The organism is Rhizobium sp. Leaf321, assembly GCF_001423215.1.
Taxonomy (GTDB): domain Bacteria; phylum Pseudomonadota; class Alphaproteobacteria; order Rhizobiales; family Rhizobiaceae; genus Neorhizobium; species Neorhizobium soli.
Window position 1 is genome coordinate 311773 of record NZ_LMOF01000007.1, and the last position, 162270, is coordinate 474042.

Below are 162270 nucleotides of genomic sequence, written 5' to 3' on the forward strand. Positions count from 1 at the left end.
GCCTTGTCGAAGGCCCGCATCTCTTCAGGCGCAATGGCTGGTACTATCTGACGACTGCCGAGGGCGGCACAGGCTATAATCACGCTGTGACGATGGCCCGGTCGAAAACGATCGGCGGCCCTTACGAGCTACATCCCGATAACCATCTCATCACGTCCAAGGATGCACCGGAGGCGGAGCTGCAGCGGTCCGGCCATGGGCAGTATGTGGAGACGCCGGAAGGAGAGGTCTATCACACCCACCTCTGCAGCAGACCGATCGAACCGCATCGCCGCTCACCGCTCGGCCGCGAGACGGCATTGCAGAAATGCGTCTGGAAGGACGACTGGCTCTATATCGAACATCGCGGCGTAGTTCCCGCCGTCGACGTCCCTGTGTTGAACAGCGCCGAGGCGGCACAGGACGTTGGCCGTGTCGCGCACGGGTTTGACACGGAAGTACTGCCGAGCGAGTTCCAGTGGCTGCGCACACCGGAGCCGGAGCGGATCTTCAGCCTGACGGAGCGCCCCGGACATCTGCGCCTGATCGGCCGGGAAAGCATTGGTTCCTGGTTCGAGCAGGCGCTGGTCGCCCGCAGGCAGGAGCACCATCGCTTCCGCGCCGAGACGGTCGTCGATTTCCTGCCCGATACCTATCAGCAGGTGGCGGGCCTTACCCATTACTACAATCGCCACAAGCTGCATGCCGTTGCCGTCACGCTGCACGAGAAGCTCGGCCGCGTTGTCACAGTGCTGTCATGCCCCGGCGACTTCCCGCATGCGAAGCTCGTCTGGCCAGCCGGAAGCGGCGTGCCGGTGCCAGACGGACCGGTGCATCTGGCGATCGAAGTCGATGACAATGACCTTCAGTTCTTCTGGCGCGCAGGTGGAGCGAACGACTGGGAGCCGATCGGACCGAAGCTGGACGCCTCTGTCATCTCAGACGAAGGTGGACGCGGCGAGCATGGCTCATTCACCGGCGCATTCGTGGGCGTGTTCGCCTTCGATACCTCAGGTCGTGCGAAAGCCGCTGATTTCGACGACTTCGTATACGAGCCAATCGTATGAGAAGCTCCCGTAGCGCTTAACTTCCTGCGATAAGATATGACGCCAAGGCACTAGGATCATTACGTAAGTTTAATCTTGCATTCATATCGCGTTCATCGGTTGGGCTCTAATTCTCTCGTGTGTTCAATACGAGGAAACAACCATGAAGAAGTTCATCATTGCCATGCTCGCCGCTACCGTTCTGGTCGCGCCGATCGCCTCCACAGCGCAGGCGCAGGATTGGCGCAAGGGTCCGGAGCATCACCGCCCGGCCGGCAAGCATGTCGTCATCGAAAAGAAGAAAGTCGTCGTCACCAAGAAGCGCTGGGTGCGGGGTCATCGCATGTCGGCCGCTGAGCGCCGCCATATGGCGGAAGTCCGCGATTATCGCCGCTACCGCCTGTCGGCCCCGCCGCGCGGTCAGCGTTGGGTGAAGGTGGATAACGACTTCCTGCTCGTCGGCATCACCAGTGGCGTGATCGCAAGCATCATTTCCGGCCGATAAATTGAGTTGGGGGACGTCGAGTGTTCGACGTCCCCCACCTGTTTCTCTCAACACGCGGCACTGCAGGTCGCAGCACCGCGAATGTCTTGAAGATCAGGAAGCCTGCGAGAGGCAGGTCTTCAACGACGTTGCGAGGCCGCGCATCAACTCGAAGTAGAGATCAGGCCCCTCGGTCAGTGCGCCGGCTTCCGGATCAAGAACGCCGGAACGCGCCTTGCTTCCTTCCGTCACGACTTTCACCAGCTTCGGCTCGAACTGAGGCTCCGCAAACACGCAGGTGGCGCCAAGCTCCTCCACCTTCTGGTGGATTTCCTTCACGCGCTCTGCGCCGGGAATGGATTCGGGGCTCACCGTGATCGAGCCCGCAACCTTCACGCCGTAGCGGTTCTCGAAATACTGATAGGCATCGTGGAAGACGATAAACGGCTTGTCCTTGACCGGCTCGAGCGTGGTCTTCAGTTCCGTATCGAGTGCATCGAGCCTCTTCATCAGGTCTGCGCCATTCGCCTGATATGTCGTCGCGTTTTCCGGGTCGGCCTGCACCAGCGCCTTTTCGATCTCCTGCGCCATCGCCTTGGCATTCATCGGGTCGAGCCACAGATGCACATCGTTGCCGTCATGATCATGGTCGCCATTATCCTCCGCGCCGGCTGCGTGATCCTCGCTGCCGTGGCTATGACCGTGATCATGGCCTTCCTCTTCGGCTTCCGGCTCGAACACACCGCCCTCGCGGAACTTCAGTTTGGTCAGGCCCGGCGCGTCTTCCAGGCTTACCACGGCAGCCTTGGCGCCGAGCGCCTCAAGCGGCTTTTCCAAAAACGCTTCCATGCCATGGCCGACCCAGAAGATCAGGTCGGCTTTCTGCAGGGCCGACGCGTTGGAAGGGCGCATGTTGTAGGTATGCGGGGAGGCCGCGCCCTCGACGATCAGCTTCGGCTCGCCCACGCCTTTCATGACCGAGCCGACCAGCGAATGGATCGGTTTGATCGAGACAACGACGTTGGGCGCATCGGCAAATGCGTTCGATGCGGTCATCAGGGCCGAGCATGAGAGGAGGAGGGTTGCGGCAAATTTCATCGGATAGCTCCTTGTGAGTTGACGTAATGTTATTACATCAATTGCGTTATGCTATAACGTGTGCCATGAGGGTCTGCAAGAGGCCTGACAACAGGATTTTTAGACGACCATGCTGATGAGAAACCGGGCCGACCGACCGCTTGGAGATCATGCAACAGGCGCAGCGAAACTCGTATCGCTGTCGAATGCCGGTATTTTCCGGGACAATCGCTGGCTGGTGCGCGGCGTCGATCTGTCGATTGCCCGCGGCGAAGTGGTGACGCTGATCGGACCCAACGGGGCCGGCAAGTCGACGACCGCCAAGATGGCGATTGGTGTCCTGAAGGCAGACGAGGGTGCCGTTACCCGTAGCCGCGACCTGCGCATCGGCTATGTGCCGCAAAAGCTTTCGATCGACTGGACGATGCCGCTTTCGGTTCGTCGCCTGATGCGGCTGACGAGCTCGATTTCCGATCAGGATACGATCGCAGCGCTCGAAGCGACCGGCATCGCGCATCTTGCAGACGCCGAAGTCCGGCACCTGTCGGGCGGTGAATTCCAGCGCGCGCTGCTGGCCCGCGCCTTGGCACGCAAGCCGGACCTGCTGGTGCTGGACGAGCCGGTGCAGGGCGTCGATTTTGCCGGCGAGGCAGCGCTCTACGATCTGATCCGCAAGATCCGCACCACGACCGGTTGCGGCATCCTGATGATTTCGCATGATCTGCACATGGTGATGGCGGGAACCGACACGGTGATCTGCCTCAACGGTCATATCTGCTGCCGCGGCACGCCGGAAGTGGTCAGCCAGAGTTCTGACTATGCCAAGCTGTTCGGCGCCAATGGCCGTGCGCTCGCAGTCTATAGCCATAATCACGACCATACCCACCTGCCGGACGGCCGGGTCCAGCACCGCGACGGCTCGATCACCGATCATTGCTATCCCGAGGACGGCCATCACCACGAGCATCACGCCGGGCACGACCACGAGCATGGTGACCACGAGCACCATCACGATGGTGCTCACGACCATCACCACGATGGCGACCACGGCCACCACCATCACGGCGAGGGCAAGCCTCATGCTTGACGACTTCTTCACTCGCGCAATGATCGCCGGCGTCGGCGTGGCGCTGACAGCCGGACCGCTCGGCTGTTTCGTCGTCTGGCGCCGCATGGCCTATTTCGGCGACACGATGGCCCATTCGGCGCTGCTCGGCGTTGCCTTGTCGCTGTTTTTCGAGGTCAATCTTCTTCTGTCGGTGTTCGGCGTCGCCGTCCTCGTCTCCGGCCTGCTGCTCCTCCTTCAGCGTCGCCAGTCGCTCTCAGCGGATGCTCTGCTGGGGATCCTCTCGCATTCGGCTCTGGCGATCGGCCTTGTCCTCGTTGCCTTCATGACCTGGGTTCGGATCGATCTGATCGCCTTCCTGTTCGGCGATATCTTGGCGGTCACGCCATCCGATATTGCACTGATCTGGGGTGGCGGGATCGTCGTCGTCGCAGCGCTCGCATTCCTCTGGCGCCCGCTGATCGCATCGACAGTGAGCGAAGACGTGGCGGAAGCTGAGGGCATGCGGCCGGCGCAGGCAAAACTGTTCTTCATGCTTCTGATGGCATTGGTCATCGCGATTGCCATGAAGATTGTCGGCATCATGCTGATCACCTCGCTGCTGATCATTCCTGCAGCGACCGCCAGACGCTTTTCGGCGAGCCCCGAATGGATGGCGGTCTTCGCCTCGCTGATCGGCGCTGCGGCAGTTGTCGGCGGTCTTTTCGGCTCTTTGACCTATGATACGCCGTCCGGCCCTTCCATCGTGGTGGCCGCACTCCTACTTTTCGTCATGAGTTTGCTTCCCGCCTTCGGCCGCAAAACGAATGAGCGGGCAACCAATAAAGGAGTGCGCGGATGAACGCCCCGATCGTCAATCCGGCCCTGACCAAGAACCAGTCGCTGGTGTTTGATGCACTGGACCGTGCTGATGGGCCGCTCAGCGCCTACACGATCCTCGACAAACTGCGCGACCACGGCTTTCGTGCGCCGCTTCAGGTTTACCGCGCGCTCGACAAGCTGACTGAATTCGGCATGGTTCACCGGCTGGAAAGCCTCAATGCATTCGTGGCCTGCGCGCACCGAGAAAGCGCGTGCTGCGGCAAGGGTCATGGCCACGGTACGGTTGCCTTCGCGATCTGCGAAAGCTGCAGCCAGGTGCTGGAATTTCACGATCACGAGGTCGATCACCACCTCAGCGACTGGGCGGCCAGCAAGGGCTTCAAGCCATCAAAGACGACGATCGAGATCCGCGGCATCTGCGAGAAATGTGCCGCGTAGTCCGTTTGGTCAGAGCGCTCTAAGATCTCGGGAAAACCGTTTCCAGTTTTCCACATAGCGCGCCGCAGATTGCCGCAGCCGTTCGACAGCGTCGTCATCGAGCGTGCGGATCGCCTTGGCAGGCGAGCCGACGATCAGTGAATTGTCGGGGAAGTCCTTCCCCTCTGTCACGAGCGCATTGGCGCCCACCAAGCAGTTCCGGCCGATCCTCGCGCCATTCAAAATGGTCGCACCCATGCCAACAAGCGAATTGTCGCCAATGATGCAGCCATGCACGATCGCATGGTGGCCGATCGTGCAGTCCGAACCGATTACGACTGGGTAGGCGGGATCGGTATGCACCATCACGCCCTCCTGAATGTTCGACCGCGCACCAACCGTGATCGGCTCGTTGTCGCCGCGAAGCGTCACACCGAACCAGATGCCGACATCCTCGCCCAGTTCCACCTTGCCGATCACGTTCGCATCCGGCGCGATCCAGAAGCGGTCGGGTGCGGGCAGTTTAGGCTGGAATTCACCAAGCGCGTAGATCGGCATCTGTTGACCTCCGGTTCGTGCTTCAAACCACCGTGAGAGAGAGTTTGCCGACACCCTCGGCGCTGCAGGTGATCGTGTCGCCCTTGACGATCGGGCCGACGCCCGCCGGCGTCCCGGTCATGATCACGTCACCCGGTGCCAGCACGAAGAGCTTCGACAGTTCGGCGATGATTTCCGGCAGCTTCCAGATCATCTGGTTGAGGTTGCCGGACTGCTTGCGTTCGCCGTTGACCTCAAGCCAGATCGCACCTTCCTGCGGATGCCCGATCCTGGCGGCCGGGACGAGTGCGGAGACGGGCGCCGAATGTTCGAACGCCTTTGCCGATTCCCACGGCCGGCTCATCTTCTTTGCCTTGTCCTGCACATCGCGCCGCGTGAAGTCGATGCCGATCCCGTAGCCATAGACCTTGGACAGGGCCTCCTCGACCGGAATGTCGGCGCCGCCACCGGAAAGCGCCATCACCAGCTCGACTTCGAAATGCACATCGGAAGAGACCGGCGGGTAGGGAAAGGTGTCGCCATGATAGAGATTGTCGGAATTTTTCTGGAAGAAGAAGGGCGGCTCACGGGAGGGATCATGGCCCATTTCGATGGCGTGGTCGGCATAGTTGCGGCCGACGCAATAGACCCGGCGCACCGGGAACTGTTCGGTCTCGCCCTCGACATCAAGAAGCACGGGCTTGGGGGCAGGGATCACGGTAGCGCGCATCGAAAAAATTCCTCCGGTCATCAATATGCGTCCTTTGTCCACCAATTCGGCCGACAATCCTAGCCCGATTTCTGCACAGCCGTACGGCTGGCGTGAATTTTCGCTTTGCTATAAGGGAAAGCGCATTCGGCAAATATGCCGGGCATGCAACCGAACAAGGGCCGGCGTGTTGAGCTGGCGTCTCTCTAAAGACAGCACGAAAACGAAGGTTCTTCACCGATGACGAAACAGCCCAAACTCGAACATTCAGAATTCGCCGGTGAGTTCGAAGACGATGGCGTCACCGTGCTCGTCGATATCTATCGCCCGGCCGATACCAATGGCGACTGGACGCTCGAGGTCATCAGCCAGACGGAAGTCGTGACCAGCTGGGAAGAGACGTTCGCGACCGACAAGGACGCCTGGGAAGAATTCCTTGCCACCGCCGAGCGCGACGGCATCAAGAGCTTCCTTGAAGAAGACGACGGCCAGTCGGTCCACTGAACGGGCTGTCATGCCGGCAACCTGCCGGTTGAGGTCATTGACCGCAGTGGGAGCAGGGAACGTCGTTTCAGAGCGGATGAATGACGAGAGCGCGAGCACTTTCGTCAGCCACCTTCGACAGTCGCTTTCGTCAGCACCTGTTGCACGGCGCGCGCCAGATGATCACGCTCATAGGGCTTCTGGATGACGACCTCACTTTCCTTTCTGCGCGCGATTGCCAATTCGTTGCCGTAGCCGGTCGCGAAGATAAACGGCGTTCCGGCTTGTCCGAGCTTGGTCGCAAGATCGAAACTTGTGCCGCGACCGACATTGATGTCCAGCATAGCGAACTGGAAACTCTGCTTGGCAAGCAACTGTTCGGCTTCGGCAATAGTGGAGGCGAGGTGAACCTGAACCGCGCCCAGCTCGTACAGCATGTCCTCGGCCTCCAGTGCGATGAGCATGTTGTCCTCGACCAGCAGAACCTGCGCATCGTGCAGTAGTTGCTTTGGGGGGAGGCTGGTTGCTTTCAGGGTATCGGGCTCAATCATCGTCTGCGTCGGTGCCGGGTCTTCAGGCGCAATGATCACATAATTCAGCGGGATGAAGAAATCCGCTTCCAACCCGGCCAGCAGGAAGCGGACCTCTGCCGTTCCCTTCAGATCGAACGGAATCGTTTTCTCGACGATGACAGACCCAAACCCTCGCCGTGTCGGCGCAACCACGGCCGGGCCGCCGATTTCCTTCCATTTGATGTAAACGCCTTCACCGTCGACCGAGTCGACGGTCACCTCTATGCGGCCGTTTGCCGAAAGCGCGCCATGCTTGCAGCTGTTGGTGACGAGTTCATGAACCACCAGCGCAATGGTCGACATCGCCTGTGGCTGCAGCAGAACGTTCGGCCCCTTCAAGGTAAATCGACCGCGTACGCCGTCATGTGCTGCGATCTCATCCTGAAAGATGCCGGCGAGCGGCGCGGGGCCCCAGCTTTGGCGCGTGACGCGGTCATGGGCTCGTGCGAGCGCCTGCACCCGCCCGCCAAGCGATTCGACATAGCTCGCGACATCAACGGCTGTATGGCTTGTCTTCGTCATGAGACTACGGATCAGGGCAAGGATGTTGCGGACGCGGTGATTGAGTTCGGCAATCAGCACTTCCTGACGTTCGGAAGCACGTCGTCTCTCGTCGCTGGCGCCGTCCGAATAGCGCAGGATGACTTCGATCAGTGCCTGTCTGATCGCTTCGCCGATGCGCTGATCGCGATCGGAAAAAGGGTTGGATTTGCCGCGGACGAGTTCGGCGAATGCTGCGAAGCTTTTGCGGGGCGATATGCGTTCGCTCTCGGTGCCTGCTTCCGCTGGCTTTGCAGGATTGCCACCCCACCTGATCTCGCTCAGCCGCTCGCGGCGGAACAGCAAGATATAGTCGCGCGGAACACGCGAGATGGGGATCGACAGCATGCCGGCGGCGCGGTCCGCTGTTTCGCTGCACGGCGCATGGACCGAAGCCAAGTTGTCGGTCGTGAACACCCGGCTCGGCGAGGCGGCGTTCAGATGATGGGCCAGAGAGATGACATTATGTTCCGACGGCGTGGCCCCGTGAAGATGAGCTTTGCCGCGACGGTAAATTGCGACACCATCGCAATCCAACATGTCGCGCGTCATGTCCTGCAGCCACTGTGCATCTTCCATCAACGATTCGTCACCAGCAATCATCGTAATGACGCGATCAGCCAAGGCACGTGCGCGATGCTCGTGCTCCTCGCTGCCGCGCCGCAGACGGCTCTCCAGCATCATCGAATACATCGCGCCGAACAGTTCCGATGCGGTCCGCATGATGAAGCTCGGCAGGCGCGGTCCATTGGCATGGCATGCGATAAGCCCCCACAGCTTTTCCTCGACGACGATCGAAATGGATAGGGAGGCACCGACCTCCATGTTGCGCAGATATTCGATATGGACCGGAGACACGGCGCGGCTGATCGACATCGACAGGTCAAGCGGTGGCGTGACCGCGTCCGCGGGAGGCAGTAACGCCACGGTTGGTGCCGCGACGTCGGCTATGATGCGGAAAGGGTTGCGCAAGTACAATTCGCGCGCTTGGCGTGGGATGTCCGACGCGGGATAATGAAGCCCGAGGAAGCTATCCACCCCGGCGCGTGTTGATTCCGCGATGACTTCGCCATGGCCGTCTGTGTCGAACCGATAGATCATCACTCGATCAAAGCCGGTGATCGCCAGGACCTGTCGGACCGCATCTCTGTGGAATTTCTCGATTGAAGGAACTTTGGTCAGACGCGCAGCCATTGCGCGAACCATCGAAGCCGCCTCCACCCGTTCGGTCTTTTGTGTCCGTTCGCCTTCGACAATCAAAAGATCGCCCTGAAAATGGATCGACAGATCGACGTTGGGCAATCCCTGCACCAGCTTCACGTCGAAGATTCTCTCTCCTGTCGTTGACGCCAAAATCGCCATCCGGTTCCGGATGTCGTGGAGCGCCGTCTCACTGATCCACGTGTCGAAGCGCGTGCCCAGGAGTTTCTCCGGTTTGACGTTGAAGAATGTTTCGCAGTTCTCGGATACGCGAACGATCGTCCAGTCGTTCGACATCGCAACGAGGAACGCGAAATTCTGGATCTCTTCGAGTCGCGTGATCGGCTCCCTATCGCAGACGATCAGACTGGCATCTGTGTACTCATAGCCCATTGGTGGCCCCCGCCATTTTGCCTAACGTTGCAGACGATATTTCAGCGGCGAGGTCCCCATCACCTCATGAAACGCCCTTCGAAACTGTGGTGTGCCCTTGTACCCGACTGCCCCGGCAATCGCGTCGATGGGCAGGTCAACCTGAGCAAGGAGCTTGACAGCTCGCGAGATGCGCCGCCGTTGAACAAACGAGTGTGGATTTTCCCCGGTCGTCGCCTTGAAGGCACGGGAAAAATGAAAACGGCTGAGCCCGGCAACAGCGGCCAGCTCGGCCAGGCCGACTGTTGCCTGCAGATGCCCCTCCACGAAATCCGTGACCGCGGCGATCTGCCGGTCCGACAGACGCCCCTGCCTGTCGGCCATGACCCCGAAAACCTCAAGCGATGCCAGAAGGCAGACGCTCTCCGCGTGGAGCTCGTCCACATGAGGCGCCCTCAGAACCGCTTCAAGCTTCTTAAGTGTGGCGCGTAACTGTGGATCGCGCGAGTAAGCGAACGGCGCAGGATCCCGCTCGGAATATCTACCAGCCAGATCGTCACGGATCGCCTTTGGATCGAAATACATAGCGACAAATCGGTTGGTTCGTGGCTGAGGCTGGCACCAACCCTCGATGCCGCAGCCTTTGGGCACGAAGGTGATCGTGTCGCGCAAGTCCTTTTTATGGAGCGTCGGAAGACCGTCCACGCGCAGCTCACCATCAGTGAGAGTGATGTCGTGCAGTGCGAGATAGTGGTTCTCGCCACGGCTTCTGAAGTCATACGGTTCAGCACCGCTCAGCTCGACATACTCGGCCGAAAATCCGTTCAAGTCGAACGCCGCCCGTGCGACATGCGCCATGGCCGGCTCTGCAAAATCTATCTCAAGACCGCGAGAAGAACTCATATGCCTGACTAGCACGCATTTTGCTCGGATTAAACAAAATTTGCTACTGAAGGGTAGGGTTTGCACCTTGGTTGGCGACCGCTCACCTTCGATGGCATCTCGTCCGTCCAAAGTCGAATTCCCTGTAGAAGAGGCTTTCACCTCGAGACACAGCCCATCTACGCTCCAGCCGGTTCCAATCCGCACCAACCTGGCGACAACGCATTTTTGCCGTTTGTCTTTCGCCAGGCTCAAAATCTTGTTATCCGTGCCGCCACGCACCGGAATAGTCGCTCGGAACCAATGCCAACGCATCCTCATAAAAAAGTCTTCGCTGTCGCCCCGATGATCGACTGGACCGATCGTCACTGCCGTTTCCTGCACCGGCAGCTGTCGTCGCGCGCGCTTCTTTATACGGAGATGGTCGTCGCCGATGCGATCATCCATGGGCCGCGGGAGCGGCTCTTGTCCTATTCGCCGGCAGAACATCCTGTTGCCTTGCAGCTCGGCGGCTCGAATGCGGAAAAGCTGTCCGAGGCGATCCGGATCGCCGGTGATTACGGTTACGACGAGATCAACCTCAATGTCGGATGCCCCTCGGACCGGGTGCAGTCGGGGACATTCGGTGCCTGCCTGATGCGCGACCCTGCGCATGTTGCAGATCTCGTCACAGCCATGAAAAAGGTTTCACAGGCGCCTGTGACCGTCAAATGCCGCATCGGCGTTGATGATCAGGTGCCGGCCGACGTCCTGCCGGACTTTCTCGCGCGAATGATTGGTGCCGGTGCCGACGCGATCTGGATCCATGCCCGCAAGGCCTGGCTGCAGGGACTGTCGCCAAAACAAAATCGCGAGGTTCCTCCACTGGATTACGATCTGGTCCATCGGATGAAGCGTGAGAACCCGGATGTGTTTCTCGGGATCAACGGCGGTATTGCCGATCTTAAGCAAGCTGCTGAACACCTGGAGGTGATGGATGGCGTCATGCTCGGCCGCGCTGCCTATCACAACACCGGCTTGCTGGCGGGCGTCGATGCGCTTCTGGATGGAAGACTTGAGTATCCAGACCCTGACTGGATGGCGCTGCGCGACGCGATGATTGCCTATGCGGATCAGGTTATCGCCTCCGGTGGCAGATTGCATCACGTGACGCGTCACATGGTTGGTCTGTTTCAGGGTTATCCCGGTGCGCGTCGGTTCCGCCAGATCCTGTCGTCGGAGGCGACGAAGCCTGGCGCTGGGACCGAAATCCTGACCGCTGCGTTCGCGGCGGTGGATTTGAGCTCCGGGCTTGAAAAGGCGGCCGGATAAGCCTTTTGGGATCGATATCCCGTACCCAAGGCGCGTTCTTGGACACGTGCATGCCGGCACTGTATATTATTATTTCCTTAAATATTAACACCTAATGTTTTGCTGACAAGTCGATGAAATTGTTCGTCGTGCGTTCTTGTGGTGGCATCCATGTTTCGAGTTCTCGAATGCGTCGTGGTTCAGCATGATCGAAGCACTGTTCTTCTCGCGGCCGGCATCTGCGTCGTCGGCATGCTCGCATTTTTTCTGATCCATAGACGGGCGATCGAGTGCAACGAACGTCGGCGGCGGATCTGGCTCCTTGTCGCCAGCGCCACGGGCGGGCTTTCCATCTGGTCGACGCATTTCGTGGCAATGCTCGCCTACCAGGGCACGATCGCGATCGAATTCGAGCGCGTCCTCACCCTTGTCTCGGCTCTGACTGCCGTCGCCGGCTTCTGGTTGGCGCTGCAGATCGCCGATCGATCGAAGACCGTTTCTTCGCTCGCAGCCGGCATGGTCGCCACCGTCACGGTCGCCGCCATGCACTTGATCGGCACCGAAGCGATCCGTGCCGCAGCCACGACCCGCTACGAAATGACGCCCATCCTGATCGGCTCTGTTGTCTCTTTCTCTCTCTTCACCGCGGCGTTCGCCTCCACGACGCTTCGAAGAAGCACCCTGCGCCTGATCTGTGCAGTCGCTGCCAGTGTTGCTGCCATTTGCATCCTGCATTTTACTGCAATGTCGGCGACCGAGCTGATCCCCGATCCGACGCTTCCAGAGGCCTCGCTCGACGGTGGCGGGCGGATCTGGCTCATTGGCGCGGTTTCGATCGTCATGAGTGTGATCGTGCTGACGACTGTTGCCGCGAGCTTCATCGACCGGTACCTGACGGATTTGCGTGGCTTCGCCAACGCGACGCTTGAAGGCCTCGCGGTGGTTCGCGATGGCCGCGTCATCGAGACCAATGCTCGCTTTGCCGACTTGCTGTTGCTGCGCGACCGCGACATCCTCGGCCGAGATCCCGACGATCTGCTGGCTGCAGCCGACGGTCTTCCGCTGACGGCTCAAAGGAATTCCGCAGTCGCTGCCACGCCGAAAGTGACGGACCGTGAGGTCTTTCTCGAGGTGGCCGTCCATACGATCGAGTATCGCGGTCGCTCCTGCCAGGTTCTGGCTGTCCGCGATCTGACCGAGAAGCGCATTGCGGAGCGCCGCATCGAACACATGGCCCGCCACGACGCGTTGACGGACCTTCCCAACCGTACGCTCTTCAACGATCGGCTCGACGGTGCCTTGAGGACGGCTGCACTTTCCGGCGATGTGCTGGCGGTGCTTGCCCTTGATCTCGACCGCTTCAAGGCCGTCAACGATGTGTTCGGCCATGCAGAAGGCGATCGTGTCCTGATCCGGGTCGCCGATATCCTGCGGCGCTGTGTCGGTCCGGCCGATACGCCGTCCCGCATCGGCGGCGACGAGTTCATCATTCTCCAGACAGGCGTCGAACAGCCGGCGGGCGCAAACCTGCTCGCCGAGCGTATCCTCGAAACCTTCCGCACCGAAATGAATGTTGCACTCGATCCCACCGCCGTCGGCGTCAGCATCGGCTGCGCGGTTTATCCGGACGACGGAGAAACGCCTGATGACTTGCGCAATGCGGCCGACATGGCCCTCTACAATGCGAAGTTCTCGGGACGTGGTACGGCAGCATTTTATTCCGCGGCAATGGACGCAGAGCTGCGCGAGCGGCGCGAGATCGAGAGCGAGTTGCGCTACGCCGTACTGCGCTCGCAACTCAGCATGGTATTCCAGCCACTCTTTGATGCCACAAGCGGCCTCTGCTCGGGCTATGAGGCCCTGATGCGGTGGAAGCATCCGCAATGGGGCAATGTCTCACCGAGCGTCTTCATTCCGGTTGCCGAGGAAACCGGCATCATCGTGCCGATCGGTGAATGGGCGATGCGCGAAGCCTGCAGGGTCGCCAGTACCTGGGATGACGGCCTGGCGGTAGCGGTCAACGTTTCGGCCATCCAGTTTCGCTTCCCGAACCTTGTCGACATGATTGCGTCGGCACTGGATGAGAGCGGCCTGGAGCCCCACCGGCTTGAACTCGAGATCACAGAGACCTCGCTGCTCAAGGATCGCGACACGACGCTCGCGACCTTGCTCCGGTTGAAGGCGCTGGGAGTCCATGTGGTGATGGATGACTTCGGCACCGGCTATTCGTCGCTCAGCAACCTGCACAGCTTCCCCTTTGACAAGATCAAGATCGACCGCAGTTTTATCAGCGAGATGGAGGAAAGCGACAGCGCCCGTGCCATCGTCAAAGCCATCATCGGTCTCGGCAAGAGCCTGGACTTGCCCGTCGTCGCGGAAGGCATCGAGACCTTCGGGCAGCACCGGATGGTGGTCGAAGACGGCTGCGAACAGCTGCAGGGTTTTCTCCTCGGCAAGCCGAAGAGCGAGGACGAAGTGGAGATCCTCTCAGGAATTCGCAATCTTCCGACTTATCGCCGTCGAGGTTGAGGTGGGCGATCATACGGGCTGTTTCGTCAGCAACCCGCTGGCAAGATGACGGAACGCTTCGACGGCTTTTTCCAACACGGCCGGCGGATCGTCGGCCGCAGCGATCCACAGTGCGGCGTTGAGTGCCGCACCGTTGATGAGACGTGCGGCGGCCTCCGCATCCATACTCTTGACCGTCCCTTCGGCGATGAGAGCGCTGACCGTATCCGCCGTGGTGCGCAGACAGGCGTTCTGATTGGGCCAACGCGATGGGTCGCCGAGGACAGCAGGACCATCCAGCAACATGATGCGCTGAATTTCCGGCTCCAGCGACATCTCGATATAGGCGACCGCCTCGGCAAGAAAGCCGTCCCAAAGTGTCCCGCTAGCGTGGTCTGCTGCAGCACGCATCCGCCGCAGCATCTCGGAATCGATCTGATCGATCACCGCTTGTAAAAGACCCTTCTTGTCACCGAAATTATGGTAGAGCGCACCCCGCGTCAGGCCGGCGGACGCCGTGAAGTCGTCCATGGACGAGCTGGCATAGCCTTTCTCGGCGAAGGACTTGCGCGCCGCGCTGATCAGCTTGACCCGCGTTTCTTCCATCATCGTTGTACGCTTGCTCGGCGCCATCGCTCACCCCTAAAGATTCTTACAGCAGTTGACATACGCAGCGTATCTGAGATACGTAGTTGCATACGGAGCGTATATCAAGATTGACGTGGTCAGGGAAGGCTCCTGCAACACCGTGGACGCAACAACCGATTGGAGACGAGCTATGATCGAACGAGAAGCAATTTTCCCCGCAGGCCGACAGGCCCTTTACGACATCAACAAATACTCAGCCGCGATAAGGTCGGGGGATCTTCTCTTCGTGTCCGGACAGGTTGGCAGCCGTGATAACGGAACGCCGGAACCGAATTTTGAGAAACAGGTTCGACTCGCGTTCGACAATCTGCGAGCGGTTCTCGCAGCGGCAAGCTGCGGGTTCGACGACATCATCGACGTCACCACGTTTCACACCGACCCTGAAAATCAGTTCGGGACGATTCAGGCAGTTCGCTTGGGCATAATGGGGGAAAAGCCGTACCCGAATTGGACAGCGGTCGGGGTAAACTGGCTCGCGGGGTTCGATTTCGAGATCAAAGTGATCGCTCGTATCCCGTAATCCCGAGCGAGCCGCGATTGCAGCACGGTCAGGGCCCAATATCAGGCTACGGCGAGTTGCCGTAGCAATCGCTTCAATTCGACCGATTCCGGCAGAGGCTCGGGCGGTTCCGACTTGAGGTTGTTGCGATCATTGAGTTCAAACTGGTACCAGTTGAAAAGACCCGATGCGACAGTCTGAGCCTCCTCGCTCGACACGTCCACATGTCTTTCTTCGCACCAGGCTTCCAGGAATCTCTGAAGAAGTTCGAGATCATCCGAACCTAGCACGATCGCCGATGAGGCGTTGTCCTGACACATTCTACCCTCGCATCCTTGACAGGCACTCTCCTGATATCGGCATAGCCGGATGATCAGAAAAGACTGCGGGGCGTCTTTGAAAAGGCGACACCTGAGCGCTGCATCCCGGAGTATGCATGCGTCCCGCAGTGCAAGTTAACGCAGAACCAACGAATTGGTTCAATTCGGGAAAAGCAGTCGGGAGTAAAACGAAAGATTAGGAAGTCTTGACCGCGCGCTTGGTCTTCGTTGCCGCTTTTTTTACAGGGGCGGGGGCATCAGCGGTCTGCTGGAGCCGCAGAGCACGTAGTTTTTCTGTCTTCTTTTCACGAGCAATAACTTCGGCGTCCAGGATGTCACGCACCACGGAGTTGGTCTGCTCCGATTTGGCTTGTGCCGACATTTTCGCGGGCTTGAAGAACTGGTCCTTGGTCGCTGTCATGCTTTCCTCCTGGAAACGGCCGATGTCTGCCGTGGACCGCGAGAATGGCATAGACTGCCATCCTGCGATTGGTTGCGTGGCTCTGGCTTGTGCTCAAAACCACGCTCATGTCGGAGCCTAGCGGGCGCGAGCTACGATGACTTTTTTCTTCGGAGCCGGAAGCAGGCCTTCGCGCTGCATCTGCTTGCGAGCAAGCTTGCGCGCGCGACGGATCGCATCTGCTTTTTCACGTGCACGCTTCTCGGAAGGCTTTTCGTAAGCGCTACGAGCCTTCATTTCGCGGAAGATACCTTCGCGCTGCATCTTCTTCTTCAGGACGCGGAGAGCCTGATCAACGTTGTTATCTCTGACGAGTACCTGCAAAATATCTCCTTACGCGGCGAACCGCTATCTCTTGAAATTTGTCGGACGCGGGTTGATCGGGAAGCGATCTCACATCCGCTCTCTTTTCACCCATTCGAAGTTAAACCGTCTAGCACAGTAAAACCTCAGAATGGACGAAAAAACAAAAGGCCGGGAGATGAACCCCGACCTTCCACCATCATCGCCGCCTTCGTGCCAGTACATCCGTGGTCACGCGGGGCAATGACAAAACCTTAAGCAGCGCGCAGGTTGTCTGCGGAGCTCTTGCCAGAACGCTTGTCCTGGACGATTTCGTAGCTGATCTTCTGACCTTCGTTCAGGCCATTCATGCCAGCGCGCTCAACAGCGGAGATGTGAACGAACACATCCTGGCTGCCGTTGTCAGGCTGAATGAAACCAAAACCCTTGGTGCTGTTAAACCACTTTACAGTGCCGGTATCCATAACGATTTCCTTTCAATCGTAGTAAGTTGCCAACCCTGAAATACGGGGTCGGGGGTAGATCGACGTTGAGAGGAAATCAGAAAGAGCTCCAAGTTTTCCGGGAGCTGCGGACGAGTCGCTAGCAAAGTTCGATGAAACTCAAAATAGAGAATAATTGCACTTAAACAAGGGCTGCGCGAAAATATATCCCGGAGAGGCCCAAAGCCCGGGCCTCTCCGTTATTCGTGTTACTCCGCGGCCTCCGCGTAGTCCTCAAGCGGCGGGCAGGTGCAGAGCAGATTGCGGTCGCCATAGACATTGTCGACGCGGTTGACCGGCGACCAGTATTTGTCGACACGGAAAGCGCCCGGCGGGTAGCAGGCCTGTTCGCGGCTATAAGGACGATCCCATTCGCCGACCAGGTCTTCCACCGTGTGCGGGGCGTTCTTCAGCGGGTTGTTGACCCTGTCCATGCGACCGTCTTCGATCGCACGAGCCTCTTCGCGGACTGCCAGCATCGCATCGCAGAACCGGTCGATCTCAGCCTTCGTTTCCGATTCCGTCGGTTCGATCATCAGCGTACCGGCAACCGGCCAGCTCATCGTCGGGGCGTGAAAGCCGCAGTCGATCAGGCGTTTTGCAACATCGTCGACAGAGACGCCGGCCGAGGCGTTGAGCGGGCGGGTGTCGATGATGCACTCATGCGCGACGCGTCCGCTTGCGGACTTGTAGAGCACATCGTAGGCGCCCTTGAGCCGGGCTGCGATATAGTTGGCGTTGAGGATCGCAACCTTCGTCGCCTGCGTGAGCCCTTCGCCGCCCATCATCAGGCAGTAGGACCAGGAGATCGGCAGGATCGAGGGAGAGCCGAACGGCGCCGCCGAAACCGCACCTTCGCTGCCGAGTTCTCCGGCCCATTGCGGGTGACCGGGCAGGTGGCTTGCCAGGTGCGCCTTGACGCCGATCGGCCCCATGCCGGGTCCACCGCCGCCATGCGGAATGCAGAACGTCTTGTGGAGGTTGAGATGCGAAACGTCGGAGCCAATGTCACCCGGGCGTGACAACCCGACCATGGCGTTCATATTGGCACCGTCGAGATAGACCTGGCCGCCATTGGCATGGGTGATCTCGCAGATCTCCTTCACCGTCTCCTCGAACACGCCGTGTGTCGAAGGATAGGTGATCATGCAGCAGGACAGATTTGCCGCATGCTGCTGCGCCTTGGTGCGGAAGTCTTCCAGATCGATATCGCCGTTCTCGAGCACTTTGACCACCACGACCTTCATGCCGACCATCTGCGCCGAGGCAGGGTTGGTGCCGTGGGCCGAAGTGGGGATGAGGCAGACGTCGCGATGCGTATCGCCATTGGCGATATGGTAGTTGCGGATCGTCAGCAGGCCCGCATACTCGCCCTGCGCACCGGAATTCGGCTGCATCGAGAAAGCATCGTAACCGGTGATCTGGCAGAGCTTTGCCGAGAGATCGTCGATCATCTCCTTGTAGCCGAGCGCCTGGTCGACGGGCACGAACGGATGGATGTCGGAAAACTCCGGCCAGGTGATCGGAAGCATTTCAGCCGTCGCGTTCAGCTTCATCGTGCAGGAGCCGAGCGGGATCATGGCACGATCGAGCGCCAGGTCGCGGTCCGACAGGCGGCGGATGTAGCGGGTCATCTCGCTTTCGGCGCGGTTCATGTGGAAGATCGGATGGGTCATGTAATCCGATTTTCTGAGAAGTGCGTTGGGCAGGCGGTATTCGACCGGGAAGTCCGACACCTTGAAATCCCCGCCGAACGCGCGCCAGACGGCCTCGAGCGTGACCGGGCGGGTGCGCTCGTCGAGAGACATGCCGATCTTTGTTTCACCCACCTTGCGCAGGTTGACGCCCTCGGCGACGGCCGCCCGCATGATCACACCCTGCATGTGGCCGACCTCGACAGTGAACGTGTCGAAGAACGTATCAGGCTCGATCGTGTAGCCGAGCTTTTCCAGGCCCTTGGCCATCAGCACGGCTTTCTTGTGGACGGCCTGGGCAATCGCCTTCAGGCCTTCCGGGCCGTGGAAGACGCCGTACATCGAGGCCATCACAGCGAGCAGGACCTGCGCGGTGCAGATGTTCGATGTCGCCTTCTCGCGGCGGATATGCTGTTCGCGGGTCTGCAGCGACAGGCGGTAGGCACGGTTGCCGCGGGCATCGACGGAGACGCCGACGAGGCGGCCGGGCATGGCGCGCTTGTGCGCATCCTTGACCGACATGTAGGCCGCGTGCGGGCCGCCGTAACCGACAGGCACGCCAAACCGCTGCGACGAGCCGATCGCGATATCCGCACCCATCTCACCTGGAGATTTCAGCAACGTCAGCGCCAGAAGATCGGCCGCCATAGCAGCGACCGCACCGGTCTGGTGCAGGCGGGAAATCAGGCCGGAGAAATCACGGACTTCACCATTGGTGCCGGGATACTGGAAGATCGCTCCGAACACGTCGACCGGGTCGAGATCGGTCATCGGATCACCGACGATCACGCTCCAGCCGAGCGGCGCTGCACGTGTCTCGATCAACGCGATCGTCTGCGGATGACAGGCGTGATCGACGAAGAAGGCGGTTGCCTTCGATTTCGCCTGGCGCTGGCATAGCGCCATGGCTTCGGCAGCCGCCGTCGCTTCATCGAGCAGCGAGGCATTGGCGACGTCGAGGCCGGTCAGGTCGCAGATCATCGTCTGGAAGTTCAGGAGCGCTTCGAGGCGGCCTTGGGAGATTTCCGGCTGGTAGGGCGTGTATGCCGTGTACCAGGCAGGGTTTTCCAGAATGTTGCGCTGGATGACCGGTGGCGTCACGGTGCCGTAATAGCCCTGTCCGATCAGCGAGGTCAGCACCTTGTTCTTGTTGGCCGTCTCGCGCAGCTTGTCGAGCGCTTCGCGTTCGGTCAGCGCCGCACCCCAGGTCAGCGGGTTCTGCTGACGGATGGAGGCCGGAACGGTGGCATCGATCAGCGCGTCGAGCGACTTGTAGCCGATCACGGCTAGCATATCGCTCATCTCCGTCGGGGAGGGACCGATATGGCGACGGTTGGCAAAGTCGTAAGGATCGTAGTCGGTGAAGTGGAAGTCGGTCGAGTCACTCATCCGATCAGTTCCTTATAGGCAGCTTCGTCCATCAGCGCGTCGGCGTCGGCTACATTCTTGAGCTTCAGTTTAAAGAACCAGCCGGCAGCCTGCGGATCGGAATTGACCAGCGACGGGTCGTCGACGATCGCCTGATTGACTTCGGTGACCTCGCCGTCGAGTGGCGAATAGACGTCGGAGGCTGCCTTGACGCTTTCGACGGTTGCGGCATTGCCGTCCTTCACCAGTTCGGCACCGACTTCCGGCAATTCGACAAACACGAGATCACCGAGCTGTTCGGCAGCATGGGTGGTGATGCCGACGGTGGCGACGCCGTCTTCGAGTTTCAGCCATTCGTGTTCGGCGGTGAATTTCAGCATGGGATTGTCCTCTTAAGGAAAGCAAGAATGGGTTTGCGGGAGAGGCCAGGAACGGATCCCGGCCGCCGGCTCGTGTTTATCGCTTGTAGGTCGGCGTGATGAACGGCAGCGCGGCCACCGTCATCGGCAGGTATTTTCCGCGGACCTCGGCAAAGACCTGCGTACCTGCTGCTGCATGGCTGACGGGAACGTAACCCATGGCAACCGGACCTTCGACCGTCGGGCCGAATGTGCCCGACGTGACTTCGCCGAGTTCCTTGAGTCCGTCCGCATCGGCAAACAGTTTCGCATGCGAACGCACCGGCGCCTTGCCTTCCGGCTTCAGACCGACACGGCGGCGGCTGGTTCCATCAGCCAGTTCGGAGAGGATGCGATCCGCACCCGGGAAACCGCCTTCGCGATCGCCGCCGGCCTTGCGGGCCTTCTGCAATGCCCATTCGAGCGATGCCTCGATCGGCGACGTCGTGGTGTCGATGTCGTTTCCATAAAGACACAGACCGGCTTCGAGCCGCAGGCTATCACGAGCGCCGAGGCCGATGGCTTCGCAGTCGGGATGTTCGAGCAGTGCCTTGGCAACTGAGACGGCATGGTCTTGCGGGATCGAGATCTCGAAACCGTCCTCGCCGGAATAACCGGAGCGCGAGATGATGCAGGGAACGTCGTGCAGCGGCACTTCGCGCACATCCATGAACTTCATTGAGGAGACGCCAGCCCAAAGCTCGGCCAGAACAGCTTCGGCGCGTGGCCCCTGGAGGGCGATCAGCGCGCGGTCGTCGAGCAGGGTGACCTCGCAGTCCGGAAGGTGCGCCTTCATGTGCGCAAGGTCGGCATCCTTGCAGGCGGCGTTGACGACGACGAGAAGATGATCGCCGCGATTGGTGATCATCAGGTCGTCGAGAATGCAGCCATTGTCGTCGGTGAAGAACCCGTAGCGCTGACGGCCTTCCTTCAGCGACAGGATGTCGACCGGAACGAGCGTTTCCAGCGCAAGTGCTGCATCTGCATAGTCGCCGGACTTCGCTCTGACGATGACCTGACCCATGTGGGAGACATCGAACAGGCCTGCGGCGGCGCGCGTATGGAGGTGCTCCTTCATCACGCCGAGCGGATATTGCACCGGCATGTCGTAGCCCGCGAACGGCACCATCTTCGCGCCAAGCGAGAGATGCAGCGCGTTGAGCGGTGTGGTCTTGAGAACTGAGTGATCGTCCAAAAAGGCGCCTCCAGGTTTGGGCGGCCGCTGAATAAAATCAGCTCACACGCCGGCTCTGATCAGGGCGCGGTTACGCGCCTGTTTCGAGCCCCCTCTGTCCTTTTCGCCTGAGATTGTTATCCCTTCGGCGAGCCCCCGATGACGGTTGCTACTCTCCAGAGTTCCGGTTGGTCGCCCGTGGTCCTTTTGCCTGAGAGTTTCCGGGGCGGTTGCTCCTTCGGCACCGCATCGAAGCGGCTTCTCCCAACGGGTATGAGGTTCATTATCGAGGAGGCGACAGGTTTGACAAGGGGAGAATGTCGTCGTGACCAAGATTTTTGTCGCACACCATAAAGTTAGGCATCGCGACTGAGTGCCGAGCTTCAAGCTTTCCGGACGTTCAGGAATCTGCTCTACCCGTCGTCTTGAAAGACGATGGGAGGCGTTGTCATGAAATTTCTTGCGACTCTGGCGCTGTTTGCAGCGACACTTGGTGCGGCGGCAGATCAATCCTATGCCCAGGCGGGAGATGCCGGTTCCGGGAATGGTGGCATGCACATGCACGGATCGTCCGATCCGGCGGCCACATCGGGCGCCACAGTTCAACTCGGTTTGCTCGAGATTTCCGGCGGTTATGTGCGTGCCATGCTTCCCGGCCAGCCGGTCGGCGGTGGCTATCTCGTGATCCGCAACACGGGCAGCGAAAACGATCGACTCGTCTCCGCCTCATCGCCTCTGTCGCCTGCCGTGGAGATCCACGAAATGTCGATGCAGGGCCAGATCATGAAGATGCGCCGGCTCGAAGGCGGTATTGCGGTCCCAGCCGGCCAGACCGTCGAGTTGAAGCCCAGTGGACTGCATCTGATGTTCACCAAAGTCGCGACTCCTTTCAAGCAGGGCGACAGCGTGCCCCTGAAGCTGACCTTCGAGAAGTCCGGCAGTTTCGATCTCACGCTCCCGGTCCAGGGTTTCCGTCCCGGCAACCAGCATAACTGATCACGCGGGATGTGATCTCAGGCGTAATATCTCGTTTAGCTCCGCGATCTATTCTACCGATGGGTTGGCTTTGTGGGGACGAAGATCGTGGATATTTCCAGTGCACCGGAGCCGGACGCCGGCATTTACCGACGCCTCAGCACGCTTGCAGAAATCGACACGGTTGCCGACGCCTGGCGGGCCCTTGAAAGCCGGTGCGAAGACCGGCTGACCTATTTTCAGAGTTTCGATTGGTGCCGCGGCTGGGTCGCAGCCTTTGCCGGCGATGGCTCCGCGTTCGAATTCCGGATCGAGACTGTGTGGCGCAACGGCAGTCTCGTCGCAGTCTGGCCTCTGATGGTTCAGACCGTCAGCGGCATAAGGGTATTGGAAAACCTCGGCGCCCCTCACTCGCAATACTGCAATCTCCTGTGCGACGACGCCCATCTTGCCGGATTGCTGATGGGCAAGTTGCTGACCCGTATCGAGATGATGCCCGATTGCGATGTCGCGATCTTTCACCCCGTTCCGCATCAATCCTCGCTGGGTCTTCTGCTTCGCTCACAGCCGAAGATCCGCGGCTACGGCGGAAGCAGCGCCGTGCTCGATCTCACGCAGTTTGCGGGCTCGGACGCATACCGCTCGCACGGCGGCAAATTGAAGAAGCGCAATCGCAACCGTCGGCGCAACCACCTGGCGCGGCTCGGCGAACTCACCTTCGAGATGATCTGGCCCTCCGATCAAAGGTTTGCCGAATACGTTCGCGAATGTGCGGCGATGAAGCGGGTCTGGCTGCGCGAGACCGGGAGAAGCAGCAGCGGTTTTTCCTTCGATGGCCTGGACGATTTCCTGGCGAGCCTGACGGGTGATGCCGCGTTGCTAGAGGGTGCGTGCCTTTCGATCCTGCGGGCTGGCGATGCAACGGTGGCGATCGAGCTCGGCTTCGTGCGGGCAGGGCACTACTATGCCTATCTCGGAAGCTTCGACTGGAGCCTGCGGCATCTCTCCGCCGGCAAGGTGCAGATGGAAATGACAGTCTGCTGGCTGATCGACAACAGGATCAAGACCTACGATCTTCTCGGCGGCGATGGCGCCTACAAACAATCCTGGGCAAACCAGAAACTGGTGCTGAACGGCTATAGCCTGCCCTTCTCGTGGAAAGGGCGCCTCTACGCGCAGGCTTGGCTTCCGGTCATCCGTCCATTCGCCAAGCGGATGTATTTCACGATACCCGAAAGCTGGCGCCGCTTCCTCAGCGGCATTCAGGGTGTCGGACTTCTTGTACTCGGGGTCTGAAGGTCACTCTTCCGTGTCACGATAGGCGGCTTCGGCCATCTGCAGCGATGCCTGCTGCTGCGGAGGCTGCTGGCCGGCATCGAGGAAATCGAGAGACAGGCTGGTCGCAAGCGTCATCGCCCCGGTGACCGTCGGATCGGTCGCACTCTGATCACGCGCAGAAGCGCGTTCGGCGACACGTTTGGCCTCACCAATTCTCGCTTTGACGGACAGTTGCGGCGGCGTTCGTAACGTCTCTATGGCGAGCGCTGCCATGCTTGCCGAAATTGTCGTCAACTGAACCATAGCAACCGCCTTCAACCCATTCGGCACATATGTAATATGCGCCGAGTTTGCCGCGATTTAACCGAAATCCCGGCATTTTAACGGTAGGCACGATTTAGGACTTTTCTGGATATCTCGATGATCAATATCATACTTGTCGCACTCGGCGGCGCATTCGGTTCCGTCGCCCGCTACCTCGTGGGCGTCTGGACGCTGCGCCGGTTCGGGCCGAACTTTCCCTGGGGAACGCTGACCGTCAACATCGTCGGCTGTTTCGCAATCGGTTTGCTAAGCGAGGTGATTGCTCGGCGCCTCAACGCCTCGCCTGAGATGCGTCTCCTGCTGGTGACTGGATTTCTCGGCGGCTTCACGACGTTTTCGGCCTTTTCGCTGGATGTCATCTCGCTGTTCGAGCGCGGCGCGACCGTGGCGGGGGCAAGTTATGTGATCGCAAGCGTTGGTGTGTCGCTGTGTGCGGTCTTTGCTGGGCTGGCGCTTGGGCGGGCAATGCTCTAAAGGGCAGGACTGATCACAGATAAGATGAAAGAGCTTTGATGGCAGGCATCGAGCATATCCGCGTCGAGGCGGACGAGGCAGGCATGCGCCTCGACCGTTGGTTCAAGATCCATTTCCCGGGTCTCGGCTTCGGCCCTCTACAGAAACTACTGCGCTCCGGACAGGTGCGCATCGACGGTGGCCGTGTAAAAAGCGACACCCGTGTTGAGCCCGGCCAGATGGTCCGCATTCCCCCGATGGATACCGACGCGAAGAACAGCGGGCCGATCGCGGGCAAGGATCTGAAACACGCCGGCGACTACGAGCTTTTGCAGCGGATGATGCTGCATGAAGACGACAAGGTCTTCGTGCTCAACAAGCCTGCGGGTCTGGCTGTACAGGGCGGATCCGGCGTGACCCGCCATATCGACCAGATGATGGATGCCTTCACCAACAAGAGAGGCGAAAAACCGCGTCTCGTCCACCGGATCGACCGCGACACGTCAGGTGTCCTCGTGGTTGCCCGCACACGCGGTGCGGCCCAGAAACTGACCGCGGCATTCCGCGAGCGCGATACCAAGAAGACCTACTGGGCGCTGGTCAAGGGCGTTCCGCGCAAGCGCGAGGACAAGATCTCCAACTGGCTCGTCAAGGAACAGACGCCCGACGGCGACCGCATGCGGATCGCCAGACACGGTGAGGAGGGCGCTGATCACGCGGTCTCCTATTACCGCGTTCTGGAAACCGCAGCGCAGACGATGGCGTGGCTGGAGATGGAGCCCTATACGGGCCGTACGCACCAGTTGCGCGTCCATGCGCTGCATCTCGGTCACCAGATCATCGGCGATCCGAAATATTTCGACGACGACCACAACTGGCCGTTCCCGGGCGGCATCCAGAAAAAGCTGCATCTGCACGCGCGCCACATCGACATCCCGCATCCGGATGGCGGTCGTCTGCGGGTCACGGCTCCGCTGCCGCCGCACATGGTGCAGTCCTGGAACCTTCTGGGCTTCGACATGGAGAACGGTCGGCGGGAGGACCAGGAATGAAGCTTGTCCTGTTCGACTGCGACGGCACGCTGGTCGACAGCGCCGAACTGATCCACGAGACGATGCTGCGCACCTTCCGTCACTTCGGCAAGGCGGAACCCACATTGGCGCAGACGAAGTCGATCATCGGCCTGACGCTCGACATCGCGATTGCCCGCATCGACGGCAAGCCGCATGCTGATGAAGAAGCCGTCGAGATGATGGCCTACTACAAGTCGCTCTTTTCCGTGGTGCGCCAGGATCTCGATTTCCGCGAGCCTTTGTTCGATGGCATAAAGGACCTGATCGAGACGATCGGACCGCGAGACGACCTGTTGATCGGCGCTGTCACCGGCAAATCCCGTCGCGGCCTCGACATGATCATGAACACGCACGGCTATGCAGACCATTTCGTCGTCAGCCGCACGGCAGATGATTGCCCGTCCAAACCACATCCGGCGATGGTCACCGAATGCTGCGACGCGACGGGCGTGTCGCCCGAAGACACTCTTGTCATTGGCGATGCGATCTACGACATGCAGATGGCAAAGGCGGCCGGTGCAACGGCAATCGGTGTTTCCTGGGGATACGCCTCGGTTGGCGAGCTTCAGAAGGCAGGAGCCGACCACATCGTCCATCATCCAAGCGAATTGCTGCCGTTGATCGGCTGAGGGTTTTCCATGCGCGACATACTATCCGACCCGAACGCCGGTTTGAGCCACGAAGACCCGACCCGGCGGGCACAGATCCAGATGCACAAGCCTCTGCCGAAGCGCTTTTACAAGGAAGTCTCGGTTGACGAGGGCGAGGGTGACTTCGCTATCCTTCTCGACGGGCGGCCGGTGAAGACACCCGCCAAGAACGCTTTGAGAATGCCGACTTCCAGAGTTGCCGAACTCGTGCGCGACGAATGGGCATCGCAGGTGGATGTGATCGATCCGCGCACGATGCCGGTGACACGGCTCGTCAACACCGCGATCGACGGCATTGCCTCTGACCCGCAGGCGGTGTTCGAGGACATCCTTCGCTTCTCGTCGAGCGACATGCTGTGCTACCGCGCAGAAACACCTGCAAACCTTGCGCTTCGCCAGGCCGAGCAGTGGGATCCGGTCCTGGACTGGGCAGCCAACGCGATCGGTGCGCGCTTCGAGGTGATCGAGGGTGTCATGCCCAAGGAGCAGCCTAAGGAAGCGATCGCCGCCCTTTCGGGGGTGTTGCGCAAGTATGCGTCCCCGATCGAGCTTGCGTCTCTCCACACGGTGACATCGCTGACGGGCTCCGCAATCCTAGCGATTGCTTTCGCCGAAGGTGAGCTTTCCGTCGATGACACATGGCGGCTCGCGCATCTGGAGGAAGACTGGGCAATCGAGCATTGGGGATCCGATGCCGAGGCCGAACATCGCCGCGCAAAGCGGTTCGAAGAGATGCAGGCCGCTGCTGCGGTTTTTGACGCAACCACAGGGCGGATTTAATCCTTCTCTAACCCTGTTGGCGGAAGATCGGTACAGTCTGCGTATCGAGTTTTCCCATGCGTTCCGGTGTCCTGCGCCTAGCCCTGATCTTGACCCTGACGCCATCGCTGATGGCGTTTCGCATGCCGTTGGAAGATGGTGTGCGCGACAAGCTCCTCTACGACGTCAGGGGAGCTTTCGTGACGGCACGGCCCGACGTGCCACAGGGCCTCGTCATTGCCACCGACATGCTGATCGATGAGGCTGTCCGCTCGACGATGCGGCCGAGCATGCTGCCGCGAACCATCATCTCCGTTCGCATCGACCGCGCAGCGCCCGTTCCCGTCGTATTCGGCCGGCGGCTGGAGGCGAGGGTCACGGTTCAGGCCGTCTCCGTCTCGACAGGTGAACCGGTCGCGACGGGCTCCTTCGAAACGTCGGTCTTCCTTTTCGGCAACAAGGATGCCGATGCAGCTCTTGCCAGAAAGATCGCCGACCGGGTGGCAAGCGAGTTCCGCCTGCGCAGCGGACATTCCGCAACCATCACATCTGCGCTGTTCGAGCCCTGATTCTTGACGAAATGCATTTGATTTCCGCAGGCAAACCGAGCTTAACTCGTTTGCTGCCGCGCAGCCGCGGCAATGCTACGAGAGGGATTTGACATGCAATTTTTCAATAGTCTGGGACAATACCGTCCGCAGGCGCTAGCCGTGCTGAGAATCATTGCAGCCCTGCTCTTCATCGAGCACGGCACTATGAAGTTGTTCGGTTTTCCGGCACCGATGGGCGACGGTGCTTTGCCGCCGCTTCTGCTGATTGCAGCGCTGCTTGAAGTGGTCGGCGGCGCCTTGCTGGTTGTCGGCTTCATGACCCGCCCGGTCGCGTTTCTCCTGTCCGGCCAGATGGCAGTCGCCTATTTCATGGCGCATGCCAGCAAGGGCTTCTGGCCGGCGCTGAACGGCGGCGAAGGCGCCATCCTGTTCTGCTTCATTTTCCTGTATCTCGTCTTCTCCGGCCCCGGTGCCTGGGCAGTCGACAAGAATTGAGATTTTACGCCCGCGGGCGATTGCGCGCGGGCGTCCTGATCCTCGGACGGGAGACTAGGCCAGACGCTCGGCGTGCCAGCGCAGATGGTCGTCCATGAATGTCGAGATGAAGAAGTAGGAATGGTCGTAGCGCTCATGCAGTCTGAGCGTCAGGGCAATATCCTTGCCCTCGATTGCCTGTTCGAACAGCCATGGCCGCAGGCCGCTGTCGAGGAAGTTGTCGGCCTTGCCCTGATCGAGCAGGAATTCCGGAAAATGCGCCCCGTCCTTCACCAGCGCGCAGGCATCGTATGGCCGCCACGTTGACCGATCGGCACCGAGATATTTTTGGAGTGCCGGCGCAGACCAGTCGGCGGTTGTCGGCTCGACGATGGGCGCAAAGGCCGAGCAGCTCTTGAACCGGTCGGGGTTTTTGAGTGCAATCGTCATGGCGCCGTGCCCCCCCATGGAGTGGCCGAAAATTCCCTGACGGCTCATGTCGACGCGGAATTGTTCGCCGATGAGGGCGGGCAGTTCCTGCGTGATGTAGGTGTACATCTGGTAGTTCTCGGCCCAGGGCTGCTGAGTCGCATCGAGATAAAATCCGGCACCCTTGCCCATCTGCCAGTTGGTCGCCTCATCCGCGACGTCGTCTCCGCGTGGGCTTGTGTCGGGGCAGACGATGACGAGACCGAGCTCTGCAGCCAGCCGGCGATACTCGCCCTTGTCCATCACGTTCTGATGGGTGCAGGTGAGACCCGACAGATACCAGAGAACCGGGCACGGCTGCGACACCGCCTGCGGCGGCACGAACACGGCAAACGTCATATCGCATTTGCAGGCATCCGACGGATGCGAATAGACGCCCTGCATCCCGCCAAATGCGGTGCTCTGTGAGATGATCTTCATCGGTCATGTTCCTCGATGTTGGACTTCAGCCGGCCAGCGAAACGACGGCATTGACCGCAGCGGCTACCAGCACCGTGTTGAAAAAGAAAGACACGACCGAGTGGAGGAGATTGATCCTGCGCATGTCGGTCGCCGTGATCGCGACATCGGACGTCTGGGCGGTCATGCCGATGATATAGCCGAAATAGAGAAACTCCCAGCCGCCCGGGCGATCGGTTCCCGGAAAGTCGAGACCGCCAACCGGGCCCTCGACCTTGTCGTCGCCGGGGCGCCAGTAGAGGTGGGCGTAGTGTAGGGCAAACATCATGTGCAGCGAAAACCAGCCGAGAATGACGGCGGCGAAGCCGACCATCACATCCAACGCACCTGACGTCTGCTTGTCATTCATCGCTTCAAACAGCGTCACCAACGAAATCGCCGCCGCAGCAAGCGTGACGGCCAAGATAAGCGGTGCCGGTTCATCGGTGTTCTGGCCGCTTTTCTCGAAGCGGTCGGCGTCCAGATGCGGGATTCGGAATGCCATCAATCCAAGATAGACGACGAAAAAGACGATCGCCGTCAGCGCTGCGGCAAGCTCCGGCAGCTGCCAGATCAGCACAGGCAACGCGACGACTGCGACGATCGCCGATGCGAAAAAGGGCCCATGCCGGCGGCGGCGCCAGTGCCACAGCGATGCCTTGCCCTGTTGTGTCGACATCCGCCCTCCCGTACCGCCTTGATAGCGCGGTCTAGCCGTTTGATTTGGCGCGCCGGCAGAGCCTGTCCAGCGTCTCCAGGAATTTGGATCGGTCGCGTGGCGAGAAGTCTGCGTTATAGCCCTTGCTTTCGCCCGTCTCGCGCAGATGCTGGCCAAGATCGCGCATGGCGCTCGCCATGCCGATATTGGTCTCGTCGAACACGCGCCCGGTCGGTCCCGTGACAAAGGCACCGGCGGCCACACAACGCACGGCAAGCGGCACGTCGGCCGTAATGACGATGTCGGCAGGGCCGGCGCGCTCGGCAATCCAGTCGTCGGCGGCGTCGAAACCGGCCGAGACGATGACGTTCTTCACCATCGGATCGCGGGACGGACGCAAGCCGGAATTGGCAACAAACGTCACCTCAAACGCGTGACGCTCAGCGACTTTAAGGATTTCCGCCTTCACGGGGCAGGCATCAGCATCGACATAGATCAAGGCTTTGCCCTCAGCATGTCCACATGCGGAATACCGTCCTCTAGATACTCCTCTGATATCGGCGAGAAGCCGAACGAGGCATAGAATTTCTGAAGATGCGCCTGCGCGGAAATCTCGATCGTTTCTCCGGGATAGGCCTGTTCGCAGACGGTGATCGCTTCGCGCATCAGCGCTTCGCCGAGCCGCTTGCCCCGATGATCCGGCGAGACGGCAACACGCCCGATACGCGGATTGTCTGAGGGCTCTGGCCGCCAGATGCGGGCGCAGGCGAGCAGATCGCTGCCATCGAGAAGACGCAGATGCAGACAGGCCGCATCGTTGCCGTCGAGTTCCGGATAGGGGCAGGTCTGCTCGACGACGAACACGTCCACGCGCATTTTCATCATGGCATAAAGGTCGAGTGCGGAGAACTCTTCGAGCCTCCGCACATCGGTCGTATAGGACGGCAGACTGGTCAATAGACCACCACGCCACGGATGCTTTCGCCCGAATGCATCAGCTCGAAACCCTTGTTGATGTCTTCGAGCGGCATTGTGTGGGTGATCATCGGATCGATCTGGATCTTGCCTTCCATATACCAGTCGACGATCTTCGGCACGTCTGTGCGTCCTCGGGCGCCGCCGAAGGCCGTGCCCATCCAGTTGCGGCCGGTGACCAGCTGGAACGGACGGGTCGAGATCTCCTGACCGGCGCCGGCAACGCCGATGATGACCGACTTGCCCCAGCCGCGATGCGACGATTCGAGCGCCTGGCGCATGACCTTGGTATTGCCGGTGCAATCGAACGTGTAGTCGGCGCCGCCGATCAGGTCGCCGTTGCGCTTGGTCATGTTGACGAGATAGGGCACGATGTCTTCGCCGACCTCTTTCGGGTTGACGAAATGTGTCATGCCGAACTTCTCGCCCCATTCCTTGCGGTCGGGATTGATGTCGACGCCGATGATCATGTCGGCACCGGCAAGCCTCAGGCCCTGAAGGACGTTAAGGCCGATGCCGCCTAGACCGAAGACGATCGCGGTCGAACCGATTTCAACCTTGGCCGTATTGATGACGGCGCCGATGCCCGTCGTGACGCCGCAGCCGATGTAGCAGATCTTGTCGAACGGCGCGTCGGGATTGACCTTGGCGACGGCAATCTCGGGCAGAACAGTGAAGTTCGAGAATGTCGAACAACCCATATAGTGGTGGATCTTGTCCTTGCCGATCGAAAACCGGCTGGTGCCGTCAGGCATTACGCCCTGGCCCTGCGTGGTGCGGATCGAGGTGCAAAGGTTCGTCTTGCGCGACGTGCAGGAATAGCACTCGCGGCATTCCGGCGTGTAGAGCGGAATGACGTGGTCGCCCTTCTTGACCGAGGTGACACCCGGTCCGACATCAACGACGATGCCGGCGCCCTCATGGCCGAGAATGGCAGGGAAGAGGCCTTCCGGATCGGCGCCCGACAGGGTGAAATCGTCGGTGTGGCAGATGCCGGTCGCCTTGATCTCGATCAGCACTTCGCCGGCGCGAGGGCCTTCCAGCTGTACGGTCATCACTTCGAGCGGTTTGCCAGCCTGAACGGCTACGGCGGCGCGGACATCCATGGTGTCACTCCATTCTATCTATAAGATTCTGCCGGGACTTTTGCACGGCAAGTGGTTCGGGCTCAAGCCGGAAGACGGTATGAATAGTCGCAATCGGGTGATCGGTCAGGGCTCGATGATCGGCGCCTGCGGAGATGCGCTGCGCGGCACCAGGCCTGTCAGCCGCACATCATCGACGACTTCGACCATCATCTTGAAGGGTTTGAAGCCGGAGCGCTGGTAAAATGGCAGAGCGTGAGACGAATCAAGGTGGCAGGTGTGAACCCACAAGCGCGAGATCGGGCGCGACCACGCCTTTTCGATAGCAGCATTCATCAGGAACCGGCCGGCCCCCTTGCCGATCGTACCGGCGGCAAGACCGAAATAGCCGATCTCACATTCGCCTTCCTTGCGAAAATCGAGTTCCAGAAGCCCAACCGCGCGATCGCCATCCATCAGGGCATGAACTTCGATCAGTGGGTCTTGAAGGATAGCGGAAAGCTCGCTGTCATCCATGATGAGGCGCGAGGTCCACATCCAGTGTTCGCCGACTGATCTGTAGAGCGCGCGATAATCCGCGATCGACGGCGACGGCCAGTGTTCGACGGTGAGCGATCCTGCAGGAGGATTGGAACCGGGTTCCGGTCGTTCCTGCATCTCCAGACAGGTCACCACGGTGGCGATCATTCCCGGCGGAACATTGGAATATCCGCTGAGAAGCATGGGATTGTCAGGGGACATCGGGTCTTGGCTCATGAGGTCTTTTCACGATGTTTGATGGTTGTTGTCAACGAAGGTCACGCAGGCACGAGCTGTTTCGACTGGGCGTGTTCGCGCCAGATGATGAACAGGCCCGAGGCCACGATGATGAGGATGCCGAACCATTTCGATACCGTCGGAAAGTCACCGAACAGCGCATAGCCAAGCACGGTCGCCGAGATGATCTCGAAATACTGGAAGGGCGCGAGCAGCGACAGGGGTGCCATCCTGAACGCCTTGACCACGAGCAGATGCATGTATCCCGAGATCGAACCCAGTACGACCAGCAGCAGCAACCCGAGCGCGGAGGCGGGCAGGGACGGCTCGAAGTCCGCCACGCCGAAACTGCTTCCAGCAGTCATCGCGAGGCCCATGAAGACGGTGCCGCCGAGGCCGGCAATGGTTTGCATCACCAGCGGCGAATCACTCTCACCGATGGCGCGGTTGAGAAACAGATAGAGCGTGAAGAGAAAGGCGCAGGCGACCGGCAGAAGCGCCGTCCAGCCGAATATCGAATAGCTCGGCTGGATCACGATCATCGCACCGCCGAATCCGACGACGATAGCAAGCCAGCGCCGCCAGCCGACCCTTTCTCCAAGAAAGATGGCAGACATCATCGTCAGCATGAACGGTTCGACGAAGTAGATCGCGAACACGTCGGCAAGCGGCATATATTTGACGGCGGCAAAAAACATCAGGCTTGCCGAAGCATGCAACGTGCCGCGCAACAGGTTCATCCACGGGCGATTCGCATGGATGAGCGACCGGGCGGAAAGCAGTGCCAGCGGCAGCAGGCTCAGGAACTGAAACAGGAACCGATAGAAGGTGACCTGTCCGGGCGACATGTGCTCGAAATTCGCCATGTATTTGGCGATGGCATCCATGACCGGCAGAATGGCCATGCACGAGGCCATGATCGCCATGCCCTTGAGCGGGTTTTCGGAAGTCTTTGGGGGCATTGGCCTGCGCTTTCAATTGAACCTGAGTTCAAACACAGGCTGACCTTGTCGGCAAGCCGCAGGTGCGGGCACATCAGCAACGCTTGGCGCTGCAAGCACCGGAAAGCATATCCGATGCTCAGATACAGAGGTCGCGGTATGTTAGGCCGCGAGTTCCGTGGTCTCACCGTGTTCGATCAGAAGGCGCGGGGAGGTCATGTCGCCGGTCTCTTCGTCCACCATTACCGAATAGGCAGCGACTCCGATGACGCGCACCGACATGGCCGTCGCGATCTTCTCGGCGGAGGCCGCGTTCGAGGCTTGGCGCATTTCACCGGGGACGACGTGGCCGCGGTTCTTCTTGAATTGGAGAACGATGAATTTTTCTGCGGTTGCCATGTTACGCTCCTGTGTTGTTCTGTTTATGTTCCAGAAGCAGCAAGAAGTCAATTCGTTTGTGAAGATGTGAATTGGGTGACATGACGAGGCTTGAAACGTCGCTTGACGCCAGAAACGAAAAAACCCGGCCGGAGCCGGGTTCTTTTGGTGCGGTCGAGAAGACTCGAACTTCCACGGGTTGCCCCACAGCGACCTCAACGCTGCGCGTCTACCAATTCCGCCACGACCGCATCCGTGGTAGAGCCGAATTGCTCCGGCGAGCGAGCATGTAGCAAAAGGATTTGGGGTGCACAAGTGCGTCGTGACAGATTTTTGAAGGATTTAAACGGGTTGGGGATAACCTTATATAAAGTCCCGGAAAACAAGGCTCTTGCCGCCCTTGTTCGCTTTTGACAGAAGACTGGCCATGCTGACACGCACCGATCTCAATCTCTCCATGCTGCCGCAATCCGACTGTCCGCCCGTAAGGTGGCGGGTTTCGGACGAACTCGTGCCTTACGAAGTGGCAATCGCCACGATGGAGGCGGAGGTTGCAGCCATTGCCGATGGTCGCGCCGACGAGCTCGTATGGCTGCTGGAGCATCCGCCGCTCTATACTGCAGGAACCAGCGCACAGACCGCCGATCTCATCGAGCCGGATCGGTTTCCCGTATTTGCGACGGGTCGCGGCGGAGAATACACCTATCATGGCCCGGGCCAGCGCGTAGCCTACGTCATGCTGGACCTGAAGCGCCGGCGTCAGGACGTTCGGGCCTATGTGGCGGGCCTCGAGGAGCTGGTCATCCAGACGCTCGACATGATGAACGTTCGCGGCGAGCGGCGCGAGGATCGTGTTGGCGTATGGGTAAAGCGGCCGGACAAGCCCGCCATGCTCGATGGGTCGGTCACCGAGGACAAAATCGCCGCACTGGGTATCCGCCTGCGCCGCTGGGTGAGCTTTCATGGTCTTTCGCTCAACGTCGAGCCCGACCTGTCGCATTTCTCCGGCATCGTGCCCTGCGGGATTACAGGATATGGCGTCACCAGCCTGGTCGATCTCGGCCTGCCGGTCATGATGACGGATGTCGATATCCGGCTTCGTGAGGCTTTCGAGCAGATCTTCGGCCCGACAGTGAACGAACGAGAACAGGTCACCTCACGGTGACCTGTGCAATCGTCTGATGGTTAGAAGCGACGGTCATAACGACCGGCGTGCAGGTCTCAGTCCTCGTCGGGCATACGCCCATCGACGCCGCCAGCGCGCAGGTTGTTGACGACGGATTTCACGCCGGCAATGCTCTTTACCTTGGCAGCGATGATGCGCACGGCGGCTGCCTCGTCGACCAGACCTTCGAGCGTGACCTCTCCGTCATCGACATGCACGTCGATGGCATCCATCATGGCGATATCGAGCGATTCGATCGCGTCCGTGATGCGCTCCTCAAGATCGTCTGATTCTTCGACCCCGATCGTTGCGGGCGTATCGCTGTCGACAAGCCGTTCCTGCTGCCCGTCGGCCTCGATGCCTTCGACCTGGTAGCCTTCGTTACGATCGCTTTCGAAGTTCGCAGCAGGCTCGCCATAGGCGGCGTTGCCGACCGGACGCGCACCGGCACCGGCTGCATCGTCATAAGGCCAGCCTTCGTCGATGTTGCGGTCGTCGTAATCGCGGAAATCTTCTTCGCGGGAAATATCGTCGGGCTTGCGGGTGGCGGGCATTGTGGTTCCTTCCGTAAGGTTCGTCAGTCGGTAGAGGGTTGCCTCGATAACCGTCAGGAACAGCCTTGGTTCCTCTACCGACCTTTTTCCCACTTGCGGACCAACCGGTCGCGTTTCAACCTCGATAGACGCTTCAGCCAGAAGACGCCGTCCAGCTGGTCGATCTCATGTTGCATGCAGACGGAGTAGAAGCCCGTGGCGTCCTCTTCTGCGTGCGTCCCGTCCAGGCGCTGATAGCGGAACCGGATCGTGGCGGGACGCTCGACCTCTTCGGTCGCACCTGGCATGGATACGCTTCCCTCGGTGTAGCGCATGGGCTGTTCACCGAACGAAAGGATTACCGGGTTGGCATAAAAGCGCGGACCGTCTTTCGCCGACAGTTCGAGCACGACAAGCCGGATGTGAACCCCGACATGCGCGGCGGTGATTCCGACGCCCGGTGCAGCCCGCATGGTGGCGAGCAGATCCTGCGCGAACGTCTCGAGTGCTGCGTCGAACACGGTAATCGGCTGACACGGCTTTGACAGGCCGGGATCCGGATATCGCAATATCGTCAGGGGTGCCATTCGTTATCCTTCCTCGTCTCTCAAGCGTTCCCATTGGCATGGCGAGAACCGTTTCGCCACAGATGTTTGACCATTGCGCACTGGACCATCCCGACCATTTGCTCTAGCTGGAATGAAGCGGCAAACGCGTTCGATCTAAGACGGTTATCTGGTTGTTGAAAATCAGTTTCTGCCGTTATCTTCAACCTGCGAGATGCGGATAGCGAGGGCGGCAATGAGCGATATCGGCGAAGAGACCCGCGGTCGCAGCAAGGCCAACGATCCGGCTCACGACATCTATACCGAAGAGGGCGCGGTTCGCCCCGATTTCCTCGCCCGTGTCGGGGCGGCGGTCGCCGATCGCGATGTTCTCTATCTCCGCCAGTACGTGGCGCGCCTGCACGAATCCGAACTTGGCGACCTTCTCGAATCGATTCTTCCGGATCAGCGCCACGCGATGGTGCGGCTGCTCGGCACCGACTTCGACCTGACGGCCCTGACGGAGGTGGACGAGGCGATCCGTATGGAGATCGTCGAGCAGATGTCGAACGCGCAGATCGCTGCGGGCATCGGCGGTCTCGATTCGGACGACGCGGTCTACATTCTCGAAGATCTGGACAAAGACGATCGCGAGGAGATTCTCGCGCAGCTTCCATTCACTGAGCGGGTTCGCCTCAGACGCGCGCTCGACTATCCGGAAAGCTCGGCCGGTCGCCGCATGCAGACGGAGTTCGTGGCTGTGCCGCCGTTCTGGACGGTGGGGCAGACGATTGACTACATGCGCGAGGACGAAGGCCTGCCGGAGAGCTTTACGCAGATCTTCGTCATCGACCCGACCTTCAAGCTGCTCGGCGTCATCTATCTCGACCGCATCCTGCGCACCAACAGGCAGGTGAAGATCGAGACGATCATGCGGGAGACGAACTATCCGATCCCCGCCGACATGGACCAGGAAGAGGCAGCACAGCTCTTCGAGCAATACGACCTTCTCTCGGCCGCCGTCGTCGATGAAAACGGCAGGCTGGTCGGCGTCCTGACGATCGACGACATCGTCGACGTGATGCAGGAAGAGGCCGAAGAAGACATCATGCGCCTCGGCGGCGTCGGCGATGAAGAACTGTCCGACACCGTGGTCGATATCTCGCGGTCTCGCGTGCCGTGGCTGCTCGTCAACCTCTTGACCGCATTTGTAGCGGCCTCCGTGATCTCGCTGTTCGAAGCCACGATCGAAGAAGTGGTCGCGCTGGCGATCCTGATGCCGATCGTCGCCGGCATGGGCGGCAATGCGGGGTCGCAGACGATGACGGTCACGGTGCGCGCCATCGCGACCCGCGATCTCGATATCCACAATGCCTGGCGCGTCGCGCGGCGTGAAATCTGCGTCGGCCTGATCAATGGGTGTCTGATCGGCACACTCGTCGGGCTGGTGGCGGGCTTCTGGTTTCAGGATCCGAACATCGGCGGACTAATTGCGACGGCGATGCTCATCAACATGGTCGCGGCCGCCAGCGCCGGTCTGATGGTGCCGATTCTCCTCAACCGGGCAGGGGCGGATCCCGCCGTTTCCTCCGCGGTATTTGTGACTGCGATCACCGACACGACCGGGTTCTTCTCTTTTCTGGGCCTCGCCACTTGGTGGTTTGCGATCGGGTAACGAAAGCAGCAAACATCCGAAAAATTGACTGTTACGTAAAAGTCAATTATTTGAGGCAGAAATGTCAGGATGTGGCCGTGAACAAATATTACAGCATCACCGAGTTGACCCGCGAGTTCGGCGTTTCCACGCGCACCTTGCGCTTCTATGAAGATGAGGGCCTGATCCATCCGGAGCGCCGCGGACGTACGCGTCTTTTCAGGGCTGCAGACCGCCGTCTGATCATGGAAATTCTCCGTGGACGTCGCATCGGCTTTTCCATCGCGGAGATCCGCGAGATCGTCCAGATCTACAAGGAGCCTCCAGGCGAAATGGGCCAGCTCAAGCTTCTGATGAAGAAGGTCGACGAGAAGCGCGATGACCTGCGCCAGAAGCGCAAGGACATCGAGGAAACGCTGCTCGAACTCGACAATGTCGAGGAGGCCTGCCTGACCCGTCTCGCCGAAATCGGCGTCGGCACCTGAACTCTCAGGGAGGCGGCGAAGCGATGGCGCATTCCTGTGCGATCATCTGGATACGGTCGTCTTGTGGTGTGATCACGCCTGACTGCATGGGCGTCATGAGGTTCTGGGCAATCAGCCGATCGGCCGTGCAGGTGCAGAACGCGCGGCAGATGTTGGCGTCGGCACTCTCTACGCAGCCCCTCTCGCAGCTCAAGATGTAACCTTTGCGGACATCCGGCGGCGGAGCGGGGTGGACCAGCGAGAAGAGATAGACGAGAGCGATCAGGATCGGCTGATGCACGAGATAGATCAGCAGGCTGTGCTGACCGGCCTTTGAGAGTAGGTTCTGTCTTGTCTGGACCTTCGCAATGCGCGGCAGCACGTTTCGTGTCATCAGGAACTTGGTTGCGGCGACGCCTGCAAGAAGAGCGGCAACCCAGGGAAACAACGGCACGTAATCGTTCGAACGGGGCGGAGCCTCGGCGAAGCCCATCCAGGCGAGCCAGCGCGTGTCGAACAGAGCCGAATCGAGAGTTCCCGGCATAGCGACGTAATCGACCAGCATCAGAACCGCGATCATCGCGGCGACCGCAGCCGTGAGCGCCGGAGGAAGCCGCAGGAACGCCAGGCCGATAAGGCTCGACAAGGCGATGTTATGCAGAATGCCGAAATAGATCCATTCGCCCGGGAAGGCGACGAATGTCGCGACGCTGATGGCAAGGGCTGCACCGGCAACGATGCCGAGCCGTTTCGCAAAGGACTGCCAGCGGATCTGCGGCGTATGTGCAAGGACCAGACTGACGCCGGCGAGAAAGAGAAACGAACTGGCGATGAGTCGCGCATAGATCTTGAAGAAACCCTGCGTCGCTGTCCCCGGATCGAGATAGCCGAAGAATTCGAGATCCCAGGTGAAATGATAGGTCGCCATGGCGATCAGTGCCACGCCGCGCAGCGTATCGATCAAGACAATGCGCGGCACGCGGGAGGCATTGGGTTGGCTCTCTGATGATGTCACGTTCGCATGTCCCGCTCTTGTTTGTCTTTGGTGTCGCTCACCGGGTCCATCAGCGCGAGACGGGCGTCGGAGAAATACTGGCGGCGTGTCAGAACGAAGACCACGATCGCGGTCATCGCCATGAACATGTAGGGCCCGGCGAACCAGCCCAGGTAGCCGATGGAAAGAAACAGCGCCCGAAGGCCGGCATTGAAGTGGCCGGCGGCGATCGTGTTCATCTGGATGACTTGGTCTGCGGCGATCTCAGCTTTGGCACGATCAGCATTCGTGTCGTGCATCATCGGCAAGGCGCCGAACAGGATGGTGCAGTAGTTGAACAGACGGTAGGCCCAGCCGAATTTGAAGAAGGAATAGCCGAACAGCACCGTCAGACCGGCAACCTTGAGCTCGAACGCGGTGCGCCCGCCGTAATAGACGAAGGGCAGGTTGCTGAACACGTCCTCCACCTTGTCGGTCGAGCCAAGCAGCGCAAAGCAGCCACCAATCGCGAAGATCGAGGTCGAGGCGAAAAAGGCCGTCCCGTTCTGCAGGCCGGCCAGGATTTGCGTGTCGATCATCTTGAGATCGCGCCGAAGAGAGTTGTAGATCCAGTTCCGACGCCGCTCCGCCATGGCCCGGTTAAGGCTCAAGCGGGGGAAAAAGCGACTGCCAGACCCCGCTGTGAGCCAGGAATAAAGGGCCCAGAGGGCGAGAAACAGTGCCAGCGCGATATAGTCCGCAGTCGTCATGGGTCTCGCCACAAATCGTGTATGCCTCGTTTCGTCTTGCTTTGTTTCGGCTGTCCGGGCAAGAGGCGTGTGCCTGGTATAGGATTTTGCAACACCTATCTGTGGAGCGTGTCGCTCGTGTCCAAGCGGATGTCGGGTGATCGCCTGAGCCGAACTCAGGTTTGGCGTAGCCTCTGCCCAAACGAACGGTCCCGTGAACAATCATGTTTCTTTCAGTTTTCGACGTTTTCAAAATCGGTATCGGTCCTTCCAGCTCGCACACGATGGGGCCGATGTCGGCAGCCAATCGTTTTCTGGAGCTCCTCCTTTCCAATGACTGGCCACGCCCGACGGGTGCTGCCGTCGCGGCGCTGAAGGTCAGCCTCCACGGCTCGCTTGCCTTTACCGGCATTGGGCACGGAACGGGCAGGGCAGTTATCCTCGGTCTTGTCGGCGAAGAGCCGCACAGCGTGGATCCCGATCGGATGGACGCGATCATTGCAGACGTCGAACGCACCGGTCGCGTCACCCCGCCGGGCCACCCCAGCTACGAGTTCAGGCCGGCAACGGACCTGATCTTCGACAAGAAGCAGCCGCTGCCCGGCCATGCCAACGGCATGAGCTTTTCGGCGCTGGATCGGGACGGACGGCTGCTCGTGAAGCGAATCTATTATTCGATCGGCGGCGGGTTTGTCGTGACCGACACCGAACTGGAGGCAATGCGGGCGTCCAAGAAGACGGCAAGCGATGCGCTCGTGCCCTATCCATTCTCGTCCGCCAAACAGATGCTCGAAATGTCGCATGGTTCTGGCCTGACAATTGCCCAGATGAAACGCGCCAACGAGCTGACCAAGATGACCGAGGTCGAACTCGACGAAGGCGTCGACCGGATCTGGGACGCGATGAGGAATTGCATCGATCGCGGTCTGAAGGTCGACGGCATCATGCCGGGTGGCCTCAAGGTGAAGCGCCGTGCGCGGGCGATCCACGACCGCCTGAACGAGGAATGGCGCAGCAATCGGCTCAACCCGCTTCTCGCCAATGACTGGCTGTCTGTTTACGCGATGGCGGTCAACGAAGAGAATGCCGGTGGCGGCCGTGTCGTGACGGCGCCGACCAACGGTGCTGCCGGGGTCATCCCGGCCACGGTTCGCTACTACCTGCATTTCCACGACGACGCGACGCAGGAAGACATCCGTACCTTTCTTCTGACCGCGGCAGCGATCGGCGGCATCATCAAACACAATGCCTCGATTTCCGGTGCCGAAGTCGGTTGCCAGGGTGAAGTCGGGTCGGCTGCGGCCATGGCCGCTGCGGGTCTCGCCGCCGTTATGGGCGGTTCGCCGGAGCAGATCGAAAATGCTGCGGAGATCGCGCTCGAGCATCACCTCGGCATGACCTGCGATCCCATTGCAGGCCTCGTCCAGGTGCCGTGTATCGAGCGCAATGCGCTTGGCGCCGTAAAGGCCGTGACGGCGGCATCTCTGGCGCTGAAGGGTGACGGAAGCCATTTCGTGCCGCTCGACGCCTGTATCGAAACCATGCGCCAGACTGGCATGGACATGAGCGAGAAGTACAAGGAGACCTCGACCGGCGGGCTTGCCGTGAACGTGGTCGAGTGCTGAGAGCTTCCTGTGGGGCGTTGTCCGTTTTGAAAGATCCGACTTGACCCGGCGCAGTCCTTGCGGCTTTGAACGGACATGGCTCTACATCTGATCAAGCTCTGCGTCGGCGCCGACTCCATCCAGGACCTGAGGGACTGGGTGGCCGAGCGGTCTCTGACCGCCATGTCCGCCGGCCTTGAACCCCACAGCATCCACACGACGCGAATGATGCCGAAGCGCGTGGAAGAGCTCGTCGATGGCGGGTCGCTCTACTGGGTGATCAAGGGGCAGGTCTCTGCGCGCCAGAAGCTTCTGGAGGTTCGCACAGTTAAGGGCGAGGATGGTATCGGCCGTTGCCAGCTGGTGCTCGGTCCCGAAGTCATCGAAACCGCGCCGATGCCGAAGCGGCCATTTCAGGGCTGGCGTTATCTCCTCGATAACGAGATCCCGAAGGACCTCGGCGGACTGGGAGATGATGTCACCCAGCTGCCGGAAGAGTTGCGGCGACACCTCGCCGAACTCGGTCTTCTCTAGCTATTCAGCCCAGTCTCAGTCAGCGAAGTCTCAAACGGACCGACGCGCGTCCGGCACGCAGCCCGACATGCAGATGGATCTGAGCCGGTGGCTGCGACTGGCGCCACGCACGGGCTCCATGGCTGAGCAGCAGGGTGACGAGATCCTTGGTCTTTTCCCGGGAACGCGAAGAGAGGTTCATTCCCGCCATTCCCATTCCCGCAAGCCGCATGGCCGCTTCGTGGAGCGGATTGAGCGCAATGCCGCGGGCCTTGGACTTCGTCGCGTTGGCGACGAAGCCGATACTGTTTTCATTCATTCCCATAGGAAACCCCGTTTACGCATTACTATCGAGATTTCACTGCGCCGGCGGATACAAAACACGGTGGCTGGCGCAGCTTTTTTCAGTGGTCGTCTGATGGGCCGATTACTGTATCGACGCCCAGCAGTTCACGCCTTTCTTCTTCAGGATATTGCAGGCATCGATCGCGGACTTCTGGTCGCCGAAGCCCCCAAAACGAGCGCGATAGACCTGGCCGCCATTGGTGCTGAAGGCGACTGTGAAGGGTTTGGCGGAACGCAATACCTTGCCGCCTTTATCCTGCGCATCCTGCAGGAGTTCGTTTGCCATCGAAGGATTGGGCGAGACGCCAATCTGGATGACCCAACCGGACACATCACCCTTGAGAGACACTTTAGGCGTATCGCGGGTGGATGCCGTGGTGACGGAATCGATTGCCGCCATTTCGGTCCGCTCGCCGGCGCCACTGCGCTTCGGAACATATTCCGGGGCAGGGGTCGGGACAGCGCCAGAACCGAGCATTGCGGAGTTCATCGCTGCCGAAGCCGTCCGCTTCTGCGAAGGTTCGCCGAGATAGGCAGTCGCAGCAGGTGCTGCCGTCTCGTCATAGCGAGCGCCGGGCATGGGGCCACTGTTAGGAAGGTCGAGAGCCGAAACCTGACGGGCATCGGATACTGCAGCAGCGACACGCGGCTGGCTTGCGACGGGAAGCGATGGTGTCGGAACCGGAGCGGACGGAGCCTGCGAGATCAGGTTGCTCTGACCGCCGCGGGAGGCTTTCGGTAGATATTCCGCAACGAGCTTGCGCATCGTCGCATCACGAGCGGCGCTGGAGCGGCCACCGAGCACGACTGCAACGATCGAGCGACCGTCGAGCTGTGCCGACGTTGCCAGATTGCTGCCGGCTGCGCGGGTATAACCGGTCTTGATACCGTCGACGCCGCGGACAGTCCCGACCAGGCGATTGTGGTTGCCGATCGTCTGCTTGCCGAAATTGAAAGTGCGGATGGAGAAGTAACCGTAATACTGCGGAAAATGCTGGCGAAGAGCGATGCCGAGGCGAGCCTGATCACGTGCCGTCGTCATCTGCGCCGTGTTGGGCAGGCCGTGTGCGTTCCGATACGTCGTACGCGTCATGCCGAGGGCACGTGCCTTGTTCGTCATCATCTGCGCAAAGCGGTCTTCGGATCCACCGACGAACTCGCCGAGAGCTGTCGCCATATCATTGGCCGACCGCGTAACGAGTGCACGGATCGCCTGATCGACATTGATGGCGCCGCCGGGGCGCACACCCAGTTTCGAAGGCGGCTCGGACGCAGCATGCGCAGAAACCGGAACCCTGGTGTCAAGCGTGATACGACCAGCCTCGAGCGCTTCGAAGGTCAGGTAAAGGGTCATCATCTTCGTGAGCGAAGCTGGATAGCGAAGACCATCTGGATCCTCGCCGTAAAGAACCTTTCCAGACTTGGCGTCGACGACGATCCCTGCATATTTCGGATCGGCATGCGCCGGACTGGCGAGGCTCGAAAAGACCAAGATCACCGTAAAAAGACAACCGAGAAATTTTCCCGGCACTGCCACGCGTCCCTTGGGGAGGATTGTGGAAAACATGCTCTTCGACACTGCCGCACTCATCGCTTGCATGGTGGTTGTATTACGTCCGGGCTCAGCGCCCCCGATGGGCCCGTTGTCAGGCAATCTAGGGGAACAGCGTTACCAAGAGGTTTATGATGAACGTTTGGTTGCTTCGCAGAGGACCATTTTACCGATTGACCTGCGTTACCGGGTGCCCGGTCACGAGGCGGGTTTGGACAAATGTCCGAACTCCGGCGTCAATCTTCTGCCAGTCGCGCAAAAGCGCGCTAGAGAATCGATAAAGCACGGTCAGATCCTGCCCGACTCGGATATCGCGCTGGCAGTCGCCGCTGGTAGGGCGCTCTCCCGCTGATGGAAATAGGCAACGCACGGCGTAGGGGGAGGCGGCACCGGGCTGTGCGCCCGTCAGAATCACTTCGTTCCCGTAACCGCTGTCCGCCCGGAGGCGATGCAGTGTCAGCCCATGCTCAGCCGGTTCTGCCGGGCCTTCGAAAAGTCCCTCGTAGATCGGCTGAAGCCGCCCCGACATGTCGCGCGACATGGTGCTCTGCGACATTTGTACGAAGATCAGAGATGCCGGCTGGGAGACGGTGTCGAATCGCGCCCGATTGGTGGCGCTGTAGCCCGTCATTTCCGGCCAGGTCAGATAAAGATCCGCCCGTTCAGTTGCACCGCTCCGTCTTTGCTCTTTGAAACGGAGCGTGTTGGCGGAAAGCTGGATCGTATCCTGACCGATCACCAAGTCGAATGTCTCTGTGCTCTCGGAATGGCCACCCAGCATCATCCGCTCGCCGAGCCATCGGCCGCCAACGCTGATGGCGCTGGTCACCATGCCAAGCGCAACCACGATGCCGGTGATCTTGTACAGGGTTCGCCTGGATAGAAGCGGGCTGTCCGTTTCACTAAGGCTGTCGGGTTGCATGCGGCCGGGCTCTCGTCACTGGAGTGGCCGGCGGACCGAACGAGGGGTGCGACCGCGCCGGCAGCGATACCGCCATTGTTGCGGATTTGTGGTTAATGGATCGTTAGTCATAGTCGCGCGACAGTGGTGAGGGCCATAAACGGAAACGCCGGCAGGGTACCTCCTCGGAGGCCCTGCCGGCGTTCTGAATGATCACATGGTCGATCGTTCGTCGGGTAATCTTGACTTACTGGCTGACACTGCCGACTGCGGTCGCCCGGCCGTCCTGGAGTTTGACCCAACGCGCCGGATCATCGGTCGCCTGGCGCTTCAGGTATGTGTATTCCGTATCGGTCCAGATCATGACCTTGTTGCGCATGTTGTCGAGGACGAAGTCGCCGCGATCGGTGCGGACGGTCAGGACTGCATGACCTTCGCCATTCGGCTGCAGCACGACCGTGATCAGCAGGTTGGAAGGCGAAATGCCCTGCTGCGTCAGCATCTTCCGCTTCAGGAGCACGAAGTCCTCGCAGTCGCCGACGGTCCGCGGGTATGCCCAGCGCTCTTCGACGCCGTAGATTTCCTGGTCGGTCATCGGTGTGATCGAGGTGTTGACCGTGTAGTTGACGTCGAGGATCGTGCGCCAGGTGTCTTCGGTGAGTGCCACGGGGCCGGCGTCCTTGTAGGATGCCACGCATTCGCTCGTGTAGGTCTTGCAGAATTCGTAATGACCGATCGGCGGGTTTGCCTTGCCGATAACGCGAATGGCGCCGGATGGCATTGCAAAGGACTGGACGGTCATGGAGCCGATCATTGCAGCGGCGGCGATTGCGAATGCGAGAGCTTTACGGCAGTTCATTTTTCTTGTCTCCCCGTTGTGGGGAAACAATGCCTCAGACCCTTTGATCGACCGCAAAATACCGCAGTAAAATCAGATGCTTATTCTAATCAACTTTGGCGAAAATACGCGTCGAATTAGACGTGCTTTTTCATAAAATACGCACTGCTTTTTCTGCGAATTTGCATAAAATGCGAGGTAAATTTGACCTATCCGCTCCTATCCCCCTAATACTGCATCGCTTTGATGAAACGTGACATCATCGAAAGGTGAGCGAAGTCTTCGATCTGCCTGTGCCTGTCGCTTTGCTTCGCCGCGTTCCGGGACGAAATCGCGACCAAAACAGCCCGTTTCGCCGCCTAAAACTGCGCGAAAAAAATCCCGAAAAGGCACAAAATAATTCTGGCCACGTGTTTTTTCGGGATTTTGGTGTGTCGGACCAGCAAGTCCAGCGCCGCTGACGATGGCGATGATCTTAAGAATTCACGCCGGAGCAGACACAGCACAACTCAGCTGCGGGCAGGCGGGTTAGAAAATGGATATGATGAGGCTTACAGGAACTCGGTCAGCGCTTCGCGGGACTGGACCGAGTGAAACTCGATCGCGACGCCTTCCATGAAGTGACGCACCACGCGTCCGCGCATGTTTCCGAGGCGAAGCGGGGTCCCGATTGACGGACGGGTCTCGATGTCGACAGCCGCACCGGAAAGCGAAAGGTCAAGCAGCCGGCACGGATAGCGGCGCCCGTCGTCGAGAGTAATCTCCGAACGGGTGTTGCGCGGGGTGAGACGATCGTGGCGACGGTCCTCCGGCAGCCCGAGTTCATGCTTGTTGGCGATCCAGGTCAACTGTGCGGCAAGTTTTTCGCGCTTGCGGTCGGTCGCGTTGATCATCATCAGGAAGCCGCCGCCGGCAACACTGAGAACTGTCCCTTCAAGGCGGCCGACGTGATCGAGATAGGCGATGACCCGCTCGTTGGTCCGTGGACGACCGGCACACTGGAAGCTGACGTCCCCGGGGGACATCTCGATCGCGGTGCAGGCATATTCCTCATGGTCGGCCAGCATCAAGCGGCCGCCGATGTTCACCGAGACGCGTTGGAATGAGCGCTGCGCTGCAGTTGCTTGCGAAACGGATGCCTGAGACGAGGTGCCGGAAAACATGGATGAGCGCTTTTTCAGCTAGAGTCCTGGCCTACATTAGCGACAGGGCGTTAATATATGGTTCCCGAAGCCGTCATTGTGGGAAGAAGCTCGCCGGCAGGAAGCGGCGCAGAAGTCCTGACTGGACCAACTGCGGCTGGTCATGCCCGCAGACGGACAACACGCCGGTTTCATCGCTTTCGACAAAGCCCCAATCTTGAAGATGCAGCCCACTTGCCGGTCTGGCCGCCACCGGGAAAGGGCAGTCGGCAGGCAGAAGTGCTCCGAGTACCCGGTCGCTTCCGGTTTCGGAAGAGCGAAGCGGCATCATCAGCATTTCGCATTCGATTGACGTGCCGGCTACGTTCAGGACTACGTCGGCAATCGCGGGTTTCTCATGGACGAGGATCTGCATGACGACCTCCTGGGCGCGATCGTTTTCTTCGAGATCCCAGATCGTGCGGAACGGCATCCCGCGAAACTCGCCACCGAACAACTCGCATAACCGCGTTCCCGCAAGCCGAAACGTCAATTGGTCGTCTGCCTCGTTTGCGACGATGAAGAGATGAGGCAGAAATCTGCGCAGGGCGACCGGATCGATCTCGTTGCGCATGGGAGGCAACCGCCCGTCGCACAGACCTGTCCAGTATTCGAAGATTTCCGTCGTAGCCGGATTTCGCATTCGCTTTCCCGTGATCCATTTCGAGACGCTTCATCCCGTGCTGAACCGCTTTCTAAGGCACAACACGAGGGTCAGCCTTAACGCAGCGAAAACCATGCCAGAGCGGTGAGCCTAGACGAAAGAATGTCGAACCCGGCGACTAAGTGCTTGTATCCGGTGCTATCTGCAGCTTTTCTTCAGGCGGGTCGTCCTGTAAGCCTGACGCTTCAACAGGGAAGGAATTGTGATGAGCGACAGGCAAGACCTGCCGGGTGCCGCGAACGATACGGACAGGGATGCGGACGCCATCGACGACCAGTCGTCGCAGCCAGTTTTCAATCTTCCCCGAAGTCTGGTGATCACGGTCCTGTTCCTGGCCGTCGTCTATCTCGTCGATGCTTACTTGCTCGACGAGGAGGCGCAGATCTCGGTGCTGATGTGGTTCGCCTTCACGCCCGTACGCTACGTCGTTCCGTTTGCGGAGCAGAATTTCGAATGGCTGTGGACGCCTGTCACCTATTCCTTCCTGCATGGCGGTATCGAGCATATCGGCTTTAACGCACTCTGGCTGGTTGCCTTTGGAGCGCCGGTCGTGCGTCGCATCGGAACTCTCCGCTACGTGCTGTTCTGGATTTTCTCGGCAGCGGCGGCAGCTTTCTTCCATGCCGGCCTGCATTGGGGCGACCAGACGCTACTCGTCGGCGCTTCAGGCGTCGTCTCAGGCTTGATGGGCGCCGCGTGCCGGTTCGCGTTCCCGGACGGCCGCGGATATGACCGCAGTTTCGGCCATCTCCATCCACGTCAGTCCATACTCGGCTCTTTCCGGAACCGGACAGTGGTGATTTTCACGGCAATGTGGTTCTTCGGAAACGTGCTTGTCGCCATCGGCCTGCCGCTGATCGGATCCGATGTCGGAGGAATCGCCTGGGATGCTCATATCGGTGGCTTTCTCTTCGGCTTTTTGTTTTTCGGCCTGTTCGACAGGATTGCTGCCGATGACCATCCCGTCGCGCCCGCTTGATCTCCAGTTGCTGTCGTCTTAAACTTCGCGCCGAGGGACTGTGCCGCAAATGTCTTTGAGGGGAGACGTTTCGGTTCGAATGGTTTTGGAGGAGCGAGCCATGTCGACGACCGTAAAGAGCATGCTGGATTCGAAGGGCCGTAACGTCGTGACCGTCAGCCCGGACGAGACGTTGCGCCAGATCGCGGGCATCTTAAACGACCGAAACATCGGTGCGGTGATCATTGCCGGGATGGAAGGGCGTATTGCCGGCATTTTCACTGAGAGAGACCTCGTCCACTGCATCGCCACCAAAGGCGTCGATGCGCTGGAGCAGCCGGTCAAGGCCGTCATGACAACTTCCGTGCAGCGCTGTCGGGAGGATCAGACGGCAGACGAGGTGATGGGTATGATGACGGCGGGACGGTTCCGCCATGTCCCGGTAGAAGCCGACGGCAAGCTCTCCGGCATCATTTCGATCGGCGACGTCGTGAAATCGCGGCTGCGTGAAGTGGAGATCGAAGCCGAACAGATGAAGGCCTATATCGCCGGGTAAGGCGGCTGGGAGAGCGGCATCTTCGCCCGCATCTCAGCGGGCGAAAACTTCCTGCATGCGCTGAAGCGCCACGATCTGCGACATGGTGGCCTCATAGCCCCGGTCGATCGCCTCGCCGGCGCGGTGGAATTCGGACAGACCGATATCGTTGAGGCGCGGATGAAGCGCCAGATCAGGCGGATCGCCGGCCAGTCTCGCCCGCGATATGCGCTCCTGGATGATGTTGAACGCCTGCACCATGGTGCCGGTGACACCGACGCGGGGGTCGTCCTGATGGCGCGAACGCTCGTGATCGTCCGGCGCATCGGCTGCAGTGTGTTTGACAACCGCGGACCGGCCGAAGACATCGTAGTTGAGGTTCACGGCCACGACCAGCGGCTGCTCGTAGGCGCGGCAGACGGAGGTCGGGACCGGATTGACCAGCGCGCCATCGACCAGCGTGCGGCCGCTGCATTTCACAGGTTCGAAAATCCCCGGCAGCGCGTAGGACGCCCGAAGGGCGCGGATCAGAGAGCCGGCCGAAATCCACACTTCGTGCCCGGTATGAAGTTCCGTCGCGACTGCGACGAAGGGACGGTCGAGATCCTCGATGGAGATACCCTGCAGGTGTTCCTGCATTCGCTTCGTCAACCGCATGCCGCCGATCAGGCCGCCGCCACCGATGGTGAGGTCGAGAAGCGCCGCGATCCGCCGCATGGTCAGAGATCGGGCAAAGCTTTCGAGTTCGTCGAGCTTGCCGGCGAGATAGCAGCCTCCGACCAGCGCGCCGATTGATGTGCCGGCAATCATCCCGACTTCGATGCCGGCTTCGTCAAGCGCGCGCAGCACGCCGATATGCGCCCATCCGCGGGCCGCGCCGCCACCAAGTGCTAGAGACAGCTTTGCCTTGCGTGGCTGCTCAATGACAATGGGAGGAGGGGACGTCTGGAGCCGATTTGTGACAGCGTCTGCTGGCGCGGCCTGCCGCTCGTTGCGACTCCAACTCCAATTCATCATCGCCATCACCTCTCAGCTGCACACAGCCACGTACACCAATTAACGCATCGTTTGGTTGCCAATTCGTTATTCAGGTGGGGATGGTATGAAAGCGGTGCAGACGCCTACCGCTTTCCCGTCTCATCATGACCAGAATACACATGCTCTGGATCAAAGTGACGCCGCTGATCCTGTATTTCAAGGACAGCGCCACCGTCACTTTTCTTTACCGCACGATAGAAACAGGAGCGTCGCCCGGTGTGGCAAGCGGCGTCATGGCCGGACATCGAGACCTTGAGCCAGACGGCGTCCTGATCGCAATCGGTCCTGACCTCATGCACAGTCTGCAGATTGCCGGAGGTCTCGCCCTTCTTCCAGAGTTTCGCTCTCGACCGGCTGTAGTAGTGAGCGACGCCGGTCTCGATCGTCAGCGCGAGCGCCTCTGCGTTCATATGCGCCACCATGAGCAATTCGCCATCGCGAATGTCGGTCACGACAGCGGTCACAAGACCGTCGGAATCGAAACGCGGCGTAAAGGCGCCGTCACCCTCGAGCTCGGCCTTATCCGACGACGGCGCTTCAAAAGTCATTGTCATTTCGGCGCTCAGCGGTTGCGGGCCATGGTAAAGAAGCGCGCCTGCTCGGCCGCGTCGGTCTTGAACGCACCGGTAAACCGGGTCGTCAGCGTTTGAGAGCCCTGCTTCTCCACACCGCGCATCTCCATGCACATGTGTTCCGCCTCGATCAGGACAGCCACGCCGCGCGGCTTCAATGTCGTGTCGATCGCGCTGGCGATCTGCGCCGTCAGATTTTCCTGTGTCTGGAGGCGACGACCGTAGATCTCGATCACACGGGCAATCTTGGACAATCCAAGGACCCGGCCCTGCGGAAGATAGGCAACGGTCGCCTTGCCTTTGATCGGCAGCATATGGTGCTCGCAATGGGAGAAGAATGGAATATCGCGAACGAGAACCATATCGTCATAACCCGAGACCTCCTCGAAGGTCCGGCCGAGAACCTCTTCGGCCGACAGATCATAGCCCGAAAAGAGCTCGCGATAGGCTTTTGCAACGCGCTTCGGCGTATCGAGCAAACCTTCGCGCTCCGGATCGTCACCGGACCACTGGAGTAAGACGCGCACGGCGTCCTCAGCTTCCTGCTGGGTCGGACGAGGCTGTTTCTGGCTGGAGGCCGGAAAATTCTTCAAAATAGCATCCATCTTGTGTCCCTCGATGCGGGCCAGGGCCACATCCGATCTCACTATGGTAAAAAAGCTGATCGCCATGGATCACGCCGGAATACCAGTTCCCTGACTTTTCGTCTGCGCGTTCCGAATTTTCAAGGCATACCATCGCCGTTTTCGCGCGTTTCTCGAAAACGTGTTTCCTTGATAATTCCCGTCGCGGACAACATATAGGGGCCTAATCCAGATTGTGGTAGGTCATCCCGGTAGACGGTGCGTTCGATCGGTCGAGCGGATGTCGAGGACGATGACGTGAGCGAGCGACATGGACGAGATCTATAACCAGAAAATTCTTGAGTTTGCGGGGAACATTGGCCGCGCGGGTGCAATGGACGATGCGGATGCGACGTCCGAAAAGCACTCCAAGCTCTGTGGTTCAAAAGTTCGTGTTTACCTGAAAGTCAGTGACGGCGTGGTGAGCGACTTCTCTCACGAGGTGAGGGCCTGCGCCCTTGGTCAGGCGTCGTCGTCGATCATGGCACGGCATATCGTCGGCGCGCCGGTCGACGAACTGCGCCAGGCGAGGGTCGACATGCTGTCGATGCTGAAAGAGGGCGGCGAAGGCCCGGTCGGCCGCTTCGAAGACATGCGCTACCTGAAGCCTGTGAAGGATTACAAGGCCCGGCATCCGTCTACCATGCTGACGTTCGATGCGGTCGTTGACGCGCTCGATCAGATCGACGTCCGCGACCGGGCCGACAAAGCGACCGCCTGATGTGCGGCTCGCCGGATTGTGACCACGACACGAAACGCGGCGGGCCCTATCGATCGCGCAACTGGCAGGGCCCGTTCAAAAAGACGCCCGGACGCCTCGCCGGTATGGGACTGATCCGGTTCTATCAGCTCACTCTTTCCGGCTTTGTCGGAAACGGCTGCCGCCATATTCCGACCTGTTCCGAGTATGGCTACGAGGCGATCGCCCGACACGGGGTCTGGCCCGGTCTCTGGATGACACTGTACCGAGTCGCGCGCTGCGGTCCTGGTGGCTCCGGCGGACTGGACCCGGTTCCGGACCTGCAGAGGCAACGCCAGGTCTGGTGGATGCCCTGGCGCTACTGGCGTCATGGATAAGCGTGACACCAGCCCAGCTATCTCAAAAGGCGTCAGTCCTTGCAGCTCGCCAGAGCTCGGAAGCTAAAGGCTTTCCGACCATCCGTTCGCGGGTTCCAAACCTTTACTAACGGCCCGAAACACACTATCACCGCGCCCGTTGCCGGCCGGTCGATCTGGCCATTTTACCACCACCCGCATTCGTTGGCGGGACTGGACAGGAGATAGAACATGTCCCAGGTTTCCCTCACATTTCCCGATGGCTCCGTCCGCACGTATGATGCCGGCACGACCGGCCGTGATGTTGCCGAATCCATTTCGAAGTCGCTTGCCAAAAAGTCTGTCGCGATCGCGATCGACGGCACCGTGCGCGATCTCTCCGACCCCGTCGTCGACGGTCAGATCGAGATCGTTACCCGTACGGACCCCAAGGCACTCGAACTGATCCGCCACGATGCCGCGCACGTCATGGCAGAAGCGGTGCAGGAGCTGTGGCCCGGCACGCAGGTAACCATCGGTCCCGTCATCGAGAACGGCTTCTATTACGATTTTGCCAAGGCCGAGCCCTTCACCCCGGACGACCTGCCGAAGATCGAAAAGCGGATGAAGGAAATCATCCAGCGCAACAAACCCTTCACCAAGGAAGTCTGGCCGCGCAACAAGGCGCGCGAGGTTTTTGCAGCCAAGAGCGAGGCCTACAAGGTCGAGCTGGTCGACGCCATTCCCGAAGACCAGGATCTGAAGATCTATTATCAGGGCGATTGGTTCGACCTGTGCCGCGGGCCGCATATGGCGTCCACGGGCCAGATCGGTACGGCTTTCAAGCTGATGAAGGTGGCTGGCGCCTATTGGCGCGGCGACAGCAACAACGTCATGCTGACGCGCATCTACGGCACGGCCTTTGCGGAGCAGGAGCAGCTCGATAACTACCTGCATATCCTGGCCGAAGCCGAAAAGCGCGACCACCGCAAGCTCGGGCGTGAAATGGACCTTTTCCATTTCCAGGAAGAGGGCCCCGGCGTCGTCTTCTGGCACGGCAAGGGCTGGCGCATGTTCCAGACCCTGACGTCCTACATGCGCCGCCGCCTGGCCGGCACCTACGAAGAGGTCAACGCACCGCAGGTTCTCGACGCGTCTCTCTGGGAAACGTCAGGTCACTGGGGCTGGTACCAGGAAAACATGTTCGCGGTGAAATCCGCTTACGCGTTCACGCATCCAAAGGACGAGGGAGCGGACAATCGCGTCTTCGCACTAAAGCCGATGAACTGCCCCGGCCACGTTCAGATCTTCAAGCATGGTCTGAAGTCCTATCGCGAACTGCCGATCAGGCTTGCCGAATTCGGTCTCGTTCACCGCTACGAAGCGTCAGGCGCGCTTCATGGTCTGATGCGCGTACGCGGCTTCACGCAGGACGACGCGCACGTGTTCTGCACAGACGAGCAGATGGCGGCTGAGTGCCTGCGAATCAACGATCTCATCCTCTCCGTCTACGAAGACTTTGGCTTCGAGGAAGTGGTCGTCAAGCTCTCGACGCGCCCTGAAAAGCGCGTTGGCACCGACGACCTCTGGGATCGCGCCGAAAGCGTCATGACGGACGTTCTGAAAACCATTGAAGAACAGTCCGGCGGTCGCATCAAGACCGGCATTCTTCCGGGCGAGGGCGCCTTCTATGGCCCCAAGTTCGAATACACACTGAAGGATGCCATCGGTCGCGAATGGCAGTGCGGAACGACTCAGGTCGACTTCAACCTGCCGGAGCGCTTCGGAGCCTTCTACATCGATGCCAACTCGGAAAAGCAGCAGCCGGTGATGATCCACCGTGCCATCTGCGGCTCGATGGAACGGTTCCTCGGCATTCTGATCGAGAACTTCGCAGGCCACATGCCGCTGTGGTTTGCACCGACCCAGGTCGTTGTCGCGACCATCACCTCGGACGCAGACGACTACGGTCGGGAAGTTGCCGAACAGTTGCGCGATGCCGGCCTGCAGGTCGAGACTGACTTCCGCAACGAGAAGATTAACTACAAGGTCCGCGAGCATTCGGTGACCAAGGTTCCGGTCATCATCGTCTGCGGCAAGAAGGAAGCCGAGGAGAACTCGGTCAACATCCGTCGTCTGGGGTCGCAGGCGCAAACGTCGATGACGCTTGAAGAGGCGATTCGGTCGCTTGCGGAAGAAGCGACGCCACCGGACCTTCGCCGCCGCGCAGCACTGAGAAAGCGCCCGGCCTGATCAAGACCAGCACCCGCGGGCCATGTCCGCGGGTGCTGTCAAAAAACTGCAATCGTTTTGTAATATTGCCTTCTCATCGGATGCGCCTTTCCGTTGGGAGACTGATTTGCGGTTCAGGGAACTTTCCTACGCCAATGACAGGGATCCGCGCTTCAAGCGCTGGTTCATCCGGTCTATCGAAGGGCTCTCGGGACGCGATCGTTTCGCCCGGCTGTATGATATCTGGCGCACCGACATCGTCGGCAAGAGCGACCGCGTCTTCGGCAAGATGCTCGATATCATCGACGTGGGTCTCGAGATAGAAGGCGCGTGGCCTCCCGAAGAACAGCTGCAGTCTCCACTGGTCATCGTTGCAAACCATCCGTTCGGCATCGGAGACGGAATTGCCGTGCTGGCACTTGCCGAACAGCTCGGCCGACCTTTCCGCGTGCTGATCCACAACGATCTCCTGAAGGTTCCTGAAATGGAACCCTATTCGCTGCCCGTATCCTTCGAGGAGACGAAGGAGGCGCTGGTGCTGAACATGCACACGCGGAACGAAGCGATACGGCTGCTGAAAGACGGCACGACCATCATTATCTTTCCAGCCGGCGGTGTCGCAACCGCGAAGAAGGGATTCGGCATTGCCGACGACCTGCCGTGGAAGATCTTCGCCGCAAAACTCATCCAGGCTACCAGGGCCAACGTGGTTCCGGTCTATTTCGAGGGGCAGAATGGCCGGCTCTTTCACCTGGCCAGCCGGATCTCGATGACATTCAGGCTGTCGCTTCTCATCCGCGAGTTCAAACGCCTGTCTGGAACATCGATCACGGCACGGGTGGGCAGGGTAATGAGCTGGGACGATATGGCTGGGACCACCGACCGCAAGGAGTTGCTCGGTCTGCTCCACAGTGCCGTCTTCTCCATGCGACCCGTCAGACGTCAGCGGTTTCTCAAGAAGGCCAGTTGACCCAGGAAGCCGATGTCAGTCGGGCACGACGGCAGCGGTCGTGGCATCTGACGGGTTGGCGTTGCGCATCAACACCTCGACATCCACGTTGTTACCAGCCGTCACCTTGAATTCGCGCTGATAGATCTTGTCCTTGTTGCGGGCAACGGCGAGATAGTCGCCCTCGGCCAGCACCATGGAGGGCAGGGCGCTGACGCTTTCGTTGACCACGTCGCCCGCTGCCGTCAGCACCGACCAGGCCGTGTCGGCGATGGCTTCGCCACCCGGCTGAGACACGAGCTTCAGCGACACCTCCGCGGCCTTGTGCTGCAAAACAGCCTGCGTTAGCTTGCCCGCTTCCACCTGGATGTCAGCACGTACGACGGCGTTGATGTCACCGTACTCAGAAACCACGTGATAGGTCCCTGTCGCAAGCCGCACGATGGTGTTGGGCTTCACCTCCGACATCACGAGGGCCCGATCGCCGTTTTCGCGGACTTCGGCCGCATAGACGGAGAAGCTCAGCTGCGCCGGTGGGATAGTCTGGTCCGCTCCGGCAACCGCGTTCAGGATGAACCCGCCGGCATCAAGGACGAGGGTCTGTTTCTGGAAGTCGCCTTCAGAGGGTACAGTTACTTTTTTCGTGACGCCGGCGCGGCCGAACGCGACATTCACGAAATAATCACCCGGCGCCAGCTGGAAGGCGGCGGATCCGCCGTCGGAGCTTGCAACAAGCGGAAGCTTGCCGTCCACACCGGCAATCGGGCTGAACACGCGCCAGGCAAGACCTTCCTGCATCACGTCGCTGTCAGCCGTCAGCCTGGCATCAAACCGCACATCCTTCGCGATCGAGCCGGCGCTTTCGCCCGGTGTGGCCGAGAAGGCGTTCAGCTTGGGCATCTTCCCCGTGCTGTCGAGCTGGCGGAAGCTTCCGAACGCATCGCTTTGCGCGAAACCCAGGTCGGCAGCGGTCAACAGCAGCAGGCCTGTAGCAGCGATACGGGTAACAAACGATAGGCCTGGCATCAGGATATGACCCGTTGACTCTTGTTTTGCGAGAAGCCACTTGAAGACGAACGTCCGGGCATTTTCAAGGCCTACCTCTATATCACGTATCGATCGGAAGCTTTCGACATGGAAAACAACCTGAAGCTCAGCGATTACCTGCAAGAGCGCCACTCGACGCCCGTTGCCCAGATCACAGGCCCGGGCCCATCGCAAGAAGAGCTCGAATCGATCTTGAGCATGTCGGTCCGCGTTCCCGATCATGGCAAAATCGCGCCTTGGCGCCTTGTCGTCTATCGGGGTGACGTTTGCACGAAGCTCGGCGAAACCTTCCTTGAACTCGCGCTCGCCGGTAACCCGGAGATGAATGAACCGGCCAAACAGGCTGAACTGACGCGTTTCACACGTGCACCGCTTGTCGTTGCCGTTGTCAGCACCGCGCAGCCCCACGTCAAAATCCCTGAATGGGAGCAGGTCCTGTCGGCTGGCGCTGTCTGCCTCAACATGCTGATGGCTGCAAATGCACATGGCTATGTTGCCAACTGGCGCACCGAGTGGGTGTGCTACGACGAGCGAGCCCTCGACGCTCTTGGCATAAGCCCGGGCGAAAAGGTCGCGGGTTTCATTCATATCGGCTCGAGCGATTTCGCGACGCCGGACCGGCCGCGGCCGGCTCTTGCCGACATTGTCACCTACGCAGGTTGAACGCATGTTTTATCGCACCGACACGAACGCCCACGGCATGCGCCATGATCCCTTCAAGGCCATCGTGGCGCCGCGGCCGATCGGCTGGATCGGTACCAAAGGCCGCGACGGTTCGCTGAACCTGTCGCCCTATTCTTTCTTCAACATCGTGTCCGATAGCCCCAAGATCGTGATGTTCTCCTCGTCGGGACGCAAGCACAGTCTGAAGAATGCGTCGGACACGGGTTTTTTCACGGCAAGCATGGCCAGCCGCCATGTTTCCGAACAGGTCAACGCTTCCTCGGCTCCGGTAGATTACGGGGTGAATGAGTTCGACCTGGCTGGCCTCACCGCCAGAATGGGAGAGGTCGTCGACGCGCCCTACGTTGCGGAGGCCTATACCGCGCTGGAGTGCCGTCTTACCGAAGTGATCCAGCCGAAGGATCTCAAGGGCGAGCTCACCGACGCTTACATGGTGTTTGGCGAGGTGGTCGGAATCCATATCTCCGAAGACATCATCCGGGATGGCCGAATCGACATGCAGCTTGCCCGACCGGTCGGCCGCATGGGTTACCGTGACTATTCCGATGCCGGCGAGGGCGTGTTCGAACTGATCCGTCCGACGTGAGATTTCATACTCTCGGCCTGGTTCAGGCTACGCGTGAGGTGCGCCGCGCCGGGTGTGGAACATGGTGAACCAATCTTAAACTTTTTGTCTCTACCGTGGCACCAAGCTGTTCTAGACGGAGCAGCAGCGTTGTGTTTCCGGGGCAGGTCGTGATCGTACAGGCATTTCTTCGTTGGGCTGAGACGGCAAGGGCTGGGGACCGTTCCCGCGCAGCGGATGCCCTTGGTCGGGCATATCTCCACGCGGCGATGGGGGCGGAAGAGCGCAAGGCTGCCGGATTGGCGATCACTTACCTTCTCGATGACCCTTCGCCGCGCGTACGTCTCGCATTGGCAGAATCGATCGCCGATTCGCCTCAGGCTCCTCGTGCAATCATCCTCGCGCTTGCGGAAGATCAGGTCGAGATCGCCTGTACGGTGATTGCCCGCTCGCCCGTCATAAGCGACTCGGATCTTGTCGACCTGATCGGCCGAGGCGATGGAATGACCCGGCGTCTGATCGCTTCGCGGCCAAATCTTTCCCGCGGCGCCTGTGCAGCACTTGCAGAAATCGGCGACGAGCCGGAAATTCTAATTCTGCTCGAAAGTGGCACTGCGTTGATCACAGGCATATCCCTGCGCCGGATCGCCGAGCGGCATGGACAGCGCCACGACATTCGCAACCTTCTGCTCGAGCGCGAAGACCTTCCTTCAGAAGCGCGCCACATGCTCGTTAGCCATATCGCGGACACGCTTCTCAACTGCGGTCTGGTCCGCTCGACGCTTGCTCGCGGCCGTATCGAATATGTGGGCCGCGAGGCCGACGAAGCGGCAACCGTCGCAATTGCAGGAACGACGTCCCAGCAGGAAGTGCCGGCACTTGTCGAGCATCTTCGGGCATCGGGACGCCTCACACCGTCTTTCCTGATCCACGCCCTCTGCCTTGGCAAGGCTGACCTCGTTGCAGAGGCGGTATCGACCCTTTCCGGGCTCGGAGAGCGTCGCGTGAGGCCTATCCTGGCGACAGGCCGCCTTCATGCCGTTCGCGCCCTTTTTGAAGCCTGTGGTCTGACAAGAGAGATTGCCGCCGTCTTCGTCGAGGCTGTCCTGCTCTGGCGCGACGCGTCGGCGGGTCGTTCCACCGCTGATGTCTGCGGTCGTTTGATCGAGAGGTTTTCAGGGGCTGCAGGGCAGCATCCGGCAGTCTCGGATATGATCCAGATGATCGAGAGACGGCATCGTCTGGAGATGCGGTTCGCCGCACGGGCCTATGCGAGCGAGTTAGCGCTTGCTGCCTGAGCTTAGCGGTCGAAACGCTTGGCAACCCACGAATAACCGCCTTCGACAAGCCTTACGGGCGTCGTCACGAGCGTCTTGACGCCTTCGGTCGTTGGCAAAACGTTGCGAACCCGCTGGATCGCACGGCTGGCCAGACCTTCCTTCTGCTTCTCGCTTACGTCGCTGTCTGGCTCCGGAGCCGCCGCTATCGGCTCTGACGCTTGATCCCGCACGGGAGGGGTTTGCGACTGTGTTGCTGTCTCGATCGCATCGTCCGGATTCTGGCAGACGGCGATGATTACCGGATAAGGCTGATTGGCATAGGACGGTAGCCTGTCTTCGGAAACGGCATCGCACATGGCGACCGTTGGCCATCTCTGGTCGACCGTCGAGATGTAGCGGCAGTCAGTGGCCGAATCGTTGCAGCCCAAAATAGTCATGACGATGAGCGCGGAATTCATGCTGTTTTCCCCAATGGCGGTTGTTGGGGGTTAGATTGCTCAATGATGGCGCCAGCGAGGCGTCACCGCAGCGGGGCTGAACACTTAAGGCGTTTGCGCCTTTCGCTTATAGGCCCGCTCCGCCGCTTCGCTCGGCGACACCGCAAGGTCGGCCGATTGCACTTCGGTCGTCTCTGCCATCCGGACCTCGCGAATCCATTCCCGCCATATCGACACAATCAGCGCCATCAGAACCGGACCGATAAACAGTCCGAGAAAGCCCATGGTTTTCACACCACCGACAAGGCCGAAGAATGTGGGAAGGAATGGCAATTTGATCGGGCCGCCAACCAGGCGCGGACGAACCGTCTTGTCGACGATAAACAATTCCACCGCACCCCACGTGAACAGCCCGATCCCTGCGACGAACGATCCGTTGGCAACGAGATAGGCAGATACCAGCGTAAACGAAAGCGGCGCGCCGCCTGGAATAAGCGCCATTACGCCAGTGATGACCCCAAGTGTCACAGGCGAGGGGACGCCAGCAATCCAGTAGGCCACGCCAAGCACGATGCCTTCGCCGATCGCAATCAACGTCATCCCGGTCACCGTCGAACTAATTGTCGCCGGTACGACACGCGAAATCCGCTCCCACCGCGACGGCAGGATGCGCTCACCAACGAGATCAATCTGGCGTGAAAACGATGCGCCGTCACGATAAACGAAAAACAGCGCGATCATCATGAACAGCATGGTCAGAACGAGATGGAAGACGCCATCTCCGGCAGCAATCACGGCGCGGTAGATATTGCCGATATTGGCTCCGCTAACGATCTGTACAAGCTCGCCGATGGCGCCAGGTGACCCAACATGCTTTGTCCACTGCAACCCGAGCCAATCACCGGCCCAGGGAAGGCCGATGATCCAGGCTGGAGGCGGTGCCCCGAACCTGTTCACTTCGACCGCCCAGCTGAACCACTGGCGCAGTTCACCCGTGGTGTAGCTGATCGCGACGCCGATCGGCACAATCAGAAAGGCGAGGATGAACAGAATGGCAAGCGTCGCGGCGATTGTCGTGTTTCCGCCAACGCGGACCAAGAGCTTGCGATAAAGTGGCCAGCTCGCAAATCCAATGACCAAGGCGGCCAGAACCGGCACAAGGAAGCCGTAGAAGAAATAAATCGACGCAGCAACAATCAGGACCAGAAGCCATCGAGCTGCCGATATCGCCGGTATCAGAGCAATGCGATTGGGAGAGACCGGTCCCAGCCAACGCGGTTCTATAGGGATGTTCCGATCATCTTGCGCGCTCACGATATACTGCCACTCCCGATTGCTGTCGCCGATATGGTGTCTCGGCCATTACGCTGCAAGCCTACCGTGGACCTCTTAACCGAGCCCTTCATCGTCTGCCTATCCTTCAGATACGATACAAATGTGAAAACACCGAACCATAACTTCGTCAGGGCATTGCGATGGCTAAACCGTCTTTGTCAGCGCCCCTTGTTTCGGTAGAGCAGAACAATAGATAACCGTAACGTACGCGTGTTTTATAAGAGACGAGATCCAAGGACTTTAATGATGCTCAATGCGGAGGCGGTCGACCTTACAAATTGCGACCGCGAGCCAATTCACATCCCAGGGAGCATTCAACCGCATGGTTGCCTTCTTGCCTGCGACTTAACTGGCGCTGAGATTCTTCACCACTCTGCGAATGTCGGAGAAATGCTCGGTGTTGAAGGTGACATCAACGGCCGGAGACTCGAGGACGTCGTCGGTGGCGAAGCGGCCCATTCGCTTCGCAACGCGCTCGCGACCTCCGATGATCCAGCACGCCCGGCGCTACGCCATGCCTTGCGACTCCCGTCAGGCAAAGCTTTCGACATCTCGTTGCATCGTTTCGACTCCAAGGTGATCATCGAGTTCGAGCCGGCTTCAAACGACGCCGACCAGCCGCTCGAAGTTGCGCGCATGTTGATCAGCCGCATTCGCAACATGAAGAGCATCGACAGGCTCATCGAGAACGCTGCACGGCTGATGTTCGCCATGCTCGGATATGACCGCGTGATGGTCTATCGTTTCGAGGAGGAAGGGTCCGGCAAGGTCGTCAGCGAATACAAACGCCGCGACCTCGAGAGCTTCAAGGGCCAGTATTTTCCTGCAGCGGATATCCCGAAACAGGCACGCATTCTTTACATCAAAAATACCATCCGCGTCATTTCCAACGCTGATAACGAGCGTGTGGCCATCGTCCCTGAGTTGGGCGAAGACGGCCTGCCGCTCGATATGTCCTTCGCGCATCTGCGGAGTGTTTCGCCGATCCACTGCGAGTATCTTCGCAACATGGGCGTCTCTGCCTCGATGTCGGTGTCCATCATCGTTGATGGGGAGTTGTGGGGGCTGATGGCCTGCCACCACTATTCGCCGAAGACCTTGTCGATGCCCCAGCGCGTTGCGGCAGAAACGTTCGGCGAGTTCTTCTCCCTGCATTTGAGCGCGCTGAAACAGAAGCAACTTGTCGAAACGGCAAATCTTGCCAGACGTTCGCTTGACCGATTCCTTCAGATCGCTTCCAACCACAACGATATTAGCGGGCTGTTGAGAAGTTCGCTGGATGATTTCGGCGGCATGCTACCCTGCGATGGGGTCGGGCTTTGGCTTGACGGGATCTGGACGGGGCAGGGCCTCGTCCCACAGGAGCATCTCGTTGCCGAACTGGCGGAACTGGTCGGCGGCGTCGCGGGCGGACGGATTTGGTCGACGGCCGAATTGTCTCGGTCGCTACCGTTGTCGATGATCTCGCCGGACGACGTGAGCGGCGTTCTTGCCATTTCCTTGTCCCAGCGCCCTCGCGACTATCTGTTTTTCTTCCGCAAGGAAGTCGTGCAGACCCTCGATTGGGCAGGCAATCCCGACAAGCAGTATACCAGCGGACCGCATGGGGAGCGACTGACGCCGAGGTCGAGCTTCGCCATCTGGAAAGAACAGGTACGCCTCAAGGCTCAACCTTGGACCGATACGGATCTCGAGATTGCCGACGCCATCAGGGCAGTTCTTGTCGAAACCGTACTGCATCATAACGAACTGCTTGCGGACGAGCGCGGTAAGGCGGACGTGCGCCAGCGCATGCTCAACGAGGAGCTCAACCACCGCGTCAAGAACATCCTGTCTGTGATCAAGGCGCTCGTGGGGCATCCTGTGGATGACTCAAGACCGCTGTCTGATTACGTCGGCTCGCTGAAGGGACGCATTCAGGCATTGGCCTATGCGCACGATCAGGTCGTCCGCAGCGGCGATGGCGGACATCTGGCCGACCTTCTCGAAGCCGAACTGCAGCCCTATAAGGGAAGCGGCCGCATCGTGACGATGAGCGGACCGCGATTCTGGCTTGATAGCCGTGCGTTTTCCGTCATGGCCCTCGTCCTGCACGAAATGTCTACCAATGCTGCGAAATACGGTTCGCTCTCGGTATCTGACGGTCGGCTCGACATCGAGTGGGGCCGAAGCGCCGATGGCGACTGCGAGTTGACCTGGAAAGAAACCGGTGGTCCGGTCACAAAGGCGCCCAGTCGCAGTGGGTTCGGCAGTGTCCTTATCAGCCGCAGCATGCCCTTCGAGCTGGATGGTCGGGCATCGGTCGACTATCCGCCCGAGGGCGTCAACGCGGTCTTTGTCATCCCCTCCAAGCACGTTCACGCAGATGATGACGCGGCATCCGAGGACGATCTCCACCTAGATGGGCTCGGCGGACGGACGGCGAGCGAGCGATCACTCGGCAATCTGGAGTTCCTTCTTGTGGAAGATCAGATGCTGATCGCAGCAGATGTCGAGGCGATGCTGGCGGACAATGGTATCGACAAGGTAACGACATCGCCTTCGGTCTCGGACGCGCTTCGCCGCCTCAAGGATTTCACCCCGGACGTCGCGATCCTCGATGTCAATCTGGGATCCGGTACGTCGCTTCCAATCGCGGAAGAACTTCTGCGTCGTCACGTGCCCTTCGTGTTTGCGACGGGATACAGCGATCGCTCGATCATTCCAGCGACATTTTCAGCGCCGGTTGTGCGCAAGCCTTATGAAGCGACGGCGTTGATTGCCGCCGTCAGCAAGGTTCTGGAACGATAGCTTCAAAATGCGACCGGAAGTCTTCCGGTCGCAGCAGTCAGATATCGAGGTTATCGGCAAAGGCGGCGCGTTCCTGGATGAACCGGAAGCGCGCCTCGGGCCGTGTACCCATCAGATTGTCGACCGCCTCGCGCGTGCCTTCGAAATCCACCTCGTCGATCCCGACGCGCAGCAACGTGCGCTTGGCGGGGTCCATGGTCGTTTCCTTCAACTGCGCAGCCATCATCTCGCCAAGGCCTTTGAAGCGACCGATTTCGACTTTCTTGCCCTTGAACACCGTTTCCATCAATTCGGCCCGATGCGCGTCGTTGCGGGCATAGACGGTCTTGCCACCCTGCCGGATGACGTAAAGCGGCGGCACGGCCAGATAAAGATGGCTGCCGCGGATGAGTTCGGGCATTTCCTGATAGAAGAACGTGATCAGCAGCGATGCGATATGGGCGCCGTCGACATCGGCGTCGGTCATGATGATGACCCGCTCGTAGCGAAGATCCTCCTCGCGGTATTTCGTCCGCGTGCCGCAGCCAAGCGCCTGCACGAGATCTGCGATCTGCTGGTTGGCCGAGAGTTTCTCGCGGCTTGCCGAGCCGACGTTGAGGATTTTACCTCGGAGCGGAAGAATGGCCTGGTTCAACCGGTTACGGCCCTGCTTCGCCGAGCCGCCAGCCGAGTCACCCTCGACGATGAACAGTTCGGCGCCCTCGGCCGTGTTCTGTGAGCAATCGGCAAGCTTGCCGGGAAGGCGCAGCTTGCGCACGGCCGTCTTGCGATTGACCTCTTTTTCCTTGCGGCGACGAAGCCGCTCTTCGGAGCGCTCAATCACCCAGTCGAGCAGTTTCGCGGCCTCGTTGGGATTTCCGGTCAGGTAATGATCGAAGGGGTCGCGCAGAACGTTCTCGACGAGCCGCTGAGCCTCCACGGTCGCAAGCTTGTCCTTGGTCTGGCCGACAAATTCCGGCTCGCGGATAAAGACAGACAGCATGCCCACGGCCGAGATCATCACGTCATCCGTCGTAATTTCGCGGGCACGTTTGTTCTGGGTCAGTTCGGCGTAATTCTTCAGGCCTTTGGTCAGCGCGATGCGCAACCCGGCTTCATGAGTGCCACCTTCGGTCGTCGGGATGGTGTTGCAGTAGGAGTGAACCTGCGGGTCGCCACCATACCACGTGATCGCCCATTCCATGGCGCCGTGACCACCGGTCTTTTCGGTGCGGCCCGCAAAGATTTCGCGAGTGACGGTGAAATCCTTGCCGAGCGTGGCCGAAAGATAGTCTTTCAGACCGCCGGGAAAATGGAAGACTGCCTTGTCCGGCACATCGCCACCGGCCTGAACCAGTGACGGGTCGCAGCTCCAGCGGATTTCGACGCCGCCGAACAGATAAGCCTTCGAGCGCGCCATGCGGAAAATGCGACCGGCATCGAACTTCGCGTGATCGCCGAAGATCTGCGGATCCGGATGGAAGCGGACGCGGGTGCCGCGACGATTGTGTACGTCACCGAGTTCTTCGAGCCCACCTTGCGGAACTCCGCGGGAAAAACGTTGGCGATAGAGCTTCTTGTTGCGCGCAACCTCGACTTCCAGCATGTCGGAAAGCGCGTTGACCACAGAGACGCCGACGCCATGGAGGCCGCCCGAGGTCTCGTAAGCCTTTCCGTCAAACTTACCGCCGGCGTGAAGCTTGGTCATGATGACTTCGAGCGTCGACTTGCCGGGCACTTGCGGATGGTTTTCCACAGGAATGCCACGACCGTTATCGGTAACCGTCAGGCAACCTTCGGTATCCAGATACACCTCGATGAAATTGGCATGGCCGGCCACGGCTTCGTCCATCGAGTTGTCGATGACTTCGGCAAACAGATGGTGGAGAGCCTTTTCGTCCGTGCCGCCGATATACATGCCGGGGCGCATACGCACCGGTTCCAGCCCCTCCAGCACGCGGATCGACGATGCGCCGTAGTCGTCGCCGTCGGCGGCGATTGTAGCCGGACGTCGCGGCGAAGGCGCTGCCTTGACGGCGGGTACAGGTTCCGCTGGCGCTGATCTGGGGAGAGCGGGCGTATCGGCAAAAAGGTCGTTATTGTCATCCATTGGCGGTGTCGGTACTACCTGTCGGGGTGCGGAGGAGATAGCCATACCCATCTCGTGCTGTTTCGAATCACATGCGATTTTGCCAGAAAACCGGCTTTCTCGCGATGCCGTACGCACACGGCGGCTCTGCCAGCAATGCTGCCTCGGCTTTAGCATGGCAAGTTGGAAGACAGAAGGTTCCGAATGAAAGCCCGCATGTCCACAGTTCATTTCTTTTTCGGCACGCTTCTTGCTGGCATGGTCGCGCTCACCGCTTCAGCAAGCCTCGCGCAGGAAGGCCCCATCAAGCCGTTCAAGGACGAGCTTTTCTCCAGGTTCGAGGTGCTGGAGACTAAGGACGGCGGCGCTTACGAGGTGGTCGACTACCAGGAACTGCGCGACATCAACGGTCGTGACAGTGAGCCTGAGCGGCGGGTCAAGAATGCCTATGTGGCGCTTGGACCGCGCCGTGTCCAGGAAAATGAAACCCTGGCCTTCTCCGGACGGACCCTTGATGTCACCAGGGTGGGACCTTCTCAAGGTGGCGCCTTCACGGTGATCTTCATTCACGGCAGGGGCGGCGACAGGCGGCTCGGCGTCAACGACTACACGTTCGGCGGCAATTTCAACCGGCTGAAGAACCTCGTCACCGCGTCAGGCGGGACCTACTATTCGCCGAGCGTAGAATCCTTCGACGACAAAGGTGCAGCCGATATCGCCGCCCTTATTCGGTATGCGTCGGAGAAATCGGCAGGACGTCCAATCATCCTCGCCTGCGCCTCCATGGGTGGCTTCATCTGTCAGGCCGTTAGCCGTGACGCCACGACGATCCGCTTTCTGGAGGGAATGGTCCTGCTCGGCGGTCCACCTGATCCGGGTCTGCCGTCGACGCCGTTCGCCAAGGCGAAACTGCCGGTCTATATCGCCCATGGCAGTGCCGACAGCGTCTACGCAGCCAGCGGACAGACCGAGATCTACCGGAAATTGCAGAGCGCCGGATACCCGGTCCGTATGTCCGTTTTCAACACGGGTGGGCACGGAACGCCGATCCGGATGATCGACTGGCGCAAAGCCCTCAATTTCGTGCTTATTGCCCACAAATAACCGGTTTAAGCGCAATCAGGCGTTTCAATGGATCTCAACCGATTGAATCGCGGCGTGCATCGCTTGCGGTGCGCGATGAGTGGGCTCTAGGCCGGTGTCCCGGCATCCATGATCCATCCAAGCACTTGAAATGCGTTCATTATTCAGCGTACGAAGTGTGAAAGGACATGTCGGGAGGCCTTGTCCTGCACGTTTAGGTGGCGGCGCTCAACGGCGTCTGCTGGAGGAGAGGAACAGGGATCGACATGACACCAGAAATTCGCCCGCTTATTGCCGGAAACTGGAAGATGAACGGCACACGGGACAGCCTTCCCGAGATCAAGGCAATCGCGCAGGGCGTGATGGGACCTCTCTCGGACAAGGTCGAAACCCTGATCTGTCCACCGGCCACGCTTCTCTATGTGGCGACGGCACTTTCGACGGACAGCCCGTTGATGATCGGCGCCCAGGATTGCCATCAGAAGGATTGCGGCGCGCATACCGGCGAAATTTCCGCCGACATGATCGCCGACTGCTTCGGCACGCATGTGATCGTCGGCCATTCCGAACGGCGCGTCGATCATCGTGAAACTGACCGGATCGTTCGCGCCAAGGCCGAGGCTGCCCATACGGCCGGATTGATCGCGATCGTTTGCGTCGGTGAAACGGCGGATGAACGCGACACCGGCCAGACGCTCGATATTCTGAAGCGTCAGCTCGCTGGCTCCCTGCCTGACCATGCCACGGCCGCAAACACGGTCATTGCCTACGAGCCTGTATGGGCGATCGGATCCGGCGTGACGCCGACCGCAACCGATGTGGAAGCCGCGCATGCTTTCATGCGCGCAGAACTCGTGAAGCGGTTCGGCGACGAAGGCAAGGCGATGCGTCTCCTCTACGGCGGCTCGGTCAAGCCGGGCAATGCGGCGGAGCTGATGGCGATCGAAAATGTCGATGGCGCATTGATCGGTGGCGCCAGCTTGAAAGCCGACGATTTTCTCGCCATCTACGGCGTCTATGAGGCCTTGACCGCCTGAGCCATTCAATAGGGGCTTGGAAAGCGGGCGGGCCTCATGTAAAGAGCCGCCAAACTTCTTCTATTGCCTCGCCAACGGGGCAGGGATCTTATTCATGCAGACTGTTCTGATCGTCATTCATCTCATGATCGTTCTGGCGCTTGTCGGCGTCGTGCTGATCCAGCGCTCCGAAGGCGGAGGGCTTGGCATCGGCGGCGGTTCCGGCTTCATGTCGGCGCGCGGCACGGCAAACGCCCTGACCCGCACGACGGCGATCCTGGCGACGCTGTTTTTCGTCACGTCATTGGCGCTTGGTATTCTGGCACGCTATGAATCGCGTCCGACGGATATTCTCGACCGCATTCCGCAGAGCCAGCAGGGTTCAGGCAATGGTATCTTGAACCAGCTCGGCCCGGCACCGACCGCTCCGCCGGCAAGCAACGGCGTCCCATCGGATGGCGCGAGTTCAGCGCCTGCTCCGACAGCACCGGCAACGGGAGCACCGGCCCCTGCTGCGCCTGCGACACCGGCTCCGGCAACGCCCGCTCCGACGAACAGCGTTCCAACCGGCCAGTAAGGCACGGTTGAAGGCAACAAACTCCGGCAGGCCAAAAGCCTGCCGGTTTTCGTTTGTGGAGATTCCACAGACTTTTTTCGGAAAAAGAAAATTCCGCTGGCGGAATCAGAAATCAGAAGGTATTCGGTGGCTCCCATGGCGCGATATGTATTCATCACAGGCGGCGTGGTTTCTTCCCTCGGAAAAGGAATTGCGGCCGCGGCCCTCGGAGCTCTGCTCCAGGCGAGGGGTTACCGGGTTCGGCTGAGGAAGCTCGATCCTTATCTCAACGTTGATCCGGGCACTATGAGCCCGACGCAGCACGGCGAGGTCTTTGTGACCGACGACGGCGCTGAGACCGATCTCGATCTCGGTCACTACGAGCGGTTCACGAGCCGTTCGGCGACCAAGACCGACAACATCACCACCGGCCGCATCTACAAGAACATCATCGACAAGGAACGCCGCGGCGACTACCTCGGCGCGACCGTTCAGGTCATTCCGCATGTCACCAACGAGATCAAGGATTTCGTCACCGAGGGCAATGAGGACTACGATTTCGTCCTCTGCGAAGTCGGCGGTACGGTCGGCGATATCGAAGCGATGCCGTTCATGGAGGCGATCCGCCAGGTCAAGAACGACCTGCCGCGCGGAACTACGATCTATCTGCATCTGACACTGATGCCGTTCATTGCGGCAGCCGGCGAGTTGAAGACCAAGCCGACCCAGCATTCCGTCAAGGAACTGCAGGCGCTGGGTATCGCGCCGGACATTCTGCTGGTGCGCGCAGACCGGGAAATCCCGGAGGCAGAGCGCCGCAAGCTTTCGCTGTTCTGCAACGTTCGCCCATCCGCGGTCATCCAGGCGCTCGACGTCGCCAACATCTACGACGTGCCTATGGCCTACCACAAGGAAGGCCTCGATTCGGAAGTGCTGGCTGCGTTCGGCATCGAACCCGCTCCCAAGCCCCGTCTGGACGCCTGGGAAGAGGTCTGCAACCGCATCCACACGCCGGAAGGCGAAGTGACGATCGCGATCGTCGGCAAGTACACGGGCCTCAAGGACGCCTACAAGTCGTTGATCGAGGCCCTGCATCACGGCGGCATCGCCAACCACGTCAAGGTCAATCTTGAGTGGATCGAATCGGAGGTCTTCGAAAAGGAAGACCCGGCCCCGTGGCTTGAGAAGGTTCACGGCATTCTGGTCCCCGGCGGGTTCGGCGAACGCGGTTCCGAAGGCAAGATCCTCGCGGCGCAGTTTGCCCGCGAGCGTAAGGTTCCGTATTTCGGGATCTGCTTCGGCATGCAGATGGCAGTGGTGGAAGCCGCCCGTCATCTCGCCGGAATCGAAGACGCATCCTCGACGGAGTTTGGTCCTGCGAAGGAACCGGTCGTCGGATTGATGACGGAATGGCTGAAGGGCAACGAGCTGGAGAAGCGGTCTACCGCCGGCAACCTCGGTGGCACGATGCGTCTCGGCGCCTATCAGGCGGCTCTGAAGAAGGGCACGAAGATCGCGGAGATCTACGGGTCCACGGATATCTCCGAGCGCCATCGTCACCGTTACGAAGTGAACGTCCAATACAAGGACCGCCTTGAAAACTGCGGCCTCGTCTTCTCGGGCATGTCACCGGACGGCCTTCTGCCGGAAACGGTCGAATATCCTGATCATCCGTGGTTCATTGGCGTTCAGTACCATCCGGAACTGAAGAGCCGCCCGCTCGATCCGCACCCGCTGTTTGCGAGTTTCGTCGAGGCAGCGCTCGAACAGAGCCGTCTCGTCTAAGACAAGATAAACCCGGCTTCGACCGGGTTTTTCTTTGCCCGCTTTTCTATTTCAGCGCCTTGTATGCGGCAAGCGCCCGGTCGCGGGCGAAACCGTGGTCGACGATGGGCTTGGGATAAGTCTTCCCCAGCTCGATCCCGGCCTTCTCCAGCACCGCCGCCGGCGCCTCGAACGGCTTGTGGATGTATTTGCGGTCGAGCTTTGCCAGTTCGGGCACATGCTCGCGAACGTAATCGCCGTCTGGATCGAATTTCTCGCTCTGCAGGATAGGGTTGAAGATCCGGAAGAAGGGCGAGGCATCGGCGCCACTGCCGGCCACCCACTGCCAGTTGGCGGAATTGTTGGCAGGATCCGCATCGACAAGCGTATCGCGGAACCACTGCTCGCCCTTGCGCCAGTCGATCATCAGATCCTTGATCATGAACGACGCCGTGATCATCCGCACCCGGTTGTGCATATAGCCGTGTTTCCACAACTGCCGCATACCGGCATCGACGATCGGATAACCCGTCATCCCCTTGGTCCAGGCCGTGAATTGCCTGGTATCGTATTGCCATTCGAATGCGTCGAACTTGTCGTCCCAGTTTTCGCGATCGAGGCCGGGAAATTCGATCAGCAGACCGTAGCAGAAATCGCGCCAGGCAAGCTCGCGGCGGAAGTGCGACACGTCTTCCGATGTCTTCGCCGGAAGGCCTCTGGTCTCGTACCAGATACGGGCAGGGGAAATCTCACCATGGGTGAGGTGGGCAGACAGCGAAGACGTGGCGTCGATCGCCGGAAAGTCCCGACCGCGCTTGTAGTCGTGCAGGTCCCTGTCGATGATGTCCTTTAACTTCTCCCGCGCGCCCTGTTCGCCCGGTGTCCACATTTCGGAAAAACCCGAAGCCCAGTCCGGCTTTGCCGGCAGCAGGTCCCAGCCATCCAGGCTTTCCGAACGGGGAAATTGCTTCGGGGCAGGGATGGACTTTGGGGTATCCATCGGCTCGTGCGGTTCGCCGAGCTTCTGCATCGCGTTCCAGAACGGTGTAAAAACCTTGAATGGCTTGCCTGCCCCCGTGCGGATCCGGTCCGGCTCGTGGAGAAGCTGGCCATGAAAGGCGCTGATGGCGATGCCCTTGTCTTTGAGGGCGACCGCGATTTCACGGTCGTAGTCCGTGCGTTCATAGGCGCGGTTGACGAAGACGGAGCGGGCGCCGGTCTTGTGGGCGATGTCGGACAGAACATCCTCGGCCTTTCCCCTAACGAGAATGAGGTCACTGCCGAGCGCTTTCAGCGCGCCCTTGAGTGCCGTCAGCGAATGATGCAGCCACCATTCCTGCGCGCCACCGAGAGGCCCGATGTTCAGTTCGTCGGGTTCGCGGATATAGACGGGGATGACCGGGCCGCCGGCATCGATCGCGGCATTCAGCGCCGCATTGTCATCGAGACGGAGATCCTTGCGAAACCACAGGATGATCGGAATGTCTTTGTCAGTTGAATGATCGGCAGGCACGCGCTTCTCCGTTCGAGGCATCGCAAAGGACGCCTGGAAAGCGCCTTAGGAACGAATGAGCAATATAGGGCAGGGTGCACCGGCAGCCAGCTCCAGAGCGTGCGGAGGCCGCACGATAAGTCCGTCGGATCGCGAAAATATCTTCATCATCGACGAATCCTGCTTTCCGAAAGCCTTGGCAACAAGATTTCCCGCCGCGTCACGCGTCACGCTCGCGCGAACATAGTCCTGCCGCTGGTCGTTCGCCTTGATAGGCTCCGCTGTGACACCCATGACCTCGCGGTTCCTCTCGCTGAGATGCGCGAGCTTTCGCAGCAGCGGCTCGAGGAAGAGGAGACTGGTCACAAGGCTTGCGACCGGGTTGCCGGGCAGGCCCAGCACATGCATGCCGTCGAGCGAACCGACCATCAGCGGTTTGCCGGGACGCATCGCGATCCGCCAGAAATCGAGTTCCATACCGGCGGCCTTCAGCGTCGACTGGACGAGGTCGTGATCGCCGACAGAAGCTCCACCGAGCGTGACCAGCACGTCGGCCTTTTCGAGCTGCGCCCGTGCGACAGCTGCAGCGATATCCGCCTGGTTGTCCTTGACGATGCCAAGGTCGAGAACCTCACCGCCGCTGGACCGCACCAGTGCGGCGACGCCGAACGTGTTGGAGGCAATGATCTGCGCGGTCGCCGGCGCACCGCCAGGAACTACAAGCTCGTCACCGGTCGCAAGGATCGCGACCCTTGGTCGCCGATAGATCCCAAGCGTCGGATGGTTCATCGCGGCGGCGACGGTTAGATGCGCGAAGTCGAGCACTGTGCCGCTCTTGAGGACGATCTCGCCCTCTGCAAAATCCTGGCCGCGGGGCCGCACATGCCGTCCTTCGACGACGGCAAATGCAGTGCGGATCCGGTCGTCCGCGATTCGCTCGGCATCTTCCTGGATGAGGACGGAATCAGCGCCCTGCGGCAGAGGTGCACCCGTGAAGATCCGCACCGTCTCGCCCGGGCCGACAATGCCCTCGAAGGCATGGCCCGCAGACGCCGTCCCGATGACCGACAGTTCCGTGCCCACCGCAGACGCGTCCTCTGCCCGTACTGCGTAGCCATCCATGGCGGACGCGTCGAACGGTGGCTGTGTCAGCCTCGCGGCCAGATCGACAGCCAGCACGCGACCGTCGGCCTCGCCAAGCGGAACATTCACGATATCGTCGATCGGACGCGCTGCAGAGAGCAGCCGGCTCCTGGCATCCGCCACGGGGAGTAGTGCTTTCATCAGCCCTCCAGGCGGTATGTTCCGGACTTGCCGCCGGTCTTCTCGAGAAGCTGGATGCCGCCGATCTGCATGCCCTTGTCTGCGGCTTTCGCCATATCGTAGATCGTCAGGCAGGCAACGGACACCGCCGTCAGCGCTTCCATCTCGACGCCGGTCTTGCCGGTCAGCTTGGCGGTCGCCGTGACACGCAGACCGGGCAGGGCGGCGTCTTCGGTAATCTCGACCGAGACCTTGGTCAGCATCAGCGGATGGCAAAGAGGAATGAGATCGCTGGTCTTCTTCGCCGCCATGATCCCGGCGAGCCGCGCTGTTCCAATGACGTCACCCTTCTTGGCATTGCCATCCAGAATCAGCGCCAGCGTCTCGGGAAGCATCCTGACATGACCCTCGGCCGTCGCCGAGCGTACGGTTTCAGTCTTGTCGCCGACATCGACCATATGCGCTTCGCCGGCCGCATCGATATGAGTGAGTGTTGCCATTATTCGGCCGCCTGTGCGGAGAGCTCGCCGGACAGCAGCAGCCGCGTCGCCGCAGCAACGTCGTCCTGACGCATCAGGCTTTCACCGACGAGGAAGGTCTCGATATCAGCCTTCTGAAGCCGCTGGCAGTCGGCGTAGGTGAAGATGCCGCTTTCGCCGACGAGGAGTCGATCGGCTGGCACCATCGGTGCAAGTGTCTCACTGATGGCGAGATCGAGCTCGAACGTGCGCAGATTGCGGTTGTTGATCCCCACCAGCGGTGCCTCGAGCTTCAGCGCCCGCTCCATTTCAGGGGCGTCGTGCACTTCGATCAGCGCATCCATGCCAAGCTCGCCGGCGACCTCGTAGATCGCAAGCGCGTCGTCATCCGACAGCGCCGCCATGATGATCAGGATGCAGTCGGCTCCCCAGGCGCGCGCTTCGTGCACCTGGTAGGTCTCGAACATGAAATCCTTGCGCAGAACGGGCAGGGCGCAGGCAGCCTTTGCTGCGACCATGAATTCCGGCGCACCTTGAAAGCTCGGCGTATCTGTTAGAACAGACAGGCAGGCTGCACCGCCGGCCTCATAGGCTGCGGCGAGCGACGGCGGATCGAAATCTGGACGGATCAACCCTTTCGAAGGGCTCGCCTTCTTGATTTCGGCAATGAGACCAAAAATGCCGGCATCCTTCTTGGCCTGCAACGCACGCAGAAAACCGCGCGGAGCAGGCTGGTCGGCGGAACGAGCCTTTAGCTCAGTGAGCGGTACACTCGCCTCGGCCGCTGCGATTTCCTCGCGCTTATAGGCTTCGATCTTCTTGAGAATATCCGCCATTCGCTCAATCCTTCTCGTTCGATACGGCCACAAGCCGGTCAAGCGCTGCAGCGGCATTGCCGCTTTCGAGCGCGTTCGTGGCGATCGTCATGCCATCCTTCAGCGTTTCGGCCTTTCCGGCGACGACAAGCGCTGCCGCCGCGTTGCAGAGTGAAATGTCACGGTATGCATTCTTCGCCCCGCCGAGAACCGCCCGCAACGCCTTCGCATTGTGGATGCCGTCACCACCCTTGAGGTCGGCAAGCGTTGCCTGCGGCACGCCAAAATCGGCTGGGGTCAGTTCAAAGGAGCGGATACTGCCGCCCTCCAGAGCGCAGACCTGCGTCACGCCTGTCGTGGTGATCTCGTCCAGACCCTGGCCATGCACGACCCAGACAGTCTCGGAGCCGAGACCGCGCAGCACCTCTGCGATCGGCTGCAGCCATTTCGGATCGAAAACGCCGAGCAACTGACGCTTGGCGCCTGCAGGGTTCGAGAGAGGACCCAGAATGTTGAAGATCGTCCGCGTGCCCAGTTCGACGCGGCTAGGCCCCACATGGCGCATCGCCGCATGGTGCATAGACGCAAACATGAAACCGATCCCGGCCTCGCGGATACAACGGGCAATGCGGTCCGGACCGATTTCCAGGTTGACGCCGAGAGCCGACAGAGCGTCCGCCGTCCCCGATTTGGAACTCAACGCCCGGTTGCCATGCTTGGCGACGGGAACGCCCGTACCAGCCACGATGATCGATGCCAGTGTCGAGATGTTGTAGGTGCCGGCACCATCGCCACCGGTACCGACGATATCAACGGCATCGGCTGGTGCGTCGACCCGCAGCATTTTCTCGCGCATGGTCGTTACGGCGCCGGAAATTTCCGCCACCGTTTCTCCTCGTACGCGCAGCGCAATCAGAAACCCGCCGATCTGCGAGGGCGTCGCCTCGCCGGACATCAGAATGTCGAACGCCTGACGCGCCTCATCCAGCGTGAGGCTCTCCCCGGCAGCAACTTTGGCGATGAAGGGTTTCAGCTCAGGCATTCTTTGGCTCTCAAGTCGCTTAGTATTGCGCGGGCGCAGCCGACTGATTGACGGCGGCCTGGTTGATCGAAACACCGTAGGTGTTCTTGAGGCTGTTGACCATCTGATCGAGCATGTCATCGCCGGCAGAATCGGCCATGCGCTGGAGTTGCTCGTCGCCGGCAAGCGCATCGCTCGTGGCCTGATCGACCGCCGTCACCTTCAGAAGAAGGCGGCTCTCGCCGTCGGATCCGAGCGCTGTTCCAGTCACGCCGACCGGACCGGCAAAGGCTGCCGCAATCGCCTCGTTGCCGAAGATGGCGTCCTCGCCGTTGCGGCGCAGGCCGGACTTCGTTTCGATGGCGACGCCGAGATCCTCAGCGATCACTGCCAGCGTCTCGCCCTTGTCGAGGCGACCCTTGAGGTCGGCCGTGCGTGCCGAAAGCGCCTGACGCTGCTGATCAGCCGTCCAGTCGGCAACGGCCCGGTCGCGGACTTCGCTAAGCGGACGTTCCCGTTCCGGCGTGACGTTGCGGACCTCGAACCAGACGAAGCCGTCCGTGCCAACCGTCAGCGGCAGCGTATCGGCGCCGGGATCTGTGCGGAAGACGTCGGTCAAAAGCGTGGTGCCACTCGGGAGATCCGCAATGCGCTTGTCCTGCGGATCAAGACCGGATGCATTGGCCGTTACCGTGACGAGCTTGAGGTTCAGATCCTTTGCCGCGTCTTCAAGTGTCGTCCCGTTGCTGCGCAACTCCTCGAAGCGGTCATGTGCCGTGTTGAGTTCCTGCGAGGCGGCCGCGACCGCCATCTGCTGGCGCAGCTCGCCCTTGACTTCGTCGAAGGCGCGGGTGGTTTCCGGGCGAACGTTGGAGACCCGCAAAATGACGGGACCGAATGTACCTTGAACGGCTGGCGTGATGCCGCCATTCGCGCCAAGCTTGAAGGCCGCTTCTGCAATTGCCTCGTCCGGAACAGCGTCGCGGGTAAAGTCGCCGAGGCGAACGTCGGCTGCGGTTTTGCCCTGGTCCGCCATGACCTGGTCGAACGTCGTCGTTCCGGCGCGCAACTGCGTCGCCGCAGCTTCTGCCATTTCCATGTTGGGGAAGGGCAGCTGCTCGATGGTGCGCGTCTCGCTCGTCTTGAAGCTGGCGATCCGCTTGTCGTATTCGGCCCGCGCCTGCTCGTCGGTGATCGAAGACGCATCCGCGATGTCGGATGGCTGCAGCTTCACATAGGCAAACGTGCGGTATTCCGGGGCACGATAGCGGCTCTTCGCACCTTCGAACCACTGCGCCAGAATATCATCCGTCGGTGCTTTTACGGGATCGATATTGGCGTTCGACAAAAGCAGATATTCGACCGTGCGGCTTTCGTCCCGATACTGCTTCAATGCATCGATCAGAACCTGCGGCGGCTTGAACCCGTCGGAAACCGATTCGACGATCTGGCTGCGGACAGCAACCTTGCTGCGCTCCTTGATGTAATCGTCTTCGCGAAGGCCGGCATTGCGCAGGCGGGAGGTGAACAAGGCACGGTCGAACTGCCCGTTGACGCCCTGGAATGCAGGGTCTTCGCTGATCAGGATACCGAGCTTGTCTTCTGAAAGACCGAGATTCATGTCGTCGGAAAGCTGATCGAGTGCAGCGCCTGCGGCGAGCTGTGCGAACACCTCGTTCTCGACGCCGAATGCACGTGCCTGTTCCGCGGTCAGCGGTGCGCCGAACTGACGACCGATATTGGCGACCTGTCGCTGATAGGCCAGCCTGAACTCTTCAGACGAGATCTGCTGATCGCCCACCGTCAGGACGGTATTGCTGTTCGATCCGATCAGGGAGTGCGAAATGCCCCAGATGCCGAAGGATGCGGCAAGAACCAGGAGCAGGAGTTTTGCGACCCAGGAGCGGGCTGCGTTTCTGAGCGAATTGAGCATCGGCGATATTACCTATCAGTCGTAGTGCCGCCTTTCCGGCGGTTTGAGCGAATGTCTCTAGAACAATCTGCAACGGAAATGAAGGCGTTGACGCGCAAAAGCGCGCAGGCACCACCAATGTCCGCCTCACTGACTATTTCGTGAAGGTAATGGCAGGGATTATATGACCACGACAGCCGGGCCCGGTGGGCACTCTTTCCCCGCTATTGATCGAAACGACCCGTTTCGCCGAACGCTGCTCAGCGTCTCCACGGGCGAGCCGTCTCAGGCCCGGCGTCGCGTCCGCTCATTCGCCGCCAGTGTACGTTTTAGCGCGTTAGTGGTAGGTTTCGGTGGAGACGTCGTCGTCCATGATGCGAAATGCTTCGTAAAGCGCTTCGACGAGCACGTCGGTAAGGCTGTCGCCATCGCCGTCCTGCAGGAAAAGGCCAATGGCCTGTTCGGATGGCTGGCTCGTGTGTTCGGTTTCTTTAGACATTCATTGTCCCCTAACTGTCGCGATTGATTCCGACAAGGGCAGGCTAGATAATCGCGCTTGCGTGGAACTGGAGTTCTTCTGGCGCGAAGAGACGCGGCGCCGACAATCGTAAAGGTGAGCAATCACTGTTTGAGGACCATTGGCATTCATCCGAATCTTGCTCGTGTTTGTCAGCGAATAATGAAGTTGGGACGGCGAAGTTCCCTCGATTCCGAGCCGATGGGTAGCGGCTCGGTTTACATGAATCGTCCAGTTTGTATTTTGGCTTGTGAAACGACAGGACTAATTTAGAAGCCTGTTTGGCTCTGAACCGCGGTGGAATGCGGGCGGAGATGAGGGAGAAAAAGCATTTTGGATCGATCGGAAATCAACCTGGAATCCTGCGCGCAGGAGCCGATCCATATACCGGGTGCGATCCAGCCGCATGGTGCGCTGATCGTTCTGCGGCCGGCTGATCTCACGGTCCTGCAGGCAAGCCGCAATGCCGGCGCGTTTTTTGGTGCCGATCTGCGCCTCGGCGGTCCCGCGCCGGTGATCCTTGATCCACTGAATGACGACATTAGAAATTGGCATGAGTCGAGCGAAGCCGTTTTCCAGACAGATATCTCCGATGCAACACTGACGGCGCATCGATCTGGTGGACTTGTCATCCTGGAAGTCGAGCGTTCGGGAACGCAGACACTCGGCAGCCTGTTTGCGCGCCTGCGCGGTTTTGCGCAGGTTCTGTCGACGCAGGCCGATGTGGCGGGTTCGCTTGCGGCGGCCGCTCGCTTTGTTCACGACCTGACAGGGTTCGATCGCGTCCTCGTCTACAAGTTCGACGACGACTGGAACGGACACGTTGTCGCGGAAGCAGGCAATGGCAGGTTGCCATCGTATCTCGACCTGCGTTTCCCGGCGGGCGACATACCGGCACAGGCGCGTGCGCTCTACGCCGCCAATCGCTTGCGCGTCATTCCCGACGCATCCTATGAACCTGTGCCGATAGACGCTGATCGCGAACTCGGGACCACAGGCAGTCCGCTTGATCTGAGCTTCTCGCAGCTGCGCAGCGTTTCGCCGGTGCATCTCGAATACATGCACAACATGGGCACGGCCGCATCCATGTCCATGTCGATCATTATCGACGGACGCCTTTGGGGGCTTGTCGCTTGCCATAGCGCCGAGCCTCACATGGTTCCGGTCAGGGTGCGCGATGCCTGCGACTTTGTCGTCCAGTCGCTCGCCATGCGGATCGCAGCGCAAGTTCACTCCCAGGACGCCACCCGCCGCGTCGAGCTGGCGCGCATCTCCGGTGATCTTCTGCGGGCAATGACATCTGCCTCGTCCTGGAGCGAGGGATTGGAGACCTTGCCGAAGGATCTGGTCGCGCAGGTCGGTGCCTCGGGAGCCGCCATTATTGCACAGGGAGAGTGCCACAAGGTGGGGATCACCCCGACGGACGACGAAGTTCGCTCCATCGTCGGCTGGCTTTCCGGCAGAGCGGACGACGACATCTTCGCCACCACATCGCTTGCTGCGGACTTTCCATCGGCTGAAGCGTTTGCCGGCGAGGCAAGCGGCATCATCGCCATTCGTTTGTCCGAGCTTTACGAAAACTGGCTGATCTGGTTCCGGCCCGAGGTGATCCGCACGGTCCAGTGGGCTGGAGACCCGCATAAGATTGTCCAGGAAAAAGGACGTATCCATCCGCGGAAATCCTTTCAGGCCTGGAGCGAAAATGTCCGGCTCCATTCTCAGGCCTGGAGCGAAGCAGAACTTTCTGCTGCACGCGACCTTCGCAATGCGATCGTCGGGATCGTCTTGCGAAAGGCTGAAGAGCTGGGTGAACTCACCAGCGAACTGCAGCGCTCCAACAAGGAGCTTGAAGCTTTCTCCTATTCGGTGTCGCACGATCTGAGGGCGCCGTTCCGGCACATCGTCGGCTTCGCTCAGTTGCTGACAGACCGGGAAAACAGTCTCGATGAAAAATCGCGCCACTACCTTCGGACCATCTCCGATTCGGCACTGGCAGCGGGCAGGCTCGTGGATGGCCTGCTCAATTTTTCGCAGCTGGGGCGTGCCTCGATCACCCATAAGCATGTCGACATGAACAAGCTTGTCGCCGAGGTTGTGAAGAGCGTGATTCTGAACCAGGACGACCGAGCCATCTCGTGGTCGATCGAGCCGTTGCCGACCGCCTGGGGCGATGCCACGCTGTTGCGGCAGGTCTGGTTCAACATTATCGAAAACGCGGTAAAGTACAGCAGGCACCGCAACCCCGCAGAAATCCGCGTCCGGGGCTCCGTCAAAGGCGATGTGACCACCTACAGCGTCAGCGACAACGGCGTCGGGTTCGACATGGCTTATGTCGGCAAACTGTTCGGGGTCTTCCAGCGGCTCCAGCGCGCCGAAGACTTCGAGGGGACCGGTATCGGCCTTGCTCTTGTGCGCAGGATCGTCGAACGCCATAACGGAAGCATTACCGCCCATGGGGAAGTGGACAAGGGCGCAACCTTTGTCTTTGCCCTGCCAGGCCCTGAGAAGAAAGGCCGCGCCCATGCCTGAACTACGCCCGATACTGCTTGTCGAAGACAGCCCACGCGACCTGGAACTCACGCTCGCCGCGTTGGAAAAGTGCCAGCTTGCCAACGAGATTGTCGTTGCTCGCGATGGCGCCGAGGCGATCGATTATCTCTTCGGAACCGGGATTCATGAAGGTCGCCCGTCCGGCGATCCGACCGTCGTGCTGCTTGATCTGAAACTGCCCAAGATCGATGGTCTCGAAGTCCTCGAGCGTGTCAAGAAAGACGAGAGACTGCACCACATTCCGATCGTCATGCTGACGTCGTCGAGGGAAGAGCAGGATCTGGTGCGAAGCTACGAGCTCGGCGTCAACGCCTTCGTCGTGAAGCCTGTCGAGTTCAAGCAGTTCTTCAAGGCCATTCAGGATCTCGGGGTATTTTGGGCTCTCTTGAATGAACCACCTCCTGGATACCGCGCCAAAGACGGAGGCTAACAGAGTGCAGCACAATCCACGCCTACTCATGCTGGAGGACAGCCCGCTCGATGCCGAATTGATCCGCGAGCAGCTTGAACTGTTGACGAAAAAGCCGGAGATCCGTCTCGTCAGCAACCGCGGTGAATTTGTGAAAGCGCTGGAAGCGCGCGATTTCGACCTCATCCTTTCGGATTTTTCGCTGCCCGATTTCGACGGTATGGCGGCGCTGGACATGGCAAGCCGCGAGGTGCCGGAGATACCATTCATCTTTGTCTCCGGTATCCTCGGGGAGGAGGCCGCAATCGAATCGTTTCGGCGTGGCGCGACGGACTACGTTCTGAAGCAACGGTTGATACGCTTGCCCGCTGCCGTCGAGCGGGCACTGGCGGAGGCTCACGAGAAAGCCGAGCACCGGCGCGCGCAGAACCAGAAGGAACTTCTCGTCCGCGAACTCAGCCATCGGGTGAAAAATACCATGGCCATGGTCATGTCGCTCGTACGCCGGACTGCAAAGAGCAGTCACACGGTCGACGACTACGCGTCGAACCTGCTTGGCAGGCTTCGGGCGATGGCTGACGCACATGCGCTCCTGTTCGAAACGAACTGGAGCAAGGCGGAGCTTGCCGACGTCGTACGTCGAACCCTGGCACCGTATATGGAGGGCCGCGGCAACCGGTTCGTGATCGATCCCGGTCCGACCGTTCATCTCGACCCGAAGTCCGCGCTGGCGCTCAGCCTGGTCTTCAACGAACTCACGACCAATGCGGTGAAATACGGCGGGCTGTCACAGGACGGCGGTCATATCGCGATCAGCTGGGTGCGCGACGCCGTGAAGGAGGGAAAGGCAACCATGACCCTCACCTGGCAGGAGATTGGCGGCCCGACCGTCACGCCACCCGAGCAACAGGGTTTTGGTACGACGCTGGTGGAGCGGAGCATCCAGTATGAACTCCGAGGGAACGTCGAAATAGACTATGCCGAGACAGGCCTCGTCTGCCGGATCACGTTCCCGATACCGTCATTCGACTGAAGTTCGGAACTCCGGCGCGGCTGCCCCTTTAGGCGCCGCGTCGAAACTGTGTCAGAACGAACTGTGATGAGAGCCCGAGCGACTAGTTCCGGATATTCGACGAAGGCGCGTGCCGTGGCTCCTGAGTGGCCCCGAATGTCTCTTCCATCAGCGAGGAAAGCTTGTGGGCCGTCCAGGGCTTGGGAAGCAGCGGCAATCCCTTCAGCCTCGTCTTGACTTCCGGCAGCTCGGCGTAACCGGTGCAGACGATGATGGGGACAGAACGTGCCTGCAGTTCCTCGATCACCGGAAAGGACAACTCGCCGTGCAGGTTGAGATCGACAACCGCGCCGGCAAGCTCGTTGCGAGGGATGGCATCGAGCGCATCGACCAGACGTCCAAACGGTCCGACGACTTCGTGTCCACGGTCGAGGAGGTAATCCTCCATGTCCATGGCAAGAAGGAGATCATCCTCCAGCAGGAGGATTTTCGCGGATTCGGTATAGGCTGTGCTATCGGACATCATTTCACGCATGGTTAAAACAGGAAGTTGCGAAATGGCGAGCGGTACGCTTTTTTCAAGGGCAAAAAGCCCGCAAGCATTACAGACGTGATGTGTATGGAACGCTGCCACTCTTTTCGGTGCGATCGGCTGATGGCGGAAGAGGTGGGATTCGAACCCACGGTACGGTCTCCCGCACGCCGGTTTTCAAGACCGGTTCCTTAAACCACTCGGACACTCTTCCTCGCTGTCAGGCTTTATAATCGCAGAACTGCTGTCGTCAACTGGAGATGCGCTTCGATTGCTGCACTGGTACCCTAGTCTTTGGCGGGGAAGGCGGCAATCAAAGTATTAATAGAATATTACTTTAAGTATCCGTTAACCATACTGGATACAATTTTAATTACTCAACAGTTTTCGTTCGCATTTTAGCCACGAAAAAAGCAAATCTAGGCATCCATCAAAGACGGGGCCGAACGGGTCTCGCTTGGTTCATTGATCGGAACGACGAATCGATCTTCGAGGCTCAAGCGCTCGTTGTGGCAAGAAATTATGGGGCGGACAGGTTTTGCGTTTGAGTGGCGGTATTGTTTCGCTAAGTGCGAAGTGGCTTGGCATGACGGTGGTTTTCGCGGCGATGGCATCCTGTGCCACGTCAAAGCCGACGCCTGAACCTGCGCAGAAGCAGGTGCGCAGCAAGGAATACTTCTCCGAGAAGGAGTATGGCGTCAAAGCCAGTCCGCGCGTCGTCAAGGACGGACAGCCGGTACCGAAAGGCGGCGGTCGCTTTATGGTCGGACAGCCTTACCAGGTGAGGGGCAAGACCTACGTTCCCAAGGAAGATCCGCAGTATAACAAGAGTGGTCTCGCATCGTGGTATGGTTCGGCCTTCCATGGCCGTTATACCGCCAATGGCGAGGTCTATGATTCTGCCAGCCTCACGGCAGCCCATCCGACGTTTCCGCTGCCGAGCTATGCCCGCGTCACCAATGTCGAAAATGGCTCGTCGGTCATCGTCCGCGTCAACGACCGCGGCCCGTATCACGCCGGCCGCATCCTCGACGTGTCCAGCAAGACAGCCGAGCTCCTCGATATGAAGCGTTCGGGCACTGCCAAGGTCAATGTCCAGTATGTCGGCCGCGCTCGTATGGATGGTGAGGATACACCGTTCCTGATGGCGTCCTACATCCGCAAGGGCGATCGACTGCCGTCCTTCAATCCGGGTGGCGGTCAGAGTTCAAGCGGCGTGATGGTCGCGTCGAACCAGCCATTGCGTGACCAGATGCAGAGCTTCGGTTCGTCCGTACCGACGCCTGCCGCCTATCCGAGCCGTGCGCAGAGCAACGCATCCTCGAAGAGGGGCTTCCAGCAGGCCGAGCAGTATGCGGCGTCGCCGCGCCCGGTCGAGCGTTCGACGGCTGAGACGGTTCGTGCCCAAGCACCGCAGCGACAGGTCGCGGCAGTTGCGCCAAAGCCGGCACCAGTTCAGGCTCCGACCCAGAAGGCGATCGCAGCCCCGGCTCAGCAGCAGGTTGCAAGCCAGCAGCGTTACGTTCAGCCAGTCGCTCCGGCGCGGGCAGAACAGCAGATCCGCCCGGTCGCAAACCGGGCACAGCAGGCCTGGACCTCCGAAACTGCCTATGTCGAGCCGCCTAAGGGCCACAAGCAGCAGGTCATGTTCGGCAACGTCCTGCTGCAGGACTAAGCGGCCCGGCACGGCCCGACCCTGAGGCGACACGTCTGACGTCCCGATCGGCAGCGCGTTGTTCGCGCTGTCTTCCACAAAACATCCTATCTCCGAAAATTGATTCCTGTTCGCGGATCGATGCTGTAGGCATAGGTCGAAACGTTTCTGGGGGCATGATGCGACGCTTTCTGTTTTCGGCCTGCCTGTGCGTCACGGCAGCCTTTTCCGCGACACAGACCGTGTCTGCGCAGGACGCCGCACCAGCCTTCGCGACCAAGGCCAGACAGGTCTATATGGTCGAGGAAAAGACCGGCACGGTGCTGCTTTCGGCAAACGAAAACCAGTCTCTTCCTGCTGCCTCGCTCGCCAAGCTGATGACCATGGAAGTGGTGTTCAGCGCGCTCCAGCGCGGCGAGATCACGCCCGAAACCAGCTATCCCGTAACCGAGTTCGCCTGGCGCACCGGTGGCGCGCCTTCCGGCACTACGACCATGTTTGCGGCGCTAAAATCGCAGATGAAGGTCGACGACCTGATCCGGGGCGTGATCATCCAGAATGCCAACGACGCCTGCATCATTCTGGCAGAAGGACTGTCCCGCTCCGAGGCCGAATTCGCGACGCGCATGAACGCGCGCGCCAAGGATCTGGGGCTTACGCGCTCTGCATTCGGCAATTCGACGGGCCTACCGTCTGCCGAAAGCCGGACCACCACCCGTGACATGGTGGAACTCGCGCGGCACCTTCAAAAGACATATCCGCAATACTACCCGCTCTATGCCCAGCCGGACTTCACCTGGAACAAGATCTTTCAGCGCAACAAAAACCCGCTGCTTGCTCTAAATCTCGGCATAGACGGGCTTGGAGCCGGCTATGCGGAAGGCGCAGGTTTCTCGTTCGTCGCTTCGGCACAGCGCGAAGGAACGCGGCTTTTCCTCGCCATGGGGGGACTTGCCAGTGACAAGGAACGGGTGGAAGAGGCGCGCCGGGTGATGGAGTGGGGGCTCTCCTCGTTTCAGACCAAGGTGATCTTCGCGCAAGGCGAGGTGATCGGCCAGGCAAGCGTCTATGGCGGCACAAGCCGCCACGTCGATCTCGTCGCGCAGGAGCCCGTTGATCTCTACCTGCCGACCAATAGCCCCGATCGCCTTTCGGGTCAGATCGTCTACCGCTGGCCGCTGCGTGCTCCCGTCACGAAAGGACAGGAAATCGGCGTTCTCAGGATTTCGTCCGGAGAGCGGTTGGTCCGGGAAGTGCCGCTGATGACCGCCGATGCCATCGAAGACGGGACACTCTTCAACAAGGCGACGGACGCGGTTCTGGAACTGATGTTGTTCTGGCTTTGACATGTTCCGTGACGCGCCAATATGGGCTATGAACCGACCGACAGGCGCAATACGGAACTAGGTGTGACACAACAATCAGGGCTATTCGTGACATTCGAAGGCGGGGAAGGGGCGGGGAAATCTACCCAGATCCGCAGGCTTGCCGATCTCCTGCGAAGGCGTGGTTACGACGTTCTGATGACGCGCGAGCCGGGCGGTTCGCCGGGCGCCGAAGCGGTTCGCCATGTCCTGCTGTCTGGCGCAGCGCAAGAGTTCGGGACAAGGCTTGAAGCCATCCTGTTTGCGGCCGCCCGCAACGATCATGTCGAGGAGGTCATCCGGCCGGCGCTCGCAAGCGGCGCGATCGTTCTATGCGACCGATTCATCGATTCCTCCCGCGTCTATCAGGGCGCCACCGGCAATCTGGAGTCCGATCTGATCGAGGCCTTGCAGCGTGTCGCGATCGACGGCGTGAAACCGGATTGTACCGTGATCCTCGATCTGCCCGCAGAAATCGGCCTTGGCCGTGCCCGCAAACGCGCGCCGGACGAAGCCCCCGACCGTTTCGAGCGGGAAGAGATCGAGACCCACGAGACCCGCCGCCAGGCTTATCTCGCGATTGCAGCCGCCGATCCCGAGCGCTGTCACGTGATCGATGCCGACCGCGATGAGGACGTGATTGCCAAGGAGATCGCAGCGCTGATCGAGCCCATGGCTTTGAGCCGCGGCGCCGATCAGGCAGGCACTTCGGGTTCATCGGAATGAGCGACCAGGATCCGCACATTCTGGACGGCGCCATTTCGCCCGCCAGAAATCCGCACCTGTTCGGCCATCGGGATGCCGAGGACTTTCTCAGTGCCAGCTACAAAACGGGCAAGGGCCATCACGCCATCCTGATCGAGGGTCCGGAAGGCATCGGCAAGGCGACACTGGCCTTCCGTTTCGCCAATCATGTCCTCTCAAATCCGGAGCCGGAAAGCGCACCTGATCACATTGCCGATCCGGATCCAGACAGCGCCGTCAGCCGCCAGATCGCCTCGGGCGCCTCGCACAATCTTCTGCATCTCTCTCGACCGGTCGACGACAAGACCGGAAAGATGAAGACGGCCATCACCGTCGATGAAGTGCGGAAAGCCGGGCACTTCTTTTCCCAGACATCCGGGACCGGAAACTGGCGCATCGTCATTATCGATGCGGCCGACGACCTCAACCGCAACGCAGCCAACGCGATCCTCAAGATCCTCGAAGAGCCGCCGCGGCGTGCGCTTTTCCTCGTCCTGTCGCATGCCCCCGGACGGCTCTTGCCGACCATCCGGTCCAGATGTCAGCCGCTCAGGCTGTCACCGCTCAGTGATGCCGATCTTGCAAGCGCGCTCGCAGCCCTCGGCAGCCCACTCGATGGCGGCAAGACCGAGGAGATGGTGCTGACTCAATCCAAGGGAAGCGTCGCGCAGGCACTCAAACTTCTGAATTACGGCGGCGCCGATATCATCTCGGCATTCGACGATGCCGTCTCTGCCGACGGACCGGCCGCGCGCAAGGCGATGCACCGGCTCGCCGACGTTCTCTCCGGCAAGGACAGCGATGTCATCTTCGGCTTCTTTCTGGAGCATCTGTCGGACCATCTCGTCAAACGGGCGAGGGAGGCCGCATTGTCAGGCGATCTCGCCACGGCGGACCGCAGGGCAAAGCTTGTGTCCGATATGACCGAGAAGTTGAAGATCGCCCAGGCCTATAACCTCGATCGCAAGCAGACGCTGATGTCCATTCTCGAGAGCGCCAGGCTCGCCTGATCGTCGATCCGGACCATGGCGGGAAGTTTGGGTTTCGCTTGTCTGCAACATGCGCTAAGAGCGGCGTGACTTAACATCTGTCCGAGTACAGCCCATGCCGAACAAGACACCTTTCTATATCACCACCGCGATCTCCTATCCGAACGGCAAGCCGCATATCGGTCACGCCTACGAACTGATCGCGACGGATGCGATGGCGCGCTTCCAGCGCCTCGACGGCAAGGATGTCTTCTTCCTGACGGGCACGGACGAGCACGGCCAGAAGATGCAGCAGACGGCCCGCAACGAAGGCATTTCGCCGGAAGCGCTAGCCGAGCGCAATACCGAACAGTTCCGGGAAATGGGCAAGCTGCTCAATGCCTCGAACGACGATTTCATCCGCACGACAGAACCGCGCCACCATCAGGCGAGCAAGGACATCTGGAACCGGATGTCCGCTGCCGGCGACATCTACAAGGATACCTATGCGGGCTGGTATTCGGTCCGCGACGAGGCCTACTATGCGGAAGACGAAACGCAGCTGCGCGACGGCACCCGCTATGGTCCGCAGGGCACGCCGGTCGAATGGGTCGAAGAGTCGAGCTACTTCTTCAAGCTGTCCGAATACGGCGACAAGCTGCTGAAGCATTACGAGGATCATCCGGACTTCATCGGCCCGGCCGAGCGCCGCAACGAAGTGATCTCCTTCGTGAAATCCGGTCTGCGCGATCTCTCCGTATCGCGCACCACGTTCGACTGGGGCATAAAGGTTCCCGACGATCCGGCACACGTCATGTATGTCTGGGTCGACGCGCTCACGAACTACCTGACCGCGACCGGCTATCTCGACGACCCGAACGGTCCGCGCGCCAAATACTGGCCGGCGGATGCGCATATCATCGGCAAGGACATTATCCGCTTCCACGCCGTCTACTGGCCAGCCTTCCTGATGTCGGCAGGCCTGCCGCTGCCCAAGCGCGTCTATGCCCACGGCTTCGTTCTGGCGAAGGGCGGCGAGAAGATGTCGAAGTCGCTCGGCAACGTGCTCGATCCGTTCGAACTGATCGGCCATTTCGGCCTCGACGCGATCCGCTATTACCTGCTGCGGGAGATCTCCTTCGGCCAGGACGGCACCTGCAGCGAGGATGCGATCGGCACGCGTATCAATGCCGATCTCGCAAACGGCATCGGCAATCTTGCCAGCCGCTCGCTGTCGATGATCGTCAAGAACTGCGATGCCAAGATCCCCGCACCCGGCGAACTCACCGACGCAGACCGGCAAATGCTGGCATCCGTCGATGCGCTCCTGCCGATCTGCCGCGACGACATGGAAAAGCAGCTGGTTCACCGTGCACTGGCGGCAATCATAGCCGTCGTGTCCGAAACCGACCGCTATTTCGCAGCCCAGGCGCCGTGGGTTCTGAAGAAAACTGATCCCGCCCGGATGGAGACGGTCCTTTACGTGGCCGCCGAAGTGGTTCGCCAGATCGCCATCCTGCTGCAGCCGTTCATGCCGGACTCGTCGTCAAAGCTTCTCGATCTGGTGGCTGCACCTGCCGGATCGCGTGATTTCGCAGCACTCGGCAAAGTTGGCCGCCTGACACCCGGCACGGTGCTGGAAGCCCCAAGCCCGGTCTTTCCGCGCTACGTTGCGCCGCAGCCGGCGGCATAGGGCAAGTCATGCTGATCGATACCCATTGCCATCTGGATTTTGCGGATTTCGACTCCGAACGCGACGAACTGATCGAGCGCGCCCACGAAGCCGGTGTCCGGCAGATGGTGACGATCTCGACACGCGTCAGGAAGCTGGACAGCCTGCTGGCCATCACGGACAAATATCCGTCGGTATTCTGCTCCGTCGGAACGCATCCCAACAATGCCAGCGAAGAGCTGGATATCCAGGCGGAAGACCTCATTCGTCTCGCCAGTTCGCATGACAAGATCGTCGCGATCGGCGAAGCGGGTCTCGATTATTTCTACGACACGCAAACGCCGGCCGACCAGAAGACCGGTTTTATCAGACACATCGAAGCTGCACGCGAGACCGGGCTGCCGCTGGTGATCCATAGCCGCAGTGCCGACGACGACATGATCGAGATCCTGACAGCTGAAAGCGGGAAGGGGGCTTTCCCCTTCATTCTGCATTGCTTTTCGGCCGGACCCGACCTCGCCCGTGCCGGCATCGAGCTTGGTGGCTATGTATCCTTCTCGGGCATCCTGACCTTCCCGAAATCCGAAGATATCCGGTCAATCGCGAAAACGCTGCCGACGGACCGACTGCTGGTCGAGACCGATGCACCTTATCTGGCGCCAAAACGCTGGCGCGGAAAGCGCAACGAACCGTCCTACGTGGTCAATACCGCAGAGGTGCTGGCCAATGTTCACGGCCTGACTTACGAAGAGATGGCTGCGATCACGACGGAAAACGCGTTCCGCTGCTTCTCCAAGATGCCGAGGCTTTGAGGTGATGGCGGCCCGGGTCGGAACGAGCACCGGATATCGGCGGCGCTTTACCGTTCTCGGCTGCGCGTCTTCGCCGGGCGTACCGCGGCTGAACGGCGACTGGGGCGATTGTGACCCGGAAAACCCGAAGAACCGGCGCACGCGCGCCTCGTTCATGGTGGAGCAGATCGCGCCGGATGGCGGCAAAACTGTTGTCGTGATCGATACCGGCCCGGACTTTCGCGAGCAGATGATCGCCGCAAGCGTCCAGCGCATCGATGCCGTCCTGTACACCCATCCACACGCCGATCATCTGCACGGCATCGACGATCTACGCGGCTATTTCATCCTCCAGAAGCACCGCATTCCGATACATGCCGATCCGTCCACGATGGACCGCATCCGCCAGGGCTTCGGCTATTGCCTGGAAACACCGGCCGGTGGCAGCTATCCGCCAATCGTCAAGCCGGTGCTGATCGAGACGATGGACGCGCCGATCGTCATCGACGGTCCGGGCGGCGCCATCCGGTTCCAGCCGCACAGGCAGGTCCACGGCGATATCCATTCGCTGGGCTTCCGGATCGGCAACGTCGCGTACTGCAGCGATGTCAGCGACTTTCCGCCGGAAACGGTGCCGAAGCTCATCGGACTTGATACGCTCATCATCGACGCGCTCCAGTACCGCACGCATCCGAGCCATCTGTCACTTGAGCAGGCACTCGACTGGATCAGCCATCTGGCGCCAAAGCGCGCGCTACTGACCCACATGCACATTCCACTGGACTACGATCGCGTCATGGCTGAAACGCCGGGCCATGTCGAACCGACCTATGACGGCTTGGCGTTCGAAGTCGATGTGACGGCGGATGATCTGCAGCTCTAAGGGAGAAGGCCAAGATCTTGCGCTTCCAGCCACATCCTGTAGTTCCATAATCTATCTTATCTGATCTTTGGATATAGCTGCAAAAAAGGTAGACTGTCACACTCCCCGCATGTGAATAGCGTGCGCGATCTGCGGCGGATCGAAGTTTCGTCCAAGGCCGGATCGTGCTTGATGACAATAGTGTCACTGGCGCATGGTCTTGACCTGAGCGAGCGCCGGATCCGCCGGATCACATCCCATACGTTTCAGTACCCAGAACATTGATCATCGAACGCAACAACTTTGCGCGCCGTCGGCATCGCGTTCAAACGGTGATCTCGACGGCGCTACCATCCGGCATCACGATGACGGCCTCGTAGAACCCGTCACCGGTCCATCTGGGTCCTGATCGCAGGCAGCCGGCAAGCCGGCAGCGTTCCGCCAAAGCATCGACTGCACTCTCGCTCCCCAGGGCAATGGCGATATGGTCCCAGCCAACGCTTTCTCCTCTGGCGTCCGTCACCCATGGCACGGACATGAGCTCGATCTGGTCCTCTGCACCGGGCAGGTTGGCGAACCTCGATGTGAACCCTACCCTGTTCTTGCTGTGGTAAGGTTCTCCCACCGTTGCGCCGAAATAGGTCTCGAAAAATCCGGCAGCGGCGTCGAGGTCGCGGGTCCAAAGTGCTGTGTGGGCGATGCGCATGGGTCGTTGAATTCCTTGTTTGACGAACATGCGAAGCTACGAAAGATGCGGACGTTGCCGCCACATGCTTCACGTCGACGGAGAACCGCCATCTAGTGCGACATGCACCTGGACATCGCACCGCGCGAAGTCTCCGCGGTCGAATTCGCCATCCTCCACGATGAGATGATCGATCATCGACGTATCCGCGACCTTGAACGGCGCGACTGTGCCGAGCTTCTCGGCCGTCGCGGCGACGACGAGAATGCTGCTCTGGTTCACCATGGTCCGCTTGAGTTCGGCCTCGCCCGGATCGAGCGCAGTGACGCCGGCGATGCTGTCCACGCCGCATACGCCGATGATGAACATGTCCGCATAGACCTGCATGGCTTCACGTATCGCCTGCGGCCCGAGGCACGCGCCCTTCGCCTGATCGTACAGACCGCCGAGAACAATGACCGTAAAGTTCGGTCGGTCTGATAGCGCCGTGGCAATCACCGGCGCGTTCGTGACGATCGTCAGCGTCTGGCTCGGATCGAGCGCGTTCGCGACCGCAAGATTGGTGGATCCGGCGTCGATGAACACGGTCTGGCCGTCTTCGACAAGCCTCGCCGCCGCCCGTGCAAGGCTCGACTTTCGATCCGTGTCCAATGCGGTTCTGGCAGCCAACGTGCCGAAATCCGGCGTCGGCAGCAGCGCGCCACCATAGACTCGACGGCAGAAACCCAGCTTGGCGAGTTCGCGCAGGTCTCTGCGAACCGTGTCTTCGGACACGTCAAACTGCGTCGCCAGTTCGCTCGCAACAACCTTGCCGCGGACGGTCAACTGCTCGCGGATGCGGTCGAGCCTCTCTTCTGTCAGCACGTGCCAGCCCCCTCATGAAAGTTTCTGCACGATCTTGCACATTCTTACGCATTCTGTAAACAGGGCACCATCAAGGACGGCGACGATCTCTTCCGAGGTCCAACGCTGTAATCCAGGAGCTATCGAGATGCCGAACGCCCAGATCCTCAAAGGACGCCCCCGCACCGGAGGCCGACACCAATGGGCCACGCGCTCCAGCTTTCTCATTGCCGGCTCGGCCATGGCGGCCTGGGCACCGCTGGTTCCTGTCGCCAAGGCTCGAATCGGCGTGGATGACGGCACGCTTGGCCTGCTGCTCCTGTGCCTTGGCCTGGGCTCTATCGTGACCATGCCAATGGTCGGCATTCTCGCGAGCCGATTCGGATGCCGGGCCGTCATCGTGGCAAGCACCCTCGCCCTCGCCGTCGTGCTCCCGCTGCTGGCAGTCGCCGATACGCTTCCCGGCATGGCGATCTCGCTGGCGCTGTTCGGGGCAAGCGTTGGCGCGGTGGACGTCGCGATCAATATTCAGGCCGTCATGGTCGAGAAGGACAGCGGCCGCAACATGATGTCCGGCTTCCATGGGCTGTTCAGCGTCGGCGGCATTGTCGGCGCGGGCGGCATGAGCCTTCTGCTTGGTGCCGGCGTTTCACCCCTGACCGCGACCTTGATGTTCAGTGCGCTGCTGCTTGGTCTGCTGGCGCAATCCTTTCGAGGCCTCCTGCCCTACGGAAACCAGGAGACCGGAGATGCGCCGTTGTTCACCATCCCGCGCGGCATCGTGGCCTTCATCGGACTGCTGTGCTTTCTGGTTTTCCTTGGCGAGGGCGCGGTGCTCGACTGGAGCGCTCTGTTCCTCATCGGCGCGCACCTTGTCGATCCAGCTCAGGCAGGCTTTGGCTACACGATGTTCGCCATCGCGATGACCGTTGGTCGGCTGACAGGCGACTGGATCGTCAAGACGCTCGGCGGCATGAAAGTCGTGGTCGGTGGCGGCACGCTCGCAGCACTGGGTTTCCTGCTTACAGTCCTGGCTCCTAACCAGCCCCTGGCGTTTGCGGGCTTCCTTCTGGTAGGGCTCGGGGCTTCCAATATCGTGCCGGTTCTGTTCACAGCAGCCGGCAAGCAGACCCAAATGCCACCCAGCCATGCGATCGCTGCCATCACGACGATGGGCTACGCCGGAATTCTCATGGGTCCGGCCGCCATCGGTTTCGTTGCCCATCACTATAGTCTGGGTGTGGCCTTCGTTCTGGTTGCTGGCGGCATGGCGTTCGTCGCGCTCACCTGGCCTTTGACCGCGCGACGGTAACGGGCTGATCCGGCCTAGCCGTCAGCAAAGTCCCTGAGCTTCTCACCCGCCATCCGGTAGCGGATCCACTCCTTCTGCGGTTCGGCACCGATCGCATCGTAGACACCGATCGCCGGTTCGTTCCAGTCGAGCACGCTCCACTCGAACCGTCCGCACCCGCTCTCGACAGCGATCTTCGCGAGATGCCGCAACAGCGCCTTCCCAGCCCCGAGCCCCCGAGCGTTCGGCGTCACGTAGAGATCCTCGAGATAAAGTCCGTTCCGTGCCTGCCATGTCGAATAATTGAAGAACCAGATGGCCATGCCGACCGGTTTGCCATCGCTTTCGCAGATCAGGCCGCGCGTGACAGATGTCGGGCCGAACATCGATGTCTCGATCGTCTCGACGGTCGCCGCAACCTCATGCTCGGCCTTTTCGAAGATCGCGAGTTCGCGGATGAAAGACAGGAGCGTTCCGGCATCGGCACGGGTGGCGTCTCGGATGGCAAGTGTCATGAAATGATCCGTGAAGTTTCGGCGACGCCAAATGTGATCGTCCGATGGCCGCGTGCGGGTCCGCGGCCTATTCGGCCGCGTCCTTTACCTCGACAATTTCGATCTCGTAACTGTATCCATCCAGCATTCCATAGGCCTGCTCGATGGTCTGGATCTCGGAATCCGCCTTGCTGATCGCATCGGCAATCGTTTCGCAGCGTGATTTCAGCATGCGACCCAGAACATCCGCTTCCGGCTTGCGGCCGATCCGGTTGATGTGATTGCGGATCCGGGCGCGGTGGCGCTCCATCTCGAGAATATGGAAGCGCGCATTGACGATCCGGTCCGTGAGCTTGCGCCGCATCGAGGAAACCGGATCAAAGCTGCCAGGCTCGCGCTCATCGAGGATCATCTCGTTGACGAGCATCTCCAAAATGACGAGACCCTGCAGGTCCTTCTTGTCGGCAAGCTCGGGATCGTAACCGGTGTCGTCATAGACTTTTCGGCGGATCGGGTCGTTCAGGAGCTCGAAGGATGCCTTCAGCTGTCCGAACGTTTCCGCATCGCCGCCGGTATCGGGATGGGCGGATTTCACCCGTTTGCGGTAGGCAAGCTTGATCGCTGTCACATCCGCCTCGCGCGAAACACCAAGAATTTCATAGGGATCGATCACAGTGCCACCTGTTTTCGGAAAGTCATATCAGAAAACGCCAATCCAGTCGTAGCGACGAAGTCCAGTCGGCTCAAGCCATTATCCATTCATGTGGCCAATTAGGGGCCATCAGCCGGCAAGTCTTGCCCCTGCCCCAAAACCGACCGGTTTTCCACATGCAAGCGATCAACGCCTGAGACGAAACGGCCGGCGCCCATCGGCCACCGGCGCCATCAGGAAGCTGATGAGAACGGTCGGAAGCAAAACGACGAACGTGGCAACCAGGCTCACATGCTCTGCAATGAAGCCGAGAAGCGGTGGCACGCCGATGGTCGAGAGCATCAGTGTTAAGGCGAGCGCTGCAAGATTGTCGGAGGGCTGTCCCTTGCCACGGGCAATCGTGGTCGAGACTGCCAGGGGAAAGGCCAGCGCGATCCCGCAGCCGATCAGGAACAGCGCCACGCCGGCAACGACGAGGTTTGCGGCGGTCACCAGCAGCACGATACCGAACGCGACGGCAATAGCGGATCCCCGGATCAGCGAGATCGGTCCTGCGACTTCCCGCAGCTTGTCGCCCGACAGCCGCGTCAGTCCCATGCCGACGGTGAAGACGGCGTAGAGGACGCCGGCCATCGCCGGATCCGCCCCCATTTCCTCGCGCAGAAAGAAGATCGCCCAGTCGTAGACCGCGCCTTCCACGATGCAGAGCCCGAACACCATGATGCAGATGAGGATGATGGTCTTGTCCGGCATGACGTATGCGGATTTTCTTTTCGTCGTCGGCGCAGCTGGCGCCGGGTCGGCGGCCGTCACCCGGAAGACGGCAAAGCAGGCTACGAGGACAAGTAGCGCCGCCACGCTCTGCTGCACAAAGGGCGATACGCCCTGCGCTGCGAGGAAACCGGACGCAAGCGATCCGAACAGAAGCCCGACCGACCAGAACCCGTGGCTTCTCGCCAGAACCTTTGTGCCGGTCCGCTGCTCGATACCGGCGGAGATCATGTTGGCGGACACATCGAAGATCGTGCGAAAGAAGCCGAACAGGAAAAAACCGAAGACGAAGAGAGGCAACGGCGCGGCCGCCACGATCGGGCTCAGAAGCGCTACAATCGGCAAGGTGATGACTGCGGTCATCCGAGGTGTGAGCCTGTCGGTGATCCTCCCCGCCAGAGGCAGCGCAAGAAACGTGCCGACCGGTGCGCTGAGCAGCGCCATCCCGAGCACTGCCTTGTCGATTCCCATTGATTCCTGAATGGCTGGAAGCCGCGTGAACAGGGAAACGAACAGAAGAGCATTGCTGAAATAGAGCAGAGCCGGCGCTAGTAGGGTCATTACGGAATTCCGAAGCAATCACATCAGACACACTGGTGCACCGCGACTTTGACGACGACAAGACATTAACGTGGGACCCTGCCCTGCGTTATGGTTTGCCGTCCGACTGGGCAGATCGCGGTGATGCTGAAAATATCCGCAACGCCACCTTTCCCTTTGGAGAGTATGCGCTAAACTTTATGGAAGCCGATGCTGGAGAATGTCAGATGCGCTTTCGAATAGCCTCTCTTGCCGCATTCCTCTTCATGTCACCTGCAGGCCTCGTCCACGCAGAAGATCCCGTGGCGGATGCCCGCGCTGTCATCTCCGCTCAGATCTCCGCCCTGATCAACGACGACGCGGACAAGGCCTACTCTCTGGCCTCTCCGGGGATCCGCAGCCTCTATCCCGACAAGACTGTCTTCTTCGCCATGGTCCGCGACAACTATGAGGCTGTCTATCAGGCCGGAACCTATGCCTTCGGTCGCTCGAAACTGGTGGGCGGCGGTGAAGTCGTGCTGCAGGAAGTGATGATCACTGCGAAGGAAGGCAAGGATTGGACCGCAATCTACGACATGCGGCTGATGGACGACGGATCCTACAAGGTCAACGGCGTCCGCATGATCCGCAACACGGCCAGCCAGGGCATCTAGCCAAAATATGGTCGGGAGGGGCACCCACCCCTGCCCGCCGGAACATCCTTAGACCGGGTCGATATCGCCCTTGGCCCATTCCGCCTGGGTTTCTGCACAGAAATCCTCGAAACGACCGTTGGCGATCGCCTCGCGAATACCCTTCATCAGATCCTGATAGTAATTGAGGTTGTTCCACGACAGCAGCATCCCGCCCAGCGATTCGTCTGCGCGGATCAGATGGTGCAGATAGGCGCGGGAGTAATCGCGTGTAGCCGGGCAGCCGGACTCGTCGTCGAGCGGTCGCATATCCTCGGCATGGCGTGCGTTGCGAAGGTTCACCTTGCCGCGACGGGTGAAGGCGAGACCGTGACGGCCGGCCCGCGTCGGCATCACGCAGTCGAACATGTCGATACCGCGCGCCACCGATTTCAGGATATCATCAGGCGTTCCGACGCCCATCAGATAGCGCGGCTTTTCGGACGGCAGAACCGGGAGCGTTTCCTCCAGCATGCGCAGCATCACTTCCTGCGGCTCGCCGACGGCAAGGCCACCCACCGCATATCCCTTGAGGTCGAGCTGTTTCAGCCCTTCGGCAGACCGCACGCGAAGCGCCGGAATGTCACCACCCTGGACGATGCCGAACATCGCCTTGCCTGGCTGTTCCCCGAAGGCCACCCGGCAGCGCTCGGCCCAGCGCAGCGACAATTCCATCGCGCGCTCGATTTCCTTGGGCTCGGCCGGAAGCGCCACGCATTCGTCGAGCTGCATCTGGATATCCGAGCCAAGCAGGCCCTGGATCTCGATCGAACGCTCCGGCGACATATGGTGCTTGGAGCCGTCAATATGGCTCTTGAAGGTCACGCCCTTCTCGTCGAGCTTTCTGAGCGCCGAAAGCGACATGACCTGAAAGCCACCCGAATCGGTGAGGATCGGATGATCCCAGCGGATCAGCTTGTGCAGCCCGCCGAGCCGCGCAACCCGTTCGGCGCCCGGCCGCAGCATCAGGTGATAGGTATTGCCGAGAATGATATCGGCGCCCGTTTCGCGCACCTGGTCGAGATACATCGCCTTGACGGTCCCGACGGTGCCGACCGGCATGAAGGCCGGCGTGCGGATCGTTCCGCGCGGCATCGAAACTTCGCCGAGACGGGAGCCGCCGTCTGTAGCCTTCAGGGTAAACTGGAAATTTTCGGTGGTCATCGGTCGTTCCTGAAAAGCAGGCTTGAGTCGCCGTAGGAGTAAAAGCGATAGCCGGACGAGATGGCATGGTCGTAGGCTGCGCGCATGGTCTCCAGGCCGCAAAAAGCCGAGACCAGCATGAACAGCGTCGATTTCGGCAGGTGAAAATTGGTCATCAGCATGTCGACGGCCTTGAACCGATAGCCAGGCGTGATGAAGATTCCGGTCGAACCGCGCCAAGGCAGTATCATGCCGTCGTCAGCCGCTGCACTTTCGATCAGCCGTAGCGAGGTCGTGCCGACACAGACGATGCGCCCGCCCCTCGCCCTGATGGCGTTGAGATGCTGCGCGGTCTCGGCACTCACATAACCGATTTCCTGATGCATCTTGTGGTCTTCGGTATCGTCCACCTTCATCGGCAGAAACGTTCCGGCGCCCACATGCAGCGTCACGAAATGCCGCTCGACGCCTGCCGCGTCCAGTCTGGCAAACAGGTCGGGCGTGAAATGTAGCCCGGCTGTCGGAGCTGCAACGGCACCCTGCTCGCGGGCATAGATCGTCTGGTAATCCTTCGCGTCCTGCGCATCCTCGGGCCGCTTGGCGGCGATATAGGGCGGCAGCGGAATATGGCCGACCGACAGGATCGCTTCGTCCAACGCAGGGCCTGAAAGATCAAAGCGCAGCGTCACCTCGCCGCCCTCGCCTTTATCCTCGACTGTCGCGCTCAGCGATCCCAAATCGCCAAATTCGATCCGGTCGCCGACCTTGATCCGCTTGCCGGGCCTGGCAAACGCCTTCCAGACATCCGGTTCGATGCGCATATGCAGCGTCGCCGAAACCTGCTGACCGCCGGCGCCTTCACGATGACGGATGCCTTCGAGCTGCGCGGGAATGACTTTCGTGTCGTTGAAGACCAGCGCATCGCCCGGCTTCAGGAATGCCACCAGATCACTGACCCGCTGGTCGGAGAGGACAGGATCGGCGCCGGCGTCGACGACAAGCAGCCGGGCGCTGTCGCGCGGGTTTGCCGGCCGCAGCGCAATGTTTTCCTCGGGCAGATCGAAATCGAATAGATCGACACGCATGATGGATGAGCTTCCAGAATAGGCAAGGCCCGCCCCGTCGAGAAGACGGAGCGGGCCAGAAATGGCGGATCAGATCAGACGTCTGCGGCGACGCGGACGGAAACGATCGAGTCCGGATCCTTGACCGGCTCGCCCTTCTTGATCAGGTCGATGATGTCCATGCCTTCGATGACCTGGCCCCAGACCGTGTACTGCTTGTTCAGCCAAGGTGCGTCAGTAAAGCAGATGAAGAACTGCGAGTTTGCGGAGTTCGGGCTCTGCGAACGGGCCATCGAGCATGTGCCGCGGATATGCGAAACAGCCGAGAATTCAGCCTTCAGGTCAGGCTTGTCGGAGCCGCCCATGCCGGCGCGCGAAGGGTTGAAGTCCGCTCCGCCCTGCTTGCCGAACTTGACGTCGCCGGTCTGCGCCATGAAATCGGGAATGACGCGGTGGAAAACAACGCCGTCATAGGCCGTCTCGCGGGCAAGTTCCTTGATGCGCGCAACGTGCTCAGGTGCCAGGTCCGGCAGGAGCGAGATGACGACCTTGCCCTTGGTGGTTTCCATGATGAGGGTGTTTTCGGGATCCTTGATCTCGGCCATGGTATTTCTCCTTGATTATCTCTGTCTCAGGACATCAGCCCGGTGGGCCATTGCCGTTTCAATCGACTGTGAGCCGATTATTTCTTGCCGACGGTCACCTTGACCATCTTGTCGGGATTGGTGACTTCGCCATTGCTGCCATCGCCGCGCTTGATCTTGTCCACGGCTTCCATGCCGGACACGACCTTGCCGATTACGGTGTACTGACCGTTCAGGAACGGGCCTTCATCGAACATGATGAAGAACTGCGAGTTGGCAGAATTCGGGCTCTGCGAACGGGCCATGCCGACAGTGCCGCGCTCGAATGGCGTCTTGGAAAATTCTGCAGGAAGATCGGCAAGATCCGAGCCGCCGGTGCCGGCGCGCGAAGCGTTGAAGCTCGGGCCGCCCTGCTTGCCGAACTTGACGTCGCCGGTCTGGGCCATGAAGCCATCGATGACGCGGTGGAATATGACGTTGTCATAGGCACCCTTGGCAGCCAGCGCCTTCACCTGCGCAACGTGCTTCGGTGCCGACTCAGGCATCAGCTGGATCACGACCGGGCCATCCTTCAACTGGATGGTCAGAAAATCGTCTGCCGCCGCAACGGCTGTTCCGACCGTGGCAGCGAGCGCGAGGGCGCCGGCTATGGCGAGGCGAAGCAGTTTCATCAGAAGACTCCTGTTATCTTTTGTCGCAGAATCAGCGTTTGTGCTTTTCGTTCAGGGCGCGCAGTACCACAGCCGGCACGAATTCGCCGACATTGCCGCCCATGGCAGCGATCTGGCGGACCAATGTGGCCGTTATGGGCCGGGAGGCCGCCGCCGACGGCAGGAATACCGTCTGAAGGTCTGGCGCCATTGTCCGGTTCATGCTGGCCATCTGCATCTCGTAATCAAAATCGGTCCCGTCGCGCAGGCCGCGCACAAGGATTGTCGCCCCCTGCTCCCGGGCAGCGTCGATCACCAATCCTTCAAATGAAACCACCGAAAGACTGTCCTCGCGCTCGGGCAGAGCCTCCGAAAGTGCTGCTGCGATCAATGCCGCGCGCTCCTCGAAGCTGAATACCGGCACCTTGCCCGGATGAACGCCGATTGCCACGACGACCCGTTCAGCGATGTTCAGCGCCTGCACGAGAATATCGAGATGGCCGTTTGTCATCGGGTCGAATGAGCCGGGATAAAGAGCGATCGTCATACCGAAGTCGGAGCCTGTTCCAGCTGAATTTCAACGGCCTTTTGTCATGGAAGGCCGCCCGCTGCAAGGCTTTCCCAAAAACTGAACGAAAGATGAATGCGTCGTTCAAGGCCGTTTCAGCCGGCTCATGTTTAACTGACAATCATGACGGGGCGAGATCATCGTCCCGCTGAGTTGAGAGACACGGAAATGCTGGCTTTGATGATTTTCGCTGCAATCGTTGCAGCGCTTTTATTGGACGCCGCGATTTACGTATTCGGATCGCCAGACCTCTGAGAAGTGGAAACGCGATCCGGAACCTGAACGCCAGATGAACACGCCATTCAAGCATGCTTCAGAGCCGTTCAGATAGGTCACTCTCATAATGTGGTGTCGCTGCGCGCAGTTCACGCGCTCAGGCAATTAAAAGGATAATCGGATATGATGATCGCAAACAAAAAGATGGCTATGCCCGACAAGATCACCATGATTAACCTCGTATGGAGCGCCATGATTGCTGTCATGTTGACGGCGACGGTCACTCTTTACCAGGACCGCTCGGATGTCGACGGCTCCAACTACCCGCAGGTTACCGGTCGTTACAGCGACATCTCCTACTATTGATCGCCTGCCGCGAGGAGCTGGACTGGGACCTAATCCCATTGGCCGTTCCTCTGAAACATCCGCGATCTTAGAAACCGCAATCGTGCCCCCTGATCTTTGGGCGCGTTGTCGGGAAGATCTAGAGCGACAAGCCACACCATTATTTTCGTGAACGGTAGCGAACAGGGCGCGATGCCCTTTCCGCGCCAAGCGGCTCAAACAAAGCCGGAGGATGGTTTTCCATCCTCCGGCTTTTTCGTTGTTGATGTCCTCTGCCCTCCGGGAGGACGCGACCTACTCGGTCGCATCCCAATCCAATGATCGAACACGGCGCCACTAGTTTGATCGCCGGTGCCAAATACTGGTGAGATGCCCAACCCGTGGAGCTACTCAAACAGAAGCCGGAGGATGGTTTCCCATCCTCCGGCTTTTTTCGTTTTCTCGTCTTTTGCCGTCCGGGTGGACGCGACCTATTCGGTCGCATCCCCGTCAGCATCAGGCGTATCGGTTTCGGGCGCGTCGGTGTCGGTATCGGGAGCAATCCCGAGGTCACCGGTTTCGGCCGAGATCTCACCCGGCAACTCGCCGTTCTCGTCTTCGTTCTCAGGCTCGCTGATGCGCTCGACGGAGACCACCTTCTCATCCTTATGGGTCGAGAAGATCGTGACGCCCTTCGTCGCACGGCTGGCAATGCGAATGCCGCCAACCGGAACACGGATCAGAACACCGCCATTCGAAACGAGCATGATCTGGTCACCCTCGTCGATCGGGAAGGCGGCAACGAGTTCGCCGATTTCCGCAGTCTTCGAGGTATCGGTGGCACGGATACCCTTGCCGCCACGGCCCGATGTCCGGAAGTCATAGGAAGACGAGCGCTTGCCGTAGCCTTTTTCCGAAACCGTCAGCACGAACTGCTCGTGTTGCTTCAGGTATTCGTAGCGCTCATCGGAAAGCTGTCCCTCTTCGGTGACTTCCTCACCAACGAGAGCGATATCCTCTTCGTCCACCCCGGCAGCACGGCGCTCGATCGCCGAGCGCTTGAGATAGGCTGCACGTTCCCACGGCTCGGCATCGACATGCCCGACAATCGTCATCGAGATGATGCGGTCGCCTTCGGCCAGATTGATACCGCGGACACCGATGGAATTACGGCCGGCAAAGACGCGGACCTCTTCGACCGGGAAGCGGATCGCCTGTCCAAGCGCGGTTGTCAGCAACACGTCGTCGCCGGGCTCGTTGAGGTCGAGGTTCGGACCGCTGCAGGTCTCGACGGAGAGGATTTCGTCACCCTCCTCCTCGAGCTTCATGGCGATCTTGCCGTTGCGGTTGACCTGCACGAAGTCCGAAAGCTTGTTGCGGCGAACCGTGCCGCGTGTCGTGGAGAACATCACGTCGAGGTTATCCCAGGACGTTTCGTCTTCGGGCAACGGCATGATCGTGGTGATGCGCTCGCCGGCTTCCAGCGGCAGCATGTTGATAAGGGCCTTGCCGCGCGATTGCGGCGTGCCGATCGGCAGGCGCCAGACCTTTTCCTTGTAGACGATGCCACGCGAGGAGAAGAACAGCACCGGCGTATGAGTATTGACCACGAATAGCCGGGTAACGAAGTCCTCGTCACGTGTGGCCATGCCGGAGCGACCCTTGCCGCCACGACGCTGCGCGCGGTAGGTCGCCAGCGGAACACGCTTGATATAGCCGAGATGCGAAACGGTAACGACCATGTCCTCGCGGGCAATCAGGTCCTCGTCGTCCATCTCGAGACCGCCTTCGAGGATCTCGGTGCGGCGTGGTGTACCGAATTCGTCGCGAACGGCGATGAGTTCGTCCTTGACGATCTGCTGGATGCGAACCCGTGACGACAGGATGTCGAGATAGTCGGAGATCTCGGCGCCGATCTTGTTCAGCTCGTCGCCAATTTCATCGCGGCCGAGCGCCGTCAGGCGGGCAAGACGCAGTTCGAGGATCGCGCGGGCCTGTTCCTCGGAGAGGTTGTAGGTCAGATCCTCGTTGATCTTGTGACGCGGATCGTCGATGAGCCGGATAAGAGCCTCGACGTCATGGGCCGGCCAGCGGCGCGTCATCAACTGCTCGCGCGCCGTCGCAGGATCCGGTGCACGGCGAATGAGCGCAATGACTTCATCGATATTGGCAACGGCGATCGCCAGACCCACCAACACGTGAGCGCGCTCGCGCGCCTTGCGCAACAGGTACTTCGTGCGGCGGCTGACGACTTCCTCGCGGAAGGACACAAAGGCCTTCAGCATGTCGATCAGCGCCAGCTGCTCCGGCTTGCCGCCATTGAGCGCCACCATGTTGCAGCCGAACGACGTCTGCAGCGGCGTATAGCGGTAGAGCTGGTTCAAAATGACGTCGGCATTCGCATCGCGCTTCAGTTCGACGACGACGCGGTAACCCTGTCTGTCGGACTCGTCGCGCAGATCGGAAATCCCCTCGATCCGCTTTTCGCGGACGAGTTCGCCAATCTTTTCGACCATCGAGGCCTTGTTCACCTGGTAGGGAACTTCGGTGATAATGATCTGCTCGCGGTCGCCGCGCAGAGGTTCGATCGTCGCACGACCGCGCATCATGACGGAGCCGCGACCGGTCTCGTAAGCCAGCCGGATCCCGGCGCGGCCAAGAATCATTGCACCTGTCGGAAAGTCCGGACCGGGAATGATCTGCATCAGCTCGGCCAACTCGATCGCCGGATTGTCCATCATCGCGATGCAGCCGTCGATCACTTCCGACAGATTGTGCGGCGGGATGTTGGTTGCCATGCCGACGGCGATGCCGCCTGCGCCATTGACCAGCAGGTTCGGGAATTTCGCCGGCAGAACCACCGGTTCCGACAGGGTGCCGTCATAGTTGTCGCGGAAATCGACAGTTTCCTTGTCGAGATCGTCGAGCAGCGCATGGGCAGACTTTTCAAGCCTGCACTCGGTGTAGCGCTCGGCCGCCGGCGGATCCCCGTCGATCGATCCGAAATTGCCCTGTCCGTCGATCAGCGGCAATCGCAGCGACCAGTCCTGCGCCATACGTGCCAGCGCATCATAGATCGCGGAGTTGCCGTGCGGATGGAATTTACCCATCACGTCACCGGTTACGCGGGCGCATTTCACGTATTTCTTGTTCCAGTCGATCCCGAGCTCGGACATGCCGAACATGATGCGCCGGTGCACCGGCTTCAGTCCGTCACGAACGTCGGGAAGTGCGCGGCTGACGATCACGCTCATCGCATAATCGAGATAGGACCGCTGCATCTCTTCCAGAATGGAAATGGGTTCGATGCCTGGAGGCAGCTTTCCGCCGCCGGGTGTGCTTTGCTCAGTCAAATCGGATCACGATCTCTGTTCGGAATCATTTGAATTTTTATAGCGGAAAGCGGCTCCGGGCGCCAATTTCCACTGAATTTGCTTTGTAGTTGTGAACAGGTTTTGCGGCATTTGGAAGGTGTTTGCCACGATCGTTGGATACATTCGTTGCAAGACTTCCCTAAAGCGCCCGGCTGTCCTAACAATCTTATCATTGAACGGCAAGCCGAGCGTCCTCTAGGAGTATCCATGGCCTCACCCGATGCTCTCATCAACGCGTTGACCACTTTGTTGGTCACGCTCGACCCGCCGGGTCTGGCGCCGGTCTTTCTGGGCCTGACGGTCGGCATGACGACGGCGCAACGGCGCTTTGTCGCCTTCCGCGGTGCGCTGATCGCCTTCGGTATCCTCGCGGTGTTTGCGCTGTTCGGATCGAGCGTCCTTGGCCTGCTCGGTATCTCGATCGGCGCCTTCCGCATCGCGGGCGGCCTGCTGCTGTTCTGGATCTCATTCGAGATGGTTTTCGAGAAGCGCCAGGAGCGAAAGGAAAAGACGTCGCAAAAGGCGATCACGATCGACCATATCCACGATATCGCCGTGTTTCCGCTCGCCCTGCCGCTGATCGCCGGCCCCGGAGCGATTTCCGCGACCGTCCTTTTGTCCGGAACATTCACCAGCGCTCTCGACCGCGCCCTTCTTATCGGGGTCCTCGCGCTGATCATGGTGGTGCTCTACGCAACGCTTCTGATCGCGGAAAAGCTCGACCGTTTCTTGGGTGTGACAGGGCGCGCGATCCTCACCCGGCTTCTCGGGGTCATCCTTGCTGCCTTGTCCGTTCAGTTCGTGGTCGATGGCATCCGGTCGGCATTCGCGATACCCTGATCCTTCCTCAGACGGACGGCCGAAAGCTCAATCCATGCACATTCTAAACCGTCTCATCGGACAGGCACCGAACCCGATCAGCATGAGGGAACGGCTTCGCTCTGCGGGCGGCGCCTTGCTCGGCATTTCCCTGACGGGACTCGGCGGAAGTCTCGTCGTCGGCTTCGAACCGTCATTGCCGGCACTGATCGCCCCGATGGGTGCCTCGGCCGTGCTGCTCTTTGCCGTCCCGTCGAGCCCGCTCGCACAACCCTGGTCCATCTTGGGCGGCAATATTCTCTCGGCCACTGTCGGCGTCACAGTCGCTGCGCTCGTGCCAGACCCTGCCCTCGCCTCGGGCCTCGCCATTGGCATAGCGATCGCGGCGATGATGGCGCTACGCTGCCTGCACCCGCCAAGCGGTGCGATTGCCCTGACCGCCGTGCTTGGCGGCCCGTCCATCCACGCGATGGGATACGGATTCGTCCTCTGGCCGGTTCTGGGCAACTCGCTGGCTTTGCTGCTGCTTGCGATCATTCTCAACAATCTGGCAGGCCGGCGCTATCCGCATGCGCCCGCTACGCCTTCCCCTTCGCACGGCACCAAGGATCCGCCGCCGAGCGGCCGTATCGGGTTCCGCCGGGAGGATCTCGACGCCGTCCTCAGAGACTATGATCAGGTCCTCGATATCGATCGCAGCGACCTCGAAACAATTATTCGCCTGACCGAACTGCGCTCCTACCGCCAGCGCGCCAGCCACCTCACCTGCGCCGACGTCATGTCCCGCGACGTGATCGCGGTGTCACCGGATGATCCCCTGGGGAAGGCGCATCAGTCCATGCGCAACCACCGTCTGAAGGCCCTGCCCGTCACCAACGAAAAGGCTGAGGTGGTTGGCATCGTTACGCAGACGGATTTTCTGGACAAGCCAATCTGGACCGGCGGTCGCCCGACGATCGGCCCGCGCCAGCGTTTGCGCCTGATGATGCAAGGCGCAACAGCGCCAAACCATATCGTAAGGGATATCATGACTGCGCCGGTCCGGACGATCGAGCCGTCGGCACCGCTCAACGACGCGGTCGTCATGTTTGCCGAGGAAGGCCTGCACTACCTGCCGATCGTCGGCGAGAACGGCAAACTCGTTGGAATACTCTCGCAGTCCGACGTGCTTGTAGCGATGCTTTCGGACCGCGCCACTCATGCTCCAACCGAACATGAAAAAGGCGCCTGAGCGGCGCCTTTTTTTGATCAGAATGGGATGTCGTCGTCGAGGTCGCGGGAGAAGTTCCCGCCGCCACCACCGGAGGACTGGCCACCCTGGCTGCCCTGAGCACCACGCCCTGCCGGTGCTCCTCCCCCGGAACGCGGACGATCATAGTCATCGCCGCCGCCACCGTAGTTGCCGCCGAAATCACCGCCGCCACCGCCGCCGAAGTCGCTTGCACCACCACGTGCGCCGCCGCGCTCACCGCCGCCTTCGCCACGACCGTCGAGCATTGTCAGGGTCGAGTTGAAGCCCTGAAGCACGATTTCGGTTGAATAACGATCGTTGCCGGTCTGGTCCTGCCATTTGCGGGTCTGCAGTGCGCCTTCGATATAAAGCTTGGCGCCCTTTTTGACATACTGCTCGACGACCTTGCAGAGGCCTTCGTTGAACACGACGACCGTATGCCATTCTGTCTTTTCGCGACGCTCGCCCGACGTACGATCGCGCCAGCTTTCCGACGTGGCGATGCGCAGGTTTGCGATCGGGCGGCCATCCTGCGTCCGGCGGATTTCCGGGTCGGCGCCGACATTGCCCACCAGAATGACTTTGTTCACGCTGCCCGCCATTGTATTCACCTCGTTTGCCGCCAAGCGCGGCTTTGAAAACCAATTACCCCACCTTAAACCATCGACCGCCCGGATTGGGCAACGCCGAGGTTTAATCCACAGTGAATTTTGTTCTTTCTTTGTTCTATTTTCTCCGTATAGTTCTGTCAAGCATTCGGAACCGGGTTGCGTTGCAACAGTTTCGTCTCGACAGGCGGCTTTCGATAACTACATAAGGACCTTCGATCCTCCCCGAAGGCATAACGATGAGCGAACTCAAAACCATTTCCATCCGTGGTGCGCGCGAGCACAATCTAAAGGGTATCGATCTCGATCTGCCCCGCAACTCGCTGATCGTGATGACCGGCCTGTCCGGCTCAGGCAAGTCGTCGCTTGCGTTCGACACGATCTATGCTGAGGGCCAGCGACGCTATGTCGAAAGCCTGTCGGCCTATGCTCGCCAGTTTCTTGAGATGATGCAGAAGCCTGACGTCGACCAGATTGAAGGCTTGTCTCCGGCGATCTCGATCGAGCAGAAGACGACCTCGCGAAATCCCCGCTCGACGGTCGGCACAGTCACGGAAATCTACGACTACATGCGCCTTTTGTTCGCGCGCGTCGGCGTTCCATATTCGCCAGCGACCGGGCTTCCGATCGAAAGCCAGACCGTCAGCCAAATGGTCGACAGGGTCCTTGCTTTCGAAGAAGGCACCCGTCTTTATATTCTCGCACCAATGATCCGCGGGCGCAAAGGCGAGTACAAGAAGGAACTCGCCGAGCTGATGAAAAAGGGTTTTCAGCGCGTCAAGGTGGATGGCCAGTTCTATGAGATCGCCGACGTTCCAGCGCTAGACAAGAAGTACAAGCACGACATCGACGTGGTCGTGGACCGCCTTGTGGTGCGTTCCGACATTGCCGCGCGCCTGGCCGACAGCCTTGAGACGTCGCTGAAACTGGCGGATGGCCTGGCCGTTGCGGAGTTCGCCGACAAGCCTCTGCCGGAGAAGGAAACCTCCGCAGGCGGATCTGCCAACAAGTCGCTCAACGAAACCCATGAACGGGTTCTGTTTTCGGAAAAATTCGCCTGCCCTGTGTCCGGATTCACCATTCCGGAGATCGAGCCGCGGCTGTTCTCCTTCAACAATCCCTTCGGTGCCTGCCCCACCTGCGATGGTCTTGGATCACAGCAGAAGGTGGACCGGAACATGATCGTGCCGGAACCCGGCCGGACACTGAAGGATGGCGCGATCGCGCCATGGGCGAAGTCCACCTCGCCCTATTACAACCAGACGCTCGAGGGTCTCGGCAAGGTCTTTGGTTTCAAGCTGACGGACCGCTGGGACAAGCTGTCGGATAGCGCCCGCTCGGCGATCCTTGAGGGCACCGAGGAAAAGATCGAGTTCAACTACGCCGATGGTGCCAGGTCCTACAAGACGACCAAGACGTTCGAAGGCATTGTCCCCAATCTCGAACGGCGCTGGAAGGAAACCGACAGTGCCTGGGCGCGCGAGGAGATCGAGCGCTACATGTCGGCCGCTCCATGCCCGTCCTGTGCCGGCTATCGCCTGAAGCCGGAAGCGCTGGCGGTCAAGATCAATAAGCTGCATATCGGCCAGACGACAGAAATGTCGATCCGGCTGGCACGCGACTGGTTTGCGGCGCTCCCCGAGCACCTGAACGCGAAGCAGAACGAGATCGCTGTCCGTATCCTCAAGGAGATCCGCGAGCGCCTTCAGTTCCTGAACGATGTCGGGCTCGACTATCTCAGCCTGTCGCGAAATTCCGGCACGCTGTCCGGTGGCGAGAGCCAGCGCATCCGTTTGGCATCGCAGATCGGCTCGGGCCTCACCGGCGTTCTCTACGTGCTGGACGAGCCATCCATCGGCCTCCACCAGCGCGACAATGCCCGCCTGCTCGAAACGCTGAAGCATCTGCGTGACATCGGCAATACTGTCATTGTCGTGGAACATGACGAGGATGCGATTATGACCGCCGATTACGTGGTCGATATCGGCCCTGCGGCCGGCATCCACGGCGGCACGGTCGTCGCCGAAGGCACGCCGCAGCAGGTCATGGCAAACCCCAAGTCACTGACCGGTAAATACCTGTCGGGCGAACTCGGCGTCGCAGTTCCCACTGAGCGCCGCAAGGTCAAAAAAGGCAAGGAACTCAAAGTTTTCGGAGCTCGCGGCAACAACCTGAAGAATGTTACCGCCGCCGTACCGCTCGGCGTCTTTACCGCCGTGACCGGCGTATCGGGTGGCGGCAAGTCGACCTTCCTGATCGAAACGCTCTACAAGTCGGCCGCACGCCGCGTCATGGGTGCGAGAGAAATCCCGGCCGAGCACGATCGGATCGACGGGTTCGAGCATATCGACAAGGTGATCGATATCGACCAGTCGCCGATCGGTCGCACACCGCGCTCCAACCCGGCCACGTATACCGGTGCCTTCACCCCCATCCGCGACTGGTTTGCCGGCCTGCCGGAAGCCAAGGCCCGCGGGTATGCGCCCGGCCGTTTCTCCTTCAACGTCAAGGGCGGTCGTTGCGAGGCGTGCCAGGGCGACGGCGTCATCAAGATCGAAATGCACTTCCTGCCGGATGTGTATGTCACCTGCGACGTCTGCCACGGCAAACGCTACAACCGCGAAACGCTCGACGTGCATTTCAAGGGCAAGTCGATCGCCGACGTCCTCGATATGACGGTCGAGGAAGGCGTCGAGTTCTTTGCCGCGGTTCCGGCTGTGCGCGACAAGCTGCAATCGCTGTTCGATGTCGGTCTCGGCTATATCAAGGTCGGCCAGCAGGCAAACACGCTCTCAGGCGGCGAAGCGCAGCGCGTCAAGCTTGCCAAGGAGCTGTCGAAGCGTGCCACCGGCCGCACGCTCTATATTCTGGACGAGCCAACGACAGGCCTGCATTTCCACGACGTCGCGAAACTTCTGGAAATGCTGCACGAACTGGTCAACCAAGGCAATTCGGTCGTGGTCATCGAGCACAATCTCGAAGTCATCAAGACCGCGGATTGGGTTATCGACATTGGCCCCGAAGGCGGCACGGGTGGTGGGGAGATTGTCGCCTGCGGCACGCCGGAACAGGTCGTCAAGGAGAAGCGCTCCTATACCGGCCAGTTCCTTAAGGAGCTTCTGGAACGGCGTCCGGTCAAGAAAGTCCAAGCGGCAGAATAGTTTTTACCGCCGCCAATACCTGTTCCGGGGAGATGAGTGATGACACCAGGCGTAATTCGAACAGGTATCGGCGGCTGGACCTTCGCGCCGTGGGAGGGCACGTTCTATCCGGACAAGCTGGCGAAGAAACGCCAGCTTGAATATGCGGCGTCCAAGCTCAAGGTCATCGAGGTCAACGGCACCTATTACGGGTCGCAAAAGCCCAAGACTTTTGCGAAATGGGCGTCCGAAGTGCCTGACGGATTCATCTTCTCGCTCAAAGCCAGCCGCTACACCACCAACCGCAAGGTCCTGGCCGAGGCGGGCGAATCGATCGAACGCTTCCTGCAGCAGGGGCTCGTCGAACTCGGCGACCATCTTGGGCCGTTGCTGTGGCAGTTCGCGCCGACCAAGAAATTCGAGCCTGACGATTTCGAAGCGTTTCTGAAGCTGCTGCCGGACGCGCTGGAAGGGCTGCCTTTGCGCCACGTCGTCGAGGTCCGCCACGACAGCTTCAAGGTTCCGGAATTCGTCGAACTTATCGCGAAATACAATGTCGCCCCCGTCTGCGCCGATCATTTCGACTATCCGATGATCGCCGACGTTACCGCTGATTTCGTCTATGCGCGGCTGCAAAAAGGGTCGGACGAGATCGAAACCTGTTACACGAAGCCGGATATGAAAGATTGGGCGAAAAGGTTGAAAACCTGGTCTGCCGGTAGCGTCCCCGACGATCTACCTTTGATCGACGAATCGCGAAATCCCGCCAAAAAGCCGCGCGACGTCTACGCCTTCTTCATCCACGAGGGCAAGGTCAACGCCCCCGGCGGCGCAATGGCCATGCAGGAGATGCTCGACGCCAGGAACTAGGGCTCTTTATTCGGCAGGATCCCTGCTCTCTTGGCCAGATCTTCCGCGGTCATGTCTGGGGTCAGGCTATTGGCCGCTTCGCCGTGTAGGTAGACGCCTGCCGCCGCGGCCTCGAAGGCGGGCATGCCCTGGGCGAGCAGCGCTCCGATCATTCCGGCGAGCACATCTCCGGAGCCTGCGGTGGCAAGCCAGGGCGGCGCATTCGTGTTGATCAGGGCGCGGCCATCGGGTGAAGCGATCACCGTGTCTGCACCCTTGTAGACGATGACGGCGCTGGCCAGCGCCGATGCTTTCAGCGCCTTCTCGGGCTTACTGAGTTCTTTGTCCTTAGCCAAATCCGGAAACAGCCGCGCAAACTCCCCCTCATGTGGGGTCAGTACCAGGCGCGTCTCGCCCTCCGAGAAGGCTGAAAACAGCGTATCAGGATCGTCCTTGAACGAGGAAATGCCGTCCGCGTCCAGCACCAGCCGCTTGCCCTTCAGTGCCAGCACGAACTCGCGGGCTTTCTCCCCGACGCCGAACCCCGGGCCTAGCACGAAGGCCGATAGTTTTGCCGAACCCAGCCACTCGGCGAGGTCTGCGACATCGTCGATTGCATGAAGCATGATCGCTGTCAGCGAGGCGGCATTGACGGGAAGTGCGTCCGTCGGGCTTGCAACGGTAACGAGCCCTGCCCCGCGCTTCAGACCCGCCGTCGCCGAAAGCCGGGCTGCGCCCGTCTTGTCCGCGGGACCGCTGAACACGACCAGATGGCCGCGCGTATACTTGTGGCTGTCACTCAACGGTGACGGCACAGCTGAGCTCCAGATCGACGGCGCGTTCTCGGCAAGACTGCCGGCCTTGCTCAAAACGATTCGCTTGGGGATGCCGATATCGAAAACCTCAAGTTCACCGCAGAGCTCGCGTCCCGGCATGAGGACGTGGCCCGGCTTGCGCGCAACGAATGTCACCGTCCGGTCTGCACGCAACGCCGCGCCAAGCGCCACGCCGCGCCAGCCGCATAGTCCAGACGGCAGATCGACGGCAAGCACGGGTATATCGGTGGCTACCAGACGATCAGCGAGTGCCGCCACGCTATCGGGGACGTTTCTGGAGAGCCCTGCCCCGAAGAGCGCATCGATGACGACATCACCTGGCGATGGCACATAACTGTCCAACGGCTGGGTATCGAGGGGGCAGCTTGAACGGGCCTCAAGGGCATCGCCGCGCAATTGTGCGGGATCCCCCAGACTGTAGACCACGCAGCGTGTGCCGGCCTCGTTCAAGGCCGCCGCCGCGACATAGCCGTCACCGCCATTGTTGCCGGGTCCACACAGGACGACAAAGCGCAACGCGCCGGGAAAGTGTCGAAGAGCCGACGCCGCGATAGCCCGGCCCGCGCGGTCCATCAGCCCTATCGAGGACATGCCTGATGCTGCCGCGGCCGTGTCGATGGCTGCCATATCGTTGGGCGTCAGGAGCAAATGAGCGAATGAATTGGTCATTTGTCTATTCAAAGGCAAAACAGGGGAAATACAAGCGCGATCTTAGTGATCAAAACATCATCAAATGCACAGAAAACATGCTTATTTAGTAGGTGGACAGGCATGCGCTCGGTGCGGCGGGCGGAAGCGATTTCGGCAAGGATACGGCGTCAGGCGCACAAACCCGGAGGTGGCCAACCGCGTTCAGCAGGCAATCCACGGAAAAATGGAAAGTTTTGACGCAAACCCGTGTTATTTTCTGAAAAACGTGAAAGAGTTTGGCACGAATAGTGCATCGGCCTGTTTGGCGGGCATGGGCCTGCGACTGGGAGAAGCGGAGAGTTGGTTTCTCATGAAGAAGATCGAAGCGATCATTAAACCGTTCAAGCTGGATGAAGTGAAGGAAGCCCTTCAGGAAGTCGGCTTGCAAGGGATTACGGTGACCGAGGCCAAGGGCTTTGGACGCCAAAAAGGACATACCGAGCTTTATCGTGGCGCGGAATACGTCGTCGACTTTCTCCCGAAGGTGAAAGTTGAAGTTGTGCTGGCCGACGAGAATGCAGACGCAGTCATCGAGGCCATCCGCAACGCGGCACAGACTGGACGAATTGGAGACGGCAAGATATTCGTTTCCAACGTGGAGGAAGTCATTCGTATTCGCACCGGCGAAACGGGTGTGGACGCTATCTGACCGCACTTTGAAGGCTGATAAGAAGCCGCGCGGACAGTTCATAACAATCATACAGGCGAGGAAAAGGTCATATGACGAGCGCAAGCGAAATCATGAAACAGATCAAGGAAAACGACGTCAAGTTCGTGGACCTGCGCTTTACGGACCCGCGCGGCAAGCTGCAGCACGTGACGATGGATGTCTCGGCCGTCGATGAGGATATGTTCGCCGATGGCGTCATGTTCGACGGCTCCTCGATCGGCGGATGGAAGGCCATCAACGAGTCGGACATGGTGCTGATGCCCGATCCGCAGACCGTGCACATGGACCCGTTTTTCGCGCAATCCACCATGGTCATCGTTTGCGATATTCTCGATCCGATTTCCGGTGAAGCCTACAACCGCGATCCGCGCGGCACGGCCAAGAAGGCCGAGGCCTATCTGAAGGCATCGGGCATCGGCGATACGATCTTCGTTGGCCCCGAGCCTGAATTCTTCGTCTTCGACGACGTCAAGTACAAGGCCGATCCCTACAATACGGGCTTCAAGCTGGACAGCTCGGAACTGCCGTCCAACGACGACACCGATTACGAGACCGGCAACCTTGGCCACCGTCCGCGCGTCAAGGGCGGCTACTTCCCGGTTCCGCCGGTCGACAGCCTCCAGGACATGCGCTCGGAAATGCTCACCGTCCTCACCGAAATGGGCGTGGTCGTCGAAAAGCATCACCATGAAGTGGCCGCCGCCCAGCACGAACTCGGTGTGAAGTTCGATACGCTGGTGCGCAACGCCGACAAGATGCAGATCTACAAATACGTCGTGCATCAGGTTGCCAATGCCTATGGCAAGACGGCCACCTTCATGCCGAAGCCGATCTTCGGCGACAACGGCTCGGGCATGCACGTTCACCAGTCAATCTGGAAAGACGGCAAGCCGACCTTTGCCGGCGACGAGTATGCCGGCCTGTCGGAAAGCTGCCTCTATTACATCGGCGGCATCATCAAGCATGCCAAGGCGATCAACGCCTTCACGAACCCGACGACGAATTCCTACAAGCGTCTCGTCCCGGGTTACGAAGCACCGGTTCTGCTTGCCTACTCGGCCCGCAACCGTTCCGCCTCCTGCCGCATTCCGTTCGGGTCGAACCCGAAGGCAAAGCGCGTCGAAGTCCGCTTCCCCGATCCGGCCCAGAACCCCTATCTCGGTTTTGCCGCCATGCTGATGGCCGGCCTCGACGGCATCAAGAACAAGATTCATCCCGGCAAGGCCATGGACAAGGATCTCTACGACCTGCCGCCGAAGGAACTGCGCAAGATCCCGACGGTCTGCGGTAGCTTGCGCGAAGCGCTCGACAGCCTCGACAAGGATCGCAAGTTCCTCACCGCCGGCGGCGTCTTCGACGATGATCAGATCGACGCCTATATCGAACTGAAGATGGTGGAAGTCATACGCTTCGAGATGACGCCGCATCCGGTCGAATTCGACATGTACTATTCCGCCTGATCCGCGGACCAACCTGAAAACCAGAAACGGCGGGGCTTACCCGCCGTTTTCCATTCATGCTTCATCGGAGCAGCAGGCTCCTAACCTGCGGTCACAGGCCCGTGCCTGCTTCACCGCCCCCTGGATTGCCTCATGCGCACCGATACCGGCAGCACGCCCCGTCCCCTCGACTGGCTGATCTTCCTTCTTGTCCCGGTCTTCTTTTCCAGCAATCTCGTTTTCGGTCGCGGCATTGTCGGCGAGATCGGTCCCTATATGACCGCGTTTATCCGCTGGGCAGGCTCGACGCTTATTATGCTGCCGCTGCTCTATATGGATCGTCGCGCTGCTGCGGCCTTTGTGCGGGCCCATACGTGGTTGTGGCTCTGGCTCGGCTTCCTCGGCATGGGCATTTGCGGCGGCTTCGTCTACTGGGCGCTCACCATGACGACGGCCTCGAATGCCACGCTGATCTACAGCACGTCGTCGCTCTTCATCATTCTGCTGGAATGGCTGTTCGCCAGCCGACGCATCAGCATCAAGGAGATCTGCGGCATGGCGCTCGCCTTCGCGGGCGTCGCTGTCATCGTGTTGCGCGGAGATCTGGCTGCCGTTCTTCACATGCGCTTCAATCTCGGCGATCTCGGCATTCTGATCGCTGCGATCGCGTTTGCCTTTTATTCAATTCTGTTACGGCGCCCGGCAGCTCAAGCCGTTCGTCCGCTCACGCTGTTCGGACTGATTGCCTTCTCCGGCTCGCTCATCCTGATCGTGCCGGCGATCTGGGAACTGTTTCACGGCGGTCTTCTTCCCACCAGCCAGTCCGCCTGGATGAAGCTTGCCGGCATCATTCTCTTCGCCTCGCTCGCCGCCTTCTTCTGTTTCCAGCAGGTCGTGCGGATCTTCGGTTCGGTCACGGCCGGGACCACGCTCTACCTGATGCCCCCGGTTTCGATCGTCATGGCCGTGGCGTTTCTCGGCGAAACCTTCGAGGCCTACCACGCCGTCGGCATCGTCTGCGTTCTCGGCGGCGTCATTCTGGCAACGGTGAAGCGCGCCCGCGCAAGAACGCCATGAGAACAAACTGGAACTATCCTCCAAACGCTGCATTTCCCACTTGAGTAGCGGTGGATTTACTCCCACATTGGGACGTGAAAGGATGTCACCATGAAACAGCGAAATGCCAAATTTACGATCGGGGAAGTAGTTCGCCACAAAGTGTTCCCGTTCCGCGGCGTCGTGTTCGATGTGGACCCCGAATATGACAATACCGAGGAATGGTGGAACGCGATTCCGGCCGAGATCCGCCCGAGCAAGGATCAGCCCTTCTACCACCTTCTGGCCGAGAACGACGAAACCGAATACGTCGCTTACGTCTCGGAACAGAACCTGGTCCATGACGAGAGCGACCAACCCCTGCGCAACCCGCAGGTCTATCAGATCTTCGACGCTGGCCCTTCGGGTAACCTGAAGCCGAAGGTCATCCTCGCGCACTGATCTAAAATCGCGGTTTTACAAAAACCTCGCGAAACAAAAAAAGCCCAGTCTTTCGACCGGGCTTTTTTGTTTATGTAAGCTTTGAGCCTTACTGGCCCTGCTTCGCAGCGTTCTGAGCTTCTTCAAGCTTCTTGCGCGCTTCCTCAGCCTTCTTCTGCATGCCTTCTTCCAGGCTGCGCTGGCTTTCGGCAAGCTGCGACTGGGTGATCGCGGCACCGTCATAAGCGCCGGTAAAGCCGGTCAGCGAAACCTTGATCGGGTTCGGCGCGCGACGGAAGTTCATCGACGTGAACACGACGTCGGTGCCCTTCTTGAGGCTGGCGATCATCGCATCCGTCAGCGGCACTTCGGCCGTGCACTTGTCGGGCAGGCAGACGGCGTAATCGAGCTTCTGGCCCTTCGCACCGTCGATCTGCATGATGATACCCGGCTGCACCATACGTGCGGTCGGAACCGAAACCTGCAGGATCTTGCGGTTGACCTTGCCTTCGACGCTGATGAGGCCGATTGCCGTAATCAGCTGGCCGTTCTGGGCCAGAATGATGTTCTGCACCACGCAGAGATCAGCATCGTCCTGCTTGGTGCATGTCTTGAACCAGCCAAGCGGCGGACCGCCGGCACCGGCGCCGCCCTGTGCGGGAGCTGCCTGCTGGGCGAAGGCTGCAACTGGCAGCGCAGCAACGCCGACCGAAACAGCAAGAGCAGACATGGCCGTCCGCATAACTTTGGTTGCCTTGAGCATCATAACGAAATCCGTCTCCTGAAATCCGCGGGCGCAGCATGCGCCGTCCACCCCGTCGAGATGTCCTACTGCCTGTCACCTGTCGCTCAAATGAGGCAATTGAATGACTCGGCGGGTGTTGCCAATCTGTTACATCGACGCGAAGGCGATATCCAGCCTTTCTTTTGCTATTTTGACAAACCTCACCGTTGCAACGCAAGTTTGAAGAGCCTGTGCTTGGTGCATTGTCACCTATCCGCTATTTTCCGCCCGAATCAGCAGTATTGAGAGAAACGGAATGCTTTCATGAAGCGCAGTATATCCTTCTTGATCGCAGCGACGCTGTTTGTGCCTGTCATGGCATCCGGGGCGCGGGCGCAGCCTGTGCACGCGATCTCCATGCATGGCGAACCTGCCCTGCCCGCCGATTACCAGCATCTGAGCTACGTCAATCCGCAAGTGAAGAAGGGGGGCAGCGTCCGCTACGGCGTCGTCGGCACGTTCGACAGCCTCAACCCGTTCAACCTCAAGAGCATCCGCACCACCGCCCGCGGCGTCTGGGATCCGGCCTTCGGCAACCTGATCTATGAAACGCTGATGACCCGCTCCGCCGACGAGCCCTTCACGCTCTATGGTCTTCTGGCCGAAAGCGTCGAGTGGAATGATGAGCGCACGTTCATCCAGTTCAACATCAATCCCAAGGCAAAATGGTCCGACGGCCAGCCGGTGACACCTGAGGACGTGATCTTTTCCTTCGAGGTGCTGCGCGACAAGGGTCGGGTGCCGTTCTCCAGGCGTCTCGCCCCTGTGGAGAAGATGGAAAAGGTCGGCGAGCGCAGTGTCCGCTTTACCTTCAACGACACGGTCGACCGGGAATTCCCGCTGATCATCGCCGCCTCCACCCCGATCCTGCCGAAACACGCGATCGACCCGGAGACATTCGATCAGTCGACCCTGAAGGTGCCGCTGGGCTCGGGACCCTATCTTATCAAATCCGTCTCGCCCGGCCAGCGCATCGTCTACGAGCGCGATGAGAAGTACTGGGGCAAGGCTATTCCGGCCAAAGTCGGTTTCGACAATTACGACCGAATCAGCGTCGAATACTTTTTGGAAGACAACACCCTGTTCGAAGCCTTCAAGAAGGGCGAGATCGACATCTATCCCGATGGCAGCCCGACCCACTGGGCGCGCGCGTATAATTTCCCGGCCATCCGGACTGGAGACGCGGTCAAGGAAGCCTTCACGCCGCAACTGCCGACGGGCATGCTGGGCTTCGTGTTCAACACGCGCCGGTCGATCTTTGCAGACGTCAATGTGCGCGCCGGCCTTTCGCTGGCCTTCGATTTCGAGTGGGCCAACCGGAACCTGTTCGAGAACGCCTATACCCGCACAGAAAGCTTCTGGCAGGGCTCGCCGCTGACCTCTCTCGGTAAACCGGCGGACCAGCGCGAGCTAGAAATCCTCGGTGACATCAAGAACCGAATCGAGCCTGACGTACTCGATGGTACCTACCGTATCGAAAAGACCAACGCGTCCGGTGCCGACCGCAGAGTGTTGCGAAAGGCCGTCGACCTTCTGAACAAGGGTGGTTACACGATCAAGAACGGCCGCATGACAAATGCCAGCGGGCGCCAGTTCTCGTTCGAGGTCATGACCCAGACCGTCGATCAGGAAAAGCTCGCCATCGCCTACCAGCGAGCCCTTCGGATGATCGGCGTCGACATGGCGATCCGCACGGTCGATGATTCGCAGTACCAGTCGCGCTCGGGCAGCTTCGACTACGACATGATCGTCAAATCCTATCCGTCCTCGCTGTCTCCAGGCATCGAGCAGATGGGTCGCTGGGGCTCCACGTCGCGCGACGCGCCCGGCAGCTTCAACTTCGCAGGAACGGCGGATCCCGATATCGACCGGCTGATCGGCACCATGATGGCGGTCCGCAGCAAGGAAGATTTCGAGGCAACCGTTCGCGCCTACGACCGCCTGCTGATCTCAGGCCATTACATGGTGCCGCTCTACCATATTCCGGACCAGTGGGTGGCGCGGCGCAAGCAGATACGCTATCCGAAAACCTTGCCGCTATACGGCTATCAGCTCAACACATGGTGGGATGAGCGGGCGCAGTAAGACACGCCGCCACCCGCCGATCGCAAACCCAAGTCTGATCAGAAAGAGGACGCCGATGGAGCGCATCACCGTAGATATTGTCTCCGACGTCGTGTGCCCCTGGTGCTACCTGGGCAAGGCGCGGCTCGAGCTCGCAATTGCCGAAGTCCAGGACGAGATCGGCGTCGACTTGAACTGGCGTCCCTATCGCCTCAACCCGGACATTCCGCCTGAGGGTGTGGACCACAAGGCTTTCCTCGAAGCAAAGCTCGGCGGCAGCGAAACGGTCGCCCGCGCGCATGGGGCGCTGACCCAGCTGGGCCAGGAAGTCGGCATCGCGTTCAATTTCGACGCGATCACGGTCGGCTCGAACACGCTCGATGCCCACCGTCTGCTTCAGTGGGCGATGGTGGAGGGCCGCGAGGTTCAGGATCGCGTTGTGACCGCACTCTTCAAGGCGAATTTCGAGCAAGGGCGCGTTGTCGGGGACCATGCGGTTCTCGCAGACATCGCCGTCGAAGCCGGCATGGATCGCACCGTCGTCGAGAACCTTCTGGCAGGTGACGCCGATAAGGATACGGTCCTTGCCGAGATCGACGCTGCGCAAAAGATGGGCGTCAACGGCGTGCCGTTCTTCATTGTCGACGGACAGTATGCGGTGAGCGGTGCCCAGATGCCGGATGTTCTCGCGAACGCGTTCCGCGAAATCGCCCAGCTCAAGGCCGAAGCTCGCAAGGGCATGATCTAGCTTTTCGGAAAGTTTACCCGGTGCAGAAAGACCAGCCCCTCAAGGGTGTCCTTATCGCCTTTGCGGCCTTTGCCGCCTATGCGTGGAGCGATGCCAGCGTGAAATTGATCGAGGGCCAGTTGAGCCCCTATCAATCCTCGTTCCTCGGCGCGGTCTTCTGCCTCGTCGGCCTGCCCTTCCTCATGAAGAAGGGCGACCGCTGGACGGATATCGTCAACACCACCAACCGCCCGCTCTGGATCCTGCGGTTTGTTGCGCAGGCCGGCGGCACGATCGGCAGCGTTACCGCCTTTACCCATTTGTCGATGGCCGAAGCGTTCGCGCTGATCTTCCTTCTTCCGTCCTTCGTCACCATCATGTCCGTCCTCTTCCTGAAGGAGCAGGTGGGATACAAGCGCTGGGCAGCCGTCCTCATCGGCTTTGTCGGCGTCATGGTCGTGCTCCGCCCCGGCTTTCGCGAACTCTCGATCGGCCATCTCGGCGCTGTCTTCGGGGGCCTGAGCGGCGCGATCTCAATTGTCGTGTTCCGGGCCATGGGACCGTCGGAGAAAAACATATCGCTCTACGGTGCCGGCGTGCTTGGGACGCTCGTCGTGTGCGGCTTGCTCGCCCTGCCAGGTTTTCAGGCACCGACGGCAATGCAGTGGCTCTGGCTGGCCGGCTACGGGCTTCTGGCAGCGCTCGGCTCCATTCTCGTCATGTCTGCCGCGACCCACGCACCCGCAACCCTGATCGGCCCGACGCAATACAGCCAGATGCTCTGGGCGGTGCTGTTCGGCTACCTGGTCTTCGGAGACCATATCGACCTGCCGATGGTGATCGGCATCATCCTGATCATCGGCTCCGGCATGCTGACCCTCATTCGCGAACGCGTCCGCGGCACGCCACTCCCGCCGGCTCTCGGCAGCGATGCGCAGGCCGCTGCGGTGATGGCGCCGGAAGCGCCAGACACGAAGCCCTGAAAGCCACAGTATCGATTGAACAAAAAGGCCGGCGAGCTCTGCTCACCGGCCTTTCGTTTATTGTCTGTGCGACGTGACGCTTCAGGTCTTCGCAAGTTCCGCAAACTGCGTCATCACCTGAGCTGCAGCCGTCAGCCGCTTTGTCGGCGTCGGCAGGTCGCGGTTGAGGAAGATGCTCTGGTCCGGCCTGATCTTGGCGAGCGATCCCTGCTTGGCGATATAGCCGACCAGCGCCGCCGGGTTGGGGAACTGCTTGTCACGGAAGACGATGACCACGCCCTTCGGACCCGCATCGACCTTCTCGACATTCGCCTTGCGGCAGAGCGTCTTGATATAAACGACCTTGAGCAGGTTCTGCACCTCGGGCGGCATCGGTCCAAAGCGATCGATCATTTCCGCGCCGAACCCGTCGATCTCCGACAGTTCCTGGACTTCGCCGAGACGGCGGTAGAGGCCCATGCGCAGATGCAGATCCGGCACGTAGTTCTCCGGGATCATCGTGGTGATGCCGACGGAGATCTGCGGTGACCAGCCCGTATCGAGAATCTCGTCTTCGCCCTTCACTTCGGCAACCGCCTCTTCCAGCATCTGCTGGTAAAGCTCGAAACCGACCTCCTTGATGTGGCCAGACTGTTCCTCGCCGAGAAGATTGCCGGCACCGCGAATATCGAGGTCGTGGCTTGCCAGCTGGAAACCGGCACCCAGCGTGTCGAGCGATTGCAGCACCTTGAGACGACGGTCCGCCATCTGGGTGAGCGTCTTTTTGACCGGCAGCGTAAACAGCGCGAACGCCCGAACCTTGGAGCGACCGACGCGGCCACGCAGCTGGTAAAGCTGCGCCAGTCCGAACATGTCGGCCCGGTGCACGATCAGCGTGTTGGCGGTTGGCACATCGAGACCGGATTCGACGATCGTGGTGGAGAGAAGCACATCATACTTGCCGTCGTAGAAGGCATTCATGATGTCCTCCAGCTCGCCGGCCGCCATCTGGCCATGCGCAACCGCGACCTTTAGTTCCGGCACGTCCGACTGCAGGAATGCCTGGATATCGGCAAGATCGGCCAGGCGCGGGCAGACGTAGAAGCTTTGACCGCCACGGTAATGCTCACGCATCAGCGTCTCGCGGATGACCAGCGGATCAAACGGCGAGATGAAGGTTCGCACCGCCATGCGGTCGACCGGCGGCGTGGTGATCAGCGACAGTTCGCGAACGCCCGTCATGGCCAGCTGCAGCGTCCGCGGGATCGGCGTCGCAGACAGCGTCAGCACATGCACGTCGGTCTTCATATCCTTCAGCCGTTCCTTGTGCTTGACCCCGAAATGCTGCTCCTCGTCGATGATCAGCAGGCTCAGGTTGGCGAACTGGATGCCGGTGCCGAGCAGCGCATGGGTGCCGACCACGATATCGACCTTGCCCTCGGACAATTCCTTCTTCGTCAGCGCCAGTTCCTTGGCCGGCACGAGACGCGAGGCCTGGGCGATCCGGATCGGCAGCCCGCGGAAGCGGTTGGTAAACGTCTTGAAATGCTGGCGTGCGAGCAATGTCGTGGGAACGACAACCGCAACCTGCGCACCGTTCATCGCGGCAAAGAAGGCTGCGCGCAACGCGACTTCGGTCTTGCCGAAACCGACGTCACCGCAGACGAGGCGATCCATCGGCCGTCCCGCGGCCAGATCGTCACGCACGGCCTCGATCGCAGTGGCCTGGTCTTCCGTCTCGTCATAGGGGAAGCGGGCTGCGAACTCGTCGTAGAGCCCTTCCGGCGTTGCCAGAACCGGTGCACGGCGCACCATGCGTGTCGCAGCGATGCGGATGAGGTCGCCCGCCATATCGAGCAGGCGCTTCTTGAGCTTGGCCTTGCGGGCCTGCCAGGCGCCACCACCGAGCTTGTCGAGATTGGCTTCTGCCGCATCCGACCCGTAGCGGGAGAGAAGGTCGATGTTTTCGACGGGCAGGAAAAGCTTGGCCTGATCCGCATAATGCAGCTCCAGGCAGGCACGCGGCGCGCCTGCGGCCTCGATCGTGATCAGGCCGACAAACTTGCCGATACCGTGTTCGGCATGGACGACAAGCGACCCTTCGTCGAGACCCGCGACTTCGGTGAGAAAATCGGCACCGCGCTTGCGGCGCTTGCCGCGCCGAACCATGCGGTCGCCGAGAATATCCTGCTCGCCGATGACGGCGATATCGCCCGTCTCGAAGCCCGCTTCAAGGCTCATCACGGCGGACGCCGCCTCGCCTTTTTCAAGCTTCTGAAGGTCGGACAGCTTTTCGATCGGCTTGATGCGCTTCAGGCCACGTTCGTCCAACACCTGCAGCAGGCGGTCGAGCGAGCCGGCGGACCAGCCGGTGATCAGAACCTTCGTGCCTTCGGCGCGCTTGTCGGCGATGTGCTTGACGACGAGATCGAAAATGTTCACACGAACGTCGCTATCGGAATCGTGCTCCTGGGTCTCGGACCCGGTCTCCGCCTGGCTTTTCGCCCAGCGCGGCCCCGTATGGGCATCCAGCGTCAGAACCGGTCGGCCGGCCGAATCCATCTCGTTGAAGGGCGTCAGCCTGATGGCCGCGACCTCATCGAGCGTTTCCGCAAACGACTTGCCGTCGAGATAGAGCTGGCCCGGCGAGACCGGCTTGTAGGGCGTCGCCTGCGCGGTCGCTCCCTTGCCCAGGCTCGCTTGATCGCGGCGTGCCTCGAAATAGTCGGTGACCAGCTTCGAGCGTTCCGTTGCCGCTTCGCGCGCGTTGTGATCGCTGACGATCCGGAAACCGCGCAGATAGTCGAACGCGGTCTCGAGCTTCTCGTAAAACAGCGGCAGCCAGTGTTCCATGCCGGCGTAGCGACGCCCCTCGGACACGGCCTGATAGAGCGCATCGTCACGGTTGGCAGCACCGAACAGCGAAAGGTAATTGGTGCGGAAACGACTGATCGTATCGGGCGTCAGCGTCACTTCGCTCATCGGGTTGAGGTCGAGCGAGCGGGCCTGGCCCGTCGTGCGCTGGCTTGCCGGATCGAACGACCGGATCGTTTCCAGCGTATCTCCGAAGAAATCCAGCCGCACCGGTTCTTCCGAACCCGGCACGAACACATCGAGAATACCGCCGCGCACCGCGAATTCGCCGACTTCACGAACCGTGGAAACGCGGTCGAAGCCGTTGCGCTCAAGCCGCGCGGCAATATCGTCCATCCGGATCACGTTGCCGGGCTTGGCCGAAAACGCCAGGCTTTCGATCACCGAGGCGGGCGCGATCTTCTGCAACATCGCATTGACGGTGACGAGCACGATCGCAGGATGCGGTTTCTTGGCATGCGCGATCAGCCCCGACAGGGCCGAAAGTCTCCTTGCGGAGACATCGGCACTCGGTGACACACGGTCATAGGGCAGACAGTCCCAGGCCGGCAGCGACAGAACCGGAATTTCCGGCGCCACAAAGGATAGCATCTGCTCCAGATCCGGCATCCGCTGGCCGTCCGAAAGAACGTAGGCAACCGACTGTCCGGCCCGCGCCAGTTCCGCAAGAACAAGCGGTTCAGTGCCGGCCGGCACACTGCCGATGGTCAGCGGTGTTGAGGCCGCCGCGATCTTCTTCGCGTTAAATCCGGAAATCATTGGCCGAGTTTCTCTTGCAACGACTCTCTGGTCACGGGATCGAAATCCGGCTTGTAGGCGGCGATACGCGCAAACAGCGGCGTATTGCGTTCCTCGGGCAGCGCCATAGCGCCGGTGATCCAGGCGTGCAGGTCGTGGTCCTGCTCATCCATGATCACTTCAAACTCGTCCAGTTCCGTATCGGAGAGGTTGGAAATCTCCGCCTCGGCGAAGCTGCCGAACACGAGATCCATCTCGCGAATACCGCGATGCCAGCAGCGATAGAGAATACGTCGGCGACGGGGGTCGAGATCCGCGCTGGTGCGTGCCAATCCAGTCATAAGCCAAGTCCCTGTTTTGCGGTTCATATAGGATTGTTTTCGGCTCGCGTCACCTTGCCAAATGGGCAAAACTTGCGCCATTTAGCCAACCATGCGCCCTGCCATACTCGATCCGCTGTTTGCCTCCGTCTCATCGCTGCCCGGCGTCGGCCCGAAGATCGCCGACCTGATCGCGCGTGTCACCGGACGCGAGGATGCGGAAGACTGCCGGGTCGTCGATCTCTTGTTCCATGCGCCCTATTCGCTGATCGATCGCCGCAATCGTCCGGGCATCGCGCTCGCGCCGCAGGGAGCGATTGTCACCATCGAGGGACGCGTCGACCGGCATCAGCCGCCACCGGCCCGGACCAACCAGCCCTACCGGGTCTTTCTGCTCGATGAGACGGGCGAACTCGCCCTCACCTTCTTCAGGGCAAAGGGCGACTGGCTGCACAAGACGCTTCCTGTCGACGAACAGGTCATGGTCAGCGGCAAGGTCGACTGGTTCAACGGCCGCGCCTCGATGATCCATCCGGATTTCATGGTGAAGGTATCGGAAGCCGAAAACCTGCCGCTTGTGGAACCAGTCTATCCTATGACCGCGGGCCTCTCTTCAAAGACATTCCGCCGGACGATCGAAGCTGCAATCGCGCGCCTGCCGCAGTTCCCGGAATGGGCGGATTTGAGCCTCACGCAGCGTGAGGGCTTTCCTACCGTAACGGAAGCCTTTCAGGAACTGCACGATCCGCGCGACGAGACGGATATCGATCCGCAGTCCCGAGCCCGTCGCCGCTTGGCCTATGACGAGTTTCTCGCCGGCCAGGTGTCGCTGGCACTTGTGCGCCAGAAGATCCGCAAGGTGCCGGGACAGCCGATCCGGGTTAAGGGCGAGCTTGCCGCCCGTCTCGTTGCCGCGCTACCGTTTTCTCTGACGCCGAGCCAGAAATCCTCCGTCGACGACATCATCAAGGACATGGCAGGCGAAGACCGCATGCTCCGGCTGCTGCAGGGCGATGTCGGCGCCGGCAAGACGCTCGTGTCCCTGCTGGCGATGGCGGCCGCTGTCGAAGCGGGTGGCCAGGCCGTGCTGATGGCACCGACCGAGATTCTCGCCCGCCAGCACTTCTCGACGATTTCGAAACTGGCCGGCGCTGCCGGTGTCACGGTCGAACTGCTGACCGGCCGCACCAAGGGTCGCGAACGCGAAGCCATCGTCGAGCGGATCGCCTCGGGCGAGGCCCAGATCGTCATTGGCACCCACGCGCTGTTCCAGGACACCGTCAGCTATCACAGCCTGATGCTGGCGGTCGTCGACGAACAGCACCGGTTCGGCGTGCATCAGCGTCTGCGTCTGACCGCCAAGGGCATATCCCCGCATATGCTCGTCATGACCGCGACGCCCATCCCGCGCACACTGGTGCTGGCAGCCTTCGGCGACATGGATGTGTCCAAGCTGACCGAGAAGCCTGCCGGCAGAAAGCCGATCCAGACCGTGACGATCCCGACCGAACGGATCGGCGATGTCGTCGGGCGCCTGCGCAGCGCCGTCGCAGAGGGAAAGAAGGCCTACTGGATCTGCCCGCTGGTCGAGGAATCGGACGTCTCCGAACTGATGTCGGCCGAGGAGCGCTACGCGGTACTGGCCCGCGAACTCGGTGCCGACAATGTCGGCCTCGTGCATGGCCGAATGGCCGGACCGGAAAAAGACGCCGTCATGAGCGCCTTCAAGAATGGCGAGATCCGCCTGCTTGTGGCAACCACGGTTGTCGAGGTCGGCGTCGACGTGCCCGATGCGACGATCATGGTGATCGAACATGCGGAGCGGTTCGGTCTGGCGCAGCTCCACCAGTTGCGTGGGCGTGTGGGGCGTGGAGAAGAAGCCTCCACCTGCATTCTTCTCTACAAGGGACCACTCAGCGAAACCGGCCATGCGCGCTTGTCGATTCTCCGCGACAGCGAGGACGGATTTCTGATCGCCGAGGAAGACCTGAAACTGCGTGGCGAGGGAGAGCTCCTCGGCACCCGCCAGTCAGGCACGCCCGGGTTCAAGATCGCAAGCCTCGAAGCACACGCGGATCTCCTCGAGATCGCCCGCAAGGACGCGACCTACCTCCTCGATCGCGATCCGGACCTCACAAGCGAACGCGGCGAGGCCGTACGCGCCCTGCTCTATCTACATCGACGCGACGAAGCGATCCGCTTCCTGCGCGCAGGCTAAAGGGCGGTCGGCGGAGTGGTAGTGGCCGGCATGTCCTGCGGTGCCGGCAGGATCGGGACCTCGCCCGGCTTCGGCGTATAGGTCGGAGAGATGAGCCCGCCCGAGATCAACAGTTTGGCGCCCTCTTCCGGCGTCATGTCGAGCATGATGATCTGGCTTTTGCGCACGAACATCAGGAAACCTGCCGTCGGGACCGGGGTCGGTGGCATGAAAACCGCCACCATCTCTTCACCGTCTGCGTTAAGCTTTTCGGCAATCTCGCCCTGTGCATCGCCGGCAATAAACACCAGCACCCAGGTGCCGGGTGTCGGAAATTCGACCATGCCGCATTTCTTAAAGGACGTGGACTGTTCCTTGAGGACCGTCTCCAGGATCTGTTTGACGCTTTTGTAGATGGTCCGGATGAGCGGCATCTGGTTGAGGATCGACTCACCGAAACTGACGATCGAGCGACCGATCAGGTTCCTGCCGAGAAAGCCGATGATGGTGATCATCACCATCGCCAGCAGCAGACCGGTGCCGGGAATCGTTACATCGAAGTAATATTGGGGGTCGTAACGCTGCGGGATGTAGGGGGTTACCCAGCTATCGGCCCAGTCGATGAAGGTAAAGGTCAGCCATATGGTGATCGCCAAAGGCGCGCATATGATCAGGCCGGTAAGAAAGTTGTTTCTGAGCCGACCGGCCAGCGATAAGCGCTCTGGGCTGTCGCTCATGAAAATTCCTTACCTGTGACTTGCATTGTCGCATTCATCGAATGCGACAATGCAAGATGCAATGCTGCGATGCAAGGGAAAGCAAACCTTTCCCGATCACTCCACGGTGACGGATTTGGCAAGGTTGCGAGGCTGATCGACATCCGTGCCCATAAACACGGCCGTATGGTAGGCGAGCAGCTGGATCGGCAGCGAAAAGATCATCGGTGAAATGATCTCGTCTACATTCGGCAGCACGATCGTCGCCATCGTCGGAAGCTTCGAGGCAGCGGCCCCCTTCTCGTCGGTGATAAAGATGATCTTGCCGCCGCGCGCTGCAACTTCCTGCATGTTCGAAACGGTCTTTTCGAAGAACCGGTCATGTGGTGCAATCACGATGACCGGCATGTGCTCGTCGATGAGGGCGATCGGTCCGTGCTTCAGTTCGCCGGCTGCGTAGCCTTCCGCGTGAATGTAGGAGATTTCCTTGAGTTTCAGAGCACCTTCCAGTGCAAGCGGATAGCTCGTGCCGCGCCCGAGATAGAGCACATCCTTGAAGCGCGAAAGCTCTCGCGAAAGCGCCTCGATCTGCGGCTGGATGTCGTTCAATACCCGGCTCATGATTCGCGGCATCTCGGCTAAGTGCTTTACCATCGCCTTCTCGTCGCTCTCCGTCACCGTGCCCCGGACGCGACCGGCGCCGATCGAAAGCGCCGCCAGAACCGCGAGCTGGCAGGTGAACGCCTTGGTCGAGGCGACACCTATCTCCGGTCCTGCGAGAATTGGAAAGACGGCATCCGATTCGCGCGCGATCGTCGATTCGCGGACATTGACGATGGCCCCGATCTTGAGCCCCTGATCCTTGCAGTAGCGCAGGGATGCGAGTGTATCGGCTGTCTCGCCGGACTGCGAGATGAACAGCGCCGCCTGGCTGGGCGACAGCGGCAGTTCGCGGTAGCGGAATTCCGAGGCGACGTCGATCTCGACGGGAAGGCGAGCGTACCGCTCGAACCAGTATTTGCCGATAAGACCGGACAGATAGGCCGTACCGCAGGCGGAGATCGCGAGACCGGACACCGTCGAGAAATCAATCGCCGTATCCGTCGGCTTCACCGTGTTGGTGGCAAAGTCGATGTAATGGGCAAGCGCATGGGAGATGATCTCCGGCTGCTCGTAGATCTCCTTCTCCATGAAATGGCGATGGTTGCCCTTGTCGACCATGAAGGTCGCAGCCTGCGAAATCTGGCTCTTGCGCCTAACCGGCCGGCCTTCGTAATCGATGACGTCGAGACGATCATGGGTGATGATGGCGCAGTCGCCATCGACCAGATAGGTGATCTCGTTGGTAAAGGGCGACAGCGCAATTGCGTCCGAGCCTAAGAACATCTCTCCCCGACCATGACCGACGGCCAGCGGTGGTCCGAATCGCGCCGAAAAGATCGTGCCAGGCTCGTCCTCGAACATCACGACCAGCGCATAGGCGCCGGAAACGCGGTTGAGCATGGCAAGCATCGCTTCGCGGTGCCCCAGGCCTTCGCGCGTGTAATGCGCCAGCAGATGCGCGACGACTTCCGTATCCGTCTGGCTGGTGAAGACAGCCCCGTCGGCGATCAGTGCGTCCTTGAGTTCGGAGAAATTCTCGATGATGCCGTTATGAACAACCGCGACTCCGTCGACGAAATGCGGATGCGCGTTCGTCTCGTTCGGAACGCCATGCGTCGCCCAGCGGGTATGGGCAATGCCGATCGTGCCCGGCAGCGGCTCTCCGTCGAGCTTCTTTTCGAGGTTGAACAGCTTGCCCTCGGCGCGGCGGCGATCGAGCTTGCCCTCGTGGATGGTGGCGACGCCGGCGGAATCATAGCCGCGGTATTCCAGCCGCCGCAACGCCTCGACCAGACGCGTCGCTACCGGCTCATGGCCCACGATCCCGACAATCCCGCACATATAGGCCTCTCCAATTCTTATCGTTCGATCGCGAAGTCCTAGCCGATTGCCCCCGCCGTGTAATCACCGGCGCGGTCACTTTCGATGTCGAACAGTAACGCGAAATCCTTAATGGGTCGGACCTGCCGCTGCGGCCTGTTCGAAGCAGTTCTTGCCCCTCCCGCAGCGACGGATCCATCCGTCTTCAATGTAGCCCCGGACGGCTACTTCGCCTTCGATGCCTTTATCGCCAGCGCCCGCTCGCGAATGACCTTTGCGCGGCCCGGCTTCACTTCCTGCCGGGCGCGACCAAGGGCCAGCGCATCGTCAGGCACATCCTCGGTAATCACACTGCCTGACGCGACATAGGCCCCGTCGCCGATCGACACCGGGGCAACCAGCGACGAGTTGGACCCGATGAAGCTGTTGGCACCGATCCGGGTCTCATGCTTGTTGACGCCGTCATAGTTGCAGGTGATCGTGCCGGCGCCGATATTGGCATGCGCGCCGATGACCGCATCGCCGATATAGGTGAGGTGGTTCACCTTGGCGCCCTCACCCACCTTGCCGTTCTTCACCTCGCAGAAATTGCCGACCTTCGAACCCTCGGCGAGATCAGCCCCGGGGCGAAGCCGTGCGAATGGCCCGACTGTCGCACCCGAACTGACATGCGCACCTTCAATATGGGAGAATGCGTGAATGATCGCACCGCTATCGATCGTCACGCCCGGCCCGAACACGACATTTGGTTCGATCAGCGCGTCCTGTCCGATCTGCGTGTCGAAAGCGAGGAAAACGGTTTCCGGCGCAATCATCGTCACACCAGACACCATCAGTTCGTGGCGGCGGCGTTCCTGCCACAGGCGCTCGATGTAAGCCAGTTCTGCCCGGTTGTTGCAGCCCGTCAGTTCCGTTTCGGGCGCATCCACCGCAACGACCTTGCCGCCGTTCGCCCGGGCGATCTCCACGAGATCCGTCAGGTAGTACTCGCCCTTGGCATTGGCATTGCCGATCTGTTCGAGAAGGGCCAGAGCCTTGGCGCCGTTGATTGCCATCAGGCCGCTATTGCACCAGGTGACCTTGCGTTCCTCGTCAGTCGCATCCTTCTCCTCGCGGATGGCGACAAGCTCACCATTCTCCACCAGAAGACGCCCGTAGCCGGTCGGCTTGTCTGTGTGGAAGCCGATGACCACGACATCGGCGCCATTCTGCAACTCAGCCCGAGCGGCCATGAACGGGGCAGCGGTAATCAACGGAACGTCGGCATAGGCCACCAGAACGTCGTCGAAACCTTCCGCGATCGCGTCACGCGCCGCGAGAACTGCGTGTCCGGTGCCAAGCCGCTCCGTCTGCAGGAAAGCTTTGACCGATATCCCGCCGATCGCACCTGCCTTGGCAACCTTGTCTGCGTCGCGGCCGACCACAAGTGCTGCGTCCGTCATGCCGGCCGAAGCGACCGCTGCCATCACATGCGCAATCATCGGCCGCCCGGCGACCGGATGCAGCACTTTCGACATGGACGATTTCATTCTCGTACTGTCGCCAGCGGCAAGAATGACGGCAAGGCAGGAACGGCTCATTTCAGAATCTCCTTCGGCGATCGCCGCCTGTGTAGCAGCAACTGTCTTGAAGGGCGATAAACGGCATATGTCCAGAAGAAACAAAAAGGGCGCCGATGAGGGCGCCCTTTGGAATTCAGCTTATAGACGAGCTCACTTCGGCAGCTGGTCGTCCACGCCCTGGATGTAGAAGTTCATGCCGAGCAGAACGCCGTCCTCGGCCTTTTCGCCGGCCTTCAGCCACTCAGAACCGTCCTGCTTGTTGATCGGGCCGGTGAACGGATGCAGTTCGCCGGACTTGATCTTGGCTTCGGTCTCTTCGGCCATCGCCTTCACGTCGTCAGGCATGTTGGTGTAGGGCGCCATCGTGAGAATGCCGTCCTTCAAGCCGTCCCAGATCTGCTCGGACTTCCAGGAGCCGTCGAGAAGCGCTTTGGTGCGCTTGATGTAATAGGCGCCCCAGGTATCGACGATTGCAGTCAGCTGCGTCTTCGGACCGGCGGCGATCATGTCGGACGCCTGACCGAATGCGAAAATGCCGCGTTCGGCTGCAACCTGCATCGGTGCCGTCGTGTCGGTGTGCTGGGTCAGGATATCGACGCCCTGGTCGACCAGAGCCTTGGCAGCATCGGCTTCCTTGCCCGGGTCGAACCAGGTGTTGGCCCATACGACCTTGAGCTTGAAGTCAGGATTGACCGACTTTGCACCGAGTTCAAAAGCGTTGATGCCCATCACCACTTCCGGGATCGGGAAGGATGCGATGTAGCCGGCAACGCCCTTCTTCGACATCTTCGCAGCGATCTGGCCCTGGATGTAGCGGCCTTCGTAGAAGCGCGAATTGTAGGTCGCGAGGTTCGGACCAGCCTTGAAGCCGGTCGCATGTTCGAACTTCACGTTCGGGAACTTGGCGGCAACCTTCACGGTCGCATCCATGAAGCCGAACGATGTCGTGTAGACGATCGCGCAACCGGAGCGGGCCATGCGCTCGATCGCACGTTCGGCATCCGGACCTTCCGGCACGCTTTCGAGGAAAGGCGTCTCGATCTTGTCGCCAAGTGCCTTTTCTAGCTCGATACGGCCGCGATCATGCGCCTGGGTCCAGCCGCCATCGGTCTTGGAACCGACATAGATGAAGCAGACCTTCTTCTTTTCCTGGGCCTGCGCGCCGGTCGAGAAACCACCCAGAAGGGCGGCCGACGCGGCTAGGGCGATAATCAGTTTCTTCATTTCCTAAACCTCTATTGGCTTGAAGACGGGGTGTGCTTACCGCGGTCACCGATCGGGGACGAATGCCTTTCCGAGCGAAGCCGGCGTATTGATGAGCGTCGTGCGACGATTATGCGAGATGATGATGAGGACGACAATAGTCGCCACGTAAGGAAGTGCGGACAGAACCTGGGACGGAATGCCGATACCGAACGCCTGCGCATGCAGCTGCCCGATCGTCACGGCCCCGAAAAGATAGCCGCCGGCGAGAACCCGCCATGGCCGCCACGAAGCAAAGACGACGAGCGCAAGTGCAATCCAGCCGCGTCCAGCCGACATGTTTTCCACCCATTGCGGCGTATACACAAGCGACAGCTGCGCACCGGCAAGACCCGCACAGGCGCCACCGAACAGCACTGCCAAATAACGTGTCCGGATGACGTTGATGCCGAGCGCATGCGCGGATCCGTGATTGTCGCCGATCGCGCGAAGCTTCAGGCCGCGGCGGCTCTTGAACAGGAACCAGTTGATCCCGATGACCAGTGCGATCGACAGATAGAAGGTCAGATCCTGCGCAAAGAGAACCCGGCCGACAAAGGGAATATCGGACAGGAGCGGAATGACGATCGGCTGCAGCTTGATGCCCGGCTGACCGACGAAGCTCTCGCCGAGCTGGCCGGAAATGCCGAGACCGAGGATCGTCAGCGCCAGTCCCGTCGCCACCTGGTTTGCCACCAGCGTCAGCGTCAGGAACCCGAACAGCAGCGAGAACAGCCCACCGCCGACAATGCCGGCGACGATGCCGATATAGGGCGATCCCGTCATCTGCGTCGCCGCAAAGGCGCAGACGGCGCCCATGATCATCATGCCTTCGACGCCGAGGTTGAGCACACCTGCACGTTCGGTGACGAGCTCGCCGAGCGCCGCAATGACGAGCGGCGTTGCGGCAGTGATGACGGTCAGAAGGATCGCCTCGAACATCAGCCCTTCGCCTCCGCCTGGCTTCCGGCAAAGAGCAGCCGGATGCGGTAATGGATCAGCGTATCGCAGGACAGAACGAAGAACAGCAGCAGGCCCTGGAAGACGCGGCTGACTTTATCGGAAATCCCGATCGAAAGCTGGGCCGCCTCCCCGCCGAGATAGGTGAGCGCCAGAACCAGGCCCGACGCGATGATCCCGAGCGGATTGAGACGCCCGAGGAATGCCACAATGATCGCGGTGAAACCGTATCCGGGTGAAATCGACGGCTGTACGTGGCCGATCGAACCCGACACTTCCGAGATCCCCGCAAGCCCGGCAAGACCGCCGGAGACGAGCATCGAGAACCAAACCATGCGCCGTGCCGAAAAGCCGGCGAAACGCCCTGCCCGTTCCGACTGCCCGAGCACCTGAACCTCGAAACCCTTCAGCATGAAGCGCATCATGAACCAGAGCGCCACCGCGGCAATGATCGCGAAGGCAAAGCCCCAATGGGCCCGGCCGGAGGCCAGCATTTCCGGCAGAACCGCTTCTATCTGGAAGCTCTTCGTCTGCGGAAAATTATAGCCCTGCGGGTCACGCCACGGGCCGCGGACCAGCCAGTCGAGAAACAGCTGCGCGATATAGACCAGCATCAGGCTGGTCAGAATTTCGTTGGTGTTGAAGCGCGTCTTCAAAAGTGCGGGAATACCCGCGTACAACGCGCCGCCGGCAATGCCCATCAGAAGCATCAGCGGCAGGATCATCGGCGAATGCCACTCGGGATAGAGAACCGGCAGGATCGAACCTGTGATCGCGCCGATCGTGAACTGACCCTCGGCGCCGATATTCCAGTTGTTGGAACGGTAGCAGATCGAAAGCCCGACCGCGATCAGGATCAGCGGTGCGGCCTTGACGGCCAGCTCATGCAGCGACCAGACTTCGAGAAGCGGCTCGATAAAGAAGCTGTAGAGCGCCGATCCCGGGTTCTTGCCGAGAGCCCAGAACAGGATGGCGCCGCCGATCAGTGTCAGCACCAGCGCCAGAAGCGGCGAAAGAACCGAAAACAGTGTCGAGACCCGAGCACGCTTTTGCAGTTCAATGCGCATGCGTTGCCTCCGGCGAGGACGGCATGGCGTCAGGGATGGAATGGCTCTCATGGATGCCACCCATCATCAGCCCGATCCGCTCCAGCGTCAGGCTTCCGACCGGATGCGGCTCCGACAATTTGCCCTCCGAGATAACAGCGATATTGGTTGCCACCTCGAAAATCTCATCAAGGTCCTGGCTGATCACGACGACGGCGGAGCCGGATTTCGCCAGATCGATCAGCGCCTGACGGATGCGGCTCGCAGCACCGGCATCGACGCCCCAGGTCGGCTGGTTGACGATCATGATCGAAGGCTGCCGATCGAGTTCGCGCCCCACGACGAATTTCTGCAGATTGCCTCCCGAAAGCGAGCCGGCCAGCGGATCCTCTCCACTCTTGCGCACGTCCATCTGCTGGCAGATGCGTTTGGTGGCAGAGCGGATCGCACCGGAACGCACGATCGACGCCAGACCGCCCGACAGGAATGCCTTCCGGTCCGGCTGGCTGCGCGCCAGCAGCAGATTGTCGGTCAGCGACATGCCGGGTACGGCAGCATGACCATGCCGCTCCTCGGGCACGAAACTAGCGCCGAGCAGCCGCCGCCCGTTGATGCCCGTACGACCCACGGACTTGCCGCGGACCTTGATCCGGTCATCATCGGCAACCGGATATTCGCCAGACAGCGCATCGAAAAGCTCGCTCTGTCCATTGCCCGCAATGCCCGCAATCGCGAGGATTTCGCCAGCGCGCACGCGCATCGAAATGCTTTTCAGGCTGACCGCGAAGGGCGAGCGCGCCTTCACGGTCAAGTCGGTGACATCGAGCTGAATGTCGCCAAGCGCCACCGTCTCGTCCCGATGCACCGCGGCAACTTCCGTCCCGACCATCATCCGGGCAAGTGACGCAGGCGTCTCCTGCCTCGGATCGCAGGCGCCGGTCACCTTGCCGTGGCGAAGAACGGTGGCGCGGTCGCAGATGCGACGCACTTCCTCCAGCCGGTGGCTGATATAAAGCACCGAGCGGCCCTCGGCCTTCAGCTTGAAGAGCGTCTCGAACAACCGGTCCGCTTCCTGCGGCGTGAGCACGGAGGTCGGCTCGTCGAGAATGATCAGCTTCGGGTTCTGGAGGAGAGCCCGCACGATCTCGATCCGCTGGCGTTCACCGACCGAAAGGTCGGCCACATGCGCATAAGGATCAAGCGGTAGTCCGTACGCCTTGGAAAGCGAGGCAGCCTCTTCGGCGATCTTGGCAAGCGGCGTTTTCGGATCGAGAGACAAGGCAATGTTTTCGGCAACCGTCAGCGCTTCGAACAGCGAGAAGTGCTGAAACACCATGCCGATGCCGAGCTGCCGGGCTTCCCCAGGCGAACCAATCGTCACCGGGTTCCCCTGCCAGACAATCTGCCCGCCCGATGGCTGAAGCACGCCGAACAGCATTTTTACGAGAGTGGATTTGCCGGCACCGTTTTCACCGAGCAGCGCATGGATTTCACCCGGCGCGATATCGAGATCGATACCACTGCACGCAGCAAAATCGCCGAACAGCTTCGTCAGTCCACGGACCGACAAAAGCGAAGCAGCCTGCTCGCTCTCGGAAAAAGTCACGACGTCCCCTCGTTCACCCGCGCGCCCGGTCTTGAGTGCCGGTATTTCCGCGTCGCAGTTATTTCAAATGCTGAACCCGTCCGGTCTGACCGGATACTGGGTTGATATTGATACCGTTTTTGTTGCCTTGCACAACAGCAAAGAGACGCGTTGCGAAAAAACGCAGCTATTTTCCAAGTCCTGGAAAAAGCTGCATGATGCCGCCGATGCAATAGAGATAAAGACTGCTGATCACGACGCCCCAGACGAGCCAGTCCGGTGACTGGAAATGCAGGAGCAGCGAGTAGCCGGCGAGCGCGCACCAGAGCAGGCAGATCCCGAGATTGAGCGGCCGAAGGCGCTTGACGCGCACGGGATGGAGGAAATTGATCGGCAGGAAAGTGGCAACCACGGATACGGAGACCACGATCATGGCCGTCGTCGCACTGGCATCGATGACGAACAGCGTCAGTACCACCATGTTCCAGACGACCGGGAAACCGGAGAAGAAATACTCGTCGGTCTTCATGCCCATGTCGGCATAGTAGATCGCACTCGAAACGACGATGGCGCCGGCCGCAACGAATGACCAGGGTTCGCCGATCATTCCACTTTGATAAAGCGCAAAGGCCGGTAGGAGAACGTAAGTCACGTAATCAATGATATTGTCGAGCGTATCGCCCGACCAGTTCGGCAGGACTTCCTTCACATGCACCTTGCGCGCAATCGGTCCGTCGATCCCGTCAACCAGAAGTGCCAGCCCCAGCCACCAGAACATGTCGACAAATCGATGTTCTGCCGCAGCGACGACACCGAGGAATGCCAGGAAGGAGCCTGACGCCGTCAGGAGATGCACGGAGAAAGCCCGGATTTCCGCGTAAGGGACGTTCCGATAATTGAATAGTCGCCTGAACACGCGTCCCCCGCCTTTCCGTGAAGCCTGCGAGATATGCGGCCAATTGTCCCCGTTTGCAACTGCGCATGCCGGCGCACACCTGATTATGACCGGGAAAACCAGGATTTCTCTCGATCCCTCGTGGGCAGCGCGTGCCGAATCTGACGCCGCTACGGCTGGAATTACGGCCAGCACTCTATAAATACGGTGAGAGCGAATGGCTCCGGAGGTGACAGATGCACGAGTTCGAAATTGCCGTCGTTGGCGGCGGCCTGACAGGATCGGTAGCGGCGCTGGCTTTTGGTCGAGCCGGCCGCAAAGTCGCGCTCATTTCGCCGGCATCCGAGCGAGACGATGGGCGCACGACCGCGCTGATGGATCAATCCATCCGCCTGCTGGATCGACTGGGCCTATGGGATATCATCGCACCCTCGGCAGCACCGCTGTCGATCATGCAGATCATCGACGGCACGACGCGGCTGCTGCGCGCGCCCACCACCCAGTTTCGCGCACAGGATGTCGGGCTCTATGCGTTCGGCTACAACATTCCCAACAACGCGCTGTCTCCGGCGCTGGATAAGGCGATCGACCTGGAACCGAACGTCACCCGGTTCACGCATCAGGTCGAAGCCTTCGATCTCGACGGCGATCGCGCTCGCCTTACCTTATCGGACGGATCAGCTATGGCGGTCGATCTGGTCATTGGATCGGACGGGCGCAAGTCGAGCACGCGCGAGGCCGCCAGGATAGGTGTCCGCCGCTGGTCCTACCCGCAGTCCGCCCTGGTTATGAACTTTGCACACACGGTGCCGCATCACAACGTTTCGACGGAATTCCATACAGAAACCGGACCGTTCACCCAGGTTCCCCTGCCCGGTTCCCGCTCCAGCCTCGTCTGGGTGGTTCGGCCTGACGAAGCCGAGCGATTGATGGCGACCGATCTCGACCAGCTGTCGCAGCTCGTCGAAGACCGCATGCAGTCGATGCTTGGAAAGGTGACCGTCGAAGCCGCCCCGCAGGCCTGGCCGCTTTCGAGCCTGATGGCAGACCGGTTCGGCAAGGGTCGTGTCGCACTTGTCGGCGAAGCCGCGCATGCCTTCCCCCCGATCGGCGCTCAGGGCCTCAACCTCTCGCTGCGTGATATCATCACGCTGAGTGATCTGGTGACGGACGAACCGGACAGACCGATTGGCGCGGATATCGGCGATCGTTTTAACCGGAGCCGCCGCCCCGATATCATGACCCGCACCTTCGGTGTCGATCTGCTCAACCGCTCACTTCTGTCGGACTTCCTGCCCGTCCAGATGCTGCGGGCGGGCGGTCTGCAGGTCTTGAAAAACGCCCCGCCGTTACGCAATCTGATGATGCGGGAGGGGATCGAACCGGGCCGCGGACTACGCGAAATCTTTTCGGGCCTAAGGAAGCAAGCCCGCAGATAGAAAACCGGAATGGATGAGATAGAGGATCGCTGGCAGGGTGAAGACAGACGCCAGCGTGATAATCAGGATGCTCGCTGATGCGCGCTCCTGCCAGACGCCATATTGCTGGCTGATGACGAAGACATTGGTGGCAGTCGGCAGGGCTGACAGCAGCGTCGCCGAGTAGATCCAAACCGGTTCGAAACCACCGATCAGCGACAGGACCGAAAACGTCGTCAGTGGCAGTACGATCAGCTTGAAGACGGCGATATAGCCGATCTCGACCGGAACACGCCGCACCGGCCTCAACGCCAGCGTCACCCCCATTGCAAAGAGCGCGCAGGGCGCCGCCGCTTGCGCTAGATAATCGATAAGCCGCTGTACCGGTTCGGCCGGCTGCCACGCCATCGCGGCGAATGCAAAGCCGACAGCTGTCGAGATGATGAACGGGTGCAGCAGAACCTTGCGGGCGATATCGCCCGCCACCGCCAGCGGTGATCGACCGTCGCCGCCGGCTGCCGCCATCATGGCGGGTGCCACGATGAAATGGGCGGCGTTCTCGAAACACACGATCAGCGCCACCGGAACGGCCGCAGCTTCGCCGAAAGCGAGCAGTGCAAGCCCCGGCCCCATATACCCGATGTTGCCGTAAGCGCCAGCAAACGCCTGGATCGTGCAGTCCTCGAATGACGTCTTGCGGATCAGGAACCCGATCAGGAACACCACCGTGAAGATCAGATAGGTCGCGAAGATCTCGCCAAGAATGAAGTCGACCCGCGCCAGTTGCTCCATCGGCGTGCGCGAGACGAGCTTGAAGAACAGCGCAGGAAGTGCCGCATAGATGATGAACGTGTTCATCCATCCAAGCGCCTCGGCAGGTTGTTTGGTGACCTTTGCGGCCACGTAGCCGATCAGGATCAGTCCGAAAAACGGTAGCAGCAAGCCGATAATGTCGCCCATGCCGCCTTTAATCCTTACCGCGGTTGTCCTTGAGGTCGTTCCGTTAGCCGATTTGCATCAGGATTGGAAAGGTCTGCTGGAACCAGATCGCGGCTGACGTCACGAAACCGAAGATGAAAGCAAGGCCGGTCAGGATCAGCAACACGCCCATCGCCTTCTCGACGTGACCGAGATGCCGTCGAAAGCGGGTGAGGAACCGCATGAAGGCACCGGAGAACCCGGCAGCGATCCAGAACGGCACGGCGAGACCGAGCGAATAGATTGCGAGCAGCATGGCGCCCTCGCCCACCGTATCGCGCGACGCGGCGACACCGAGGATCGCGCCGAGAACGGGACCGATGCACGGCGTCCAGCCGAACGCGAAAGCCAGCCCCATCACGTAGGCGCCAGACAGCGTCGCCGGCTGTCCACCGCCATGAAACCGCGCCTCGCGCGCAAGCAGGCCAATGCGGAACACGCCGAGGAAATTCAGGCCCATGATGATGATGATCACGCCGCCGATCTTGGAGAGCAGGTCGAGATGCTGCCGGAGAAGAACACCGATCGTCGACGCACCGGCGCCAAGCGCAACGAACACGGTCGCGAAACCGAGCGTGAAGAAGAACGCGGCCAAAAGAACCGCGCGGCGCGTATCCTTTGACCGCGACACGGCCGCATGCCCGTCGCGAAACTGGTCGACGGAAATCCCGGCCATGTAGCACAGGTAGGGCGGCACCAGCGGCAGGACGCACGGGGAAAGAAACGATAGAGCGCCGGCAATCAAGGCACTCAGAAGAGAGATATCAGCAATCGACACGTTTTGGTCCGCAGGTTTTCATCGGCAGTGTCCCACCGTGGGATCGATTGCACCTAAGCATGCCGCGCCCGGAAAGCCAGTCACCTTTTTGCGCGCAGGCGAAGCGGCCGGGGAAAAGCGTTGAGGAACGCAATTTTGCACAGCTAGCGGGGTTGACCGCAAAGAGTGACCTGCATATGTTCCGCGCACTTTCAAAGGATGCCTCGGCAGTCTTTAGGGAGAGCGTAGCTCAGCTGGTAGAGCAACTGACTTTTAATCAGTAGGTCCAGGGTTCGAACCCCTGCGCTCTCACCATTTATCCAGATAATGTGGTGAAACTCGACGCTGGCGAAGATGGACTTCAGATGTTCCGTAGCCTTCGACCTGCATCAAATCATGTGAAATTCCCCCGATGATGAACAACCCCTGGTCAAAACCTGTCGTCGTCCTGATTGGCGAGCCGCCTGTCGAAACGACAGTCGAAACGACCCAGGCTGCGGCCTGGGCGATGATCGAGGACTGGCCTGTCGAAGACGGTCCGCTGATCGACCGTGCGCTGATCGTGTGCGCCGAAGTGGATGGTGGAAAACGCAAGCCGGAAGACGCCCGTGCGGCCTTCGTCGCTGCTGCCGAGGAAGCCGGCGTTCTCGTCAGCGCCTGAGACCAATAGCTGCCTATTGGTCGCTTTCCGCTCACTCGTCACGGAACGTGTGGTTGATCTGATCCATCATCGGCTTGGTCAGATAGGAGATGACCGACCGGTCGGCGACCTTGATAAACACCTCCGCGGGCATTCCTGGATAGAGCGACAGGCCCTGTAACCGCGCGATATCGCCTGCATCAGGCGCAATCCGCACGATATAGGAGGCAGCGCCGCTACGCTGATCGACAACCGAATCGGGCGAGATCGACGAAATCTTGCCCTGGACTTCAGGCGTAGTCTTCTGGTCGAAAGCGCTGAAGCGTATGTCGACGCTTTGTCCCACGCTCAATTGGTCGATGCTGCGCAAAGCGACCTTCGCCTCGACCGTCAGGCTGCGCGTCTCCGGCGACAGAAGCATCAGCGCCTCGCCCGGATTGGCAACGCCGCCCACCGTGTGCAGCGCCAGCTGATAAATGTAACCGTCAAGCGGTGCGCGAACGTCGAGACGGTCGAGCTGGTCCTGTATGGCGATACGGCGTTCTTCTGATTCGGCGATCTTTGCCTCGACATCGGTCAGGTCACGCGCGTTTTCCGTCTGTCTGTCTTCGTCGAGCTGCAGGATCTGCAGGTTGATCTCGTTGATGCGGCCATGCGCCTGCGCCCGCGTCGCGATCATCCGTCCGCGATTGCCGTCAAGCTCGGCGCGCTGGCGCTTCAGCGTGTTGACACGCTGCATCGTCACGAGCTGCTTTTCGTAGAGCGAGCTGATAGCCGTGTGTTCCTCATCGATCAGCACGATCGAATCGTCGATCGACTTGATCTGCAGTGTGGCGCCCTCAATTTCTTCGGCCAGCTGGCTCTTCCGCTCGGCGAGCTGCTTCTTCATACCCTCGAGCGAGGCGCGACGGCTGAGGAAGAACTGCTGTTCGCCTTCGATCAGGATGCGGTTCGTCTGGGAATTGATACCTGCGGCCTCGGCTTCCTTGACCGTGAAGTTCTCCTCACCGCGGCGTTCCGCCTGCAACCGCGCGCGCCGCGCGTAAAGCTGTGCCAGCGTGCTGTTGGTAATGCCGAGATTGGATTTGAGCGACGTGCCGTCCAGCCGCAGCAGGACGTCCCCAGCTTTGACATGCGCGCCTTCCTTCACGAGCAGCTCGGAGACAATACCGCCGGTCAGGTGCTGCACCTTCTTGGCATTGTCCTCGATCACGACACTGCCTTCGGCCACCACCGCATTCGACAATGTCGTGCTGAGTGCCCAGCCGCCGATGCCGCCGACGAGCAACACGCTCAACGTCGATACGAGCAGGATATGGCGCTTCAGCGAACGCTCGGCTGTTGTCATCTTGAGACCTATTGCCTTATCTGTTCCGGGCTTTCCCCGACGACCTTGAGCGGCGAACTTCTCTCGTTCGGCTGGTTCTCGCGCCGAAGCACCTTCGAGAGCACCTCGTCCTTGGGACCAAAGGCCGCAAGACCACCGTCCTTCATCATCAGCACGAAATCCACCGCCGCGAGCGCACTCGGGCGGTGCGCAACCACGATCACGATGCCCCCGCGTTTGCGGATGCCGATGATCGCGTCCGTCAGCGCGACCTCGCCTTCCGAATCGAGATTGGAATTGGGCTCGTCCAGAACAACCAGAAACGGCTTGCCGAACAACGCACGCGCAAGCCCGATGCGTTGGCGTTGACCGGCCGAAAGCATGGAACCGCTCAAGCCAATATCGGTATCATAGCCGTTCGGCAGGCGCAGGATGAGGTCGTGGACGCCTGCAGCCTTTGCCGCCTCAATGACATCGGCCGCATCAGGGTTTTCACGAAACCGCGCAATGTTGTCCGAAACGCTGCCCGCAAAAAGTTCGATCTCCTGCGGAAGATATCCGAGATGGCGACCACGGTCCTCGTCGCTCCACTGGTCAAGCGCTGCGCCATCCAGCCTGACACTGCCGCGATAGATCGGCCAGACGGCCGTCAGAGCCCGCACGAGCGATGATTTGCCGGATGCACTCGGTCCGATCACGCCGAGAGCGCTGCCGGCCTGAAGCGTAAACGATACATTGGAAATCACCAGTTTCTGCAGCCCGGCCGGGCCGCTCGAAAGGCTCTCCACCGCCAGACTTTGCTTCGGTGCGGGCAGCGACAGAGGCATATCGGCCTCCGGCAGAGCATTGAGCATATGCCGCAACCGTTTCCAGGCCTGCTGGGCCGAAACGAAGCCGCGCCAGTTTGCAATCGCCTGCTCGACCGGGGCGAGCGCGCGGGAGGTAAGGATGGACGACGCGATGATGATGCCGCCGGATGCCTGGTTTTCGATGACGAGCACCGCGCCGACGGCAAGGACTGCCGATTGCAGCGCGATGCGAAAAATCTTGGTAACGGACAGGTATCCGTTCGAGGTATCGGAATTGGTCTGATAGCTGCTGCGATAGTTGGCGTTTGTCGCAGTCCATTGCCGTGAGAAGTCGTTTGCCATGCCCATGGCCTCAATGACTTCGGCATTGCGTTGTGCCGCCGAAAGAAAGGCGCTGCGCTGGCCGGTCAGTTCGTGCACTTTCTTGGCCGAAACCTGCGTGCTGCGATTGGTGAGGTAGGTGAGCACCATCAGGATGAGCGCCCCGCCGACTGCCATATAGCCGATGACCGGATGAAACAGAAAACAGATGGCGACATAGAACGGCAGCCACGGCAGGTCGAAAAAGGCCGGCGGCCCCGCGCTCGAGACAAACGAACGGACCTGGTCGAAATCCTTCATGATCGAAAGACCGTCGATCGACGCCTTCGTCTTGACCGGCGCCTTGAGCATCATCTTGAAAACCCGCGACCCCATCGTATCATCGATGATGCCGGCAATCCTTGTCAGCATGCGGCTGCGGGTAAGCTCGAATGCGCCTTGAAATAGATACAGCATCAATGCCAGCAAGCTGAGCGCGATCAGCGACGGGATGCTGCGGCTTGGGATGACGCGATCATAGACCTGCAGCATGAAGAATGAGCTGGTGAGATAGAGCACGTTGACCAGTCCGCTCGCGACCGCGACCGCAACGAGACCGGTTCTGCTCCGCGCAATGGCTTCGCTCATCGGATCTTTGGAGGCTTGCCGTGGGGATCCCGAAGCGGTTTCGGCCATAATGCGCAATCCTGATGCAGGGATCACACCTATTACCCGTAACGGGTTTAAAGTTCAATAAAGCCGCGCGGCAGACAGATCGCCCCTGCACAAGTGCCCCGCTCTCGTCCAAGGACGTGCCGGGGCAAACCATTTGTCAATCAACAATCCGCAAAGTTCTCAAATCGGCCGCTATCACGAATTGGTTTACGGAACCTTACTTCAGGACCGCCGTTCTGACGGCAAAGGAGTCTCAGCATGAGAATAGTCTTCGTCGCTCTTATCGGTTCGGTCCTCAGTATTCTGGTGTTCAAGTATTCTGATCACTCGCTTGGCGATACGGAAATACTCGCGTCTCCGACACAGCTGTCGGCTGCCAACTAGGATCATCCCAAGGAGGACAAGGACCGGCTTACTTCATCGCGATCTCAAGCGATCGCATCACGAGAGGAAGTGCAAGCATGACCATTCGTAATATTTTGCTGGTGTGTTGTTCAGCTGCTGTTGGTGCCGTCTTTGTAATTCTTGTTGGCATTCCAAGCACGCCTGTTGCGCACGAGAAATCCGCTCGCTTGAGTGGCGCCGCGACTGAAACGGCTTTTCTTCCCGAGCGCTTCGGGGTCCCCCATCCAACCCGTTAAAATTTTTGATGCGTAAACAAAAAAGGCCGGCGTCAGAAACGCCGGCCTTTTTGCATGCTGAATTGCTTCAGTGGATCGGCTTGCCGCCGTCTTCTTCTTCGAACGTCACTGCGACGTCACCATCTGCAGAGAGACGGACCTTGTCGCCTTCGACATCGGCAACGAGTTCAAGCGAAATGAAATGGTGATGGCCTTTATGGCTCCCCTCACCGCTATCCTTCTTGGTCAGCTTGATACGGTTTCCTTCAACGCGGTCGACCGTTCCGATGTGGACGCCGTCCGCACCGATCACTTCCGCATGTTCCTTGATAAGGGCGACATCGATCATCTGAGTTCTCCTTTGTGTGTTCAGCCATAACGCACAACCGAGAAGTTCGATGCAGTGCCTCCGATACATTACCGACATTTAAGTTGGCCACCGGCTGCTTTCATGCGAATGCCTCGTTCCAGAGTTGCAAAGCCGCGGTTTCGACGCGATCCCTCGCTAGACCGGAACGGCTCGCGCTATTTCCACCGCATCGAGGATAGCCATTGAACGTCCAGTCCACTCCCCCAGCCAGCCGTAAACAGGATGCGCCTGATCTCGCCGCGATCCTTGCGTCTTCGGGCAAGCGGAAAAAGCGTGGACGTTGGTTTGTCTGGCCTCTCCTCATCCTCATCGCCGCCGCAGCCCTGCTGGCTTACTCCTATTTCGGCAGCAGCGGCCCACGATACGATTACACGACGCAGGCCGCAAAGCGCGGAGACCTTGCGGTAGTTGTCACTGCAACCGGTTCCGTCCAGCCGACCGATCAGGTGGACATATCGAGCGAACTTTCCGGCACGGTCAGGAAAGTCAACGTGACCTATAACAGCGCGGTCAAGGCCGGCGATGTGCTGCTCGAACTCGACACCAGCAAGCAGGAAGCGGATGTGCAGAGCGCGCGCGCTCAACTTGCATCGGCAAAGGCCAATGTTTTGAAGGCCGAGGCAGAAGCGGCTTCCGCGAAGATTTCATTCGACCGCCTGACGGCACTCGTCGCCAATCGCATTTCCAGCCAGCAGGATCTGGACGCGGCGCGCTATGCTTACGAGTCGGCCGTTGCGACGAAGGACATCAATCAGGCCGCGATCCTGTCCGCCGAAGCAAGCCTGAGGCTTGCCGAGGTTAATCTCGGCAAACTGACGATCGTGTCTCCGATCGACGGGATCGTGCTGACCCGCGAAGTCGATCCCGGTGCAACGGTCGCCTCTTCGCTCAATGCACCGGTCCTCTTCACAATCGCCGGCGACCTCAAGCGCATGGAGCTCCAGGTGTCCGTCGACGAGGCTGATGTCGGTCAGGTCAAGGACGGCCAGCCTGCTCGCTTCTCGGTCGACGCCTATCCGGAGCGGAGCTTTCCGGCCACAATCGAGACCGTCCGGTTCGCCTCCGAGACCGTCTCCAACGTCGTCACCTACAAGGCGATCCTGACCGTCGACAATGCCGATCTGCTGCTGCGGCCGGGCATGACCGCCACGTCAGACATCACGGTCCAGTCGGTCAAGGATGCGCTGCTTGTCCCGAACGCTGCGCTTCGCTACTCGCCGGCCGCCACCGCACGGCAGCGCGGCAATGTCCTCTCCCGGCTGTTCTCGCCACCACGCCCGCCCCGCAACCGCAATCGTGGCGAACAGGCGGCAAACAACACCCGCGCCGTCTGGGTGCTGCGCAACGGCGAAGCCCAGCGGGTGCCGGTCGAAACCGGGCCGACCGATGGCCAGTTCACGGTTCTGAAATCAGGCGAAATCCGCGACGGCGATGAACTGGTGACGGATGCCGTCGCAAGGGCGCAGTGATGGACCTCGCCGTCACGCCTGCCCCCCTCATCGCATTCGACAAGGTCTCGAAGTTCTACGGGCGCGGCGAAGCGACGATCCGGGCGCTGGACCAGATCGACCTCGCCATATCCGCCGGGGAATTCGTGTCGATCATGGGACCCTCCGGTTCGGGCAAATCGACGGCGATGAACATCATCGGCGGGCTCGATATCCCCTCATCGGGCGAGTTTCTGTTTCAGGGCGTGCCGACGACAGATTTCAGCCGGGAGCAGCGCACGCTTCTGAGACGCCACATGCTGGGCTTCGTGTTCCAGGGGTTCAATCTTCTCGCCCGGACATCTGCCGTTGAAAATGTGGAGCTTCCGCTCGTCTATCGCGGCATGCCGCCCAAGGAGAGGCGCGCACGTGCGACTGTGGCCCTGGCTCAGGTCGGTCTCGCCGGACGCGAAGGCCATACCACCCAGGAACTGTCAGGCGGCCAGCAGCAGCGCGTCGCGATCGCAAGGGCCATCGTCACCGATCCGGCCGTGCTTCTCGCCGACGAGCCGACCGGCAATCTCGACACCAAGACCAGCATGGAGATCATGGACCTGATCACCCGGCTCAACCGCGACAACGGCATTACCGTCATCATGGTCACCCATGAGGAAGACATCGCAGCCTACGGGTCGCGTCTCTTGCGCTTTACCGATGGTCACCTCGTCTCCGACGAACCCAATCTCGAAAGGGCAAGCCATGCTGCTGGAAGCCGCTAAGCTCGCCTGGCGGGCGATCAGCCGCAATCTGCTGCGCTCCTTTCTCACAGTGCTGGGCGTCGTGATCGGCGTCGCAGCGGTCATCGCCATGGTGACGATCGGCAACGGCACGACTGCGAAGGTGCGCGATGAACTGTCCCGCCTTGGCACCAACACCCTATTCATCCGTCCGGGCCAGTGGGGACCGGGACGCGCGAGCACGGAAGCCAAGCGCTTCACCGACAAGGATGTGCTGGCGATCAAGGAGCAGATCTCCGGTCTTCGGGGCGTCGCACCGATCAATCGCGGGACAGCCACGGTCATCGCCGGCGGCGCCAACCATTCGTCGAGCGCTGTCGGCACCACCAACGACTATTTCATCGTGCAGGATTGGGATATGGCGCTCGGCCGCAATTTCAATCCGAACGAGGATCGCGGCAGCCATGCGGCCTGCATCATCGGCGAGACGGTGCGCAAGCAGCTGTTCGGTGCCGCCAACCCGGTCGGACAGTTGATCCGGGTCAGCAACATCGCCTGCCCGGTCGTCGGCGTTCTCGCGGTCAAGGGTCAGTCCGGCATGGGCGACGACCAGGACGACACCGTCATCATGCCGCTGAAACTGCACCAGCGACGGATCGGTGGAACGACAACGATCTCCAGCATCGTCATATCAGCGCAGGACGGCGTCTCGACCGCCAAGGTGCAGTCGGATGTCGAAGGTCTGCTGCGTGAGCGGCGGCGCATCGCGATCGGACGCGATGACGACTTCTCCGTCAACGACATGTCGCAGATCGCGGCGGCGATGACCGGGACGACGGTTCTGCTGACGGGCCTTCTCGGTGCCGTCGCCGCCGTCAGTCTCCTCGTCGGCGGTATAGGCATCATGAACATCATGCTGGTCTCGGTCACCGAGCGCACCCGCGAGATCGGCATCCGTCTCGCCATCGGCGCACTCGAAAGCCAGGTTCTCCGGCAGTTCCTGGTGGAGGCCGTGATGCTGTCGATCTTCGGCGGGGTGACCGGCATCATCACCGGGCTTGCGCTCGCCTACGGCGTTGTCAGCTTTCTCCAGGTGCCGTTCGTGGCCAGCCCGACGATCATCCTTATGGCCTTCGCCTTTTCGGCAGCGATCGGCATGATCTTTGGCTACTTCCCGGCCCGACGGGCAGCCCAGCTCAACCCCATCGAGGCGCTACGCCACGAATAAACGCGCATGAAAAAAGGGCCTCGCGGCCCTTTCTATTTAACATCTCGAATTACCGCCTCAGGCAGCCGGAGATTGCGTGGTGCGCTGCTGCGCAAGCGCCGCCAGATCGGCAGGCTTCAGTTCGACCGATTCGCCGCAACCGCAGGCCGATGTCTGGTTCGGGTTCACGAAGGTGAAGCCGGATCGCATCTTGGTCGTCTCGAAATCCATCTGGGTGCCGAGCAGGTAAAGAACGGCCGAAGGCTCGATCCACACCTTGGCACCGTCCCGCTCGATCAGGTCGTCCTTGGCATTGGGCACAGTAACGAGATCGATCGTGTACTCCATGCCGGCGCAACCGCCCTTCTTGATACCGACGCGCAAGCCGAGCGCATCAGGACCGGAGTTCGAGGTGATCTGGTTGACGCGCTGTGCAGCAGCGTCTGTGATCGTCATGACAGCAAAGCCCATGGCATTCTTTCCTTCCACGACCGGGTTCAAGGCCCGGTGTTTCTAGACCTGGTGTTTCGAGAGTAAGTCTCGTGAGTCCAACTTAGTACCGGTGCCTTAACCGATCAATACCACCCGACAGCAACCTGCGCCTCTTCGGACATCCGCTCCGGCGTCCACGGCGGATCGAACGTCATCTCGACCTCGACGCCGGACACGCCTTCGACGGCGCCGACGGCATTTTCCACCCAGCCCGGCATTTCGCCGGCAACCGGGCAACCGGGCGCTGTCAGCGTCATCATGATTTTCACCATCCGATCGTCCTCGATATCGACCTTGTAGATCAATCCGAGTTCGAAAATGTCGGCCGGAATTTCCGGGTCATAGACGGTTTTCAAAGCCGCGACGATGTCGTCGGAAAGCCGCGCCACCTCGTCTTCGGGAATGGCGGACTGGATGATCCCCTCGCGGGCATCCCATTTCGGTATCTGGTCGTCCATGGCCTTCAAAAGTCCTTCAGGAAAAGAAATCGCGGGCGTAGTCGAGTGCATCTGCCAACGCATCCACTTCGGCCCGGGTATTGTACATGCCGAAGGATGCACGGCATGTGGAGGTAACGCCGAAGCGTTTCAAGAGCGGCATGGCGCAATGGGTTCCGGCTCTGACTGCCACACCGCGCCTGTCGATGACCATCGAGATGTCGTGCGCATGAATGCCGGCAAGCTCGAACGAGAATATGGCGCCCTTGCCGGGCGCATTGCCGATGATCCTCAACGAATTAATCGCGCTCAGCCGCTGGGTCGCATAGGCAGTCAGATCCGCCTCGTGCTTTGCAATCGCATCACGGCCGACCTTGTCCATATAGTCAAGCGCATGACCGAGACCGATCGCCTGAACGATCGGCGGCGTGCCGGCCTCGAACCGGTGCGGCGGATCGTTGTAGGTAACGAAATCTTCGGCCACATCGATGATCATCTCGCCACCGCCCATGAACGGCCGCATCTCTTTCAGACGGTCCGCCTTGCCATAGAGAACGCCGATGCCCGAAGGGCCGTAGAGCTTGTGGCCAGTCATCACGAACCAGTCGCAGTCGATATCGCGCACATCGATCGGCATATGGACGGCGCTCTGGCTGCCGTCGACGAGAACGGGAATGCCGCGCTCGTGCGCGATACGGCAGACTTCCTTCACAGGAACCACCGTACCAAGCGCATTCGACATATGAGTGATGGCGACCAGCTTGGTCTTGTCCGTCAGCGCCTTCTCGAAGTCGTCGAGATGAAAGGCACCGTCGTCATCGACCGGGATCCAGACGATCTTCGCACCCTGGCGTTCACGAATGAAGTGCCATGGCACAATGTTGGAATGGTGCTCCATGATGGTGATGACGATCTCGTCGCCCTCACCGATATGTGGCATTCCATAACCGTAGGCGACGGTGTTGATCGCTGCCGTCGAATTGCTGGTGAAGATGATCTCGTCGACGGAACCGGCGTTCAGGAAACGGCGCACCTTTTCGCGCGCCGCCTCGTAGGCATCCGTTGCCGCATTGGAGAGGTAGTGAAGGCCGCGATGCACATTGGCATACTCGTTCGAGTAGGAATGCGCGATCGCGTCGATCACGGCCTGCGGCTTCTGGGCAGACGCCCCGTTGTCCAGATAGACCAGCGGCTTGTTGCCATGCACCATGGTCGAAAGGATCGGGAAATCCTTTCGGATCGCTTCGACGTCGTAAGCTGTCGCAGGGGTGATCTGGTCCATGTCATGCCTCATTTGCGGACGCGCGCCTATAAAATCAGGCGTGCTTTTCGAGCCAATCGGAGATGACGCCTTCCAGCGCTTCGACGAGCTTTTCTTCTTCCAGTTCCTCGACGATCTCCGCCACGAAGGCGTTGACCAGCATGGCACGGGCCCTGTTTTCAGGTACGCCGCGCGCCATCAGGTAGAAGAGATGGTTGCGGTCGATATCGGAAACCGTGGCGCCATGGCCGCAGATCACGTCGTCGGCAAAGATTTCCAGCTCCGGCTTCACCGAGAAATCGGCGTCGTCGGACATCAGAAGCGTGTTGCACGCCATCTTCGCATCGGTCTTCTGCGCGTCCGGGGCGACCTTGATCATGCCCTGGAACACACCGCTCGCCTTGTCGAACAGGACGTTGCGGATGATTTCCGTGGAGCTCGTATGCGGAACGTTATGGCCAAGAACCATGGTCACGTCCGTATGGGTATCGCCACCGAGCAGGTTGACGGCACGCAGCGTGAACTCCGCCCCCTCACCCTGAACGTCGACGCGAAGCTCCTGGCGCACCAGCTTGCCGCCGGCGTTGACGATGAACAGTCGCAGCTTGGTATCGGTACCGAGCGATATGCGGATCTGACCGAGATGGGTGTCGTCAGCCCCTTGAGTCTGGAGGATGATCCAGGTGATCTCAGCGCCGTCCTGCAGCGTCAGGTCACTGATCGAGGACACGAGTGCCGCATCATCAGTCACCGCGCAGTGACGCTCGATGATCGTTGCCTTGGACCGCGCTCCGAACACCGCCGGAAACCGCGTATGGACCTGACCGGCACCGTGAACCGCCTGCAGCTCGATCGGCTGCTCGACCGAGACGTCTGCCGGTACGGAGAGCGCGAAGCCGTCCCGCACGAAGCTGCCGTTGATGCGAGCGATCGCGTCGTCCTTGTCGAACGCCGCAAGCCCAGCCACGGCCGAACCATCGGCAAGCTGGTCCCTAAAGACCGAAAGCTCGACGCCATCGATCGTCGCGCGGTTGTCCGCTACGCCCTGAACGATCGACAGGACTTTCGCGCCTTCGACCAACGGCGCGACCGGTTGAACCGATACGCCGCCGACGACACGCTCTGGAACAGAGCGCAGCAGGTTCTTCAGATCCGTGTAGTGCCAGGACTCGATGCGTCGCGTCGGCAGGCCCGATCGCTTCAGATCATCGAGAAGACGATCGCGGGTTCCCGTGACGGCACCGTTACCCGGCAGTTCGCCAACCTGGGCCGCAAAAGCCTCGACGAGCGCCGTTTCGGCGGCCGTCAGCCGGACGGGCTGATTGATTTGCATGTTCATGCCAAATTCCTTCCCGCGTCTCAGGCTGCTCTGCCGATGATGTCCGCGTAGCCATTGGCCTCGAGTTCGAGCGCCAGCGCCTTGTCACCGGTGCGGATGATCTGGCCCTTGTAGAGAACGTGGACCGTATCAGGCACGATGTAGTCGAGCAGGCGCTGGTAGTGGGTGATGACGATCGTCGCACGATCCGGCGACTTCAGCGCGTTCACACCGTCAGCCACGATCTTGAGCGCATCGATATCGAGGCCGGAATCGGTCTCATCGAGCACGCAGAGCAAAGGCTCAAGCAGCGCCATCTGCAGGATTTCTGCACGCTTCTTCTCGCCGCCGGAAAAACCGACATTGAGCGGACGCTTCAGCATGTCCATGTCGATCTTCAGCTCGGCAGCCGCTTCCTTGACGCGACGGATGAAGTCCGGCGTCGTCAATTCGGGTTCGCCGCGCGCCTTGCGCTGCTCGTTCATGGCCACCTTGAGAAACTGCATGGTGGCGACGCCCGGGATCTCGACCGGATACTGGAAGGCCAGGAAGATGCCCTTGGAGGCGCGCTCCGCCGGATCGAGCTCCAGAATGCTCTCACCGTTCAGAAGGACTTCTCCCTCGGTGACTTCATAGTCCGGACGTCCGGACAGGATGTAGGACAGCGTCGACTTGCCGGAACCGTTAGGCCCCATGATGGCAGCAACTTCGCCGGCCTTCACGGTAAGGTTCAGGCCACGGATGATTTCGGTGCCGTCTTCGGCAATGCGGGCATGCAGGTTTCTGATTTCAAGCATAGGTCTATCTTTCCGGATACTCTTTAGTGACGCGCCAGGCGCGCTATTCAAATGACAGGCCGATCAGCCGACGGAGCCTTCGAGCGAAATCCCGATCAGCTTCTGCGCTTCGACCGCAAATTCCATCGGCAGCTGCTGGATGACATCCTTGACGAAGCCGTTGACGATCAGGGCGATCGCTTCTTCTTCGGGAATGCCGCGCTGCATAACGTAGAACTTCTGGTCGTCGGAGATCTTCGAGGTCGTCGCTTCGTGCTCGATCTGGCCCGACGAGTTCTTCACGTCGATGTAGGGCACCGTATGCGCACCGCACTTGTCGCCGATCAGAAGCGAATCGCAGTTGGTGAAGTTGCGGGCGTTTTCAGCCTTGCGGTGGATGGAGACCTGGCCGCGATAGGTGTTCTGCGAAACGCCGGCCGAAATCCCCTTCGAGATGATGCGGCTCGACGTGTTCTTGCCGAGGTGGATCATCTTGGTGCCGCTATCGATCTGCTGGTGACCGTTCGACACGGCGATCGAGTAGAACTCGCCGCGGCTGTCGTCGCCACGCAGGATGCAGGACGGGTATTTCCAGGTGATCGCCGAACCGGTCTCGACCTGGGTCCAGGAAATCTTCGAGCGGTGGCCGCGGCAGTCGCCACGCTTGGTGACGAAGTTGTAGATGCCGCCCTTGCCCTGGGCGTCGCCCGGGTACCAGTTCTGAACCGTCGAATACTTGATCTCGGCATCGTCGAGAGCAACGAGTTCGACCACTGCGGCATGCAGCTGGTTCTCGTCGCGCTGCGGCGCCGTGCAGCCTTCGAGATAGGACACGTAAGCGCCTTCCTCGGCAATGATCAGCGTGCGTTCGAACTGGCCGGTGTTCTTCTCGTTGATACGGAAGTAGGTCGACAGCTCCATCGGGCAGCGAACGCCCTTCGGCACGAACACGAACGAGCCGTCGGTAAACACCGCAGCATTCAGCGTGGCGTAATAGTTGTCGGTGGCCGAAACGACGGTGCCCAGATACTGCTTGATCAGGTCCGGATGCTCGCGAATGGCTTCCGAGATCGACATAAAGATCACGCCGGCCTTCTGAAGTTCCTTCTTGAAGGTCGTGACAACAGACACGGAATCGAACACCGCATCGACGGCAACCCGTGGCCTGTCGACGCCGGCAAGGATTTCCTGCTCGCGCAGCGGAATGCCAAGCTTTTCATAGACGCGCAGCAGCTCGGGATCGACTTCCTCGAGCGACTTCGGACCGGACGTGGTCTTCGGCGCGGCATAGTAGTAGAGATCGTTGAAGTCGATCTTCGGATAGTCGACGCGCGCCCAGGTCGGCTCTTCCATCGTAAGCCAGCGCTTGTAGGCGTCGAGACGCCATTCCAGCATCCATTCGGGCTCCTGCTTCTTGGCGGAAATGAAGCGGATGATGTCTTCCGAAAGGCCCTTGGGCGCCTTGTCCACTTCGATGATGGTTTCGAAGCCGTATTTGTACTGATCGATATCGATCCCACGGACCTGATCGATTGTTTCCTGGACAGCTGGCATGTTCATTCTCCAAATCTTGCCGGTTCAAATTCCGGCAATTCTGTCATGTCTCCGGGAGGTTCTGTTCCTCCCGTATGTAGGCGCCAAAAGGCGGTTTTCACACCTTTAGGCAAGTAGAAAGTTGCGCTCGCACAAATTAGAGCGCTGTCACGCCGCAACGCCTTGGGCCTTGCGACGGGCTGCGATTTTGGCAAAAGCCGCAACCGCACGCGTAATGTCTTCGTCTGTCGTGTCGGGACCGAGCGAGATGCGCAAGGCACCCAGCTGTGGATCCCGGCCCATCGCCATCAGCACATGGCTCTCGCCGACCTTGCCCGAAGAGCAGGCTGAACCGGCCGAAAGCGCGATCCCCTCGATATCGAAGGCGATCTGACCCGTTTCCGCCTTCAGCCCCGGCAGGGTGAAGAAGCAGGTATTGCCAACGCGGTGAACGTCCGCACCATGGATCATCACATCGGCGGCAGCTTTGCGCATCTCGCCTTCAAGCCGATCCCGCAACAAGCTTATACCGTCATTGCGCTCATCGAGGTCTTCGCTCATCGCCGCAGCCGCAGCGCCGAAGCCGACGATCGCGTGAAAATTCTCGGTCCCCGAACGGTGACCCTTCTCCTGCCCGCCGCCTCGGATCAGCGGCTTCGGCATCAGCACTTCGCCGCGCGAGATCAGGGCGCCGACGCCCTTCGGACCACCAATCTTGTGCGACGAAATCACCACGAAGTCAGCATCCAGCCTGTTGATATCGACCGGGATACGACCGACAGCCTGCACCGCATCGACGACCAGAAGCCCGCGATGCCTGTGGACGATCTCCGCAGCTTCAGACACCGGCTGGATCACGCCCGTCTCGTTATTGACCAGCATCAGCCCGACCATAGGAAGGCCCAATAAGTCGTCATGCACTGCGAGCAACTTTTCCAGCGCCGAAAGATCCACGATACCGGTGGTTGTCACCGGTATCTCGATCACCTGGGCAGGATCGAACCTGCCGCCTTCGCGGATCGCGGGATGCTCGATCGCCGAAACGTAAAGAGCGCCGATCGCGACCGGTGCACGGCCCATCCGGTAGTCCGGCGTCAGAACATGGTTCGATGCCTCCGTCGCACCGCTGGTAAAGGTAACATGCGCGGGCTCTGCGCCGACCAAGGCCGCAACCTGGCGCCGCGCCTTGTCGACGGCCGCGCGCGACAACCGGCCCTCACCATGCACCGACGACGCGTTGCCGGGAAGCTGAAGGGCCTCCAGCATCGCAGCACGCGCCGGCGCGCTCAAAGGCGCGGTCGCGTTCCAGTCGAGATAGGTGCGGTTCAACGCCATTGCCTGATCAGATTCCGTCCCTAATTACCGTTGGGTCTCATCTAGGGTTGCCGCAGGCCGCATTTTTCTTGAAATTCCGGCCACGCTTGCCTTAAGAGACATCGCATCGGGCGCTGCCAAGGCGGCCCCAATTTCGAATGGTTCTAAACTGGGTTTTAGAAAAGCTGAGCGGCTTCGTCAAGTCAAACTCGACGGATGAACCGTGGATAGCAACCCAGTCTGGCATCAGATCACGTTTGACCGACCGGAGTACCGATGCCCGAAGTGATTTTCAACGGCCCTGCAGGCCGCCTGGAGGGCCGTTATCAGCCTTCCAAGGAAAAGAGCGCACCGATCGCCATCATCCTGCATCCGCATCCGCAGTTCGGCGGCACGATGAACAACCAGATCGTATACCAGCTCTTCTACATGTTCCAGAAGCGCGGTTTCACGACGCTCCGCTTCAACTTCCGTTCGATCGGACGCAGCCAGGGCGAATTCGACCACGGCGCCGGCGAACTATCCGACGCAGCTTCGGCACTCGACTGGGTCCAGAGCCTGCATCCCGATTCGAAGAGCTGTTGGGTCGGCGGTTATTCCTTCGGCGCGTGGATCGGCATGCAGCTTCTGATGCGACGCCCCGAAATCGAAGGCTTCATCTCCGTTGCGCCGCAGCCGAACATCTACGACTTCTCGTTCCTGGCGCCCTGCCCATCCTCCGGCCTCATCATCAACGGCGATGCGGATAGGGTTGCACCGGAAAAGGACGTGAACGGCCTCGTCGAGAAGCTGAAGACCCAGAAGGGCATCCTCATCACGCACAAGATCGTCGAGGGCGCCAACCACTTCTTCAACGGCCAGACCGAGACGCTCATGGGCGAGTGCGAGGATTACCTCGATCGCCGCCTCAATGGTGAACTTGTGCCCGAGCCGGCTGCAAAGCGCATCCGCTAAGGCTACTGTGCATCGAAGAAACAAAAATGGCCGCGTTTGCGGCCATTTTCGTATCTTCAGTTGACCGGTCGCACATGTGCCGCACGCGGACGCCCATCGTCTGACGTCGCTTCATGAACCCGGTTACGGCCGGCCCGCTTCGCGGCATAGAGCGCCACATCCGCCTGCCGGAACATTTCGTCGAGCGCGTCGGGACTGGTGAGATTGGCGACGCCGAAACTCGCCGTGATCCTTGAGGTGGGTGGCAGACCCGCCACCGACATCGCCATCGTGCCGCCCCTCAGAGCCTGAGCCACCATCAGCGCAACGTCCATCGGCGTGTTGGGAAGGAACACGGAGAACTCTTCGCCGCCCATCCGGCCGACGATTGCTTCTTTTGGCGCGCAGGAGGAAAGCAAGGTCCCAAAACTCTGGATCACCATATCCCCGGCATGATGCCCATAGGTGTCATTGATGGTCTTGAACCTGTCGAGGTCGCATAAAACCACCGCATGCGGTCCTTTTGGAAACGTCGCGATTGCGGATCTCACCCGGCGCTCGAAGCCGCGCCGGTTTGCAAGGCCCGACAGAGCGTCGCTTTCCGACACGCTGCGTTCATCCGCCATGATTTCGAGCACCAGTACCGACAGCAGTGTCAGGCCGACCGCGACCATCAGAACGGCCGTCAGGCTCTGGGAGATCAGCGCATAGTCGGTGCGGATATAATCTGTCGCGACGGACCCGGCACCAACGGCGATCGCAAGTACGGCCTTCGCGATGAAGTGTACCCCTGTGACCGCAAGGAGCGCGCACACGACCTTGTCGATCAGCAGTTGCCGGTTCGAGCGCAACAAAGCCTGCAGAACCACGCCGGCGCTTGCGAGGATAACCAGGGCAAACGGAGTCTGGTAGGAAAATGCGTGAAGCGGCGTGCCGGGCCGCAGATCATAGACGAAGACGTTTCCGAAGGAGCTGACGGCGAACATCAATCCGGCAAGTCGACGGTTGATGCGAACGTCATAGAGACTGCCAATGCCGAAAAGCAGGAAAATCATGCCACCGAGAACGGTTGCAAAAGCTCCGATCGCCCAGGGACGCGGAAAGGGCAGATAGGCGACGGCAATCTCGCAAACAGCGGCCAGTGAAGCGACGCCGAAACCGGCCCCGAACCAAAGCGCGGCAACGCGCGACCGACTGCGGGTGGAAACAACCGCAAACACGATACAGAAACATATCGCGACGACGAAATTCACCCCCAGGAAAAAAACTGCCCCGTTCATCAACCCAACAATGCATTTAGAAAATAAGGAATGCCGCAGTCCTGCCTTCACCTTAGTGGCTTGGCAGAAAACAAAAGATTAATGAACCATGACGGCGAGTCACAGATAAGTGCAAGCGCATTTCGCTGCATTTTTGGAGTGATAAACCACCAAAACAGTGCTAGACGCCGGCTCTCAAGACAAAAAACGCATCCACAGAGAAGTAAGATGTCCAGGTTCAAGTCCGATTTCCTCCACACGCTCGATGAGCGTGGCTTCATTCACCAGATTTCCGACGAATCGGGTCTCGACGAACTGTTCGCCAAGGAAACCGTGACGGCCTATATTGGCTTTGACCCGACGGCACCAAGCCTTCACGCAGGCGGCCTCATCCAGATCATGATGCTGCACTGGATGCAGCAGACCGGCCACCGGCCGATCTCCCTGATGGGCGGCGGCACCGGCATGGTCGGCGATCCATCCTTCAAGGATGACGCGCGCCAGTTGATGACGATCGACACGATCGAAAGCAATATAGCTTCCATCAAGCGCGTCTTTTCCAACTACCTGAGCTACGGCGAAGGTCAGAAGGATGCGCTGATGATCAATAACGGCGACTGGCTGCGCGACCTCAACTACCTCGAATTCCTGCGCGATGTCGGCCGTCATTTCTCGGTCAACCGCATGCTGTCCTTCGACAGCGTCAAGACGCGCCTCGACCGCGAGCAGTCGCTGTCCTTCCTCGAATTCAACTACATGATCCTTCAGGCCTATGATTTCGTGGAGCTCAACCAGCGCTACGGTTGCCGCCTGCAGATGGGCGGCTCCGACCAGTGGGGCAATATCGTCAACGGGATCGACCTTGGTCACCGCATGGGGACACCGCAGCTCTACGCTCTCACCTCGCCGCTTCTGACGACGTCGTCGGGTGCCAAGATGGGCAAGTCCATGAACGGCGCGGTCTGGCTCAACCCGGACATGCTGTCGGCCTATGACTTCTGGCAGTACTGGCGCAACACCGAGGACGCGGACGTCTCGCGCTTCCTGAAGCTCTACACCACGCTGCCCATGGACGAGATTGCCCGCCTCTCAGCACTTGCCGGTTCGGAAATCAACGAGGTCAAGAAAATCCTCGCGACGGAAGTCACCGCCATGCTGCACGGCCGCGACAATGCCGAACAAGCGGCTGAAACCGCCCGCAAGACGTTCGAGGAAGGTGCGCTCGCCGACAACCTGCCGTCGATCGACGTCGCATCGTCGGAACTGGAGGCTGGTCTTGGCCTCCTGGCACTGATCGTCAAGGCAGGCCTTGCAGCCTCCAACGGCGAAGCTCGCCGGCATATCCAGGGTGGTGCCGTGCGCATCAACGATACGGCGGTCTCGGACGAACGCGCTGTCATCGGCACCGGCGACGTCACGGCCGACGGCGTGATCAAGCTGTCGCTCGGCAAGAAGAAGCATATCCTCGTCCGCCCGGCCTGAGTGCCAGCGGTCTGCAGAACAATGAACAGGCCTCGTTCGCGAGGCCTTTTTTTTATTGGAACTCGAAGATCTGTCGGAACACGCCGGGTGCGATGATCGACAGCGGATTTATCGTCAGCTTCGGCTTGTCGAAGACGCCTTCGAGCTTGAAGGTGATGCCGATCAGTCCGCGGTCTCGTCCGTTGCCGAGGATGGCACCGATCAGCGGAAGCTCGCCGAAAAGCCGGTTGATTCCATAGGCCGGCATGAAGGTGCCGGTCATGTCCATGCTGCCGCGGGCGTCGCGCAGCATGCCCTGGAATGTCGCGCCGATCTGCTCGCCACGAACGATGCCGTTGGCAACAGAGAGCGCACCGTTCCGGTAAACGAGCGAGGCAAAACCGCGCTGGAAGCGCGCGGCGTTGAGATCGATTTCCTTCTTGACCGCCTTGCTGAGGCTTTCCCCATCCCGGCCCACAGGGGTCGACACCAGCGATTGCAGGCGCTGCTCGTCCACCAAAGCGAAGCTTCGGATGTCGACATTGCCGGCCCAGTCGGACCCTTGCGATCGCAGCCGCAAATTGAGAAGACCGCCCCGCATGTTGTTGTAGATATTGGCAAACCGCACGACGGCGCCGGCATCGCCGCTGGTCATCGAGATCGTGTTGCCCTTCGTTATGTCGCTGACAACCGCCTGCCCGCTTTCCGTTACGGCGGAAAGGTCGGCCGAGGCAATGTCGCCATCGCGTATCGCAAACAACAGATTGACGTTCGACAGGGCCTCGTCGTTGAAGCCGACCATGCGATCGAGCTTGGCACGGATCGTCGCGCCACCGCTGCTTTTGGCAGAGGAACCCGACCCACTTGCACTAGGCGTAGCCGAGCGAAGTTTGGTGATGATAGGCCTTATATCGGCAGAGGATCCGCCGATCGACACATCGAAGACACCCTTCGACTGCTTCACCGCAACGCTGAAATTATCGGACGGCGACAGGCGGGCGCTCGAAAACTCCGCCGACGAGAGGCTACCATTGGTGAGGACGATATTGCCCTGCGCGCCAAACCCGTCGCCCACCAGTTCGAAGTTCTTGAGCTCTGTCCGCTGGAGTCCCTCCCCGGCAATCTCGAACTGCGCCTTGGCACCGACGCCGTTGCCCTTCGTCCAGCCGATGCCCGGGATCGAGAGCGCAGAGCGCGTCAGATCGAGGCTGACGCCTTGCCTGGTATCATCGAGCCTGGTCAGTTCCACGCTGATCGTGCCCTGGACGATCTCCGAGAGACCGGGCACCAGTTTGTCCCTCTGGCTGTCGCTGAGAACTGCCTTGATGACCTGTTCACGCTTGACAGTCGACGCGCTGTCGATCGGCTGCACGAGGGTGACGTCTGCCGGCACCTCGTCGATCGCAGCCTTCGCGCTCAGTCTGGCGGCCTGCGGATCGATATCGAGCGTGCCGTCGATATTGGAAATCTTGCGACCGGACACCGGCGTTGCCAGCGCAACGTCGCGCAGATCCGCATGCGCATTCCAGACCGGCTTCGGCGGGTTCTGGTCATTGACCAGACCAAACTGCGCCTTCACATCCACCTTGGCAGTGCCGGAAAAATCCGATGGCTTGAACTCTGTGTTTTTGAGGCCGTTGATGGGCTTGAAACTCGTGAGTTCCGCGATGGCATCCGCCGGCCCGCTCAGTTTCAGCGCGATATCGGCCATCAGCGGCTTCGCGTAGGTCGATGGGATCGAGAAACGCCCTCCCTCAACCTTGACCGCGCGCCCCGACGGAAAAAACGAACCCGCTTGCGTGATGTCGACCTGCATCGCTTCACCCTTCAGGTCGAAACGGCCGTAGATGTCGCGAAGCGGCGGGATGTCGGCGGGCAGGTTGACGCGCCCGTCGGCAAGGTCGAAACTGATCTGCAGTTCGTTGCGGTTGAGATCGAGCGGAACGCCCGGTCCCTTCATCCGTCCTGCCGGAATGAAGACGGCGATGGAGCCGTTGCTCAGCGTTCCCCCGAACATGTTTCCCATCACCCAGTCGCGTGCCTTGCGGGCCATCCAGAAGGGCCAGAGCTGCTTGATTGCAGTCACCTGCATCTGTGGCAACTGACCGCCGAAGCTGATTTCCGGAGACTGCGTGCCGAAGCGCACTTTCAGCGCAGCGGCCATCCGCCCAAGCGGACTGGACATCGCCATCTCGTCGAACTGCAACTCGCGATCGGCCGAGAGATAGCGTCCGACGGCTTTCAGATCGAACTGTGCCGGTTCTTCGGCGTTCGACGCGCCGGCTGCTGTTCCTCCGCTGACAAGGAGATCGAGGCCGAACCCCGGCCGGTGGTCTGCCGGATCGACCCTATTGAGATCGACGACCGCGCCGGTGAACGGAAGGACAGTCGGGCCAAAACGCGCTTCCGATCTCTGGATTTCGATCGCGTCCTTGGTGAAATCATAGGCGACGTCGATATCCGCGCCGCTGAAGGGCTGCTCGATACTGTCGAAATAGAACCGTCCGGGCGACTGCTTGAGCTTTGCGGTGATGACCGGAACAGTGGTCTCGCGCGAACGGGTGGCAGCAAGTTCAAGATCGACGGCACTGTCCAGCCCTTCGCGCGGCATCCCGGCTGCATCCCGATGCAACAGGAAGGACGTCACGTCCAGCCCCATGAGCTTTGCGGAAAGTCCGGTCGTCACGCCTTCGATAGTCTGGGATCCTGCCACCAGCGTTGCCTGGCGGTCGTTAAGGCTGACGATCCCCCTGATATCGATCTCGCCCTCGATGTTGCGCTGCATATTGAGCTCGTTGACGACGAACATCAGCGGCTTCTGGCCAGGGGCAGACGGCAGCACGATTTCGATGCCGGCAATCCTAACGAAAGCGGTGCCGGTACGCTCGATCAGGCCGCGCACTTCATCAAGGCGCTGGAACGCCTGCTCGAGCAGCTTCGGCATCGCATCGACGCGAACCTGCGACAGCGCCATAGGGTCGCCTGCCGGCAACTGCGCCGTCTCCAGCCGAATGCCTTGCGCGGAAATGTTGTTGATGGAAACGCGGCCGCCGAGAAGCTTCATCGGATCGATCGCCATCCGCAGCGCTTCGGCACGGCTCAGCCGCTGACCGCTCGCTTGCTCGACGATATCCACGTCGCGCGCCTCGATCGCGATCCGCATCACCGAATCAAACCGGATCGCCGTCGAACCGACCGAAGCGACATAACGGGGTCCGATCGCGTTGTTGAGGGCCGACTGGGCCCGCGCCGTCAGCGCGCCGTCGACGACGCCGCTCTCGATGGCGACAATCGCAGTTCCGGCAGCAGCCAGAACCAGCATCGTAAACAGCAAAAAAGTCTTGCCCACGCGGCGCATGCGCGATCGGCGCGGTGGGCAGTGTACGATAATGGGATCTTCCGCCTGTGCAGAGGGAAGTTCGTGCAGCGGAACCATATCCTTGCGGTTGAAGCTGACCTTTTCGCCGCGAATTTCCGCCATCAGGCTGACATTACCTTCTCAAGACCCGCTGCAGCCTGACTAGACGCAACGGGCACCAATAGACTACCGATGGGCCGACAATTGCTCAAGATCCCGGCGAAAGAAAGGAAATTCATGTCTGAATTGGCCATTGGCGACATCGCCCCACAGTTCGATATTCCCCGCGACGGCGGTGGTACCGTCTCGCTGCAGACGTTCGCCGGCAAGCCGGTGGTTCTCTACTTCTATCCAAAGGACGATACCAGCGGCTGCACGACCGAAGCGCTGGCGTTCACGGCCCTCCTCCCCGAGTTCGAAAAAACCGGCGCCGCCGTCATCGGCGTGTCCCCGGACACGGTGAAGAAGCACGACAAGTTCGTCGAGAAACATGCGCTCGCAGTGATCCTCGGATCGGACGAGGATACCGCCGTCGCAAATCTCTACGGCGTCTGGAAGGAAAAGAGCATGTACGGGCGCAAGTACATGGGAATCGACCGCACGACGTTCCTGATCGATGCCCATGGCCGGATCGCAAATATCTGGCCGAAGGTAAAGGTTGCCGGTCACGCCGAAGAGGTGCTGAAAGCCGTACAGGCCCTGTAAGCCAGACACCTCCCTGTCGCATGTTGATGCGACAGGGAGGTGT

The 162270-nt window shown here is 60.2% G+C and carries 157 protein-coding genes, 3 tRNA genes and 2 riboswitches (1 of these 162 only partly in view); of the genes, 73 read left to right on the top strand and 87 right to left on the bottom strand.

Annotated elements, in window-relative coordinates:
* On the top strand, positions 1-1046 hold the 3' portion of the coding sequence (locus ASF70_RS14445) for a glycoside hydrolase family 43 protein (protein ID WP_062580627.1). 565 nt of this gene lie to the left of the window's left edge; the window shows 1046 of its 1611 coding nt (coding positions 566-1611); its start codon lies off the left edge, out of view; the stop codon is at positions 1044-1046.
* A 142-nt stretch (positions 1047-1188) separates the two neighbouring features.
* Complete coding sequence (locus ASF70_RS14450; protein ID WP_062457117.1) at positions 1189-1530, top strand: RcnB family protein; 342 nt, start codon at positions 1189-1191, stop codon at positions 1528-1530.
* A gap of 93 nt (positions 1531-1623) precedes the next feature.
* Here the strand turns inward: ASF70_RS14450 and ASF70_RS14455 are convergent, their stop codons facing one another.
* On the bottom strand, positions 1624-2565 hold the full coding sequence (locus tag ASF70_RS14455; protein WP_244474067.1) for a zinc ABC transporter substrate-binding protein: 942 nt from the start codon (positions 2563-2565) through the stop codon (positions 1624-1626).
* A gap of 157 nt (positions 2566-2722) precedes the next feature.
* Here ASF70_RS14455 and ASF70_RS14460 point away from each other — a divergent pair, with 157 nt between their 5' ends.
* The 3 genes from ASF70_RS14460 to ASF70_RS14470 are packed head-to-tail and all read left to right on the top strand — an operon-like array spanning position 2723 to position 4912.
* The gene (locus ASF70_RS14460; protein ID WP_062581411.1) at positions 2723-3673 is read left to right on the top strand and encodes a metal ABC transporter ATP-binding protein; all 951 of its coding nucleotides are present in this window, start codon (positions 2723-2725) and stop codon (positions 3671-3673) included.
* Positions 3666-4493, top strand: coding sequence for a zinc ABC transporter permease subunit ZnuB (gene znuB / locus ASF70_RS14465; protein ID WP_062581409.1), 828 nt, complete (start codon positions 3666-3668; stop codon positions 4491-4493). The genes ASF70_RS14460 and znuB overlap by 8 nt, the downstream gene beginning before the upstream one ends.
* Positions 4490-4912 (top strand): Fur family transcriptional regulator, encoded by a 423-nt coding sequence (locus ASF70_RS14470; protein WP_062580631.1) that lies wholly within the window; start codon positions 4490-4492, stop codon positions 4910-4912. Before znuB ends, ASF70_RS14470 begins: the two co-directional genes overlap by 4 nt.
* A gap of 9 nt (positions 4913-4921) precedes the next feature.
* Here the strand turns inward: ASF70_RS14470 and ASF70_RS14475 are convergent, their stop codons facing one another.
* Together ASF70_RS14475 and ASF70_RS14480 are read right to left on the bottom strand one after the other, a co-directional pair.
* Entirely contained in the window at positions 4922-5449 is a 528-nt protein-coding gene (locus tag ASF70_RS14475; RefSeq protein ID WP_062580633.1) for a gamma carbonic anhydrase family protein, read from the bottom strand.
* A gap of 22 nt (positions 5450-5471) precedes the next feature.
* Positions 5472-6158, bottom strand: a complete 687-nt coding sequence (locus ASF70_RS14480; protein ID WP_062580635.1) for a fumarylacetoacetate hydrolase family protein — start codon at positions 6156-6158, stop codon at positions 5472-5474.
* 219 nt (positions 6159-6377) lie between these two features.
* Here ASF70_RS14480 and ASF70_RS14485 point away from each other — a divergent pair, with 219 nt between their 5' ends.
* Positions 6378-6641 carry a hypothetical protein gene (locus ASF70_RS14485; protein WP_062457099.1) on the top strand — a complete coding sequence of 88 codons (264 nt, stop codon included), beginning with the start codon at positions 6378-6380 and terminating at the stop codon, positions 6639-6641.
* Positions 6642-6745: 104 nt separating this feature from the next.
* On the opposite strand, the gene ASF70_RS14490 is transcribed toward ASF70_RS14485, so the two are convergent.
* Together ASF70_RS14490 and ASF70_RS14495 are read right to left on the bottom strand one after the other, a co-directional pair.
* Positions 6746-9325, bottom strand: coding sequence for an HWE histidine kinase domain-containing protein (locus ASF70_RS14490; RefSeq protein WP_062580637.1), 2580 nt, complete (start codon positions 9323-9325; stop codon positions 6746-6748).
* A 21-nt stretch (positions 9326-9346) separates the two neighbouring features.
* Entirely contained in the window at positions 9347-10555 is a 1209-nt protein-coding gene (locus ASF70_RS14495; RefSeq protein ID WP_244474041.1) for an AraC family transcriptional regulator, read from the bottom strand.
* Between ASF70_RS14495 and dusA the strand changes: the two genes are divergently transcribed.
* On the top strand, positions 10532-11497 hold the full coding sequence (dusA, locus tag ASF70_RS14500; protein ID WP_062580638.1) for a tRNA dihydrouridine(20/20a) synthase DusA: 966 nt from the start codon (positions 10532-10534) through the stop codon (positions 11495-11497). The two genes, ASF70_RS14495 and dusA, sit on opposite strands and share 24 nt — an antisense overlap.
* Before the next feature lie 150 nt (positions 11498-11647).
* Positions 11648-14005: an EAL domain-containing protein gene (locus ASF70_RS14505; RefSeq protein ID WP_062580640.1), complete on the top strand. Its 2358-nt coding sequence runs from the start codon at positions 11648-11650 to the stop codon at positions 14003-14005.
* Positions 14006-14014: 9 nt separating this feature from the next.
* Here ASF70_RS14505 and ASF70_RS14510 read toward each other — a convergent pair whose 3' ends face one another.
* Complete coding sequence (locus tag ASF70_RS14510; RefSeq protein WP_062580641.1) at positions 14015-14617, bottom strand: TetR/AcrR family transcriptional regulator; 603 nt, start codon at positions 14615-14617, stop codon at positions 14015-14017.
* Positions 14618-14762: 145 nt separating this feature from the next.
* Between ASF70_RS14510 and ASF70_RS14515 the strand changes: the two genes are divergently transcribed.
* Positions 14763-15152, top strand: a complete 390-nt coding sequence (locus tag ASF70_RS14515) for a RidA family protein (RefSeq protein ID WP_062580643.1) — start codon at positions 14763-14765, stop codon at positions 15150-15152.
* 41 nt (positions 15153-15193) lie between these two features.
* Here the strand turns inward: ASF70_RS14515 and ASF70_RS14520 are convergent, their stop codons facing one another.
* The 7 genes from ASF70_RS14520 to gcvT form a co-directional block, all read right to left on the bottom strand.
* Complete coding sequence (locus ASF70_RS14520; RefSeq protein WP_062457086.1) at positions 15194-15451, bottom strand: hypothetical protein; 258 nt, start codon at positions 15449-15451, stop codon at positions 15194-15196.
* Positions 15452-15647: 196 nt separating this feature from the next.
* Complete coding sequence (locus tag ASF70_RS14525) at positions 15648-15872, bottom strand: hypothetical protein (RefSeq protein WP_062458069.1); 225 nt, start codon at positions 15870-15872, stop codon at positions 15648-15650.
* Between the two features lie 117 nt (positions 15873-15989).
* Positions 15990-16235, bottom strand: a complete 246-nt coding sequence (gene rpsU / locus ASF70_RS14530; RefSeq protein WP_062457083.1) for a 30S ribosomal protein S21 — start codon at positions 16233-16235, stop codon at positions 15990-15992.
* Positions 16236-16468: 233 nt separating this feature from the next.
* Positions 16469-16678 carry a cold-shock protein gene (locus ASF70_RS14535; RefSeq protein ID WP_062457081.1) on the bottom strand — a complete coding sequence of 70 codons (210 nt, stop codon included), beginning with the start codon at positions 16676-16678 and terminating at the stop codon, positions 16469-16471.
* A 227-nt stretch (positions 16679-16905) separates the two neighbouring features.
* Positions 16906-19779 (bottom strand): aminomethyl-transferring glycine dehydrogenase, encoded by a 2874-nt coding sequence (gene gcvP, locus ASF70_RS14540; protein ID WP_062580644.1) that lies wholly within the window; start codon positions 19777-19779, stop codon positions 16906-16908.
* Positions 19776-20138 carry a glycine cleavage system protein GcvH gene (gene gcvH / locus ASF70_RS14545; protein WP_062580646.1) on the bottom strand — a complete coding sequence of 121 codons (363 nt, stop codon included), beginning with the start codon at positions 20136-20138 and terminating at the stop codon, positions 19776-19778. The genes gcvP and gcvH overlap by 4 nt, the downstream gene beginning before the upstream one ends.
* Positions 20139-20214: 76 nt before the next feature.
* On the bottom strand, positions 20215-21351 hold the full coding sequence (gene gcvT, locus ASF70_RS14550) for a glycine cleavage system aminomethyltransferase GcvT (RefSeq protein ID WP_062580648.1): 1137 nt from the start codon (positions 21349-21351) through the stop codon (positions 20215-20217).
* Between the two features lie 84 nt (positions 21352-21435).
* Positions 21436-21520, bottom strand: a riboswitch (glycine riboswitch).
* A riboswitch (glycine riboswitch) is annotated at positions 21521-21607 on the bottom strand.
* A 173-nt stretch (positions 21608-21780) separates the two neighbouring features.
* Here gcvT and ASF70_RS14555 point away from each other — a divergent pair.
* Both ASF70_RS14555 and ASF70_RS14560 read left to right on the top strand, forming a co-directional pair.
* Positions 21781-22326 carry a copper chaperone PCu(A)C gene (locus ASF70_RS14555; protein WP_062581415.1) on the top strand — a complete coding sequence of 182 codons (546 nt, stop codon included), beginning with the start codon at positions 21781-21783 and terminating at the stop codon, positions 22324-22326.
* Between the two features lie 87 nt (positions 22327-22413).
* Complete coding sequence (locus tag ASF70_RS14560) at positions 22414-23601, top strand: GNAT family N-acetyltransferase (protein WP_156461843.1); 1188 nt, start codon at positions 22414-22416, stop codon at positions 23599-23601.
* 3 nt (positions 23602-23604) lie between these two features.
* On the opposite strand, the gene ASF70_RS14565 is transcribed toward ASF70_RS14560, so the two are convergent.
* Positions 23605-23886, bottom strand: a complete 282-nt coding sequence (locus ASF70_RS14565; RefSeq protein ID WP_062580651.1) for a hypothetical protein — start codon at positions 23884-23886, stop codon at positions 23605-23607.
* 117 nt (positions 23887-24003) lie between these two features.
* On the opposite strand from ASF70_RS14565, the gene crcB reads away from it, so the two are divergent.
* From crcB to ASF70_RS14595, 6 genes are all read left to right on the top strand, one after another.
* Complete coding sequence (gene crcB / locus ASF70_RS14570) at positions 24004-24381, top strand: fluoride efflux transporter CrcB (RefSeq protein ID WP_062457064.1); 378 nt, start codon at positions 24004-24006, stop codon at positions 24379-24381.
* A gap of 38 nt (positions 24382-24419) precedes the next feature.
* Complete coding sequence (locus ASF70_RS14575) at positions 24420-25412, top strand: RluA family pseudouridine synthase (RefSeq protein WP_062457061.1); 993 nt, start codon at positions 24420-24422, stop codon at positions 25410-25412.
* Entirely contained in the window at positions 25409-26062 is a 654-nt protein-coding gene (locus tag ASF70_RS14580; RefSeq protein WP_062457059.1) for an HAD-IA family hydrolase, read from the top strand. Before ASF70_RS14575 ends, ASF70_RS14580 begins: the two co-directional genes overlap by 4 nt.
* Before the next feature lie 9 nt (positions 26063-26071).
* The gene (locus ASF70_RS14585; RefSeq protein WP_062580652.1) at positions 26072-26863 is read left to right on the top strand and encodes an ATP12 family chaperone protein; all 792 of its coding nucleotides are present in this window, start codon (positions 26072-26074) and stop codon (positions 26861-26863) included.
* 56 nt (positions 26864-26919) lie between these two features.
* Positions 26920-27411 (top strand): hypothetical protein, encoded by a 492-nt coding sequence (locus tag ASF70_RS14590; RefSeq protein ID WP_062457054.1) that lies wholly within the window; start codon positions 26920-26922, stop codon positions 27409-27411.
* Between the two features lie 93 nt (positions 27412-27504).
* Positions 27505-27888, top strand: coding sequence for a DoxX family protein (locus ASF70_RS14595; protein WP_062457045.1), 384 nt, complete (start codon positions 27505-27507; stop codon positions 27886-27888).
* 54 nt (positions 27889-27942) lie between these two features.
* Here the strand turns inward: ASF70_RS14595 and fghA are convergent, their stop codons facing one another.
* From fghA to ASF70_RS14640, 9 genes are all read right to left on the bottom strand, one after another.
* Positions 27943-28776 carry an S-formylglutathione hydrolase gene (gene fghA, locus ASF70_RS14600; protein WP_062580654.1) on the bottom strand — a complete coding sequence of 278 codons (834 nt, stop codon included), beginning with the start codon at positions 28774-28776 and terminating at the stop codon, positions 27943-27945.
* A 25-nt stretch (positions 28777-28801) separates the two neighbouring features.
* Positions 28802-29473 carry a DUF1345 domain-containing protein gene (locus tag ASF70_RS14605; protein ID WP_062580655.1) on the bottom strand — a complete coding sequence of 224 codons (672 nt, stop codon included), beginning with the start codon at positions 29471-29473 and terminating at the stop codon, positions 28802-28804.
* A 31-nt stretch (positions 29474-29504) separates the two neighbouring features.
* Positions 29505-29951, bottom strand: coding sequence for a YaiI/YqxD family protein (locus ASF70_RS14610; RefSeq protein WP_062580657.1), 447 nt, complete (start codon positions 29949-29951; stop codon positions 29505-29507).
* Positions 29948-30409, bottom strand: coding sequence for a GNAT family N-acetyltransferase (locus ASF70_RS14615; RefSeq protein WP_062580659.1), 462 nt, complete (start codon positions 30407-30409; stop codon positions 29948-29950). The genes ASF70_RS14610 and ASF70_RS14615 overlap by 4 nt, the downstream gene beginning before the upstream one ends.
* A complete protein-coding gene (locus ASF70_RS14620; RefSeq protein ID WP_062580660.1) occupies positions 30406-31533 on the bottom strand; it encodes an S-(hydroxymethyl)glutathione dehydrogenase/class III alcohol dehydrogenase in 1128 nt (375 codons plus the stop codon). Before ASF70_RS14620 ends, ASF70_RS14615 begins: the two co-directional genes overlap by 4 nt.
* A 105-nt stretch (positions 31534-31638) precedes the next feature.
* Positions 31639-32268, bottom strand: coding sequence for a GNAT family N-acetyltransferase (locus ASF70_RS14625; RefSeq protein WP_244474042.1), 630 nt, complete (start codon positions 32266-32268; stop codon positions 31639-31641).
* A 41-nt stretch (positions 32269-32309) separates the two neighbouring features.
* On the bottom strand, positions 32310-33230 hold the full coding sequence (locus ASF70_RS14630; RefSeq protein ID WP_062580662.1) for a DMT family transporter: 921 nt from the start codon (positions 33228-33230) through the stop codon (positions 32310-32312).
* Between the two features lie 141 nt (positions 33231-33371).
* A complete protein-coding gene (locus tag ASF70_RS14635; RefSeq protein ID WP_062580664.1) occupies positions 33372-33608 on the bottom strand; it encodes a hypothetical protein in 237 nt (78 codons plus the stop codon).
* A gap of 145 nt (positions 33609-33753) precedes the next feature.
* A tRNA-Leu gene (locus ASF70_RS14640) sits at positions 33754-33838 on the bottom strand.
* Between the two features lie 176 nt (positions 33839-34014).
* Here ASF70_RS14640 and lipB point away from each other — a divergent pair.
* Positions 34015-34752 carry a lipoyl(octanoyl) transferase LipB gene (lipB, locus tag ASF70_RS14645; RefSeq protein WP_062581418.1) on the top strand — a complete coding sequence of 246 codons (738 nt, stop codon included), beginning with the start codon at positions 34015-34017 and terminating at the stop codon, positions 34750-34752.
* A 56-nt stretch (positions 34753-34808) separates the two neighbouring features.
* Here the strand turns inward: lipB and ASF70_RS14650 are convergent, their stop codons facing one another.
* Together ASF70_RS14650 and ASF70_RS14655 are read right to left on the bottom strand one after the other, a co-directional pair.
* Positions 34809-35306 carry a BON domain-containing protein gene (locus ASF70_RS14650; protein ID WP_062580666.1) on the bottom strand — a complete coding sequence of 166 codons (498 nt, stop codon included), beginning with the start codon at positions 35304-35306 and terminating at the stop codon, positions 34809-34811.
* A 74-nt stretch (positions 35307-35380) separates the two neighbouring features.
* Positions 35381-35872: a peptide deformylase gene (locus tag ASF70_RS14655; protein ID WP_062580667.1), complete on the bottom strand. Its 492-nt coding sequence runs from the start codon at positions 35870-35872 to the stop codon at positions 35381-35383.
* A gap of 214 nt (positions 35873-36086) precedes the next feature.
* Between ASF70_RS14655 and mgtE the strand changes: the two genes are divergently transcribed.
* Complete coding sequence (gene mgtE, locus ASF70_RS14660) at positions 36087-37505, top strand: magnesium transporter (protein ID WP_062580669.1); 1419 nt, start codon at positions 36087-36089, stop codon at positions 37503-37505.
* Positions 37506-37582: 77 nt separating this feature from the next.
* Positions 37583-37969 (top strand): MerR family DNA-binding transcriptional regulator, encoded by a 387-nt coding sequence (locus tag ASF70_RS14665; RefSeq protein WP_092662576.1) that lies wholly within the window; start codon positions 37583-37585, stop codon positions 37967-37969.
* Positions 37970-37973: 4 nt separating this feature from the next.
* On the opposite strand, the gene ASF70_RS14670 is transcribed toward ASF70_RS14665, so the two are convergent.
* Positions 37974-38963, bottom strand: coding sequence for a DUF1624 domain-containing protein (locus tag ASF70_RS14670; RefSeq protein ID WP_062580671.1), 990 nt, complete (start codon positions 38961-38963; stop codon positions 37974-37976).
* Positions 38960-39691 (bottom strand): DUF599 family protein, encoded by a 732-nt coding sequence (locus ASF70_RS14675; RefSeq protein WP_062457000.1) that lies wholly within the window; start codon positions 39689-39691, stop codon positions 38960-38962. The genes ASF70_RS14670 and ASF70_RS14675 overlap by 4 nt, the downstream gene beginning before the upstream one ends.
* A 203-nt stretch (positions 39692-39894) precedes the next feature.
* Here ASF70_RS14675 and ASF70_RS14680 point away from each other — a divergent pair, with 203 nt between their 5' ends.
* Positions 39895-41295, top strand: a complete 1401-nt coding sequence (locus ASF70_RS14680) for an L-serine ammonia-lyase (protein ID WP_062580673.1) — start codon at positions 39895-39897, stop codon at positions 41293-41295.
* A gap of 75 nt (positions 41296-41370) precedes the next feature.
* Entirely contained in the window at positions 41371-41808 is a 438-nt protein-coding gene (locus tag ASF70_RS14685; protein WP_062456994.1) for a DUF1489 family protein, read from the top strand.
* A 19-nt stretch (positions 41809-41827) separates the two neighbouring features.
* Here the strand turns inward: ASF70_RS14685 and ASF70_RS14690 are convergent, their stop codons facing one another.
* The 4 genes from ASF70_RS14690 to ASF70_RS14705 all read right to left on the bottom strand — a co-directional run bounded on the left by ASF70_RS14690 (position 41828) and on the right by ASF70_RS14705 (position 45399).
* Positions 41828-42112, bottom strand: coding sequence for a hypothetical protein (locus ASF70_RS14690; RefSeq protein WP_062456991.1), 285 nt, complete (start codon positions 42110-42112; stop codon positions 41828-41830).
* Between the two features lie 102 nt (positions 42113-42214).
* The gene (locus tag ASF70_RS14695) at positions 42215-43732 is read right to left on the bottom strand and encodes a D-alanyl-D-alanine carboxypeptidase (RefSeq protein WP_082471921.1); all 1518 of its coding nucleotides are present in this window, start codon (positions 43730-43732) and stop codon (positions 42215-42217) included.
* A 118-nt stretch (positions 43733-43850) separates the two neighbouring features.
* Positions 43851-44516, bottom strand: a complete 666-nt coding sequence (locus tag ASF70_RS14700) for a hypothetical protein (RefSeq protein ID WP_244474043.1) — start codon at positions 44514-44516, stop codon at positions 43851-43853.
* A gap of 316 nt (positions 44517-44832) precedes the next feature.
* Positions 44833-45399 (bottom strand): transglutaminase-like cysteine peptidase, encoded by a 567-nt coding sequence (locus tag ASF70_RS14705; protein WP_156461867.1) that lies wholly within the window; start codon positions 45397-45399, stop codon positions 44833-44835.
* 293 nt (positions 45400-45692) lie between these two features.
* Here ASF70_RS14705 and ASF70_RS24015 point away from each other — a divergent pair, with 293 nt between their 5' ends.
* Positions 45693-45884: a hypothetical protein gene (locus ASF70_RS24015; RefSeq protein ID WP_156461844.1), complete on the top strand. Its 192-nt coding sequence runs from the start codon at positions 45693-45695 to the stop codon at positions 45882-45884.
* Positions 45885-45974: 90 nt separating this feature from the next.
* Here ASF70_RS24015 and ASF70_RS14710 read toward each other — a convergent pair whose 3' ends face one another.
* Both ASF70_RS14710 and ASF70_RS14715 read right to left on the bottom strand, forming a co-directional pair.
* Entirely contained in the window at positions 45975-46586 is a 612-nt protein-coding gene (locus tag ASF70_RS14710; protein ID WP_062456977.1) for a PilZ domain-containing protein, read from the bottom strand.
* Between the two features lie 73 nt (positions 46587-46659).
* The gene (locus ASF70_RS14715) at positions 46660-47247 is read right to left on the bottom strand and encodes a PAS domain-containing protein (RefSeq protein WP_062580680.1); all 588 of its coding nucleotides are present in this window, start codon (positions 47245-47247) and stop codon (positions 46660-46662) included.
* A 226-nt stretch (positions 47248-47473) separates the two neighbouring features.
* Here ASF70_RS14715 and ASF70_RS14720 point away from each other — a divergent pair, with 226 nt between their 5' ends.
* Positions 47474-48247, top strand: a complete 774-nt coding sequence (locus ASF70_RS14720; RefSeq protein WP_082471922.1) for a rhomboid family intramembrane serine protease — start codon at positions 47474-47476, stop codon at positions 48245-48247.
* Positions 48248-48347: 100 nt separating this feature from the next.
* On the top strand, positions 48348-48782 hold the full coding sequence (locus tag ASF70_RS14725; RefSeq protein WP_062456971.1) for a CBS domain-containing protein: 435 nt from the start codon (positions 48348-48350) through the stop codon (positions 48780-48782).
* A 33-nt stretch (positions 48783-48815) separates the two neighbouring features.
* Here ASF70_RS14725 and ASF70_RS14730 read toward each other — a convergent pair whose 3' ends face one another.
* The 3 genes from ASF70_RS14730 to folE all read right to left on the bottom strand — a co-directional run bounded on the left by ASF70_RS14730 (position 48816) and on the right by folE (position 50976).
* Positions 48816-49778: a patatin-like phospholipase family protein gene (locus ASF70_RS14730; RefSeq protein ID WP_062458055.1), complete on the bottom strand. Its 963-nt coding sequence runs from the start codon at positions 49776-49778 to the stop codon at positions 48816-48818.
* A 104-nt stretch (positions 49779-49882) separates the two neighbouring features.
* A complete protein-coding gene (gene hisI / locus ASF70_RS14735; protein ID WP_062580681.1) occupies positions 49883-50353 on the bottom strand; it encodes a phosphoribosyl-AMP cyclohydrolase in 471 nt (156 codons plus the stop codon).
* Positions 50354-50361: 8 nt separating this feature from the next.
* Complete coding sequence (gene folE / locus ASF70_RS14740; protein ID WP_062458053.1) at positions 50362-50976, bottom strand: GTP cyclohydrolase I FolE; 615 nt, start codon at positions 50974-50976, stop codon at positions 50362-50364.
* A 289-nt stretch (positions 50977-51265) separates the two neighbouring features.
* Between folE and ASF70_RS14745 the strand changes: the two genes are divergently transcribed.
* The 4 genes from ASF70_RS14745 (at position 51266) to ASF70_RS14760 (ending at position 55231) form a co-directional block, all read left to right on the top strand.
* The gene (locus ASF70_RS14745; RefSeq protein WP_062456964.1) at positions 51266-51715 is read left to right on the top strand and encodes an iron-sulfur cluster assembly scaffold protein; all 450 of its coding nucleotides are present in this window, start codon (positions 51266-51268) and stop codon (positions 51713-51715) included.
* Positions 51715-52071 carry a membrane protein insertion efficiency factor YidD gene (gene yidD / locus ASF70_RS14750; protein WP_062580683.1) on the top strand — a complete coding sequence of 119 codons (357 nt, stop codon included), beginning with the start codon at positions 51715-51717 and terminating at the stop codon, positions 52069-52071. Before ASF70_RS14745 ends, yidD begins: the two co-directional genes overlap by 1 nt.
* A 210-nt stretch (positions 52072-52281) precedes the next feature.
* A complete protein-coding gene (gene thrS / locus ASF70_RS14755; protein WP_062580685.1) occupies positions 52282-54282 on the top strand; it encodes a threonine--tRNA ligase in 2001 nt (666 codons plus the stop codon).
* Positions 54283-54388: 106 nt separating this feature from the next.
* Positions 54389-55231, top strand: coding sequence for a lysophospholipid acyltransferase family protein (locus ASF70_RS14760; RefSeq protein WP_062580687.1), 843 nt, complete (start codon positions 54389-54391; stop codon positions 55229-55231).
* A 15-nt stretch (positions 55232-55246) separates the two neighbouring features.
* Here the strand turns inward: ASF70_RS14760 and ASF70_RS14765 are convergent, their stop codons facing one another.
* The gene (locus tag ASF70_RS14765; protein WP_062580689.1) at positions 55247-56236 is read right to left on the bottom strand and encodes a hypothetical protein; all 990 of its coding nucleotides are present in this window, start codon (positions 56234-56236) and stop codon (positions 55247-55249) included.
* A 108-nt stretch (positions 56237-56344) separates the two neighbouring features.
* Here ASF70_RS14765 and ASF70_RS14770 point away from each other — a divergent pair, with 108 nt between their 5' ends.
* The 3 genes from ASF70_RS14770 (at position 56345) to ASF70_RS14780 (ending at position 58804) form a co-directional block, all read left to right on the top strand.
* Positions 56345-56920, top strand: coding sequence for a nitroreductase (locus tag ASF70_RS14770; protein WP_062581422.1), 576 nt, complete (start codon positions 56345-56347; stop codon positions 56918-56920).
* 4 nt (positions 56921-56924) lie between these two features.
* Positions 56925-57527, top strand: coding sequence for a flavin reductase family protein (locus tag ASF70_RS14775; protein WP_062580691.1), 603 nt, complete (start codon positions 56925-56927; stop codon positions 57525-57527).
* 149 nt (positions 57528-57676) lie between these two features.
* Positions 57677-58804 carry a DUF2336 domain-containing protein gene (locus tag ASF70_RS14780; protein WP_062458049.1) on the top strand — a complete coding sequence of 376 codons (1128 nt, stop codon included), beginning with the start codon at positions 57677-57679 and terminating at the stop codon, positions 58802-58804.
* Positions 58805-58806: 2 nt separating this feature from the next.
* Here ASF70_RS14780 and ASF70_RS14785 read toward each other — a convergent pair whose 3' ends face one another.
* Complete coding sequence (locus tag ASF70_RS14785) at positions 58807-59244, bottom strand: hypothetical protein (RefSeq protein WP_062580693.1); 438 nt, start codon at positions 59242-59244, stop codon at positions 58807-58809.
* Between the two features lie 84 nt (positions 59245-59328).
* The gene (locus ASF70_RS14790) at positions 59329-60513 is read right to left on the bottom strand and encodes an AI-2E family transporter (protein WP_244474068.1); all 1185 of its coding nucleotides are present in this window, start codon (positions 60511-60513) and stop codon (positions 59329-59331) included.
* A 291-nt stretch (positions 60514-60804) separates the two neighbouring features.
* Between ASF70_RS14790 and ASF70_RS14795 the strand changes: the two genes are divergently transcribed.
* Complete coding sequence (locus tag ASF70_RS14795; RefSeq protein ID WP_062458046.1) at positions 60805-63348, top strand: HWE histidine kinase domain-containing protein; 2544 nt, start codon at positions 60805-60807, stop codon at positions 63346-63348.
* Between the two features lie 37 nt (positions 63349-63385).
* Here ASF70_RS14795 and parE read toward each other — a convergent pair whose 3' ends face one another.
* Positions 63386-65437 (bottom strand): DNA topoisomerase IV subunit B, encoded by a 2052-nt coding sequence (gene parE / locus ASF70_RS14800; protein ID WP_082471923.1) that lies wholly within the window; start codon positions 65435-65437, stop codon positions 63386-63388.
* A gap of 195 nt (positions 65438-65632) precedes the next feature.
* On the opposite strand from parE, the gene ASF70_RS14805 reads away from it, so the two are divergent.
* The 4 genes from ASF70_RS14805 to ASF70_RS14820 all read left to right on the top strand — a co-directional run bounded on the left by ASF70_RS14805 (position 65633) and on the right by ASF70_RS14820 (position 69856).
* Entirely contained in the window at positions 65633-66520 is an 888-nt protein-coding gene (locus ASF70_RS14805) for an alpha/beta fold hydrolase (RefSeq protein WP_062581424.1), read from the top strand.
* A gap of 245 nt (positions 66521-66765) precedes the next feature.
* Positions 66766-67536: a triose-phosphate isomerase gene (gene tpiA, locus ASF70_RS14810; RefSeq protein ID WP_062580696.1), complete on the top strand. Its 771-nt coding sequence runs from the start codon at positions 66766-66768 to the stop codon at positions 67534-67536.
* A gap of 94 nt (positions 67537-67630) precedes the next feature.
* Positions 67631-68092, top strand: coding sequence for a preprotein translocase subunit SecG (secG, locus tag ASF70_RS14815; protein WP_062580698.1), 462 nt, complete (start codon positions 67631-67633; stop codon positions 68090-68092).
* A gap of 135 nt (positions 68093-68227) precedes the next feature.
* Positions 68228-69856: a CTP synthase gene (locus ASF70_RS14820; RefSeq protein WP_062456928.1), complete on the top strand. Its 1629-nt coding sequence runs from the start codon at positions 68228-68230 to the stop codon at positions 69854-69856.
* 46 nt (positions 69857-69902) lie between these two features.
* Here the strand turns inward: ASF70_RS14820 and ASF70_RS14825 are convergent, their stop codons facing one another.
* The 7 genes from ASF70_RS14825 to ASF70_RS24345 form a co-directional block, all read right to left on the bottom strand.
* The gene (locus ASF70_RS14825; RefSeq protein ID WP_244474044.1) at positions 69903-71348 is read right to left on the bottom strand and encodes a deoxyribodipyrimidine photo-lyase; all 1446 of its coding nucleotides are present in this window, start codon (positions 71346-71348) and stop codon (positions 69903-69905) included.
* A 45-nt stretch (positions 71349-71393) separates the two neighbouring features.
* Complete coding sequence (gene glp, locus ASF70_RS14830; protein ID WP_062580702.1) at positions 71394-72611, bottom strand: gephyrin-like molybdotransferase Glp; 1218 nt, start codon at positions 72609-72611, stop codon at positions 71394-71396.
* On the bottom strand, positions 72611-73090 hold the full coding sequence (gene moaC, locus ASF70_RS14835) for a cyclic pyranopterin monophosphate synthase MoaC (protein WP_062456920.1): 480 nt from the start codon (positions 73088-73090) through the stop codon (positions 72611-72613). Before moaC ends, glp begins: the two co-directional genes overlap by 1 nt.
* Positions 73090-73905: an indole-3-glycerol phosphate synthase TrpC gene (gene trpC / locus ASF70_RS14840; protein WP_062580703.1), complete on the bottom strand. Its 816-nt coding sequence runs from the start codon at positions 73903-73905 to the stop codon at positions 73090-73092. Before trpC ends, moaC begins: the two co-directional genes overlap by 1 nt.
* 4 nt (positions 73906-73909) lie before the next feature.
* Positions 73910-74926 carry an anthranilate phosphoribosyltransferase gene (trpD, locus tag ASF70_RS14845; protein WP_062456914.1) on the bottom strand — a complete coding sequence of 339 codons (1017 nt, stop codon included), beginning with the start codon at positions 74924-74926 and terminating at the stop codon, positions 73910-73912.
* A 19-nt stretch (positions 74927-74945) separates the two neighbouring features.
* On the bottom strand, positions 74946-76838 hold the full coding sequence (locus tag ASF70_RS14850) for a peptidylprolyl isomerase (protein WP_062456911.1): 1893 nt from the start codon (positions 76836-76838) through the stop codon (positions 74946-74948).
* Positions 76839-77154: 316 nt separating this feature from the next.
* Positions 77155-77316, bottom strand: a complete 162-nt coding sequence (locus tag ASF70_RS24345) for a hypothetical protein (RefSeq protein WP_092662350.1) — start codon at positions 77314-77316, stop codon at positions 77155-77157.
* A 351-nt stretch (positions 77317-77667) separates the two neighbouring features.
* On the opposite strand from ASF70_RS24345, the gene ASF70_RS14855 reads away from it, so the two are divergent.
* The 3 genes from ASF70_RS14855 to ASF70_RS14865 are packed head-to-tail and all read left to right on the top strand — an operon-like array spanning position 77668 to position 81326.
* Positions 77668-79863: an ATP-binding protein gene (locus ASF70_RS14855; RefSeq protein ID WP_062580705.1), complete on the top strand. Its 2196-nt coding sequence runs from the start codon at positions 77668-77670 to the stop codon at positions 79861-79863.
* Entirely contained in the window at positions 79856-80314 is a 459-nt protein-coding gene (locus ASF70_RS14860; RefSeq protein ID WP_062456905.1) for a response regulator, read from the top strand. Before ASF70_RS14855 ends, ASF70_RS14860 begins: the two co-directional genes overlap by 8 nt.
* A 4-nt stretch (positions 80315-80318) precedes the next feature.
* Entirely contained in the window at positions 80319-81326 is a 1008-nt protein-coding gene (locus ASF70_RS14865; RefSeq protein WP_244474045.1) for an HWE histidine kinase domain-containing protein, read from the top strand.
* Positions 81327-81408: 82 nt separating this feature from the next.
* Here ASF70_RS14865 and ASF70_RS14870 read toward each other — a convergent pair whose 3' ends face one another.
* Both ASF70_RS14870 and ASF70_RS14875 read right to left on the bottom strand, forming a co-directional pair.
* Positions 81409-81840 (bottom strand): response regulator, encoded by a 432-nt coding sequence (locus ASF70_RS14870; protein ID WP_200943543.1) that lies wholly within the window; start codon positions 81838-81840, stop codon positions 81409-81411.
* A gap of 121 nt (positions 81841-81961) precedes the next feature.
* Positions 81962-82051, bottom strand: a tRNA-Ser gene (locus tag ASF70_RS14875).
* A 372-nt stretch (positions 82052-82423) separates the two neighbouring features.
* On the opposite strand from ASF70_RS14875, the gene ASF70_RS14880 reads away from it, so the two are divergent.
* The 7 genes from ASF70_RS14880 (at position 82424) to ASF70_RS14910 (ending at position 89913) form a co-directional block, all read left to right on the top strand.
* Complete coding sequence (locus ASF70_RS14880; RefSeq protein WP_062580709.1) at positions 82424-83512, top strand: septal ring lytic transglycosylase RlpA family protein; 1089 nt, start codon at positions 82424-82426, stop codon at positions 83510-83512.
* Positions 83513-83667: 155 nt separating this feature from the next.
* Positions 83668-84837 carry a D-alanyl-D-alanine carboxypeptidase family protein gene (locus ASF70_RS14885; protein ID WP_062580711.1) on the top strand — a complete coding sequence of 390 codons (1170 nt, stop codon included), beginning with the start codon at positions 83668-83670 and terminating at the stop codon, positions 84835-84837.
* Between the two features lie 63 nt (positions 84838-84900).
* On the top strand, positions 84901-85581 hold the full coding sequence (tmk, locus tag ASF70_RS14890; RefSeq protein WP_156461847.1) for a dTMP kinase: 681 nt from the start codon (positions 84901-84903) through the stop codon (positions 85579-85581).
* Positions 85578-86609, top strand: a complete 1032-nt coding sequence (locus tag ASF70_RS14895; RefSeq protein ID WP_062580715.1) for a DNA polymerase III subunit delta' — start codon at positions 85578-85580, stop codon at positions 86607-86609. Before tmk ends, ASF70_RS14895 begins: the two co-directional genes overlap by 4 nt.
* 94 nt (positions 86610-86703) lie before the next feature.
* Positions 86704-88260, top strand: coding sequence for a methionine--tRNA ligase (metG, locus tag ASF70_RS14900; RefSeq protein WP_062580717.1), 1557 nt, complete (start codon positions 86704-86706; stop codon positions 88258-88260).
* A gap of 8 nt (positions 88261-88268) precedes the next feature.
* Complete coding sequence (locus tag ASF70_RS14905) at positions 88269-89051, top strand: TatD family hydrolase (protein WP_062580719.1); 783 nt, start codon at positions 88269-88271, stop codon at positions 89049-89051.
* Between the two features lie 4 nt (positions 89052-89055).
* On the top strand, positions 89056-89913 hold the full coding sequence (locus ASF70_RS14910; protein ID WP_062580721.1) for an MBL fold metallo-hydrolase: 858 nt from the start codon (positions 89056-89058) through the stop codon (positions 89911-89913).
* A gap of 304 nt (positions 89914-90217) precedes the next feature.
* On the opposite strand, the gene ASF70_RS14915 is transcribed toward ASF70_RS14910, so the two are convergent.
* Together ASF70_RS14915 and ASF70_RS14920 are read right to left on the bottom strand one after the other, a co-directional pair.
* Positions 90218-90598 (bottom strand): glyoxalase/bleomycin resistance/extradiol dioxygenase family protein, encoded by a 381-nt coding sequence (locus tag ASF70_RS14915; protein WP_062580723.1) that lies wholly within the window; start codon positions 90596-90598, stop codon positions 90218-90220.
* A gap of 69 nt (positions 90599-90667) precedes the next feature.
* Complete coding sequence (locus tag ASF70_RS14920) at positions 90668-91441, bottom strand: DeoR/GlpR family DNA-binding transcription regulator (RefSeq protein ID WP_062580725.1); 774 nt, start codon at positions 91439-91441, stop codon at positions 90668-90670.
* A 127-nt stretch (positions 91442-91568) separates the two neighbouring features.
* Between ASF70_RS14920 and ASF70_RS14925 the strand changes: the two genes are divergently transcribed.
* Positions 91569-92732, top strand: coding sequence for an MFS transporter (locus tag ASF70_RS14925; RefSeq protein ID WP_062580727.1), 1164 nt, complete (start codon positions 91569-91571; stop codon positions 92730-92732).
* Positions 92733-92746: 14 nt separating this feature from the next.
* Here ASF70_RS14925 and ASF70_RS14930 read toward each other — a convergent pair whose 3' ends face one another.
* The 3 genes from ASF70_RS14930 to ASF70_RS14940 form a co-directional block, all read right to left on the bottom strand.
* A complete protein-coding gene (locus tag ASF70_RS14930) occupies positions 92747-93226 on the bottom strand; it encodes a GNAT family N-acetyltransferase (protein WP_062580728.1) in 480 nt (159 codons plus the stop codon).
* A 67-nt stretch (positions 93227-93293) separates the two neighbouring features.
* A complete protein-coding gene (locus ASF70_RS14935) occupies positions 93294-93878 on the bottom strand; it encodes a DnaJ domain-containing protein (RefSeq protein ID WP_062580729.1) in 585 nt (194 codons plus the stop codon).
* Between the two features lie 165 nt (positions 93879-94043).
* Entirely contained in the window at positions 94044-95189 is a 1146-nt protein-coding gene (locus ASF70_RS14940; RefSeq protein WP_062580730.1) for an MFS transporter, read from the bottom strand.
* A gap of 206 nt (positions 95190-95395) precedes the next feature.
* Here ASF70_RS14940 and ASF70_RS14945 point away from each other — a divergent pair, with 206 nt between their 5' ends.
* Positions 95396-95821, top strand: coding sequence for a DUF4864 domain-containing protein (locus ASF70_RS14945; RefSeq protein WP_062580731.1), 426 nt, complete (start codon positions 95396-95398; stop codon positions 95819-95821).
* Positions 95822-95869: 48 nt separating this feature from the next.
* Here the strand turns inward: ASF70_RS14945 and tgt are convergent, their stop codons facing one another.
* The 5 genes from tgt to coaD form a co-directional block, all read right to left on the bottom strand.
* Positions 95870-97003 carry a tRNA guanosine(34) transglycosylase Tgt gene (gene tgt / locus ASF70_RS14950; protein WP_062580732.1) on the bottom strand — a complete coding sequence of 378 codons (1134 nt, stop codon included), beginning with the start codon at positions 97001-97003 and terminating at the stop codon, positions 95870-95872.
* Positions 97000-98067 carry a tRNA preQ1(34) S-adenosylmethionine ribosyltransferase-isomerase QueA gene (gene queA / locus ASF70_RS14955; RefSeq protein ID WP_062580734.1) on the bottom strand — a complete coding sequence of 356 codons (1068 nt, stop codon included), beginning with the start codon at positions 98065-98067 and terminating at the stop codon, positions 97000-97002. The genes tgt and queA overlap by 4 nt, the downstream gene beginning before the upstream one ends.
* Positions 98068-98141: 74 nt before the next feature.
* Complete coding sequence (locus ASF70_RS14960) at positions 98142-98651, bottom strand: peptidylprolyl isomerase (RefSeq protein WP_062456851.1); 510 nt, start codon at positions 98649-98651, stop codon at positions 98142-98144.
* Positions 98652-98728: 77 nt separating this feature from the next.
* The gene (locus ASF70_RS14965; RefSeq protein WP_062456848.1) at positions 98729-99301 is read right to left on the bottom strand and encodes a peptidylprolyl isomerase; all 573 of its coding nucleotides are present in this window, start codon (positions 99299-99301) and stop codon (positions 98729-98731) included.
* A 31-nt stretch (positions 99302-99332) separates the two neighbouring features.
* Positions 99333-99827 (bottom strand): pantetheine-phosphate adenylyltransferase, encoded by a 495-nt coding sequence (gene coaD / locus ASF70_RS14970; protein ID WP_062580735.1) that lies wholly within the window; start codon positions 99825-99827, stop codon positions 99333-99335.
* A 420-nt stretch (positions 99828-100247) separates the two neighbouring features.
* Between coaD and ASF70_RS14975 the strand changes: the two genes are divergently transcribed.
* A complete protein-coding gene (locus ASF70_RS14975) occupies positions 100248-100430 on the top strand; it encodes a hypothetical protein (protein WP_062456843.1) in 183 nt (60 codons plus the stop codon).
* Positions 100431-100879: 449 nt separating this feature from the next.
* Here ASF70_RS14975 and gyrA read toward each other — a convergent pair whose 3' ends face one another.
* Positions 100880-103741 carry a DNA gyrase subunit A gene (gene gyrA, locus ASF70_RS14980; RefSeq protein ID WP_062580737.1) on the bottom strand — a complete coding sequence of 954 codons (2862 nt, stop codon included), beginning with the start codon at positions 103739-103741 and terminating at the stop codon, positions 100880-100882.
* Between the two features lie 228 nt (positions 103742-103969).
* Between gyrA and ASF70_RS14985 the strand changes: the two genes are divergently transcribed.
* Positions 103970-104602: a MarC family protein gene (locus ASF70_RS14985; RefSeq protein WP_062456837.1), complete on the top strand. Its 633-nt coding sequence runs from the start codon at positions 103970-103972 to the stop codon at positions 104600-104602.
* A 34-nt stretch (positions 104603-104636) separates the two neighbouring features.
* A complete protein-coding gene (locus ASF70_RS14990; protein ID WP_062580739.1) occupies positions 104637-105812 on the top strand; it encodes an HPP family protein in 1176 nt (391 codons plus the stop codon).
* A 17-nt stretch (positions 105813-105829) separates the two neighbouring features.
* Here the strand turns inward: ASF70_RS14990 and ASF70_RS14995 are convergent, their stop codons facing one another.
* The gene (locus ASF70_RS14995) at positions 105830-106414 is read right to left on the bottom strand and encodes a single-stranded DNA-binding protein (protein WP_062456831.1); all 585 of its coding nucleotides are present in this window, start codon (positions 106412-106414) and stop codon (positions 105830-105832) included.
* 245 nt (positions 106415-106659) lie between these two features.
* On the opposite strand from ASF70_RS14995, the gene uvrA reads away from it, so the two are divergent.
* The gene (gene uvrA, locus ASF70_RS15000; RefSeq protein ID WP_062580741.1) at positions 106660-109581 is read left to right on the top strand and encodes an excinuclease ABC subunit UvrA; all 2922 of its coding nucleotides are present in this window, start codon (positions 106660-106662) and stop codon (positions 109579-109581) included.
* Between the two features lie 36 nt (positions 109582-109617).
* Complete coding sequence (locus tag ASF70_RS15005) at positions 109618-110430, top strand: DUF72 domain-containing protein (protein WP_156461848.1); 813 nt, start codon at positions 109618-109620, stop codon at positions 110428-110430.
* On the opposite strand, the gene ASF70_RS15010 is transcribed toward ASF70_RS15005, so the two are convergent.
* A complete protein-coding gene (locus ASF70_RS15010) occupies positions 110427-111914 on the bottom strand; it encodes a bifunctional ADP-dependent NAD(P)H-hydrate dehydratase/NAD(P)H-hydrate epimerase (protein WP_062580745.1) in 1488 nt (495 codons plus the stop codon). The two genes, ASF70_RS15005 and ASF70_RS15010, sit on opposite strands and share 4 nt — an antisense overlap.
* Positions 111915-112245: 331 nt before the next feature.
* Here ASF70_RS15010 and ASF70_RS15015 point away from each other — a divergent pair, with 331 nt between their 5' ends.
* From ASF70_RS15015 to hspQ, 4 genes are all read left to right on the top strand, one after another.
* The gene (locus tag ASF70_RS15015) at positions 112246-112584 is read left to right on the top strand and encodes a P-II family nitrogen regulator (RefSeq protein ID WP_007753933.1); all 339 of its coding nucleotides are present in this window, start codon (positions 112246-112248) and stop codon (positions 112582-112584) included.
* Positions 112585-112655: 71 nt separating this feature from the next.
* Positions 112656-114065, top strand: a complete 1410-nt coding sequence (gene glnA, locus ASF70_RS15020; protein ID WP_062580746.1) for a type I glutamate--ammonia ligase — start codon at positions 112656-112658, stop codon at positions 114063-114065.
* 132 nt (positions 114066-114197) lie between these two features.
* Positions 114198-115121 carry a DMT family transporter gene (locus ASF70_RS15025; RefSeq protein WP_062580749.1) on the top strand — a complete coding sequence of 308 codons (924 nt, stop codon included), beginning with the start codon at positions 114198-114200 and terminating at the stop codon, positions 115119-115121.
* A gap of 90 nt (positions 115122-115211) precedes the next feature.
* A complete protein-coding gene (hspQ, locus tag ASF70_RS15030; protein ID WP_062456814.1) occupies positions 115212-115541 on the top strand; it encodes a heat shock protein HspQ in 330 nt (109 codons plus the stop codon).
* Between the two features lie 88 nt (positions 115542-115629).
* Here hspQ and ASF70_RS15035 read toward each other — a convergent pair whose 3' ends face one another.
* Entirely contained in the window at positions 115630-116286 is a 657-nt protein-coding gene (locus ASF70_RS15035; protein ID WP_062456811.1) for an invasion associated locus B family protein, read from the bottom strand.
* 333 nt (positions 116287-116619) lie between these two features.
* Here ASF70_RS15035 and ASF70_RS15040 point away from each other — a divergent pair, with 333 nt between their 5' ends.
* From ASF70_RS15040 to ASF70_RS15050, 3 genes are read left to right on the top strand one after another with little or no spacing between them, the layout of a single operon-like run.
* The gene (locus tag ASF70_RS15040; protein ID WP_062581426.1) at positions 116620-118389 is read left to right on the top strand and encodes an extracellular solute-binding protein; all 1770 of its coding nucleotides are present in this window, start codon (positions 116620-116622) and stop codon (positions 118387-118389) included.
* Positions 118390-118444: 55 nt separating this feature from the next.
* Complete coding sequence (locus ASF70_RS15045) at positions 118445-119116, top strand: DsbA family oxidoreductase (protein WP_062580750.1); 672 nt, start codon at positions 118445-118447, stop codon at positions 119114-119116.
* Positions 119117-119136: 20 nt separating this feature from the next.
* Complete coding sequence (locus ASF70_RS15050; protein ID WP_062580752.1) at positions 119137-120078, top strand: DMT family transporter; 942 nt, start codon at positions 119137-119139, stop codon at positions 120076-120078.
* Positions 120079-120159: 81 nt separating this feature from the next.
* On the opposite strand, the gene mfd is transcribed toward ASF70_RS15050, so the two are convergent.
* Positions 120160-123690, bottom strand: a complete 3531-nt coding sequence (gene mfd, locus ASF70_RS15055; protein ID WP_062580754.1) for a transcription-repair coupling factor — start codon at positions 123688-123690, stop codon at positions 120160-120162.
* The gene (locus tag ASF70_RS15060) at positions 123687-124010 is read right to left on the bottom strand and encodes a succinate dehydrogenase assembly factor 2 (RefSeq protein WP_062456798.1); all 324 of its coding nucleotides are present in this window, start codon (positions 124008-124010) and stop codon (positions 123687-123689) included. Before ASF70_RS15060 ends, mfd begins: the two co-directional genes overlap by 4 nt.
* Before the next feature lie 91 nt (positions 124011-124101).
* Here ASF70_RS15060 and recG point away from each other — a divergent pair, with 91 nt between their 5' ends.
* The gene (gene recG / locus ASF70_RS15065; RefSeq protein WP_062580763.1) at positions 124102-126207 is read left to right on the top strand and encodes an ATP-dependent DNA helicase RecG; all 2106 of its coding nucleotides are present in this window, start codon (positions 124102-124104) and stop codon (positions 126205-126207) included.
* On the opposite strand, the gene ASF70_RS15070 is transcribed toward recG, so the two are convergent.
* The 8 genes from ASF70_RS15070 to pcsA form a co-directional block, all read right to left on the bottom strand.
* Complete coding sequence (locus ASF70_RS15070; protein WP_062580765.1) at positions 126204-126923, bottom strand: DUF502 domain-containing protein; 720 nt, start codon at positions 126921-126923, stop codon at positions 126204-126206. The genes recG and ASF70_RS15070 overlap by 4 nt on opposite strands.
* 96 nt (positions 126924-127019) lie before the next feature.
* Positions 127020-128846, bottom strand: coding sequence for a glutamine--fructose-6-phosphate transaminase (isomerizing) (gene glmS / locus ASF70_RS15075; RefSeq protein WP_062580767.1), 1827 nt, complete (start codon positions 128844-128846; stop codon positions 127020-127022).
* A gap of 203 nt (positions 128847-129049) precedes the next feature.
* Complete coding sequence (glmU, locus tag ASF70_RS15080; protein ID WP_062580769.1) at positions 129050-130405, bottom strand: bifunctional UDP-N-acetylglucosamine diphosphorylase/glucosamine-1-phosphate N-acetyltransferase GlmU; 1356 nt, start codon at positions 130403-130405, stop codon at positions 129050-129052.
* Between the two features lie 132 nt (positions 130406-130537).
* The gene (locus ASF70_RS15085; RefSeq protein WP_062580770.1) at positions 130538-131611 is read right to left on the bottom strand and encodes a BMP family ABC transporter substrate-binding protein; all 1074 of its coding nucleotides are present in this window, start codon (positions 131609-131611) and stop codon (positions 130538-130540) included.
* A 45-nt stretch (positions 131612-131656) separates the two neighbouring features.
* Positions 131657-132571 carry an ABC transporter permease gene (locus tag ASF70_RS15090; RefSeq protein WP_062580772.1) on the bottom strand — a complete coding sequence of 305 codons (915 nt, stop codon included), beginning with the start codon at positions 132569-132571 and terminating at the stop codon, positions 131657-131659.
* Positions 132571-133656: an ABC transporter permease gene (locus ASF70_RS15095; protein WP_062580774.1), complete on the bottom strand. Its 1086-nt coding sequence runs from the start codon at positions 133654-133656 to the stop codon at positions 132571-132573. Before ASF70_RS15095 ends, ASF70_RS15090 begins: the two co-directional genes overlap by 1 nt.
* On the bottom strand, positions 133646-135241 hold the full coding sequence (locus ASF70_RS15100; protein ID WP_062580776.1) for an ABC transporter ATP-binding protein: 1596 nt from the start codon (positions 135239-135241) through the stop codon (positions 133646-133648). Before ASF70_RS15100 ends, ASF70_RS15095 begins: the two co-directional genes overlap by 11 nt.
* 166 nt (positions 135242-135407) lie before the next feature.
* A complete protein-coding gene (gene pcsA, locus ASF70_RS15105) occupies positions 135408-136136 on the bottom strand; it encodes a phosphatidylcholine synthase (RefSeq protein ID WP_062456769.1) in 729 nt (242 codons plus the stop codon).
* Positions 136137-136351: 215 nt separating this feature from the next.
* Here pcsA and ASF70_RS15110 point away from each other — a divergent pair, with 215 nt between their 5' ends.
* The gene (locus tag ASF70_RS15110; RefSeq protein WP_062580778.1) at positions 136352-137554 is read left to right on the top strand and encodes a UbiH/UbiF family hydroxylase; all 1203 of its coding nucleotides are present in this window, start codon (positions 136352-136354) and stop codon (positions 137552-137554) included.
* Here the strand turns inward: ASF70_RS15110 and ASF70_RS15115 are convergent.
* Together ASF70_RS15115 and ASF70_RS15120 are read right to left on the bottom strand one after the other, a co-directional pair.
* A complete protein-coding gene (locus ASF70_RS15115) occupies positions 137531-138493 on the bottom strand; it encodes an AEC family transporter (protein WP_062580780.1) in 963 nt (320 codons plus the stop codon). The two genes, ASF70_RS15110 and ASF70_RS15115, sit on opposite strands and share 24 nt — an antisense overlap.
* Positions 138494-138536: 43 nt before the next feature.
* On the bottom strand, positions 138537-139289 hold the full coding sequence (locus ASF70_RS15120) for a cytochrome c biogenesis CcdA family protein (RefSeq protein ID WP_062456760.1): 753 nt from the start codon (positions 139287-139289) through the stop codon (positions 138537-138539).
* A 218-nt stretch (positions 139290-139507) separates the two neighbouring features.
* Between ASF70_RS15120 and ASF70_RS15125 the strand changes: the two genes are divergently transcribed.
* Positions 139508-139583 (top strand) — tRNA-Lys (locus tag ASF70_RS15125).
* 100 nt (positions 139584-139683) lie between these two features.
* Positions 139684-139929, top strand: coding sequence for a DUF982 domain-containing protein (locus ASF70_RS15130; protein ID WP_062458038.1), 246 nt, complete (start codon positions 139684-139686; stop codon positions 139927-139929).
* 31 nt (positions 139930-139960) lie between these two features.
* Here ASF70_RS15130 and ASF70_RS15135 read toward each other — a convergent pair whose 3' ends face one another.
* Positions 139961-141256, bottom strand: coding sequence for an HlyD family type I secretion periplasmic adaptor subunit (locus ASF70_RS15135; protein ID WP_062580782.1), 1296 nt, complete (start codon positions 141254-141256; stop codon positions 139961-139963).
* A gap of 8 nt (positions 141257-141264) precedes the next feature.
* Positions 141265-143040 carry a type I secretion system permease/ATPase gene (locus ASF70_RS15140; RefSeq protein ID WP_062580784.1) on the bottom strand — a complete coding sequence of 592 codons (1776 nt, stop codon included), beginning with the start codon at positions 143038-143040 and terminating at the stop codon, positions 141265-141267.
* 237 nt (positions 143041-143277) lie between these two features.
* Between ASF70_RS15140 and ASF70_RS24760 the strand changes: the two genes are divergently transcribed.
* Both ASF70_RS24760 and ASF70_RS24020 read left to right on the top strand, forming a co-directional pair.
* The gene (locus tag ASF70_RS24760; protein ID WP_256413796.1) at positions 143278-143403 is read left to right on the top strand and encodes a hypothetical protein; all 126 of its coding nucleotides are present in this window, start codon (positions 143278-143280) and stop codon (positions 143401-143403) included.
* 77 nt (positions 143404-143480) lie between these two features.
* Positions 143481-143660, top strand: coding sequence for a hypothetical protein (locus ASF70_RS24020; RefSeq protein ID WP_156461849.1), 180 nt, complete (start codon positions 143481-143483; stop codon positions 143658-143660).
* A gap of 67 nt (positions 143661-143727) precedes the next feature.
* Here the strand turns inward: ASF70_RS24020 and ASF70_RS15145 are convergent, their stop codons facing one another.
* The gene (locus ASF70_RS15145; protein WP_062456750.1) at positions 143728-143988 is read right to left on the bottom strand and encodes a DUF2171 domain-containing protein; all 261 of its coding nucleotides are present in this window, start codon (positions 143986-143988) and stop codon (positions 143728-143730) included.
* A 203-nt stretch (positions 143989-144191) separates the two neighbouring features.
* On the opposite strand from ASF70_RS15145, the gene ASF70_RS15150 reads away from it, so the two are divergent.
* From ASF70_RS15150 to ASF70_RS15160, 3 genes are read left to right on the top strand one after another with little or no spacing between them, the layout of a single operon-like run.
* Complete coding sequence (locus ASF70_RS15150; RefSeq protein ID WP_062580786.1) at positions 144192-145478, top strand: efflux RND transporter periplasmic adaptor subunit; 1287 nt, start codon at positions 144192-144194, stop codon at positions 145476-145478.
* Positions 145478-146215, top strand: a complete 738-nt coding sequence (locus ASF70_RS15155; protein WP_062580788.1) for an ABC transporter ATP-binding protein — start codon at positions 145478-145480, stop codon at positions 146213-146215. The genes ASF70_RS15150 and ASF70_RS15155 overlap by 1 nt, the downstream gene beginning before the upstream one ends.
* Positions 146196-147401, top strand: coding sequence for an ABC transporter permease (locus ASF70_RS15160; protein WP_062580790.1), 1206 nt, complete (start codon positions 146196-146198; stop codon positions 147399-147401). The genes ASF70_RS15155 and ASF70_RS15160 overlap by 20 nt, the downstream gene beginning before the upstream one ends.
* Positions 147402-147458: 57 nt before the next feature.
* Here the strand turns inward: ASF70_RS15160 and sufA are convergent, their stop codons facing one another.
* The 7 genes from sufA to ASF70_RS15195 all read right to left on the bottom strand — a co-directional run bounded on the left by sufA (position 147459) and on the right by ASF70_RS15195 (position 154532).
* Positions 147459-147851, bottom strand: a complete 393-nt coding sequence (gene sufA, locus ASF70_RS15165; protein WP_062580792.1) for a Fe-S cluster assembly scaffold SufA — start codon at positions 147849-147851, stop codon at positions 147459-147461.
* 104 nt (positions 147852-147955) lie between these two features.
* On the bottom strand, positions 147956-148330 hold the full coding sequence (locus tag ASF70_RS15170; protein WP_062456735.1) for an SUF system Fe-S cluster assembly protein: 375 nt from the start codon (positions 148328-148330) through the stop codon (positions 147956-147958).
* Positions 148331-148346: 16 nt separating this feature from the next.
* The gene (locus ASF70_RS15175) at positions 148347-149591 is read right to left on the bottom strand and encodes a cysteine desulfurase (protein WP_062580794.1); all 1245 of its coding nucleotides are present in this window, start codon (positions 149589-149591) and stop codon (positions 148347-148349) included.
* Positions 149592-149625: 34 nt separating this feature from the next.
* The gene (gene sufD, locus ASF70_RS15180; RefSeq protein ID WP_062580795.1) at positions 149626-150909 is read right to left on the bottom strand and encodes a Fe-S cluster assembly protein SufD; all 1284 of its coding nucleotides are present in this window, start codon (positions 150907-150909) and stop codon (positions 149626-149628) included.
* 20 nt (positions 150910-150929) lie between these two features.
* Complete coding sequence (gene sufC / locus ASF70_RS15185) at positions 150930-151685, bottom strand: Fe-S cluster assembly ATPase SufC (RefSeq protein ID WP_062580797.1); 756 nt, start codon at positions 151683-151685, stop codon at positions 150930-150932.
* A gap of 63 nt (positions 151686-151748) precedes the next feature.
* On the bottom strand, positions 151749-153218 hold the full coding sequence (sufB, locus tag ASF70_RS15190) for a Fe-S cluster assembly protein SufB (RefSeq protein WP_062456722.1): 1470 nt from the start codon (positions 153216-153218) through the stop codon (positions 151749-151751).
* Between the two features lie 147 nt (positions 153219-153365).
* Positions 153366-154532, bottom strand: coding sequence for a cysteine desulfurase family protein (locus tag ASF70_RS15195; RefSeq protein WP_062580800.1), 1167 nt, complete (start codon positions 154530-154532; stop codon positions 153366-153368).
* Between the two features lie 255 nt (positions 154533-154787).
* Here ASF70_RS15195 and ASF70_RS15200 point away from each other — a divergent pair, with 255 nt between their 5' ends.
* Entirely contained in the window at positions 154788-155465 is a 678-nt protein-coding gene (locus tag ASF70_RS15200; RefSeq protein WP_062580802.1) for an alpha/beta hydrolase, read from the top strand.
* 56 nt (positions 155466-155521) lie between these two features.
* Here ASF70_RS15200 and ASF70_RS15205 read toward each other — a convergent pair whose 3' ends face one another.
* Complete coding sequence (locus ASF70_RS15205; protein ID WP_062580804.1) at positions 155522-156724, bottom strand: GGDEF domain-containing protein; 1203 nt, start codon at positions 156722-156724, stop codon at positions 155522-155524.
* Between the two features lie 207 nt (positions 156725-156931).
* Here ASF70_RS15205 and tyrS point away from each other — a divergent pair, with 207 nt between their 5' ends.
* Positions 156932-158185: a tyrosine--tRNA ligase gene (gene tyrS, locus ASF70_RS15210; RefSeq protein WP_062456711.1), complete on the top strand. Its 1254-nt coding sequence runs from the start codon at positions 156932-156934 to the stop codon at positions 158183-158185.
* Positions 158186-158237: 52 nt separating this feature from the next.
* Here the strand turns inward: tyrS and ASF70_RS15215 are convergent, their stop codons facing one another.
* Positions 158238-161645, bottom strand: a complete 3408-nt coding sequence (locus ASF70_RS15215) for a DUF3971 domain-containing protein (protein ID WP_062580806.1) — start codon at positions 161643-161645, stop codon at positions 158238-158240.
* A 114-nt stretch (positions 161646-161759) separates the two neighbouring features.
* On the opposite strand from ASF70_RS15215, the gene bcp reads away from it, so the two are divergent.
* The gene (gene bcp, locus ASF70_RS15220; RefSeq protein WP_062580808.1) at positions 161760-162227 is read left to right on the top strand and encodes a thioredoxin-dependent thiol peroxidase; all 468 of its coding nucleotides are present in this window, start codon (positions 161760-161762) and stop codon (positions 162225-162227) included.
* Positions 162228-162270: the final 43 nt, after the last annotated feature.

Coding starts and splice junctions, on each gene's coding strand:
- ASF70_RS15040 (WP_062581426.1), top strand. CDS start 116,620: ATGGCATCCGGGGCGCGGGCGCAGCCTGTGCACGCGATCTCCATGCAT.
- ASF70_RS14860 (WP_062456905.1), top strand. CDS start 79,856: ATGCCTGAACTACGCCCGATACTGCTTGTCGAAGACAGCCCACGCGAC.
- ASF70_RS15015 (WP_007753933.1), top strand. CDS start 112,246: ATGAAGAAGATCGAAGCGATCATTAAACCGTTCAAGCTGGATGAAGTG.
- ASF70_RS14985 (WP_062456837.1), top strand. CDS start 103,970: ATGGCCTCACCCGATGCTCTCATCAACGCGTTGACCACTTTGTTGGTC.
- sufC (WP_062580797.1), bottom strand. CDS start 151,685: ATGCTTGAAATCAGAAACCTGCATGCCCGCATTGCCGAAGACGGCACC.
- parE (WP_082471923.1), bottom strand. CDS start 65,437: ATGGATGACAATAACGACCTTTTTGCCGATACGCCCGCTCTCCCCAGA.
- ASF70_RS14730 (WP_062458055.1), bottom strand. CDS start 49,778: ATGATGAATTGGAGTTGGAGTCGCAACGAGCGGCAGGCCGCGCCAGCA.
- ASF70_RS14555 (WP_062581415.1), top strand. CDS start 21,781: ATGAAATTTCTTGCGACTCTGGCGCTGTTTGCAGCGACACTTGGTGCG.
- crcB (WP_062457064.1), top strand. CDS start 24,004: ATGATCAATATCATACTTGTCGCACTCGGCGGCGCATTCGGTTCCGTC.
- glp (WP_062580702.1), bottom strand. CDS start 72,611: ATGAAAGCACTACTCCCCGTGGCGGATGCCAGGAGCCGGCTGCTCTCT.
- ASF70_RS14650 (WP_062580666.1), bottom strand. CDS start 35,306: ATGCCCGCCACCCGCAAGCCCGACGATATTTCCCGCGAAGAAGATTTC.
- recG (WP_062580763.1), top strand. CDS start 124,102: ATGCGCCCTGCCATACTCGATCCGCTGTTTGCCTCCGTCTCATCGCTG.
- ASF70_RS15195 (WP_062580800.1), bottom strand. CDS start 154,532: ATGGCGTTGAACCGCACCTATCTCGACTGGAACGCGACCGCGCCTTTG.
- ASF70_RS14595 (WP_062457045.1), top strand. CDS start 27,505: ATGCAATTTTTCAATAGTCTGGGACAATACCGTCCGCAGGCGCTAGCC.
- moaC (WP_062456920.1), bottom strand. CDS start 73,090: ATGGCAACACTCACTCATATCGATGCGGCCGGCGAAGCGCATATGGTC.
- ASF70_RS14975 (WP_062456843.1), top strand. CDS start 100,248: ATGATGATCGCAAACAAAAAGATGGCTATGCCCGACAAGATCACCATG.
- ASF70_RS14590 (WP_062457054.1), top strand. CDS start 26,920: ATGCGTTCCGGTGTCCTGCGCCTAGCCCTGATCTTGACCCTGACGCCA.
- ASF70_RS14945 (WP_062580731.1), top strand. CDS start 95,396: ATGCGCTTTCGAATAGCCTCTCTTGCCGCATTCCTCTTCATGTCACCT.
- ASF70_RS14620 (WP_062580660.1), bottom strand. CDS start 31,533: ATGGATGTCCGCGCCGCCGTAGCCGTTCAGGCTGGCAAACCGCTCGAA.
- yidD (WP_062580683.1), top strand. CDS start 51,715: ATGTGCGGCTCGCCGGATTGTGACCACGACACGAAACGCGGCGGGCCC.
- ASF70_RS14565 (WP_062580651.1), bottom strand. CDS start 23,886: ATGGTTCAGTTGACGACAATTTCGGCAAGCATGGCAGCGCTCGCCATA.
- ASF70_RS15170 (WP_062456735.1), bottom strand. CDS start 148,330: ATGGACGACCAGATACCGAAATGGGATGCCCGCGAGGGGATCATCCAG.
- ASF70_RS14625 (WP_244474042.1), bottom strand. CDS start 32,268: ATGAGCCAAGACCCGATGTCCCCTGACAATCCCATGCTTCTCAGCGGA.
- ASF70_RS14470 (WP_062580631.1), top strand. CDS start 4,490: ATGAACGCCCCGATCGTCAATCCGGCCCTGACCAAGAACCAGTCGCTG.
- ASF70_RS14510 (WP_062580641.1), bottom strand. CDS start 14,617: ATGGCGCCGAGCAAGCGTACAACGATGATGGAAGAAACGCGGGTCAAG.
- ASF70_RS14720 (WP_082471922.1), top strand. CDS start 47,474: ATGAGCGACAGGCAAGACCTGCCGGGTGCCGCGAACGATACGGACAGG.
- fghA (WP_062580654.1), bottom strand. CDS start 28,776: ATGAAGATCATCTCACAGAGCACCGCATTTGGCGGGATGCAGGGCGTC.
- hspQ (WP_062456814.1), top strand. CDS start 115,212: ATGAAACAGCGAAATGCCAAATTTACGATCGGGGAAGTAGTTCGCCAC.
- ASF70_RS14605 (WP_062580655.1), bottom strand. CDS start 29,473: ATGTCGACACAACAGGGCAAGGCATCGCTGTGGCACTGGCGCCGCCGC.
- folE (WP_062458053.1), bottom strand. CDS start 50,976: ATGGATGCTATTTTGAAGAATTTTCCGGCCTCCAGCCAGAAACAGCCT.
- ASF70_RS14680 (WP_062580673.1), top strand. CDS start 39,895: ATGTTTCTTTCAGTTTTCGACGTTTTCAAAATCGGTATCGGTCCTTCC.
- ASF70_RS14775 (WP_062580691.1), top strand. CDS start 56,925: ATGTTTTATCGCACCGACACGAACGCCCACGGCATGCGCCATGATCCC.
- ASF70_RS15090 (WP_062580772.1), bottom strand. CDS start 132,571: ATGTTCGAGGCGATCCTTCTGACCGTCATCACTGCCGCAACGCCGCTC.
- ASF70_RS14885 (WP_062580711.1), top strand. CDS start 83,668: ATGATGCGACGCTTTCTGTTTTCGGCCTGCCTGTGCGTCACGGCAGCC.
- ASF70_RS24345 (WP_092662350.1), bottom strand. CDS start 77,316: ATGTCTAAAGAAACCGAACACACGAGCCAGCCATCCGAACAGGCCATT.
- tpiA (WP_062580696.1), top strand. CDS start 66,766: ATGACACCAGAAATTCGCCCGCTTATTGCCGGAAACTGGAAGATGAAC.
- ASF70_RS14765 (WP_062580689.1), bottom strand. CDS start 56,236: ATGCCAGGCCTATCGTTTGTTACCCGTATCGCTGCTACAGGCCTGCTG.
- ASF70_RS15160 (WP_062580790.1), top strand. CDS start 146,196: ATGCTGCTGGAAGCCGCTAAGCTCGCCTGGCGGGCGATCAGCCGCAAT.
- ASF70_RS14965 (WP_062456848.1), bottom strand. CDS start 99,301: ATGAAACTGCTTCGCCTCGCCATAGCCGGCGCCCTCGCGCTCGCTGCC.
- ASF70_RS15175 (WP_062580794.1), bottom strand. CDS start 149,591: ATGGACCAGATCACCCCTGCGACAGCTTACGACGTCGAAGCGATCCGA.
- ASF70_RS14450 (WP_062457117.1), top strand. CDS start 1,189: ATGAAGAAGTTCATCATTGCCATGCTCGCCGCTACCGTTCTGGTCGCG.
- ASF70_RS14535 (WP_062457081.1), bottom strand. CDS start 16,678: ATGGATACCGGCACTGTAAAGTGGTTTAACAGCACCAAGGGTTTTGGT.
- ASF70_RS14930 (WP_062580728.1), bottom strand. CDS start 93,226: ATGACACTTGCCATCCGAGACGCCACCCGTGCCGATGCCGGAACGCTC.
- ASF70_RS14700 (WP_244474043.1), bottom strand. CDS start 44,516: ATGGTGACCAGCGCCATCAGCGTTGGCGGCCGATGGCTCGGCGAGCGG.
- ASF70_RS14575 (WP_062457061.1), top strand. CDS start 24,420: ATGGCAGGCATCGAGCATATCCGCGTCGAGGCGGACGAGGCAGGCATG.
- ASF70_RS14745 (WP_062456964.1), top strand. CDS start 51,266: ATGGACGAGATCTATAACCAGAAAATTCTTGAGTTTGCGGGGAACATT.
- ASF70_RS14455 (WP_244474067.1), bottom strand. CDS start 2,565: ATGACCGCATCGAACGCATTTGCCGATGCGCCCAACGTCGTTGTCTCG.
- ASF70_RS14785 (WP_062580693.1), bottom strand. CDS start 59,244: ATGAATTCCGCGCTCATCGTCATGACTATTTTGGGCTGCAACGATTCG.
- ASF70_RS15070 (WP_062580765.1), bottom strand. CDS start 126,923: ATGAGCGACAGCCCAGAGCGCTTATCGCTGGCCGGTCGGCTCAGAAAC.
- ASF70_RS15155 (WP_062580788.1), top strand. CDS start 145,478: ATGGACCTCGCCGTCACGCCTGCCCCCCTCATCGCATTCGACAAGGTC.
- ASF70_RS14805 (WP_062581424.1), top strand. CDS start 65,633: ATGTCCACAGTTCATTTCTTTTTCGGCACGCTTCTTGCTGGCATGGTC.
- ASF70_RS14960 (WP_062456851.1), bottom strand. CDS start 98,651: ATGGCCGAGATCAAGGATCCCGAAAACACCCTCATCATGGAAACCACC.
- znuB (WP_062581409.1), top strand. CDS start 3,666: ATGCTTGACGACTTCTTCACTCGCGCAATGATCGCCGGCGTCGGCGTG.
- lipB (WP_062581418.1), top strand. CDS start 34,015: ATGCTGACACGCACCGATCTCAATCTCTCCATGCTGCCGCAATCCGAC.
- ASF70_RS15110 (WP_062580778.1), top strand. CDS start 136,352: ATGCACGAGTTCGAAATTGCCGTCGTTGGCGGCGGCCTGACAGGATCG.
- trpC (WP_062580703.1), bottom strand. CDS start 73,905: ATGGCGGATATTCTCAAGAAGATCGAAGCCTATAAGCGCGAGGAAATC.
- ASF70_RS14705 (WP_156461867.1), bottom strand. CDS start 45,399: ATGATCGGCTCCATGACCGTCCAGTCCTTTGCAATGCCATCCGGCGCC.
- sufB (WP_062456722.1), bottom strand. CDS start 153,218: ATGCCAGCTGTCCAGGAAACAATCGATCAGGTCCGTGGGATCGATATC.
- ASF70_RS14870 (WP_200943543.1), bottom strand. CDS start 81,840: ATGCGTGAAATGATGTCCGATAGCACAGCCTATACCGAATCCGCGAAA.
- ASF70_RS15095 (WP_062580774.1), bottom strand. CDS start 133,656: ATGCGCATTGAACTGCAAAAGCGTGCTCGGGTCTCGACACTGTTTTCG.
- glnA (WP_062580746.1), top strand. CDS start 112,656: ATGACGAGCGCAAGCGAAATCATGAAACAGATCAAGGAAAACGACGTC.
- ASF70_RS14635 (WP_062580664.1), bottom strand. CDS start 33,608: ATGGCAACCGCAGAAAAATTCATCGTTCTCCAATTCAAGAAGAACCGC.
- ASF70_RS14655 (WP_062580667.1), bottom strand. CDS start 35,872: ATGGCACCCCTGACGATATTGCGATATCCGGATCCCGGCCTGTCAAAG.
- ASF70_RS15215 (WP_062580806.1), bottom strand. CDS start 161,645: ATGGCGGAAATTCGCGGCGAAAAGGTCAGCTTCAACCGCAAGGATATG.
- ASF70_RS14685 (WP_062456994.1), top strand. CDS start 41,371: ATGGCTCTACATCTGATCAAGCTCTGCGTCGGCGCCGACTCCATCCAG.
- ASF70_RS15035 (WP_062456811.1), bottom strand. CDS start 116,286: ATGATGCTCAAGGCAACCAAAGTTATGCGGACGGCCATGTCTGCTCTT.
- sufD (WP_062580795.1), bottom strand. CDS start 150,909: ATGAACATGCAAATCAATCAGCCCGTCCGGCTGACGGCCGCCGAAACG.
- ASF70_RS14515 (WP_062580643.1), top strand. CDS start 14,763: ATGATCGAACGAGAAGCAATTTTCCCCGCAGGCCGACAGGCCCTTTAC.
- ASF70_RS15115 (WP_062580780.1), bottom strand. CDS start 138,493: ATGGGCGACATTATCGGCTTGCTGCTACCGTTTTTCGGACTGATCCTG.
- ASF70_RS14695 (WP_082471921.1), bottom strand. CDS start 43,732: ATGCAAGCGATGAGTGCGGCAGTGTCGAAGAGCATGTTTTCCACAATC.
- gcvP (WP_062580644.1), bottom strand. CDS start 19,779: ATGAGTGACTCGACCGACTTCCACTTCACCGACTACGATCCTTACGAC.
- ASF70_RS14795 (WP_062458046.1), top strand. CDS start 60,805: ATGCTCAATGCGGAGGCGGTCGACCTTACAAATTGCGACCGCGAGCCA.
- ASF70_RS14940 (WP_062580730.1), bottom strand. CDS start 95,189: ATGACCCTACTAGCGCCGGCTCTGCTCTATTTCAGCAATGCTCTTCTG.
- ASF70_RS15140 (WP_062580784.1), bottom strand. CDS start 143,040: ATGGCCGAAACCGCTTCGGGATCCCCACGGCAAGCCTCCAAAGATCCG.
- ASF70_RS14475 (WP_062580633.1), bottom strand. CDS start 5,449: ATGCCGATCTACGCGCTTGGTGAATTCCAGCCTAAACTGCCCGCACCC.
- ASF70_RS15025 (WP_062580749.1), top strand. CDS start 114,198: ATGCGCACCGATACCGGCAGCACGCCCCGTCCCCTCGACTGGCTGATC.
- thrS (WP_062580685.1), top strand. CDS start 52,282: ATGTCCCAGGTTTCCCTCACATTTCCCGATGGCTCCGTCCGCACGTAT.
- gcvH (WP_062580646.1), bottom strand. CDS start 20,138: ATGCTGAAATTCACCGCCGAACACGAATGGCTGAAACTCGAAGACGGC.
- glmS (WP_062580767.1), bottom strand. CDS start 128,846: ATGTGCGGGATTGTCGGGATCGTGGGCCATGAGCCGGTAGCGACGCGT.
- ASF70_RS14690 (WP_062456991.1), bottom strand. CDS start 42,112: ATGGGAATGAATGAAAACAGTATCGGCTTCGTCGCCAACGCGACGAAG.
- ASF70_RS24760 (WP_256413796.1), top strand. CDS start 143,278: ATGAGAATAGTCTTCGTCGCTCTTATCGGTTCGGTCCTCAGTATTCTG.
- ASF70_RS15130 (WP_062458038.1), top strand. CDS start 139,684: ATGAACAACCCCTGGTCAAAACCTGTCGTCGTCCTGATTGGCGAGCCG.
- ASF70_RS15200 (WP_062580802.1), top strand. CDS start 154,788: ATGCCCGAAGTGATTTTCAACGGCCCTGCAGGCCGCCTGGAGGGCCGT.
- mgtE (WP_062580669.1), top strand. CDS start 36,087: ATGAGCGATATCGGCGAAGAGACCCGCGGTCGCAGCAAGGCCAACGAT.
- ASF70_RS15060 (WP_062456798.1), bottom strand. CDS start 124,010: ATGACTGGATTGGCACGCACCAGCGCGGATCTCGACCCCCGTCGCCGA.
- ASF70_RS14485 (WP_062457099.1), top strand. CDS start 6,378: ATGACGAAACAGCCCAAACTCGAACATTCAGAATTCGCCGGTGAGTTC.
- ASF70_RS14915 (WP_062580723.1), bottom strand. CDS start 90,598: ATGCGCATCGCCCACACAGCACTTTGGACCCGCGACCTCGACGCCGCT.
- ASF70_RS15145 (WP_062456750.1), bottom strand. CDS start 143,988: ATGATCGATGTCGCCCTTATCAAGGAACATGCGGAAGTGATCGGTGCG.
- ASF70_RS14990 (WP_062580739.1), top strand. CDS start 104,637: ATGCACATTCTAAACCGTCTCATCGGACAGGCACCGAACCCGATCAGC.
- ASF70_RS14895 (WP_062580715.1), top strand. CDS start 85,578: ATGAGCGACCAGGATCCGCACATTCTGGACGGCGCCATTTCGCCCGCC.
- ASF70_RS15205 (WP_062580804.1), bottom strand. CDS start 156,724: ATGAACGGGGCAGTTTTTTTCCTGGGGGTGAATTTCGTCGTCGCGATA.
- tgt (WP_062580732.1), bottom strand. CDS start 97,003: ATGACCACCGAAAATTTCCAGTTTACCCTGAAGGCTACAGACGGCGGC.
- secG (WP_062580698.1), top strand. CDS start 67,631: ATGCAGACTGTTCTGATCGTCATTCATCTCATGATCGTTCTGGCGCTT.
- ASF70_RS14675 (WP_062457000.1), bottom strand. CDS start 39,691: ATGACGACTGCGGACTATATCGCGCTGGCACTGTTTCTCGCCCTCTGG.
- dusA (WP_062580638.1), top strand. CDS start 10,532: ATGATCGACTGGACCGATCGTCACTGCCGTTTCCTGCACCGGCAGCTG.
- bcp (WP_062580808.1), top strand. CDS start 161,760: ATGTCTGAATTGGCCATTGGCGACATCGCCCCACAGTTCGATATTCCC.
- ASF70_RS14480 (WP_062580635.1), bottom strand. CDS start 6,158: ATGCGCGCTACCGTGATCCCTGCCCCCAAGCCCGTGCTTCTTGATGTC.
- ASF70_RS14525 (WP_062458069.1), bottom strand. CDS start 15,872: ATGACAGCGACCAAGGACCAGTTCTTCAAGCCCGCGAAAATGTCGGCA.
- queA (WP_062580734.1), bottom strand. CDS start 98,067: ATGCGTGTCGATCTATTCGATTTCGATCTGCCCGAGGAAAACATTGCG.
- ASF70_RS14585 (WP_062580652.1), top strand. CDS start 26,072: ATGCGCGACATACTATCCGACCCGAACGCCGGTTTGAGCCACGAAGAC.
- ASF70_RS14580 (WP_062457059.1), top strand. CDS start 25,409: ATGAAGCTTGTCCTGTTCGACTGCGACGGCACGCTGGTCGACAGCGCC.
- ASF70_RS14710 (WP_062456977.1), bottom strand. CDS start 46,586: ATGTTTTCCGGCACCTCGTCTCAGGCATCCGTTTCGCAAGCAACTGCA.
- mfd (WP_062580754.1), bottom strand. CDS start 123,690: ATGATTTCCGGATTTAACGCGAAGAAGATCGCGGCGGCCTCAACACCG.
- ASF70_RS14995 (WP_062456831.1), bottom strand. CDS start 106,414: ATGGCGGGCAGCGTGAACAAAGTCATTCTGGTGGGCAATGTCGGCGCC.
- ASF70_RS14520 (WP_062457086.1), bottom strand. CDS start 15,451: ATGTGTCAGGACAACGCCTCATCGGCGATCGTGCTAGGTTCGGATGAT.
- ASF70_RS15135 (WP_062580782.1), bottom strand. CDS start 141,256: ATGACAACAGCCGAGCGTTCGCTGAAGCGCCATATCCTGCTCGTATCG.
- ASF70_RS14715 (WP_062580680.1), bottom strand. CDS start 47,247: ATGCGAAATCCGGCTACGACGGAAATCTTCGAATACTGGACAGGTCTG.
- glmU (WP_062580769.1), bottom strand. CDS start 130,405: ATGAGCCGTTCCTGCCTTGCCGTCATTCTTGCCGCTGGCGACAGTACG.
- ASF70_RS14850 (WP_062456911.1), bottom strand. CDS start 76,838: ATGCTCAATTCGCTCAGAAACGCAGCCCGCTCCTGGGTCGCAAAACTC.
- coaD (WP_062580735.1), bottom strand. CDS start 99,827: ATGACGATCGCTCTTTATCCCGGCTCATTCGACCCGATGACAAACGGC.
- ASF70_RS14910 (WP_062580721.1), top strand. CDS start 89,056: ATGGCGGCCCGGGTCGGAACGAGCACCGGATATCGGCGGCGCTTTACC.
- metG (WP_062580717.1), top strand. CDS start 86,704: ATGCCGAACAAGACACCTTTCTATATCACCACCGCGATCTCCTATCCG.
- ASF70_RS14880 (WP_062580709.1), top strand. CDS start 82,424: ATGACGGTGGTTTTCGCGGCGATGGCATCCTGTGCCACGTCAAAGCCG.
- ASF70_RS14490 (WP_062580637.1), bottom strand. CDS start 9,325: ATGGGCTATGAGTACACAGATGCCAGTCTGATCGTCTGCGATAGGGAG.
- ASF70_RS15045 (WP_062580750.1), top strand. CDS start 118,445: ATGGAGCGCATCACCGTAGATATTGTCTCCGACGTCGTGTGCCCCTGG.
- uvrA (WP_062580741.1), top strand. CDS start 106,660: ATGAGCGAACTCAAAACCATTTCCATCCGTGGTGCGCGCGAGCACAAT.
- sufA (WP_062580792.1), bottom strand. CDS start 147,851: ATGGGCTTTGCTGTCATGACGATCACAGACGCTGCTGCACAGCGCGTC.
- ASF70_RS14925 (WP_062580727.1), top strand. CDS start 91,569: ATGCCGAACGCCCAGATCCTCAAAGGACGCCCCCGCACCGGAGGCCGA.
- trpD (WP_062456914.1), bottom strand. CDS start 74,926: ATGCCTGAGCTGAAACCCTTCATCGCCAAAGTTGCTGCCGGGGAGAGC.
- ASF70_RS14630 (WP_062580662.1), bottom strand. CDS start 33,230: ATGCCCCCAAAGACTTCCGAAAACCCGCTCAAGGGCATGGCGATCATG.
- ASF70_RS14905 (WP_062580719.1), top strand. CDS start 88,269: ATGCTGATCGATACCCATTGCCATCTGGATTTTGCGGATTTCGACTCC.
- ASF70_RS24020 (WP_156461849.1), top strand. CDS start 143,481: ATGACCATTCGTAATATTTTGCTGGTGTGTTGTTCAGCTGCTGTTGGT.
- ASF70_RS14820 (WP_062456928.1), top strand. CDS start 68,228: ATGGCGCGATATGTATTCATCACAGGCGGCGTGGTTTCTTCCCTCGGA.
- ASF70_RS15010 (WP_062580745.1), bottom strand. CDS start 111,914: ATGACCAATTCATTCGCTCATTTGCTCCTGACGCCCAACGATATGGCA.
- ASF70_RS14725 (WP_062456971.1), top strand. CDS start 48,348: ATGTCGACGACCGTAAAGAGCATGCTGGATTCGAAGGGCCGTAACGTC.
- ASF70_RS14505 (WP_062580640.1), top strand. CDS start 11,648: ATGTTTCGAGTTCTCGAATGCGTCGTGGTTCAGCATGATCGAAGCACT.
- ASF70_RS15085 (WP_062580770.1), bottom strand. CDS start 131,611: ATGAAGAAACTGATTATCGCCCTAGCCGCGTCGGCCGCCCTTCTGGGT.
- hisI (WP_062580681.1), bottom strand. CDS start 50,353: ATGACAATGACTTTTGAAGCGCCGTCGTCGGATAAGGCCGAGCTCGAG.
- ASF70_RS14770 (WP_062581422.1), top strand. CDS start 56,345: ATGGAAAACAACCTGAAGCTCAGCGATTACCTGCAAGAGCGCCACTCG.
- ASF70_RS14460 (WP_062581411.1), top strand. CDS start 2,723: ATGAGAAACCGGGCCGACCGACCGCTTGGAGATCATGCAACAGGCGCA.
- tyrS (WP_062456711.1), top strand. CDS start 156,932: ATGTCCAGGTTCAAGTCCGATTTCCTCCACACGCTCGATGAGCGTGGC.